Here is a 224526-nt window from a genome sequence, read left to right as displayed (position 1 = left end):
CAGACGGTCTTTGCCGCCACGCTGACGGGCAAGTCGCCAATGGTCCTGATCATCGACACCGACGGGCGCGAAGACCGATATGAGTTCCAGATAAGGACCGTGGCGCAAACCCTTGGAGTCGCTTACAAAGTCCTTGACCGGGATTACCTGATCAGGTGGCAGATGACCGAATATCTGCGCAACTATCACCCGGTGGAAATCCACCCCAAATCCTGATCAGCCGCTTGCCTGTGGCGGCCCCTGTCATCCCCGCGCAGGCGGGGATCTCATGCGGTACGCTTCTGGAGGCCCCCGCTTTCGCGGGGGTGACAGGGGGGCTTTATTGGCGAGGGTGTGGGCACGCAGTTGGCTTTGCCAACCGCTGTCGCCCACTGGCCCTGAAGATGGATAGCCTTCAGCTATCCATCTTCAGGGCCGAAATGAACGCTTCTTGCGGGATGTCGACCTTGCCGAACTGGCGCATCTTCTTCTTGCCCGCCTTCTGCTTGTCCAGCAGCTTGCGTTTGCGGGTGGCATCGCCGCCGTAGCATTTGGCGGTCACGTCCTTGCGCAGGGCGCTCAGGGTTTCGCGCGCGATCACCTTGCCGCCGATGGCGGCCTGGATCGGGATCTTGAACATGTGGCGCGGGATCAGGTCCTTGAGCTTTTCGCACATCGCCCGGCCGCGCATCTCGGCGCGGTCGCGGTGGACCATGGTCGAAAGCGCATCGACCGGCTCGTCGTTGACCAGGATCTGCATCTTGACCAGCGTGTCTTCGCGGTAGCCGGTCATCTGGTAGTCGAAGCTGGCATAGCCCTTGGTCACCGATTTCAGACGGTCGTAGAAGTCGAACACCACCTCGTTCAGCGGCAGGTCATAGACCACCATGGCGCGGGTGCCGGCATAGGTCAGCTCCTCCTGGATGCCGCGGCGGTCCTGGCAGAGTTTCAGCACGTCGCCGAGGTATTCGTCGGGCACCAGGATGGTGGCCTTGATCCGCGGCTCCTCGATATGCTCCACATGGGTCAGGTCGGGCATGTCGGCGGGGTTGTGCAGCTCGCGCATCGTCCCGTCGCGCATGTAGATGTGATAGACCACCGAGGGCGCGGTGGTGATCAGCTCGATATCGTATTCCCGTTCGATCCGGTCGCGGATCACCTCGAGGTGCAGCAGCCCGAGGAAGCCGCAGCGAAAGCCGAAGCCGAGCGCGGCGGAGGTTTCCATCTCGTAGCTGAAGGAGGCGTCGTTCAGCGCCAGTTTCTCGATCGCGTCGCGCAGGTCCTCGAACTCGGCTGAATCCACCGGGAACAACCCGCAGAACACCACCGGGACCGAGGGTTTGAAGCCCGGCAGCGGCGTCTCGCAGCCCTTTTTCTCGTGCGTGATGGTGTCGCCGACACGGGTGTCGCGCACCTGCTTGATCGAGGCGGTGAGAAAGCCGATCTCGCCCGGTCCCAGCTCGTCCACCGCCTGCATCTGCGGCCGGAACACGCCGATGCGGTCGACGTGGTGGATCGAGCCGTTCTGCATCATCTTGATGCGCTCGCCCTTTTTCAGCACCCCGTCCATGATCCGCACCAGAACGATCACGCCGAGATAGGCGTCGTACCATGAATCCACCAGCATCGCCTTGAGCGGCGCGTCGCGGGTGCCCTGGGGCGCCGGCAGGTGCTGCACGATGGATTCCAGCACCTCGTGGATGCCCTGCCCGGTCTTGGCGGAAACCGCGATGGCGCCCGAGGCGTCGATGCCGATCACGTCCTCGACCTGTTCGGCCACCCGGTCGACGTCCGAGGCGGGCAGGTCGATCTTGTTGAACACCGGCACGATCTCGTGGTCGGCGTCGATCGCCTGGTAGACATTGGCGAGCGTCTGCGCCTCGACCCCCTGGGTGCTGTCGACCACCAGCAGCGAGCCCTCGACCGCGCGCATGGAGCGGGAAACCTCGTAGGCGAAGTCGACGTGGCCGGGCGTGTCGATCAGGTTGAGCACGTAATGCTCGCCATCATCGGCGGTATATTCAAGGCGCACGGTGTTGGCCTTGATGGTGATGCCGCGTTCACGCTCGATATCCATGGCATCGAGCAGCTGTTCCTTCATGTCGCGGTCCTGCACTGTTCCGGTCTCCTGGATCAGGCGGTCGGCGAGCGTGGATTTCCCATGGTCGATATGCGCGACGATGGAGAAATTTCGGATATGTGCAAGATCGGTCATGCAGTGCGATATGTATGGGAAAACCAACCCCGTCAAGCGCGCAGGCGCGCGGGCGGGGACCGGGGCGGAACCGGGACTGGACGGGGGGCGGACAGGAAACGGACGGGGCGACGCACCTTCCTTATTTCTGCCACAATCATTGGGCAATGTTTCTGGTATCGAAACAACCGCGCAAAGACGTGGAACGAGGCAAGAGCAGTGAATGACCCCGGTGTTCCGGTGTCGCGACATACCTCCCGAGATGGGGCGGGGCCTGGTCCCTGCCCCTTTTCGGTGCGGATCTGCGCGCAACGGTCGGCACGGACGATTGCCCCCCGGCAGGGAGTGAGACATAGTGCGGCGCGAACCCGGGCGGGGCCGCGCCCGAACGTGTTTTTGGAACGGGGACAGGAATGAAACATCTGCTCACCATCGCGGCGACCGCCGCAACCCTGGCATGGATCGCACCGACGCCCGGCACGGCGAGCGTGATCGAACGCGCCTGCATGCAATCCAACCGCAAGGCGTCGCCGTCGCTGTGCCGCTGCATCCAGAAGGTGGCCAACCACAGCCTGAACGCGCTGGAACGGCGCAAGGTGGCCCGCTGGTTCGGCGACCCGCACCAGGCGCAGGAGGTCCGCCAATCGGACCGGCGCAAGGACGCGGAACTGTGGAAACGCTATACCGCGTTCGGCGAACAGGCCGCGAAGACCTGCAAGTAAGGCCCCGGTGATCGCAAGACCCCCGCTTGCGCGGGGGTGACAGGGGTGGCTTTCTTCGCAGACGTTATCATCCCCACGCAGGCGGGGATCTTTCCTTGGTGGCGCATCCTGCAAGACCCCCGCTTGCGCGGGGGTGACAGGGGCGCGCACAGAGGTGACGGAGGAGGCTTCCCCCACGGACGTTGTCATCCCCGCGCAGGCGGGGATCTCTGGTTGGTGACGCATCTGGCATGAGGCCCCCGCTTTCGCGGGGGTGACAGGGGGAGAACCGCCGCTCACAGGCCGATCGACGGCGCGAGGTCCGACCAGTCGGGGTTGCGCGCCTGGATCAGCGCGTCTTTCCATGCGCGGCGCCATTTCTTGATGCGTTTTTCCCGCAGGATCGCTTCGCCGATCTCGGTGTGATGTTCGAACCAGACAAGGCGCCGACACCGGTAGCGCCGGGTGAACCCGTCAGCGTGGCCCGAACGATGTTCCCACAGACGCCGCAAGAGATCGTTGGTCACACCGCAGTACAACGTGCCATGGGGGCGGTTGGTAACCAGATAAACGTAATAATCATGGCGTCGCATGCACGAGGATAGGCGCCCAAGGGTTGTTGTGGGGTTAACGGGATAGGGGAGGCCCCCGCTTTCGCGGGGGTGACAGGGATCGCTTTCCTCACAAGCGTTGTCATCCCCGCGCAGGCGGGGATCTTTGGTTGCGCGTGCCGCAAGAGGCCCCCGCTTTCGCGGGGGTGACAGGTGGGTGGGCGGCGGTGACAGGTGGCGGGCGGGGGTGACTGGCTGGCGCGTGGGGGATGGGCGAACGCGCGCCCTACCCTGCCCTACCCTGCCCTGGCCCTGCGTGCGACTTCAGCGACCAGGCAATCGAGGCTGTCGGTCCAGGGCAGGCCTGCGGGCAGGCCGGGGGTGAGCAGCGACAGTTCGGTGCAGGCGATCAGCGCCCGGTCGCAGCCCGCATCCAGCAGCGCAAGGGCGGCCTTGGCCAGCGCCGGGGCGCCATTGGTGTCGCCGGATTTCACCGCGCGGATCAGCGCGAGGATCGGTGCGTCGTCCTCCGGGTAACAGGCGGTGAGGCCCCGGGCGGCGAAGGCGGCATCGAACACGCCGGTGATCCGCACGGCGGGCGAGGCCAGCAGTCCGACGCGCTGCGCGCCCTCTCTGGCGAGGCGGGCGGCGGTCAGCTCCACCATGTCGAGCAAGGGCAGCCCGCAGGCGGCGCGGATCGCCGGGGCGTAGTGATGCGCGGTGTTGCAGGGCATCGCCAGCGCGCGGGCACCGGCAGCCTGAAGATCGCGCGCCATGCGTTGCAGGACCGGGGCCGGATCGGCCCCCTGCCCCTCGATCAGCGCCTTGATCCGGCTGGGCACCTGCGGGTTCTGGTGCACGATCAGCGGCACGTGATCGGCGTCGTCGCGGGCGGGCACCGCGGCGAGCACCTTTTGCATCAAGAGGATCGTCGCCTCGGGCCCCATGCCGCCAAGGATGCCGACGGGGATCATCCGGGCGCCGGCCTTACGCCCGCCCGGCCACGTCGAAGACATGGGTATAACCGGTCAGACCGATGGCGCCGCCGGTGTGCAGGAAGACGATCTTTTCGCCCTTATTGAAATGTCCCTTGCGGACCAGGTCGATCAGCCCGGCGCCGCCCTTGGCGGAATAGACCGGGTCGAGCAGGATCGCCTCGGTCCGTGCAAAGAGGTCGATCGCCTCGAGCGTGCTTTCGGCGGGGATGCCATAGCCATCGCCGACGTAATCGCAGTTGGCGACCACGTCCGCGCGCGCGACGACACCGGGGCAGCCCAGTTTCTCGGCGGTGCGGACAGCGAGGTTATAGACGTTCTCCTCCTGCTTGTCCTTGGGCGCGCGCACGCCGATGCCCAGCAGCGGGATGTTGGCGTTCATCGCGCAAAGCCCGGTGATCAGCCCGGCCTGGGTGCCGGCGCTGCCGGTGGCGTGGACGATGTGATCCACGTTCAGCCCGAGGTCGACGAACTGGCCCAGCATTTCCAGCGCGCAGTTGACATAGCCCAGCGCCCCGGTCGGGTTCGAGCCGCCGCCGGGAATGGTATAGGCGGTGCGCCCCTCGGCGCGGAACCTGTCGGCCACCGCCTCCATCTCGGCGTTCATGTCGAGGTCGGGGCCGCGGTGTTCGATGCTGGCGCCGTGCAGCACGTCGAGCAGCACGTTGCCGTTGTACTTGTAGTTCTCATGGTTGTAGCCGGTGCGGTCCTCGAGCAGGATATGGCAATCGAGGCCCAGTTTCGCCGCTGCGGCAGCGGTCTGGCGGGCGTGGTTGGACTGGGTGGCGCCTTGCGTCAGCACGATGTCGGCGCCCTGCGCCATCGCCTCGGCCATCAGGAATTCCAGCTTGCGGGTCTTGTTGCCGCCGGTGGAGAGGCCGGTGCAATCGTCGCGCTTGATCCAGATCTCCGGCCCGCCGAGCGCCTCGCTCAGGCGCGGCAGCGGTTCCAGCGGGGTCGGCAGATGGGCAAGCCGGGTGCGGGGAAACTTGGCGAGGTTCATGTCTTATCCTTCGTGGTTTGCGGCGAGTTTGACCGGCGGACGGGAATTGGCGAGCCGGATGTCGGCACTGCGGGCGTGGCCCTCCATCCCCTCGGCGCGGCTGATGATGGCGGTGGCGCGGGCCAGCTCCGGCAGGGCCGGATCGCCGACCCGTTGCCAGGTGACGGTTTTCAGGAACTTGTGCACGCTGAGGCCGCCGGTATAGCGCGCGGCGCGGCCGGTGGGCAGCACGTGGTTGGGTCCGGCGGCCTTGTCGCCGAAGGCCACGGTGGTCTCGGCGCCGAGGAACAGCGAGCCATAGGCGGTGAGCCGGCCCCGCCACCAGTCGAGGTCGCGGGCCTGCACGTGCAGGTGTTCGGGCGCGTAGCTGTCGGCCAGTGCCGCCAGCTCTTCTCGACTGTCGCAGAGGATCACCTCGCCCAGGTCGTCCCAGGCGGAGCGCCCGGCGCTGGCGTTGGGTTCGGGCAGTTCGGCCAGGCATTGCGGCACCAGGCGCAGCACCGCCTCGGCCTGGGCGCGGTCGTCTGTGGCGAACCAGACCGGCGAGGTGGCGCCATGCTCGGCCTGCGCGGCGAGGTCCCAGGCCAGCGTGTGCGGGTCGGCGGAGCCATCGGCCAGCAGCATCAGGTCGGTCGGGCCGGCGACCATGTCGATGCCGACCGGGCCGAACAACTGGCGCTTGGCCTCGGCGACAAAGGCATTGCCGGGACCAACGAGGATGTCGGCGGGCGGGGTGCCGAACAGGCCCTGCGCCATCGCCGCGACGCCCTGCACCCCGCCCAGCACCAGGATGCGGTCGGCGCCGGCCAGCGCCATCGCGTAGAGCAGCGCGGGGGGAATCCCCTGATCGCCGCGCGGTGGCGAGACGGCGGTGATATGGGGCACGCCGGCGGCGCGGGCGGTGGCGATCGACATCAGCGCCGAGGCGATATGGGCATAGCGCCCGCCGGGCACGTAGCAGCCGGCGGCGTTGACCGGGATCTGGCGCTGGCCGACGGTGAGGCCGGGGCGCAGCTCGGTCTGGAAATCGAGGGCCGAGGCGCGCTGGGCCTCGGCGAAGCGGCGGATGTTCTCATGCGCGTAGCCGATCGCCTGTTTCAGCGCCGCCGGCACCTGGGCGGCGGCAGCGCGGATGGTCGCCGCCGGCACCGCGACCGGCCCGTCCCAGCCATCGAGCCGGCGGGCATAGTCGCGCGCGGCCTCTTCTCCGCCACTGGCCAGCCGGGCCAGCATGATGCGCACGGTATCGGACAGATCATTGCCCTCCTGCGCCGGAACGGGGCGGGCGGATTTGAGAAATTCAACGGTCATTTCGGGCACCTCGCGGTTTGAAGGGGTTGACCCATGGGAAGGGTATATTCACAAAAGGCAAAACTGACGGGGAAACACTCCATGCTCATGAAAGGCCTGACCCTGCGCGGGTTGGAAGTATTCGAGGCGCTGGCATCGACCGGATCGGTGGCGCAGGCCGCCGAGATCACCGGGCTGAGCCTGCCTGCGGTGAGCCAGCAGTTGCGCAACCTCGAAAAGTCGCTTGGGGCCGAGCTGGTCGATCACGGGCGGCGACCGATGGTGCTGACGCCGGCGGGGCGCAACTTCCTGGCCCGGACCGAGGCGGTGCTGTCGGAGCTGCGGCTGGCGCAGAGCGAGTTGACGGTGATGGACCTGAGCGAGCTGACCACGCTGTCGTTCGGGTTGATCGACGATTTCGACAACGACCTGACGCCACGGTTGGTGACGATCCTGGCCGAGAGCCTGACCCGCTGCCGCTTCAAGATGATCACCGCGCCCAGCCTCGAGATCACCGAGGCGATGGAGGCGCGGCGGCTGCATATCGCGGTGGCGGCCAGTACCGGAGAGCTGCGCGAGGGAATTGTGGAATACCCGCTGGTGCGCGATCCTTTCGTGCTGGTGGCGCCGCGCGGCAGGGTGTCGAACCGGCACGACATCCTCGCCGAGCTGGGCGATCTGCCGCTGTTGCGCTATGCCCGCGAACAGTTGATCGGCCGCCAGATCGAGGCGCAGCTGGCGCGCCAGAAGCTCCAGTTCGAGGAACGGTTCGAGATCGGCAGCCACCTGGCGCTGATGGCGATGGTGGCCCGGGGCCTTGGCTGGACGCTGACCACGCCGCTGGGCTACGTGCGCGCCGGTCGCTACCACGACGACCTTGAGGTGTTCCCGCTGCCCTTCGCGGCCTTCTCGCGCACGATCTCGCTGTTCGCCGCCGCCGACTGGGCCGACCGGGTGCCGCGCGACGTGGCCCAGACCATGCGTCGGCTGGTGGACAGCCAGTTCATCGGCCCGGTGACCAGCCGCCTGCCCTGGTTGGCGGGGCAGCTTCGGGTGCTTGACAGCTAGGCGCGGGTTGTCGAGGCGAAAGAGGGGCATGGCAATCTGACGATGAGGGGTGTCCGTGCCCCCATCCATCGACAGCGCGCCCCATCCGCGCAAGCCCGGGCGCGCGAGATTTCACATCACGACCGGGCAGTTTCGATTTCGCTTAATTTCGACCCTCACCCGGCGGGATCGAGCGCCGCTTTCAACCCCTTGGCCGCCGCCTCGATCAGGTCGAGCGCGGCGTCGAAATCGCGGGTGTAATAGGGATCGGGCACGTGATCGGCCCCGGTTTCGGGGGCGTAATCGGTGAACAGCCGCACCGGGGTGTCGCTGCCCGTCGGGCGCAGCGCCTCGATCTCGTCGAGGTTGTCGGCATCCATCGCCAGGATCAGGTCGAAGCGGTGGAAATCGCCGGGTTGGAATTGGCGCGCGTGCAACCCGCCAAGGTCGATGCCCCGCGCCCGCGCCGCCGCCTGCATGGCGCCATAGGGCGGTTCCCCCACGTGCCAGTCGGAGGTGCCGGCGCTGTCGATTTCCAGCCCCGGCAGCAGCGCGCGGGCGATGCCCTCGGCGGCGGGGGAGCGGCAGATGTTGCCAAGGCAGACGAACAGGATTCGGGTGGTCATTCGGGCCTCCTTTGGCCAAGGTGTAGGCGATGACAGGCACGGGGAAAACCCGGGACGGAGAGCATGGAAAAGATCGTCATTCTGACCGGCGCCGGGATCTCGGCGGAAAGCGGGCTGGGCACCTTTCGCGATGCCGGCGGGCTGTGGGCGCAGCACCGGATCGAGGACGTGGCAACGCCGGAGGGTTTCGCACGCGATCCCGCGCTGGTGCAGGCGTTCTACAACGCGCGCCGCGCCAAGGCGGCCACGGCCCGGCCCAACGCGGCGCACGTGGCGCTGGCGCGGCTGCAGGCGGATTGGCCCGGCGAGGTGGTGATCGTCACGCAGAACGTGGACGAGTTGCACGAGAAGGCCGGCGCGCGCGGGGTGCTGCACATGCACGGCATCCTGTCCGGCGCGCTCTGCGCCGCCTGCGGCCACCGCTGGCCGGCCCCGGCGGAGATGCGGGTGGGCGAGCCCTGCCCGGCCTGTCACGCGCCCAGCGCGCGACCCGATATCGTCTGGTTCGGCGAGATGCCGTATTACATGGACGAGATTTTCGAGCACCTGATGGGCGCGGACCTGTTTGCGGCAATCGGCACCTCGGGGCAGGTCTATCCGGCGGCCGGCTTCGTGCAAGAGGCCACCGCCGCCGGGGCGCGGACGGTGGAGCTGAACCTGGAGCCCTCGGCCACGGTGTCGCGATTCGACGAGACCCGGTTCGGCCCGGCGACGCAGACGGTGCCCGAATGGGTGGCGGAGCTGCTGGCGGGATAAGGCGGGCGTTTGTCGGAACCACCCTCCCGGACCTGATCCGGGATCTGTCCGACAGTGCGAGAGACCCCGGGTCAAGCCCGGGGTGACAGGTGTGGCGCATTTTTTTTGTCATCCCGGACCTGATCCGGGATCCATTCGGGGACGTGGAGGCCCCGGGTCAAGCCCGGGGTGACATTGGATGCGTGGCACATGAAAAAGGCCGCGCTTTGGGGCGCGGCCTTCGGGTCGGAACGCTATGCGGCGGCTCAGTTCTTTTTCATGTTTCCGTGGTTCATCTTCATGCCGTGCATCGGCTTGCGTTCGAGGTCGACGGGCACCTCGATGGTCATGTCGCCGGCCTTTTCGAAACTCAGGGTGACGGTGACGATGTCGCCCTGCGCCAACTGGCGGTTCAGGCCCATGAACATCACGTGATCGCCGCCACGGGCGAGCGCGTGCATGCCGCCGGCGGGGATCGGAAAGCCCTCTTCGACCTTGAGCATCTGCATGACGCCGTTGGCGTCCTCCTTGTGGGTGTGCAGCTCGACCCGCTGGGCGACGTCGGAGCTGGCGCCGACCAGGCGGTCATCCTCGTCGCCGTGGTTCATCAGCACCATGAAGGCGGCGCCGGATTTCGACTTCATCGTCGAGGTGCGGGCATAGGCGTCTTCGACCATGATATCGCCGGCAAGGGCGGGCATGGCAAAGCTGAGGGCGGCGGCAGCGGCGAACAGGGTGGATTTGAAGGACATGATGTCTCTCCTCTCTTGCATTAACAGTCTGAAATTCGGGGAAAAAGGAAATCAGACGGCGGCAGGAGGATCGCGCGCCGAGGGCGCGAAGGCGCGGGATTCGGCATGGGCAAGGGTGGCAATGATGCGCTGTTTGCGCGGGGTGGCCAACAGCGGGACCGGCGCGATATCGGGCGCCGCGAAGGCATCGAGCAGATGCAATGCGCAATCGGGGCAGAGGTGTGGCGGGCCAACGGGCTGGCCGTCGTCGTCGATGTAGACGGCGACCGGGCCGGTGCCGGTGCACAGCACGATCTGGCCGGCCGGGCCGGTGGCCCCACGGGCGACGGCCATGCTCTGACTGGTGAGCACCATGACGGCGACCAGTACGAGGGCCGGAACGGGGGCCAGGTATCTGTGCAGGCTTTGCATCATCTTGAGGCGATATAGGCGGGGCCGTGCCCGAGACGCAAGCAAAACGAAAAACCCCGCGCCTGCGGCGCGGGGTCGCGGAAATCCGTCCGGATTGCCGGGATCAGGAGGCGGCAGCCGCCTTGGCGATCTCTTTCTTGACCTTCAGCGCGTTGGCCGAGAGTTCCTCGTCCTTGGCCTTGGCCAGGAAGGCGTCCAGCCCGCCACGGTGATCGACACTGCGCAGGGCCGAGGCCGAGATCCGCAGCTTGACGCCACGGCCCAGGGTCTCGGACTGGAGCGTCACATCGTTCAGGTTCGGCAGGAACCGGCGGCGGGTCCTGTTTTTCGCATGGCTGACATTGTTGCCAGTCATCGGGCCTTTTCCGGTCAGTTCGCAACGGCGCGACATGTGTTCATCCTCGTCTTTTCTCGGGCGCAGAAGCCGGGAACATGTGCCCCCGCGCGGCCCTGCAAATAACAGGGGCGCCGCTTTGGCAGCGCCCGGAATCTCGTTTGGTGGCTATTACGCGGGGCGGGGAGAGTCGTCAAGCCCCGCCTCGGCGGTTTCATCCCGGTTTCGCAACGGTTTCGGGACGGGCCCGGGATCAGCCGCCCAGATGCCGCTCCAGCATCTCGCGCGCGGCCCCGGCGGGCGAGATCGCGCCGCTGGCCACCCGGTCCGACAGCGCCGCCATCGCGTCGCGCGCTTGCGGGGTTTCCAGCCGGGCCAGCAGCGCCTGGCGCACCTCCTGATCGAACCAGTAGAGCGCCTGGTCGGCGCGGCGGCGGTCCCAGTGACCGTTCTCGCGCCGCCAGTCGACCAGCGCCCGCATTTCCGCCCAAGCCTCGGGCAGGCCAGTGCCGGTATAGGCCGAGACCATCATCGCCTTGGGGAACCCTTCGGGATCCTGCGGACGCTTGCGCAGCAGCCGCAGCGCGCCGGAATAATCGGAACAGGTGCGGGTCGCCGCCGGCTTCAGGTCACCGTCGGCCTTGTTGACCAGAATCAGGTCGGCCATTTCCATGATGCCGCGCTTGACCCCCTGCAACTCGTCACCGCCAGCCGGGGCCAGCAGCAGCACGAAGAGGTCGGACATCTCGGCCACCACGGTTTCGGACTGGCCGACGCCGACCGTCTCGATCAGCACCACGTCGAAGCCGGCCGCCTCGCAGAGCGCCACCGCCTCGCGCGAGCGGCGGGCGACGCCGCCCAGGTGCGACTGGCTGGGCGAGGGGCGGATGAAGGCATTTTTCTCGCGGCTCAGCCGCTCCATCCGGGTCTTGTCGCCCAGGATCGAGCCGCCCGAGCGGGTCGAGGAGGGATCGACCGCCAGCACCGCCACCCGCAGCCCCTGTTCGATCAGCATCATGCCGAAAGCCTCGATGAAGGTGGATTTGCCCACCCCCGGCGTGCCCGACAGGCCGATGCGCACCGCCTGCCGCCCGGCCCCGCGCAGGTGATCGAGCAATTGCGTCGCCTGCGCCCGGTGATCGGTACGCGCGCTTTCGACCAGCGTGATCGCGCGGGCCAGCGCGCGGCGGTCGCCGTTCAGTATCTTGTCGCCCAGGCTGTTCATGTCCATCGCCTCATCCTGCTGCCCGGCGCCCTTTCTGCCTTGGCCGGGCGCGGAATGTCCAGTGCCGAGCCGGACGGTGCGGCGCAGGACAGCGGCGGTAGACAGCGGCGACGGTTTGGCGGAAAAGACGGGCCATGTGTGCCGCCCCTGCCCCGTCCCCCGCCTTGCCGATCGAGGCCGCCCTGCCCGAGTTGCTGGCCGCGTTGCGCGATCATGGCCGCGCCGTGCTGCAGGCGCCGCCGGGCGCGGGCAAGACCACGCGGGTGCCGCTGGCGATGCTGGAGGCCGGGCTGGGCACCGGCGGGGATTCGACGGGGCGTATCGTGATGCTGGAGCCGCGCCGCCTGGCCGCGCGTGCCGCCGCCGAGCGGATGGCCGAGACCCTGGGCGAAGCGGCGGGGCAGACCGTGGGCTATCGCATCCGGGGCGAGGCCAAGGTGTCGAAGGCGACCCGGATCGAGGTGGTGACCGAGGGCATCCTCACCCGCATGTTGCAGCGGGAACCGGACCTGCCCGGTGTCGGCGCGGTGATCTTCGACGAGTTCCACGAACGCTCGCTCAATGCCGACCTTGGGCTGGCGCTCTGCCTGGAGGTGGCCGGGGCCCTGCGCGACGACCTGCTGCTGCTGGCGATGTCGGCGACGCTGGACGCCGAGCCGGTGGGCGCGCTGATGGAGGCGCCGGTGGTGACCTCGCAGGGGCGCAGTTTCCCGGTGGAGACCCGCTGGCTGGACCGGCCCCTTGGCCTGAAAGCGCGGCGCACCGATGCGCTGGTCGAGCTGGTGGTACAGGCCGAGCGGGAGACGCGGGCCACGGGCGGCGGCCTGTTGGTGTTCCTGCCGGGCGAGCGCGAGATAAGGCAGGCCGAGGCGGCATTGACCAAGCGGCTGCCGGGGGACTGTCACGTCAGGCCGCTGTACGGCGCCCTGCCCTTTGCCGCCCAGCGCGCCGCAATCCAGCCGGCGACCAAGGGGCGCAAGGTCGTTCTGGCGACCTCGATCGCGGAAACCTCGCTCACCATCCAGGACGTGCGGGTGGTGGTCGACATGGGACAGGCGCGCCGGGCGCGGTTCGATCCCGGTTCCGGCATGTCGCGGCTGGTGACGGAAAAGGTCACCCGCGCCGAGGCCACCCAGCGGGCGGGCCGCGCCGGTCGCGTGGCCGAGGGGGTGTGCTATCGCCTCTGGACCAAGGGCGAGGAAGGGGCGCTGGCGGCGTTTCCCCCGGCCGAGATCGAGGCGGCGGACCTGACCGGGCTGGCGCTTGAACTGGCGCTCTGGGGCGCGTCGGAGGGGGATCTCGCCTTTCTCACCCCGCCGCCGGTGGGGGCGCTGGCCGAGGCGCGGGCACTGCTCTCCCTGCTGGGGGCGCTGGACGACAAGGGACGGATCACCGATCACGGTCGCAAGCTCTCGGCGCTGCCCTTGCACCCGCGGGTGGCGCATATGCTGGTGCGGGCCGGGCCGGAGGCGGCGCCGCTGGCGGCGCTGATCGAGGCGCGCGATCCGTTGCGCGGCGCGCCCTGTGACCTGTCGCTGCGGCTGGAGGCGCTGCGCGACCTGAAGCGGTTCACCCGCGAGCGACCCTACGAGGTGCTGCGCCCGGCGCTGGAACAGATCAAGTCGGAGGCGCGACGGCTGCGCGCACAGGTGAAGCGGGCCGAGCTGCCCGGGCTGGGGGCGGCGGCAATGGCGGCCTTGGCCTATCCCGACCGGATCGGGCAGCGGCGCAAGGGCGAAGCGCCGCGCTACGTGCTCTCGGGCGGCAAGGGGGCGGCGATGGGCCCGGGTGACGGGCTGGCCGGGGCGCCCTTCGTGGTGGCGACCGATCTGGACGGCGACCCGCGCGAGGCCAGGATCCGCATGGCGGCGCAGATTTCCGAGCGCGAGATCCGCGAGTTGTTCGCCGACCAGATCGGCTGGGTCGAGATTTGCGACTGGTCGAAGCGGGAGCGGCGGGTGGTGGCGCGCAGGCAGGAACGGCTCGGCGCGATCACCCTCGACGACCGGGTCTGGACCGACGCACCGCAGGAGGACGTGGCGCGCGCCATGCTGGACGGGGTGCGCGAGCTGGGCCTGCGGCTGGAGGGGGCGGCGGCGCGGCTGGCGGCGCGGGTGGAGCTGGTGCGGGCGGAGGGCGCGGAACTGCCCGATTTCTCGGACGCCGGGCTGATGGCGCGGCTCGAGGACTGGCTGCTGCCGATGCTGGGGACGGTGCGCAGCGGCGAGGCGTGGAAGCGATTCGATCCGCTGCCCGCGCTCAAGGCCGCGCTGAGCTGGGACCAGCAGCAGGAGCTGGACCGCCGCGCGCCGCCGGCCTTTGTCACCCCGCTGGGGCGCAAGGTGCCGATCGACTATGGCCCCGAGGGGCCGGAGATCGCGCTGCGGCTGCAAGAGCTGTTCGGGGTCACGCGGCATCCGACCAGCGGCGGCGTGCCGCTGAAGATCACCCTGCTGTCGCCGGCGCAGCGCCCGGTGCAGGTGACGCGCGACCTGCCGGGGTTCTGGGCCGGCTCCTATGCGGATGTGCGCAAGGACATGCGCGCGCAATACCCCCGCCACCCCTGGCCCGAGGACCCGACGCAAGCGGACCCGACCCTGCGGGCGAAACGGCGGGGGTGAGCGGCGGCCTTTCCTGCCCTCCCCTACGCTGTCATCCCTCCCCTCGCGTTGTCATCCCCGCGCAAGCGGGGACCTCCCTGCCCCTCCTGTCGAACAGATCCCCGCCTGCGCGGGGATGACAGGGGCGTTGGAGGGGACGTTGAATAAAGGGGGGCCGCCATGCGTCGCACGCCCTGAACTGGGCGGTCTGGCGCCTTGACGACGCAGGCGCGTCGCTCAAATGTTGTCCGGATTTGGCAGGGATAAAGCGCACCGATCAAACGGAGCAGCGCCAGCCCCCGGTCCGGCGCTGGCGTGGGGTTGGGGGCGATTTTTTAGGCGTTTTCAGTCCGCCGCATATCCCCTGCTTCACTTTCCATTGTTGAAAAGAACTAGGTCCTTCTCCAAGGCAGGGTGCCAACGCTTGTTATATCTCGGATATGGGCAGAAATAGCGTCATCCGTATCTTTCACCAGATCATCTATAACATTCTTGTATTCGCGAAGATCCTTGACCTTCACATAACGAGCGTCTGCGCCACGATGAGCTATTTCACCTCGAATAGATACAAAAGCGTTTAAATCAGATTTATCATGCCTCCAAGATAAATTGACCCCTGACAAATCCAAACACTTTGAAAACAACTCATCGATGTTTCCAAATTTTGGCGTATTCAGGTTTTCTGACAATTGCTTGACGCGGTTTTTATAGACATTCCTCCAACCATCCCCGCAAAGCAGCAAAGGTGCAACTTCGTTCTTGTGGTTTCTTACCACGCGGGAAATCTTCTGCCGCAGCCGGAGAGGCAAATCATCAGGGGTTCTAGCTCGCGCTGCAATATGATCGGCAGCTTCTTTTGCAACTTCCTCAATATACAACTCCCAAGCAGCGCAAAGCATAACCACACCACTGCGAGTTATATGTCCAAGTGCTCTTCTTCCTCGACCTGTCGGATTCAGAACCCGATGGCTCTCCAACAGCGCTCCAACGTCAGGCAAAAGTTTACTCTTAAAAAGCTTTCTCGAGTTAGAAGGCATACAAACTCCTCACCCCAAAACCCCCATGAACTCCCGCCATTCCCCCTTGGACATGCCGGAGTTCTCCTGCGTCACCTCTTCACCTTTCACCATCCGGCGAATGCAATCAAGGGCTGTGGCGCTGAGTGTCGCTCCCCCCATGCGGTAATCCTCGAAGGCGCGATAGGCGAAGGGGACCCAGTCGGCGACCAGCTTGCAGATCTCTTCGGCATAGACGCGGATCTCGTACTGGGCGTGGGCATCGGCGCGCAGGCGCAGGAAGTGGAACAGGTTGTGCAGGTCCACCTTCCAGTACCACTGGGTATAGATGTTGGCGGGCAGGTTCATCCGCGCCAGTTCGCGGGCCAGCCCCTGCTGGCCGTCGTCACTGATCATCGCCTCGTAATTGTCATAGGCGCGGGCGCTGTCGGCCTTGAGGATCTCCAGCACGCGGGCGGCCTCGGCCCCCTCGAGCAATTCGCCCCGGCCCTGGTTGTTGACGGTGGATTGCGCCGCCACGTGCTCCGGCGCCGGGATGTAGAATTCGCGGTCGAGGATCGAGTAGCGCGCCGAGTACTCGTTCACGTTGGCGGTGCGGTGGCGGATCCACTGGCGGGCGACGAAGACCGGCAGTTTCACATGCAGCTTGATCTCGCACATCTCGAAGGGGGTCGAGTGCCAGTGCCGCATCAGGTAGCGGATCAGCCCCTCGTCATTGCTGACCGACTTGGTGCCCTTGCCATAGCTGACCCGCGCGGCCTGGCAGATCGCCGCGTCGTCGCCCATGTAGTCGATCACCCGCACGAACCCGTGGTCCAGCACCGGGTAGGCGGTATAGAGGTGGTCCTCCATCCCCGGCGCCACCGCGCGCAGGGTGGGCTGGGGCGTGGCGCGCTGATCTGCGATCTCGGCCTCTTGCTCGGGCGACAGCGGCATGGCGGGTTCCTTTCACTAGATGAGTCGCGAACCCCCATATCTTGCCGAACAACACAGGCCAACCGCAATATCGGGTATGGCAATTCCGCCATTTTTGCCGAACAAGATTTCGCACGCCATGATTGATCGTTGACTTTTCACCCTGTTTCCAGAACGTTGTGAAAAAAACTTGATCCAAAAACGATCTGAGGCAGGCAGTCATGAGCAGATTTATCGTCGCGGCAACGGCCGCGTTGGCGTTATCGGCGTGCAGCGGCGGGTCCAACCCCTTTGTCGATGCCGCGTCCGATACCGATACCACCACGGACACCACGACCGACACCGGGACCGACAGCGGGATCGACAGCGATCGCACGCTGCCCCCCGGCACCGCATCGCCCGATGCCGACAGCGGGATCTACCGCAGCGAGCCGACCCAGAGCGAGGGCGGCAATTCCGGCGACGGCTATGCCAATGACATCAGCTATGACGCGGACAGCGACACCTTCTTCGTGAACAACCTCGCCTTTGACGGCGACAACGAATACGCACGCGGCACCAAGGTGAGCAGCCTGCCCGGCGGCAAGAGCCAATATGCCGTCTACGAGGCCGACCCGCTGGCCACCGACCCCGACAGCAGCGCGCCGATTTCCCAGTTCAGCCACCGGGCGATCTACGGCGTCAGCCGCAACGGCCAGGACAAGTTCGCCATCGTGCGCACCGGCGCCTATGTCGGATATGGGTTCGGCGGCTTCGTCTACCAGCGCGAAGGCGGCGTCACCCTGCCTTCGACCGGGCAGGCGATCTACAACGGCCAGATGGCGGGTCTGCGCGACTTCAATGGCGCCAGCGGGCTGGAGTACACCACCGCCGACATCGAGATCGCCATCGATTTCGACGATTTCGACGAAACCACCGGATCGCGTGGCGACGCGGTCACCGGCACCATCACCAACCGTCGCATCTTTGACATCGAGGGCACCGACATCACCTCGGACGTGCTGAGCCGGATCGGAACCAGCGCCGGCACCACCCTGCGCAGCTATCCCACCGCGACCTTCGTGGTCGGGCCCGGCGTGATGGATGACAACGGCGAGCTTCTGGGCACGGTCAGCAGTTCTTATGTCGACAGTTCCGGCGAGAGCCAGTCGTTCGAGAGTGGCAATTACTATGCCATCGTCTCGGGCAACAACGCCAAGCGGATCGTCGGCGTCGTGGTGCTCGAGAACAGCGTCGATCCGATCGCCAGTTCGGTGCGCGAAACCAGCGGCTTCATCGTCTACCGCTGAGGGCGCAGCGATGCCCGCGATGCGTGAAACGGTGATCCGGGGGCTGGCTGGCCTGTCGATCCTGGCAGCGCTGGCCCTGCCCCTGCGGGCGGCGCCGGTGGAACTGGCGCCCGAGCAGTTGCGGCTGGCGGCGCTGATGGCGCTGCGCGCCGGCGACGCACCGCGTGCACTGCGGTTCTCCGATGCGCTGCTGGGGCGGAACCCGGAGGACCGCACAGCCCTGATGCTCCGCTCGCGCGCTGCACGCGATCTGGGCCGGTTCGCGCTGGCCAAGACCTCGGCCCGCGCCGCGTGGCGCCTGTCAGAGGACGCGGCGCAGAAGTATTCCTCTTCCCTGCTGATGGCGCAGGCGCTGGCCTCGGACGGTCACCGCACCCGCGCGCAATGGTGGCTGCGCCGCGCGGTGCAGCACGCCCCGACCGAGATCGCCGAGCGCAAGGCGATCAACGATTTCCGCTATGTGCGCGCACGCAACCCCTGGTCGACGCAGCTCTCCTTCTCGGTCTCGCCGGAATCGAACATCAACAACGGCTCGTCCGCGCGCTCGTCCTTTCTGAATTACAAGCTGTCGGAACTGCTGTTCGGCCAGCCGGTGGAATACGAGCTTGGCGGCACCGCCCGCGCGCTCTCGGGGGTGGAATACGCGCTGGGGGTCACCACCCGTTATCGCTTTGCCGAGACCGAGACGCGGGCGAACGACCTGATCCTGACCGCCGATCTACGGACCTACACGCTCTCGGGTGAGGCCAAGTCGATCGCCCCCACCGCCAAGGGCAGCGATTTCGCCTTTGTCACCTATTCGCTGGGCTATGGTCACCGGGGGCTCAATTTCGACCGGCGGGGAGAATACCGTATCGTCGTCGACGGCGGCCAAAGCTGGTATGGCGGCGCGGAATACGCGCGGTTCCTGCGCCTCTCTGCCGGGCAGTCCTATCGCCTGGCCTCGGGCGACAAGGTCAACCTGCGGCTGGCCGGGGAGCGCCAGTTCGGCATCGCCACCAGCGACAGCGACACGCTGCGCGCCGATCTGTCCTATACCACCCGCATCCTCAACGGCGCGACGTTCTGGACCGGTGCGACGCTGGCCGCCGCCCAATCGCCCAATGCCGCCGATGAATACCGCGAGATCGGGCTGCGCGCGCAACTGACCCTGGCCAAGCCCATTGTCGGTGCCACGATGCAGATGGGCCTCTGGGCGCGCAACCGCAGCTATGACGTGTCGCCCCACAGCCCGGACGGGCGGCAAGAGGACCGGCTGCAGGCCGATGTGACCCTGATCTTCGACAAGGTCGATTATTACGGCTTCAGCCCGACGATGCAGATTTCGGCATCGCGCACCGACAGCAACATCGCGCTCTACGACGCCACGCGCATGGGCATCAATTTCGGCATCCAGTCGGCGTTCTGACCCCCGGCCGCTCGACATGCCGCGTCCCGGCGTTAGATTGAGGGCGCAAACGAGACACGGGGGAGCCACGAGAATGGCGCTGACTTATCTGCATACGATGGTCCGGGTGAAAGACCTGGAAAAATCCATGGCGTTCTACCAGCTTCTGGGCCTTGTCGAGACCCGCCGCCATGACAGCGAGGAGGGGCGCTTTTCACTGATCTTCATGGCGCCGCCGGATCAGCCCGACTGCCCGATCGAGCTGACCTACAACTGGGACGGCGACGACGGGCTGCCCAGCGACAGCCGCCATTTCGGCCATCTCGCCTATGGCGTCGACAATATCTACGAGACCTGCCAGCACCTGATGGACAACGGCGTCACCATCAACCGCCCGCCGCGCGACGGGCGCATGGCCTTTGTCCGCTCGCCCGACAACATCTCGGTCGAGCTGTTGCAGAACGGCGATGCCCTGGCCCCCGCCGAACCCTGGGTCAGCATGGAGAGCATCGGCCATTGGTAAGGGCGGCGGCGCGCGCGCTGGCGTGGGCGGTGGGGCTTGGGGCCGCGCCGCTGGCGGCGGCCGAGTGTCGCCTCGCCCTGGCGCTGGCGCTGGACGTCTCCAGTTCGGTCGATGCGCAAGAGGACGCGCTGCAGCGCGGCGGGCTGGCCGCGGCGCTGATCTCGCCCCCGGTCGAACGCGCGATCTTTGCCGCCCCCCTGCCCGTCGCCCTCGCCGCCTATGAGTGGAGCGGGCGCTATAACCAGCAGGTGCTGGCCGACTGGCGACTGATCCGCAGCCGGCGCGACCTGCTGGAGATGGCCGAGACGCTGGGCCGTTCGAACCGCGGCCACACCGAGTTTCCCACCGCCATGGGCTATGCCCTGGGCTTTGGCGCCGGGCTGCTGGCGCGCGGACCCGACTGCCTGTTCCGCACCCTCGACATGGCTGGCGACGGCGAGAACAACGAGGGCTTTGGCCCCGCCGCCGCCTATGCCGAGTTTCCCTTTGCCGGGGTCACCGTCAACGGGCTGGTGGTCAGCGCCCCCGACGATGGCGCCGAGATCGACCTTGTCACCTGGTATCGCGACCACGTGTTGCACGGTCCCGGCGCCTTTCTGGAGGTGGCACAGGGGTTCGACGATTACGAACGCGCCATGCGCCGCAAGCTCTTGCGCGAGTTGCGCCCGCGCGCAGTCGGGGCGCTGCCCCACCCTGCGCCGGGACAGCCGGGATGATCCGTGCGGTTCGACTTGCCGCCGGTCTTGCCGGGATGCTCGCCCTGGCCCCGCCCGTTGCGGCGCAATGTCGGCAGGCGCTGGCGCTGGGCCTCGATGTCTCGGGCTCGGTTGATGCGGCCGAGTACCGGCTGCAACTCGACGGGCTGGCCGCCGCGCTCACCGATCCGCAGGTCGCGCGGGCGTTGCTGGCACTGCCGGCGGCCCCGGTGCGGCTGGCTGTGTTTGAATGGAGCGGACCGGGGTATCAGCGCCCGTTGCTGGGCTGGACCGAGGTCACCGATCACGCCACCCTCGCCCGGATCGCCGCGCGCTTGGCCGGAACCGCCCGCAGCGCCGCACCACCGGGCACCGGGCTGGGCGCCGCGATGCGCCACGGTGCCGACCTGCTGGCGGATCAACCGGCGTGCTGGCGGCGCACGCTGGATATCTCCGGCGACGGGCATCACAACCAGGGGCCGCACCCGCGCGAGGTCAAGACGGACCTGGTGCGGCGCGGGATCACGGTGAACGCGCTGGCCATCGGGGCCGACGCGCCGCGTGGCGGTGACCGGCGCCAGGCGGATATCGGCGCACTGTCGTCCTATTTCCGCGCGTGGGTCATCCTTGGGCCGGGCGCCTTTGTCGAGACCGCCCTCGGGTTTGACGATTATGGCGCGGCGATGGCCCGCAAGCTGTTGCGCGAGCTGGAACTGCCCAATCTCTCGGCCCTCGATCCTCAGTAGATATAGCGAATCTGGTCGGTCCAGTAGCGTTCGACCCGTTTCAGCGCGCTGGTGATATCCTCGACCGCCGCCGCCGTCATCACGCCCTTCTGCTCCAGCCCGACCGCATGGCGTTCGAACAGAGTTTCGACCACGTCGCGAATCTCGCGCCCGCGCCGGGTCAGCCGCACCCGCACCGCGCGGCGGTCGATCTCGCAGCGCTGGTGGTGCATGTAGCCCATGTCGACCAGTTTCTTCAGGTTATAGCTGACGTTGCTGCCCTGGTAATATCCCCGGCTCTTCAACTCGCCGGCGGTCACCTCGTGGTCGCCGATGTTGAACAGCAGCAACCCCTGCACCGCGTTGATATCGAGAATGCCGAAACGATCGAATTCGTCCTTGATCACGTCCAGCAACAACCGATGCAACCGTTCGACCAGCGCCAGCGCCTCCAGGTAGCTGTTCATGAAGCCCTGCCGCGAGGCCAGGCTCATCTGCATTTCCATACTCATAGATCCCTCCGACACGATCTGCTCTGATCGGAGGGTGACGGCAAATCGCCAAAAATCGGTTAAATCCCGAAATATCCGGCGCTGGCGCGATGTGTTTGTTTTTCGCCCGAAGTCCCTATGGCTGGAACGTGCGCGCGATCTCGTCGACCAGCGCGCCATAGGGCGGCGGGGTCTCGATCTGGCCGGTCACCCATTTGTACAGATCCTGGTCGTTCTCTTCCAGGAGCGCCTCGTAGAGGTCGAGGGTTTCGGGCGTCATGTCCTCGAGCGTCCGTTCGGCATAGGCCTGCAGGATCAGGTCCATCTCCTTGATTCCGCGCCGCATGGAGCGCATCTTCAGCCGCTTGATCCGGATGTCGCGTGGTTCCGTCATGCCCCGGCCCGCTCTACGTGTTCTGCCTGTTCCACCATCAGCCGCAGCCGCTTTTCCAATCGCGCCGCGCGCTCGGCATTGGCCCGCATTTCGGAGCGGATCGCGCGCAACTCGGCCAGGATCGCCGACAGGTCCTGTGCCTCGGTGTTGGTTTCGGCCGGGCTGGCCGTGCCCTCGCCCTCGCCGGTCAGCAGCCACATGATCGACACGTTTAGAAGCCCCGCCATCATCGACAGCTTGTTTGCACGCGGTTCCGAAAGATCCTCTTCCCAGCTGCGCACTGTGGTCTTCTTGACGCCCAGCCGACGGGCCAGCTGTGCCTGGGTCATCCCGGCCGCCTCGCGGGCGCCGGCGACGCGGTCGCCGAAGGTGGCCGCCTCCGGTCCGTACCAATCGGTTTCAGTGTCGTTCATGCTTCTCTCTCCGGTGATCCGGCGCGGGTTGATCGCCAATCGGCCGCACCCTATGACAGTCGTGAACAACATACAAACCGAGGCCTGCCATGAGTTTCCTGTCCACGACCCTCTCTCGCGTCAAACCGTCGCCCACGGTCGCTGTCAGCACCCTGGCGCAGGAACTCAAGGCCGCCGGACAGGACGTGATCGGCCTTGGCGCCGGCGAGCCGGACTTCGACACGCCGCAGAACATCAAGGATGCCGCCGTCGCCGCCATCGCCGCGGGCAAGACCAAGTACACCGCCCCCGACGGCATGCCCGAGCTGAAGCAGGCGATCTGTGACAAGTTCGCCCGCGAGAACGGGCTGAGCTACACTCCGAAACAGATCAGCGTCGGAACGGGGGGCAAGCAGATCCTCTACAACGCGCTGATGGCCACCCTGAACCCGGGCGACGAGGTGGTGATTCCCGCCCCCTACTGGGTCAGCTATCCCGACATGGTGCTGTTGGCCGGGGGCACGCCGGTGGCGGTGGAAACCACGCTGGAAAACCGCTTCAAGCTGACGCCCGAACAGCTTGACGCCGCGATCACGCCAAAGACCAAGTGGTTCATCTTCAACTCGCCGTCGAACCCCACCGGGGCCGGCTATACCCGCGACGAATTGAAGGCGCTGACCGATGTGCTGATGCGTCACCCCCACGTCTGGGTGATGACCGACGACATGTACGAACACCTGACCTATGACGGGTTCGAGTTCTGCACCCCGGCGCAGGTGGAACCGGCGCTCTACGACCGCACGCTGACCTGCAACGGGGTCTCCAAGGCCTATGCGATGACCGGCTGGCGCATCGGCTATGCCGGCGGGCCGGAGCACCTGATCGCGGCGATGCGCAAGATCCAGTCGCAATCCACCTCGAACCCCTGTTCGATCAGCCAGTGGGCGGCGGTGGAGGCGCTGAACGGGCCGCAGGATTTCCTTGCGCCCAACAACGCCATCTTCAAACGCCGCCGCGACATGGTGCTCTCTGCGCTGAACGCGATCGAGGGGGTCACCTGCCCGACGCCCGAGGGGGCGTTCTATGTCTACCCCTCCATCGCCGGGCTGATCGGCAAGACCACACCCGGGGGCACCCGGATCGACAATGACGAAACCTTTGCCAAGGCGCTTTTGGAGGAAAAGGGTGTCGCCGTGGTGTTCGGTGCGGCCTTTGGCTTGTCGCCCAATTTCCGGGTCAGCTATGCCACCGCTGACGACACGCTGCAGGAGGCCTGCAACCGCATCGCCGCCTTCTGCGCCGCGCTGACCTGAGGGGGCCGGGATGGAGCTGCCGAAATACTATTTCCGGGTGCGCGAGAACGGCGCCTTTGTCTTTCGCGTCGACACCGAGAACCGAGATCGGCGCATCGAGATGGACCAGATCGCGGTCATCAACATCCGCAACGGCGAGATCAAGCCGCATGGCGACCGCGAGTTGTCCGAGACCGACCTGGAGCATATCAAAGGCTGGATGGCCGAGCGGTCCGAGGTGCTGGCCCGGCGCGACATCGACGACATCCTGCGCACGGTCGATCACCTCAACCTCACCGCGCATTGGGCCCAGACGCGGGCCAGCGCGGCGCAGCTCGAGGCGGTGACCGACGCGCTTTTGCTGGCGATGCACGACCTGCGCACCGTATTGGTGCGGAAAAAGGCCGACCGGCTGATGAAGGACCGCGACGGCTGACCGCCGGCGGGCAGACCCGGATCAGAACGCGTTGAAGGTCATCGTGGTGAGCGACCGCTCGATCCCCTCGATGTCCAGCAGTTGATCGTTGATGTATTTTCCCACGTCCGCATCCGCCGGGATGTAAAGCTTCATCAGCAGGTCATAGTCGCCGCTGGTGGAATAAAGCTCGGAGTGAATCTCGCGCAGCGCGATCTGCTCGGCCACGTGATAGGTGGTGCCGGGCTTGCAACGGATCTGGATGAATACGCAGGTCGACATGGGGGAAACCTTCGGGATGTTTGGCCGCCAAACTGGCACGGGCGGCAGGCGGGTGCAATCCCCGCCCGGCCACGTCACCCCGCTGCCCGGTCCCGCATCCATTCGTTGAGCCGCCAGGCGCCATAGGCCAGCCCGATGGCGATCAACCCGGCGATCGCCACGGTGCCGGGCGCGGTGTCGAACCGTTCGAAATACTGGGTGTAAAGGTGGATCGCGCCGAAGGTGACGGCGGTGTTGAACACCGCCCGCCGCGCCCCCATCGCCGCCCAGATCCCGACGCCCAGGATCACCAGCGCCCAGACCAGCGCATAGGCATCGGCGGAAATCACGGTGGCGCGGGCCATGAAGGCCGCCTGGGCCGCCTCGTAGGCGCTGCGCGCACCCTCCTCGGCGCGCCAGGCGGGATCGGCGCTGAAGTCCGACCACTTCGGCCCCCAGAGGTGATAACCCACCTTGTCGCCCCAGAGCGAGCCGATCCAGAACGCCAGGTTCATCCAGATGAAGGCCAGCCGCCCCAGGATGGTGGCGTGCCGCGCCAACGGCTCCTTTCCGCGGGCGGACAGCCACAGGCAGGCCCCGGCCAGCAGCCCCATCTGAACCACCGTCAGGGTCGATTCGTAGATCGCAAGGCCATAGACCCCGGTCTGGTAGAACCCGCGCGACGACAGCGCGGCGGCCAGCGCCAGGATCGACAGCGCGCTCACCAATCGGATATCCAGCGCCAGCCCGCACAGGATCAGCACCGCGGCGGCATAATGGCAGAGGATCCAGGGCGGCAGCCCGCCCAGTGGTGCGGCCAGCACCCCGGTCAGATGCGCCGCAACGCCAAGGCAGGTCAGCCAGCCGGCCATGAAGGCCAGCCGCCCCGGCCCCCGGCGCCAGAGTGCATAGGCGCCCAGCGCGATCGGCGCCCCGAGCGCGGCGGCGATGGCAAATCCACCCGTCGCCTCGACGCCCCAGGCCACCGCGCCACCGACCAGCATCACCGCGCCGATCACCGCCGTCGCGTTCGACAACAGCCGGTAGGCCACGGGCGCGCGCAGCAGCGCCGCCCCCCCTGCCAGCGTCACCATCGCGCCCAGCGCCGTGACCTGCGCGGCATCGTCCAGGTAGGCAGCCATGCCGCCGATCACCGCCAATATGCCGGCGAACAGCACGATGTTGATGGCGAAATGCATCATGTCCTCGCGGGCGCGGCGGGCAATCTCGCCCGCCTGCGCGGTGCTCAGCACGCCCTCGCGGACCAGCGTATCGGTATCGACCAGGTATTTCATGGCGCCATCATGAGAGCAGAACCTCCCGGAAAGAAAGCGGTTTTTCCGGGTCGGGCAAGTCGCCTCCCTTCAAGCGAGCCACGGCGGATGACAGGATCGCAATGCGCGCCCCAGTCAATAAATAAATCACTGTTACTTATTTATTGACGGAACGCACGGGATCTGGGAGTGTTCGGCCCAATCCGCAACAGGACTCGCTTGGGGAACGCCATGTCGCTTGCACCGCGCACTGATGAGGAAAACACCCCTCATATCGTCCGCCCGGGCGCGCGCGGTTCGAATCAAAGCGGGATGCGCGCCCACAACGAGCGGTTGGTCCTGACCCTGATCCGTCAGGCCGGCCCGATGCCCAAGGCCGCGATTGCCCGCATGACCGGCCTTTCCGCACAGGCGGTCTCGGTCATCATGCGGGCGCTGGAAACCGACGGCCTTTTGCAAAAGGGCGATCCGGTGCGCGGCAAGGTCGGGCAACCCTCGGTGCCGATGGGGCTGAACCGCGACGGCGCCTTTTTCCTCGGCCTCAAGATCGGGCGCAGGAGCAGCGAACTTGTGCTGACCGATTTCCTCGGAAAGGTGAGGGACCGCAGGCGCCAGACCCACCGCCACCCGACCCCCGAAGGCGTCGTGGCGTTCGCCAATGACACCATCGGCGCCTTTCTCGACGATTTGCCCGAGGCGCATCGCGCCCGCGTGGCCGGATTGGGCATCGCCCTGCCCTTTCGCCTGTGGGACTGGGGCGAATCCCCCGACGCGGTGAGTCCTGACCTGGAGAATTGGCGCGAAGGTGACATCGCGACCGACATCGGCCGATCGTGGGATTTCCCGGTCTACATCTGCAACGATGCCTCGGCGGCCTGCGGCGCCGAACTGGTGTTCGGGGAGCAGAACAAACCGAGCGATTTCCTGTACGTCTATGTCGGGTATTTCGTCGGTGGCGGGCTGGTCCTGGACAACACGGTTTACACCGGCAAGAGCGGCAACGCGGCGGCGCTCGGATCAATGCCGATCGCCACGAAGGACGGCAGCCTGCGCCAACTGGTCGATGTCGCCTCCCTGGCCACGCTGGAAACCATGCTGCAGCGTCAGGGGCACGACGCCGACGGGGTCTGGGACAGGGCGGACAATTGCCCCCTGCCCCGGGATCCATTGAACGGCTGGCTGGACCAGGCGGCGCACGGCCTGGCCCGGGCCATCGTGTCGTCGGCCTGTCTGATCGATGTCCGAACCGTTCTGATCGACGGCTGGATGTCGCCAGACCTTCGTGCGGAACTGGTCCTGCGCACGACCCGGCAGCTGCAGGACCTTACCGTTCCGGGAATCGAGATCCCTGAGATTCGACCGGGCACCATCGGGCGCGACGCCCGGTCGCTGGGCGCGGCAAGCCTGCCGCTGTCCGATCGGTTCCTTGTCGATCGCAAGGCATTTCTGAAGGGGTGACGGATGATACTTTGCTGCGGAGAGGCCCTGATCGACATGATCCCGACCGCCACCAGCGCCGGGCCCGACGGGTTCGTGCCGCATTGTGGCGGTGCGGTCTACAACACCGCGATCGCGCTGGGGCGGCTGGGCGTGCAGACCGGCATGTTGACGGGGCTGTCGAACGACATGTTCGGCCAACAGGTGCTCGACGGGCTCAAGGCAAGCCATGTGGACGTCTCTCATGTGATCCTGTCGGACCGGCCGACGACATTGGCCTTCGTCCGGCTGGTGAATGGTCATGCCACCTATGACTTCTATGACGAGAACTCGGCCGGGCGCATGGTGACGCCGGACGATATGCCCGCCCTGTCCGGCGAGGTCACGGCGCTGTATTTCGGCGGCATCAGCCTGGCCTGCGAGCCGGGCGCGGACGCCTATGCGGGCCTGTTGGCGCAAAATGCGGACGGCCGCGCGGTGATGCTTGACCCGAACATTCGCCCCGGCTTCATCCGCGACATCGAAAGGTACCGGCAGCGCCTTGACCGGATGATCGCGCTTTCGGATATCGTCAAGGTCTCGGACGAGGACCTCAACTGGATCACCCCGGAGCCGCTGTCGCTGCGCGAAAAGATCGACCGGCTTCTGGCACTCGGACCGTCGGTGGTGATCCTGACACGCGGCGGTGAGGGCGCCACCGGGTTCCTTGCCGACGGCGGCGAGGTGCAGGTTGCCGCCCGCAAAACCGAGATCACCGATACGGTCGGCGCGGGCGATACCTTCAACGCCGGCGTCCTGGCCAAACTGTCCGAACTGGGGCGGTTGCACAAACCCGGCCTGGCCGCACTTTCGACCGACGAATTGAGCGATGCCCTTGCGCATGGGGCGCGCGTGGCCGCGATCACCGTTTCGCGCGCCGGCGCGAATCCCCCCTGGGCCGGCGAAATCTGATATGATGGGGAAAACCGATAGCCCTGATCCCGGCGATATGTTAGCGCTAACGCATCCTGCTGAGATGCAAAGGAGACGACAATGACAGTCAAGATTGCAATCAACGGTTTCGGACGCATTGGCCGGGGCGTGCTGCGCGCACTGGTCGAACGCGGCGACACCGATCTCGAAATCGTCGCCATCAACGATCTGGCGCCGCCCGGGAACATCGCCCACCTGATGAAATACGACAGCGTGCACGGTCGGATCGGCGAAACGGTGCTGGTCGAAGGCGACCGGCTGCGCGTCGGGAGCCGCAGCATCCGCCTGACCGCGATCCGCGATCCCGAGGCGCTGCCCTGGCAAGGCGTCGACATCGCCTTTGAATGCACCGGGCTGTTCACCGACCGCGACGCGGCGGCCCGGCACCTGCGCAACGGGTCGAAGCGGGTGCTGATCTCGGCCCCCGGCAAGAACGCCGACAGAACCGTGGTTTACGGCGTCAACCATGGTGACCTGACCGCCGACGACCTGATCGTGTCGAATGCCTCCTGCACCACCAACTGCCTTGCCCCGGTGGCCATGGTCCTGGACCGCGCCTTCGGGATCAGGACCGGCTACATGACCACGATTCATGCCTTTACCGGCGATCAGCCGAGCCACGACACCAACCACAAGGACCTGTACCGCGCGCGGGCGGCTTCGATGTCGATGGTGCCGACCTCGACCGGGGCGGCCAAGGCGATCGCGCTGGTCCTGCCAAATTTGAAAGGCCGGCTCGAAGGCTCGGCCGTCCGGGTTCCGACGCCGAACGTGTCGATGATTGACCTGTGTTTCATGCCCGAACGTCCCGCCACCCGCGACGCGGTCAACGCCGCGCTGGCCGAGGCCGCGGCAGGTGAGTTGGCCGGGGTCCTGTCCTACGAGGAAGAACCGCTGGTTTCGATCGATTTCAACCACGACCCGCATTCGTCCTGTTTCGCCGCCGCCCAGACGACCGTGACCCGGGACGGGATGGTGCGCGTGGTCAGCTGGTATGACAACGAATGGGGATTTTCGAACCGCATGCTCGACACCGGGCGCCGGATCGGGGCCCTGCTGGATGCCCCGCCGCTGAAAAAGGCAGGCTGATCCCATGGTCTCGCGTGTCATCCCGGTCGAGCCGTTCGACCTCGTCATCTTCGGAGCCACCGGCGATCTGGCCCGGCGCAAGATCCTGCCCGGCCTCTTCCACCGCTTCACGGTGGGCCAGATGCCCGACACCGCCCGCATTATCGGGGCCGCCCGCAGCGACATGGACCAGGCGACGTTCCGCGCCCAGGTGCGCGACAGCCTTGCACAATTCGCGCCACAGGCGATGGAACAGGCGGACATGGTGGCCCGGTTCCTGGACAGGATCGCCTATGTTCGGGTCGATGCCACCGGCCCGGAGGGCTGGACCGCCTTGCGCGAGACCCTGCGCGATGACGCCGTGCGCGCCTTTTACCTGTCGGTCGCGCCGGCGCTTTTCGGCGCGATTGCCGCCAACCTGCACGAGCACGGGATCGCCACGCCGGACAGTCGGATCGTGGTGGAAAAACCATTTGGTCACGATCTGGACAGCGCCCGCGCGCTGAACGCCGACCTGCGGCAGAGTTTCGACGAACGCCAGATCTATCGCATCGACCATTACCTCGGCAAGGAGACCGTGCAGAACCTGATGGCGCTGCGCTTTGCCAATTCCCTGTGGGAGCCGCTCTGGAACGCGACCCATATCGATCACGTGCAGATCACCGTGGCCGAAAGCCTGGGCGTCGAGGGACGCGGCGAGTATTACGACCGCTTTGGCGCGATGCGCGACATGGTGCAGAACCACCTGATGCAGCTTTTGTGCCTGACCGCGATGGAGCCACCGTCGAAGTTCACGCCCAACGCGGTGCGCGACGAGAAGGTCAAGGTGATCGAGGCGCTGGAACCGGTTGCACAGGCCGACATCGTGCGCGGGCAATACCGCGCGCGCGGCGGTGAAGGCAGCTATCGCGACGATGCGGGCGACCCGGAAAGCCAGACCGAGAGTTTCGTGGCAATGAAGGTCAACATCGGCAACTGGCGCTGGGCGGGAACGCCGTTCTACCTGCGCACCGGCAAGAAACTGCGCGGGCGCAGGTCGGAAATCGCCATGATCTTTCGCGATCCGCCGCATATGATCTTTCCCAAGACGGAAGGCCACCACGGCAACGCGCTCATCATCCGGCTGCAACCGGACGAGGGCATCACATTGAGCAACACGATCAAGGAGCCCGGCCCGGGCGGGTTCCGGCTGGCCGAGGTGACGCTGGACATGACCTTTGCCGATGCGCTGGATCAGCAAAGCGATCCCCAGGACGCCTATGAGCGACTGATCATGGACGTGATCCGGGGCGATCAGACCCTGTTCATGCGCGGCGACGAGGTCGAGGCCGCCTGGGCCTGGGCCGACCCGATCATCGCCGGCTGGGAAGAGGCCGCAACGCCCCCCAAGGGCTATGACGCGGGCAGTTCCGGGCCCGAAGATGCGCTGATGCTTCTGCACCGCGATGGAAGACGCTGGCGCGAAATTACCTGAAAGGCAGACCGATGACCGTTCATTCCACGATCAAGCGCGTGACCGACCGTATCATCCGGCGCAGCGAAGCCACCCGCCAACCTTACCTCGACCGGATGGAGACCGCCCGCCTCAAGGGGCCCGCCCGCGCCCACCTGTCCTGCAGCGGCCAGGCCCATGCCTATGCCGCCTCCGGGACCGACAAGGCGGCGCTGGCGACCGGCACGGCGGGCAACCTGGGGATTGTCACCGCCTACAACGACATGTTGTCGGCGCATCAGCCGTTCGAGCGTTTCCCGGAACTGATCCGGGGCGCGGCGCGCCAGGTCGGCGGAACCGCGCAGGTGGCCGGTGGCGTGCCGGCCATGTGCGACGGCGTCACCCAGGGCGAGGCGGGAATGGAGCTGTCGCTGTTCTCGCGCGATGTCATCGCGCTGGCCGCCTCGGTCGCGCTCAGCCACGATACCTTTGACGCCGCTGTGTTCCTGGGCGTCTGCGACAAGATCGTGCCCGGCCTCGTCATCGCCGCGCAGGCCTTTGGCCATCTGCCGGCGGTTTTCCTGCCGGCGGGCCCGATGGAAAGCGGGCTGGCCAATGACGACAAGGCCAGGGTGCGCCAGCAGGTTGCCGCCGGCGAGGTCGGCCGCGAGGCGCTGATGGCCGCCGAGATGGCCGCCTATCACGGCCCCGGCACCTGCACCTTTTACGGCACCGCCAACACCAACCAGATGCTGATGGAATTCATGGGGCTGCACCTGCCCGGCGCCAGCTTCGTGCCGCCGAACGGGGCATTGCGCGATGCCCTGACGCAGGAGGGTGCCAAACGCGCGCTGTCGCTCAGCGCCCTCGGCAACAACTATACCCCGGTCAGCGCCATCCTCGACGAACGCACCTTCGTGAACGGCATTGTCGGGCTGAACGCCACCGGCGGGTCGACCAACCTGGTGATCCATCTGGTCGCCATGGCGCGGGTCGGCGGGATCCTTTTGGACTGGCAGGATTTCTCGGACATCTCCGAGGTGACCCCGCTGATGGCGCGGGTCTATCCCAACGGGCTGGCGGACGTGAACCATTTCCATGCCGCCGGCGGGCTTGGCTTCATGATTGGTCAACTGCTTGAAAGCGGCCTGTTGCACCCCGACACCCGGACCGTCGCCGGCGAAGGGCTGCGTCATTACACGCAGGACCCGATCTTGCGCGACGGTCGCCTGTCATGGTGTCCGGGGCCCGAAACCAGCCTGAACGACAGGATCCTGCGCCCGGCAAGCGATCCGTTCCAACCGACCGGCGGGCTGAAACGACTGACCGGGTCGATGGGAACAGCGGTGATCAAGGTCTCGGCAGTCGCGCCGGAACACCAGGTGATCGAAGCGCCGGCCCGGGTTTTCTCGGATCAGGACGCGGTCAAATCCGCCTTCAAGTCCGGCGAGTTGACCGGCGATGTGGTGGTTGTCGTGCGGTTCCAGGGGCCGCGCGCCAACGGCATGCCCGAGTTGCACAGCCTGACGCCGCTGCTGTCGATCCTGCAGGGCAAGGGGCACAAGGTGGCGCTGGTGACCGACGGCCGCATGTCCGGTGCCTCGGGCAAGGTGCCCGCCGCGATCCATGTGTCGCCCGAGGCGGTCGACGGCGGCCCGATCGCCCGTGTGCGCGATGGCGACCTTGTCCGCGTCAATGCCATCGCCGGGACGCTGGACATTCTGGCCGATGATCTCGACACTCGCCCGAACGCCACCGCCGATCTGGCGGCCGGGCAGACCGGGACTGGACGGGAACTTTTCTCCACGTTCCGCAACACCGTCGGCGCGGCCACGTCCGGCGCAACGATATTCGGAGGCTGAACCATGACCCTTTCCGCCAAAGACGCCAGCCGACAAACCCGCGAAATCTGTGCCCTGGCCCCGATCGTGCCGGTTCTGGTCGTCGAGGAGGCCGGCGTGGCCCGCCCGCTGGCCGAGGCGCTTGTCGCCGGTGGCCTTCCGGCGCTGGAAGTGACCCTGCGCACCCCGGCCGCGCTGGATGTCATCCGGGAGATGGCGCAGGTGCGCGGGGGCCATGTCGGCGCCGGCACGCTAATCACCCCCGAGGATGTGCGCGCCGCCAAGGACGCCGGCGCCACCTTTGGTGTCTCGCCCGGGGCCACCGACGCACTGCTCGCCGCCTGCGAGGAGGCGGAGCTGCCGCTGCTGCCCGGCGCGGCCACCGCGAGCGAGGCGATGCGGCTTCTGGCGCGCGGCTATGACATGCTCAAGTTCTTTCCCGCCGAGGCCTCGGGCGGGGCACCGGCGCTGAAGGCCATCGGCGCCCCCCTGCCCCAGATCGGGTTTTGCCCCACCGGCGGCGTCAGTCCGGCCAACGCGCGCGCTTATCTCGAATTGCCCAACGTGGTCTGCGCCGGTGGCAGCTGGGTGGCGCCGAAGGACATGATCGAGGCGCGCGACTGGGCCGGGATCGAAGCCCTCGCCCGTGCGACCGCGCGACTTGGCACGGGGCGGTGACCCGGCAGCAGGTCAAGGGCCAGCGACAGGAAAGAGATCTTTCGCTCGAACGGTCCACGTGACGGGCGTTCTGACGGGGTCGCCGGTCATCGCGCGGTCCCCCGGATGGAAAGAGCCTTGATCTTTACCCCGAGCCCGCCCTATCTTTCGTAAAGTTTACCCGCGTAGCTTTTTGAAAGAACGGGGCACGATGGTCCAGAAAAAAATCCGCAACATGGAAGAATTCGCGGCGGTCAGTGGCCTGTCGCGCCCGACGCTGTCCAAGTATTTCAATGACCCCGACAGCGTGCGTCGTTCCACCCGCGAGCGGATCGAACTTGCCCTGAAGCAATACGACTATCGCCCGAACGTCTATGCGGTGAACCAGAACCGGCGCAAGACGAAGAACATCGGCGTGGTCGTCCCGAACCTTTCCGACCCGTTCTTTTCCGAGATCGGGCGCGAGGTCGAACAGGCCTGTATCGCGGCGGGCTACCGTCCGATCCTGCTCAGTTCCCACGGCACCCCCGCGCAGGAGCGCGACAATCTTGAATTGCTGCGATCGTTGAAACCCGCGGGCGTGCTTCTGGCGCCGTTCGGGCGGATGTCCGATCCCGCCGATGTCGCCCGCTTCAACACGCAGGTTCCGGTGGTTCTGTTCGATGCCAACATCGAGGGGGCCGGCGAGGCCTTTGTTGGAACAGACAACTTTCAAAGTATTGACCTTATTGTGGAATACCTGTGCCGCAGCGGCGAGCCGCCGTGTTTCTTCGAGATGAAGACACCGACCAACCCCAATGCGAACAAGCGCCGCCAGGCCTATCTGGAAAGCATGGAGCGTCATGGATTCACGCCGCATATCTTCCAGGCCGAGGGCGATGGCTGGAACTTCGAGGAGATCGGCAGCACCGAGGGCGGGCGGTTGATCTCGGAAAATGCGTTCAGGACAAATACCGTGCTGTGCAGCAACGACCGCCTGGCCATCGGCATGCTGTCGGCGGCCTATCGGCTGGGCAGGAAGGTCGGGCACGGCGAGGGCTGCGCCCTGCGCATCGCCGGGCATGATGACCACCCGTTCTCGCGCTTCACCTGCCCGTCCCTGACCACGATCGCGCAAGATTATTCCGCCATCGCGAATCGCGCCGCAAGTATCCTGTTCCGGATTCTGGACACCGATGAACGCCCCGCCAGGCGCGAGGAAACCCTGTTCGACGGCCATCTGGTCATGCGGGACTCCGCCTAACAGACTGATTCAAAATACCTAATTGAATTAATTTACGCGCGTAAATTTTAGATTGACGTCGCGTAGCCTTGCTGTGCTATCCTTTCGCATCATCCCGATACGAGGAGGAACTCTGGATGTCTCTCAGGACTTCGGCTCTCATGGCAACGGCCATGTCGCTCATCACCGCGGGCGGCGCCTTTGCCGACACCATCACCATCGCGACCGTGAACAACGGCGACATGATCCGCATGCAGGGCATGACCGACGATTTCACCGCCAAGACCGGCCATGACGTCGAATGGGTCACGTTGGAAGAAAACGTGCTGCGCCAGCGGGTCACCACCGACATCTCGACCAAGGGCGGCGCCTTCGACCTCATGACCATCGGGATGTACGAAACCCCGATCTGGGGGGCCAACGGCTGGCTGGTCCCGCTTGACGATCTCAGCGAAGACTACGATGCCGGCGACATCCTGCCCGCGATGGCCGGTGGGCTGAGCCACGACGGCACGCTTTATGCCGCGCCGTTCTATGGCGAAAGCTCTATGATCATGTACCGCACCGACCTGATGGAAAAAGCCGGGCTTGAGATGCCGAAGGCCCCGACCTGGACCTTCATCCGCGAGGCCGCCGCGGCGATGACCGACCGCGACAACGACATCAACGGCATCTGCCTGCGCGGCAAGGCCGGCTGGGGTGAGGGCGGCGCCTTCATTACCGCGATGTCGAACTCGTTCGGCGCGCGGTGGTTCGACATGGACTGGAATGCCCAGTTCGACACCGAGGCCTGGGCGAACACACTGAATTTCTTCAAGGGCATGATGGACGAGTCTGGCCCGGCCGGCTATGCCACCAACGGCTTCAACGAGAACCTGTCGCTGTTCCAGCAGGGCAAATGCGGCATGTGGATCGACGCCACGGTTGCCGCCTCCTTCGTGACCAGCCCCGAGGATTCGACCGTCGCCGACAAGGTCGGCTTTGCACTGGCGCCCGACAACGGCCTGGGCAAGCGGTCCAACTGGCTCTGGGCCTGGGCATTGGCGATCCCCGCCGGCACCCAGAACGAAGCGGCGGCAAAGCAGTTCATCGAATGGGCCACATCGAAAAGCTACATTGAGCTGGTCGCCGGGAAAGAGGGCTGGGCCAATGTTCCGCCGGGCGCGCGCATCTCACTCTATGAGAACCCCGAGTACCAGAAGGTGCCATTTGCGCAGATGACTCTCGACTCGATCCTGTCGGCGGATCCGAACAATTCCACCGTCGAACCCACGCCCTATGTCGGCGTTCAGTTCGCCGCGATCCCCGAGTTTGCCGGCATCGCCAGCGAGGTGAGCCAGGAGTTCTCGGCCGCCTATGCGGGTCAACAGACCGTCGAGGAGGCCCTTGCCAAGGCGCAGGCGCTGACCAACGACGCGATGGAAGCGGCAGGCTACCGCTGAGCCGCCTAAGTTACCGGGGGCGGCCGTCGCGCCGCCCTCACCCCGACCACCACCCGAACATGGTATCGTTCATCTGCAACGGCATCTGGCCGTAAACAGAGGAGGTCTGCCCGATGGCAACCCGACATTCCCGATCAGCGGCCCGCCTCATGATGGCACCGGCGGTGGTCCTGCTCCTGGGGTGGATGCTGATCCCCCTGACCATGACGCTCTACTTCTCGTTCCGAAAATACCTGCCGCTGCGCGGCGGCGACCTGGGATGGACCGGATTTGACAACTACACCCGCTTCCTGACCTCCAGCGCCTTCTGGCCTTCGGTCGTCACCACGCTGGTGATCGTCGGCGGCGTGCTGCTCATCACCGTGTTGCTCGGCATCCTGCTGGCGATCCTGCTGAACCAGCCGATGTGGGGCCAGGGGGTTGTTCGCATCTTGGTCATCGCCCCGTTCTTCGTCATGCCGACGGTTTCGGCGCTGGTATGGAAGAACATGTTCATGGATCCGAACTACGGGTTGCTGGCGTACTTGTGGGAGTTTTTCGGCGCCGCCCCAGTCGAATGGCTGAGCCAGGCCTCGCTGACATCGATCGTCATGATCGTGTCCTGGCAGTGGCTGCCCTTCGCGACGCTGATCCTGCTGACCGCGATCCAGTCGCTCGACAAGGAGCAGCTCGAGGCCGCCGAGATGGACGGCGCGCCCGCGACGAAACGCTTTGCCTTCATCACCCTGCCGCACCTGGGGCGGGCGATCACCGTCGTGATCCTGATCCAGACGATTTTCCTGCTGTCGATCTTTGCCGAGATCTTCGTCACCACCGGCGGCGCCTTCGGAACCAAGACGCTGACTTACCTGATCTTCCAGCGCGTTCTGGAAAGCCAGAATGTCGGGCTCGGATCGGCCGGCGGTGTTTACGCAATCATTCTCGCCAATATCGTTGCCATCTTCCTGATGCGCATCGTCGGCAAGAACCTGGACGCGTGAGGAGGACATCATGGCGCGCACAGTCACCCAACAACGCAAGATCATCAACACCGGGGCCGCCTGGGCCGTGGGTCTGCTGATCTTCTTCCCGATCCTCTGGACGATCCTCACCAGCTTCAAGACCGAGGCGCAGGCGATCGCCGATCCGCCCATCTTCCTCGGCTTCGACTGGACGCTCGAGAACTACGCCACGGTGTTGGAGCGGTCGAACTACGCCCGGTTCCTGTGGAACTCGGTCGTCATCGCCGGGGGCTCGACCATCCTGGGCATCATCATCGCGGTACCCGCGGCCTGGTCGATGGCCTTCGTCCCCTCGAAACGGACCAAGGACATCCTGTTGTGGATGCTCTCGACCAAGATGTTGCCGGCGGTCGGCGTGCTCTACCCGATCTACCTGCTGTTCATCCGGATCGGCATTCTGGATACCAAGTTCGGCCTCGTGATCGTGCTCATGCTGATCAACCTGCCGATCATCGTCTGGATGCTCTACACCTACTTCAAGGAAATCCCCGGCGAGATCCTGGAGGCCGCGCGGATGGATGGCGCATCGCTGAAGGAAGAGGTGCTTTACGTCCTGACGCCGATGGCCATTCCCGGCATCGCCTCGACGCTGCTTCTCAATGTCATCCTGGCGTGGAACGAGGCGTTCTGGACCCTCAACCTGACCGCGGCCAAGGCGGCCCCGCTCACCGCCTTCATCGCCAGCTATTCCAGCCCCGAGGGCCTGTTCTATGCCAAGCTCAGTGCAGCCTCGACCATGGCGATCGCGCCGATCCTCATTCTCGGCTGGTTCAGCCAGAAACAACTCGTCAGCGGCCTGACCTTCGGCGCCGTCAAATAAGGAAGGACCAGACCAATGGGACAAATCAAACTCAACCAGGTGTCGAAGAAATTCGGCGAGGTCGAAGTCATTCCACCGCTTGACCTAACCATCGAGGATGGCGAATTCACGGTCTTTGTCGGCCCCTCGGGCTGTGGCAAATCCACCCTGCTGCGGCTGATCGCGGGGCTTGAGGATATCACCTCGGGCCATATCGAGATCGACGGCGCCGATGCCACCAACGTGCCCCCCGCCAAGCGCGGCCTGGCCATGGTGTTCCAGTCCTATGCGCTCTACCCGCACATGTCGGTGCGCAAGAACATCGCCTTTCCGATGAAGATGGCCGGGGTGGCGCCCGACGAACAGGAGCGCCGCATCAAGGCGGCCGCCGACGCGCTGAACCTGACCGATTACCTCGATCGTCGCCCCGGCCAGTTGTCGGGCGGGCAGCGGCAGCGGGTCGCCATCGGTCGCGCCATTGTCCGCGAACCGGCAGCCTTCCTGTTCGACGAACCGCTGTCGAACCTCGATGCGGCGTTGCGGGTGGGGATGCGGCTGGAGATCAGCGAGTTGCACGAGCGGCTCCAGACCACGATGATCTACGTCACCCACGACCAGGTCGAGGCGATGACCATGGCCGACAAGATCGTGGTGCTGCGCGCCGGGATGATCGAGCAGGTCGGCTCGCCGCTCGACCTCTATCACAGCCCCTGCAACGAATTCGTGGCCGGTTTCATCGGCTCGCCCAAGATGAACCTGATCAAGGGGCCCGAAGCCGAGCAACACGGCGCAGCCACCATCGGCATCCGCCCCGAGCACACCGATGTCAGCAAGACGGAAGGCACCTGGAAGGGCATCGTCGGCGTGGCCGAGCACCTGGGGTCCGACACCTTCATCCACGTGCATGACACCGGGCTTGCCGACATGGTCACGGTGCGGATCACCGGCGATATCGCCGCGCGCCACGGCGACACGATCTACCTCACGCCGCAGTTGGACAAGCTGCACCGGTTCGACGCACAGGGTCTGAGGATCGCCTGATGCGCCTGGCTGGGAAATCGGCGCTGATCACCGGCGCCGCCGGGGGAAACGGGCGGGCCTTTGCCGCGGCCTATATCGCCGAGGGCGCGCGGGTGGCGATTGCCGACATCAACATCGACGATGCGCGCCGGACCGCCGCCGAACTGGGCGCGGCCGCTATCGCGGTGGAGCTTGACGTCTCTGACAAGGAAAGCATCGACAGCGCAGTGGCCGAGACCGTGGCGCAGTTCGGTCGGATCGACATCCTGATCAACAGCGCCGCGCTCTTCACCGCGGCCCCGATCGTCGAGATCACCCCGGCCGACTATGCCCGAGTGTTCGACGTCAACGTCGCGGGCACGCTCTTTACCCTGCAGGCGGTCGCCCGTCACATGATCGGCGCCGGCATCAAGGGCAAGATCATCAACATGGCAAGCCAGGCCGAACGGTACGGCGATCCGCAGGTCGCGGTCTGTTGTGCCTCGAAAGCGGCGGTCATCAGCCTGACCCAATCGGCGGGGCTGCACCTGGCCACGCAGGGCATCAACGTCAACGCCATCTCTCCCGACGTGGCCGGTGGCGACCCCCGGGACGGCATCGAGGCCCTGTTCGCCAAGTACGAAAGCAAACCGCCGGTCCAAGGAAAAAAGGACGCCGTGCACAAGCCCCCCTGTGGCCGCACGGACGTGCCGCAGGATCTGACCGGCATGGCGGTTTTCCTCGCCAGTACCGAAAGCGACTACATCGTCGCGCAAACCTACAACGTGGACGGCGACCAATGGGTGAGTTGATCAGACTTTCGAATGCGACGCTTGATCGGTTGATGATCGACCGCCCGCGCTATGACCGCGCCGCCCTGACCCCGGGTATCGTCCATATCGGCGTCGGAAATTTCCACCGCGCCCACCAGGCCTGGTACCTGCATCGCCTGATGCAGGCGGGCAAGGCGCAGGACTGGGCCATCCTCGGCGCGGGGGTTCGCCCCGCTGACGTGGCAATGCGCGAAAAGCTGTTGGCGCAGGATGGCCTGACCACGCTGATCGAACTCGACCCCGAGGACACGACGGCCGAAGTCATCGGGTCGATGGTGGGCTATATCCCGATCACGGAGGGCAACGGTCCGCTGGTCGCGGCCATGGCCGACCCGACCATTCGCATCGTCTCGCTGACCGTCACCGAAAGCGGCTATTTTCTCGATCCGGTTACCAAGGATTTTGACGCGTCCCACCCCGACATCCGTCACGACGCCCTCCATCCCGATACCCCGCGCACCGCCTTCGGCGCCATCGTCGCCGCCCTGCGCATGCGCCGCGACGCGGGTCATGGCCCCTTTACCGGGCTCAGCTGCGACAACCTGCAGGGCAACGGCAGCATCCTGCGCCAGACCGTGGTTTCGCTGGCGCGGCTGTCCGACCCAGACCTGGCCGACTGGATCGCGGCCAACGCCACCTTTCCCAACTCGATGGTCGATTGCATCGCGCCGGCCACCGGCCCCGCCGAGATCGCCCTGGCGCAGGGGTTCGGCATCGACGATGCCGTGCCGGTCACCCACGAAGCGTTCCGCCAATGGGTCATCGAAGACGATTTCTGTGCCGGTCGCCCGGGCTGGGACGAGGTCGGCGCCACCTTTTCCGACGATGTGCAGGCCTATGAGACGATGAAGATCCGCATTCTCAACGCCGGCCACCAGGTTCTCGCCAATGTCGGAGAGGTGCTCGGGATCGAGACCATCTCCGAATGCATGGCCCATCCGCTGATCGCGGCCATGTTCCGAAAGGTGCAGACCGAAGAGATCACCCCGACCGTCGCCCCGGTGCCCGGCATGACGCCGCTGGCGTACCTGGAGCAAGTCGAGAGGCGGTTCTCGAACCCCCGGATCGTCGACACCACCCGCCGCGTGGCCTTTGACGGCTCGGCCCGCCACACCGGGTTCGTGCTGCCGATCCTGCGCGATCAACTGGCCGCCGGCGGATCGGTTTCGGGTCTTGCCCTCGTCGAAGCGCTCTGGGCCCGGATGTGCGAAGGCACCCGCGAGGACGGCACGCGGATCATGCCCAACGACCCGGTCTGGGATGCCTTGAAAAGGATCGGCGCCCAGGCCTGGGCCCGCCCGAAGGCCTGGATCGAACAGCGCCGGTTCTACGGCGATCTGCCCGAGGCGCAGCAATTCGCCGAGGAATTCGAGGACTGGCTGGCGGTCATCTGGGCCGAAGGCTGCGAAGCGGCGCTCAAGGAATACACCAAGACCTCGGTCGCGGAGCGACATGCGGTGAACACCGGCTAAGGGCCCAAGGTCCGGCAGTCCCGTTTGGGGGGCGCAGCTGATCCGCGTCACATGGCGCCCGCCAGCGGCCAGCACCGGGCTGCGCCCTTTCTTTCGCATGAACGCCGGGCGGGTGCGGGACCAGTGGCCCCTCCCCCGGATCAAGGATGCGCCGCGCGTGGCACAGCGCGGAAACGCACAGGACACCCCCTGAGAACCGGACCGGCCCCAGCGGCAGAAAATCAATGGCAAGGTGGGTCTGCGATGCCGCACAAGGGGCATCCGTCATGCCAAGGCGATCGGCCTCGATCCGGCGAACCCCGTGCGTCCCGCGCCAGGACCCGATGGTGCGAACCTTATTCGGTCGACGCGGTCCGGTAGTTGTGGCGATAGAAGATGTGAACGCCGATCTGTGCGGTCTTTTTGTAGACATTCGCCCAGCGCGGTTTGACGGCCGTGGTGTGATAATGGGTCGCGCCGCCGGTCAGGTCCTCGGTGACCCCGTCCATCACCGCGCGGGCCACCTTGGAGACACGCTCGAACGCCTGCGGCTCCGAGATCACCTCGGCGTGGCCGTCGCAGGTATAGGTGAACTGGCACTGATAGCGTTTGCCGGTACCCTGGCGGATCACGCCGCAGACGCTGTCGGGGAAGCGGGCGCTTTTGACCCGGTTCATGATCACCTCGGCCACGGCGAACTGGCCCTTCACGGTTTCGCCGCGCGCCTCGAAATAGAGCGCCTCGGACAGGCAGCGCCAGTTGTCACCGCCCTGCGGTTCGGGCTGGGCATCGACCCAGGCGCGGGAGAAGGTGAAGGGGAGTTGCTTGGCCTTCTTCTTTTTCGTCGGGCGCTCGCCGGTCAGCATCGCCTGCAACCGGGTGCTCGACACCTTGTTCAGCGAGGACTGCTCACGCTGGAAGAGACCCTTGAGGCCGGTTTCGGCCGATGCGGCCAAAGGAGAGAGAACCGTGACAACCACGGCGGCAGCGGTCAGGAGTCGTTTCATAGGAACCTCACAACAAAGCGTCCGAGCGAGCCCCCCCTAGGCCAGCGCAGCCGTCCACTTAGCCCCTATGTCATGAAAAGTCCAGTTCCGCCCGCGAAACAGGCAGATTATAAACGCCGAAACGACCCGGACGATCAGGTAAAATGCCCCGCAACCGCCTGAGGATCAAGGGGTTTCATCCTCCTCTGGGGTAATTTTCTCGGCAATGGCGAATTGGGCGGCAGCCAGCCGCGCCACCGGTACGCGGAACGGCGAACAGGAGACATAATCGAACCCCGCCTCGCGACAGAAGGCGATTGATTCGGGGTTGCCGCCGTGTTCGCCGCAGATCGAGACCGTCAAGTCAGGATTGGCTGCCCGGCCCCGCTCGGCCCCGAGTTTGAGCAGTTCCCCCACCCCCTCGATGTCGAGCACGTGAAACGGATCTTCGGGAAAGACCCCCTTGCGCACGTAGTCGGACATGAACCGCCCGGCGTCGTCGCGCGAGAGGCCATAGGTCATCTGCGTCAGGTCGTTGGTACCGAAGCTGAGGAAGGAGACATGCGGCGCGATCTCGTCCGCACGCAGCGCCGCACGCGGAGTCTCGACCATGACTCCGAGGCGATAGGTGAACTCCTCGCCGCGTTCCGAGCGCACGGCGCCGGCGACGGCATCGACCCGCGCCTTGATCAGCTCCACCTCGCGCTTGGCCGAGACCAGCGGGATCATGATCTCGGGCACCACCGGTTCCCCGGTTCGGTTGGCCTCGAGCGTGGCCTCGAAGATGGCGCGGGCCTGCATCTCGTAGATCTCGGGCACGGTGACACCGAGGCGCACGCCGCGCAGGCCGAGCATGGGGTTGTATTCGTGCATCGCCTCGATCAGCCGGGTGACGTCCGAGACCGGAAGATCCAGCGCCTCGGCCAGTTCGCGCTGGCCCGAGCGGGTGGCGGGCAGGAATTCGTGCAGCGGCGGGTCGAACAGCCGGATGCAGACCGGGCGCCCCTCCATGATGCGGAACAGCTGAATGAAATCGTCGCGCTGCATCGGCAGCAACCGGGCCAGCACGGCGGCGCGACCGGAACTGGTCTCGGCAAAGATCATCTCGCGCATCACCGTCAGGCGGCCGGGTTCGAAGAACATGTGCTCGGTCCGGCACAGCCCGATGCCCTGGGCGTCGAAGTTGCGCGCGGTCTGGGCGTCGGCGGGGGTGTCGGCGTTGGCGCGGATGCCGATGTCGCGGGCCGCGTCGGCCCAGCCCATCAGCGTCTGGAAGGCATCGTCGAGCGCCGCCTCGAGCATGGCGGGTTCCCCGGCGAGCAGTTGTCCGGTGCCGCCGTCTATGGTGACGATGTCGCCCTCGCGCAGGATCCGGCCATCGGGCGCACGCAGCATCTTGTCGCGGGTGTTGAAGGTCAGCTCGGAGGCGCCGACGATGCAGGGCAGCCCGAGGCCGCGCCCGATCACCGCCGCGTGGCTGGTCATGCCGCCCTTTTCGGTCAGCACGCCGGCGGCGGCATGCATGCCGCGCACGTCCTCGGGGGCGGTTTCGCGACGCACCAGGATGCAGGCTTCGCGCCGGGCGGCGCTGGCCTGGGCGGCGGTGGCGGAAAACACGATGCGACCGGTCGCGGCGCCGGGGCTGGCGCCGATGCCGGTGGCCAGAACGTCGCGTTCGGCATCGGGGGCGACCTGGCGGTGCAGCAGTTCGGTCATCGAATGGGGATCGACGCGCATCACCGCCTCTTGCGGGGGGATGATGCCGTCTTCGGCCAGCCGGACGGCGATGCGCAGGGCGGCACGCGGGCTGCGCTGGATGCGCACACCGTCAAGGATATGCACCGCGCCGTCCTGGATCACGAATTCGACCTGCATCTCTTCGCGCAACTTGCGCCGCATCAATGCCGCATCCCGCTTGAGCGCCACAAAGGCCTCGGGCGCCAGTTCCTCCAGCGAAGGGCCGCGCGGGTCCTTTTCGAGGTAGAGCGCGGCGGCCCCCGCGCCGAGCGCATCGCGCCCCTGGCTCTGGCTCAGATAACGTCCGATGATCTGCGGCCGGCCGGTGACCGGATCGGCCAGTTGCAGCACGCCCGAGCCGCATTCGCCCTGCCCCAGCCCCGGGATCATCTCCTGCACCACGAGGCCGAGTCCGGCATCGGCCGGCGCGCCCTTGGCCTGGCGCAGCAGCCGGGCCGAGGTCCCCTCCCAGGCGCGGGCCATCGAGCGCAACACACCGCTGAGCTGTTCGCTGCGCGATTGCGGAAAGGGTTCGTCGGCCTCGTCCTCATAGGCGCGCAGCATCCGTTGCAGGCCCTTGGGCCCCTCCTCGGGATCGCTGTCGAAAAGATCGGGGTCGAGGCGGGCGACATGGGTGGCATAGCCCTGAACGAAGCGGGAATAGAGCGCGGCGGCGGCCCTGGGCCCGAGGCTCTCGGAGAGCTTTTCGTATTGCTTGCCATTCATGCCGATGTTCAGCACCGCGCCGGGCCCGCCCCAGTCGGGATCCTCGGACGACGGGCGCACGCAGAGCAGCGTGCAGGGGTCGAACTGGGCGTCGACGGCGGCGATGTCGGGCATCTCGCCCGCCGCGATGCGTTTGACCGCCCCGAAGGAGAGCGCGACGGTGCGCGGCACCGGCAGATCCAGCCGGACAAGACGCTGAAGGCATTTTGCACGCCCGCCGTGGGCCCCGACCTCGATCGGGGCATCGGGGGTCACCAGGGTGGTATGCGGGTTGTATTGCACTGCGGCACCTCTTGCTCTGACCGCAGCATAAGCAGGTGCCCGGCACGCGCAAGGAAAAGCGGGCGGGCCTATGCCCGCACCGTCGAAACGGGCCCTGCCCTCGCCGCGCAGGCGGGGGCTCGAGCCAATGGCATCACCCTATCCTACCGCGCCCCTGTCATCCCCGCGCAGGCGGGGATCTTCAGGCCTCGGCGTCAAGGAATAAAGCCCCCCGCTTACGCGGGGATGACAGGCGGAGTGCGGATGGCTGTCGGCTCGGAGCGCCCGCCCCTAGCCGGTGATGCGGGTGAGGTCGGCCACCTGACCGCAGATCGTGCAGATCTGGTGCAGCAGGTTCAGGCGGTTGCGGCGCAGGGTCTCGTTGTCGGTGTTGACCTGCACCTCTTCGAAAAATGCGTCGATCGGTCCGCGCAGGGCCGCCATGGCTGCCATCGCCTCGGGGAAATCCTCGGCCTCCAGCGCCGGTGTGATCCGGGCCTGGGCAGCGTCGAGCGCGGCAAAGAGCGCGCGTTCGCTGTCCGTTTCGGCGAACTTGGCGTCGGCGCCAAAGGAATATTCCACCCCGTCCTTTTCCTCGGCCTGGGTCAGGATGTTGTTGGCGCGCTTGAAGCCCTGGATCAGGTTCTCGCCGTCCTCGGTCTGCAACACGGCGCCCAGCGCGGTGGCGCGTTTGACCAGCAGGTTCAGATCGTCGTGGCCCGGCATGGCGATGCAGGCGTCGATCACGTCGTGGCGCAGGCCCTGGTCGCGCAGGTAGACCTTGAGCCGGTCATGCAGGAAAACCATCAGGTCGGTCGACAGATCCGGTACCTGACCGCCGATGGAATGCAGCAACGACTGGTTCGAGGTGTCGACCTCGGGGTCGTTGTCGAACCGGGCCAGAACCGCACGGAAGGCCGCCCCGAAGACCCCGTGATCGGCGATCTCGTCGTTGATGTCGCGCAGCGCGGCAAGCTGGCTTTCGTCGGCCTCGCGGTTGAGGTGGATCTTGTGACGCAGGATCTGGCCATCAATGTAACGGTCCAGCGGCAGCCGCAGGTCGTTGGCCAGCACCAGCCGGATCACGCCCAGCGCGGCGCGGCGCAGCGCAAAGGGGTCCTTGGAGCCGGTGGGTTTCTCGTCGATGGCCCAGAATCCGGTCAGCGTGTCCAGCTTGTCGGCCAGCGCCACGGTGACCGAGAGCGGCGCGGTGGGCACGTCGTCCGAGGGCCCCAACGGCGAGTAATGCTCTTCGGCGACGGCGGCGACCTCGGGGGCGTGACCGGCGGCGGCGATATAATAGCGGCCCATGACGCCCTGAAGTTCGGGGAATTCATAGACCATTTCAGACGACAGGTCGGCCTTGGCCAGGTCGGCGGCCAGTTGGGCCGCGCCCTTGTCTGCGCCGACGGCGGGGGCCAGGTCGCGGGCCAGCGCGGCGATGCGGCGGATGCGCTCGCCCTGGCTGCCCAGCCGGTTGTGGAAGGTCACGTTTTCAAGCGCCCCGGTCCAGGCCGACAGGTCGGAAGTCGCCACCCGCAGATCGTTGTCCCAGAAGAATTTCGCATCCGAGAGCCGGGCCGCCAGCACCTTTTGATTGCCGGCAAGGATGGTGGCGCCGTGATCGGCGGTCTCGCGGTTGGCGACGGTGACGAACTTGACGATACGGCCCGATTTCGGATCGCGCACCGAGAAGAATTTCTGGTGTTCGCGCATCGAGGTCTGCAGCACCTCGGGCGGCAGGTCGAGAAAGGCCTCGCCGATCTCGCCCATCAGCACCACCGGCCACTCGACCAGCCCGGCGACCTCGCTCAGAAGGCCCTTGTCCTCGACCACCTCGAGCCCGGCCGCAAAGGCGCGGTTGGTGGCGTCGGCCCAGATGTGATCGGCACGCTCGTCGGGCGAGAGCACCACGTGAGCGCGCTTGAGCCTGGCCTGGTAATCATCGCAGGAGGTGACCGAGAACCGCCCCGGCGCCATGAAGCGGTGGCCCTCGGTGCTGTCGCCGGCAGCGATCCCGTCCACCTCCATCGGCACCACATGCGCGCCAGACTCGTCACTCAGGATACACAGGATCGAGTGCAGCGGACGCACCCAGCGCAGGCTGCCCGCACCCCAGCGCATCGACTTGGGCCAGGGGAAGTTGCGGATGGTGGTTTCCAGAACCTCGGCCACGATCTCGGCGGCCGGGCGGCCCGGCTTCTCGATGGTGGCGAAATAGACCGTGCCCTTGGGGGTGTCGCGTTCCTCGAGAGCGTCGCGGGTGATGCCGGCGCCGCGCAGGAATCCCTCGATCGCCTTGTCGGGCGCGCCGACCTTGGGGCCCTTGCGCTCCTCGCGCAGGGTCGGCGATTCGGCGAGCAGCCCCTCGACCGCCAGCGCCAGCCGGCGCGGGGTGGAAAAGGCGGTCGCACCGGAATAGGTCAGCCCGGCCTCGACCAGACCGTCGGTCACCCGCTTTTTCAGGTCCTCGGCGGCGCGTGCCTGCATGCGGGCCGGGATTTCCTCGGAAAACAGTTCGATCAGAAGGTCGGGCATAGGGGTTCCTCGGCGGGGTGTTGAGGGCGTCGGGTCAGCGGATACAGGCGATGGGCCGGAAATGGCAAGGGCGGGGGCACGGCGGGATCACCCCCCTGCCCCGGATTCGGGCCGCGGCGGGCAGGCCTCGCCCACCGGGGTGCCGTCATAGGCCTTGTGGCCACAGTCGTTCAGTTCTTCCCAGGACCAGCCGCGGCCGTCCGGCGCGATGGCGGTGACACGGTCGACCCCGTAGGCGATGTTCTTCTGCGCGAGAAAGACGCGGATGTCGCCGGCCTCGATCCCCGTGCCGATCGCCTCGGCGTCGAAACAGTCGAACCAGCCGGGGGCGACTCGCGGCTCGCCTCCCTGCCGCTCGACATAGGTGGCGGCAAGCTCATCCATGGGCAGGTCGGTGGTGAAGCAGGACCGGTAGCGGATCGGCGAACTGTCGGCATCGATGGCCTGAAAATCCGCATAGGCGATGGGTTCGGGCGCCTGCGTGGCGACGGCGACCAGTTGCACGTCCTGCCCCGGCGTCGGGGTGACGCGGTAATAATAGCCATAGACCTGCAGGTAATAGATCGCCGCCCCCGCGACCAGCGCGCAGAGGACGATCAGGGAGGCGACGAACTTGCCGTTCATGGGTGGATCTCCGCGCCCTGCGGCCTCATGCCGCCGCGCCGCCGGCCTCGGTCTGGACGAAAGCATCGGCGCATTTCTTGGCCAGTGCCCGGACCCGGCCGATATAGGCCTGGCGTTCGGTGACCGAGATCACGCCGCGTGCATCGAGCAGGTTGAACAGGTGGCTGGCCTTGATGCACTGGTCATAGGCGGGATGCGCCATGATGATCTTTTTCCCGGTCTTGGGGTCGACCTGCGGACGCGACAGGATCGCGTCGCACTCGGCCTCGGCATCCTCGAAATGGCGCAACAGCATCTCGGTCTCGGCCACGTCGAAGTTGAAGCGCGAGTATTCCTGTTCGGTCTGGCGGAACACATCGCCGTATTTCAACGCGATCGGCGCCTGCGGATCGTTGTAGGGCATGTCCATCACGTGGTCGATGCCCAGCACGTACATCGCGAGGCGTTCCAGACCATAGGTCAACTCGCCCGAGACCGGCTTGCAATCATGGCCGCCGACCTGCTGGAAATAGGTGAACTGCGACACTTCCATGCCGTCGCACCAGACCTCCCATCCCAGCCCCCAGGCGCCCAGCGTCGGGCTTTCCCAGTCGTCCTCGACAAAACGGATGTCATGCAGGTCCATGTCGATGCCGATCGCCTCGAGCGAGCCGAGGTAAAGCGCCTGAAGATCCGGCGGGCTGGGTTTGATCAGCACCTGGAACTGGTAATAATGCTGCAACCGGTTCGGGTTCTCGCCATAGCGGCCGTCGGTGGGCCGGCGCGAAGGTTGGACATAGGCCGCCGCCCAGGATTTCGAGCCCAGCGCGCGCAGGGTGGTGGCGGGGTGAAAGGTGCCGGCGCCGACCTCCATGTCATAGGGCTGCAGCACGGCGCAGCCCTTGCCCGCCCAATAGGTCTGAAGGCGCAGGATGATCTCCTGGAACGATCGCGGGGGCGTGGGTTTGTCACTCATGGGGCGGCTCTTTCCTGTACCGTGCGAGGCGCGCCATTCCTATGCGTCCGCCGCGCGGGGGTCAACGCGCAACAGGGGGAATTCGACGCGTTCAAAAGCATGGTCAAGCAGGATGTTTCCTGCTTAGGTGCCGGAAACAATCAAGTTTGCCAGAGCAAGAGAGCATAATGCACAGAGTTTTTGCCGCGTTCCTTTTCCTCAGCCTCGCCCTGATGCGCCCGGCGCTGGCGCAGGAGGCCGCCTGGGTCCAGATCGAGGCCCATCCCAGCCTGACCACGGCGCAACAGCGGGCCAGCCAGTTTGCGGGGCGCCTCGCCGACGTGAACGGGTTCGCCCTGGGCGGCGGCTGGTACGGCATCGCGCTGGGGCCCTACAGCCGCCCGGATGCGGAACGGGTGCTGCGGGTCTATCGCCTGCAGGGCCAGATCCCGCAGGACAGCTATGTGGTGGATTCGGGGAATTTCGGCCAGAAGTTCTGGCCGGTCGGTGACAGCGCGCTGACCACCCAGGCGGTGCCGCAGACGCAGGCCTCGCCAGAGGCGCAGGTGACGCAGGCCGAACCGCAGCCCGAACCGCAACCCGCCGACGAAACCCCGGCCGAGGCGCGGCGCAGCGAGCGGTTGTTGAGCGCGGACGAACGGCGCGCGTTGCAGGTGGCGCTGAAGGCGGCCGGGGTCTATGCCTCGTCGATCGACGGCGCCTTTGGCCGTGGCACGCGGGCGGCGATGTCCGACTGGCAGATCGCGCGCGGATATGAGCCCACCGGCGTGTTGACCACCCGCCAGCGGCAGGCGTTGATGGATGAATACAACGCGCCGCTGATCAGCGTCGGCATGCGCGCCCACACCGACGACCGCGCCGGGATCGCGATGCAGATGCCGATGGATGCGGTCCGCTTCTCGAAGTACGAATCCCCCTTTGCCCATTACGACGCCGCCAGCGATCTGGGCGCGCGGGTGCTGCTGATCAGCCAGCCGGGCGACCGGGCCACCCTTTATGGCCTGTACGACATCATGCAGACGCTGGAGATCGTGCCGCTCGAGGGGCCGCGGTCGCGCAAGGGCGACAGCTTCACGCTGGAGGGTCGCGGCCGGGGCATCGTCTCCTATACCGAGGCGACGCTGAAGGCGGGGCAGATCAAGGGCTTTACCCTGATCTGGCCGGAGGGCGACGAGGATCGCCGCAGCCGGGTGCTGACCGAGATGCAGGCCAGCTTCCAGCGGCTCGACGGGGTGCTTGATCCCGGTGCCGGGGCCAATGCGCCGCAAAGCGTCGACCTGGTCTCGGGGCTGGCGGTGCGCAAGCCGAAACGGTCGCGCTCGGGCTTTTACATCGACGCGGCCGGAACCGTGCTGACCACCGCCGAGGCGGTGCAGGGCTGCACCCGGATCACGCTGGACCACGAGTATCCCGCGCAGGTGGCAGCGCTTGACGAGGCCGCCGGCCTCGCGGTGCTGCGCCCGGAGGTGCCGCTGGCGCCGATGGCGGTGGCCCGGCTGCGCCCCGGCGCGCCGCGACTGCAATCGGATGTCGCGGTTTCGGGCTATTCCTACGGCGGGGTGCTGGGCGCGCCGACGCTGACCTTTGGCACCGTCGCCGACCTCAAGGGTCTGCAGGGCGAAGAAGGGCTGACGCGGCTGGCGCTGGCGCCGCTGCCCGGCGATGCCGGCGGACCGGTTCTGGATACCGGCGGCGGGCTTCTCGGGGTGCTCCTGCCGGCTGCGAGCAACGGCCAGCGCCTGCCCGGCGACGTCAGCTTTGCCGCCGATGTCGGCGTGGTCCGCGCCATGCTGGCCGAGGCCGGGGTGACCATCGGCGAAGAGGCACAGACCGGCACGCCGCTGCCGCCGGACGACCTGAGCAAACTGGCCCTGGGCATGACCGTGCTGGTGGGCTGCTGGGACTGATTCCGGCGCAGAATTGACGAAAAGACGCCCGGGCGGTTCAAAACCGCCCGGGCGTTTTCCATTCCGCCGCCGGTTTCCCGAACGCGGCACCAAGCCCCCTTTTCCCCGCCCGGCAAGCTGCTAGATTGGCGCCAATCATCGAAGGGAACCCAATGCCCCGCTACGAATACAAGGTCGTTCCGGCCCCCGCCAAGGGCCGCAAGGCCAAGGGCGTCAAGACGCCCGAGGCGCGCTTTGCGCTATCGGTCGAAACCGTGCTGAACGAAATGGGCGCCGAGGGGTGGGAATACCTGCGCGCCGAATTGCTGCCCAGCGACGAGCGCAGCGGCTTGACCGGCTCGACCACGCACTGGCGCAACGTGCTGGTGTTCCGTCGCCCGGTGGAGGGCGTGGAGGACACGTTTCATCCGCGCCTGATCGAGGCCCCCGACCCCACCGTCGCGCCACTCGTCCCGGTGCCCGACCCCACGGCACCGGCCCCGCCCGAACCTGGCGCACCCGAGGCGCGGTCGCTCGAACCGGACGATCCGCCGCTGCATGCCGCGCGTGACGAGGACGGTGACGACGACGCAGAGCACGACGACGACACGGACGAGGACGCTGACGACAACGCGTCGGAGCCGGACAAGGGGCGCGGCTGAACCCGCCTCAGGCGTCGATGTCCAGCGCCAGCGCGTGAATGCGTCCGACCAGATCGGCGCCCAGCGCCGCGTGCACCGCGCGGTGCCGTTGCAGTCTGCTTTGCCCAGCAAAGCCCGGCGCGCGGATCCTCACGCGAAAATGACTCTCGCCGCCGTCGCGATAACCCGCATGGCCGCGATGGCTTTCGCTTTCGTCGATCACCTCGAGCGCGGTCGGCGCGAACGCGTCCCGCAGCCGGGTTTCAATTTCGTCAGTTACACCCATTTTCCGCTCATCCGGCAAAAAAATCGCCGCCCCCTCTTCTATCTCCCGCCACTTAGATTAAACTCTGGCGTCCGAGTCCAGAACGCCCCCGTCGCAAAGGAGCAGCGCGATGTCAAAACCGGATCCGTTTGGCTTCGATATGTCCGTATCTTCCGCCAAGAAGCGCAATCCGCGCGGGCGGCGGGGCATGTCGGGGGCCTCGGAAACCTCGACCCGTGTCTGTGCCCACGAAGGCTGCAACGAGGCTGGCAAGTTCCGCGCGCCCAAGGCGCCGGACGTGTTGGACGACTACCTGTGGTTCTGCCAGAAGCACGTGCGCGAATATAACCAGAAGTGGAACTTCTTCGAAGGCACCACCGAGGCCGAGCTGAACGCGCAACAGAGCAAGGACAAGGTGTGGGAGCGCACCACCCGCCCGCTGGGCGACCCGGAGGCACGGGCGTGGGCCCGGCTGGGGATCGAGGACCCGCACCAGGTGCTGGGCCAGAACGCCACCCAGAACCCCGGACGCGGACAGGCCGCCGGCCGCCGCCTGCCCCCGACCGAGCGCCGCGCGATCGAGATCCTCGAGGCCAAGGACAGCTGGACCAAGACCGAGGTGCGCCGCGCCTACAAGAAGCTGATCAAGGTGCTGCACCCGGACATGAACGGCGGCGACCGCAGCCAGGAAGAGCAGCTGCAAGAGGTGGTCTGGGCCTGGGACCAGATCAAGGAAAGCCGCAACTTCAAGGACTGAGGGCGACAGGCCGCGGTGTCAGGACCGCGGCCCTTCGGCTGCGTCGGTGAACCGGACGGGTCCGGGAATTAGACAGAAAACCAAGAGTACTCCCCTCAGGGGCAATGCCCGGTGCAGCACGGCTGACCGGGGCGTCAAACTTGCCCGAACGGTGAAAGATGGATACCCTTTTTGCGGTATTTTGTCTTTAACCAGTCTAACAGGGGGTGTGCCCGATGATCCTTTCCACCGGCTTTCACAGTGATTTCGCCTACTACGATCCGTCTTTTTCCGACTTTGATCGGTGGGAGGATGCCGGTGGGGTCGATGTGCTGATGCTGCCGGATTTCACCTCCATGCCGGATCAAATGATCACCTATGACGGGAGCGCGCTGTCGGTGGGATATGGCAGCCTTACACTGACCATTCCCGACAATGTTCCAGGGACGCCGAGCATGGAATTCCTCGAGTACCGTGCCCACGCATACACCGAAGAGGATGCGCCGGTATCGCTGGGCACGCTGCGGCTGATCACCGATCTGGCCGGGACCACGGCCGGCCATGTCGCGATGATCGGATCAGATGAGGACGAAGTGATCACGGCGCCCGTGGATCCGCAGCCTGTCACCGGGTTTTCGGTGATCTTCGGCAATGGCGGAAACGATCAGATCACGCTGTCTCCGACGCAGGAGGTCCGCGCCTTTGGCGGGGCCGGTCGCGACGTGATCCGGGGCAAGTCCGCTGACGATTTCATCTCAGGTGGCAACGGTCGTGACACGCTGGCGGGGCGCGCAGGGCAGGACGAGATCTTTGGCGGGCGGGGAAAGGACGTGCTGCGCGGCGGCGCCGGCGACGACTGGTTGTACGGAGACAGTTTTGTGTTCCTTCCGATGAAAGGATTCGACGACAGGATATTTGGCGGGCGCGGCGACGACAACATTGTGGGCGGCGGCGGGACCGATGTGATGACCGGCGGGGCTGGCGCCGACAGTTTCCATTTCATGGTTGGCCGAACCGATGGCGCGGTCGACCGGATCACCGATTTCGATGCGGACCGGGACCGTCTTCTGATCGACACCGACACGAGACCGGGCGTGATCCGGGTCAAGGCACAGGGTGACGATACGCTGGTCCGCTTTGTCACCGATTATTACGGCGAAACCATCCGCTATGACATCGTCTTGCTGGAGGGTGTCACACTCAGCAAGTCTGAGATTGATTTCGACTGGTAAGACCCGCATCGACCTTGGCCGGACCCGTGCCTGCCCTGCCCGGGCTCAAGCGGGCTTGAACACCAGGCTCACCCCGTTGATGCAGTGCCGCTTGCCGGTAGGCCGCGGTCCGTCGTCAAAGATGTGGCCCAGGTGGCTGCCGCAGCGGCGGCAATGGCATTCGGTGCGGCGCATGAACAGCAATTTGCGGTCGGTCTTGGTGCCGATGGCGTCGGGCAGGCCCTGGAAAAAACTGGGCCAGCCAGTGCCGCTGTCGAACTTGTAGGCCGAGGAATAGAGCGGCAAATCGCAGCCCCGGCAATGGTAGAGGCCGGCGCCGTATTGCTTGTCGAGCGGCGAGGTAAAGGCGCGCTCGGTCGCCTCCTCGCGCATCACCGCATATTCAAGATCGCTCAGCATGGCGCGCCATTCGGCCTCGGTCCGGGTGACCTCAAAGGACTCGCCAGCGGCGCGCGCGTACCGGGCGGTCAGCACGGAGATCGCCCCGGCGGCGGTGGCGGAAAGAAAGAATCGACGGTGCATGGGCGCCTCCTTTCGGATGTCGGGTCGCGACCTCTGCGTTAAATTTAGGTCATTGCCGCCCCATGCGGGCATCAAACCGACGTGAGCCGTTCAGGCGACGCTGTGACGCGGGGTTTCGCCGCCGCGCGCCTTCCCCTTGCCTCTCCCCGCGATATGTTGCACCAGAGTGCGGACACGCAGAGGGATCAAGGACTGGCAGATGGCTGACGGCGCGACGGAGTACAACGCAAAGCCCACCGAGACCGTTTCGGTGCGCGATGTGTTCGGCATTGATACGGACATGACGGTAAAGGGCTTTGCCGAGCCGACCGACCGCGTGCCCGAGGTCGATCCCACCTACAAGTTTGATCCCGACACCACGCTGGCGATCCTGGCCGGGTTCTCCCATAACCGTCGGGTGATGATCCAGGGCTATCACGGCACCGGCAAATCAACCCACATCGAACAGGTCGCCGCCCGGCTGAACTGGCCCGCCGTGCGCGTCAACCTCGACAGCCACATCAGCCGGATCGACCTGATCGGCAAGGACGCGATCAAGCTGCGCGACGGCAAGCAGGTGACCGAGTTCCACGAGGGCATCCTGCCCTGGGCGCTGCGCAACCCGGTGGCCATCGTGTTCGACGAATACGACGCCGGCCGCGCCGACGTGATGTTCGTGATCCAGCGGGTGTTGGAGCATGACGGCAAGCTGACGCTGCTCGACCAGAACGAGATCATCACGCCGCATCCCTATTTCCGCCTGTTCGCCACCGCCAACACGGTCGGCCTGGGCGATACCACGGGCCTCTACCACGGGGTTCAGCAGATCAACCAGGCGCAGATGGACCGCTGGTCGATGGTGGCGACACTGAACTACCTCAGCCATGACGCCGAGACCATGATCGTGCTGGGCAAGGCGCCGCATTTCAACACCGAGAAGGGCCGCAAGACCGTTGGCCAGATGGTCACCGTGGCCGATCTGACGCGGACTGCCTTCATGAACGGCGACCTGTCCACGGTGATGAGCCCGCGGACGGTGATCAACTGGGCCTGGAACGCCGAGATCTTCCGCGATGTCGGCTATGCCTTCCGGCTGACCTTCCTCAACAAGTGCGACGAGCTGGAGCGCCAGACGGTGGCCGAGTTCTATCAGCGTTGCTTCGACGAGGAACTGCCGGAAAGCGCGGCGAGTACCGCGCTGGTCTAACCCCTTCGACCGGGACAGGAAAAGAAAGGCGCGGGCCCAGGTAGCCGGCGCCTTTTGCATTGCGCAGGGGCGACCCCGGATCAAGTCCGGGATGACAGCGGGAGGCCAACGCACCGGGATCTTGCCCGCTCTGCAGGTCGGAATCCGCATCCCCCCCTATGGTCAAGGCAGGCGAATGGCTCTAGGTTGCGCGGATATGCAAGCGACCGGACCAGACCCCGCATGAGCAAACCCACCGACAACCCCGCCGATCCGTTCAAAAAGGCGCTGGCCGAGGCCACCAAGGTGATGGCCGACGACCCCGAACTCACCGTGAGCTACACGGTCGACCCCTCGGGGCTGTCGGGCGAGTCGATGCGGCTGCCGCAGGTCAGCCGCCGGATGACCCGCGACGAGGTGCTGCTGGCGCGCGGCACCGCGGATGCGCTGGCGCTGCACCGCAAGTACCATGACGACGGGGTGCACGCCCGCTATGCCCCTCCGGGGGATATGGCGCGCGAATTGTACGAAGCGATGGAGACCGCCCGCTGCGAGGCAATGGGCGCGCGCGACATGCCCGGCACCGCCGGCAACATCGACGCCAAGATCGGCAACGAGGCGCTGCGGCGCGGCTATGACAGCATGACCGAGGCCTCGGAGGCGCCGCTGCCGGCCGCCGCCGGCTACCTGATCCGGCACCTGGCCACCGGGCGCGACATGCCCGCCGGGGCGCAGAACGTGATGGAGCTGTGGCGCGGGTTCATCGAACAGCAGGCCGGCGGCACGCTGGACGATTTGCAGGACAAGCTCTCGGACCAGTCCGAGTTCGCCCGCTTTGCCCGCAGGATCATCAATGACCTCGGCTATGGCGACCAGCTGGGCGAGGATCCCGACCAGCAGGATCAGGACCAGGAGGACCAGGCCGAGGAAGAGGCCGAGGAACAGCCCGATCCCGACAGCACCGGCCAGGAAGAGGACGACGAACAGTCCGCCGACGCCGATCCCGAGCAGAGCCAGGACGACCAGGATGACCAGGCCCAGGCCCAGGTCAGCATGGACGACAGCGCCGAGGACGAGATGGGCGACGAGGCCGAAATGCCCGAGGGCGAGGCCCCGCTGGAGCCCCCCGCCCCGCCGGCGCCTTCCGAGGCCGACCCCGATTACCGGGTTTTCCTCGACCAGCACGACGAGGAGATCGCCGCCGAGGACCTGGCCGAACCGGTCGAGCTGGAACGGCTGCGTGCCTATCTCGATCAGCAGCTCGATCCGCTCAAGGGCGCGGTCGGGCGGCTGGCCAACAAGCTGCAGCGGCGGTTGCAGGCGCAGCAGAACCGAAGCTGGGAGTTCGACCTCGAAGAGGGCACGCTGGATGCCGGGCGGCTGGCCCGCGTGGTGGCCAACCCGACCACCCCGCTGAGCTTCAAGCGCGAGAAGGATACCGAGTTTCGCGACACCGTGGTGACGCTGCTGCTGGACAACTCCGGCTCGATGCGGGGCCGTCCGATCTCGATCGCGGCGATCTGTGCCGACGTGCTGGCCCGCACGCTGGAGCGTTGCCAGGTCAAGGTCGAGATCCTCGGCTTTACCACCCGCGCGTGGAAGGGCGGACAGGCGCGCGAGGCCTGGCTGAACGATGGCCGCCCGCAACAGCCGGGCCGGCTGAACGACCTGCGCCACATCATCTACAAGAGCGCCGACGCCCCTTGGCGACGGGTGCGCGACAACCTCGGGCTGATGATGAAAGAGGGCCTGCTGAAAGAGAACATCGACGGCGAGGCGCTGGAATGGGCGCATCGGCGGATGGTGGCGCGGCGCGAGCAGCGCAAGATCCTGATGGTGATCTCGGACGGCGCGCCGGTGGATGATTCCACCCTCAGCGTGAACCCGGCAAATTACCTTGAGAAACACCTGCGCGACGTGATCGCCATGGTCGAGAAACGCAAGATGGTCGAGTTGTTGGCGATCGGCATCGGCCATGACGTGACGCGTTATTACGATCGCGCGGTGACGATCACCGACGTCGATCAACTGGCCGGTGCCATGACCGAGCAGCTTGCCGCCCTGTTCGACAGCGACCCACGCGCCCGCGCGCGCATCATGGGAATCAAGAAGGCGAGTTGAGCTTGGTCTTTCCGCGCAAGATTTAAGGGGCGGCGCGGGAGATCGTGCCGCCCCGTTTCCATGCTGCAGACAAGACCCATGGGGTTGGTGCGCCCGCCCGCCCGGCAGACCGGATCGCGGGTGGCGACCCTGCGCCTCCGGCGGGAGTATTTGGAAAAGAGAAGAAGGTGGGGGAGACGGCCGATCCCTTGCCCCCTGCCCTTGCCTCTCCTCCGGGCAGGCCTCATGATCCGCGCCGGCAGGCAGAAGATCGACAGGAGGCCCCATGTTCCAGACATTCAACGTGACCGCGCGCCCCGAGCAGGGACCGCCGCGGCTGGCCCGGCTGCGGGCGGAACTGGAAAAAGAGGGGCTGGAAGGGTTCCTTGTGCCGCGGGCGGATGCGCACCAGGGCGAATATGTCGCCGAGCATGACGCGCGGCTGGCCTGGCTGACCGGCTTCACCGGCTCGGCCGGGTTTTGCGCCGCGCTGCGCGAGGTCGCCGGCGTCTTCATCGACGGGCGCTACCGGACCCAGGTCAAGCGGCAGGTCGCCGAGGATTTCACCCCGGTGCCCTGGCCCGAGGTGCAACTGGCCGACTGGTTGAGGGAGCAACTGCCGCAGGGCGGGCGCGTCGGGTTCGATCCCTGGCTGCACACGGTGGCCGAGATCGCCCGCACCACCGAGGCGTTGGAGGGGGCCGGGATCGTCCTGGCGCGCTGCGAGAACCTCGTGGACCGGATCTGGACCGACCAGCCGCCGGCTCCGATGCAGCCGGTGAAACCGCATCCGCTTGAGTTTGCGGGCGAAACCGCCGCCTCGAAATGCGCGCGCCTGGCCGAGGAGTTGCGCACGGCGGGACATCGGGCCGCGGCGATCACCCTGCCGGATTCGATCATGTGGCTGCTGAACATCCGGGGCGCCGACATCCCGCGCAACCCGGTGGCGCATGGCTTTGCGATCCTGCACGACGACGCGCGGCTGGAATTGTTCATGGCGGCGGAAAAGCTGAAGGATCTGGGCGATCACCTGGGCGGGGATGTCTCGGTGTCGGAACCGGTGACCTTTCTCGACCGGCTGGCCGAGCTGGAGGGGCCGGTGCGGCTCGACCAAGGCACCGCGCCGCAACGCCTGGCCGATGTGCTGGGGACGCGCGCGGTCTTTGGGGCCGAACCCTGTGCCCTGCCCAAGGCGCGCAAGAACGCCGCCGAGATCGCCGGCGCGGCCGCGGCGCATCTGCGCGACGGCGCGGCGATGGTGGAGCTGCTGTGCTGGCTGGACGCTCAGCCCCCGGGCAGCCTGAGCGAGATCGACGTGGTGACCCGGCTGGAGGACTGCCGCCGCCGCGACAACGCGCTGCAGGACATCAGTTTCGAGACCATCGCCGGCACCGGGCCGAACGGCGCGGTGATGCATTACCGGGTGACCGAGGAAAGCGACAGCCGCCTGGAAGAGGGGCATCTGTTGGTGCTGGACAGCGGCGGGCAATACCTGGACGGGACCACCGACATCACCCGCACAGTCGGAATCGGCACGGTCGGCGACGCGGAACGCGCCGCGTTCACCCGCGTGTTGCAGGGTATGATCGCGGTGTCGCGTCTGCGCTGGCCCAAGGGGTTGGCCGGACAGCATATCGAGGCCATCGGACGGATGCCGCTCTGGCTGGCGGGGCAGGATTTCAACCACGGACTCGGCCACGGCGTCGGCGCCTATTTGAGCGTACACGAGGGGCCGCAGCGCCTGAGCCGGATCTGCGACGTTCCGCTGGAGGCGGGGATGATCCTGTCGAACGAGCCGGGATACTATCGCGAAGGCGCCTTTGGCATCCGGATCGAGAACCTGATCGTGGTGGAGCCCGCCCCCGCCCTGCCCGGCGGCGATGCCGAGCGCGAGATGCTGTGCTGGCGCACGCTGACCTTTGCCCCGATCGACCGGCGGCTGATTGTCGCGGAGATGTTGACAGCAGAGGAACGTTCCTGGCTGAACGCCTATCATGCGAAGGTCGCCGAAAAGATCGGCCCGAGGGTGGGCACGGCCGCGCGGGCGTGGCTGGAGGCGGCCACCGCCCCCCTTTGAGACGCGAACCGACGTTGCGGCCCTTCGCGTGCAAGGCGTGACGGGGGTGACACCGGCATGTTACAAAGCGCGGCCAATCAAAAGACGAACGAGAACACACGGGAAGGACGAGAGATGGCTGAGCATATCAGGATTCGCAAGGCACCGGGGCTCTGGGCGGTACGCTCCGGCGGGGCGGTGCTGGGAGAGTCGAGCAACGCGCTGGAGTTGAGCGAGGGCGATCTGCCCCCGGTGATCTATTTCCCGCGCGGGGATATCGCGATGGCGTTCCTCGACCGCACCGACAAGGTGACCCATTGCCCGCACAAGGGGGATGCCCACTACTATTCCATCGTCAACAAGTCGTCGGTGACGGAGAACGCGGTCTGGACCTATGAGGCACCGCTCGACGCGGTGGCCGAGATCAAGGATCACCTGGCCTTTTTCACCAGCGACAGCGTGAAGGTGGAGCAGATCTGAACCGGCGGACAAGGCCGCCGGCCCGACAAGCAAGCGCCCCGGATCGTAGGATTCGGGGCGCGTTTTGTACGTTGGGACCGCAGCGGCTCAGGCGCTGGGCAGGAGCCAGTCACCGGCCGCGTCCAGTTCGGCCACGGTGATACCGGTAATCTGCGCCACTGCGGTGCCGTCATAGGAAACCACGGCGCCATCCGCCGAGTCGGCCAGGGTCACGTCATCGGCCAGGTCGGTCGCGCTGAACCCCTCGCCGCTGCTGTCGTACAGGCTGAGCGTTTCGTCAAGGGACAGGTCGAGATCGGCGATTTCCACCATCGCACCGCCGGTTTTCATGAAGACGAAAAAATCGTCGCTGCCGGCTCCGCCGAACAGCGTATCGCCGTCATCGCCTTTCAGCGCGTCGTTGCCGCGGTTGCCGCGCAGCACGTCCGAGGCGCCGGTGACCGTATCCACCGCGTTCAGATCGTCGCGCCCCTTGCCACCGAACAGCTTGTCCACGCCGTGCCGGTCGCTGAGGATATCGGCACCATTGTTGCCGCGCAGGGTGTCGTTGCCCGCCCCGCCGCGCAGGGTGTCGTCACCGAACCCGCCTTTCAGGATGTCGTTGCCGTCATCGCCTGACAAGTAATCGTCGCCGGTATTGCCGTTCAACCTGTCATCGCCGTCACGGCCATAAAGCGTATCCTTGTCGGCATTACCGAACAGGCGGTCATCGCCCGACCCGCCGTCCAGCGTGTCGTTGGCGTCGCCGCCCGACAGGAAGTCGTTGCCGTTGTTGCCGAACAACTGGTCCGAGAAGAACTCGCCATACAACATGTCATCGCCGTCGTGACCGACCAGCCGGTCGCGGCCGTAGCCGCCCCAGAGGATGTCATCGCCCGGTCCGGCCAGCAGGGTGTCGTCGCCCAGGTGCCCGCGCAACTCGTCATTGCCACCGGCGCTGCGCAGAAGGTCGTCGCCGTTGCCGCCGCGCAGACTGTCATCGCCGCCATAGCCGCGGATCTCGTCATCGCCATCGCCACCGTTCATCTGATCGTCGTCCCCGGTTCCGATCATGAGGTCGTCGCCCGGTGTCCCGGTGAACCCGGCTGCGGCTTCTTCGCTGAAGGTGGCAAATTGCGGAAGCAGAGAATTGGAGTCGGCCATGAAATCCCCCTTGGATTGCATTAACGGGCAACCATTCCCGTTAACCGTTTGTTAACTTTTTGGTAACGAATGATTAAGCAGTATTAATGGATTCGCCGGGTCCAGCTAGGAAATTCGCCACGCGCGCAGGAAACCGAGGGCCACAGGGCCGCCCCCCGGAATTTTCTGGAAACAATTTTCGGGGTTTAGGGAGATTGTTCCCGACACTCAGGAATGCTCTTCGGCCGCCGTCGCCGCCAGGGCGCGGTTATAGGCCTTGAGCGCATCGACGTGGTACAGCGCGCCGAGGATCTCCGGCGGGCTGTCTGCCTCGCCGCGCAGGATCACCGGCAGGAAGTCCACCTCGGCGCGATCAAAGATCGGCATCGCCGCCTCCAGCGAGGCGCTGGCCTCGATGCAGAGCCCCTGTTCGACCATGTCGCGGCAGGGCCCCTCCTCGGCGCAGCGGGGATCGGAGACCGGCCGCATCACCGCCCCCGCACGGAGCATCGCCAGCAGGTAGGCCTGCGGACCGGCGGCCAGGTGAACGCCGCGCCGCTCCAACTGGGACAGGAAGAACGAGCGGTCGATCAGTCGCGAGGCCAGCGCGGTCGAAAGGCTGACCGAGGCCATCACCGCGATACCGGTCTGCCAGTCGCCGGTCAGTTCGAACACGATCATGGTGGTCGAGATCGGCGCCCCCAGCACCGCCGCCGCCACCGCCCCCATGCCGGCAAGGGCATAGAGCGTGTGGGTGCCCGACACCTCGGGCAGCAACCCGGTGGCGACCAGCCCGAAGGCCAGCCCGGTGAGCGCGCCGACCATCAGCGAGGGCGAAAAAACCCCGCCGCCCATGCGGCCGCCGAAGGTGATCGCCACCGCCACCGCCTTGATCACCGCGAACACCACCGCGTCGCGCAGGGTGAACACCCCCGAGAGCGCCAGGCTGGTGGTCTCGTACCCGACACCGATGATATGCGGGAAATAGATCGCCAGCGCGCCCAGTAGCAGCCCCGCCACCGCCGGGCGCAGCCAGCGCGGCAGGCCGATGCGGGTCTGCAGGTGGTCGGCGATATCCTCGGCAAAGAAGATGCCGCGCATGAACACCGCCGCGACCACCCCGCAGAGCAGGCCGAGGATCAGGAAGGCCGGAAGTTCGACGTAGAACTGCAACGACTCGGGCGCGGCGAGCACGAACTCGGTGACATCGCCGTATTCCATCCGGCTGATCACCGTGCCGGCGACCGAGGCGATCACGATGGGGGCAAAGGCATGCACTGCGAAATGGCGCAGCACCACTTCGAGCGCGAAGAGCGCGCCGGCGATGGGGGCGTTGAAACTGGCCGAGACGGCGGCGGCCACGGCGCAGCCCAGCAGGTCGCGCCCGGTGATGCCGTCGGCGTCGATGCGGGTGCAGATCCAGGTCGAGACCACCCCGGCCAGGTGCACCACCGGCCCCTCGCGCCCGGAAGAGCCACCGGAGCCCAGCGTGATCAGCGAGGCGGCCATCGAGGCCAGCCCGGCCCGCGTCTCGACCCGCCCGTCGGTGAGCGCCGCCCCCTCGATCACATCGGCCACCGCCCGCACGCGACCGTCCGAGGTGAAGCGATGCAGGATGAGCCCGACGATCAGCCCGCCGACCACCGGGATCAGCAGGATCCAGTACCAGGCCAAATGCTCGGCATATGTATGCAGGCGCTGCACGTCCTCGGTGCCATAGAGCCAGGCCTGCAGCGCGTCGATCCCCTTGCGAAATCCCAGTGCGGCAAGACCGGCGGCGATGCCGATGGCCAGCGCGATGAACCAGAACTGGACCTGGCCCGGGCCACGGGTGCGCAGCACGTGCCAGCCTTCGCGGCAGGCAATCACGGCCTGGTCGAATTGCTGGGCGAGGATCGGGCGGCTGGGTCGGGCCATCGGTTGCCTCCTCTGGCGTCTGCCCCTGTTTAGGACAATGCGCGGGCGGCGAAAAGGGATCTGCCGCGCGCGGGGTGGGCCGCGCTGTGGAAAAATCCGGTTTTCCGTTCAAAACCCTCGGGTTGCGCTGCGGAAATGACCTGAAGTCTCAAGCGGCGGACTGCCAAGCAGCCGATCAAGCCTCGAGCAGCGCACGCGCGGCGGCGCGGGCCTCGTCGGTGATTGTATCGCCGGCCACCATGCGCGCGATCTCGTCGATGCGTGCCTCGCGTGGTAGCGCGGTCACGGTCGACAGCGTCACCCCGTCGTTCACCCGTTTCTCGACCCGCCAGTGGTGCGCCCCGCGGGCGGCGACCTGCGGCGAATGGGTGACCACCAAGACCTGCCCCTCGGCGGCGAGCGCGGCCAGCCTGCGGCCCACCGCGTCGGCGGTGGCGCCGCCGACACCACGATCAATCTCGTCGAAGATCATGGTCACGCCGCTGTCGGTGCCGCGCAGACAGACCTTGAGCGCCAGCAGGAAGCGGCTGAGTTCGCCGCCCGAGGCGATCTTGTTCAGCGGGCCCGCCGGTGCGCCGGGGTTGGTGGCGACGGTAAAGGCGACCGCATCCGTGCCCTCCGGCCCCGGATCGGTGGGGGCGAGGCGGGTTTCGAACACCGCGCGCTCCATCTTGAGCGGCGCCAGTTCCCCCATCACCGCCGCGTCGAGCCGTGCCGCGGCTTCGCTGCGCGCCGCGCCAAGCGCCCCGGCGGCGGCGTCATAGGCGGCCCGGGCCGATTTGAGCGCCGCGCGCTTTTCCTCCAGGTCGCTCTCGCCGGCGTCCAGCGCCGCCAGCCGGGCGCACAGCGTGTCGGCGAACCCGGCCAGGTCGTCGGGTTGTACCCCGTGTTTGCGCGCCTGCGCGCGGATCGCAAAGAGCCGTTCCTCGGCCTGTTCCAGCTCCGCCGGGCTGAACTCCAGCCCTGACAGGCAGCGTTCCACCCCGTCCTGCGCCTCGCCCAACTCGATCATCGCCCGCCCGAGGGCGGCGACCGGTGCCTCCAGCGCCTCGCCCGCCTCCTGCGTCACCCCTTCGAGCCAGCGCAGCGCCTCGCCCATCGCGCCCTCGGCCCCAGAGCCACCAAGCAGCGCAAGGGCCCGGGCGACGTCGTCGCGGATGCGCTCGGCGCCCTGCATGCGACGACGGGCGGCGTCCAGTTCCGCATCCTCGCCCGGCTCGGGCGCGAGGGAATCGAGTTCCTCGACCGAGTGGCGCAGGAAATCCTCTTCCGCGCGCACCGCCTCAAGCGCCGCGCGGGTCTCCTCCACCGCCTTGTTCGCCGCCTGAAGGGTCCGCCAGGCCGCACGCACGCCGGCCACGTCGAGCCCGCCGAAGGCGTCGAGCATGGCGCGGTGGCCGCGTGGGTTCAAAAGCCCCTTGTCGTCCTGCTGTCCGTGCAGTTCCACCAGCGTGTCCGAGAGCGCGCGCAGCACCTCGCCCGAGCAGCGCCGATCGTTGACCCAGGCGGTCTTGCGCCCATCCACCGTGTTAACCCGGCGCAGGATCAGTTCATCACCGGCAGGCAGGCCGGCCTCGTCCAGCACGGCGCGGGCGGCGTGATCGGGCGAAAGTTCAAAAACCGCCGTTACCTCGCCCTGCTCGGCGCCCTGGCGCACCAGCGCGGCGCGGCCACGCCAGCCCAGGACGAACCCCAGCGAGTCGAGCAGGATCGACTTGCCCGCCCCGGTCTCGCCGGTCAGCACGTTCAAGCCCGGCTGGAACGCAAGCTCCAGCCGGTCGATGATCAGCATGTCACGAATATCAAGCGATCGCAGCATCGCCCCTGCCCCACTTCCGGATGGACCGCATCGGGATCAGAGCCATTTACCCTTGACCGACTGGCGGTAGATCTGGCTGAGCCAGTTGTTGCCGATGCTGCGCATCTTGAGCCCGCGCGCGGTCAGCAGCTTGTAGCTGTCCTCGTACCACTCCGACCCCTGGTAGTTGTAGCCCAGGATCGCGCCGGCGGTCTGCGCCTCGTCGGTCAGGCCAAGCGAGAGATAGGCCTCGACCAGCCGGTGCAGCGCCTCGGCGGTGTGGGTGGTGGTCTGGAAATCCTCGACCACCACGCGGAACCGGTTGATCGCCGCCGCGAACTGCTTCTTGCGCAGGTAATAGCGACCAACCTCCATCTCCTTCGCCGCAAGGTGGTCAAAGGCGAGGTCGAATTTCAGCATCGCGGGGGTCGCGTATTCGCTGTCGGGATAGACCTCGATCACCGTTCGCAGCGCCTGCAGCGCCTGGAAGGTCAGGCCCTGATCGCGCCCGACTTCGTCGATCTGGTCGTAATAGGACAGCGCCAGCAGATACTGGGCATAGGCGGCGTCCTCGTCGGTGGGGTAGAAATCGATGTAGCGCTGCGCTGCTGCCCGGCTTTCGGGGTATTCCTGTCCCTTGTGATAGGAAAACGCCTGCATGATCAGCGCCCGCTTGGCCCAGGAAGAATAGGGATAAAGCCGCTCGATCTCGGAGAAATACCAAGCGGCGTTGTCGGTCTGGCCCCGCGACAACTCGAACTCGCCGCGATCATAGATCTGTTCCGGGGTGAACCCCTCGAGGTTCTGCGACTTGTCCACGGGGCTGCCCCCGCAGGCCGCCAGAACGGCCATCAGAATGAATGCCCCGATGACCCTGATTCCCGACCTGCCGCCGATCATGCTTGCCAATCCTCATAGTACTTTCCGGGCGTTCCGCCCGTTTGGGCATCGGTCTAGCACAATAATTTCCGGTGCAAAACGCCTTAAAACGCCGCCGGCAAAAGGCCCTTGCGGCAGGGTCCGTGCTCAGGCGACCTGGGGGATCTCGCGCAGCGCCAACCCCTTGCCCGGCAGCCGGGCAGAGATGCCTTGGTCGCACAAAACCGGGCGCACGGCATCGGGTGTGGCAAAGAGTTCGCGCAGCAGGGCGTTGGTCACGGTATGACCGGCACGCTCGCCCACGTAGTGTCCCAGCAACGGCCCACCGGCCAGCGCGAGGTCGCCCAACGCATCCAGCATCTTGTGGCGCACCGCCTCGTCGGGGTGGCGCAGCCCGCCCGGCGTCAGGATGGTGTCGCCATCGACGACGACGGCATTGTTCAGCGTGCCGCCAAGGCCGAGGCCGGCCTCGCGCATGCGCTCGACGTCCTCGTGCCGACAAAAGGTGCGGCTGTCGCAAAGTTCGCGCGCAAAGGCGCCGTTGCCCATGTCGAGCCGCTTGCTCTGGCGGCCGATGGCGGCATCGGCAAAGTCGATGTGGAATTCTATGGTCAGCCGGTCGGCCGGGGTCAGCGTGGCGCGGGCCTCACCGCGTTCGACCGTCACCGGGCGCAGGACCTCGTAGGCGAGGATCGGGGCGATCTGAGCGCGCACACCACGCGCCATGATGCCGCGCACGAAGGGGGCAGAAGAGCCGTCAAGGATCGGAACCTCAGGGTTGTCGATCTCGATCAGGGCGTTGTGCACGCCGCAACCGGCCAGCGCCGCCATGACATGTTCGACCGTCGAGACGGAAACACCGGCCCCGTTGACCAGCCGGGTGCAGAGCGGGGTCTGTTCGGCGGCGTGGTAGAGTGCAGGGATCATCGTATCGCCGAGGGCGATATCCACCCGCTTGAACCAGATGCCGTGACCGGCAGCAGCCGGGCGGATGGTCATTTTGACCGGCTTGCCCGAATGCAGGCCGACTCCGGTAAAGGTGACTGGCGTTCTCAGCGTATGTTGCAAAAGCGGCCTCTCAGCGTGGCTCCGGCAATCCGCGATACCGGTGCCCATCAAGTAAAGTTCCACCCGCCTTGGCTCAACTCAATCTTTGTAACTGAATGAAACATCACTGAAACAATCCGGCAGAACCCCGCCGACCCCGTTTCAAATCATTGATTCAAAACAAAAAAGACCGCCGTAAAGGCGGTCTTTCGTCGCATAACTGTGTCCGCGGTCAGTTCGCCTGACGCCGCAGAAAGGCGGGAATCTCGATCCGTTCCTGATCCGGGTCCGCCTCGGCCGCAGGCTGGGCGGCGGTGTCAGGGCGCTGCATCGGTGGCTGTTGGCGGGCCGCCGGTTGGGCGCCGCCCGAAGGCGTGTCGCCGGCATGGCCGGTCATCCGGTCGATCAGGCGGTTGAAGCCGAAGCGCCCTTTTTCCGGGGCCGGTTGCTGTTGCGGCGCGGTCCCCTGCTGCGGGGTGCGGGGCGCGTTGCGGGCGGCGGCATGCAACCGCGCCAGCGCTTCCGGCGAAGGCGTTCCGGGTGCGGGCGCCTTGGGCGCGACGAAATTCTCGTTCTCGTCTTCGTGGATCGCGGCGCGCGGCTCGAACACCGGCTCTTGCGGGCGATAGGCCGGCGGCGGCAGGCCATCGTCCTGCTGTGCGACAGTCTGTTCCGCGTGCATGTCGCCGCTGTCGTGATGCGCGACCTCTTGCGGTGCGGTCTCTTCGATCCCCTCGAACAGGCTGGGTTCCTGCGCCGGCTCGGCGGCAGCGGGCTCCATCGCCTGCACGGGTTCTTCCACCTGGGTTTCGGCGGCGATCGGCGTTTCCAGTTCCAGAGGTGCCTGCGGACGTTCTTCCTCGGCCGAGACCTTCTGTTTCAGCGGTTGCGACAGCGGGCGGCGCGCGACCGGAATGTCGCTGTGCACCTCGGTGGCGTCGATGCCGGTGGCCACGACGCTGACGCGCATCTTGCCTTCCATGTCGGTATCGAGGGTCGAGCCGACGATGATGTTGGCCTCCGGGTCCACCTCTTCGCGGATCCGGTTGGCGGCCTCGTCCAGCTCGAACAGGGTCAGGTCGTGGCTGCCGGTGATGTTGATCAGCACGCCCTTGGCGCCCTTGAGGCTGATTTCATCCAGCAGCGGGTTGGCGATGGCCTTTTCGGCGGCCTGGATGGCGCGCTCTTCGCCCTCGCCCTCGCCGGTGCCCATCATCGCCTTGCCCATCTCGTCCATCACCGAACGGACGTCGGCGAAATCGAGGTTGATCAGGCCGGGACGCACCATCAGATCGGAAATCCCCTTGACGCCCTGGTACAGCACGTTGTCGGCCAGCGAGAACGCCTCGGTGAAGGTGGTCTTTTCGTTGGCGAGCCGGAACAGGTTCTGGTTCGGAATGATGATCAGCGTGTCGACGACCTTTTGCAGGGCCTCTACCCCGTCCTCGGCCTGGCGCATCCGCTTGACGCCCTCAAACTGGAACGGCTTGGTCACCACGCCCACGGTCAGAACACCCAGTTCACGTGCGGCCTGGGCGATGATCGGTGCGGCGCCGGTGCCGGTACCGCCCCCCATGCCTCCGGTGATGAAGCACATGTGCGACCCGGCCAAGTGATCGACGATCTGTTCGATGCTCTCTTCGGCGGCGGCGGCCCCGACGGTGGCGCGTGCCCCCGCGCCAAGCCCCTCGGTCACCTTGATACCAAGCTGGATCCGGTTTTGCGCCTGGCTTTGCTGAAGCGCCTGCGCATCGGTGTTGGCGACGACGAATTCAACGCCGGTGAGCGCCTTTTCGATCATGTTGTTGACGGCATTGCCGCCCGCGCCGCCGACGCCGAAAACGGTGATCCGCGGTTTCAGTTCGTCCTGTCCGGGCATCGAAAGGTTCAATGTCATGCTCTGTCCGCCTGTTCACAATCGTTTACGTCACGCCACCGCCTCTGTCGGGCGGGTCTGCCTGTATGGAACAATAGCGGGAGAACCGTACGAGGTCACCAAGAAAACAAGTGATTCACACAAAATATGGCAAAAAAATTGCGAACGCCGGCGGTATCTTGCCAAAGCCCCCAGATGTTGCGTGCAGAGATACGCGCAACAATAGGGCCCCGGCGCTGATCCGGCGCACGTGTCAGGATCGCGCGCGGTGCGCGGTCCGTCCGTTCAAATTCGCGGGGTCCCTGCTCGACCCTCCCGACCGCCTCTCATCCGTGCGGCTTGTCACAACCCTAGCATGCGATGAGCGCGCGGGCCAGCCCAAAGCGCCCGGCTCCTGCGCCCTGCCCTCTTACCAGTTGTCGCGGAACCACTTGACCGCGCGCTGCAGCGAGCGCGCCGGATAGCGGTCCACCGGCACTTCGAAATCCCACCATTCGTCCTGCGGATGCGCAGCGAAAAGCGCCAACCCCACCGCGCCGGCAAAGCCGGGACCGGTGGCCGACTGCGGCAGCCCATGCACCCGCAAGGGACGGCCCAGGCGCACCTGGTGACCGAGGATGCGGCTGGCCAGCCCGTCCAGCCCCATGATCTGGCTCGACCCGCCGGTCAGCACGATCTGCTGGCTTGGCAGGTGATCGAACCCGGCCGCATCGAGCCGCGCACGCACCTCTTCGAGGATCTCCTCGACGCGGGGGCGCATGATGCCGATCAGCTCGGCGCGCGAGACGGTGCGGCGGTCATGCTCCCAGTCACCGGTATCGCCGCCGATGTCGATCATGTCGCGATCGTCGGCGCCGGTGGCATGCACCCCGCCGCAAAAAGTCTTGATCCGTTCCGCGTTCGCCATCGGCACGCCGAGGCCCATGGAAATGTCGCCGGTGATATGATCGCCGCCCATGCGCACGCAATCGGCATAGATCATGTGTTTCTTCAGAAAGATCGAGATACTGGTGCTGCCGCCGCCCATGTCGATGCAGGCGGCGCCCAGTTCCTGTTCGTCCTCGACCAAGGCCGAGATGCCCGAGGCATAGGCCGAACTGGCGATCCCCGCCAGTTCCAGGTCGCAGCGCTTGATGCAATGGACCAGGTTCTGGATCGCCGGCGCATCCACCGTCAGCATATGCATGTCGACGGCCAGGTTGTGCCCCAGCTGCCCGCGCGGGTCGATCAGGCCCGAGCGGTTGTCGAGCGCGAAGTTCACCGGCTGGGCATGCAGAACCTCGCGGCCGGCGCCATATTCGGGCACCTCGCAGGCAGACAGCACCCGGGCGATCTCGGACTCGGTCACCACCTGCCCCTCGAGCTCCACCGTCGCGTCCAGCCCGTAAGAGCGCGGATTGGCCCCCGAGAAACAGGCGATCACGTGATCGACGCGGATCTCGGCCATTTTCTGCGCCGCCTGCAGGGCGGTGCGAATGGCGCGCTCGGTCTCCTGCATCGCGGTAATCTCGCCGAACTGCACCCCGCGCGATCGGGTCGTCGCCGCGCCCACCACGCGAAACCCGCTCTGCCCCGCCAGCGAGCCGATGGAGTTGTCCTCGCTCAGCTTGGCGGTGCCATCAAACCGCAGGATCAGGCAGGCGGTCTTGGAACTGCCGACATCGAGGATCGCGATCACGCCACGCTGCATTGCCTGGCGGCGCATCTGCCGCATCGCGCGTTGGGATTGATATAGGTCCGTCATGTGCTACTGCCCGTATCCGTTTATTCTTCTTATTTTCCACCAGTCCTCGACCGCGTCGCCGGTCATCCGCACCGTCGGTCGCGCCCGAAGTCGCATGTCGACCACCGTCACGTCGCGATCCAGCAACTCGCGCACCTCGTCCAGCGCGAGCACCCGCTCCAGCGCGCGCACCGGTCGGTCCGGCGGCAGCAGGATGCGCTGGCCACGATCCAGGACCACGTCCCAGCGACGTTCGCCCACCCGCACCAGCCCGCGCAGCCGGTCGGCCAGCGGCCGTGCCGCGGCGATCAGCGCCAGCGCCTCGCCGACCGCGCGGTCGGCGCCCTGGCCGGCGATCAGCGGCAGATCGGGCCGGGTAGTGCGCCCTGCCAGCTGGTCCACATGAATGCCGCTTTCGTCCAGCATCGACAGCCCGGCGCGGCTGCGCCAGATCACCGCCGGCTGGCGTTCGACCACGTCGACCTGAAGGATGCCACCGGGTCGGATGCGAACGCTGGCCGCCTTGACCGGGTCGAGCCCGATGATCCGGTCACGGATCTGTTCGAGGTCGAGGTCGAAGGAGCTGACCGGGAAATCCAGCGCCACCGCCTCGCGGATATCCTCCGAGAGATTGGGCCCGGCCCCGTCGATCGCCATCAGCCCGACCATGAACTCGGGCCGCTCCTGGATCGAGGCGCGCAGGTCCGACAGGAACACCGCCAGGGCATCGCGCCGGGCCTGGTCGGCCATGAAGGCCGAGCCGAGCGCGAAACACAGGCAGAACGGCACGCCGATCCGCAACCCGAGCCGGATGCCCGGCGTCAGCAACCAGCGCTGCACCCGGTAGTTCAGGCGCGAGGGCGCAGGATCGGGACGGGTCTGCGCGCGGGAGCGGATCACCTGTTGCACGAGGCATCCTCCACCATCCAGGCGCAGAGCTGGCCGAATGTCATACCCATCACGCCGGCATGTTCGGGCACCAGCGAGGTCGGCGTCATGCCGGGCTGGGTGTTGACCTCCAGCAGGACAAGCCCCTCGGCGCCCTTTGACTCGTCCCAGCGGTAATCGGTGCGGCTGACCCCGCGACAGCCGAGCGCCCGGTGGGCGCGCAGGGCGTAATCGAGGCAGAGGTCGAAGATCTCCTGCGGGATCTTGGCCGGGATCTCGTGGCGCGAGCCGCCGGGCTTGTACTTGGCGTCGTAGTCATACCAGCCGTTGGTGATGATGTCGGTCACCGTCGCCGCGCGATCGCCGACCACCGAGGTGGTCAGTTCGCGACCGGGCACATATTGTTCAACCATCACCTGGGCCGGCATGCTCTCGGCCATCCGCGGCGGGGTATTGGCCCCCTCCTGCACGATGTAGATTCCGACCGAGGAGCCTTCGTTGTTGGGTTTGACCACATAAGGCGGCGCCATCACGTGACCGGCCTCGACCTGCGACTTGTCGACGATCAGGCTCTCGACCACGGGCAGGCCGGCGGTGCGGAACACCTCCTTGCTGCGGGCCTTGTCCATCGCCAGCGCCGAGGCGAGAACCCCCGAATGGGTATAGGGGATGCGCAGCCATTCCAGCATGCCCTGCACGCAGCCATCCTCGCCCCAGCGGCCATGCAGCGCGTTGAAGACGACATCGGGTGAGATTTCGCGCAATCGTTCGCAGAGGTCCGGGCCGGCATCCAGCTCGACCACCTCATATCCTTCGCCCCGCAGCGCGGCGGCGCATTCGCGCCCGCTGGACAGTGACACCTCGCGTTCCGCCGAGGGGCCACCCATCAATACCGCAACACAGGGGGTCTTTCCGCTCGCGTGACCCACGTTGTGCCTCAATGTCCCCGGACCTTTGCGGCCCGTGTTTGTTCCCGGTTTCCGCGCCCCCTTGTTGTGCCTGTGGGGTGTCGCGGTCGGGGTGTTATTCCGCAGGTGGTTCGCCTTCTGCTTCGCCGACCCGCATGATTTCCCATTCTAGCGTTATGCCGCTGCTCTGGTAAACCTTTTTTCGCACCGCTTCGCCCAGCCCCTCCAAATCGGCCGCCGTCGCCCCCCCGGCGTTGATCAGGAAATTGGCGTGTTTCTCGCTCATCTGGGCGCCGCCGAGGCGGGCGCCGCGCATCCCGGCATCCTCGATCACCTTCCAGGCCTTGAGGTCGTGCACGTCATCGGCGCGCCCGGTGCTGGAGAACCCCGCCGGGTTGCGGAAGGTCGAGCCCGCGCTGCGGTCCTTCGTCGGCTGGCTTTCGTCGCGCTTGCGGATCTGGTCTTCCATCCGGGCCAGCAGCACCTCGGGATCGCCCGCCGGACCTTTGAGCGTGGCCTCGACAATCACCATCCCCTCGGGCAGATCGCTTTGGCGATAGCGGAAGTTCAGATCGTGCGGCGTGAGCGTAACGACCTCGCCACGCCGCGTCACCGCGCGGGCCGAGACAAGGACATCGGCCAGGTAGGAACCGTAGCAGCCCGCGTTCATCCGCACCGCGCCGCCGATGGAGCCGGGGATTGTGCGCAGGAAGCTCAGGTCGACGCCGGCCTCGGCCGCCCGTTTCGCCACATGGGCATCGAGCGCCGCCGCCCCCGCCGTCACCCGGGTGCCGTCGGGGGAAATCCCGTTAAAGCCGCGCCCCAGCCGGATCACCACCGCCCGGAGCCCGCCGTCGCGCACGATCAGGTTTGACCCCACGCCCATCGGGAAGACCGGCACATCCGGTTCCAGCGCGGCCAGGAACGCCGCTAGGTCCTCGATGTCGGCGGGCTGGAACAGCACATCGGCCGGGCCGCCGACGCGCAACCAGGTCAGCTCGGACAGCGGTTTGTGCCGGGTCAGTCGCCCGCGCACCGGGGGAAGGTCATAGTCCATGCGCCTCTGCTAGCGCCGTGGACGCGCCGGAACAAGCCACCGCGCCGGTGATCGGTGAAAATCCTGCGCCGCGCCGCCGTTTTCGGCCCCTTGCGCGGCGGGAGGGGTCGGAGCCTCCGGCGGGGATATTTTTGGTGAAAGGAAAGCGGTGCCGGGGTCTGCCGTTCATGCCCCGCCGCCCAAGCGCCGCCGCAGCCAGCGGACCAGGTAGATCACCGGCCAGCGCAGCACCGACATCGCCGCGCCCAGCACCAGCAACCCGATCCACGGCCCGTTCTGGTAGATCACGTAGCCCAGCAACGGCAGGCCCAGCGCGATCAGCCCATAGGCCCGCCGCCAGTAGTTGTCGCGGCTGGGCAGCATGGCGGCGAGATTGGCCACCACCAGCCAGACGCAGGCCAGGATCAGCGACGGCGTCATTTTTGCCCCCGCGCCCGGCGCAACACCTCGCGCAAGGGTCGGCGGAACATCGACAGCACCGCCAGCGTCGCGGCCAGCGCCACCCAGACCCCGTGCACCGCCCCGATCCAGACCAGCAGCACCGGCGCCACCAGCAACAGCGCCGCGCCGGGAATGTATTGGAAACGCATCGGCAACAGGGCGACACCGGTGGCGACCAGCACCCAGAGCGCGGCGGCGATGACCGGCGGGCTCAAAACTGCCCCGCGATGGCGATGGCAAGCGCAACGGCGGACAGCACCATCCCCAGCACCGGCACCGCCATCGGCACCCGGAACGCCGCCGCCGGCGCGCGGCGCTTTTGCAGGATCAGCGCCAGGTTCACCAACACGAAGACGGCCAGCAGGATCGCCGAGGTCAGCTCGGCCAGGACGGTGAAGGGCACGTAGATCGCGGAGAGGATCACCGCCGTCCCGATCAGCAGCGTCGCGACCACCGGCGTGCCCAGACGCGGGTTGGCATGGTGGAACAGCGCCAGCGCCCGGGTCCGCCGGCCCAGCCCGAACAGCACCCGGCTGGCCATCACGATCTGCGCCAGCACCCCGTTCAGCGCCGCGAAGACCGCGATGCCGGACAGGAAATCGCCATCGCCACCGCGCGTGGCCTGCCACACCAGGACCAGCGGGCTGGTGCTTTGCGACAGGTCCGCCACCGGCACCGCCCGCACGGCGGCAAAGGTGACCAGCGCATAGATCACCGAGGTGATCGCCAGCGACAGCAGGATCGCGCGCGGCATCGTGTGTTCGGGCCGCCGGACCTCTTCGGCCATGTTGACGATATCCTCGAAACCGATGAAGGCGAAGAAGGCCAGCACCGCCGCTACCCCCACCCCGGAGACCACGATCGGCTGCGGCGCGGTGAAACCGGCCGTCGGGGTGGCGGTGGTCCCGGCCCAGATCACCAGGATCAGCCCGACCACCTCGACCACGGTAAAGATCGCGGCCAGCGACAGGCTTTCCAGTACGCCCACCATCGCCACCAGGGTCAGCGCCGCCCCCAGCAACAGGATGGCCAACACCGGGTCGATCTCCACCGCCTGGGTCAGGTAGCCGACACCGCCGCGCAGCACCGCCCCGGCCGAGATCGTACCGGCGGCGACGATTGCCAGCCCGACCAGCACCGCCAGCGCCTGGCTGCGCAGCCCCTGGCCGACAAAGGCAGCCTCTCCCGCGGCCTCGGGCAGCCGGGTCGAGAACTCGGCATAGCTCAACGCGGTGGGCGCGGCGATGAGGCCCGCCAACAGGAAGGACAGCGGCGCCCAGACCCCGGCATCGGCCGCCACCGCGCCGACCAGGACATAGATGCCGGCGCCGATCATCACGCCGACGCCATAGGCGGTCAGCAGCCCCAGCCCGATCCGTCGTTTGAGGTGATCGTCGCTCATCCAGGCCCCCCGCTTGCACCAGCCATTACCATTCGACCTCGTCCCACGACGTGCCGCGCGGACGTCGCGCACACCACCCCGCCCCGGCCCCGACCGCGAGCCCGATCGCGCCCGGCAGGCCGAAAAGGACCCAGAGGACAAAGCGGTCGAGGTCGGCTTGCGGATCATCAGGGCCGCGCGTGATCCAATAGGGATTGAGCGCAAGCAGCCCCAGGCAACTGCCAATCAACAGGGGAGCGAACAGGGCGACACGGGTGCGGCGGGTCAGGGCGCGGGCAACGATGAACGCGGCGCCCAGAACAAGGGCGAAACCAAGCATCAAGACCAGCAGAACCACCAGACCCATTAGCGTTTCCCGAACAAATCCCTACCCCTTCAGTCGCTCCGGCAGGTTATTGGCCCAGGCACTGATGGTACCGGCGCCAAGGCAAACCACCATGTCGCCGGGCCCGGCCTCTGCCCGCACCAGCGCGGTCAGATCCTGTTCCGAGCCTATCGCGCTGGCGTGGCGGTGACCATGGCGGATCAGCCCCGCGACAAGGTCGTCGCGGCTGGCGCCGGGGATCGGATCCTCGCCGGCGGCATAGACCTCGGCGATACCGACCACGTCGGCCTCGTTGAAACAGGCGCAGAAATCCTCGAACAGCGCATGCAGCCGGGTATAACGGTGCGGCTGGTGCACAGCGATGACGCGGCCCTTGGTGGCCTGCCTCGCCGCCTTGAGCACGGCGGCGATTTCCACCGGGTGATGGCCGTAATCGTCGATGATGGTGACGCCGTTCACCTCGCCCACCTTGGTAAAGCGCCGGTTGACGCCGCCGAAGGCAGCCAGCGCGGCGCGGATCTCGGCCCGTTTCATGCCCAGGTGGCGCGCCACGGTGACCGCGGCCAGCGCGTTCGAGACGTTGTGATCGCCCGGCATCGGCAGGGTGCAGCCCTCGATCGTCTTACCCTCGGCCTGCAACTCGATGTCGAAATGCGCCACACCGGCCTCGTACCGCAGTTTCACCGCTCGGATATCGGCCTGGGCGTTGAACCCGTATGTGGCGACCCGCCGGTCGGTCACCCGCCCGACCAGCGCCTGCACCTCGGCGTGATCGGTGCAGCAGACTGCCAGCCCGTAGAACGGGATGTTCGAGACAAATTGATAGAACCCGTCGCGCAGCTTGTCGAAATCGCCCCAATGCTCCAGGTGCTCGGGGTCGATATTGGTGACGATGGCGATGGTGGCGGGCAGCCGGTTGAAGCTGCCGTCGCTCTCGTCGGCCTCGACCACCATCCATTCGCCCTGCCCCATCCGCGCGTTGGAGCCATAGGCATGGATGATGCCGCCGTTGACCACGGTGGGATCGAAGCCGCCGGCGACCATCATCTCGGCCATCAGCGTGGTGGTGGTGGTCTTGCCGTGGGTGCCGGCCACCGCGACGTTGGATTTCAGCCGCATCAGCTCGCCCAGCATCTCGGCCCGCCGCACCACAGGCAGGCCGCGAAGGCGCGCCTCGTCCAGTTCCGGATTGCCCGGCTTGATCGCGGAAGAGATCACCACCACCTCGGCGCCCTCGAGGTTCTCGGCCCGCTGCCCCTCGAACACCTGCGCGCCCAGCCCGGCCAGGCGTTCGGTGATCTTGGAGCTTTTCAGGTCCGAGCCCTGCACCCGGTAGCCCAGGTTCAACAGCACCTCGGCGATGCCCGACATGCCGATGCCGCCGATTCCGACGAAATGGATCGACCCGACATCGGTCGGCAGTTTGGTGGCGGGGGTCATGGGTGCTCCTTCTCGGCCAGTTCTTCGACCAGCGCCACCAGGTGTTCGGTGGCGTCCGGCATGCCCGCCCCCAGCGCGGCCGCGCTCATCTGCTGGGCGGCGGCGGGGTTGGACAGAACCGCGGTGATCTGCTCACTCAGGCTGGAAACGTCAAGCCGCTTTTCCGGGATCAGGATCGCCGCGCCCGCCTCGACCAGCCCGCGCGCATTGGCGGTCTGGTGGTCACCGGCGGCGGCGGCATAGGGGATCAGGATCGAGGGCCGCCCGATCACCGTGAGATCGGCAATGGTCGAGGCCCCGGCGCGGCAGATCACCAGCTGCGCCTCGGACATCCGCGCCGGCACGTCGTTGAAGAACGGCCGCACATCGGCGTCGATCCCCTGTTCGGCATAGAAACCCGCGACGCGCGCGCCGTCCTCGGCGCGGGCCTGGTGGCTGACGCGGATGTTGCGCAGCATCGCGGGCGGCAGCGCCGCGATGGCGCCCGGCACCACGTCGGACAGGATGCGCGCGCCCTGGCTGCCGCCGATCACCAGGATCGACATCGGGTAGTCGCCCGGCGCGATGTATCCCGCCCCGGCCCGTGCCAGCACCGCCGCGCGCACCGGGTTGCCCACGGGCACGCCCTGCGCCCCCTCGGGCAGTTCGGTCGGCCAGACACCGCAGGCCACCTGCGCCACCCGCGTGGCGAACAGCCGGTTGACGCGCCCCAGCACGCCGTTCTGTTCGTGGATCATCCGGGGCAGGCCCAGCAGCGTCGCCGCCCCCAGCGCCGGGATCGACGGATATCCGCCGAAACCCACCACCGCATCGGGCCGGTCGCGCTGCATCGACCAGGCGGCGGCCAGCACGCCGGCGGCGATCTTCGGGCCGACCAACGCCTTGGCCAGCACCCCGCCGCGTGCGAAGGTGGCGCTTTGCACCTGGGTGATCTCGGTCGAATGGGGAAAGCCGCCGGTATAGCGCGCGCCGCGCGCGTCCGTGCTCAGCTTGACCCGCCAGCCGCGTTTGAGCATCGCCTCCGCGAGGGCCTGGGCGGGGAACATGTGCCCCCCGGTGCCGCCGGCGGCGATCATCAGCAGCTTTTGTGCCATGGGCGTTATCCTGCGTGTCTCTTCTGTTTCGGGGCGCGGACCCCGGCCATCGCGCAAATCCGCGCGCACCGCCAGCCCATCAGTGGCGGCCGCGCAAAATCTCGCCGATCTCACCCTGCGGCCGGGTCCGGGTGAAGGCCAGCAACATGCCCAGCGCGACGCCCCCCGCGATCAGTGACGAACCGCCGTAGCTGACGAACGGCAGGGTCATCCCCTTGGCCGGCAACAACCGCACCGCCACCCCCATGTTGATCATCGCCTGCACCCCGAAGATGCAGGCCAGCCCGGTGCCCGCCAGGCGGATGAAGGGATCGCGTTCACGCATCAGCCGCAACAGCGACCGGACCACGATCGAACAGTAAAGCGCGATGATGATCAGCACCAGGATCAACCCGTATTCCTCGGCGGCGACCGCGATGATGAAATCGGTATGCGCATCGGGCAGCGACCATTTCACCTGCCCCTCGCCGACGCCGACCCCGAACAGCCCGCCCTCGCGGATCGCGTTGGTGGCATAGCCGAGCTGGGTGGTGGGATCGACCTCGGGGCTGAGAAACCCGTCGATGCGGCGCGCGAAATGCTCGGAACTGGAATAGGCGACGGTGCCGCCCAGCACCACCGCCAGCACGATCCCCACCAGAAGCATCATCGGCGCGCCGGCGACGAAATACATCACGCCCCAACCGAACAGCACCAGGCAGGCCTGGCCGAAATCGGGCTGCATCACCAGCATGCCGACGATGGTCAGGCAGAGGATCGCCGACCACATCTTGCCCGGTGGCCCATTGATCTGCTGGCTGGCCGCCAGCATCCAGGCCGCGACCACGATGAACACAGGTTTCATGAATTCCGAGGGCTGCACGCTGGCAAAGCCCAGGCTGTACCAGCGTACCGCGCCCTTGCCGAAATCGGTGCCCAGCACCGGCAACAGCGCCAGCGCCAAAAAGGAGCCGAGAAAGCCCAGCACCGCCAGCCGCCGCACCAGCGTCGGCGTCATCATCGAGGTCAGCAGCATCGCGGTCAGCGCCAGCGCGCCGAACACCGCCTGCCGCTCGACGTAATGAAACGGGTCAAACCCGTTGCGCGAAGCCAGCGGCGGCGAGGCCGCCAATCCCAGCAAAAGCCCGATACCGGCCAGGACCAGCACACAGGTCATCGACCACTTGTCCAGTGTCCGCCACCATTTGGGAAGAATGGGCTCGCCCCGTTGCGCGGGTACCGCGCCATAGACCATCTCGGTCATGGTTATCCTGCCGTTTGCTGCCTCTGTCCGCCCGGTTCTCCGGGTCTGCTTGCCACGATACCGCGAAACCGGTCTTCGTTCCAGTCCGTTCCTCTTGCCATCTGCCGCAATCCGGGCCAATCGGCGCAGATGGAGTTCGAAACGGTCATTCTGGGCGCCGGTGCCGCCGGCATGATGTGCGCCGCCCACGCGGGTCCGCGCACGCTGGTGATCGACCATGCGCGCAACCCGGGCGAAAAGATCCGCATTTCGGGCGGCGGACGCTGCAATTTCACCAACCTTTACGCCGGGCCCGAGAATTACCTGTCGGCGAACCCGCATTTCTGCAAATCAGCGCTGGCGCGCTATACCCAGTGGGATTTCATCGACCTGGTCGACCGCCACGGCATTGCCTGGCACGAAAAGACGCTGGGCCAGCTATTCTGCGACGGCAAGGCCACCCAGATCATCGCCATGCTGCGCGACGAGATGGCAAAGGCGGGGGCCGCGCTGTGGCTGTCCACTGCGCTTGTGGATTTGTCGCAGACCGGCAGCGGCTTTGCCCTCAGCCTTGAGCGCGAGGGCAAGCGGGTCGACCTGACCTGCCGCAATCTCGTCTTGGCCACCGGGGGCAAGTCGATCCCCAAGATGGGGGCGACCGGGCTGGCCTATGACATCGCCCGGCAATTCGGGCTGACGGTGACCGAGACCCGCCCCGCGCTGGTTCCCTTCACCTTTCCCGAGGGGCGCTTTGCCCCGCTGGCCGGGGTTTCGCTGCCGGTGCGGCTGTCGAACGCCCGCGCCGGGTTCGACGAGGCGCTGCTCTTTACCCATCGCGGCCTCTCTGGCCCGGCGGTGCTGCAACTGTCGTCCTATTGGCGCGAGGGCGAGGAGATCGCGGTGAATCTGATCCCCGACATGGACCTGTTCGAAACCCTGCGCGCGCAGCGACACCAGGCCGGGCGCCGGGGGCTGGGCACCGAGTTGGCGCGCCACCTTCCGGCCCGGCTGGTGGACTTCCTCGCCCCGGAACTGGACCTGAACGGCAATCTCGCCGACCAGTCCGACGCGGCGCTGCAATCGCTCTGCGACCGTCTTGGCGATTGGCGCCTCATCCCCTCGGGCAGCGAGGGCTATCGCACCGCAGAGGTGACGCTGGGCGGCATCGACACCGACGCGCTGTCCTCGAAAACCATGGCGGCGAAAGCGGTGCCCGGACTGTACGCCATCGGCGAGGCGGTGGATGTCACCGGCTGGCTTGGCGGCTACAACTTCCAATGGGCCTGGGCCTCAGGCCATGCCGCCGGAACGGCCATCGCGGCGAAGGGGTGAAAAACCGCCCTCCCCCGCCCGGATAGCGCGCAAAGCGCGCCCTCTGTCGCGCATTACGGCAACGGCCCTAGTCGAGCCGCTTCGCCACCTCGGCGGTGAAATCTTCACCGCGCTGCTCGAAATTGTCGTACTGGTCGAAACTCGCCGCCGCCGGGGCCAGCAGCACGGTATCGCCCGGCTCGGCCTCGGCCATCGCGCGCTCGACCGCCGCCGCCATCGTGGTGCAGACCTCGGCCTCCACGTCCAGCTGCATGGCAAACCCCGCCGCCTCGCGCCCGATGACATAGGCCTTGGCCACCGCCCCGGTCATGCCCTTCAGCGCGCCCAGCCCACCCTCTTTCTCCAACCCGCCGCAGATCCAGCGGATGCGCTTGAACGCGCCCAGTGCCTTGGCGGCGCTGTCGACGTTGGTGGCCTTGCTGTCGTTGACGTAGGTAATCCCACCCACCTCGGCGATCACCTGGCTGCGGTGCGGCAGGCCCGGATAGCTGTGCAGCGCCGCCTCGATCACGCGCGGCGCCACCCCGAGCGCGCGGCAGGCGGCATAGGCCGCGCAGGCGTTCTGGTGGTTATGCGCGCCCGGCAGCCCGGCGATCCCGCGCAGGTCGATCGAGGCCATCTGCTTGCCCTTGCGCGTCTCGGACAGGAACCCCTTGCGCGCGAACACCTGCCAGCCCGGCCCGGTCAGCTTCTGCCCCGAGGACACCCGGATCACCCGGTCGTCGCCCGGCCCCTCGGACAGTTGCCCGGCAAGGAACCGCCCCTCGACCTCGTCGACGCCGATCACCGCGCGGTCCGGCCCGCCCTCGGCAAACAGCCGCCGCTTGGCCGCGAAATAGCCACCCAGCCCGCCGTGCCGGTCCAGGTGATCGGGTGACAGGTTGGTAAAGACTGCCACATCCGGGGTCAGCGACCGGGCCAGGTCGGTCTGGTAGCTGCTGAGTTCCAGCACCACCACCGCGCCCTCGCCCGGGGGATCGAGATCCAGCACGCCGCGCCCGATGTTGCCGGCCAGTTGCACCGGCCGCCCGGCCTCTTGCAGGATATGGTCGATCAAGGCCGCCGTGGTCGATTTGCCGTTCGACCCGGTCACCGCCACGACACGCGGCAGCGTTTCGATCCTGTCCCAATCCGCCGTCGCCAGCGAGCGAAAGAACAGCCCGATGTCATTGTCCACCGGCACCCCCGCCGCCAGCGCGGCGGCGACCACCGGGTTGGGCGCGGGGTAAAGATGCGGAATGCCGGGCGAGACGATCAGCGCCGCGATGCCGTCGAAACCGCCCGACCGGGACGGATCGGCACAGGTGAACCCCTCGCCCTCGGCCCGTGCCCGTGCCTCGGGGTTGTCGTCCCAGCAGACCGGCTCGGCCCCGCCCGCGCGCAGCGCCCGCGCCGCCGAGAGGCCGGACCGCCCCAGCCCCAGAACCGCGACCTTCGCGCCCTCGTATCCCCGTACCGGTATCACCCGCCCAGCTCCTTGCTATCTTGGAAAAGCCCGCGCACCCTGCCCCCAGGGGCAGGACGATTGCCTAGCGGGCTCAGCGAACCTTGAGCGTCGCCAGCCCGATCATCGCCAGGATCAGCGAGATGATCCAGAACCGGATCACGATGGTCGGCTCGGCCCAGCCTTTTTTCTCGTAATGGTGATGGATCGGCGCCATCAGGAACACCCGCCGCCCGGTGCGCTTGAAATACAGCACCTGGATGATGACCGACAGCGCCTCGACCACGAAGAGGCCGCCGACCACCGCCAGCACCAGCTCGTGCTTGGTCGCCACCGCGATCGCGCCCAGCGCGCCGCCCAGCGCGAGCGAGCCGGTGTCGCCCATGAACACTGCCGCCGGCGGCGCGTTGTACCACAGGAACCCCAGCCCGCCGCCGAAGAGCGCGGCGGTAAAGATCAGGATCTCGCCGGTGCCCGGCACGTAATGGACATCAAGATACTCGGTGAAATCGGTGCGCCCCACCGCATAGGCGATGATGCCCAGCGTGGTCGCCGCGATCATCACCGGCATGATCGCCAGCCCGTCCAGCCCGTCGGTCAGGTTCACCGCGTTGGCCGATCCCACGATGACAATGACCGAGAACGGCACGTAAAAAACCCCGAGGTTGATCAGCGTGTCCTTGAACACCGGCAGCGCCAACTGGTTCTGCAACTCGGCCGGGTGGTTCCATGCCGCCCAGAGCGCGGCCACCACCGCGATCAGGATGCCCAGTGCGAGACGCAGCTTGCCCGGCACTCCCTTGGTATTCTGCTTGGAAACCTTGGCGTAATCGTCGGCAAAGCCGATGGCGGCAAAGGCCAGCGTGACGAAAAGCACCAGCCAGACGAAGGGGTTGTCCAGCCGCGCCCAGAGCGCGGTTGCGGTCACCAGCGCGCCCACGATCAGCAGCCCGCCCATGGTCGGCGTACCGGCCTTGGAAAGGTGCCCCTCGGGTCCGTCGTCACGGATCGGCTGTCCCTTGCCCTGCCGCTTGCGCAACACGTTGATCAACGGGCGTCCGAACAGGAACCCGAACAACAGCGCGGTCAGGAACGCCCCGCCAGCGCGAAACGTGATGTAGCGGAACAGGTTGAAAAAGTCCCCGCCATCCGACAGCGCGGTCAACCAATAGAGCATGTCAGCCGGTCCTATTCTTCATCTTGTGGCTATCCCCCCGTCGTGGTGTCCGGGGCGCGCCTGCCTTGGCCGATTTCGCGCAGGGCGTCAACGACCTTTGCCAACCCCATGCTGAGCGAGCCCTTGACCAGCACAATATCGCCGGGCCGCACCAGGTCGGCGGCGCGCACGGCCAGTTCGGCGCTGCTTTCGCAAAGCGCGCCGCGTTGATCCGCCGGCAGCGCGGCATGCAGCGCGCCGATCAGCGGGCCGATGCAATGCACCGTGTCGATATCCGCCATCGCCGGAAGATCGGCAAGCGCGGCATGAAGGTTCTCGGCCTGCGGCCCCAACTCTTTCATGTCGCCCAGAATGGCGATGCGGCGTCCCGCGCCATCGGGCCGTGTCCCGGCCAGAACCTCCAGCGCCGCGGCCATCGAGGCAGGGTTGGCGTTATAGGAATCGTCCAGCAGCTCGATCGTGCCGCCCGGCAGCGGGATGCTTTCCCGCGCGCCGCGCCCCTCGTAGGGGGTCCAGCCCGCCAGGCTCTCGGCGGATTTCGACAGCTCGGCACCCAGCGCGAGACAGGCCGCCAGCGCCCCCAGCCCGTTCATCGCGAAATGCTGTCCCGAACTGGCGATGCGGAACGGCAATGGCCCGACAGGCGTCTGCGCCCGTACGAGGAGTGAACCGTCTTGCGACAGAAGATCCAGCAGGCGGAAATCGCTGGCCGTACGACCAAACCCCGCCGCCCGCGCCCCCAACGCCTCGGCGCTGGCGAAAAGGATCGGTGATTGCGGCAGGTCGGCGTTCAGCACCGCCACCCCGTTCGGCTCCAGCCCCTCGAGGATCGCCGCCTTTTCGCGCGCGATGCCCTCGATGTCGTCGAAGGCCTCGAGGTGCGCCGGGGCCACGGTGGTCACCATCGCCACATGCGGGCGGGCCAGCCGCGCCAGCGGCGCGATCTCGCCGGGGTGGTTCATGCCGATCTCGATCACCGCAAAGGCAGTGTTGCGAGGCATCCGCGCCAGGGTCAGCGGCACGCCCCAGTGGTTGTTGTAGCTGGCGACGCTGGCATGGGTCGGCCCCTGCCCCGACAGCATCACCGCCAGCATCTCCTTGGTCGAGGTCTTGCCGACGCTGCCGGTCACCGCCACCACGCGGCCCCCGCAACGCGCCCGCGCCGCCCGGCCCAGCGCCTCGAGCCCGGTTTGCACATCGTCCACCAGCAAGAGCGGCGCGTCCTCCGCCACCCCCTCGGGGATATGGCTGACCAGCGCGGCAGCGGCGCCCGCCTCCAGTGCCTGCGCCACGAAGTCATGGCCATCGCGCGCCGCCTTCAACGCGACGAAAAGATCGCCGGGCCGGAGCGTGCGGGTGTCGATGGACACGCCCCTTGCCATCCAATCGCCCTGCGCGCGTCCGCCGGTGGCCTCTTGCGCCTCAGAGGCGGTCCACAGGCTCATACCGGCCGCCCGTCCAGCGCGGCGACCGCCACGCTGGCCTGTTCGGCATCGTCAAAGGGCAGCACGTCATCGCCGACGATCTGGCCGGTCTCGTGGCCCTTGCCCGCGATCAGCAACGCATCGCCCGGCCCCAGCGCATCGACCCCGCGCAGGATCGCCTCGGCCCGGTCTCCGACCTCGATCCCCTCCGGCGCGCCCGCCATCACGGCGGCGCGAATGCTGGCCGGATCCTCGCTGCGCGGGTTGTCGTCGGTAACAAAGACGGTATCGGCATGTTCGGCTGCCGCCTGCCCCATCAGCGGGCGCTTGGTATTGTCGCGGTCGCCGCCAGCGCCGACGATGGCCACCAGCCGCCCCATCACATGCGGGCGCAGCGCCCGGAGCGCGGTCGCCACCGCGTCCGGGGTATGGGCATAATCGACGAAGACGGCGGCGCCGTTGCCGCGCGTCGCGGCCAGTTGCATCCTCCCGCGCACCGTCGTCAGCTCCGGCAGGGTGCGGAACACCGCCTCGGGCTCGGCACCGCAGGCGATGGCGAGGCCGGCGGCGATCAGTACGTTTTCGGCCTGAAACCCCCCGATCAGGTCAAGCCGCGCCTGGTGACTCTGCCCGGCCCAGGTGAATCGCAGGTCCTGCCCGGTGGCATCGAACCGCTGCGCCATCAGGCACAGGTCGCAATCGCCCCGGCCCACGGTCAACACCGCCTGCCCGCGCGCGGCAGCGATCGCCCGCATCTCGGGTCCGCGCGGATCCTCGATGTTGATCACCGCCGTGCCCTCCGGCGGCAGCACCCGGCGAAACAGCCCCGCCTTGGCGGCGAAATAGGCCTCGAAACTTTCATGATAATCTAGGTGATCCTGGGTGAAATTGGTGAAACCCGCCGCCTTGAGCTGCACCCCGTCCAACCGCCGCTGCTCCAGCCCATGCGACGAGGCCTCCATCGCCGCGTGGGTAATGCCGTTGCGGGCCGCCTCCGCCAGAACCCGGTGCAGGGTGATCGGCTCGGGCGTGGTGTGCTGAAGCGGTGCGCTCCATGCCCCCTCGACCCCGGTGGTCCCGACATTGATCGCCGCCTGCCCCAGCCCGGTCCAGATCTGGCGCAGGAAGGTGGCCACCGAGGTCTTGCCGTTGGTACCGGTCACCGCCGCCATCACCCCGGGCTGGGCGCCGAACCACAGCGCGGCGGTGCAGGCCAGCGCCTGGCGCGGATCCTCGACCACCACCAGCGCGGCCTCGGAGGCGGCCAGTTCGGATTCGGCCAGCGCCGCGCCCTCGGCGTCGGTCAGCACCGCCGCCGCGCCCATGCGCAGCGCATACTGGATGAATTCGCCGCCATGCACCCGCGTGCCCGGCAGCGCGGCGAACAGGAAACCGTCCTTGACCTGGCGGCTGTCCACCGCGAGCCCGGTGATCTGCGGGTCATGCCCGCCCCGCGCGGTCAGGGCCAGCTGGCTGAGAGGTTTTGCCAAGATGCCCATGATGCCCGCCCGTGCGCCCGTGTGATCAAAATCTGTTCAGTTCGACGTGAGCGTTATAGCAGCGCGCGGGCCGGGTTCAACGTCAGGCCGCAATCCCAGCAACGGCGCCAGCCGCCCGATCATCTCGGCGGCCACCGGTACGGCGGTCCAGCCGGCGGTGCGCCGCTCTTCCTTGTAGGCCTGCACCGAGGGCTCGTCCAAGGTGACCACAAGGACATATTTCGGATCATGCGCCGGGAACATCGAGGCGAAGGTGGCGATCACCTTGTCATCGTAGTAGCCGCCGCGCGGCTTGGGCTTGTCCGCTGTCCCGGTCTTGCCGCCCACCGCGTATCCCGGCACCTCGCCGAAACTGGCGGTGCCCTCGGTGACCACCTTGCGCAGCATCCGTCGCGCATCGGCTGCCGCCTGTTCGGACAGCACCCGCGGCCCGTGCTGCGGCCCGTCCTGGCGCAGCACCGTGGGGCTGACGTAGTGACCGCCGTTGGCAATCGCGGCATAGCCGGCGGCCAGGTGCATAGGGCTGGTCGACAGCCCGTGACCATAGGAAATCGTCACCGTAGAAAGCTCGGTCCAGCGTTCCGGCACCAGTGGCTGGCCACCGTGCGCCTCGACGATCTCGAATGGAGTCGGGTCGAACATTCCCAGCGCGCCCAGGAACGCCTTTTGCCGCTCCGGCCCGATCTCCAGCGCCAGCCGGCCGGTGCCCCGGTTGGAACTGTTGACGATCACGTCGGTGACGCTGAGCTTGCCATAGTTCTTGTTGTGGAACTCCCCGATCGGATAGCCCGATATCCTCATCGGCCCGGAGGTGTCGATGATCGTCTCGGCCGAGACGAGCCCGAGGTCGATGGCCTGCGCCGCGGCAAAGATCTTGAAGGTCGAGCCCAGCTCGTACACCCCCTGCACCGCGCGGTTGAACAGCGGGCTGTCGCTGGGATCGCCCGAGACCGGCGGGCGCGGCCGGTCGTTGGGATCGAAATCGGGCAGGCTCACCACCGAGATCACCTCGCCGGTGTGCACATCCATGAGAATCGAGGCGGCGCCCTTGGCATTCATCAGCTTAATGCCGCCCGCCAGCACCTGCTCGGCCGCCGCCTGCACCGTCAGATCCAGCGCCAGCTCCAGCGGGTGCGCGCCGTTGGCCGGGTCACGCAGGTAATCGTCGAACTGCTTCTCGACGCCCGCCACGCCGATCACCTCGGCGGCGTTCACCCCCTCGCGTCCGAAACCGGCACCGCCCAGCACATGCGCCGCCAACTTGCCGTTGGGATAAAGGCGCATCTCGCGCGGGCCGAACAGCAACCCGGGATCGCCCAGGTCATGCACAGCCTGCTTTTGTTCCGGGCTGATCCGCTTCTTGATCCAGACGAATTTCCGCTTGCCGGTGAAATCCTTGATCAGCCGCGCCTCGTCCAGATCGGGAAAGATCTGCACCAGCCCCTTGGCCGCTGCGACCGGGTCGACCAGCTGCGGCGGCTGGGCATAGAGCGAATGGGTCTCGAAGTTGGTCGCCAGGATGCGCCCCCGACGGTCGACGATGTCGGCGCGCTGCGCGGCGATCGAGACGCCATGCGCGCTCGCCACCGGCTCCTGCGGCTCCGAAGTCGCCATCAGCGCCATGCGTCCGCCCACCACGAGGAAGGCGCAGAAAAAGAACAGCCCCAGCACCAACAGCCGGCCCTCGGCGCGCATCCGCGCCCGGTCCTGCATCTCGGCATGGCGCTGGCGGATGTTCTCGCGTTCGATGGCGTCGGGGTTCTCGCCCTTGGCGCGGGCCGGCAGGATGCGCGCCAGCGGGCGCAGGGGGGTGCGCGTCATGGCTCTTCTCCGTCCGCCATGGTCGAGACGTCTATGGGATTGGTGATCGGCAACAGCGGCTTGGGCGGGTAGCTGACCTCGTCGATCAGGCCGAACTGGTCCGGGCGCAGCGGCAACAGCCCCAGCCGGTCAAAGTTCAATTCGGCCAGCTCGGTCAGCCGGTCGGGCCGGTTGAGATAGGCCCATTCGGCCCGCAGCACCCCCATCCGCACCTGCGCCGCGCCGATCTGCCGTTGCAGGGCGCGGGTTTCCTTGAGCACCTGCTGGGTGGCGTAATTCTCGCGGTAGGCCCAGAAGGCCAGCCCGAACACCGCCAGCGCGGCCAGAACATAAGCGATGCCCTTCATCGTTGCTTTCCCCTAGTTTTCGGTTTGGGTTGCGGCATCCCGATCTCGCGCGGGTCCACCGTGCCGGCCGGCGCCTCGGTGCGGATGGCCACCCGCAACCGGGCCGAACGCGCCCTCGGGTTTTCGGCCAGCTCCTCGGCATCCGGCGCGATCGCCTTGCGCGGACGCAGGATGAATTGCGGGTCGGGGATCGTCATCTCGGGGGCGTGGCGGCTGCCGCGCCCGGTCTGGCCGGCCCGCATCTGAAGGAACCGTTTGACCATCCGGTCCTCGATGGAATGAAAGGTGACCACCGCCAGCTTACCGCCCGGCTTCAAGGCGCGCTCGGCAGCCATCAGCCCACGGAACAGCTCTCCGAACTCGTCGTTCACCGCGATCCGCAAGGCCTGGAAGCTGCGGGTGGCCGGATGCGATTGCCCCGGCTTGGACCGGGGCAGGCAGGACTCGACGATCTTGGCCAGGTGCAGCGTGGTCTCGATCGGCGCCTCGTCGCGCGCCCGCACGATGGCATGCGCGATCCGGCGACTGGCTCGCTCTTCGCCATAAAGATACAGGACATCCGCCAGATCGGCTTCGTCGGCGGAATTGACCAGGTCGGCGGCGCTGGGCCCCTCCTGCGACATGCGCATGTCCAGCGGCCCCTCCTTCATGAAGGAAAACCCGCGCTCGGCCATGTCGAGTTGCATCGAGGAGACGCCGAGGTCCAGCACAACGCCGTCAAGATCGCTGGCATAGTCATCCATGCGCGAAAACACGCCCGGCTGCATCACCAGCCGGTCGCCATAGCCTTCTGCCCAGTCCCGCGCCATGTCGAAGGCCAGCGGATCGCGATCCACCGCGATCACCCGGGCCGCCCCCGCCTCGAGCAATCCACGGGTATAGCCGCCGGCACCAAAGGTGCCGTCCAGCCATGTGCCGGTGACCGGTGCCACCGCCTTAAGCAGCGCGCGCAACAGAACCGGGATATGGGGTTTGTCCGAGGGCGGGACCGGCGGGACGGCTGCGGCCATGGCTCAGCCCCCCTCGCCGTCTTGGGCCTGACGGGCCAAGGCCATGTCCAGCGCGTCGAGCGGGTTGGTTCCCTCGGGGATATCGAAGCCCAGATCCTCTTCCTCCTCCTCGGCCAGGAGGGCATCGTAGGTTTCGGGGTTCCAGATCTGGAAGGTGCCGGAGGTGCCGACGAAGAAAGCCTCTTTCTCCAGCCCGATCTTGTCGCGGTGGCGCAGCGGCAATACCAGCCGCCCATCGGGATCAACCTCGGTATGGTGCGATCGCGAGGTGATGTCGCGGACCAGCTTGCGCTTGAGCGGAGAATTGGGAAGCCGATCAATCTTGGCCTCGAGCTTTTCGATCTCGTTGATCGTGTAGGCCTCGAGATAGGGCTGGTCGGGCGGGCCGTAGACGATGACGAGTTGCGGACGCAGCCCCTCGGTATAATCGGGATCGCCGGATTCGAGCACACGGCGAAACAGGGCCGGGATCGACACCCTGCCCTTTGCATCCACCTTGAAGGTGTATTCGCCTCTGAACCGTCGGCTCACGCCCTGTCGTCCCTCTGCCTGCGCCCCCGCGAAAGTCATGCCCCCGGATGGAAAAACGGCGGGCTGATCTGCTGCCACTGATCAACCCGCCGCCCTTGTCCCGCTGTGCGGGGTGTCCGACTGCGCGCGCCACCTGGGGGGATGTCTGCTCGCTCGCGCGCCGGATCTCTTGGTAGATGAAAGCGAAGTGCCTGTATGAAACCTGCTCTTTTGTTTTGGTTCGGGGTCTTCCGCCCCTGTGTCCTCGTTCTCATCCGATGAACAATGAATGCCACGGGAATTCATGGAAATCAACTGCAATTTGCGGGATCAACCAAGGAAACATGGCCTTTTGCACCCCGGACCCCTCAGAAATCAAGGGGAAACAAGCTGAAGATCCCCTCACCTAGCTGAGGTCCACAACACGCCCACTACATGTGGTATGGAGAAACACGACGCAAATTTTCCCAGAAAATCCCGTAAAAATTCATATTCTGAGCAAACCCCCGCAAATGTTTCTCTTATGTTCTTATTTTAGGAACAGGAAACCTCGGATGGTTTACCGCTCAACCCCGTTTTGAACACCATTCCCCCTCCAGTCCCGCAATTTCCCGTAACGCCGACATCACCTCGGCGCCAGGAGCGGCCGGCATCGTTGCCGGGATCCGGACCCAAATCGTTGTGCCGGAGATTGACTACTATAAGTGGGCCCTGCAGGACGTCGCCGCACACCGGGCCAGCAGCCTCCTCTATAAGGAGTCACCCCACCTGCAACCGGGCAGGCACGACACGCCGATTCCGACCGAATTGACGAAAGATGCCCCGACCGGGGCGCACGCCCCCATTGAAAAGGCCCGAGTCGCCGGCCGCACGGCGGCGAGTCGGCACGCGATCAGCGAAAGAGAACACATCGACACCCACCCTGGGTGCACAACAAGGATCGGGGTCAGCGCCACACGAAACCGTGATCATCCGACCTGGGCAGGACGGCGCCCCGATTCCCTCGGGGTCGCAACCCCCGCCCTGCGTCAAGCGCATGACACGAAGCGCGAAACGCATGGCAGATGGCCATTATTATACCGCCGCCGCTCAATATCCACGCGCCGCGCCCAAAGCCTCGGCAATTTGTTGAAATGACCTTACGTCAGCAATACTGCCAGATTTTTTCACAATCAATCTATGCACTTGCTGCATAGCGGCATTGATTTCGAAAACTATTGTGCATCTGCAGCATTTGATTAATTTCAGTCTCAAGCAACGCCACGACGACGACGGCGACACGATGATCGAAGGTAACGAGCAATGACTGCACTGACCCATACCCACGCAAACGGCGCCTCTCTCATGAGCCGCGTGCACGGTGCCACAGAGGCCCTCAAGGGCCGCTTTGCCAAGTACCGCGTGTACCGTCGTACCTACGCCGAGCTGAGCGCTCTGACCAACCGTGAGCTGGCCGACCTTGGCCTGCACCGGTCCGAAGTGCGCCGCGTGGCACTCGAAGCAGCTGGAGAACTCTGAGCCCAGCACCAGTTTACCAGTTCAGGTTCCTTCTCCTCCTCCCTAGGAACCTGTTCTCCGCGGCGGCATCGTCCTCCTCCCTGATGCCGCCGCACCTTATACCGGCCCCAATCATGCCGGACCTCATACACCGGGCGCTCTCCTCCTCCCTGCGCTTGGTGTTGTGACACACCGGGCGCTCTCCTCCTCCCTGCGCTTGGTGTTCAATGAGCCGGCGGCACCTCTCCTCCTCCCTGGTGCCGCCGGTCATTTCCCGCCCCGGCGGGAAGACGATGAAATTCGGGATACATCCCGGCGCTCTCCTCCTCCCTGCGCCGTGATGTTGCACCAAGGCGCTCTCCTCCTCCCTGCGCCGCGGTGTTGAAAGAGAACGGCGGCACCTCTCCTCCTCCCTGGTGTCGCCGTTTTCACGTTTTCGGGGGGGTCCCTCAGGCCTGTCTTTCACGTTCCGCCCGGCGCGCCCGCGAGCCGCCCCGGCGCAGGGGCCTTGTCGCGTCGCGGTCGGCGCGCCGCGCCGCACGCAAGTAATCGCAGAACCGCGCCACCGCCGGGTAACTGCGCGACATCGGTGCCGCGCGCCGTTCCGCCGCCCGGGCCGCCGCGCCCGCACCGCAGTCCGCTGGCAAACTCATCAACCACTCCAGGAATCCGATCCGCGCCGCCGCCTCGGCACAGCGCCCCTCGGGCAAATCGCGCAAATTCCGCAGTATTCCGGCCAGAATCATGACCGGTCCGCCTGTATTGAATTGAAGTTCATCCGCATCCTTTCCTGCCACGCCCCGTGGCGATCATCCTGTTCATGCGGACAGGGACAGGAAACGGGGGGCAAAATGACCGGTCGCGGCCCAGCCCCCACGCCCCGACCGCCGCCCGCGATCCGACTCGTTGCTGCAAGGCTGGTTTCCGGGCTTGGACAGTGGGGGGATCTCTCCCTGATCCGGCCCTTCCCGAGGCCTGCGCCTCAGTGGTTTTGCCGGACTTACCCAATCCTTACCGTTGCGGGGGCAGCGCCGGCCTCTCACCGGCTTCCCAATTCTCCCCCTCGCGGGGGCACCCTACGCGGTCAGATTACAGGATTCGCATGGCGCTGCATCGGGAATCCGCCCCGTCGCGAAAAAAATCCACCCGCCCGCCGGCAGATGGCATCAGAACGGGATGTCGTCGCTGGCCGTGACGTAATGGGCCACCACCTTTTTCGGCCCGGCCTTCTCGAAATCGACCTCGAGCTTGTCGCCCTCGATGCCGATGATGGCGCCATAGCCGAATTTCTGGTGGAACACCCGCTCGCCCATGGTGAAGCTGGACACCGCATCGAGGTCGATCACGGTGTTGCGGCTCTCTTTCGGCTGGGTGGTGCCACGCTGACCGGCGCGCGCCTGCATCCGTTTCCAGCCCGGCGAGTTGTAGACATTCGCATCGGCCACCCGCGATTCGATATTGCTGCGCACCGCGCCGCCCTGTGTTGCCGCCGCGCCATAGCCGCCCCCGTAGAGCCCCGGCGGCGTCAGCACCTCCACATGCTCCTCGGGCAGTTCATCGACGAAGCGCGACGGCAATGCCGATTGCCATTGCCCGAACACCCGGCGGTTGCCGGCAAAGGAAATCGTGCACAACTCCTCGGCGCGGGTGATGCCCACATAGGCCAGCCGCCGCTCTTCCTCGAGGCCCTTGAGGCCGCTCTCGTCCATGCTGCGTTGCGACGGGAACAACCCGTCCTCCCAGCCCGGGAGGAACACGGCGGGAAACTCCAGCCCCTTGGCCGCGTGCAGGGTCATGATGCTGACCTTCTGCTCGGCGTCCTGCTTGTCGTTGTCCATCACCAGGCTGACGTGTTCCAGGAACCCTTGCAGGTTCTCGAAGTTTTCCAGCGCCTTGACCAGTTCCTTGAGGTTTTCCAGCCGCCCCGGCGCCTCGGGAGTCTTGTCGTTCTGCCAATGGCCGGTATAGCCGCTTTCATCCAGCACGATCTCGGCCAGTTCCATGTGGGTCATGTCCGCGTCACCGGTCATCCGGCCCCAACGGCGCAGATCCTCGACCAGGGAACGCAGCGCGGCGCCGCCCTTGCCCTTGATCAGCCCGTCCTCGACCGCGATCCGCGCGCCCTCCAGCAGGCTCACGCCATTGGCGCGCGCTGCGGTCTGGATGGTCTGCTGTGCCTTGTCGCCAAGGCCACGCTTGGGCGTGTTGACGATGCGCTCAAAGGCCAGGTCGTCATCCGGGCTGACCACCAGCCGGAAATAGGCCATGGCATCGCGAATCTCCATCCGCTCATAGAACCGTGGCCCGCCGATCACCCGGTAGGGCAGCCCGATGGTCAGGAACCGGTCCTCGAAAGCGCGCATCTGGTGGCTGGCGCGCACCAGGATCGCCACCTCGTTCAAGCCAAAGGCGCGCATCCCCCGCGTGCCGCGCTGCATCGCCTCGATCTCTTCGCCGATCCAGCGTGCCTCTTCCTCGCCGTCCCAATGGCCGATCAGGCGGACCTTCTCGCCCTCTTCCGCCTCGGTCCAGAGTTCCTTGCCCAGCCGCCCGGCGTTGCCCCGGATCACGTTCGAGGCAGCCGCCAGGATATGCGGGGTCGAGCGATAGTTCTGCTCCAGCCGCACCACATGGGCGCCCTCAAAATCCTTTTCGAACCGCAGGATGTTACCCACCTCGGCGCCGCGCCAGCCATAGATCGACTGGTCGTCATCACCGACGCAGCAGATGTTGCGATGCCCTCCCGCCAAGAGCCGCAGCCAGAGGTACTGCGCCACGTTGGTATCCTGGTATTCGTCCACCAGGATATAGCGGAACCAGCGTTGATACTGCTCCAGCACGTCAGGGTGTTTCTGAAAGATCATCACCACGTGCAGCAGCAGGTCGCCGAAATCGACCGCGTTCAGCTCGCGCAGGCGGGTCTGGTATTGCGCGTAAAGCGCGACGCCGCGCCGGTTGTAGGCGCCGGCATCGGCGCTCGGTACCTTGTCCGGGGTCAGCGCCCGGTTCTTCCAGCTGTCGATCACCCCGGCCAGTTGCCGCGCCGGCCAACGCTTGTCGTCGATGCCGGCAGCCTGCACCAGCTGTTTCAGCAGCCGCAGCTGGTCGTCGGTGTCGAGAATGGTGAAGTTGGATTTCAGCCCGACCAGTTCCGCGTGCCGCCGCAACAGCTTGACGCAGATCGAGTGGAAGGTGCCCAGCCAGGGCATGCCCTCGATGCTCGCCCCCAGCAGGCGGCCGACCCGCTCTTTCATCTCGCGCGCGGCCTTGTTGGTAAAGGTCACCGCGAGGATCTCGTTCGGTCGGGCGCGGCCGGTGTTCAACAGGTGCACGATTCGCGCCGTCAGCGCCTTGGTTTTGCCCGTGCCTGCCCCGGCCAGCATCAGGACCGGCCCGTCCAGCCGCTCCACCGCCTCGCGCTGTGCCGGGTTCAGGTCGTCCAGATAGGGTGCCCCCATGGCCTGACCACGGGCTGCCACCGCGCGCGCCGACAGCGCCGCGCCCTCGAATGCGTCGATTTCGTCGAAACTGCTCATGGCGGGATGTTAACCCGGATCGCATCGCAGTTAAAGGTTCGTTCGCATTCTGTTCTTCACGTTTGAAAGGGCGAACCACGGGGACATCCCCTGCGGCACCGAGGCACAAAACGACCGGGACATCAGACAGAAAAGGGCCCGCCTCCTTCCCGGGGCGGGCCCTCTTGTCAGACAGTCACGTCCGTCACTCGCTGGCGGCACCGAAGACCGGAATCGCACCGCCCGAGGCAGCCTTCAGCACGGCGGCGCGACCCTGGCCCTGGCCAAGAACCGGCAGGCCGTTGGCCACAGCGGTCATTGCCACCTGCATCCAGGAGGCCGCCTGTTGCGGTGCAGCCTGCAGCGTGCCGAACCCCTCGCGCAGATGATGGCTGACCAGTTCGCCATAACCACCCTGCCCCGCCGAGGTCAGCAGCACCGCGCTGGCCAGTGCGACGCGCGCATTGTCGGCGCGGTAACCGGCGCCGAGGCAGACCTTGCCGCCGGAAACCAGTTGCGCCATCGGTTGCCCCGAGCTTTCGAGGAAGGCCTTGGTCTTGGCCATGATCTGGCCCGACTGCAGGCTCTCGATGCCCTGAAGCTGCGGCTCGATGGCCTGGGCCAGGCCGTCACACTGCGCCTCGACCTGTTCGCGCGTCATGTTGGGGATCGAGGCCTCGATCCGGGCGCTGTCCGACATTGCCTGAGTCCGGGCGAGGCAGAATTGCTCGCTCAGTGCGAAACCTGCATCGGTGATGGTGGCCGCGGTGCGCAGCCCACCGTTGGCCGCCGTGCGCACGTTGATCTGGTCGCAGTGGTCGCGGATCGAGCGTGCCTCGGGGGTGAAATTGAACTGCGGCATGTTACCGCCGCTGGTGTCGGCGCGCGCGGTGACCGGTTCCGGCTGGGTCGGCACCGGCGCCGGAGCGGGAACCGGCATCGGCGTCGGCGCAGCGGCCATCTGGGTCTGCGGCTGCATCTGGGTGCCCGGCGTGGCAATGCCCAACTGTTCGTTGCGATAGGTGCGCAGCAACCCGGCCTGACCCGAGGTCGCGACGATCTGGGCATAGGGCGGCACATGCGCGCTGGCCAGTGCCCGCTGATGGCTGCCCAGCAGGAAACTGGTTTCATGCGGGTCGAGATAGCCGTCGACGGTATAACCCATGTCGGCCTGGTAACGACGGATGCCGCTGCGGCTGTTGCGGCCCAGAACGCCATCGGCATAGCCGACGTTGTAACCGAAGTAGTTCAGCGCCACCTGCACCTGGCGGTTCTGTTCGCGCTGCGACGAGGAAACGCCGCTGCGCCGCACGGTGGTGGTGGTGGTGCGACGCGCCTTGTTCTTGTTCACTTCGTTGACGATGATCCCGCCCAGCAGGGCACCGCCCAGAAACGAGGCGGCATCATCCGCCTTGGCGCGCTCGACACCCACGAAGACCATGCTGGCCGCCGCCAGCGATGCGCAGAGATTCCGTTTCCACATTTCCAGTATCCTCACCTTGATGGCGGGCCGTGCGGTTGCGGAGAACCCGCAGCGGCGGCACGGCACGCCGGAATATGATAAACCTATTTGAACACCAGACCAAGCTCGACCCCGGCTGTCAAGTTTCGCACCTCCAAACCACCCCGGGCGGCACGGTCCTGCCGCTCACCCCGGGGGGCATCCCCCCTGTGTTTCATCGACCTCTGCCCCGGGTGGGCAGGCGGTTCGCGTTCCGCTCCGGGGGGCGGCAAAACACAGGGTCGACCGCCCCGCGTGCTTGGCATCATAGAGCGCCAGGTCAGCCAGCCGCAGCAGCCCCGCCGGGGTCGACAGCGGCTGCTCGACCGAGGGGGCGATACCGATGCTGGCCGAGATCGCGCAGGGCCGCCCGCGGAACTGCATCGGTTGTTGCAGCCGGTCGATCAGCCGTTGGCCGATACGGCGCAGGCGCGGCCGGTCGGTCAGGTCGTCAAAGACGATCACGAACTCGTCGCCGCCGACACGGGCCACGGTATCCTCGTGCCGGGTCTCCTCGACCAGGATGCGGGCGACCTGCTGCAGGACGTGATCGCCGGCCGCGTGGCCCAGCGTGTCGTTGACCTGCTTGAAGAAATCCAGGTCGATATGCATCACCGAATAGGGGATGCCCCCGCCCGCCTTGCGAGCCAGGACATGGTCCATGGCGCGGCGGTTCTTCAGCCCGGTCAGCGTGTCGGTAAAGGCCTGCTCCTCGGCCGAGACCCGGGCCGCCTGGAGCCGCCGGCTGAGCTGGCCGTATTCCCCCATCACCGCCGATTTTGCCTCGACCAAGTACAGCAATTCGGTGGCCAGGCTGGTGGGGGCGAAATCGGCACTGCTCAGGGCATAGTCGCGCACCGCGTCGATCAGCGAGATGCCAAAGGACAGGTCGATCACCGCGCAGCCGGGCAATGGCACGATATGGCCCTTGAGCGCGGTGTGCGGCGCGGTGCGAAAGGTGACGTTGAGCTTGCTCTCGCCCGAGGCGAGCAGATCGTCAAAACGGCAGGTGCGACGCGGGCGGGTCAGCTCGAACAGATCCAGAAACCGCTGCCCGGGCATCGGGTGATCGGGGCGCAGTTTCTGCAACGTCGGCCCGGCGCGACGGATCACGCCGGTATCGTCGACCACAATATGCATCGGGCAGAGCCGGGCCAGCAGCCTGGCCAGCGTGTCGTTACAGGTCATCCGGCCCGCGCCCCCAGGTCAAAGGCGCGGCCGGCGGCAAAGGCGGATTCAACCAGCGTCACGACGATGACCTCGCCGGCATCCCCCGCGCCCCCGTCAGGCCCCTCACCGGTTTCGGCACCGTCATGGTCCAGCATCACCAACGCGCCGTAATCGTCGGCCATGGCCCGTAGAATGCCGATCATTACCCGCCCGAACCCGGACATTCCCGGACCACAGGAGAGCAGATAGCGCCCATTGCCATCCTCGCGCAGTTCCAGCGCCGGCAGATGCAGGTCCGGCACCGCCAGCCGCGCCCGGTCGTTCAGGTCGTCGAGCGAATGCAGGAAATCGATGTAGGTGTCACCGCCAAAACGCAACAAGCGGCGCAACGACTCGACCGCCGGATTCGACACCAGGTAGGTTCCCAGATCCTCCAACACCTCGCCGCGGCTGCGGCCCAGATCGGTGCAAAACGCAGTCAGCAGCGCCTCGGTCACCGCGTCGTCATAGGTCAGCATGGCCTCGAACTCGAATTCGCCAAGCCCGGCGGCCTCGGTCACCCGATGCCAGCATTCGCCGCCATAGGTATTGGTGACAAAGGACTGGATCGCCCTGTTGACCAGACCGTGCATGCCGACTCCCCGTTTTCCGCAGCCTGCACCCAGCTTGGACAGGGAAGGCTTAACAAATGCCAAACGGCGGCCCTTCAGAACGGGGTCGGAACGGGGGTCAGAAATCGGTCGGCGCACCGCCCTCGGCCTTGCGGCGGGCAACGAAATCGCCCAGTTCATCACGGATGGCCGCATCCATCGGCGGCGCCTCGAAACTCTCGATGATCCGCTTGAACAGCAAATGCGCGCGTTCCGGCGTCCAGACGCTGCCGGCGGCCTCCCACCCCTCGTAGTTGCGCCAATCGCTCAGGAACGGCTGGTAAAACGCAGTGGTATAGCGATCCTGGGTGTGCTGGATGCCAAAGAAATGCCCGGCGTTACCGACCGATCCGATCGCCTCAACCGCGACCTCATCGGGTCCGGTCGCCCAGATCTCGGGCTGCATGTAGCGCTGGATCTGCTGCAGCACCTCGCAATCCATGATGAATTTCTCCGGGCTGGCGATCAGCCCGCCCTCCAGCCATCCGGCGGCATGATAGACCATATGCGTGCCCGATTGCACCGCCGCCCAGAGGCTGTTCGAGGTTTCCCACATCGCCTGCCCGTCCGGAACGTTGGCGGCGCAAACCCCGGAGGAGCGCATCGGCAGGCCATAGAACCGCGCCATTTGGCCGGTCATCTGGGTCGCGCGCATGTATTCCGGAGTGCCAAAGGCCGGGGCGCCGGATTTCATGTCGACGTTGGAGGTAAAGGTGCCGATGGCGCAGGGGCAGCCCGGGCGCACGTATTGGAACAGCGCAATGGCGCAAAGCGCCTCGGCCAGCGATTGCGCCACCGCGCCAGCCATGGTCACCGGCGCCATCGCGCCGGCCAGGGTGAACGGGGTGACCACCACCGCCTGGCCGCGCCGCACCATGCGCAGGCAGCCGTCGATCATCGGGAAATCATGCTTGAGCGGCGAGGTGGAGTTGATGTTGGTGTACATCCGCGGCGTGGCCTGGAACTCCTCCTCGGTGAGTCCGCCGGCGATGCGCACCATCTCCATCACGTCCTCGACCCGCTCCTTGCCCAGCGAGTAGGCGTGCATCACCTTGTCGGTGAGCGTCAGCTTGTCATAGAGCACGTCCAGGTGCCGGACGCTGGCGTGGAGATCCACCGGTTCCACCGGGTAGCCACCGGCGAAGTGGATGCAGTTGAAATACTGCGTCAGCTTCAACAGGTCGGCGCATTTCTCGCGCGTGCCGGGCACCTTGCGGCCGATCTCCATGTCCCAGTAGTTCGGCGGCGAGGAGACGTTGCCGAACAGCATGGTGTTGCCGCCGACCGTCAGCCTGCGCTCCGGGTTGCGCGGGGTCAGGGTGAACTGCGACGGAGCCTTGCCCACCATCTCCATCACGAAATCGCGGCCCATGCGGACGGTGTCGCCCTCGACGGTGCAGCCGGCCTCGCGCAGGATCTGGATGGCCTCGGGGTTGTAGAAGGCGATGCCGATCTCTTCGAGGATCCGCATGGCGCCGTCGTGAATGGCGGCGACGCCCTCCTCGCTCAGCGGTTCGATCGGTCGGTCGCGATTGATCGGCGGCGCAAAGGGCATCTGTTCGATCACCGCCGCGCCGCGCCGCGCCGCCGCACCGGATCGGCCGCCGCCGCGCCGTCTGCGTGTCGCCTGTTCCGCCATGAGTGCCCCTCCGGATGCCAGCTGTGACCTCCAGCAGGCCCCAGGCGGGACGCGCGCGCCGCCTTGTCCGCGACGAATCCTGTCGTTTTCTGACCGTGTTCAGCCGCGCGTGGCCAGCCAGGCGGGGATATGCCCGATATCAGGCAGGACCGCATCGGCCTGGGGGGCAAGTTCGTCCGCGCCAGCCATGCCGGTGAGCACCCCCAGCGTGGACATGCCGGCGGCGCGCCCGGCGTGCAGATCATGGGTGCTGTCGCCCACCATCAGGGCGCAGGCCGGGTCCACATCGACCGCGGCGCAAAACGCCAGCAGCGGCCCCGGCTCGGGCTTGGCCCCGTAACCGCTGTCGAACCCGGCGACGAAGTCGAACCGGTCGAGCACCTTTGCCGCGCCCAGGTGCGCCCGGGCCGGGGCCTCGGCATCATTGGTGGCCACGCCCAGCCGCAGACCGCGCGCGCGCAGACCGTCCAGAAACGGCGCCAGAGGCACCGCCTCGACCTGCGGCGCGCGCTCGGCCTCTTCGTTCAGCATGTCGATCAGGGCCGGTCGGCTCAGTTCCGGAAAATGCCCGCCCAGCGCCTCGGCCACCTCGGCCGGGGTGCCCGCGATCACCACGCTGTCGGGGGCGAAACACCGCGTCGCGAGATCGAAACCGATCTGTGCCCCGATGACCTGCGCACGGGCGCGATCCTGCCCGGTGGCGCGCAGAAGAAAGGCCTCGGCCCAGGCCTCCCAGGTGGCGGCGAAATCGAACAGCGTGCCGTCCTTGTCGAATACGATGGCCTCGATGTTCATGGCGCGGGCTCCTTCCGGCAGGTCAGGTCCAATGCATCTGCGCTCCGCCGGGCAGCGCGGCGCGGGCCTGCATCGGGTGGTCATAGGGAATGCCGGCGGCGTCGCAGAACCCGGTCACCCAGGCGTCGTCCATCATCAGGAAATCGAGCACCGCGCCAAGAAACTCCGGCTCGGCCGCCCGTTCGCGCAACTCGTCCTGCCCGGCGCCGGTCGCGCCAAGGAAGACCGGCATCAGGTCGTCGTTGCCCACCAGCCAGGCCAGGGCCTGGAGCGCAAGGGTTTCGGCAGCATCGGCGGACAGACTCATGGGACGGAATCGCAGACCAGGGATCGGAGAGGACGACAGAATGGGCCGGGGCCCTTCCCCCCTCTCCTGCGCGATTCCCCGGGGCGCGTCAATCTTCGCGATACGCCCCAAGGCCGCCCTGTGCCGCTCGATCCGGCCCTATTCGAATTCCACCAGCAGATCCTTGGCGTCGATCTGGGCGCCGGGGGCGGTGTGGATGGTCTTGACGGTGCCGGCCTGTTCGGCGTGGATCGCGGTTTCCATCTTCATCGCCTCGATGGTCAGCAGCAGGTCGCCGGGGTTGACCTTCTGGCCGACCGTGACCGCGACCGAGGCGACCACGCCGGGCATCGGCGCGCCGACATGGGCGGCATTTCCCGGCTCGGCCTTGGGGCGGGCGCGGGTCTGGGCGGTCACCAGCCGGTTCGGCACCCGCACGGTGCGCGGCTGGCCGTTCAGCTCGAAGAACACCTTGACCTCGCCGGCCTCGTCGGTCTCGCCCACCGCCTGGCAGCGGATCTCCAGCGTTTTCCCCGGGTCGATCTCGGCCGAGATCTCCTCGCCCGGTTCCATGCCGTAGAAGAAGGCGCGCGTCGGCAGCGTGCGCACCGGGCCGTACATCCGGTGCCGGCCCATGTAATCGAGGTAGACCTTGGGGTACATCAGGTAGCCCATCAGGTCCTCGTCGTCGATCTCCTTGCCTTCCAGCTCGGCGCTGAGCTCGGCGCGGGTTGCCTCCAGGTCGACCGGCTCGAGGTGCTTGCCGGGGCGCTCGGTATTGGGGGTCTCGTCCTTTAGCACCCTTTTCACGATGCCCTCCGGGAAACCGCCCGGCGGCTGGCCGAGGTTGCCGCGCATCATGTCGATCACGCTGTCGGGAAAGGCGACCTCCTTGTCGGGGTCCTCGACATCGGCGCGGCTGAGGCCTTGGCTGACCATCATCAGCGCCATGTCGCCCACCACCTTGGAACTCGGCGTCACCTTGACGATATCGCCGAACATCCGGTTCACGTCCGCATAGGTCTGCGCCACCTCGTGCCAGCGCTCTTCCAGCCCGAGGCTGCGCGCCTGCGCCTTGAGGTTGGTGAACTGCCCGCCCGGCATCTCGTGCAGGTAGACCTCCGACGCGGGGGCCTGAAGGCCGCTTTCAAAGGCGGCGTATTGCCCGCGCACCGCCTCGAAGTAATCGCTGATCTCGCGGATCGCGCCGATATCCAGCCCGGTCTCGCGGTCGGTGTGGCGCAGCGCCTCGACCACCGAGCCCAGCGTCGCCTGCGAGGTGTTGCCGGAGAAGCTGTCCATCGCGCAGTCGACCGCATCGACCCCGGCCTCGGCGGCGGCGAGGATGCTGGCGATGGCACCCCCGGCGGTGTCATGGGTGTGAAAGTGGATCGGCAGCCCGACCTCCTGCTTGAGCGCCCGGACAAGCGCACCGGCGGCGGCGGGTTTCAGCAGGCCGGCCATGTCCTTGAGCCCCAGAACATGGGCGCCGGCGGCCTCCAGCTCGCGCGCCATGCCGACGTAATATTTCAGGTCGTACTTGGCCCGGTCCGGATCGAGGATGTCGCCGGTGTAGCAGATCGTGCCCTCGCAGAGTTTGTCGGCCTCGATCACCGCGTCCATCGCCACCCGCATGTTCTCGACCCAGTTGAGGCTGTCGAAGACGCGGAAGACGTCAATGTTCTTCGCGGCCTCCTTGACGAAGGCCTGCACCACGTTGTCGGGATAGTTGGTATAGCCGACCCCGTTCGAGCCGCGCAGCAACATCTGGGTCATCAGGTTCGGCATCGCCGCGCGCAGGTCGCGCAGCCGCTGCCAGGGGCATTCCTGCAAGAAGCGATAGGCCACGTCGAAGGTGGCCCCGCCCCAGCATTCGACCGAGAAAAGCTGCGGCAGGTTGGCGGCATAGGCCGGCGCCACCCGGATCATGTCGATCGAGCGCATCCGCGTCGCCAGCAGGCTTTGATGCCCGTCGCGCATGGTGGTGTCGGTGATCAGCAGCTGTTTCTGCGCCTTCATCCAGTCGGCCACCGCCTTGGGCCCCTGCTGTTCCAGCAGGTTGCGGGTGCCCATCCGCGGCTCGCCCTGTTTCGCGGGCGGCTTCGGCAGCCGGATGTCGGCGCGCGGCTCGGGGCGGTCCTTGGTCTCGGGGTGACCGTTCACGGTGATGTCGGCGATATAGGTCAGCACCTTGGTGCCACGGTCCTGCCGCCGGGGGAACCGGAACAGCTCGGGCGTCTCGTCGATGAACCGGGTGGTATAGGTGTTGTCGAGGAAGGTGGGATGCTTGAGCAGGTTCTCGACGAAGGCGATGTTGGTGGACACCCCCCGGATGCGGAATTCGCGCAGGGCCCGGTCCATCCGGGCGATCGCCATCTTGGGCGTCGGCGCCCAGGCGGTGACCTTGGTCAGCAGGCTGTCGTAATACCGGGTGATCACGCCGCCGGCGTAGGCGGTGCCGCCGTCAAGCCGGATGCCCATGCCGGTGGCCGAGCGATAGGCGGTGATGCGGCCGTAATCGGGGATGAAGTTGTTCTGCGGGTCCTCGGTGGTGATCCGCGTCTGCAGCGCGTGGCCGTTCAGCCGGATCTCTTCCTGGCTGGCCTTGCCGGTGGCCTCGGCGATCGTCTTGCCCTCGGCGATCAGGATCTGGGCGCGCACGATGTCGATGCCGGTCACCTCCTCGGTGACGGTGTGTTCCACCTGCACCCGCGGATTGACCTCGATGAAGTAGAACTGCTCCGTCTCCATGTCCATCAGGAACTCGACGGTGCCGGCCGCTTCGTAATCGACGTGCTTGCAGATCTTGTAGCCCAGCTCGCAGATCTCTTGCCGCTGCGCGTCGGTGAGATAGGGGGCGGGTGCCCGTTCGACCACCTTTTGGTTGCGGCGCTGCACCGAGCAGTCGCGCTCGTACAGGTGATAGATCTGCCCCTGCTTGTCACCGAGGATCTGCACCTCGACGTGACGGGCGCGGGTGATCATCTTTTCGAGATAACCCTCGCCGTTGCCAAAGGCGGCCTCGGCCTCGCGCCGGCCCTCGAGCACCTTTTCCTGCAACTCCTCCGGCCCGGTGATCGGACGCATGCCGCGCCCGCCGCCGCCCCACGAGGCCTTGAGCATCAAGGGATAACCGATCTCTTCGGCCTCGCGCGCGATGGCTTCGAAATCCTCGCCCAGCACCCCGGTGGCCGGGATCACCGGCACCCCGGCGGCGATCGCCACCTGCCGCGCGCTGGCCTTGTCGCCCAGCGCCCGCATGGTCTCGGCCCGTGGCCCGATAAAGGCGATGCCGGCGGCGGTGCAGGCATCGACGAAATCGGGGTTCTCCGACAGCAGCCCGTAGCCCGGATGGATCGCATCCGCCCCGCTTTCACGGGCCACCCGGATGATCTCCTCGATGCTGAGATAGGCCGCCACCGGCCCCACCCCTTCGCCGATCTTGTAGGCTTCGTCGGCCTTGAACCGGTGCAGGCAGAGTTTGTCTTCCTCGGCATAGACCGCGACCGTCCGCTTGCCCATCTCGTTGGCCGCACGCAGCACGCGGATCGCTATCTCGCCTCGGTTCGCTATCAGGATCTTGCGGAAGTCGGACATGGGCACCTCAGGTTCGGCTTTGCATTGCACCGCGGGTCGCGGCGGTTTCGGCATGGCTATACGGGATCGGCGGACCTTGCCAGAATGATTGCGCTATCGGGCAAGATCAATCCGGCTGCGCCGGTTCGACCGGCATCGGTTGCGGCAGGTCGGCAAGACGCTGCACGCCGATCTGGCCCATGTTGGCAGCCATGTCGCGGGCGAGAAGGTCGATCAGATGGGCCGGTCCCTTTGGCCCCAGCGCGGCGAGCGCGAAGTGAAAGGCACGCCCGAGCATGACGAAATCGGCGCCAAGCGCGAGGGCGCGCAGGATATCGAGCCCGCCCTCGATGCCACTGTCGAAGATCAGCGGCAGGCGGGAGGCCGCGCGCAGGGCGGGCAGCACCTCGATCGCGGCGGGGGCGCCGTCGAACTGGCGGCCGGCATGGTTCGAGATCCAGATACCGTCGACGCCCGCCCGTTCCAGCGGCTCGGCATCCTCGGCGCGCAGCACGCCCTTGACCAGGAACGGGCCGTCCCAGTTGTCGCGCAGCCATTTGACATACTCCATGTCGGGGGAGGTGCGCAGCAGGTAGCCGATATGGGCGGTGGGCGGCAGGTTGAGGTCGCTTTGGCTGTACTTGTCCAGCGTGCGCATATGCGGCAGGCCGCGCCGCGCGGCCATGCCCAGCGCCCAGGCTGGGCGCATGGCGACCTGGGCCAGGATCCGCGGCGTGAGCCGGGGCGGCTGAACCAGGCCCGAGCGGGTCTGGCGTTCGCGGCGCGAGGCGACCGGCACGTCGGCGGTGAGCACCAGCGTGGTGAAACCGGCGGCGCGGGCGCGTTCGAGCATATCGGTGCGGATCTCGGGCGCCTTGGGCGGATAAAGCTGGAACCAGGCGTGTTCACCCAGGTGCGGCGCGACGTCCTCGGGGCTCTGGCTGGCGACGGTGGAGAGGGAATAGGGCAGACCGGCCTGCGCCGCGCTGCGTGCGAGGTGCCCTTCGGCATCGGGCCAGACCAGCCCGGACATGCCGATGGGGGCGACGCCGAACGGCAGTGGAAAGCGCTGGCCCAGCAGCGTGGTGGTGAGGTCAGGATCCTGCGGCCCCTGCAGGATGGCCGGCATGAACCCCAGCGAATCCAGCGCTCTGCGGTTGCGGGCCTTGGTCGCCTCGGTGCCGGTGCCGCTGTCGAGGTATTCCCAGACGAATTTCGGCAAACGCCGCCGGGCGCGCCACTTGAGGTCCATGACCCCGGGATAGGTGCTGTGCAGATCCATGCCGGCATTTGCCCGGTCGCCGGCGGGTTTGTCCAGATGGATCGCGGATGCCGAGGCCGGAAACGGGGAATTCCGGCGCCGTTTTGTACGATCCGCAGGCAGGGCGCGCAGGCGCCCTGCCCCGGGTCGGGAACGGCTCGGGCGTCAGACGCCGAGGCAGTAGCGCATGACCGCCTTTTGCGCGTGCAGCCGGTTCTCGGCCTCGTCGAAGATCACCGATTGCGGGCCATCCATCACGTCGGAGGTGACCTCCTCCTCGCGGTGGGCGGGCAGGCAGTGCATGAACAGCGCGTCGGGCTTGGCCTTGGCCATCAGCTCGGCGTTGACCTGGTAGGGGCGCAGCATGTTGTGGCGGCGTTCCTTGGAGCTTTGGCTGTCGTGCATCGAGACCCAGGTATCGGCAACCACCAAGTCGGCGCCCTCGACCGCCTTGGCCGCGTCGCGTTCGATCACCACGGTGCTGCCGGCCTTGCGCGCCAACCCGACGAACTCCTCCTCCGGGTCGAGCTGGGCCGGGCCGGTGAACGTCAGGTCGAAGCCGAACTGCGCCGCCGCGTGCAGGAACGAGGCACAGACATTGTTGCCGTCGCCGGCCCAGACCACCTTTTTTCCCGCGATCGGGCCGCGATGCTCCTCGTAAGTGAGGATGTCGGCCATGATCTGGCAGGGGTGGGTGCGGTCGGTCAGCCCGTTGATCACCGGCACGTCGGCGTATTCGGCCATCTCGGTCAGCACGCTTTCGTCAAAGGTACGGATCATGATCATGTCGACGTAACGCGACAGCACGCGGGCGGTGTCGGCGATGGTCTCGCCGTGGCCCAGCTGCATGTCACTGCCCGAGAGCACCATGCTCTGCCCGCCCATCTGGCGCACGCCGACGTCAAAGGAGACGCGGGTCCTGGTCGAGGGCTTCTCGAAGATCAGCGCGACCATGCGGCCGGCCAGCGGCGCGTCGTCGTCGGGCACCGCCTTGGGGCGGCCGGCGCGGGCCTGTTTCATCGCGCCGGCCTGGTCGATCATGGCGCGCAGCGCGGCGGGGTCTGTCTTGTGGATATCGAGGAAATGATTCATCGGCTTCGTTCTTTGTTGGGCGGAGAGCGGTGGGAGCCAGCCCCCATCCCCCCCGGACTACTTGGGGCCAGAAAAAGATCAGGCGGTTTCGAGCTGCTGCGCGGCACTGTCTAGGCGGGCCAGCGCCGCGTCGATCTCCTCCTCGGTCAGGGTCAGCGGCGGCAGCAGGCGGATCACGTTGTCAGCCGCCGGGACCGTGATGACGAGGGCGTCATACCCGGCGGCGACCACATCGGTGTTGGGCGCCTTGCATTTCAGGCCGAGCATCAGGCCCGATCCGCGCACCTCTTCAAAGATCTCGGGATGGGCCGCGACCAGCCCCTCGAGCTTTTGGCGCAGCAGCCCGGCCTTGCGGTTCACCGCGTCGAGAAAGTCGGGATCGGCGATCTGATCCATCACGGCGCAGCCCACCGCGCAGCCCAGCGGGTTGCCGCCATAGGTGGAGCCGTGGGTGCCGGCGGTCATGCCGCTGGCGGCCTCTTCCGTTGCCAGCACGGCACCAAGGGGGAAACCGCCGCCGATGCCCTTGGCCACCATCATGATGTCGGGGGTGATGCCGGCCCATTCATGGGCAAAGAGGCGGCCGGTGCGGCCCATGCCGCATTGCACCTCGTCGAGGATCAGCAGGCAGCCGGCCGCGTCGCAGAGCGCGCGGATCGCCTTGAGCTCGTCGTCGGGCAGCGGGCGGATGCCGCCCTCGCCCTGGATCGGCTCCAGCAGCACGGCGGCGGTGCTGTCATCGAGGGCCTCTTTCAGCCCGTCGAGATCGCGCCAATCGAGATGCCTGAACCCCGGCAGCAACGGGCCGAAGCCCTTGGTCATCTTCTCCGATCCGGCGGCGGCGATGCCGGCAGAGGAGCGGCCGTGGAAGGACCCGGTGAAGGTGATGATATCGGTCTTGTCCGGCGCGCCCTTGTCGTACCAGTACTTGCGCGCCATCTTGACCGCCAGTTCGCAGCTTTCGGTGCCGGAATTGGTGAAGAAGACGGTATCGGCAAAGGTGGCCTCGACCAGCTTGTCAGCCAGCGCCTGCTGCTGCGGGATCTGGTAGAGGTTGGAGACGTGCCAGAGGGTTTGCGCCTGATCGGTCAGCGCCTTGACCAGTGCCGGATGGGCGTGGCCCAGCGCGTTGACCGCGATTCCGGCCCCAAGATCGAGAAAGCGTCGGCCATCCGCCTCGATCAGCCAGGAGCCTTCGCCCTTCACGAAGCTCAGCGGCGCGCGGTTGTAGGTCGGCAGGACGGACGGGATCATCGGATCCTCCTTTTAAGGGAAGTACAGGCCCAAGGGAGTGCCCCAGCTTGGGCGGTTTCGTCAACGATGTGAGAGAGAAAGGCGCCGAAGTTGTGGCGCAAAGATCGAACGGGGCCGTTACGCGGGGATGCGTCGGCGTCGCGAGGCGGCGATATGGCGGCGTTTGATCATGCAGGGCGCATAGCGCGGCCCGCGACAAAAGGGAAGCGGAAATCGCCGCGCAGCACCCGGCACCCGCATCCGCGCGGGGCCATCGGCGATCCGGACCGGGCGCGGCAGCCCTCCGTGACGGAAGTGATTCGCGAATCGCCTTTGGCTTGTATATCGGGTGTCAGTGACTAGTATATCCGTAGGTACGGAACTCCCAAGGCGGCCGCGGCAGCGCGGGCCGCTTTTCAGCTTTGAAAGGCAGACCATGTCCTGGACAGACGAGCGCGTTGAACTGCTCAAGAAAATGTGGGGCGAGGGCCAGTCGGCCAGCCAGATCGCCAAGGAACTGGGTGGGGTGACGCGCAACGCGGTGATCGGCAAGGTGCACCGCCTGGGCCTGTCCAACCGCAGCACCGGCGCCGCGCCGGCCAAGGCCGAGGCCAAGGCGAAACCGGCAGAACCGGCCAAGCCGCAGCCCGCCGCGACCGCCCCCGCCAAGCCCAAGCCGGACCCGAAACCCGAGCCTGCCGCCCCTGCGGCCAAGCCCGCCGCGGAGACCCGCCCGGCGATGCCCGCACGCAAGCAGATCATTCCCGCCGGCCAGCCGCTGCCGCCGCAGCCCTCGGCCAACGAGATCAGCCCCGAGGCGCTGGCCAAGGTCAGCGAGGTCGAGAAGAAGGCCAAGAAGCTGACGCTGATGGAACTGACCGAACGCACCTGCAAATGGCCGGTGGGCGATCCGGCAACCGATGATTTCTGGTTCTGCGGATTGCCGGTGCAGCCCGGAAAACCCTATTGCGAGGCGCATGTGGGCGTGGCGTTCCAGCCGATGAGCGCGCGACGCGACCGCCGCCGCTGAGCATTTGTCGCGCCTGTGCGGTCGGGCACACCCCGGCCTGCACCGGCGCGGCTTGGCATCTGCCGCCCGCGCGATTAGGTCTTGCTGGCCCCGTTTGACGACGGATCGACACACCACAGCAAGGAACGCGCGCATGACCACCCCCTATACCCCGCCCGAAGTCTGGACCTGGGACAGCGAGAGCGGCGGTCGCTTCGCCAGCATCAACCGCCCCATCGCCGGCCCGACCCACGACAAGGAGCTGCCGGTCGGTCAGCATCCGTTCCAGCTCTATTCGCTGGCGACGCCGAACGGGGTCAAGGTGACGGTGATGTTCGAGGAGCTGCTGGCCGCCGGCCACGCGGATGCCGAATACGACGCCTGGCTGGTCAACATCGGCGACGGCGATCAGTTCGGCTCGGGCTTTGTCGGGGTCAACCCGAACTCAAAGATCCCGGCACTGATGGACCGCAGCGGCGAGACCCCGGTGCGGGTGTTCGAATCCGGCGCGATCCTGCTGCACCTGGCGGAAAAGTTCGGGGCCTTCCTCGGCGCGCCCGGGGATCGGCCCGAGATGCTGTCCTGGCTGTTCTGGCAGATGGGCAGCGCGCCCTACCTGGGCGGCGGCTTCGGCCATTTCTACGCCTATGCGCCGGAGAAATGGCAATACCCGATCGACCGTTTCGCAATGGAGGTCAAGCGCCAGCTTGACGTGCTGAACCGCAACCTGGCGGAACGGCGTTTCATGACCGGCGACGACTACACCATCGCCGACATGGCGATCTGGGCCTGGTACGGGCAGTTGGCGCTGGGGCGGCTCTACAGCGCGGCCACCTTCCTGGACGTGGAGTCCTATGAACACGTCCAACGCTGGGCGAAAGAAATCGACGCCCGCCCGGCGGTGCAGCGCGGCCGCATGGTCAACCGCACCTTCGGCGCGCCGGAAACGCAATTGCACGAGCGTCACGACGCCGGCGATTTCGACACCAGGACACAGGACAAGCTGGAGGCGGAGGGGGCCTGAGCACCCAACCGCTTCTTCTCTTGTAAAATACTCCGGGGTGAATGCGCCGAAGGCGCAGAGGGGCAGCGCCCCTCGCCCCACTCAGCGCAGGATCGGCGGCTTTTCGGGGTCGCGACCGGGTGCGGCCGGGGCCAGCCGCTCGGGCATCTGCGGCTGTGGCAGGTCGAATCGCAGCCCCACCGCGGCAAGCTTGGCGGTGACCGGCGCGTCGCCGTCGAAAAACCCAACATCCATCGCACCGGCCTCGATGCCGGAAAAGGTCAGCGCCTCGCTTGCCGCCTTGGCGAGCGCACCCTGGGCCTGGTCCAGCGCGCCGACGAAACCCAGCAGGTGACCGCGCCGTCCGGCGTCATCGACGGTGCCGACAAGGTAGGCCGCCTGCGCCAGCCCGGCGGCGCTGGCCAGCTTGGCATCCAGCGCCTGCACCAGTTCCTCGGGCAATCCGCTGGGGGTGGTGAATTCCGACAGCCGCGCCTCGGTCTCCTCGGGCGCGTGGCCCAGGGTGTCGTTCAGCCAGTCGACCGCCTCGGAGGGGATCAGGATCGCCGAGGGGGCGACCTCGAGGTTGAGGCCCAGCCCGATGCCCTGCCCGGCGAGCATCTGCGCCAGCACCCGGCCCGAGAGCGCGACATAGGGCGCAGGGCGGGCGGCGAATTGCGCCAGACGATCCTCGCGGTCGAAGGCGAGAACAAAGCGGCCGGCGTCGATCTCGAACAGCTCCGGCGAGATATTGTCGCCCTGCGCCTCTTCGGTCAGCAGCAGGTAGAGTTCGCAATCGGCCACCCGTTCATAGAACCGCAGGCGCGCCGCACCGTCGTCCGGGGTGGCCTCCATCGCGGCATGGGCGACGTCGATCGGGGTTTGTTCAGCGGTCATCCTTCAGCACCTCCTGCACCCGGGCGCGCAGCACCGGCAACAGCTCGGTCGCGAACCAGGGGTTCTTCTTCAGCCATGCGGTATTGCGCCAGGACGGATGAGGCAAGGGAAAGACGCGCGGCGCATGGGCGCGCCAGCCCTTCACCGTCTCGGTCACCGGGGTCTTTACGCCAAGATGCCAGCGCTGCGCATGGCCGCCGACCAGGATGGTCAGCTCGACCGAGTCGAGCGCGCCCATCACCCGCGCGTGCCAGGTCCGGGCACAGAGCGGCGGCGGTGGCAGATCCGCCTTGCGCGCGTCGTAGCCGGGAAAACAGAAGGCCATCGGCACCACCGCCACCCGCGACAGGTCGTAAAACGTGGCCTCGTCAATGCCGAGCCAGTCGCGCAACCGGTCGCCCGAGGGGTCGGTGAACGGCCGCCCCGAGGCATGCACCCGCGCGCCGGGGGCCTGGCCCGCGATCAGCAGGCGCGCGCCGGGGCGGAACCAGACCACCGGACGCGGGTCATGCGCGGTATGGGTGGCGGCGAACCGGTCGGCGCAGAGCCGGCAGGCCGCGATCTCTCTGCCGAGGGCGTCGGCCCCGGTCATCGTCCCTCCCCCATCAACGATGACCGGAGATGTCGCGAAGGTTGTTTCGGAATTGGAAACAGTACAAAAACGCGCCGCCCGGCCCGGTCCGCGCCCGGCCAAGCCGCCCGAGACGGCAGGAACGACGCAGACCGCCCCATTCCGGCCTCAATCTTGTTGGCTTTTTGTTTCACGTTTCGACATAATGTGGCCCAAATCCATATGTAAGCCATTCATACTCCTCTGATAAGGAGTGTAGGCTCGAGCAAAAACAAGACCGACAAAAACACAGGGGGTCCCGCGCCGAGACTGGCGGCACAGGACGACAGCATGCTTGAATTCGAGAACGTCAGCAAATCCTTCTGGACCGGCACCCGCCGCAAGGTGATCCTCGACCGGGTCTCCTTTCGCGTGGAGCTGGGCCGCAGCATGGGCATCCTGGCGCCCAACGGCACCGGCAAGACGACGTTGATCAACATGATGGCCGGGCTGGAGAAACCCGACGAGGGCGAGATCCGGCGCGGCTGCAAGATCTCGTTCCCGCTGGGCTTCATGGGCGGGGTGGTCAGCCGCGTCTCGGCGATGGAGAACTGCCGCTACATCGCCAAGCTCTATGGCATGGATCCCGATTACGTCGAGGCCTATTGCCGGTGGCTCTGCGGGCTGGGGGAATATTTCGACCAGCCGATCGGCACCTATTCCTCGGGGATGCGGGCGCGGTTTTCCTTTGCGCTACTGCTGGCGCTGGATTTCGACATTTACCTGATTGACGAAGGCATGCCGAGCACCACCGACGTGGAATTCAACCGCAAGGCAGGCGCCATCCTGCGCGAACGGCTGCGCACGACCACCATCGTGATCGTGTCGCACCAGGCCGCCACGCTGGAAAAATTCGCCCGTTCGGCGGCGGTACTGATGAACGGCAAACTTCACATGTTCGACACCTTGGAAGAGGCAAAACAACTCTATGACTACGAAACCCAAGGCTAGAAAATTCCGCATCCGTCGCAGCACCCCCTCGGGGAGCAGCGCCGAGCAACCGCCGCGTGAAGGCACCGCCGCCGCCGAGACGCCGGCGACTGAACGGTTGCGCCCGCGCGTCGTCGCCAGCGGCGGCGAGACCAAAGCCGAGGCGACAGCCTCGGCCGAGCCGCCGCAGGGTGCGCCCGCCACTGATTCCACGCCCGCTGCGGGGTCGACCCCGATCAGCGGCGAGGTCTCCTCGGCCCGCGAAACCAGCGCCGAGGCCGAGATCGACGCGATCCGGCGTGAGGCGCTGACCGGGCGTCAGTTGCGCATGGCGCGCCGCGTGGCGCAAAAACACAACCTGGCCGCGACCTCGGATTTCGACGCGGTGCGACTGCTGCGGCAGCGCGGAATCGACCCGTTCAAGCGCTCGAACATGCTGGAACTGGTGGTGCCCCACGCCGAGTCAGGGGACCACTCCGACGCCGCCAAGGACCGGGTGCAACTGCCGCAAACCGTGCCCGGCGGCAAAAGGACCCTGCCCTCGACAGAGACCTCGCCGCAGACCGCGCCCGGGATGAGCCCGGCGGAAGAGCGCGAGAACGAGATCATGGCGATCCAGCGCGACATCGCCCGGCGCCGGCGCAAGAAACTGGCGCTGTTGATGACGCGGCTGATGTTCTTTGTGCTGCTGCCGACCGCGATCGTGGGGTATTACTTTTACGTGGTGGCGACCCCGATGTACGCCACCAAGTCCGAGTTCCTGATCCTCAAGGCCGACAACGCCGGCGGTGGCATGGGGCTGGGAAGCCTGCTGAGCGGGACGCAGTTCGCCACCAGCCAGGATTCGATCGCGGTCCAGTCCTATCTGCAATCCAAGGACGCGATGCTGCGGCTGGACGAGGACGAAGGGTTCAAATCGCATTTCTCGCAGTCCTGGATCGACCCGATCCAGCGACTGGACCCGAACCCCACCAACGAACAGGCCTACAAGCTGTATTCCAAGTTCGTGCAGATCGGATTCGATCCGACCGAAGGGGTGATCCGGATGGAGGTGGTGGCCGCCGACCCCGAGGTCAGCGCCGATTTCGCGCGCAGCCTGATTTCCTATGCCGAAGACCGGGTGAACCGGTTGAGCGAACAGAAGCGCGCCGACCAGATGCGCGATGCGCTGATCGGGTTCGAGAACGCCCAGGTCGAGCGACGCAACGCACAGGAGGCTTTGGTGTCGCTGCAGCAGAAGGGCGCGATCCTTGACCCAGAGGGGGTGATCGCGGCGCTGCGCGGGCAGATCAACAACATCGAGATGCAGTTGCAGGAAAAAGAGCTGACGCTGGCCGCGTTGCTGGACAACCCGCGCCCCAACCAGGCCAAGGTCGATGGCGCCCGCGGCGACGTGCGCCGGCTCAAGGCGCTTCTGGCGCGGCTGAACGAGAAGATGGTCGATGCCTCCAAGGGCGAAAACTCGCTGGCGCAACTCTCGGTGCGCATCCAGATGGCCCAGGCCGACCTGGCCACCCGCGACATGATGCTGCAGTCGGCGCTGCAACAGGTCGAGCAGACACGGATGGAGGCCAACCGACAAGTGCGCTACCTGACCACCTCGGTGCAGCCGGTGGCCAGCCAGGAGGCCAGCTATCCGCGCAAGTTCGAGAATACGATTTTGGCTTTCCTGATCTTTTCCGGTATCTACCTGATGATCTCGCTTACCGCGTCGATTCTCCGGGAACAGGTAACCTCTTGAGCGCATGAAACATGTAGAAGTCGCCGGTCTGACGATCGGGAATGACCGGCCGCTGACCGTGATCGCGGGCCCCTGCCAACTGGAAAGCGGCGATCACGCCCAGATGATCGCCGGCCGGATGAAAGAGGCCTGCGCGGCCGCCGGGGCGCAATACGTGTTCAAGGCCTCCTACGACAAGGCCAACCGCACCTCTCTCTCGGGCAAGCGCGGGCTTGGCATCGACGCCGGGCTGAAGGTCCTGGACGAGCTGCGCCGCGCGATCGGGGTTCCGGTGCTGACCGACGTGCACAGCGAGGCGCAATGCGCGCCCGTGGCGCAGGCGGTGGACATCCTGCAGATCCCTGCCTTCCTTTGCCGGCAGACCGACCTCTTGCTTGCCGCCGGAGAAACCGGGGCAGTGGTGAACGTGAAAAAGGGCCAGTTCCTTGCGCCCTGGGACATGGCCAACGTGGTGGCCAAGATCGAGAGCACCGGCAACACCCGCATCCTTTTGACCGAGCGCGGCACGTCGTTCGGCTACAACACGCTGGTGGCCGACATGCGCGCGCTGCCGCAGATGGCGCAGACCGGCTATCCGGTCGTGATGGACGCCACCCATTCGGTGCAGCAACCGGGTGGGCGCGGCGGCTCGTCCGGGGGGCAACGCGAATTTGCCCCGGTGATGGCCCGTGCGGCGGTGGCACTGGGGGTCGCGGCGGTCTTCATCGAAACCCACGAGGATCCAGATTCCGCCCCCTCGGACGGGCCGAACATGATCCCGCTGGACCAGATGCCCGCGCTGATCGACACGCTGATGCGCTTTGACGCCTTGGCCAAGGCCGACCCGATTGAAATCTGACATTTGTAACTGAGGACAAGTTTGCATGACGCGCCCACTGTACGAGGTGACGCCCAATACCTGGGATTTCCTGAAACTGCCGATGATCAAGCCCACCGGGTTCCGCGAATACGACGCGCGGTGGAAATACCCCGATGAAATCAACCTGCCCGGCGTGACCGCGCTGGGCCTTGGCCTCGGCACCCAGATGCGCCGACGCGGCATCAAGCCCGAGATCGCGGTCGGCAACGACTACCGCGACTATTCGCTGGCGATCAAGAACGCGCTGATGCTGGGGCTGATGCAGGCAGGGATCCATGTCAAGGACATCGGCCCGGCGCTGTCGCCGATGGCCTATTTTGCCCAGTTCCACCTCGACGTGCCCGCCGTGGCCATGGTCACCGCCAGCCACAACCCGAATGGCTGGACCGGGGTCAAGATGGGGTTCGACCGGCCCCTGACCCATGGCCCGGACGAGATGGGCGAGTTGAAAGAGATCGTGCTGTCGGGCCATGGCGCGCAGGCGCCCGGCGGCGGCTACGAGTTCGTCGAAGGGGTGAAAGAGGCCTACCTCGACGACCTCGTCGGCGATTTCAAGATGACCCGCAAGCTCAAGGTCGTCTGCGCCACCGGCAACGGCACCGCGAGCGAGATCGCCCCCGCCCTGTTCGAGCGGATCGGCGTCGAGGTGGTGCCCAGCCACAATGACCTCGACTATACCTTTCCGAACTACAACCCGAACCCCGAAGACATGCACATGCTGCATGACATGGCCGAGACCCTGCTGGCGTCGGGCGCCGACCTCGCGCTGGGGTTCGACGGCGATGGCGACCGCTGCGGCGTGGTCGATGACGAGGGCGAGGAGATCTTTGCCGACAAGGTGGGCGTGATCATGGCGCGCGACCTGGCCAAGATTTACCCCAATTCCACCTTTGTCGCGGATGTGAAATCCACCGGCCTTTATGCCTCGGACCCCGAGTTGCTCAAGCACGGCGTCAAGGCCGACTACTGGAAGACCGGGCATTCCCACATGAAGCGCCGCGTCAAGGAAATCGGCGCACTGGCGGGCTTCGAGAAATCCGGCCACTACTTCCTCGCCGAGCCGATCGGGCGCGGTTATGACTGCGGTATGCGGGTGGCAGTGGAGATCTGCAAGCTGATGGAGCGCAACCCCGACAAGTCGATGTCGGACCTGCGCAAGGCGCTGCCGAAAACCTGGTCGACCCCGACGATGTCGCCCTATTGCGCCGACACCGAGAAATACGAGGTGCTGGAGCGGCTGGTGCAGAAACTGGTCGCCAAGGCCGAGGCGGGCGAGACCGTCGCCGGCCGCGCCATCAAGGAGGTGGTGACGGTGAACGGCGCGCGGGTGATCCTAGACAACGGCTCCTGGGGGCTGGTGCGGGCAAGCTCCAACACCCCGAACCTCGTCGTGGTCTGCGAAAGCGCCCAGAGCGAGGACGAGATGCGCGCCATCTTCACCGATATCGACACGGTGATCCGCTCTGAGCCCTCGGTCGGCGATTACGACCAGCGGATCTGATCCTGCCGGCCGGGCGCCCGAATGTTGATCGGCGCGCCCGGCCCCCGCGCGGCAATTTGAGTATTTGAAAAGAGAAGAAGGGGCGGGTCCGCCGCCTTTTTCCCGTGCTTTTCCCCGTGAAAGACCACCGGCGCCGCAGGCGAACGCCGGATGCCTTCTCAGTTGTTGCCGAAGAGCTTTTTCAACTGCTTGGCGGCCTCGTCCTCGATCCGGTCCTTGATCGCCTCTTCGGTGCTCTGGCCGTCCTCGATCGTCAGGTTCAGCTTGTCCTGCAGCGCCTCCTTGGCCTTCTCTTCCAGCTTGTCCTTTTCCTCTTCCAGCCGGGCCTTGGTGGCGGCGTCCAGGTCGGGGCGGATGCGCGGGCTGGACCAGGACCCGGTGACGCGGACCGGCACCTGCAACCCGGTGCTGTCGTCGCTTTCAAAAGCCACCGGGGTGACGAGGTAGTCCAGATCGCGCGCGCCAAGGCCGATGCGTCCGGCCCCGTCCACCCGGAAACTGGACAGCTGCAATTTCAGATCGTCGTTCTGCAGGTTGCCGCCGCTGATGGTGTAACTGCCGGTGAGGCTGTCGAACACGGTCGTGCCGCCGGTGACGGCGCCGGAGCGGAACAGCTTGTCGAGGTCGATCCCCGAGATCACCCCCCGCCCCACATCGATCCGGCCCTCTCCGCTCAGCGAGCGCATGATCGCGTCCACCGAGGCGCCAGAGCCGAGAAACGCAAGCTCGGCCTCGGCGGCGCCGGAGAACCGGTCGATCCCCGCCAGGTCGGTGAGCAGCGTCTTCATCTCGATGCCCTTGGCCTTGAGGTCGCCGCGCACGGAAAATCCCTTGCGCCCATTGGCGACAAGCTGGCCGCTGAGGCTGCCGCCAAAGGCGGTGGCCGGGGACAGGGTGAGCACGGCGCGCGCCTGCTCCAGCGCCAGCTTGATCCGGGTCGCGCCCAGTTGCGTGACGCCAGTGTCAATGCTGTCGGCCTGCAGCGTGACCGAGGCATCGGCAAGGCCCAGCGCGCTGGCATCGATCGGGCTGGTCGACCAGCCCTCACCACCGTCAGCGGCTCCGGAGTCGGCGCTATCGCCCCCTGCCCCGCCCAGCGCCGAGAGGTCGAGCGCCCCGGCCGCGAGTTCGGCCACCACCTTTGGTTTGCCCGCAAGATCAATGTCCGCCGCCCCGGTGATGCGGTTCTGGTCCAGCACCGCCACGAGGTCGCGCAGCGCCAGCCGCCCGTCGGCGGTATAGGTGGCCTGGGCCGACAGCTGGGCCGCGCGGCCCAGCCCTTGCGGCAGGTCCACCTTGCCAAGGCCCAGCGCCGTCATCAGCGCGCCGGTGTCGGGGCTGTCGGCCTCGATCTGCCCGGCGGCCGCGCCGGCGATGCTGGCCCGCCCTTCAAAGGTCAGCGCCGCCGCGCCCAGCCGGGCCGAGGCGGTCAGCGGCACCACCTTGCCGGCCAGCATCTCCTCCATCGCGGCGATCCGCGCGGTCAGGTCGATGGCCATGCCGCCATGGGCCAGCCGCGCCTGGATATCGGCGGCGGCCTGCCCCTGCGGCCAGTCCAGCACCAGGTCGAGCGGGCCCAGCGCCACCGGCGCCGCGCCGGCGTCGGAATAGCGCAGGCGCGCGCCGGAGAGTTCCAGCCGCTCCAGCGTGGCCGGGGGCGCGGTGCCTTCCCCGGCGGTATCGGCAGCCGCATCAGGCGTGGCCTCGCCAAAGACCCAGTTGCCCAGCCCGTCGGCGCGGGTCTCCAGCATCAGCTCCGGCGATTGCGCGACGATGCGGGTGACCCGGACGGTGCCGGTCAGGAGCGCGCGGGTATCGACCCCGATCGACAGGCTTTCGGCGCGCAGCATCGGGTCCTTGCCGGCCCAATCGGCATTGGCAAGGGTGACCGGGCCGGTCTCGGCCCCCAGCACCGGCCAGACCGAAACGCTGACGCCGCCCTCGAAGGTGACCGCGCGACCGGTGCGTGCCTCGATCTGGTCAGCGGCAATGCTGGCGATGCGCTGTGACGGCAGGAACAGGATCCCCGCCACCGCCACCGCCGCTGCCACGAAAATTACCCCGATGATGCGAAAGACCCATCTCATCGCCCTACCCCTTTACCCATTTACTCGATCGGTTTTGCCCCAGCTTAGCCCCTGCGCCGCCGGGTGCAATCGGGTCTGGGGCGGCTTTGCCCCTTTGCAGCGGGCGCAGAGGCCTTTATATGCGCGCAATGACCTCAAACCCGCCCGATCTGCGCCCCGACCTCGCCCCCAGGCCCCGCATGGCCGACCGCCCCCGTGCCGGCCAGCCCACCATCGGCATGGTATCGCTGGGCTGTCCCAAGGCGCTGGTGGACAGCGAACGCATCCTGACCCGGCTGCGCGCCGAGGGCTATGGCGTGTCGCCGGACTATGCCGGGGCCGACGCGGTGATCGTGAACACCTGCGGCTTTCTCGACAGTGCCAAGGCGGAATCGCTCGAGGCGATCGGCGAGGCGCTGCGCGAGAACGGCAAGGTGATAGTGACCGGCTGCCTCGGGGCCGAGCCGGAGTATATCCGCGAACATCACCCGCGCATCCTGGCGGTGACCGGGCCGCATCAATACGAACAGGTGCTGGACGCGGTGCATGGCGCGGTGCCGCCCGATCCCGACCCCTTTGTCGACCTGTTGCCAGCGGCTGGGGTGAGCCTGACGCCGCGCCATTTCAGCTATCTGAAGATCTCGGAGGGCTGCAACCACAGGTGCAAGTTCTGCATCATTCCCGACATGCGCGGGCGGCTGGCCTCGCGCCCGGTGCACGCGGTGCTGCGCGAGGCCGAGAAACTGGTCGAGGCCGGGGTGAAGGAACTGCTGGTTATTTCACAAGATACAAGTGCTTACGGGCTGGACCGAAAGTATGACTCTCACCTGTGGAAAAATCATGAGGTGCGCAGCCATATCACCGATCTCAGCCGCGAACTGGGCCAGCTGGGCGCCTGGGTGCGGCTGCATTACGTCTATCCCTATCCCCATGTGCGCGAGTTGATCCCGCTGATGGCCGATCCGGACAACGGCGTGCTGCCCTATCTCGACATCCCGTTCCAGCACGCCCACCCGGACACGCTGAAGCGCATGGCCCGCCCGGCGGCGGCGGCAAGAACGCTGGACGAGATCGCCGCCTGGCGTGCGATCTGCCCCGATATCACCCTGCGCTCGACCTTCATCGTCGGCTATCCCGGCGAGACCGAAGCCGAGTTCCAGACCCTTCTGGACTGGATGGACGAGGCGAAACTCGACCGAGTGGGTTGTTTTCAATACGAAAACGTCGCCGGCGCGCGGTCGAACGACCTGCCCGACCATGTTCCGGAGGAGGTCAAGCAGGAGCGCTGGGAGCGCTTCATGCAAAAGGCGCAACAGATCTCGGCAGCAAAGCTCGCGGCGCGGGTCGGCACCACCTGCGAGGTGATCGTCGACGAGGTCGACGATGAGGCGGCCACCTGCCGGACCAAATCCGACGCGCCCGAGATCGACGGAAACCTGTTCATCGACGAGGATTTCGCCGGGCTGACCCCGGGCGACCTGGTCACTGTCGAAGTCGAAGAGGCCAGCGACTATGACCTATGGGGCAGGATTTTGCGAAAGTAATCCGGCCATTTACCCACATCAACACGCCAGTAATTTACATTTCCGAACAATCCGGGTTTTTTCGCTGCTCCACCCTTGCCACCTCTCCGGTCTGCGCTCCGCGCCGCCATCGGGCGGAGGGGCGGACGCGCATTGACCCCGGAGGGCGAAGCGGGCAGCGTTGTCGCAACCACCGAAAGCAGGAGTCCGTGATGACCGAAACGCCGAAGATCGCCCAGAAAGCCCCCTACCCGGTCGAGGTCGAGGCCGGAAAGAATTACTTCTGGTGCGCCTGCGGGCGCAGCGCGACGCAGCCGTTCTGCGATGGCAGCCACAAGGGCACTTCGTTCACGCCGGTGAAATACACCGCAGAGACCGATGGTAAGGTGTTCTTTTGCGGCTGCAAGGCGACATCAAATCCGCCGCTTTGCGACGGGACGCACTCCAAGCTGTAACCCGGGACATCCGGAAATTCCCTTGCGCCTTTCGGCTCAATGCGGCGTCTGATCGCGCCGCAACGTCTTCAGGATTTCTCCATGGGCGCAAAAGCTTGGCGGCGCGGCGGGCCAGTCGGCCTGTTGCGCCAACCAGGACTCGCACAGGCTGCGAAAGGCGCAGCCCTGGCAACGCTCGACCATGTCGACGTAATCGTCCAGGTGAAGCACACCCGCGCTCATTGCATTGGACAGGTTGACACCGGTAACCCGCGCCACCGACCGGGTCAGCCAGAAATGGCGGTCCAGCGTGTCGGTCCCACTGGTTCTCAGTCCGTCGCGCATCTGATATCCCTCCCTCCGAATTTTTTTTCGTCCGGGGCACAACGCTGCCGCAGGGCGGCGAACCGTGCTCGGTTCAGGCAGGTCTCCGGGGCGCAGGGCGCGGTGTCATGCGCGTCCAGCCAGCCCTCGCACGCCCCTGCCCATTCGCATCTGCGGCAGGTCTGGACCATCTCGGCCCATTCATCCTGGCTCAACACTCCGGCCTCGTGGGCGGCGACCAGATCGGTCTCCGTGGCCTTGGCCATCCGGGAGATCAGCCGCACGTGTTTCATGACCTGTCCCAGAACTACGCTCATGCCGATCTCCCTTCTTTTCTCGGGGTCTGCGTCACCACCAGCCGCGCGAACATCTCGCGGTTCTCGCAATACGCCGGGGCCACCACGGCCCCGACCGACGCGCCCGGACCCTCGGCACAGCGCCCGTCACCGGAACAGCCGGTGCAGCGCAGGACGGCATCGGCGATCTCGTCGATCCTCAGCCGCCCGGCGAGCGCCGCCTCCTCCAGGTCGATGCCCAGAACCGTGGCCATCCGGTCCACCAAGGCGGCGTGACGTTTAAGCGTGTCGCGGTTTTGCATCTTTCAAACCCTCGGGGCAGTGACCTGTCCCCGAAGCTTAGCAAAACGGGCCGCTTGCCCCCTTGATGCAGGTCAACCGTCCGAAAGGCCGGTTTGATCGAGATAGGCCCGGACCGCATCCTGCACCCGGCGAAACCGGTCGCCGCCCAGTTTCTTGCCACCGTACCAGCGGGTGACGATCACAAGGTGATCCTCCAACCCGGCCCGCTCGAGCATCCGCAGGATCACCATGCCGGCGCCGGATTCGCCATCATCGGCCTTGAGCGCGCCGGTGGCCGACAGCCGCGCCGCCCAAGTGTTGTGGGTTGCCTTGGCATAGCTGCGATCGGACTTCAGCGCCGCGAGTTGTGCGTCGATCTCGGCCCGGCTGCGCACCGGCGCGCCGCTGACCGCATAGCGCGATCCGCGGTCGCTGAGTATCACACCTAGGCGGGTCAGGTCCGCCTCTCTCATCCCTGCCCCCCCGACGGCTGGGCCCCCGACGCCTGCAACATCCGCACCGTCTCGCGCACCACACGGATCCGCTCGGCGTTGGGCGGATGGGTGCCGAGGAACCGGTCGCCCGGATCGGGAAGACGGATGAAGTATTCCGCCCCGCGCGACGGATCGAAGCCGGCGCCATAGGCGATCACGGTGCCCATCTGGTCGGCCTCGAGCTCGAAATTCTTGGAATAGCTGCGCGCGCCCACCGCCGCGCCGATCCTGCGCGCACGTACCACTGCGGCGGGGCTGGCGCCGTCCTTCGTGGCGAGTTCGCCGAAGATCTCGGCGCCGACGGCGGCATTGCGCGCCTGCCGGTCGAGGTGGCCCAGGATGTGATGCGCGGTCTCGTGGCTGAGCACGAAGGCAAGCTCATCGGCGCTCCGGGTGCTGTCGATCAGTGCCACGGTAAACAGGATCACCGGCCGGCCGTTCCGGTCGACCGACTGAAAGGCGTTGGGCTCGTCGCGTGGATTGGGGTCGACCTGGATCAGGAAATCGCAGTTCACCCCGCTGGTCTGGCTCTGGCAGACCTCCTCGGCCACGGGCTCGACCGCCGCCACCACGGCGCCAAAGGTACGCCGGGCCTCCAGCACCGCGTCGGAGGGCGGCGGGGCCACATCGCAGCCGGCCGCGACAAGCAGGATCATCAACAGGGAGAAGCGGCGCATCGCGCGGGCCTTTTTCCGGATCGTTCGGCGCAGACATTACCACAGCGGCGCCCGCCCGCCAGCCCCGCCCAAGATCCGTGCGAACCGGCTTGCAAAGATCGCCGCGCGGCGGCACAGTTCCCCCATGTTTACCATCGAGCACGAATTCGACGCCACCGTGATCACCCTCGTGGACGAGGGCGAGGTCCCGTTGCAGGAGGACGTGACGATCAACGCCTTCGCCGAATGCGTGACGGTCGAGCAACTCGATCCGCGCACCGACCGGCTGCAAAAGATCACCCTGTCGCCGGAGCAATTGCGCGATCTTGCCGCCGCGCTGGACCTGCCCGAAGGGGTGTACCAGTTGCGGATGGTAAACGCGGATGACCCGGACTCGGCAGACGGCCCGGACGGCGACGCCTAGCCCGACAGACTCATCCGAGGAAAACGAACACCTTGTCGCGCGCGGTCTGGCCCCGGCGCAGTTCGAGGCGCGAGGGCGCGACCTTCATTGCCGCAGCCAGCAGCGCCTGCACCGCGCCGTTGGCCTTGCCGTTCTCGGGTACCACGGTGACGGTGGCGCGCAGGGTGTCGCCATCGCGCGTCAGGCTGTTGCGCGCCGCCTTGGGGGTGACACGCAGGGATATCTCGGTGCCTGGCCGGGCCAGGTCCGATAGGTCGGGCAGGTCGCGGATCTTTGGTTTTGCCATGACTTTCTATAGCGCCGCCACCGGGGCGAAGGCCAGAGGCGGCATGCCGCGGCCAGAACTCATGGCCGCGCGGTCTGGCCCGCCGCCCCCTTTGCGCGGTTTTCCCCTTGAAACTCGCCTCCCCCGCCCTGAGATTGGGAGGGACGAATGTAAACAGGTTTCACATATGCCCGATCCCAATCCCGCCGCGCTGGACTTCCTGCTGAGCCGCCGGTCACGCCCAGCCAAGACCCTGCGCGCCCCGGCCCCCACCCGCGAGGCGCTGCAACCGCTGTTGCAGGCCGCCGCGCGCAGCCCCGATCATGGCAAGCTGGAGCCCTGGCGCTTTGTCGTGATCGAGGCCGGCGCGATGCCGCGCCTGGCCGATCTGGCCGAGGCCCGGGCCCGCGCGCTGGAGCTGGACGAGAGCGACATCGCCAAGGCCCGCGCCCAGTTCGACCAGGGGGTGCTGGCGGTGGCGGTCATCGAGGTGCAGAAGCCCTCGGACAAGATCCCCGCCATCGAGCAAAGCTATTCCGCCGGCGCGGTCTGCCTGGCGCTGCTCAATGCCGCGCTGGCCTCGGGCTGGGGCGCCAATTGGCTGAGTGGCCGCGTCTCGCACGACCGGACGTTCTGCGAGACCGGGCTGGGGCTGGCCCCGCATGAGCGGGTGGCAGGGCTGATCCATATCGGCACCGAAACCACCGCCCCGCCGGAACGACCCCGCCCGGACCTGGACGCCATCACCGAATGGGTGAGCCGGTGATCCTGAAATCCTTTCTGCTCGCCCTGTCTCAGATCGGCGACCCGCGGTTCCGGCGCGTGTTGTTCCTGGGCATCGGGCTGACCTTTGCGCTGCTGGTCGCGGCCTATGCCGGGTTCCTGGTGCTGATCGAGGTCTTCGTCGGACCCGAGGCCACCCTGCCGATCCTGGGCGAGGTGCGCTGGCTGAACGATCTGCTCAGCCTGTCGTCCTTCATCTTCATGATCGTGCTGTCGTTCTTCCTGATGATCCCGGTCGCCTCGGCGATCACCTCGATGTTCCTCGACGAGGTCGCCAAGGCAGTGGAGGATCGCCATTACCCGCAGCTTCCGCCGGTACCCTCGGTGCCGTTCTGGGACGCGCTGCGCGACACCGTGAATTTCCTCGGTGTCCTCGTCGCCGCCAACCTGCTGGCCTTCATCCTCTACGCGCTTTTGCCGATGGCCTCGGTGTTCATCTTCTGGGCGCTCAACGGGTTCCTGCTGGGGCGGGAATATTTCACCCTCGCGGCGATGCGGCGGCTGGGACGCAAGGGCGCCAAGGAGCTGCGGGCGAAGCATCTGGGGACGATCTGGCTGGCCGGGACGCTGATGGCGATCCCGCTGTCGGTGCCGCTGCTGAACCTGGTGATCCCGATCCTCGGGGCGGCCACCTTCACCCATATCTATCACCGGCTGGAGGCGCGGCGCTGAGCCGGCGCGCCTCGGTCCGCCCGCTCAGTTCACCGGCGGCAGGCTCTTGGTCCAGTCCAAGGAGTCGACCGAGATCCAGCCGGACAGAATGATACCGCAGATCACCGCCCAGAGCACAGTGGCCACGCCGGTGGTGATCCAAGCCTTTTTCTTAAGGTAATGATGCTCCGGGGCGCCGGCATGGGTGCCCTCGACCACATCGCCCATGTCGCCTTGCGTCTTCAGCCGGATCGGGATCGCGATGAAAAAGGTCATGAACCAGACCACGGCGTAGAGCACCATTGCGGATACGATCGACATGGGAAACCTCCGGATGTGGGCGCCCCCGGCGCGGGGGCCTGCCCGTTGACCTAGCTCAGACCTGTTCCAGCTCTACCAGGCAGCCGTTGAAATCCTTGGGGTGCAGGAACAGCACCGGCTTGCCATGGGCGCCGATCTTGGGTTCTCCACTGCCCAGCACGCGGGCGCCGGTGGCCTTGAGGTGGTCGCGCGCGGCGAGGATATCCTCGACCTCGTAGCAGACATGGTGGATGCCGCCCGAGGGGTTCTTGTCGAGGAAGCCCTGGATCGGGCTGTTCTCGCCCAGCGGATAGAGCAGCTCGATCTTGGTGTTGGGCAGTTCGATGAACACGACGGTGACGCCGTGGTCGGGCTCGTCCTGCGGATCGCCGACCTTGGCGCCCAGCGCGTTGCGGTACTGGTCCGCCGCCGCCTCGAGATCGGGAACGGCGATGGCAACATGGTTCAGGCGGCCGATCATGGTGGCTCTCCTCGCGGCTGGAATGGTGTTGCCCGGGTTATGGGCGTTTGACCGCGCAAGGGCAAGTGGGCGCGGCGCCGGGCCGCGTTAACCGCGCGTTAGTCAAGTCCGGCCTACCCTGCCTGCACCGCAAAGGGAGAGCCCCAGCCATGCCGGAAATGGAAGACCGCGATGCCTTCGCCCTGAAGCATCTGCCCGGCCCCCGGGCCCGACCGCTTCTGGGGCTGACCGTCCTGATGGTCGAGGACAGCGCCTATGCGGCCGAGGCGCTGCGGCTGATGTGCCTGCGCAGCGGCGCGCGGATCCGCCGTGCCGATTGCCTGAAATCGGCCCGCCATCACCTGCAGGCCTATCGCCCCTCGGTGCTCATCGTCGACCTGGGCCTGCCCGACGGCACCGGCCTCGACCTGATCGAGGAGGCCGCCGGTCGGTTCCCTCGGATCGGTGCGATCCTGGCCCTCTCTGGCGACCCCATTGGTGAGGATATCGCGATCGCCGCCGGCGCCGACGGGTTCCTGGGCAAGCCGGTCGCCTCTCTGGCGCGGTTCCAGTCGGAGATCCTCGCCCTTCTGCCCGCCGAGCTGCGGCCGGAGAACACGGAGTGCGCGGAGGAAGAGATCATCCACCCCGATCCGCTGGCCTATCGCGACGACATGGCCCATATCGCCGACATGCTGAGCGACGGCCACGAGGGCAAGGTGCTGGACTATGTCGCCCAGTTCCTGCGCGGGGTGGCCCGCAGCGCCCAGGACACCGCCCTGGCCGAGGCCGCTGCCGGACTGGCGCAGGCACGGGCGCAAGGGGCGCCGCTGACCTCGCCCACGGCGCGGCTCGCCGGGCTGGTCCAACAGCGGCTGTGCGAGGCGCCGCCGATCTGAGCCCACGGCTCAGAGCGTCGGATCGGAGCTGACCCGCACCAGCCGGGTGAGATCGCCCAGACGCTCCCGCTGGCGCCCGTCGGCATCGAAATTCGCCGGGTCCAGCCAGGCGGAGAACGCCTCGCGCAGGGCCGGCCAGTCCCGGTCGGTCACGGCAAACCAGGCGGTGTCGCGGTTGCGCCCCTTGATCACCATGTGCTGCCGGAACACCCCCTCGTAGCTGAACCCGAGCCGCTGTGCCGCCGCGCGCGAGGGACGGTTGAGCGCATCGCATTTCCATTCGTAGCGGCGATAACCCGCATCAAAGGCCCAGCCCATCATCAGCACCATCGCCTCGGTCGCCGCACGGGTACGCTGCAACGCCGGTGCGAGGGCGATGTTGCCCACCTCGATCACCCCCATCTGCGGCTTGATCCGCAGAAAGCTGGCCACCCCGCCACAGGTGTCGCTGGCCAGGTCGCGGATCGCATAGAACAGGGTGTCCGGGTCCTCCACCGTGTCGCGCACCCAGCGGTGATACTGCGCCGCCGCGCGGAACGGACCAAAGGCCATGTAATCCCACAGGGCCTCATGCCCGGCATAGGCCCGGAACAACAGAGCTGCATGCGCCTCGGCCGAGAGCGGTTCAAGCCGGGCGTAGCGCCCCTCCAGGACCACGCCCGAGGGCATCGGCGGCGGGGTCCAGCCCGCGACAGGCGGACCGAGCGGGCGGGTGGGGTTCGGATCGGTCATGATGTCACCGGCCGGGTCATCGCAACAGGCGCGGGTCGTCGCCCATGTCGAGGCCCGGGAACACCCGGCCCTCGAGCCCGGCGCGATCCAGCCCGGCCACCCCGCGCAGCACCCAAGCGGCGGCGGCGCGCACATCGCCGGTCGGCATCAGGTCGCGCCGGTCATAGAGCGCGGCCTCGTCCAGACCCGGCCAGCGCCCGTGCACCTGGCCGCCGCGCAGGGCGCCGCCGGCCAGCATCATCACCCCGCCGGTGCCGTGGTCGGTGCCGCCGGTGCCGTTGACGCGCACGGTGCGGCCGAACTCGGTCATCGCAAGGATCGCGGTCTTGCCCCAGACCTCGGGGCCCAGCCCGTCGTGCAGGGTGGTCACGGTCTCGGCCAGCTGGCCCAGCGCCGGGCGCAGTGTGCGCGATTGGTTGCGATGGGTGTCCCAGCCGTTGACCGAGAAGGAGACCAGCCGCGCATCGCCGCGCAACTGCTCGGCGGCGAACTCGGCCACCGGCACCATGCCACCGCCGCCGGCGCGCGGCGGCGCCATCGCCCCGTTGCCGCCCTCCATCGCCGCCCCGCCCGACAGCATCAGCGCCTCGGCCAGCGCCGGGTGGAACAGCGGGTCGTCCTGCATCACCAGTTCCGCCAGCCGGACCGCCTGCGGGCTCATCGTGAGTTCGGCCTCGGGCGACCAGTCGGCCACCGGGGCGGCGCCGGCCAGCACCTTCATCTCGCCATGACCCAGCGCAAAGGCGGTCTGCGCCTCGACGCCCGGGACCAGTTGCAGCATCCGGTTGAGCCAGCCGTCGCGCGCCCCGGCAAGATCGCCGGTGCCGGCCTCGAGCAGGTCCTGCCCGTCGAAATGGCTGCGCTTGTCACGATAGGGGGTCGAGACCGCGTGCACGAACCCCAACTCGCCCCGCGCCCAGAGCGGCATCAGCGGCGACAGCGCCGGGTGCAGCCCGAAGAACCCGTCAAGGTCGACCCCGCCCTGCCCCGCCAGCGCCCCGCGCAGGGCGGCGTATTCCGGCGCGCCACGGGGCTGCACCACGTCGAGCCCGTCCATGCCGCCGCGCAGGATGATCACCACCAGCCGCGTATCCCAGGGAGCGGCGGCAAAGCTGACCGGCGTCCAGAGCGGGCTGGCCGCCGCCGAGCACCCCAGCACGGCGCTGCGGGCAAGAAAGGCACGGCGGGAAAGGTCCTTGGTCATCATGGCCCCCTATCGGCGCTGAAAGGCCGGCGCGGCGAGCACCAGCCCCACCGCCTCGGCCCGGGTTTCGGCGGCCCGCGCGGCAAAGCGCACCGGCTCGGGCGCCGCCGCGCCCAGCGCTGTATCGACAAAGGCGCGCGGGTCCGGCAGATCGGCCAGCAGCCGGCGCGGCACCGCCATCGCCCAGCGCAGCCGCGCCGAGAGCCCCTGCGGCGTGATCCAGGCGGCATCCGCCTCGGGCCAGCCATCCGGGCCGGTCGGACGCTGCCAGAACTGCCCCATCGCCCGGATCGGTTGCAGGATCAGCCGGTTCACCTGACTTTCCTTCGCGGTCTCGATCCGCTCAGGTGCCACCGCCAGCGCCCGACAGGCCGAGGCAATGAAATCGAACGGCGGCTTGACGTTGCCAGGTCCGTCATCCCAGGCCGCCGGATGTTCCAGCATCGCGGCATAGACCGCCCGCAGATCGCCCCCGGTGGCCAGGAACCGCGCCGCCATATGCGCCACCAGCCCCGGATCAGGCGCGTCCGAGACAAAATGCACCGCCAGCTTGCGCGCGATGTGATCGGCCGTCGCCGGATGGACCGCCAGGTCGTGCAGCGCCTGCTGCACCGCCTCCAGCCGCGCCGGGTTGCCGCCATAGCGTCGCCCGAGGACCACCTCTTCGCCCGGCTCGGCCCAGCCAGGGCGAAATTCCCTTGTTCCGGTCCGACCGATGGTGAGGCCAGTGAACAGCTCGGCCAGTTGGCGCACGTCCGCTTGGCCATAGGGGCCGTCGACTCCCAGCGTGTGCAGCTCCAGCACCTCGCGCGCGAGGTTCTCGTTCAGCCCGCGGGACTTGCCCTTGCGGCGGGCAAAGGCGCTTTGCGGCCCGACCGAGACCCGCTGATCGAGATAGGTCAGCATCATCGGGTGAGTCACCGCCGCGACCAGCAGATCCCCGAACCGTCCCGACAGGTTGGGCCGGATCGCCGCGTCGACATAGATCGACACCGCGCTGCGCTGCGGGCCGCTCTTTCCGACGGTGGTAAAGTGATCGGCCCAGAACAGCGCCAGACGCTCGCGGAAACCGCTTTGGGTTTCGCTCCAGCGCAGCACGGTCTGGCCCAGACCGCGCAGCAGGTCGGCGCGAAAGCCCCGGCTCATGTTCATTGCCTGATCGGCCAGTTCATCGGCCCGGGCGCCGCTGGCCTTGCGCCGCTGTTTCCTCAGCTCCAGCCATTGCGCGCGCCGCTGCCAATAATCCCGATGAGAGACCATCGGAAAACGGGCGGCCATCCGGTCGGGTCCGTCCAGACCGGCCAGCATTGCCTCGAGCGAGGGGGCGGGCGCGACCTGCGGCGACAGCCCGCAGCCAAATCGGATTTCGGCATGGTCGGAAGAAAAGCTCACGGCTGGAACCCACGCGGATCAGTTTGCCTCACGCGGGCAGCTTAAACCGCAACGCGGCCCGGTTCCTAGTCGAAGGGGCCGCGTCAGGTCGGTTTTTTCATCGCTCGGCGGAGGTCCGCCCGAAGCCTCAGTCCTCGCGCGGGATCACACGCAGGCCCAGGTCCATCAACTGGTCGCTGGTCGGCTCACTGGGGGCGTTCATCATAAGGTCTTCGGCGCGCTGGTTCATCGGGAACATGATGACCTCGCGGATGTTGGCCTCTTCGGCCAGCAACATCACGATGCGGTCGATGCCTGCGGCGCAGCCCCCGTGCGGCGGTGCGCCGTACTGGAACGCGTTGACCATGCCGCCGAACCGCTTGCGCACCTCGTCCTCGCCGTAACCAGCCAGTTCGAAGGCCTTGAACATGATCTCGGGCTGGTGGTTCCGGATCGCGCCCGAGACCAGCTCATAACCGTTGCAGGCCAGGTCGTATTGATACCCCAGCACCTCCAGCGGATCGCCCTGCAGCGCCTCCATCCCGCCCTGCGGCATCGAGAAGGGGTTGTGGCTGAAATCGATCTTGCCGGTTTCCTCGTCCTTTTCGTACATCGGGAAATCGACCACCCAGCAAAAGGCGAACCGCTCCTTGTCGGTCAGGTTCAGCTCCTCGCCGATGACGTTGCGGGCGCGGCCTGCGACAGCCTCGAAGCTTGCCGGCTTGCCGCCGAGGAAAAAGGCGGCGTCGCCCTTGCCCAGGCCCAGCTGGGCACGGATCGCCTCGGTCCGCTCCGGCCCGATGTTCTTGGCCAGCGGACCGGCCGCCTCCATGCCGTTCTCGCCGTCGCGCCAGAAGATGTACCCCATCCCCGGCAGACCCTCTTTCTGGGCATAGGAATTCATCCGGTCGCAGAACTTGCGGCTGCCGCCGCCCTTGGCCGGGATCGCGCGGATTTCGGTGCCGTCCTGCTCCAGCAGCTTGGCAAAGATGGCAAAGCCCGAGCCGCGGAAATGTTCGGAGACGTCCTGCATCTTGATCGGGTTGCGCAGGTCGGGCTTGTCGGTTCCGTACCAGAGCGCGGCCTCTTTGTACGAAATCTGCGGCCAGTGCTTGTCGACCGTCTTGCCGCCGCCGAACTCCTCGAACACGCCCTCCAGCACCGGCTGGATGGTGTCGAACACATCCTGCTGGGTGACAAAGCTCATCTCGAGGTCGAGCTGGTAGAAATCGGTGGGCGAGCGGTCGGCGCGCGGGTCCTCGTCGCGGAAACAGGGCGCGACCTGGAAATACTTGTCGAAACCGCTGACCATGATCAGCTGCTTGAACTGCTGGGGCGCCTGCGGCAGCGCATAGAACTTGCCCGGATGCAGCCGCGACGGCACCAGGAAGTCGCGCGCGCCCTCGGGCGACGAGGCGGTGATGATCGGGGTCTGGTATTCCCGGAACTTCTGATCCCACATGCGGCGACGGATGCTGGCCACCACGTCGCTGCGCAGGGTCATGTTGCGCTGCATCACCTCGCGGCGCAGGTCGAGGTAGCGATAGCGCAGGCGGGTTTCCTCGGGGTATTCCTGGTCGCCGAACACGATCAGCGGCAGCTCGCCGGCCTGGCCCAGCACTTCCATGTCGCGGACAAAGACCTCGATCTCGCCGGTGGGGATCTTGGCGTTGACCAGCTCGGGCGCGCGCGCCTTCACCTCTCCGTCGATGCGCACGCACCATTCGCTGCGCAGTTTCTCGATCTCGGAGAACGCCGGGCTGTCGGGATCGCAGAGCACCTGCGTGATGCCGTAATGGTCGCGCAGGTCGACGAACAGGATGCCGCCGTGGTCGCGGATCCGGTGAACCCAGCCGGACAGGCGGACGGCCTGGCCGACGTCGGCGGCGGTTAGGTCTGCGCAGGTATGGCTGCGATAGGCGTGCATCAGGGCGATCCTTCGGGCGGTCTGGGCGATCATGAATGTCGCGCCGATACACCGCGCCCGGCCCCGGATGTCAAGGGAGCAACAGGGAACGCGGCCGGATTTGCAACGGTATTGGGAAATGAAAAAAGCTGGTGTAACGTTCTCGCGAAGCAAGGAAACAGCGAACCGGAGAGCCGGAGGTATGTCCATGTGGACCAACATTTTCGATCGGATGCTGACCCGACTGATCCAGACCGGCCAATTGCAGGTCACCTACCCTGATGGCCGGACCGAACGCTATGGCACCCAGGCCGAGCCGAGCGCGGCGGTGCGCCTGACCGAGGACGCGACGCTCAGGGCGTTTTGCCTGAACCCCGAGCTGGCCCTGGGCGAATCCTACATGGAGGGCACGCTGCAGATCGAGGGCGACGACGTCGAGGGGTTGCTGCGGGTTCTGCTGCGCAACGCGCGGCGCGACGACCTGCCGCTCTGGGCGCGGGTTTACAACGGGTTGCGCTTCGGCGCGCAAAGTTGGCTGCGGCGCAACACGCCGGGGTTGGCGCGCAAGAACGTGGCACATCACTATGACCTGTCCGACGACCTGTACCGGCTGTTTCTGGACGAGGACATGCAATACAGCTGCGCCTATTTCACCGATCCGGCGATGAGCCTGGAGGCGGCGCAGCACGCGAAAAAGGCGCATATCGCGGCCAAGCTGCGGATCGAGCCGGGCATGCGGGTGCTGGACATCGGCTGCGGCTGGGGTGGCATGGCGCTGACGCTGGCGCGCGATTTCGGCGCCCGGGTCACCGGCGTGACCCTGTCCGAGAACCAGTTGGCGACCGCCCGCCACCGCGCCGCCGAGGCCGGGCTGGAGCGCAACGCCGAGTTTCGCCTGCAGGACTATCGTGACATCAGCGAGACCTTCGACAGGATCGTCTCGGTCGGCATGCTGGAACATGTCGGCGTGCCGTTTTACGGCGCCTATTTCGACCAAGTGGCAAACCTGCTCGACCGCGACGGCCTCGCGCTGATCCACACCATCGGCAACCTTGCCCCGCCGGGTGCACAGGCGGAATGGATCACCAAGTACATCTTTCCCGGCGGCTACATCCCCACCCTGTCGCAACTCACCCCGGCGGTGGAACGGTCCGGCCTGTGGTCGCTGGATATCGAGGTGATGCGGCTTCACTACGCGATGACACTGCGGCATTGGCTGAAGCGGTTCGACGCCAACCTCGACACCGTGCACCAAAGCTACGACGAACGGTTCGTCCGGATGTGGCGCTACTACCTGATCGCTTGCTACATGACCTTCGAGGAAGAGCAGCAGGTGGTGTTCCAGTTCCAACTCGGGCATCGCTGCGATGCTGCTCCGCTGACGCGGGACTACCTCTATACCGGTCGGACGTCTGCCGGCCTTCACGAGGCGGCGGAATAGCACCGCGCGCCTGAATGAGGCTCGCCGCCACCCCGGCGGGCCACCTAAACATGTGCGGGATTCACATATTATATTCCACTTACGGAATGAGTTGACAACCCGCCAAAAGTTCGATCACAGTTGAAGCGCTGTAATGCGTTGTAATATCTTGTTCCGCCATCACTCCGGGAGGGGGTGTGGCCTTTATCAGTCTTTTTTGAATGGGAGAATATCTATGAAAGTTTATTTGGGTGAAGACGGTGTCAATGACGTCCTGGGCGGATCGCTTTTCAACGATCAACTCATCGGCCTCAGCGGCGATGACATCCTGCTTGGCCAGACCGGCGATGACATCCTCGAGGGTGGCGACGGGCGCGACGTTCTTGTCGGCGGCATCGGCGACGACCTGCTTTTGGGCGGGGCCGGGAACGACGTGTTCGACCTGACCGCAGGCGATGACACCGTCTTTGGCGGTGACGGCAGCGACCATTTCGTCGTCAACGGGTTTGCCGGCGACCACGTGGTCATCACCGACACCGCCGGGAAAAACGATACGCTCAATTTCAACGGCGGCATCACCGGCGCCACCATCGACATGAATGCCGGCGGCATTTCGCATGTCGATGACCGCACCATCGAACTGACCGGTGTGACCGACGACGGTGAGCGGGGGCTGCAAGTGGTGCTGAACGAGGATATGTCCGGCTCGTTCAGCGACGACATCACGACCGTGCGCGGCTTGGCCGATGACCTGGTCACCGCGATTTCCGGGCTGGCGACCGATGTTGAACTGGGTCTGGTCACCTTCATCGACAAGCCGACCTCGCCCTTCGGCAGCACCTCGGACTACGAATACAAGACCGAGTTGGCGCTGACCTCGGATTTTGACGCCTTCAAGACCGCGCTGGACGAGGTGACTCTGGGCAGCGGGAACGACGGCCCCGAATCGCAGCTGACCAGCCTGTTGCAGGTGGCGCTGCGGACAGCAGAAGTCGGCTGGTCTTCCGATGCGACCAAGGTCGTCGTGCTCGCCACCGATGCCGTGCCCCACTATGCCGGCGACAACCCGGGGACCCCGAACGACGGCGACGACGTTCTCGACGGCCCTGGCAATGACGGCACCGGCGAGGACTATCCGACCATTGCGCAAGTCAAGGACGCGCTGCTCACTGCCGGGATCGTCCCGATCTTTGCCGTGTCCGATTTTGGCACCTCGATCACCGAGGCCTATCAGGACATTGTCGATACTTTCGGTTTCGGCGCCGTGGTTGACCTCAGCTCCGACAGTTCGGACATCATCGAATCGATCACGACCGGCATCAGCGAGGCCACCGAAACCCTGATCGAGAACGCCATCGGAACCGATTTCCGCGATATCATCGAAGGCAACGCCGCCGACAACATGATCGCTGGCCGAGCTGGTAACGACAAGATCTCTGCCGGTCGGGGCGCGGACGAACTGCTTGGCGGCAGAGGCAAAGACAAGATGTATGGCGAAAACGGCAAGGACATCTTGGATGGAGGTCTTGGCAAGGACACCTTGTTCGGCGGCAACGGCGACGACGTGTTCCAGTTCAAGGTCAGCACCATGGGCGTGAACGATATCGTCAAGGACTATGTTGACGGGTCCGACACCTTCCAAATCCTCGGCGACGGTTCAGAGAGCTTTGCCGACATCGGTGTCACCAAGAAGGGCAGCGACGTGATTCTGGACCTCGATGGCGTCAATTTCGCCAAGGTTCTGAACACGAAAGTCGTCGACATCGACGCCTCCGACTTCTCCTTCGGCCTGGCGTAAGCCGAAGCGACACGATCTGATCCCCCTGCCCCGGCGGGGGGATTTTCTTTTGCGCATGAGGCAGGCCGCCACACGGCTCGGCCCGCCGCCGGCCCCCCTTGCACCTTTCCTTTCCATCCCTATAAAGCGGGTCAATTTGAGCGCGCCCCGCCGCCGGTCGCGACTCATCGGACCACGACCAGATCGAAGGAACAGGCCATGCCCAAAAGAACCGATATCCAGTCGATCATGATCATCGGGGCCGGCCCCATCGTGATCGGCCAGGCCTGCGAGTTCGATTACTCCGGCGCCCAGGCCTGCAAGGCCCTGCGCGAAGAGGGCTACCGGGTGATTCTGGTCAACTCGAACCCGGCGACGATCATGACCGATCCGGGCCTGGCCGACGCCACCTATATCGAACCGATCACCCCCGAGGTGGTCGCCAAGATCATCGAAAAGGAACGCCCGGACGCGTTGCTGCCCACCATGGGCGGGCAAACCGGGCTGAACACCTCGCTGGCACTGGAAGAGATGGGCGTGCTGGACAAGTTCGGGGTCGAGATGATCGGCGCCAAGCGCGACGCAATCGAGATGGCCGAGGACCGCAAGCTGTTCCGCGAGGCGATGGACCGGATCGGGCTGGAAAACCCGCGCGCCACCATCGTCACCGCACCGAAAAAGGACAACGGCCAAGCCGACCTCGAGGCCGGGGTCCAGATCGCGCTGGACGCGCTCGAGGATATCGGCCTGCCCGCCATCATCCGCCCGGCCTTTACCATGGGCGGCACCGGCGGCGGCGTCGCCTACAACCGCGAGGATTACATCCACTTCTGCCGCACCGGCATGGATGCCTCGCCGGTGAACCAGATCCTGGTCGACGAAAGCCTGCTGGGCTGGAAGGAATACGAGATGGAGGTGGTCCGCGACAAGGCGGACAACGCGATCATCGTCTGTTCGATCGAGAACATCGACCCGATGGGCGTGCACACCGGCGATTCCATCACCGTGGCGCCGGCGCTGACGCTGACCGACAAGGAATACCAGATCATGCGCAACGACAGCATCGCCGTGCTGCGCGAGATAGGGGTCGAGACCGGCGGATCCAACGTGCAATGGGCGGTCAGCCCCGAAACCGGCCGCATGGTGGTGATCGAGATGAACCCGCGGGTGTCGCGCTCCTCGGCGCTGGCGTCCAAGGCCACCGGCTTTCCGATCGCCAAGATCGCCGCGAAACTCGCCGTCGGCTATACGCTGGACGAGCTGGACAACGACATCACCAAGGTGACGCCCGCCAGCTTCGAGCCGACCATCGACTATGTCGTCACCAAGATCCCCAAGTTCGCCTTCGAGAAATTCCCCGGCTCCGAGCCCTACCTGACCACCGCGATGAAATCGGTAGGCGAGGCGATGGCGATCGGCCGCACCATCCACGAGTCGCTGCAAAAGGCGCTGGCGTCGATGGAATCGGGGCTCACCGGATTTGACGAGGTGCAGATCCCGGGGGTGTCGGTCGGCCCGTGGGAGCCCGCAGGCGACGACAAGGCCGCCGTCATCAAGGCGATCAGCCAGCAGACCCCGGACCGGATGCGCACCATCGCCCAGGCCATGCGCCACGGGCTGACGGACGACGAGATCCACGCCGTCACCATGTTCGACCCTTGGTTCCTGGCTCGCATCCGCGAGATCGTCGAGACCGAGGCCGAGTTGCGCAAGTCCGGCCTGCCGGTGACCGAGGACGCACTGCGCAGGCTCAAGATGATGGGCTTCACCGACGCGCGGCTTGGCGCACTTACCGGCCGCGACGAGGCCAACGTGCGCCGCGCCCGCCACAACCTGGGCATCAACGCGGTGTTCAAGCGGATCGACACCTGCGCCGCCGAGTTCGAGGCGCAGACCCCCTACATGTATTCCACCTACGAGGCCCCCATGATGGGCGAGGTGGAATGCGAGGCACGCCCCTCCGACCGCAAGAAGGTGGTGATCCTGGGCGGCGGCCCGAACCGGATCGGCCAGGGGATCGAGTTCGATTATTGCTGCTGTCACGCCTGTTTCGCACTGACCGACGCGGGTTACGAGACCATCATGGTCAACTGCAACCCCGAGACCGTCAGCACCGACTATGACACCTCGGACCGGCTGTATTTCGAGCCGCTCACCTTCGAGCACGTGATGGAGATCCTGCGGGTCGAACAGCAGAACGGAACCCTGCACGGGGTGATCGTACAATTCGGCGGCCAGACTCCCCTGAAACTGGCCAACGCCCTGCAGCAAGAGGGCATCCCGATCCTCGGCACCACCCCCGACGCCATCGACCTGGCCGAAGACCGCGAACGGTTCCAGGACCTGGTCAACAAGCTGGGCCTGAAACAGCCGCACAACGGCATCGCCTCGACCGACGCGCAGGCGCTCGAGATCGCCGAAGAGATCGGCTTTCCGCTGGTGATCCGCCCCTCCTACGTGCTGGGCGGGCGCGCGATGGAGATCGTGCGCGACATGGACCAGCTGAAACGCTACATCAACGAGGCGGTGGTGGTCTCGGGCGACAGCCCGGTGCTTCTGGACAGCTACCTCTCCGGCGCGGTGGAACTGGACGTGGACGCGCTCTGCGACGGCACCGACGTGCATGTGGCGGGCATCATGCAGCACATCGAGGAGGCCGGCGTTCATTCCGGCGACAGCGCCTGTTCGCTGCCGCCCTACTCGCTCTCGGCCGAGCTGATCGACGAGGTCAAGACCCAGACCCACGCGCTGGCAAAGGCGTTGAACGTGGTCGGGCTGATGAACATCCAGTTCGCGATCAAGGATGGCGATATCTACCTGATCGAGGTGAACCCGCGCGCCAGCCGCACGGTGCCCTTCGTCGCCAAGGCCACGGATTCAGCGATCGCCTCGATCGCCGCGCGGATCATGGCCGGCGAGAAGCTGGCCGATTTCCCGCAGCGCGCGCCCTATCAGCGGGACGCCGATTACGACACCGCACTGCCGCTGGCCGACCCGATGACGCTGGCCGACCCGATGATGCCATGGTTCTCGGTCAAGGAGGCGGTGCTGCCCTTTGCCCGCTTCCCCGGGGTCGACACCATCCTCGGCCCCGAGATGCGGTCCACCGGCGAGGTGATGGGCTGGGACCGCGATTTCCCGCGCGCCTTCCTCAAGGCGCAGATGGGCGCAGGGATGGCGCTGCCGCGCGCGGGCCGTGCCTTTGTCTCGATCAAGGACGCTGACAAGACCCCGCTGATGCTTGAGGCCGCGCGGACACTGGTCGATCTCGGCTTTACCATCGTCGCCACCCGCGGCACGCAAGGCTGGCTGGCCGGGCACGACGTGGCCTGCGACGTGGTCAACAAGGTCTATGAGGGGCGCCCGGACATCGTCGACATGATGAAGGATGGCGAGATCCAGCTGGTGATGAACACCACCGAGGGGGCGCAGGCGGTCGAGGATTCCAAGGGCATCCGCTCGGTCGCGCTCTATGACAAGATCCCCTATTTCACCACCGCCGCCGGCAGCCACGCCGCAGCGCTGGCGATCAAGGCGCAGGCCGAGGGCGACGTCGGGGTGAAAAGCCTGCAGGCGTAATCGCCGGCGGCGACAAGAGACGGCAACAAGAAAGAATGCCCGGCCAGATGGCCGGGCATTTCGCGTTGGGAATGGTGTTCAGGGTATGGGTTTGCGCGACCGATTCCGGGTCGATCACGCCCTGCCCCTCACCGCATCAGCACATAGGTGCCCGGCGCGTCGCAGATTGCCTTGCCCATCTTCGGCGGCGCAACGGGCTCTCCGCGTTGCTGGCCCTTCAGCCAGTCGACCCAGGCCAGCCACCACGACCCGTCGTGGGTTTCGGCCTGCTCGGCCCATTCCTCGGCCGGGATGAAGTGGTTGTTGCGCAGAATCCGGCCCAGCCGGAAATGGCGGTGGTGATGCCCCGGCTCGGAGACGACACCGGCGTTATGGCCGCCGTTGGTCAGGGCAAAGGTCACTTCGGACCGGGTCAGCGCGCCGGTTTTGTAGGCCGATTTCCACGGCGCCACGTGGTCGGTTTCGGTGCCGACGGCAAAGATCGGCATCTGGATGTCGCGCGGCGTGACCGGGTGCCCCTCGACCTCGAACTTGCCGGTGGCAAAGGCGTTCTCAAGGAACAGCTGGCGCAGGTATTCCGAATGCATCCGGTAGGGCATGCGCGTCGAATCCGCGTTCCAGGCCATCAGGTCGCTGGAGCGCGGCGTCTCTCCCATCAGGTATTCATGCTGCAACCGCGACCAGATCAGGTCGTTGGAGCGCAGCAGCTGGAACGCCCCGGCCATCTGCGCCGCGTCGAGATAGCCTTTCCGCCACATCATGTCCTCGAGGAAGGAGACCTCGCTTTCGTTGATGAACAGGGTCAGCTCGCCGGCCTCGGTGAAATCCATCTGTGCCGCCAGCAGGGTCATGCTGGCCAGCCGGGTGTCACCATCGCGCGCCATGGCCGCGGCGGCAATGCTCAGCAAGGTACCGCCAAGGCAATACCCCACCGCGTGAACGCGGCTCGCGCCGGTGCGCTGCGTCACCTCGTCCAGCGCCGCCATCGGCCCCAACCTGCGATAGTCCGCCATGCCATAGCCGGCATCCTCGGCATCGGGATTGCGCCAGGAAATCATGAAGACGGTGAACCCCTGTTCGGTCAGGTATTTCACCATCGAGTTTTCCGGGCTGAGATCGAGGATATAGTATTTCATGATCCAGGCCGGCACGATCAGCACCGGCTCGGGCTGGACCTTGTCGGTCACCGGCTCGTACTGGATCAGCTCGATCAGGTGGTTGCGATAGACCACCTTGCCCGGCGTCACCGCCACGCTCTCGCCGACGCGATAGTCTTCGGACAGCGGTTCCTTTTCCTGCAGCAGGGCGCGCTGGAAATCCTCCTGGAACTTGCGGGCGCCCTCGACCAGGTTGGCGCCGCCGCTCTCGATGGTCTTTTTCAGGATCTCGGGGTTGGTCGCGACGAAATTGCTGGGCGCCATCGCGTCGAGGATCTGGCGGGCGGCGAAATTCACCACCCGTTCATTGGCGCGCGACATCCCGTGCACGCCCGTCGTGGCCTCGTCCCACCATTTCTGGGTCAGCAGAAAGGCCTGCTGATAGGCCGCGAAGGGCTGCCGCGCCCACCCCTCGTGGCGAAAGCGGCGGTCGCGGGCGTCCGGTTCGACGCAGGGCTCGTCCTTGCGGCTCAGCACGCACCGGGACAGGAAACGTGAAAAGTCGGTCCAGTTCTCGACCGCCATGTGGCCAAGCTCCGCCTGTTTGCCCGGCGAGCTTGCCATGTGCAGCGCCCAATCCACGTAGTGCTGCATCAGTGCCGCTGGCGACAACCCGGCAGTCAACTGGCTGAGCGCCGCGCGAAAGGCGGTGTCGATCATGTTGGCCAACTCGCGTTCGGCGTCATGCGGGGTTTGCGGATCGGATTTGGAATCGAAATCGGTCAAAATGAGTCCTGCCTGTTTCGGGGGCGGCCAGGGGTGGCACGTCGCGGCGCCAGATCTGGTCTATCTATTCAGTATTTCGGATTTGTGAATCCCCACCCGGTGGTTTTGTCAAGCCTTCCGGCGGTTTGCTCCCACCGCTGCGCAAAAGCCAGCTTGACCGCACGCCTCTGCGCGGCCAACACTGGTCAAAACCGAGCAGAAACGGAAAACCCATGCGTATTGTCCTTGCCCTCGCCAGCCTTCTTGCCCTGGCCGCCTGCGGCGGCATCCCCCTGGTCCCCCTGATCTGAGAGCGGTCTGAGGCCCAGGCCGCCCCGGCCCGGTCCCGCGCTTGACCTTCCCCCCCCTTTTGGGCCAGATCGGCAGGCCGCGCAGGAGGACCGAACATGCATACACCCGCGATCACGGGCAGCGGGGTCTTTACCCCGGACGAAATCATCACCAATGCCGAACTGGTCGAGGCGTTCAACGCCTATGCCGACCGCAAGAACGCCGCGAACGCCGAGGCCATCGCCGCCGGCGAGATGGCCCCGATGGCGCATTCCTCGGAACAGTTCATCTTCAAGGCATCGGGGATCGAGCGGCGCCACGTGATGAACAAGAGCGGCATTCTGGACCCCTCGGTGATGCACCCGCTGTTGCGACAGCGCGACGACGACGAACCCTCGCTGATGGCCGAGATGGCGCTGGACGCGGCGAAGAAGGCGCTGGCCCAGGCCGGAAAGGGCCCCGAGGACATCGACCTGGTGATCTGCGCCGCATCGAACATGGAGCGGGCCTATCCGGCGATGGCGATCGAGATCCAGGACCTGCTGGGGATCAAGGGCTTTGCCTTTGACATGAACGTCGCCTGCTCCTCGGCCACCTTCGGCATCCAGACCGCCGCCGACATGGTGCGCTCCGGCTCGATCCGCGCGGCCCTCGTGGTCAACCCCGAGATCTGCTCGGGTCACCTGGAATGGCGCGACCGCGATTGCCATTTCATCTTTGGCGACGTGGCCACCGCCACGGTGATCGAACGGATGGAGGACGCCAAGGGCCCGTTCTTCGAGATCCTGTCGACGCGTTGCGCCACGCAGTTTTCCAACAACATCCGCAACAACAACGGCTTCCTGCGCCGCTCGCGCCCCGACGGGGTGGCTGATCGCCGCGACATGCAGTTCATGCAGAACGGGCGCAAGGTCTTCAAGGAAGTGGTGCCGATGGTCAGTACGCATATCGCCGAGCACATGGGCGACGCCGGGCTGCAGGGGGCGGACCTGACGCGTATGTGGCTGCATCAGGCCAACAAGTCGATGAACGACCTGATCGGCAAGAAGGTGATGGGCCGCACGCCCGAGCCGCAGGAACAACCGAACATCCTGCAGGAATATGCCAACACCTCCTCGGCAGGCTCGATCATCGCCTTTGCGCAGAACTCCGACGACATGGCAGAGGGCGATCTCGGCCTGATCTGTTCCTTCGGGGCGGGCTATTCGGTGGGGTCTGTCCTGCTGCGCCGGCACGGCTGAGCAAGCGCTGGCCCCCAGATCGGATCAATGGGGGCCACTGCGGGGCAGGAACGCGCGTCAGGCGCTTTCCTGTTCCAGGTGCAGTTTCATGTCGATCAGCACCCGCTGCAAGAGAACCGTCTCGCGCAGCAATCGCTTGGCCTCGTTCACGGTGATGATCCCGTCCTCGATGGCCTGCTGATATTCGCCCATCAGCATGGCGAACCGCTGGCTGAGCGCGATCACGTCGCTGTTGACCCCCCCGCTTTCGGTGGCATTCGGGCGCCGGTCATCGAAGGACAACGAGATCTTTTGCAATTCCGCCAGCGCGCTGGTCACATGCGGATAGCCCGCCGCGGCCTCCAGCTTGGCCACAACGTCCACGGGCATGAACCGGTCCGCGTGTTCCGGATGGTCCGAGTAATAGCGCCCCAATGTCGCCTTTGACTTGCCGGTGATTTCACAGGCGGCCTCGATCCCGACATCCTTGACCAGCGTCTCAGTGTGCCGCTTCAGATAGCTATCCATTGCCTTAACCCTGCCTGCCATGTTCGTACCCCCTCGAACCAAGGGGAAGTATCCGCATGTTTTCCCATTCTTTTGTCTTATTGGAAATGCAAATTATTTTCCATCCCTCAGGTGTTCGAGGGTGTTCAAGAGTGGCAGGTGGTATTGTGCACCTGCTTGTTATCTGGCGACGGGTCTGCATTTTTCCTTCCCCCCGTTGCTGAGGTCATTTTTGGCCAAGGCGTCGTCGTTGTCATTTTGCCCCGTCCATCCCCAGGGTTGTTCCGTCCCGGATCGAGGCAATGACAGCGGCGGCGCCAATTTCCGTCCTGCGGCTTGCCGCCCGTCTGTTCTGCACTTAGACGAACGGCATGGCAAAGCTGTTCTTCAATTACTCAACCATGAATGCCGGAAAATCGACGGTCCTGTTGCAGGCGTCGCACAACTACCGCGAAAACGGCATGAATACCCTGCTTCTGACCGCCGCCCTCGATGACCGGGCCGGCGGGGGGCAGATCGCGTCCCGGATCGGCATCGCCGAGGCGGCCGAGACCTTTTCGGCGGGCGACGACCTGTTCGCCCTGATCGCCGGCCGACACGCAGCGGACACGCTGGCCTGCGTCTTTGTCGACGAAGCACAGTTCCTGGAACCGACACAGGTCTGGCAACTGGCGCGGGTGGTCGACGACCTGAACCTGCCGGTGCTGTGCTATGGTCTGCGGGTGGATTTCCGCGGCGAATTGTTCCCCGGCTCGTCCGCGCTGCTGGCGCTGGCCGACGAGATGCGCGAAGTGCGCACGATCTGCCGCTGCGGGCGCAAGGCGACCATGGTTGTCCGCCAAGGGGCCGACGGCCGGGCGCTGCGCGACGGCGACCAGATCCAAATCGGCGGCAACGAGACCTATGTTTCCCTGTGCCGCCGACACTGGCGCGAGGCGATGGGCGAACCCGCCCCAAGGGGCTGAGCCCGGTGCGCTGCCCTCAGTTGACCTGGTTGGGCACCGCTTCGCCGGCGAAATAGGCCCGCAGGTTCTCCACCGCCATGGCCCCCATGTTCTCGCGCACATCCAGTGCGGCGGTCCCCAGGTGCGGCAACAGAACCGCGTTCTGCTGCGCGAGCAGGGCCTCGGGCACCTCCGGTTCATGCTCATAGACATCGAGGCCCGCCGCGCCGATTCGCCCCGATTGCAGCGCCGCGATCAGCGCCGTCTCGTCGACGATATCGCCCCGCGCGATGTTGACCAGCACGCCGTGTGGCTGCATCGCGTCCAGGACCTCGGCGCCGACCAGGTGATGGGTCTCAGGGGTGGCAGGGGTGGCGACGACAAGGATGTCGGCCCAGCCGGCCAGGTCGGTCAGCCGGTCCATTCGGGTCGCGGGATGCTCCAGCGTCTTTTCCGAGCGGTTGAAGTACCCCACCTCCATGCCGAAACCGAAGTGACAGCGTCGCGCCACCGCCTGGCCGATCCGCCCCATGCCGATCACGCCCAGCTTGCGGCCGGTCACATGCAGCCCCAGCATCTGGGTCGGGTGCCAGCCCTGCCAACGCCCGGAACGCACCAGACGCTCGCCCTCGCCCGCGCGGCGGCAGGCCATCAGGATCAGCGTCATCGCGATATCGGCGGTCGCGTCGGTGACCGCGCCCGGGGTGTTCGACACGGTGACCCCGCGCGCCCGGCAGGCCGCCGCGTCGATATGGTTGTAGCCGACCCCGAAGTTGGCCAGCATCCGGCAGCGCGGGCGGCCGAACTCCTGCAATATCTCTGCGGTCACCCGGTCGCCGAGGGTGAGCATCATCCCGTCATAGACGGCGAGGCCGGCACGAATCTCGGCGGCGGTCATCGGCTGCGTATTGTCACGCACCTCGACGTCGAACAGCGCCTCGGCGGCGGCAATGGTGGCGGGCGGCATCGGCCGCGACAGAAGAACCCGTTTCATCAGTGCATCCGCGCGCCATCGGGCACCGGCTGATCGGGACCGATCAACACGATGTCACCGTTGTCGTCGGACAGTCCCAGGACCAGCACCTCGGACATGAACTGGCCGATCTGGCGCGGCGGGAAATTGACCACCGCCATCACCTGTTTTCCCACCAATGCCTCGGGGGTGTAATGGGCGGTGATCTGGGCCGAGGATTTCCTTTCCCCGATCTCGGGGCCGAAATCGACCCAGAGCTTGATCGCGGGTTTGCGGGCCTCGGGATAGGGCTCGGCGCGGATCACGCGGCCGGCGCGGATGTCGACCTGCAGGAAGTCATCGAAGGTGATCTCAGCCACGGGACAACTCCCGCGAGCGGTCGGCGGCAGCGGCCACGGCGCGTTTCAACAGCGGCGGAAACCCCGCCTTGTCATCCATCAGCACTTCAAGCGCGGCCTGGGTTGTGCCGTTGGGGCTGGTGACGTTGATGCGCAATTGCGCAGGGCTGTCCTCGGCCGCCTCGGCCAGCGCGCCGGCCCCGGCGACCGTGGCCTTGGCCAGTTGCATCGCGAGTTCGGCGGACAAGCCCTGTTCCTGCCCGGCCGCCGCCAGCGTTTCGACCAGGTGAAAGACATAGGCCGGGCCGGAGCCGCTGACGCCGGTGACCGCGTCCATCTGCGCCTCGCTGTCCAGTCGCACGGTCTGGCCCACGGCGGCAAGCAGCCGTTCGGCGGTATCAAGGTCGTCGGCACTGGCACGCGCGTTGCCGATCAGTGCGGTGATGCCGCGCCCCACCGCCGCCGGCGTGTTGGGCATGGCGCGCACGATCGGCGTGGCCGCGCCCAGCATCTCCTCATAGGCGGAAATCGGCGTACCGGCCGCAACCGAGACGAACAGCGTGTCCCCGCCGCCCAGGCTGCTCAGACCGGGCAGCGCATCGCGCATCATCTGCGGCTTGACCGCGACCAGCACGATCGCCGGGCGCTCGGGCAGCGGGGCGTTGATGTGCACCCCCTGCGCGCGCAGCCAGTCCGAGGGATTCGGATCGACCACCCAGACCTGTGCCGGGGGCAGTCCGCGCTCCAGCCAGCCAGCCAGCATGGCCGATCCCATTTTGCCGCAGCCCAGAAGCACAAGCCCCTGGTCCGCGATGCGCGAGAAATCCATCATGTCGCCCCTCTCCCGTATGGTTGCGGTTCGGGGCCAAGGTTTACGCGCGGCCGTAGGCCTCTGCAATGGCCGCCTGCATCGCCTGGTGCGGGGTGCGCCCGCCCCAGACCAGAAGCTGGATCGCGGGATAGTAACGCTCGGCGCTGAGCACGGCGGCGTTGATCATTGTGTCGATCTGGTCGGGGCTGGCCACCTGGCCGCCGGCAAGGACCAGGCCATAGCGGTAGACCATCAGTTTCTGCTCGGCCCAATAGGTGAACGCGCCCGCCCAGCACTGGTCGTTCATCGCGTTCAGCAACTCGTACAGACCGCCCATCTGATCCTCGGGCGGGTCCATTTCAAAGGTACAGACCAGCCGCAGCGTCTCGTCATAACCCGACCAGGCGAGGGTGATGGAATAGGTGCGCCACTGGCCCTCGACCGCCATCGCGATCTGATCATCGCCGATCCGGTCGAAATCCCAATCGTGGTGTTCGGCAATATGCTCGACGATGTCGATCGGGTGAATGTCTTCTTCCAGGTAATGCTCGGAAAGGGCCATGGTGCCACCTCTTTTTAGTTAGCGGAGGGGGCCAGTCGCGCCCCTAGCGCTAGGTGCCTGCTCAATAAGCCGGGGCGATCCCCCTTGCCTATACTAGATATGGTGCGACCTCAAAGATCATCTGGCAACCATTATTTTGGGGATAACAGCAATAACTTGTGGAGCGATCAGCGAGGACGTCAAAATATCGTCATCCGACCGAGAGGGCGTTTTGCCCCGTCGCATTCCGTCAGGCGGATACAGCGCGACGCAGCAGCGCGGTCACGTCCCGCGCCCAGGCCCCCCAGGTCAACCGCGCGTGGGCATGGTCGAAACTGGTCCGGCACAGCGCCGCGTGGCGCGCCGGATCGCCGGTCAGGTCGCGCACGGCGGCGGCCCAGTCGCGCGGCCCGGCCTCCATCGCCATCATCCGGCCGTTGGTGCCCGCCGCGATCAGCGACCCGATGCCGCCGGTCTCGGTGATCAGCACCGGTGTGGCATGGGCATTGGCCTCGGCCACCACCATCGGCGTGCAATCGGCACGGGTCGGCAACACGAACAGATGCGCCTCGGCAAACAACCGCGTCAGGCGCGCGGCGTCGCGCGGGCGGGCCTTGTCGAGGTACCCGATCCGCTCTGCCCCTTGCGGCAGGGCCAGGTCACGCGGCACATCGCCCACCAGCGACAGCCGCGCATCCACCCCATCTGCGCGCAGGGCGGCAACCGTTTCCAGCGCGATCTGCCCGCCCTTGCGCCCCCAGTCGTTGCCGACCCAGAGCAACCGCAGGGGATCGAGCGGCGGCTTGTCCGGCGCCGCCTCAGGCAGCACTTCGATGTTGATGCCAAAGGGCACCGAGGCGACCCGGGCCGGATCGGCCCCCAACTCCTCCACCGCGCGTTTCGCCATGTAGTCCGAGGAGTAAACCGTCAGCGCCGCGCCGCGCACCACCTCGACCTCGCGACGCTCGTCCGCTTCGGAGACGGGGTTGCCGTAGAACGACCGGATGAAACCCGGGGTCGCATCGGTGACATGAACAATGGGGATCTCCGTCCGCGGCAAAAGCGCCTGCATCTGAACCGTGGCCGCCAGGCCAATGATGCCATCAAGCCCCGACAGGTCGAGCCGCGCGGGATCCACCGCAGGCGCCCCCTGCCCCGCGAGGCGCGCAAACCGCCGCAACCGCGAGGGCGGACGGTGGGGGCCAAGGACACGCGCCTGCACGTCCCCGCGCTGCGACAGCGCGCGGTACATGAAATAGGCGGTGCCGCTGAAGGCCTGCCGGTCAAACGGATTGTGCGGCGAGAGGAATCCCACCCGGAGATGCGACAGCACGCTGAACCATCCCTTTCTCCGGGGGCACCGCCCCGGCGTGGAGACCCCGCGCAGAGGGCGGCAAGCCCGCAGAACGACTGCGGGCCGGGGCCGGTTACTTGCCCAGTTTCTCTTCCAGCGCGGCGATCCGGGCACTCAGCGCGGCGTTTTCCTCGCGCGCCTTCTGCGCCATGGTCCGCACCGCGTCGAATTCCTCGCGGGTGACGAAATCACGGTCGGCCAGCCAGCGGTCCATCAGGGATTTCATCGCCGTCTCCGCCTCGTCCTTGGCACCCTGTGCCACGCCCATCGCGTTGGTCATCAGCTGCGAAATATCGTCGAGGATCTTGTTGCGGGTCTGCATCTGTGGTCTCCGTGTCGGGGTTGCCCCCTATATGGCCCCTGCGCGGCGCTGCGGCAAGGTTGACTTCGCCCCGCGCCCCCGGGCAAGGAGACGCGCATGCAGGCTGCCCTTCGATTTCCCGATCTCTCGCCCGAACTCCTCTCCTTCACGCTGTTCGGCATGGAGTTCGCCCTGCGTTGGTATGCGCTGGCCTATATCGCCGGCATATTGATCGCCTGGCAACTGGCGCTGCGCGCGGTGCGGCGTGCGACGCTCTGGCCCGGCGACGCGGCCCCGATGACCCCGCAGCAGATCGAGGAGTTGCTGACCTGGATCATCCTCGGGGTGATCCTCGGCGGGCGGCTGGGATTCGTGTTGTTCTATCAACCCGCATACTACCTGCGGCACCCGGCCGAGATCGTCATGGTCTGGCAGGGGGGGATGGCGTTCCACGGAGGTCTGTTGGGGGTGATCGTGGCCTCGTGGCTGTTCACCGCGCGGCACGGCATTTCCCGGCTCGGCGCGGCGGACCTGATCGCCCATACGGTGCCGCCCGGGCTTCTGCTGGGGCGGCTGGCCAATTTCGTCAACGCCGAGCTTTGGGGCCGGCCCACCGACCTGCCCTGGGGCGTGGTGTTTCCCGGACCGGCGGCGCAGAACTGCCCCGGCGTGGAGGACGCCTGCGCGCGTCACCCCTCGCAGCTTTACGAAGCCGGTATGGAGGGGCTGCTGCTGGGGGCGCTGCTGCTCTGGCTGGTCTATCGGCGCGGCGCGCTCAAGCGTCCCGGCCTGACCTTGGGTATCTTCCTTGCCGGCTACGGGCTGGCCCGGTTCATCGTCGAGTTTGCCCGCCAGCCCGACGCGCAGTTCGTCTCGCCCGGCAATCCGCTGGGGCTGGCGCTGCAGGTGCAGGGCTGGGGGCTGACCATGGGGCAGATCCTGTCACTGCCGATGATCGCGCTGGGGCTGTTCTTTGCGCTGCGCGCCCGGCGGGGGTCCGCATGAGCCTCAAGGACGACCTGATCGCCCGGATCCGCGAGACCGGGCCGCTGAGCATCGCCGACTACATGGCCGAGTGCCTGTTGCACCCGGTCCACGGCTATTACACCACCCGCGATCCGCTGGGCGCGGCGGGCGATTTCACCACCGCCCCGGAAATCAGCCAGATGTTCGGCGAACTCATCGGGCTGGCGCTGGCGCAGGGCTGGATCAACCAGGGCCGGCCGGAGCGGTTCGTGCTGGCCGAACTGGGGCCCGGGCGTGGAACGCTGATGGCCGACGTGTTGCGCGCGACCCGCGCGGTACCGGGATTCGCCGAGGCCGCCGAGATCTGCTTTGTCGAGGCCTCCCCCACCCTGCGCGCGACACAGGCCGAAACGCTGAAGGGATACGCCCCGCGCTGGCTCCACCGGGCCGAGGATCTGCCGGCAGACCTGCCGCTGTTTGCCGTGGCCAACGAATTTTTCGACGCCCTGCCGGTGCGCCAGTTCCTGCGCCACGGCGCGGGCTGGTGCGAACGACGGGTGGGATTGCGCGACGGCGCGCTTGGCTTCGGCCTCGGCGGCGAGGCACCGCAAACGGCACTTGCGCACCGGTTGGAAGATACAAGCGACGGCGATCTGGTCGAGATCTGCGAGGCGGCGGCGCCGATCGCTTCGGCCCTTGCCGCGCGAATCGCGGCACGCGGCGGCATCGCCCTGATCGTGGATTACGGCGACTGGCGCAGCCTGGGCGACACGCTGCAGGCCTTGCGCGCCCATGAACCCGCCGATGTGCTGGCCGACCCCGGCCAGGCGGACCTGACCGCGCATGTGGATTTCGAAGTGCTGGCACAGGCCGCCCGCGCCGCCGGCTGCGCCCATGGCCGGCTGACCCCGCAGGGGGTTTTCCTGGAACGGCTGGGCATCACCGCGCGGGCGCAGGCGCTGGCGCGCGGGCTGTCGGGCGACGCGCTCGAGGATCTGGTCGCGGCACATCGCAGGTTGACGCACCCCGAGGAAATGGGAAACCTGTTCAAGGTCCTGGGGCTCTATCCGCCGCAGGCCGCCCCACCGCCCGGATTGGACCCATGACGCTGGAAATCCTCACCTCTGATTCACTTGCCCCGTTGCGGCACGGTTTCTTCACCCGCCGCGGCGGCGCCTCCTCGGGGGTGTTCACCGGGCTGAACTGCGGCAGCGGATCCTCCGACCAGAGCGAGGCGGTGGCGATCAACCGCAACCGTGCTGCAACCGCCTTGGGCGTCGATCCCGCCTCGCTGATCGCGATGCACCAGGTGCATTCGGCCGACGTGATTCCGGTAACGGGCCCGCTCGCGGACAAGCCCCGCGCCGACGCGCTGGTCACCGCCACGCCGGGGCTGGCGCTCTCGGTGCTGACGGCGGATTGCCAGCCGGTCCTGTTCGCCGACAAGACCGCCGGCGTGATCGGCGCCGCCCATGCGGGCTGGCGCGGTGCGCTTGACGGTGTGCTCGAGGCGACGCTGGAGGCGATGGAGGCCCTCGGCGCCCACCGCGCCGATACCGTCGCGGTCATCGGACCGACGATTTCACAGCGCGCCTACGAGGTCGGCCCGGAATTCATCGACGCGTTCCTGGACCAGGACCCCGGAAACGGCCGGTTCTTCATCAATGGCGAGGGCGACCGATACCTCTTTGACCTGCCCGGCTACGGGTTGCAGCGGCTTCGCGGCGCCGGCATCGGCGCGGCAGAGTGGACGCGCCACTGTACCTATTCCGATCCGGACCGCTTCTATTCCTATCGCCGCACCACCCACGCCGGAGAAGCCGACTATGGCCGGCTGCTCTCGGCGATCCGTCTCTGACCCCGCCGCTCCCCATCGGCTCCGACGATTGCGACAACTCCGCCGTATTTGCGGCGGCGCGGTCGCAATTCGGCCCGGAATCTCCCTGACCCGGCCCAACAGCCGCCCGAATGCCCGCCGATAGTCTGTTCACAGACACCGCCGCGCAGACGGCACCAGGCAGGAGCAGAACACATGACTCGAAAATCGCGCTTCATCGCATCGGTCATCGCCACCGCGAAATCCACCGAGGCCCCGCTGCCCTGGACACGCGGCAGCCGCACGCCGCGCGCCGGCAAGGCCCGCCGCCAGAGCCAGAGCGCGTAGCCGCCCGGCCCGCGCCCGGGGTGGGTATCCCGGGCGCCCGGCGAGAATCGGTTAATGGCCAGAATGTGGCAATTCCCCGGCGTGTTCAGAAACAATAACGAGTGGGTCCAGGCGATTGATCCCGCCCAAAGGGTATAAAAGGGCATTTCTTTGACAATTCGACGCGAATTTTGGACAAACTTTGTCAGTACAGATGCTGATCACGTGTTTACCCGTGTCCGTCTGTCGTTGTCGGTGGGGGCCGACGCAGATGCGACCCGACAAGAAAGGGCCGACGAATGACGATCCCCACATCGCTTGCGCGGGCTGCGCGCAACGCCATCGAGACCAGCCCTATTCTCAAAGACCCCGCCGCGCTGCGGGCCCGGTCACGGCCGCAACTGCGCCGGTACGAGGTGAGCGCGCTGGCGGCCAACGGGGATATCGTCGACAGTCGCCACATCGCCCCGGCGCTGCCACTGTTCGAGAACGCCTTTTCCGCCTTTACCCGCGGCTCGATGATCCTGACCGAGACCGGACCGATCGCGGTCGAGGATCTGTTGCCCGGCGATCAGATCATCACCCGCGACGGCACCTCCGAAACCCTGATGTGGAAGGGCAGCACCCAGATCGTGCCGGGCCGCCCGGACGCAAAGGGCCGCTATCACCCGCTGGTGCGCATCATGGCCGACGGTTTCGGCGTGCAACTGCCGATGTCCGATGTGCTGGTCGGTCCCGCCGCCCGCCTGCTGAAAACGCCCGGACATCTGCGCAAGCTGGTCGGTCAGTCGCCGCTGCTGACCCCGGTCGCGGAATTCATCGACGGCGTCAGCGCCATCGAAACCGCGCCGCCCACGGCGGTGCAGCTGTTCCATATCTGCCTGCGACGGCATTCGGTGATCCGGATCGGCGGGCTGGAGTTCGAGACCTATCATCCCGGCATCAACGCTCTGCGCCCGGTCGGCCCGGCGCTGCGCGATGCCTATCTCAAGCTGTTCCCGCATATCTCGTCGGCCGGCGATTTCGGACCGCAGGTCCATGCCCGCGCCGGCGACGGAGAGATCAATGCACTGAGCGCGTGACCCGCGCTCAGGCCGAACGGCTCAGCCGGTCCTCGAGCACATCAAAGGGAACCCCCGGCTCGTCCTTGGCCCCCCGGATCACCAGCGATGTCTTGACGCTGGCGACGTTCGGCGTGGTCAGCAACTCTCCGGTCAGAAAGCTCTGGAAACTGCTGAGGTCCGGGGCCACGCATTTCAGGATGAAATCGACCTCGCCGTTCAGCATGTGACACTCCCGCACCAGCGGCCATTCGCGGCAACGCGCCTCAAAGGCGCTCAGCTCCGCCTCGGCCTGGCTGTCTAGGCCGACCATGGCAAAGACCTGCACCTCGAAGCCCAGTTCACGCGCGTTCACCTCCGCGTGGTAGCCCCGGATCAGGCCGGATTCCTCGAGCGTGCGCACGCGCCGAAGGCAGGGGGGCGCCGATATCCCGACTCGCTTGGCCAATTCGACATTGGTCATTCGTCCATCGGCCTGGAGTTCCGAAAGGATCTTGCGATCAATCGGATCAAGTCGTGTAGTCGCCATTGAGACATCCCCTTAGTGTTGCGTTTCTTATAGCAGCGCGCCGCGCGTGCGCAATAATGTTTCGCTGTGACGCAATTCCCGCGAACGTCGCGCTGAAACAATGGGCAGACCGCCTGCGCCGAATAGCCCCGGCAGGGGACTTTAAGCTCGCGCCGCCGTGGCATATATCCTCAACCGACAGCGGCGGCCCGGGGCCGCCGCGTTTCTGATCTGTGGGGACGACATGACTGACACGCGCCAAACCAGGGTTCTGATCATCGGCTCCGGCCCGGCCGGCTATACCGCCGGCGTCTATGCCAGCCGCGCCATGCTCGAACCGATCCTCGTGCAGGGGATCGAGCCCGGCGGGCAGCTCACCACCACCACCGAGGTCGAGAACTGGCCCGGCGACGCCGAGGTGCAGGGCCCTGACCTGATGGTGCGGATGGAAGTCCACGCCAAGGCGATGGGCTGCGAGATCATCGGCGACATCATCACCGACCTGGACCTGTCCAAACGCCCGTTCATTGCCAAGGGCGACAGCGGCACCACCTATTCCGCCGACGCGGTGATCCTGGCCACCGGCGCGCGCGCCAAATGGCTGGGCCTGCCCTCCGAAGAGGCGTTCAAGGGGTTTGGCGTGTCAGCCTGCGCCACCTGTGACGGGTTCTTCTACCGCGGGCAGGAGATCGTGGTGATCGGCGGCGGCAACACCGCCGTGGAAGAGGCGCTGTTCCTGACCAATTTCGCCTCCAAGGTCACGCTGATCCACCGCCGCGACGAGCTGCGCGCCGAAAAGATCCTGATCGACCGGCTGATGAAGAACGACAAGATCGAACCGCTCTGGCACCACGTGCTGGAAGAGGTCGTCGGCGAGGACAACCCCAAGGGTGTTACCGGCGTGAAGGTCAAGCACGTCGAGACCGGCGAGATCACCGAGATCCCCTGCAAGGGCGTCTTCGTCGCCATCGGCCACGCCCCGGCCAGCGAGCTGGTCAAGGATCAGCTCGAGCTGCACAACGGCGGCTACGTCAAGGTCAAGCCGGGCAGCACCGCGACCTCGGTTCCCGGTGTCTTCGCCGCCGGCGACCTGACCGACCACACCTACCGCCAGGCGGTGACCAGCGCCGGCATGGGCTGCATGGCCGCGCTCGACGCCGAGCATTGGCTGGCCGCACAAGAGGACTGAGGCGGGAGCGGGTCCGCCGCCGCGGTTGCGGCTGACAATTTCCCGAGCGACAGGGGCGGAATTCGCGCCGCACGGCGGTTGTGCGGACCCGCCCCTTGACCGCCCGCCCTCCCCGACCCAGTCTTGCACAAGGACAAGCGCGAGGGGAACGAGCCCGTGGCAAGCACGCTCTGGCGGGGCAACTGGATCACCCGCGCCCGGATCGCCTCCGGTCTGGTCCTGTTCGTCTTCGCCTTTTTCCACTTCATCAATATCGGCCTCGGCCTGGTCTCGCCGGTCTGGATGGACGAGGTCCAGGACGCGCGCCAGCTGTTCACCCGCAATCCGCTGGGCGGGGCGATCCTGCATGGCGCGCTGCTGACCCACGCGGCGCTGGCGCTGGTCGGCCTGGCCGGGCGCCGCACCCTGCGGATGCCGGCCTGGCAGGCGCTGCAATACGGATTTGGCCTGCTGATCCCGGTGTTCCTGATCGCGCATGTGGTGCACACGCGCATCGCCCATGAGCTCTTCGCGCTGAACGACGAGATGAGCTATATCTCGGTGCTGCTCTGGAACACCCCGGACGGCTGGATGCAATCACTGCTGCTGCTGCTGGTCTGGGGGCATGGCTGCATCGGGATGCACGTCTGGCTGCGGCTGAAGCCCTGGTGGCGCCAGGCACTGCCCTATCTGATCGCGGTCGCGACGCTGATCCCGGCCTTCGCGCTCTCGGGCTTCGTGACCGAGGGGCGGCGGATGCGGGCGCTGTTCGCCGACCCGGCGCAGCGCGCCGAGGCGATGGCGGCCTTCAACTGGCCGGATGCGGCCACCTTCGAGGTTCTGATCGACCTGTCGCGCCTGGGATTCTGGATCTATCTGGGACTGCTGGCTCTGGCCGCGATGGTACATTTCGGACGCCGAATCCTACGGCGCCGCCGCACGGTCCGGATCCGTTATGCGGACGGCCCCGAGATCGCCTCGCCACGCGGACTGACCCTGCTGGAGATGTCGCGGCTGCACGGGGTGCCGCATACTTCGCTTTGCGGCGGGCGCGGGCGCTGCACCACCTGTCGCGTGGTGATCGAGGCGGGCGCCGACCTGCTGCACCCACCGGCCCCGGCCGAGCTGAACAGCCTGCGCGCGGTCAAGGCCGGTCCCAACACCCGGCTGGCCTGCCAGATCCGGCCGACGCACCCGGCCACGGTGTTCCGCGTATTCCTGCCCGATGGTCGTCGCGGCCGGGCCCATGCCAGCCAGGGCCAGGAACGGCGGCTGGCGATCCTGTTCCTCGACATGCGCGGCTTTACCGCCCGAACCACCGGGCAACTGCCCTATGACGTCGTGTTCCTGCTCAACCGCTTCTTCGACGCCATCGTGCCGCCGATCATCGCCGCCGGCGGCAGCGTCGACAAGTATCTCGGCGACGGGCTGCTCGCGGTGTTCGAAACCGCCGACGAGGCCAGCTCGGCCCGCGCCGCGCTGCGCGCCGCGGTCGATCTCAGTGCCGCGCTGGCCACGTTCAACCAACGCCTCGAGAAAGAGGGAATCGCCCCGGTCCGGATCGGCGCCGGGCTGCACCTGGGCGAGCTGGTGCTGGGCGAGATCGGCGCGGCGGGCCATGCGCCGCGCACCCTCATCGGCGACACCGTCAACACCGCCAGCCGGCTGGAGGGCAAGACCAAGGAGCTTGGCGTCGAGGTGCTGGTCTCGCATTCCGTGTTGACCAGCGCAGGGATCGAAACCGATGACCTGGATCTGGTCACGCTGGAGCTGCGCGGCGTCGCCACATCGCTTGCGGCGCTGGCGGCGATCAGTGGGCAGGACCTTGCCCCGCTCCTGTCCGACCGGGTGGGCGCGGTCTGATCGCCTCCCCCGGCCCGGCCTGATCGGCGGAATGCCGCAGGACCGGTGAAGTTCCAGCACATCGCTGAAAAAACCGGAGGCAACGGGTGGACTTTTCCGGCCCGGCAGGTCTATGCCGCGCGCGACCGATGCTGTCATCTTCCGCCGAAACACCGACAACCGAGAGATTTGAAATGACAATGCTTAGTAATCTGACTCCGATCCCGGAGTTGTACGTTTCCTATGAATCCGCCCAGAAGCTGAAGGTCGAGGCCGGCGAGCTGAAAAGCTGGGACCTGACCCCGCGCCAGATCTGCGATCTGGAGCTCTTGATGAACGGCGGGTTCAACCCGCTGAAAGGATTCCTGACCGAAGCGGATTACAACGGTGTTGTCGACAATATGCGCCTGGCCGACGGCCAGCTGTGGCCGATGCCGATCAACCTGGATGTCTCCGTGGCCTTTGCCGAGGGCCTGGAGGTTGGCGAGGACATCGCGCTGCGCGACCAGGAAGGCGTGATCCTGGCCACCATGACCGTGACCGACCGTTGGGAGCCGAACAAGTCGCTGGAGGCCGAGAAGGTGTTCGGCGCCGACGACAGCGCGCACCCAGCCGTCAACTACCTGCACAACACCGCCGGAAAGATCTATCTCGGCGGGCCGGTCACCGGCATCCAGCAGCCGATCCACTATGACTTCCGCGCCCGTCGCGACACCCCGAACGAACTGCGGTCGTACTTCCGCAAGCTGGGCTGGCGCCGCATCGTCGCCTTCCAGACTCGCAACCCGCTGCACCGCGCGCACCAGGAACTGACCTTCCGCGCCGCGAAAGAGGCCCAGGCCAACCTGCTGATCCACCCTGTTGTCGGAATGACCAAGCCGGGCGACGTCGATCACTTCACCCGCGTGCGCTGCTACGAGGCGGTTCTCGACAAGTACCCGGCAGCGACCACCACCATGTCGCTGCTGCCGCTGGCCATGCGCATGGCCGGCCCGCGCGAGGCGGTCTGGCACGGCCTGATCCGCAAGAACCACGGCGTGACCCACTTCATCGTCGGCCGTGACCATGCCGGCCCGGGCAAGAACAGCCAGGGCGAGGACTTCTACGGCCCCTACGACGCACAGGACCTCTTCCGCGAACACCAGGACGAGATGGGCATCGAGATGGTCGACTTCAAACACATGGTCTATGTGCAGGAGCGCGCCCAGTACGAGCCCAACGACGAGATCGAGGATCGTGACAACGTCACCATCCTGAACATCTCGGGCACCGAGCTGCGCCGGCGCCTGGCCGAGGGGCTGGAAATCCCCGAGTGGTTCTCCTTCCCCGAGGTGGTCAAGGAGCTGCGCCGCACCAAGCCGCCGCGCAGCCAGCAGGGTTTCACCGTGTTCTTCACCGGTTTCTCCGGCTCCGGCAAATCGACCATCGCCAACGCGCTCATGGTCAAGCTGATGGAGATGGGCGGACGTCCGGTGACGCTTCTGGATGGCGACATCGTGCGCAAGAACCTCAGCTCCGAGCTGGGCTTCTCGAAAGAGCACCGCGATCTGAACATCCGCCGCATCGGTTATGTCGCCAGCGAGATCACCAAGAACGGCGGTATCGCCATCTGTGCCCCGATCGCGCCCTATGCCACCACCCGCCGCGCCGTGCGCGAGGACGTCGAGGCCTATGGCGCCTTTGTCGAGGTGCATGTGGCGACCACGATCGAGGAATGCGAACGCCGCGACCGCAAAGGCCTGTACAAGCTGGCGCGCGAGGGCAAGATCAAGGAGTTCACCGGGATCTCCGACCCGTATGACGTGCCCGAGAACCCCGAGCTGCGCGTCGAGACCGAGAATGTCGATGTCGACAACTGCGCCCACCAGGTCCTGCTGAAACTCGAGCAGATGGGCCTGATCGGCCTGAGCTGATCCGGTTTTTCTTCTTCGCGGGCGCGGTCATCGGGAACGGTGGCCGCGCCAGTTTTTTCCCTCTGCGATGGTGATGCCGCCCCGGCCCTGCTAGGGTGCCCCGATCCCGCAGCAACACCGCAGCCCGATGCAAATGGCCCCTTCGCCCGTTCAGGTTCATGTCTTTACGGATGCCCCCGAAGCCGTTTTCATAAAGCAGTTTCCGGGTGCCACCCCGGAACTCGAGGGGTTTCGGTTCACCTTCGGGCCGACGGTCCCCGATGCGATCGACGTGCTGATCGTCTTCAACCGCGCCTCCTATACGCTCGCCACCCGGTTGCCGGTGGCGCGGACTGCCTTCATCGCCGCCGAACCCGAGGTGATCCACCCCTACAGCGAGCGCTACCTGGATCAGTTCGGCATCGTCGTCTCGGCGACCGGCAAGCCGCTGTCGACGCAGCAATGGAAGACCGCCCCCAATTGGTACTGGTTCGCGGGCATCGATTTCTCCAAGCCCTGGGAACTGGAGTACATGAAGGGCTACGACGCCTTCGCAGCGCTGAAGGTTCCTCCGAAACGCGACAAGATCTCGGTCGTCACCTCGAACAAGGTGTTCACCGATTACCACAGGAAACGCGTCACCTTCCTTGACGCCATCATCGACAAGATCCCAGATCACCTGGAAATCTTCGGGCGCGGATACCGGTCGGTCGACGACAAGGCCGAGGCGCTGTTGCCCTGCAAGTATCATATAGCGCTGGAAAACTGCGACGGTGACGACACCTGGACCGAGAAACTGGCCGACCCGCTGCTGTGCTGGGCGTTTCCTTTTTACGCCGGATGCACCAACGTCGAGGCCTATTTCCCGAACGACAGCTTTTCCTATCTCGACCTGAATAATCCCGACCAGATGGCGCAGGATATGGTCGCGGCCGTGCAGAACGATCTCTGGGGCCGGTCCCTCAAGGCGATCGCAACGGCGCGCGACCGGCTGTTGAGCGAGCACAGCCTCGCCTTCCAGCTTCTTCGGCTGGCGATGTCCGCGCACCAGTCCCCGGCGCCCGACCCGGCGGCACCGATGCGCCATATCTGGTCCGAGAAATCGCTTTGGCCCGAGAGCGGCGCGCGCGGCAACCTTGCCGACTGGACGCTGCGAAATACCCTGATGACCTTCGACAAGGGCATCGAATTGAAAACCCTCGGGCTGCGCCGCAAGCTCGAGGCCGCCAGAAGCCGGCGCCGCAAGCGCAAGCTCGCCAGGCTTGAAAAAGGCGCGCCCTAGCACCACTTAACAGGCGCCCCGATCCGGGGCGCGCAACCGACAAGGTTTCCATGGCTCACGATACCCCCGCGGTCGGCATCCTGCCTCATACCGAGTACCTCGGATATTTTCCCTCCAGCTATCCGCTGGACCGGCTGCACTGGCCGCTGGGCCAGCCCGAGAGACTGATCGGCAAAACGTTGCGGCACCTGGGCCGCAAGGATCACCTGATCCTCTATCCGCGCAGCACCTCTTACTACCGGCCATGGTTCGGAACCCGCGCCCGGATCTCGGTGATGATCCTGGAACCGGAGGTCGTGCACCGGCGGCACATGGACAAGATGCGCCGGTTTCACCGGCGGTTCCACCGGGTACTCACCGCCAACGAGGCACTTCTGGCGGATATTCCCAACGGCCGGTTCTTTCCCTTCGGCAGCACCTGGGTCCCGGAATGGCGCGACGTGGATGTGACCAAGACACGCATGGTGTCGCTGATCGCCTCCGCCAAACGCTCGCAGCCGGGACACCTGCCGCGCCATGAAATCGTCGACTGGGCGCGCACCGCCCCGGTCGAATTTGACGCCATCGGACGCGGCTACAAGCCGTTCGACAGGAAATCCGAGGGGTTGGCCCCCTATCGGTTTTCCGTGGTCATCGAGAACTCGAGAGAGCCGAACTATTTCACCGAGAAGCTGATAGACTCGATCCTTTGCGAGGCGGTTCCGATCTACCTGGGATGCCCCAATATTGACCGCTTTCTGCCGACGGACGGCATGATCATCTGCGACAATACCGACGATATTCGCAACGCGGTCCTAGGCACCTCCGAGGCGCTGTTCGACGAAAAGCTTCCCGCCCTGCGCGCCATCAAGGAGCGAGCGGCGGAGTTGGGCGAGACCGAGAAACGGGCCGCCCTGACCGTGCTGGACAAGGGCTGACCCGCAGGATCAATGCACCGTGACAGGGGCGAGGTCGTTCTGCCGCGCCAGCACGAAGGCCAGGCGGCGGTCGGCCACCAGCGCGATCTGCTGGCCTTCGGAATCATGCACCGCATACAGGTGCTCGCGCCCGCCGGCGCCGGCGCGCACTTCGTCCGGCAGATCGGCGACGTTGACCTCTTTCACGTAAACGATCCGGCGGCCGTCCTGGTTGAAATCAAAAGGCGTGTTCATGTCGGTTACCCCTTTCTGATGTTGATGGTCTGCACAACGCTTTCCGGTTTGGCGCGGGTCAGGTCCACGTGCAGCAGACCGTTCTCCATGATCGCCTCGCCCACTTCGACACCATCGGCAAGGACGAACATGCGCTGGAATTGCCGCCCGGCAATGCCCCGGTGCAGGAACACCCGCCCGGCGCCATCATCGGCCTGACGCCCCCGGATCACCAGCTGGCGATCCTCGACGGTGATCGACAGATCCTCTTCCGCGAACCCGGCCACCGCCAGGGTGATGCGATAGGAGTAATCCGACGTCTGTTCGATGTTGTACGGGGGATAGCCCTCGTTGCCCGACTTGGCCGAGCGTTCCAGCAGGCGTTCCAGCTGCTCGAATCCCAACATGTGCGGGTAGGACCCCAGGGTAAGTTTCGACACGTCATTCGTCCTTTAATATCAAAGCGACGGTTCGCACGGCCCCGTCAAGGCGACCGCACAGGACAAATATGGGCAGAATGCCGTGAATTAACAAGGGCTAGGCGAAACACCGGCTTCGTCGTATCCTGTCCCCTACCCGCAGACAGGAGCCACGAGTCGCCACCATGAACGCCCAGACCGACATCTCGATGAAAACCGACGAGGTTCTGCGCGTCGAGCTGGAGGTTTTTCGCCGCCAGCACCGCGACCTGGACGAGGCGATCACCGCCCTGGTCGAACGCGCGACCGGGGATGCCTTGACCATCAAGCGGTTGAAAAAACAGAAACTTCGCCTCAAGGACATGATCGCCCAGATCGAGGACCGGCTGACTCCGGACATCATCGCCTGACCGGCGGCGGATCGGGGCCGGATCGGCACCCGACCGCATTGCCAGGCACCGCGATTTGGCTATAGTGCGCGCTCTTTCCCGGCACAGGGCGCAGCAAGGGGCATCACATGGCCAAACCTTCCGTGGGCATCATCATGGGCAGCCAGTCGGACTGGCCCACCATGAAAGAGGCCGCCGACATCCTCGACACTCTCGACATCGCCTACGAGGCACGGATCGTCTCGGCGCATCGCACGCCGGACCGGCTGTGGGATTACGGCAAGACCGCCGTCGGGCGCGGGCTGCAGGTGATCATCGCTGGCGCCGGCGGCGCGGCGCACCTGCCGGGCATGATGGCCTCCAAGACCCGCGTGCCGGTGATCGGCGTTCCGGTACAGACCCGTGCGCTCTCGGGCGTCGATTCGCTCTATTCCATCGTTCAGATGCCAAAGGGGTTTCCGGTCGCGACCATGGCCATCGGCGCCGCCGGTGCAGCCAACGCCGGGCTGATGGCCGCCGGCATCCTGGCGCTGCAGGACGCGGAACTGGCCGCGCGGCTGGACGACTGGCGCGCGACGCTTTCGGCCTCGATCCCGGAGGTGCCGATCGATGACTGAGCCGCTCGCCCCTGGCGCCGTGATCGGCATCCTCGGTGGTGGCCAGCTCGGCCGCATGCTCTCGGTCGCGGCCAGCCGGCTGGGCTTCACCACCCATATCTATGAGCCCGGTGCCACCCCGCCCGCCGGGCAGGTCGCCGCAACGGTCACGACCGCCGGTTATGACGACACCGCCGCGCTCGCCGCTTTCGCCGAAACCGTCGACGTGATCACCTACGAGTTCGAGAACATCCCGACCGAGGCGCTCGACCTGCTGGAGCCGCTGCGCCCGATCCGCCCCGGTCGCAAGGCCCTGAAGATCAGCCAGGACCGGCTGGTGGAAAAGGCGTTCCTCTCCGACCTGGGGCTGAGGACCGCCCCCTTTGCCGCCGTTGACGATGCCGAGGACCTGGCCGAGGCACTGGCCGAGATCGGCGCGCCCGCGATCCTCAAGACCCGCCGCTTCGGCTATGACGGCAAGGGTCAGGCCCGCATCATGACCCCCGAGGCAGCCGAACAGGCGCTGGCCGACATGGCCGGCGCACCCGCGATCCTCGAGGGGTTCGTCGAGTTCAGCCACGAGGTCTCGGTCATCGCAGCGCGCGGGGCCGACGGGTCGGTCGCCTGTTTCGATCCCGGCGAGAACGTGCACGAGGACGGCATCCTGCGCACCACCACACTGCCCGCCCGGCTGAGCCCGGCACAACGGACCGACGCGGTGCTGCTGGCGGCCAATATCCTCAACGCGCTGGATTACGTCGGCGTGATGGGGGTCGAGCTTTTCGTCACCCCCGCCGGCCTTGTCGTCAACGAGATCGCGCCGAGGGTGCATAATTCCGGCCACTGGACCCAGAACGGCTGTGCGGTGGACCAGTTCGAACAGCACATCCGCGCCGTGGCCGGCTGGCCGCTGGGCGACGGGCAGCGCCATTCGGACGTGGTGATGGAGAACCTGATCGGCGGCGACATGGACCGGGTGCCCGAGCTGGCCGGTCAGCCCGACACCGCGATCCACCTTTACGGCAAGGCCGAGGTCAAGCCGGGCCGCAAGATGGGCCATGTCAACCGGGTGATCCGCCCGCCGCGCTGACGCAGGCGAGCGACCACCCCTCAAGGACCGGGCACGCCGCCCCGGGGCTCCGCCCGGTCACGCCTGAAACGCTCCACCGGAGCCTTTCCGAGACGGCGCTCATTCTTCTCTTCCCAAATACTCAAATCCGCCGCGCGCCTCCCGCGCGGCGGTGGATCAAGCCAGAAACCGCGCCGCCACTTCGCCCGCCATATAGGCCACGCGCCCACCGGCAAAGACCGCGCCGAGACGCTGGCTGTCCTCCTCCAGCACCACGAAATCGGCGCGCTTCCCGGGCTCCAGCGTGCCGCGATCGTCCAGCCCCAGCACCCGCGCCGGCCCGGCCGACACCAAGTCCCAGGCCGCCTCGAAACCCAACACCCCGGTTCCGGCCAGCCGCAGCGCGGCGCGGCGCGGGCTCGGATAGTGATAGTCCGAGGCCAGCGCATCGCAGAGCCCCATCGCCACCACGTCCAGCGCGCTGACGTTGCCCTTGTGCGAGCCGCCGCGCATCAGGTTGGGTGCCCCCATGACGATGGCGTCACCGCCGGCACGGGCGCTCTCGGCGGCCTCCAGCGTCTCGGGGAACTCGGCGATCCCGACCCCGCGCGCGCGCCATGCGGCGCGCTCCCCGGCGCTGTGATCGTCGTGGCTGCCCATGCGCACCCCCTGCGCCGCCAGCCGGGCGCAGAGCGCATCGAGGGCCGCCGGCACCTCGCCCCCGCGCGCGTGCAGCTCCAGCAGCAGTTCGAAATGACGATCCGGGTTGCGTCCGGCCTTCAGCGCCTGCCCGGTCAGCTGTTTCGGCCTGCGCCCCTCGGCCAGCCGGTCATGCGGCAGGTGGTCGTTGAACACAACGTAGGGCACCTGCCACGCGGCCAGCCGCTCTGGCAGATCGCCATAGGCGTCGAGCAGGTGGGTCTCGAACCGCAGTTGCGGGATCAGGTCGGGCACCACCCGCGCCCGCGCGGCGGCGATGGCGGGCATCACCCGGGCGGCGAAGTCCGGCCCGCGCAGACCGCCCTCCCAGCTGTGGAACTGGGCCAGGACGGCGGTGGTGATCCCGTGGCTGGCCAGTTCCGCCGCCGCCGCCGCGATCCCCTCTTCCAGGTCGGTCATCGCACCGCGCCGGGGGGCGACGTGGCGCTCGAACCCGTCGCCGTGCAGATCGACGATTCCGGGCAGCACCAGGCAGCCGCCCAAGTCGACCGCGCGGCCTACGCGGTCCGCCACGATCTCGCCCGCGGCAAAGGACAGCGTATCACGCACCAGCCCCGCGCCGGGTCGCAGCACCCGGGCTCCGGTCAGCTCCAGCGCCGGCGCGCTCATCGGCTGGGCTCCGAGCGGGGGGCGGTCGGGCAGTCGCCGGTCAGGCAGATCTCGTCGATCTCCTCCAGCAGCGCGTCGAGCCAGGTGATCCCGGGATCGAACCGCCCGGTCTCGATGAAATGCACCGCCTGCGCGATCACGCGCGGGTTGTTCATCATAAAGGTATGGGTCACCGGCAGGACAAGATGCGCCGCCATGCCCGCCACCCGGGTTTCGCGGACCGCGACCTTGCCGTCATCCGGCCCGTCGATCATCCCGCTGAAGATCGGGTTGAGGGTCTCGGTGCCCGCGATCACGCCAAGAGGGAAATCCACCGGCGGCAGGGCGCGCGGGACGCTGCCCGGTCCGGTGCCAAGCTGCTTTCCCGCCGGGCCGTTGAGCATCCCGAACACCTCCCAATCGTCCAGCGCGTCCACCAGTTGCGCGCCCTGGTTCGGCGGCCCCAGCATCACCACGCGGCCCAGGTGCCCGGGCCGGTGATCTCTGAGCCAGTAGCGCAGCAGGATGCCCCCCATCGAGTGGGTCACGAAATGCACCGTTTCCTCGCCGCATTCTGCAATCGCCGCCGGAAGGGTCTGCTCCGCCAGCGCCGGGATCGGCAGGTCGGTCGAGGGGTATCCGGGCCGCACCACCTTGTAGCCGCGCCCGGTAAGCACTTCGTCCATCACCACGAAGGAGGACTCGGTCCGCGCCAGCCCGTGCAGCAGAACGACACAATCGGCCATCGCCGCGGCGGGCCAGAACAGGAGAAGGAAAGCCAAGTATCGCATGCAGGGCAAATAGGAGGTTTGACGGTGGGTGAAAAGCGGCAAGCGGATCAGCCGCGCGCCGGGCGCGGCAGCGCCAGCGCGATGCCGCCCAGCACCACCCCCGCGCCGAGGATCAGCCGCAGCCCCGGCGCCTCGGCCAGAAGCGCCGCGCCGGCGGCCAGCGCGATCACCGGCACGCTGAGTTGCAGGGTCGCCGCCGTCGCCGCGCCGAGCCGGGGCACCAAGCTGTACCACAGCGCATAGCCGAGGCCCGAGGTTCCCGCCCCGGCCAGCGCTGCCAACGCCAGCCCCGTCCCGGTGGCCTGCCCCTCGCCCACCGCCCAGATCAGCGGCAGCGCGGTCAGCGGCAGCGCGAGGCAGAAATTCGCCGCCGTGGCAGGCAGCGCCGCCGGCTCGCCCCGGCCGCTCAGGGTATAGACACCCCAGCCGATCCCGGCCGCCGCCATCCACATCCCACCCGAGAGCGAGACCTGTGCATCACCCGTCGGCCAGAGGATCCAGGCCAGCCCGGCAAAGGCCACACCCGCGCCCACCACCTGACGCCGCCCCACCTGCGCACCGCCCATCGCCCCGAGCCCGAGCATGGTGATCTGTACCACGCCGAACATGATCAGCGCCCCAAGCCCGGCGTCGAGCGTCAGATAGGCCAGCGAGAACCCGACCATGTAGACGGTGAGCGACAGCGACCCGGCCCAGCGCCGCCGGTGCCACAGCGGCAGTGCCTCGCGACGGGCCAGTACCAGCACCACCAGCAACGCCGCCCCCGCCGCCACCCGCACCAGCGCAAAGCCCGAGGGGCCGATCGCGCCGCTGTCGACGGCGGCCCGGTTCAGCAGCGAGTTGGCCGCAAAGGCCGCCATGGTCAGCACGACCAGCAGGGAAAGGCGCAGCATGTAAGGGTCCAATCAGTAGCGCGGCGCGCCGAGCATGTGGTCTGGCAGCAGCCGGATGGCAAGCGCCCCCAGCCCGGTCAGCAGCACCAGCAGGACGAAGAGCCAGCCGAGGAAGGGCACCAGCCCGATCACGCCCGCGACCAGCGCGCCGACACCGGCCGCCAGCGCCCGGTCACCGATGCTGTCCGGCAGGGCGCGTCCCGCCGCAGAGAGCAGCGCCACGCCAAATGCATAGGCCCCGACCACGTAGCCGAGGAACCCGGCCAGCACCGCCAGCAGGAAGAATGCCGGGGTCAGCAGGATCCCGATCCCGGTCAGCGCCACCACCAGCCCCGCGCCGCTGAGCGCCGAGAGGGCCAGGAAACCGGCGCCAAAGGTGCGCCCGGGCCGGTCGAGAATGCGGCGGCGCATCGCCGCCAGCGCCTCGGGCAGCAGCGCCGCGATCAGCGCGGCCACGCCGGCCACCAGCAGCACGCCGAACAGGAATCCGCCCAGCACGCCGCGCCAGGAGTGTCCCCCGTGATGACCTCGGTCGCGGCTCCAATCCGCGGCCGGGTGCCGCTCGATCCGGGCCTCTGGCGCGACCGAGGCCGGAACCGTCAGTTGGCCGGGGGTATTCTCATAGAGCATCAGGGTGCCGTCGACACGGGCGCCGGGGCCGAAATCCACGTCGCGCGCGGTCAGCGCCATGTCCCCCGAAACCACGCTGTTCAGCGTGACGCGCTCGCCCGCCAAAAGGGCATAGCCGCCGATCGCTTCCTCGATCCGTAGCTCGGAGCCGGAGGCGCGCAGGTTGCCCGCGACCGGGCCGCGCACGGTGACCTTCTGGCCGAACAGGGTCGCGTTGCCCGCCACCCTACCGTCCAGGGTCACGTCCTGGCCGGCCATGTAGGCATTGCCGCCAACCGCCCCGGACAAGGTGACCCAACGCCCCGCCATATGGGCGGTTCCGGCGATATCGGTGGTCGCGGTCACCTGTTCGCCGGCAAGGAACAGATCGGTTCGCCCTTCCTGCGCAAAGCTCACGCTGCGGCCGGCGCGAAAGGCATCGCCGCCGATGGCAAGGCGATCACCGTTCTCCTCGGCCAGGGCGGTGGTGGCCAGAAAAACGGACATGAAAATCAACAAAACAAAACGCATCTCAATCCCCCGGGACAATTCAGGCAGCGACAGGCTACCCGGCGGATATGACACTTGCCAGCGCGGGATCAAGGCGCGTGCGGAACCGGCGGAAAAAAGAAAGGGGGCCCAAAGGCCCCCTTCCCCGTCTGTCCGGATGACCGGGCAGCTTACATCATGCCGCCCATGCCGCCCATGTCGGGCATGCCGCCGGCGGGCGCTGCGCCCTCTTTGGCGGGCTTGTCGGCCACCATCGCCTCGGTGGTGATCAGCAGACCGGCGATCGACGCTGCATCTTCCAGCGCGGTGCGGACCACCTTGGCGGGGTCAATCACGCCGAAGGCGAACATGTCACCATATTCTTCGGTCTGCGCGTTGAAGCCGAACTTCAGGTCGTCCGATTCGCGGATCTTGCCGGCCACGACGGCGCCGTCGACGCCCGCGTTCTCGGCGATCTGGCGCAGCGGAGCTTCCAGCGCCTTGCGGACGATTGTGATACCCGCGTTCTGGTCGCTGTTGACGCCGGTCAGATCGGCCAGCGACTTGGCACCCTGAACCAGGGCAACACCGCCCCCAACAACGATGCCTTCCTGAACGGCGGCACGGGTTGCGTTCAGCGCGTCGTCGACGCGGTCCTTGCGCTCTTTCACTTCGACCTCGGTCATGCCGCCAACGCGGATGACGGCCACACCGCCGGCCAGCTTGGCCACGCGTTCCTGCAGCTTTTCACGGTCGTAGTCGCTGGTGGTCTCTTCGATCTGGGTGCGGATCTGGGACACGCGCGCCTCGATCTCGGCCTTTTCGCCGGCACCGTCGACGATGGTGGTCTCGTCCTTGGTGATCTGAACCTTCTTGGCGGTGCCAAGCATGTCCATGGTGACGCTTTCCAGCTTCATGCCCAGATCTTCGGAGATGACCTGACCGCCGGTCAGGATCGCGATGTCCTGCAGCATGGCCTTGCGGCGATCGCCGAAGCCCGGTGCCTTGACGGCCGCGATTTTCAGGCCGCCGCGCAGCTTGTTCACCACGAGGGTCGCCAGCGCTTCGCCTTCCACGTCCTCGGCGATGATCAGCAGCGGTTTCTGCGACTGGATCACCGACTCGAGCAGCGGCACCATCGGCTGCAGCGACGAGAGTTTCTTCTCGTGCAGCAGGATCATGCAGTCTTCCAACTCGGTGGTCATCTTGTCGGGGTTGGTCACGAAGTACGGCGACAGGTAGCCGCGGTCGAACTGCATGCCCTCGACCACGTCGGTCTCGGTTTCCAGGCCCTTGTTCTCTTCGACGGTGATGACACCCTCGTTGCCGACCTTCTGCATCGCGTCCGCGATCTGCTGGCCGATCTCGGTTTCACCGTTGGCCGAGATGGTGCCGACCTGGGCAACCTCTGCCGAATCGTTGACCGGGCGCGAGGCGGACTTGATGGCCTCGACGACCTTGCTGGTGGCCACGTCGATACCGCGCTTGAGGTCCATCGGGTTCATGCCGGCGGCAACTGCCTTCATGCCCTCTTTCACGATGGCTTGGGCCAGGACCGTGGCGGTGGTGGTGCCGTCGCCGGCCTCGTCGTTGGTGCGGGAAGCAACTTCCTTCACCATCTGGGCGCCCATGTTCTCGAACTTGTCTTCCAGTTCGATTTCCTTGGCAACCGACACACCGTCCTTGGTGATGCGGGGCGCGCCGAAGCTCTTGTCCAGAACCACGTTGCGGCCTTTCGGGCCCAGGGTCACTTTTACCGCGTCAGCCAGGATGTTCACACCCTTGAGCATCTTGTTGCGGGCTTCGGTATCAAATTTGACGTCTTTAGCAGCCATTGCTGTTTTCCTCGTCTAAATTGGTTTCAGGGAAGGGGGCGACCTCAGGCGATGATGCCGAGGATGTCGCTTTCCTTCATGATCAGCATCTCTTCACCTTCGACGGTGACTTCGGTGCCCGACCATTTGCCGAACAGGATCTTGTCGCCTTCCGACACGGCCATCGCGATCAGCTCACCGCTGTCCTTGCGGGCGCCTTCGCCACATGCAACGACGATACCTTCGGCCGGCTTTTCCTTTGCGCTTTCGGGAATGATCAGCCCGCCCGCGGTCTTTTCGTCGCCTTCGACGCGACGGACCAACACCCGGTCGTGAAGTGGTTTGAATGCCATCTTTGCAGCTCCTTGAGGCTCAAAGTTCGTTTTGTTGAAGTTCCCCGCTCTCCCCGGGAAACCGTTATCACTCACCCGAGGAGAGTGATAACGACGCATAGCTAGGCAGCGCGCCCGGCCATGTCAACAGGACTCTTCACGCGGAAGCGCTCAATCCGCATCCCAGCTGTAGGCCCAGTGAACCAGCCCCTGCGCGCCGGCCTCGGTCAGCCGGTAGATTCCCTTTTCCACCCGCTCGAACCAGCCATAGTGGTTGTCCGCCATCAGCCGGGTGGCATTGGTCACCCCGGTCGCCCCCGCCACCACGGCGCCTTTTTGCGCCCCGTGCTCGGCCAGATGGGCGGCACAGCGCAGCGCATCCTGCCGATAAGCGGTAACGATGCCGTGGCGGGTTGCACCGCCGGCATTGGGATCGCCCTGCAGCCGGTCGAACTCGCGCAGCAAACGCGCGCTGCGTTTCTTCGATTTTCGCGGCGCATAGGGCCCTGGATCGCAATGCACCTCGGCCCGGCCATTGGCGCGCACCGTGATCAGGCCCAGCCCCAGCCGACGGCACAGCGCCAGATTGTCCCGCAGCGCCCCACGCGCGGTCCGGCCGGTGGGACGCGGCACCGCGATATAGACCAGGTCGGTCACCGTCTGCCGCGTGATCGCCTGGTGAAACAGGCTCAGCGAGAACCGCAGCTTCAACTCGACGATCACCGGCGGCTCATCGCCGCGCCGCGCCATCACGTCGGCCGGGCCGACCTCGCCCTTGACGGTATACCCCTGGCGTTCCAGCAGCGCCTTGACCGGCGGATAGAGATCTTGTTCCAGGCTCATCGCGGCCAACCTAGGCGATCCCCCGCCCCCCGTTCAACCGGCACGCTGCTGCGGGGAAAATCCCGTGAAAACCCCACGTGACAAGCCCCCGCGCCCTGCCTATAAGGCGCGCAAATCCCAATCTTCGTTGAACAGGACATTGTCATGACCATCCAAGTTTTCGGCCACAAATCCCCCGACACCGATTCGACCGGCTCGCCGATCATCTGGGCATGGTACCTGAACGAGGTGAAGGGCATCGCCGCCGAACCCAAGCTGCTGGGCGAGCCGAACACCGAGGCTGCCTTCATGCTGACCCGCTGGGGCTTTGAGAAGCCCGCGATCATCGCGGATGTGGCCGATGGCGCCGAGGTGGTGATCGTCGACACCAACAACCCCGCCGAGCTGCCCGCCAACATCAACGGCGCCGACGTGCGCGCGATCATCGACCACCACAAGCTGGTCGGCGGGCTGGAAACCAAGGGGCCGATCGACATCACCGTGCGCCCGCTGGCCTGCACCGCAACCATCATGATCGACCTGATGGGCGAGGACGCCGCCAAGATGCCCGAGGCGATCAAGGGCGCGGCACTGACCTGCATCCTCTCCGACACGCTGGAATTCCGCAGCCCCACCACCACCGACCATGACAAGGCTGTGGCCGAAAAGCTGGCCGCCGACCTGGGCATCGCGATCCCCGATTACGCCGCCGAGATGTTCGCCGCGAAATCCGATGTCTCGGCCTTCTCCGACGCCGAGTTGCTGCGCATGGACAGCAAGGAATACGAGGTCGAAGGCACGAAGTTCCGCGTCTCGGTGCTGGAAACCACCGCTCCGGCGACCGTACTGGACCGCAAGGACAGCCTGGTCGAGAGCATGAAAACCGTGGCCGACGAGGACGGCGTCGACCAGGTGCTGCTCTTCGTCATCGACATCCTGAACGAAGAGGCCACGCTGTTGGTGCCCAACGACCTTGTGAAAGGCGTGGCCGAGAAGAGCTTTGGCGCCACCGTCGCGGGTGACACCGTGGTCCTGCCCGGCATCATGAGCCGGAAAAAGCAGATCATCCCGAACCTCAAGGTCTGAGCGCCGCGACACGATCATCCGCAAGAGGGGCGCATCGGGCGCCCCTTTTTTCTGTCCCGCCAAGGAATTGCCCCATGACCCAGATCATCAACGCCCTGTCCGACATCTCCGACCGCTACGACGTGCTCTTTGTCGATCTCTGGGGCTGCGTTCATGACGGGGTGCGGGCCTTTCCGGCCGCGGTGGCGGCCCTGCAGGCCTATCGCAAGGGTGGCGGCACCGTGGTGCTGGTGACCAATTCGCCGAAACCCCGGCTGGGCGTCGCCACCCAGATGCGGTCTTTCGGCGTGCCGGACGACGCCTATGACACCATCGCCACCAGCGGCGACAGCGCCCGCGCGGCGATGTTCGAGGGGGTGGTCGGCGAAAAAGTCTGGTTCATGGGCGAATGGGAGCGCGACCACGAGTTCTTCGAGCCGATCCACGTGATCCACGATCCCGTCGCCATCACCCGCGTCCCGCTGAACGAGGCCGAGGGCATCGTCTGCTGCGGCCCGTTCGACCCGATGGCCGATCCGGCGGTGAACCGGCCCGAGTTCCTGCTGGCGAAACAAAAGGGGCTGAAACTGCTCTGCGCCAACCCCGATATCGTGGTCGACCGGGGCGAGACCCGCGAATGGTGCGCCGGCGCGCTGGCGCGGCTCTATACCGAGATGGGGGGGGAAAGCCTCTATTTCGGCAAGCCGCACCCGCCGATCTACGATCTTGCCCGCCGCCGGCTGGCCGAGCTAGGCAAGGATGTGGGCAATGCCGCGATCCTCGCCATCGGCGACGGCATCCACACCGATGTCGCCGGCGCGATGGGCGAGGATATCGATTCGCTGTTCATCACCGGCGGGTTGTCGGCACGGGACACCGCGACCACCGATCAACCGGACCCCGAGGCCCTGGCCCGGTTCATCAAGGCCGAACAGTCCAATCCCAGCTTTGCCATCGGGCAATTGCGCTGACCGAAAAAACCGCTTGCTTTTCTGCACCTGCAAAGTAATAAAGTTGCCAAATCTCCGGTAATCTCAGATCTTTTATTACTCCGCAGATGACACAAGAGGACGACATGTTGGACAACCTGCCCCGCGGAACCATCTGTATCGAAGACATCGAGATGGGCATGACGCGCCACCTGCGCAAAGTGGTGACGGACGCCGACATCGAGATGTTCGCGCAGGTCTCGACCGATCACAACCCGGTGCACCTGGATGACGAATACGCCCAGGACACGATCTTCGAGGGGCGGATTGCCCACGGCATGCTGACCGCCGGGCTGATCTCGGCGGTGATCGGCGAACAGCTGCCCGGGCATGGCACCATCTACATGGGCCAGACGCTGAAGTTCCTCGCCCCGGTGCGCCCGGGCGACATGGTCTATGCCGAGGTCAAGGTGGTCGACATCGACATCGCCAAGCGCCGCGTCAAGCTGGATTGCCACTGCGCGGTCGATGGCAAGAAGGTTCTGGCCGGCGAGGCCACGGTGCTCGCGCCCAGCCGCAAGTTCGACTGACCCCGCCCCGCCGAACCGCGCTTGCGCCCGGTCGCGCAGGGCGCTAGGCATCGGCCATGCGGATCATACGGGATTACCAGTTCGTCGAAGCCCAGGACCGCGGCGCCAGCGCCGCGATCGGCAATTTCGACGGCGTGCACATCGGCCATCAGTCGGTCATCAAGCTGGCGCGGCAGGCGGCGCCGGATGCCCCCCTCGGGATCATCACCTTCGAGCCGCACCCGCGCGAATATTTTGCCCCCGACAGCCCCCCCTTTCGCCTGATGCGCCGTGGCGCGCGTGGGCACCGGCTGGAAAAGCTGGGGGTCGACAAGCTGTACGAGCTGAACTTCAACGCCGCGCTGGCCGGGCTGACGCCCGAGGAGTTTGCGCGAACCGTTCTGGCCGAGGGGCTGGGCGTGGCGCATGTGGTGGTGGGTGCCGATTTCTGTTTCGGCAAGGGCCGCGCCGGCAATGCCGACGATCTGGTGCGGTTCGGCCGCGACATGGGCTTTGGCGTCACCATCGCACCGCTGCTGGAACAGTCGGAACACACCGTTTCCTCGACCGCGATCCGCACCGCGCTGAGCGAAGGCCGCCCGCGCGACGCCGCCGCCATGCTGGGTCACTGGCACCGGATCGAGGGCGCGGTCATCGGCGGCGAGCAGCGCGGCCGCGACCTGGGCTTTCCCACCGCCAACATGTCGATCGAGGGGCTGCACCCGCCCGCCTTCGGGGTCTACGCGGTGCTGGTCGACGTGCTCGACGGGCCGCACAAGGGCAGCTATCGCGGCGCCGCCTCTCTGGGGGTGCGGCCGATGTTCGGCGGAGAGGTACCCAATATCGAAACCTACCTGTTCGATTTCTCGGGCGATCTTTACGGCGCGACGCTCTCGGTCGGGCTGGTCGAATACCTGCGCCCCGAGATGAAATTCGAAAGCCTCGACGCACTGATTGCCCAGATGGACGGCGATTGCGCCCGCGCCCGTGACATCCTGGGGGCACTATGAGCGATCCGATCGACCGTTCCGGCCTGTCGCCCCGGTTCTGGGAACGCAAACCCCTGCGCCAGTTGAGCCCGCGCGAGTGGGAGGCGCTCTGCGACGGCTGCGGCAAGTGCTGCCTGAACAAGCTCGAGGACGAGGACACCGGCGAGGTCGACCTCACCTGCGTCGCCTGCCGGCTGCTCGACAATGAAACCTGCCGCTGTGCCCAGTACGAGATCCGCCACCAGTTCGTGTCCGAATGCATCGTGCTGCGCCCCGATAACATCGACGAACACGCCTACTGGATGCCGCAGACCTGCGCCTATCGCCTGTTGTGGGAGGGCAAGCCGCTGTTCGACTGGCACCCGCTGATCTCGGGCAATGCCGAAAGCGTACATTCGGCGGGGGTTTCCGTACGAAATCGCACCGTGCCGGAGTTCGAGGTCCCTGAAGAGGACTGGGAAGACTACATCATCGAGGAGCCCGTCTGATGTTCTTTGCCTCCGACAACGCCGGCCCGGTCCACCCAAACGTTCTCGCGGCGCTGACCAAGGCCAACGAGGGCTATGCCATGGGCTACGGCGCCGATGCGCTGATGGACCGGGTCCGCGACCGCATCCGCGAGGTGTTCGAGGCGCCCGAGGCCGCGGTCTACCTGGTGGCAACCGGTACGGCGGCCAACTCGCTGGCGCTGGCGACCCTGGCCAACCCCTGGGACACCATCTTTTGCACTCCCGTCGCCCATATCCACGAGGACGAGTGCAACGCGCCGGAGTTCTATTCCGGCGGCGCCAAGCTGACGCTGGTGGGCACCGGCGACCGGATGACGCCCAAGGCGCTGCGCGCGGCGATCGAGGGCGAGGAGACACGCGGCGTACACGGGCCGCAGCGCGGGCCGGTGTCGATCACCCAGGTGACCGAGCGCGGGTCGGTCTATACGCTGGACGAACTTGCCGCCCTGACCGCCGTTGCCAAGGAGTACGGACTCAAGGCCCATCTGGACGGCGCACGCTTTGCCAACGCGCTGGTGGCACTGGGATGCAGCCCGGCCGAGATGACCTGGAAGGCAGGGATCGACGCGGTCTCTTTCGGGGGAACCAAGAACGGGCTGATGGGGGCCGAGGCGGTGGTGTTCTTCGACCCCGAACAGGCCTGGGAATTCGAGCTGCGACGCAAGCGCGGGGCGCATCTGTTTTCCAAGCACCGCTATCTTTCGGCGCAGATGGATGCCTATCTGGCTGATGGGCTGTGGCTGGAGATGGCCGAACAGGCCAATGACAATTGCACGCGCCTTGCCACAGGGCTGCGCGACGCGGGGGCCGAGTTCCTGAACCTGCCGCAGGCCAACATGATCTTTGCCGCCCTGCCCCGCCGGGTACACCAGCGCCTCAAGGCCGAGGGCGCGATGTACTACCTCCAGGACGGGCCGCTGGAGAGCGGCGACGGCGGCGAGATGCTGGGCTGCCGGCTGGTCTGCGACTGGTCGATCAGTTCCGAACAGATCGACCGTTTCGTGGAACTGGCGCGGGGCTGAGCCAGCTCTCCGCTGTCATCCCCGCGAAAACGGGGGCCTCTCATCAGTGACGCGGCACACGATCCCCGGCTACGCGGGAATGACACCCCAAGACACGCCTGCGCGGAGATGACGGCTTGGGATGGAAGGTCCGGGGGGCCCGCCGTTCATTCCCCCGCCCGATCGAACAGCGCGCGCAGCGGTGCGGCCACCTCGGCCGGGTGCGTGATGGGCAGCATGTGCCCCGCCCCCTCGATCACGACATCGCGCGCATCCGGCAGGCGGCGGGCGATGGCATCGTTGATCGCCTTCGTCACCGGGTGGCTTTCGGTGCCCCGCAGCAGCAGCGCCGGCATCGTCGCCCGGTCAAGCCGGCCCGGCTGCATGATACCCGCCGGATCGTCATAAAGCGGCGTGCTGCAGGCATGGACGAAGCGGATGCTGCGGATCATGCCGGCGCGGGCGGGTTCGGGCATATCCGCCCAGGACACCCCGGCCCCGCCCCACATCTCGTTGAAGAGCCGCGTTCCGGCCTCGTAATCTCCGCGGTCCAACTGCTCGGAAAAGACCAGAGCGTCCTTGTCATGCGTCGCCAGCGCCTCTGGGTCGTCCTGCGCCGCGAAACAGAAATAGACCGGCTCGACCAATGTCAGGGACCGCACCCGGTCCGGGTGGGCCACCGCCAGCCGCAGCGCCACCGTGGCGCCAAAGGAATGGCCGATCACGTCCATCCGGTCGGTGAGGAAGGTTTCCGCGATCTCGGTGATCCGGTCCTGCGGATCGCCGCGCCCGTCCCAGTCGGGGCTGCGCCCGTGGCCGAGCATGTCGAACCCGGTGAATGTGGCCGCGTCCTCGAACTGCGCCGCCAGCCCGCGCCAGGCGCCGGAATGGCCCAGCGTGCAATGCAGCGCCAGCACCTGCCTGTCACCCTGGCCGAACTGGCGCGAGAAAACCGGCTGCGGAATCCCCTGCCCGTCCATCACAACCGCCCGGCGAGCGTTGCGTCCAGATCCTCCAGCCGGTCCTGACCCCAGAACCTCTGGTCCTCGCCGAGGATGTAGAAGGGTGAGCCGAAGACGCCGCGCGCGGCCCCTTCCTCGAGGTTGGCGGCATAGGTCTCGGCCCCGGCCAGCAGACCGCTTTCGGTCAGGCCCGGGTCGAAACCGGCCTCGGTCAGGCAGGCCTTCAACACCGTGTCCTCGGCGATGTCCTCTTCCTCCGCCCAGACCGCGCGGGTGATGGCATGGACCAGCGCGCCCATGTCGCCGCCGCCGGCCATCTGTGCCGCGATGATCGCATAGGAGGAGGGCGCCGCGTTGGTCGGCCAATGCGCCGGTTTCAGGTGAAACGTCAGACCCAGTTTCTTCGACTGCCGCATCAACTCCTGCGCCCGGTATTCCATCCGCGCCGGGTGCCGATCGGCTGGCGAGGCGCCGCCGGTGCGCGGAAACAGCGCGACGATGTCCAGCGGCTTGTAGGTGATGGTGGCCCCGTGCCGCGCGGCGATCTGTTCCAGCCGCGTGCCCGCGAGGTAGACATAGGGCGACAGCGTGGAAAAGAAGTAGTCGATATGGTGTGTCATCTTGGCATTTCTCCTGCCCCAATCTAGGCGCGACCGTAAGGCCATGTTAAGCGGTGTCAACATCACGAATCTTTCTCACCAGACCTTGCTGCCCGGGGATAGCTGCACATGGCGACACTGAACGAACCCAAGCTCATCGCTGGGAACGCCAACCTTCCACTTGCCGAGGCCATCGCACGCCGCATGAGCATGCACCGCGGCGTCAACCTCGGGCTGGTAGATGCCCGCGTCGAACGGTTCAACGACGGCGAGATCTTTGTCGAGGTCTACGAGAACGTGCGCGGCGAGGACATGTTCCTGATCCAGCCGACATCGAACCCGGCCAATGACAACCTGATGGAACTGCTGATCATGTCCGACGCGCTGCGCCGGTCCTCGGCACAGCGGATCACCGCCGTGATCCCCTATTTCGGTTATGCCCGCCAGGACCGCCGCACCAAGGCCCGCACGCCGATCAGCGCCAAGCTTGTGGCCAACCTGCTGACCCAGTCGGGGATCGAACGGGTACTGACCATGGACCTGCACGCGGCACAGATCCAGGGGTTCTTCGACATCCCCGTGGACAACCTTTATGCCTCGCCGATCTTTGCACTGGATATCCGCACCCATTTCAAGGCGCAGATGGACGACATCATGGTGGTTTCGCCCGATGTCGGCGGCGTGGCCCGCGCCCGCGAGCTGGCCAAGCGCATCAACTCGCCCCTCGCGATCGTTGACAAGCGCCGTGAAAAACCCGGCGAGGTTGCTGAAATGACGGTAATCGGCAACGTCACCGACAAGATCTGCATCATCGTCGACGACATGTGCGACACCGCCGGCACCCTGTGCAAGGCGGCCGAGGTGCTGCTCGAGAACGGCGCGAAAGAGGTCCACGCCTATATCACCCACGGCGTGATGAGCGGCCCGGCTGTGGAGCGCGTGTCCAATTCGGTGATGAAGTCGCTGGTGCTGACCGACACCATCCAGCCCAGCCCGTCGGTGCTGGGGGCGCACAACATCCGTATCGTGCCCACCGCGCCGATCTTTGCCCAGGCAATCCTGAACATCTGGTACGGCACCAGCGTGTCGTCGCTGTTCGAGGACAAGACGCTGTCGCCGATTTACGAGTCGCTCTACACCATGGACTGAGGCGCGGCTCCCGCGCTCAGTCGATCACCCAGTTGTCGTCATGCTCCAGCGCGCCGATCGCGAGCCAGGTCGCGCGCATCCGCGCGATGCGCGTGTCCAGCCAGGTGCGGAACACGATCTCGAACCCCTCCGCGGTGACATTGTCCGCCGTCAGCTCGGCACGGATCGCCGCGTCGGTGTCGGCGTCAAACAGCGAAATCGAGATATGAACCGACGGCGCGGCGCGAAACGGCTCTCCGAAGCGGACAGCCTTGCGCCGTTCGCGCGGCCCCTCGCCCGTCCACATCGCGCCGCCGTCCTCGAAATCCGAGAACAGAACGACATCGCCCTGGTCGATGCCGATAAGGTGGTTGTCCAGCTTCTTCATGTCCCGCCCGGTTGTTCCCCAAGTGCTTGACAACAAAGCATTTCGAAAAACCCTTTGTCAAAACAAAACCGGCCCCCGAGGGGGCCGGCTTTTTTTGGGTCGGGCCAGAGGGGCCGCCGAGGATCACAGGCTCATGTGATCGCCGAGGGCCTCCATGTCCGCCAGCAGTTTGGCTGCATCGTCAACGATGCTGGGCTGCACGTCGCTCGCGGCCTTGGCGGCCTCGTGCTTGGCGCGGGTCTCGGCGATCAGGTCGTCGAGATGACCACGGGTCATCTCGCCCGCCGGCATCGCCTTTTCCGCCAGCACCGAAATCGACCCGCTGCCGATCTCGGCGAACCCGCCGGTCACGATGTACTCGGAATTGCCTTCCGGGCTCTCGATCCGCAGCAGGCCCGGACGCAGCGTGGTGATGAGCGGAGCATGATCGGGCATCGCCGTCATGTCGCCATCGGCGCCGGGAATCTGCACCGCGCTGGCCTGGACCGACGCAAGGCGTCGCTCCGGGCTGACGAGGTCGAATTGAATCGTATCTGCCATGAGGGCGCTCCTTAGGCGGCTTCAGCCGCCATCTTTTCGGCCTTGGCGATAACGTCTTCGATGCCGCCGACCATGTAGAACGCGCCTTCCGGCAGATGGTCGTATTCACCGGCGACAACCGCCTTGAACGATTTGATGGTGTCTTCCAACGGCACCTGCACACCGTCCGAGCCGGTGAACACCTTGGCCACGTCGAAGGGCTGCGACAGGAAGCGCTGGATCTTCCGGGCACGGGCCACGGTCAGCTTGTCCTCTTCGCTCAGTTCATCCATGCCGAGAATGGCAATGATGTCCTGAAGCGACTTGTAACGCTGCAGGATCCCCTGCACGTCACGCGCAACCTGGTAGTGCTCTTCACCAAGGATCGACGGGTCCATCAGGCGCGAGGTCGAGTCGAGCGGGTCCACGGCGGGATAGATGCCGAGCTCGGAGATCGCGCGCGACAGAACGGTGGTCGCGTCGAGGTGGGCAAAGGTGGTGGCCGGGGCCGGGTCGGTCAGGTCGTCCGCGGGAACGTAGACGGCCTGGATCGAGGTGATCGAGCCGGCCTTGGTCGAGGTGATGCGTTCCTGCATCGCGCCCATGTCGGTGGCCAGCGTCGGCTGGTAGCCCACTGCCGAGGGGATACGACCCAGCAGCGCCGACACCTCGGAGCCCGCCTGGGTAAAGCGGAAGATGTTGTCGACGAAGAACAGAACGTCGGTCCCGGACTGGTCGCGGAACTGCTCGGCCAGGGTCAGGCCGGTCAGGGCAACACGGGCACGGGCTCCCGGCGGCTCGTTCATCTGGCCGTAGACCAGTGCCACCTGTGATTCCTCGAGGTTGTCGGGCTTGATCACGTTGGATTCGATCATTTCCCAGTAAAGGTCGTTGCCCTCACGGGTCCGCTCGCCAACACCGGCGAACACCGAGTAGCCCGAGTGCACCTTGGCGATGTTGTTGATCAGTTCCATGATCAGAACCGTCTTGCCCACGCCGGCACCGCCGAACAGGCCGATCTTGCCGCCCTTGGCGTAGGGGGCCAGCAGGTCGACGACCTTGATGCCGGTCACCAGGACCTCGGATTCGGTCGACTGTTCAGAGAAGGCCGGGGCCGGCTGGTGGATCGCACGGGTTTCCGTGGCCTCGACCGGACCCTTTTCGTCGACCGGCTCACCGACCACGTTCAGGATGCGGCCCAGAGTCGCGTTGCCAACCGGCACCGAGATCGGCGCGCCGGCGTCGGTCACTTCCTGGCCGCGAACCAGACCTTCGGTCGCGTCCATGGCGATGGTACGAACGGTGTTCTCGCCCAGGTGCTGGGCCACTTCCAGAACCAGCCGCTTGCCGTTGTTGTCGGTTTCCAGTGCGTTCAGAATCTCGGGCAGGTGGCCGTCGAACTGAACGTCCACAACGGCGCCAATCACCTGAGTGATCTTGCCTTTTTTGTTTGCCATTGTTTCGTCTCCGGTTCTTTTACAGGGCTTCCGCGCCCGAAATGATTTCAATCAGCTCGTTGGTGATCACGGCCTGACGCGAACGGTTGTATTCGATGGTCAGCCTGTCGATCATATCGCCCGCGTTGCGGGTCGCATTGTCCATCGCGCTCATCCGTGCCCCCTGCTCCGAGGCGCCGTTCTCCAGCAACGCGCTGAAGATGGCCGTCGCCACGCCCTTGGGCAGGAGATCGGCCAGGATGGCCTCTTCGTCGGGTTCGTAATCATAAAGCGTGGCCTCATCCGAGGCCGCGTCCTGATCGAACTCGGCCGGGATGATCTGATGCGCCTGTGGCACCTGGGTGACCACGTTCACGAACTCGGCGAAAAAGATCGTCGCGACGTCGAACTCACCGGCGTCAAACCGGTCGAGGATGTCCTTGGCAATGCCCTGCGCATCGGCATAGCCGACCCGCTTGACCTCGGTCATGTCGACATGGCCGACATAGAACTTGCCCAGATCACGCTTGAGCGCGTCGCGACCCTTCTTGCCGACGGTCAGGATCTTGACCGTCTTGCCCTCGGCCAGCAGCCGCTCGGCATGGGTCCGGGCGGTCTTGGCGATGGAGCTGTTGAAGCCCCCGCACAAGCCACGCTCGGCCGTCATCACGACCAGGAGATGAACCTGGTCGCTGCCGGTGCCACGCAGAAGCTTGGGGGCGCTGTCGCTGCCCCCGACCGATGCGGCCAGCCCGGCCATCACGGCATTGAACCGTTCGGCATAGGGGCGGGCCTCTTCGGCGGCCTCCTGGGCGCGGCGAAGTTTCGCCGCGGCCACCATCTGCATGGCCTTGGTGATCTTGCGGGTCGATTTGACCGACTCGATCCTGTTTTTCAGGTCCTTCAGACTTGGCATTGTCCGAACCCCTTATGCGAAATCGGCGGCGAATTCGTCGATAGCTGCGCGCACCTTGTCTTCGGCTTCACCCTTGATCTTGGGATCGTCGTTGGTGATCCAGTCCAGCAGATCCTGATGCTTGCCACGCATGTGCGCCAGCAGGCCGGCCTCGAAGCGGCCGACATCGCCGACGGCGATCTTGTCGAGGAAGCCCAGAGTACCGGCGCAGATCACGATGACGATCTCGGCGTTGGTCAGCGGCGAGTACTGCGGCTGTTTCATCAGCTCGGTCAGGCGCGCACCACGGTTCAGCAGCTGCTGGGTCGCGGCGTCGAGGTCGGAACCGAACTGGGCAAAGGCCGCCATCTCGCGGTACTGGGCCAGCGACAGCTTGATCGGGCCGGCGACCGACTTCATCGCGTTGGTCTGGGCCGAGGAGCCCACGCGCGACACCGACAGACCGGTGTTCACGGCCGGGCGGATACCCTGGTAGAACAGCTCGGTTTCCAGGAAGATCTGGCCGTCGGTGATCGAGATCACGTTGGTCGGGATAAAGGCCGACACGTCGCCGCCCTGGGTTTCGATGATCGGCAGCGCGGTCAGCGAACCGGCGCCGAAATCCTCGTTCAGCTTGGCGGAGCGTTCCAGCAGGCGGGAGTGGAGGTAGAACACGTCGCCCGGATAGGCTTCACGCCCCGGCGGACGACGCAGCAGCAGCGACATCTGGCGATAGGACACGGCCTGTTTGGACAGGTCATCATAGATGATCAGCGCGTGCTTGCCGTTGTCGCGGAAATACTCGGCCATGGCAGTGGCGGTATAGGGCGCCAGGTACTGCATCGGCGCGGGTTCCGAGGCGGTCGCGGCGACGACGATCGAATATTCGATGGCGCCGGTCTCTTCCAGCTTCTTCACCAGCTGGGCCACGGTGGAGCGCTTCTGGCCGATGGCGACGTAGACACAGTAGAGCTTCTTGCTCTCGTCGTCGGCGGCGTCGTTATAGACCTTCTGGTTCAGGATCGCGTCAAGCGCCACGGCGGTCTTGCCGGTCTGACGGTCACCAATGATCAGCTCGCGCTGGCCACGGCCGATCGGGATCATCGCGTCGACCGATTTCAGGCCGGTCGCCATCGGCTCGTGCACCGATTTGCGCGGGATGATGCCGGGCGCCTTGACGTCGGCGACCTGACGCTGCGTGGCGTTGATCGGGCCCTTGCCGTCCAGCGGGTTGCCAAGACCGTCGACCACGCGACCCAGCAGCTCGGGGCCGGCGGGAACGTCCACGATCGAGTTGGTGCGCTTGACGGTGTCGCCTTCCTTGATGTCACGGTCGGAGCCGAAGATCACGATACCGACGTTGTCGGCCTCGAGGTTCAGCGCCATGCCCATGATACCGCCGGGAAACTCGACCATCTCGCCGGCCTGAACGTTGTCGAGGCCGTACACGCGGGCGATCCCGTCACCCACGCTGAGGACGCGGCCGATTTCCGCAACCTCGGCTTCTTGACCAAAATTCTTGATCTGGTCCTTCAGGATTGCAGAAATCTCTGCAGCTTGGATACCCATTTATCCGACCTCTTTCATTGCATTCTGGAGGGAGTCGAGCCGCGAACGGATCGAGGTGTCGATCATCTTCGAGCCCACTTTAACGACGAGACCGCCAATGAGGCTTTCATCAACGGTCGCATTCACATTCACGGTCTTGCCCACGCGGGCCGCCAGGGTCTTGGCCAGCTTCTCGGTCTGGGCCTTGGTCAACGCCTTGGCCGAAACCACCTCGGCGGTGACCTCGCCACGCGCCTCGGCGATCAGCCCGCGCAGCGCGGCGATCAGCTGGGGCACCACGAAAAGGCGGCGTTTCTGCGCCATCAGCGCGAGGGACTTGCGCAGCACCTCGGCGATACCCATCTTCTCGGCCACGGCGGTGATCGCGGCTTCCTGCTCGGCGCGGGAATAGATCGGCGACGCCATCAGATCGCGCAGTTCGGCGCTTTCATCCAGCGCGGCGGCCAGATCGTTGAGACCGGATTCGAGTCCGGCAAGGTCGTTGTTCTCTTTCGCGATCTCGAAGATCGCTGTGGCATAGCGCTCGGCGATACCCGCGGAAATCGAAGCTGGTTCGGACACGTCCACCCTTCCGACATTTGGCCCCGGTTGGCCGTAGAATCGGCGGTCCGGGGGCGTGAAAAACAACCCGCCATTCGGCAGGTCATCAAAATCAGCGTGGAGATAGCAGAGCACACCCGACCCCGCAACAACCTATAGCGATAACAGCCATCCCCATTATGCGCTTGTTTTCATACGCTTAGAGAAACTGCGGCGGTTTGCACGAAAACCGGGCGGAAAAAAACGTCACTTTTGGGCGATTTCAAGCGATTCCTGACCGGCCGTAACGGGCAATTCGGGCCCCGCGCGGGCGGATCACGCCGGTTTGGCCAGGCCGTCCAGCGCCTTGATCGGTCTGCGCGCCAGGTCCTTGACGATGGTGCCGCGCGGCGGCTGTACCCGCTTGGAGACCTCCACCATCAGCACCCCGCCGACCAGCACCGTCGGCAGCTTGACGCCCATCCGTTCCAGCAAGGACCCCGAGCGCAACCAGAACCGCCGTGCCGACGGCGGCTGGTACAGCGCGGCCCGATGGTCCTCGGGCAGGAAATGGTGTTCTTTCAGCTGGGTCTCGAGCTGACCCAGCGTATAGGGCCGCCCGTAGCCAAAGGGCGTGCGGTCGCTGCGCGACCACAGGCCGGCCCGGTTGGGCACGATGAACAGGGCCTTGCCCCCCGGCCCCAGCACCCGCCAGCATTCCTCCAGCAGCCGCGACGGGCGCTCGGAGGTTTCCAGTCCGTGCATCACCACCAGCTTGTCGACATGCCCGGTCTCGATCGGCCACAGGGTTTCCTCGCACAGGGCCGAGACATTGGGCATCCCCGCCGGCCAGGGCATCACCCCCTGCGGTCCGGGCATCAGCGCGACCACCCGGCGCGCCTCGGCCAGGTAGGGGCGCAGCAGCGGCACCGCGAATCCGAAGCCGGCGACCGATTGCCCCTTGGCCTCGGGCCACAGTTTCAGCATGGCACCGCGAATCGACGCCTGGGCCGCCCGGCCAAGCGTGCTGCGATAGTAGAAATTGCGCAGATCCTGCACGTCGAGATGCATTGCGGGCGCCCGTGTGATCGGCCAAGCTGGGGGCAGTTTAGCGATGACACCCCGCAATGAAAGGGCGAAAGACCATGCCGCTGGAGATCCTCACAATCCCCTGTCTGTCGGACAACTATGCCTTTCTGGCCCATGACCCGGCAAGCGGCGAGACCGCGCTGGTCGACGCGCCCGAAGCGGCGCCGATCCTGACAGCGTTGTCGGACAAGGGATGGCGGCTGACGCAGGTCCTGCTCACCCATCACCACTGGGACCACGTCGAAGGGCTGGCCGATATCCTGGCGGCCCACCCGGCCAAGGTGACCGGCGCCGCCGCCGATGCCCACCGCCTGCCGCCACTGGATGCCGCCCTGCGCGAGGGCGATCTTGTACAAATCGGGGCAGAAACCGGACAAGTAATCGACGTCTCCGGCCACACCGTGGGCCATGTCGCCTATCACTTTCCCGACAGCCGCGCGCTGTTCACCGCCGACAGCCTGATGGCACTGGGATGCGGCCGGGTGTTCGAGGGCACCATGGCGCAGATGTGGGCCTCGCTGTCGAAACTCGCCGCCCTGCCACCGGAAACGGTGATCTATTCCGGACATGAATACACCCAGGCCAACGGCCGCTTTGCCGAGACCATCGACCCGGACAACCCGGCCCTGCAACAGCGCATCCGCGATATCGCGGCGGCACGGGCCGAGGACAAACCGACCGTTCCCTCGACGCTGGCGTTGGAACTGGCGACCAACCCCTTCCTGCGCGCCGGCGACCCGGCGATTCAGGCACACCTGGGCCTGGTCGGGGCCGATCCGGCCGCGGTCTTTGCCGAGATCCGCACCCGCAAGGACAATTTCTGAACGCGCCGTTGCCGGATGCGCTGGGTCAAAGGGCCGCCTCCGCACCGGCCTGTCCCCCCCCCGAAGGCGGTCGAAAGCCGGGTTTCCCGCCCTTTTGCGGTGTTACCCCACCCTGCGCGCATGGACCTGAGACTTCCTTCAGATGCCGAACATGGGGTCTTCTCGGCGGGTCTGGAGCGAAATGTGACCGCTATTTTGCAGAAAAACCTTGAAGCCCGGCCCCGATCAACCAAACTCTAATAATAGAAAGACATGGTTGGCGCGGGGTAAGGGCATCTGCTCTTGGTCCCTTTCCGACCCAGATCAGAGGAGCACCAACGTGCCTTCATTCTCGAGCACCCTTGAACAGGCCATTCACGCAGCGCTGGCGCTGGCCAACGACCGGCGACATGAATTCGCGACGCTGGAGCATCTGCTGCTGGCGTTGCTGGACGAACCCGACGCCACCCGCGTCATGAAGGCCTGCAGCGTCGATCTGGGCGAATTGCGCAACACGCTCGTCGATTTCATCGACGAGGACCTTTCCAATCTCGTCACCGACATCGACGGCTCCGAGGCGGTTCCGACCGCCGCGTTCCAGCGTGTGATCCAGCGCGCCGCGATCCACGTGCAAAGCTCGGGCCGCACCGAGGTGACCGGCGCCAACGTCCTGGTCGCCATCTTTGCCGAGCGGGAATCCAACGCCGCCTATTTCCTGCAGGAGCAGGACATGACCCGGTACGACGCAGTGAACTTCATCGCGCACGGCGTGGCCAAGGACCCCGCCTTTGGCGAACCGCGCCCGGTTCAGGGCTCGACCGAGGCCGAGGAGGAGATCCACAGCGTCCCCCCCGAGGCCGACCAGAAGGAAAGTGCGCTTGGCAAATACTGCGTCGACCTGAACGCGAAGTCGCGCGAGGGGGCGATCGACCCGCTGATCGGCCGCGACCAGGAGGTGGAGCGCTGTATCCAGGTGCTGTGCCGCCGGCGCAAGAACAACCCGCTGCTGGTGGGTGATCCCGGTGTCGGCAAGACCGCCATCGCCGAGGGGCTGGCCCGCAAGATCGTCAAGGGCGAGGTGCCCGAGGTGCTGTCCAAGACCACGATCTATTCTCTCGACATGGGCGCGCTTTTGGCCGGCACCCGCTATCGCGGCGATTTCGAGGAACGGCTCAAGGCCGTGGTGACCGAGCTCGAGGATCATCCCGACGCGGTCCTGTTCATCGACGAGATTCACACCGTGATCGGCGCCGGGGCCACCTCGGGCGGGGCGATGGATGCCTCGAACCTGCTGAAACCTGCGTTGCAGGGCGGCAAGTTGCGCACCATGGGATCGACCACCTACAAGGAGTTCCGCCAGCACTTCGAAAAGGACCGCGCGCTCAGCCGCCGGTTCCAGAAGATCGACGTGACCGAACCCAGCGTCGAGGACACTGTGAAGATCCTCAAGGGGCTGAAGCCCTATTTCGAGGAGCATCACGGGGTGAAATACACCGGCGATGCGATCAAGACGGCGGTGGAGCTTTCGGCGCGCTACATCAACGACCGCAAGCTGCCCGACAAGGCGATCGACGTGATCGACGAGGCCGGCGCGGCACAACATCTGCTGGCCGAGAGCAAACGGCGCAAGACCATCGGCACCAAGGAGATCGAGGCAGTGGTCGCCAAGATCGCGCGAATCCCGCCCAAGAACGTCTCCAAGGACGATGCCGAGGTGCTCAAGGACCTGGAAAAATCGCTCAAGCGGGTGGTGTTCGGCCAGGACCAGGCGATCGTCGCGCTGTCGAGCGCGATCAAGCTGGCACGCGCCGGGTTGCGCGAGCCGGAGAAACCGATCGGCAACTATCTCTTTGCCGGGCCGACCGGCGTCGGCAAGACCGAGGTCGCCAAGCAACTGGCCGATACGCTGGGGGTCGAGCTTCTGCGCTTCGACATGTCGGAATACATGGAGAAACACGCGGTGAGCCGCCTGATCGGCGCGCCTCCGGGCTATGTCGGTTTCGACCAGGGCGGCATGTTGACCGACGGGGTCGACCAGCACCCGCATTGCGTGCTGCTGCTGGACGAGATGGAAAAGGCGCACCCGGATGTCTACAACATCCTGTTGCAGGTGATGGACCACGGCAAACTGACCGACCACAACGGCCGGACGGTGGATTTCCGCAACGTGATCCTGATCATGACCTCGAACGCGGGCGCCATGGAGCAAGCCAAGAGTGCCATCGGCTTTGGGCGTGATCGCCGCGAGGGCGAGGATACGGCCGCCATCGAGAAGACCTTCACGCCGGAGTTCCGCAACCGTCTCGACGCGGTGATCTCCTTTGCGCCGCTGCCGAAGGAGGTGATCCTGCAGGTGGTCGAGAAGTTCGTTCTGCAGCTCGAGGCACAGCTGCTGGATCGTGGCGTCACCATCGAATTGACCCGCCCGGCAGCCGAATGGCTGGCCGACAAGGGCTATGACGACAAGATGGGCGCGCGCCCGCTGGGCCGTGTGATCCAGGAGTACATCAAGAAACCGCTCGCCGAAGAACTTCTGTTCGGCAAGTTGGCCAAGGGCGGTGTCGTCAAGGTCGGCATCAAGGACGGCGCGCTGGATCTGCGCATCGAAGGACCGGGCAAGCCGCGGCTTTCGGGCGACAAGCCACCGCTGCTGACCGCGGACTGATGCGGGCGGCGCTGCCTGCCCTCTGCCTGGCACTCGCCGCGCCTGTCGCGGCGAGTGCATTCGATCTGACCCCGCCCATCGTCTGCGAGCTCGGCAGGGACTGCCATATCCAGCAATACGCCGATGTCGATCCCGGCCCCGGATCGCAGGATTACCGCTGTGGTCCACTCAGCTATGACGGCCACAAGGGCACCGATTTCGCCCTGCCCTCCCTCGCGGCGATGGAAGCCGGCGTCACGGTGGTGGCCTCTGCGCCCGGCGTGGTGAAGGCGCTGCGCGACGGCATGGCGGACGGCGCCCTTGTCGCCGGCGATACCGCGTCGGTCGAGAATCGTGAATGCGGCAACGGCGTCGTGATCGACCACGGCGACGGCTGGGAAACCCAGTATTGCCACCTACGGCGTGGCTCGGTGCGGGTCTCCAACGGCGACCGCGTGGCACGCGGTGACCCGCTGGGCGCCGTGGGGATGAGCGGCAAGGCCGAATTTCCCCATGTCCACCTGTCCGTGCGCCAAAACGGGGCGGTCATCGATCCCTTTGCCCCCTGGGCGGCACGCTGCGGCGAACCGCCAGAAACCGACCTGTGGCAGGACACCCCGGGGTATGAGCCCGGCGGGCTGATCGCGGCGGGCTTTGCCGGCGGGATGCCCGGGTTTGACGCGATCAAGGCCGGGCGGGCGGCGGTGAACGACCTTGATCGCGACGCGCCGGCGCTGGTCCTGTTCGGCTATGTCTTTGGCGGACAGATGGGCGATGTGATCGAAATCATGATCGACGGCCCCGATGGCCGTGTCGTCGCCCACAGCGTCGAGCTGGAGAAAACCCAGGCCCAGTTGTTCCGCGCCGCCGGCAAGCGCCGGCCCGGTGCCGGATGGCCGGCGGGGCAGTATGAGGGCGAGGTTCGGATTCTGCGCAATCGCCAGGAAATCGACCGCGCGCGGGTCACCGTCACGGTCGAATAACCCGCGCCGAACCGCCCTATTTCTCGGTCAGTTTCAACTCGATCCGCCGGTTCTGCGCCCGCGCCTCGGCGGTGTCGGCGGTATTGACCGGCTGGTATTCCCCGAACCCGTTGGCCGACAGCCGGTTCGGCGGGATGCCCTGTTCGGCAACCATGTAACGCACCACCGAGAGCGCGCGCGCCTGGCTGAGCTCCCAGTTATCGGCGAATTCGGCACCGGGGCGGATCGGCACGTTGTCGGTATGGCCGTCGACACGGATCACCCAATCGATCCCGTCCGGGATCTCCGCGGAAATCCCGCGCAGGATGCGGGCGATCTTGTCGATCTCGGTCTTGCCGGCGGCGGCCAGGTCGGCCTCGCCCGGGGCGAACAGAACCTCCGAGGAGAACACGAAGCGGTCGCCCTGGATGCGGACCCCCTCCTGGTCGCCCAGAACCTCGCGCAAGCGACCAAAGAACTCGGACCGGTAGCGTTCCAGGTCCTTGGCCTGTTCCTTGAGCTTCTCGGCCTCCTCGGCGCGGGCCTTGGCCACTTCCTCCAGCCGCTTGCGTTCGGCCTCTTCCAGCAGCCGCCGCTTGCGCTCTTCCGAGGCGGCGCGCGCCAGTGCGGTGTTCAGGTCCTTGCCGAGGTTCTCCAACTGCACCTGCTGCGCCGCGTCCCGGTCCTTGTAGTCGTCAAGCAACGCCTGCAGGCTGCCCAGCTGGCGGCGCAACTCGGAGACCTGCTGGTTGAGCAAGGCGGTCTGGCGCTGTGCCTCGGTCGAGCTGTCTTGCTGCGCGGCCAGCGTTTCGCGGGCCTTGGCCAGCAACACCGCGCGCTGTTCGGCCAGGCTCATCTGCTCCTCGGCGCGTTTCTCGGCGGCCTCGCGGGCGGCCAGTGCCGCAATCAGGCGTTGGCGCAGCTCGTCCTTGTCGGTGGCGGCGGCCTGGGCTTTTTCGAGCGAGTCCAGCGCCTGCAACAGCCGTGCCTCGACCGAGGCGCGATCCTCGGCGGTGCTCTCGGCGGCGGAGCGGGCGGCGACCAGATCCGCGCGTGCGCGTGACAGCTCGGCCTCCAGTGCAGCGATCCTCCAGGCGGCATCGGTGCGCGCGGCGGACAGCTCCGCGTTCAGCGCGGCCAGCGCCGCATCGTGCTCGACATTGGCATGGGCCAGACGCGCCTCAAGCGCGGCTTGGGCCTCGTCGGCGGCGGTGCGCGCGGCCTGCAGGGCAGCGGTCAGTTCTGCCTGTGCCGCCTCGGCCTCGGTATTCAGCGTCGCGATCCGGGCCTCGTACTCCTGCCGCAGGGCGGCGTTCTCCTGTTGCAGGCGGGTCAGCTCGGTCTCGAAGTCCGATTGTGTCTCGACGTTCTGCGCCCGTTGCCGCGCGAGTTCGGCCTCAAGCGCCGCCTGCGTGGTGGCGGCCCCGGCCCGCGCCTCGTCCAGTTTCGCCTGCAAGGCGGCGCGCGCGGCGGCGGCCTCTTCGCGCAGGCGGGTCAGTTGCGCCTCCAGCGCGGCGCGGGTTTCGACCTCCTTGGCCTGCGCCGCGTCCAGCTCGGCGCTCAGGGTCTCGCGGGTGCGCGCCGCCTCGCCCCGGACCCGCGAAAGCTCGACCTCCAGCGCGCCGACCATCTCGGCGTTCTCGGCCTTGGCCACCTCCATCTGCGCCAGCACGCGGGTCAGGCGTTCGGCCAGTTCGTCGCGCTTGGCTGCCTCGGCGCTGGCCGTGTCGAGATCGGCCAGCGCGGCGATCAGTTTCTCGTCCAGGGTGTCGCGCTCGGCCTCGGCGGCGGCCAGCAGGACCAGGGTCTCCTCGGCCTCGCGGCGCTTTTGTTCCAGCGCGAGGGTCATCGCGGTCAGTTCGGCATCCGCCTTTTCCAGCTTGTCGCGCAGCGCCTGCGCGGCGGCGGCCTCGACCAGCCGCGCCGCCTCCTCGTCGCTGAGCCGGGTTTCCAGCGCGGCGACCTGGTCGGACAGGCGCGCGGCCTCGGCGGTCTTTTCGCTGTCGCGGCGGCGCAGGTCGGCGATCAGCGCATCGAGCGCCTCGCGCCGGGACGCGGCCAGCCGCGCCGCCTCGGCCTGGGCGTCGATTTCCTCGCGGCTTTGCGCCAACGCCAGGTTCAATGCCTCCTGCTCCGAGAGCAGTTCGGCCTTTTCCTGTTCCAGCGCCGCAATATTGCCCAGCGCTGCCTCGCGGTCGGCCAGCAGGCCGGCGACCTGCTCTTCGAAGGTGGCGATGCGACCGCGCGCCTGCTCCAGCGCCGCCGCCTGCCGGTCGCGGTCGGCGGTGAGGGTGGCGATTACCGTGGCCCGCTGGTCCAGCTCGGCCTGCGCCTGGTCCAAGTCGTCGCGGGTGTCGCTCAGGGTGGCGGTCAGCGCCCCCATCCGCGCCGAAAGCTGAGCGTTGCGTCGCTCTTCCAGGCCCAGGGCAGCGGCCAGCGCGCTGACCTCGTTCGAGAGCGCGTCAAGCTGGGTCTCCTGTCCTGTGATGGTCTCGCGCAGCACGAACATGACCACCATGAAAATGGTCAGGACGAACATCAGCACCAGCAAAAGGCCCGTCATCGCGTCCACGAAACCGGGCCAGATCGACCCCTGGAAGCGTTGCCCGGTGCGGCGCGACAGGGCCATGCCCTATTCCTCCGTCTTGTCGGCCTTGGGCGGACGCCCCGGGCGGCCGGGCCGTGGCGGTGCCAGCGCCTTGATCAACAGGTCGATGTCCTTGCGCACCTCGGCCATGCTCTCCTGCCGGCCGGCCGAGATTTCCTCGAGGATGCGCAGCATCTGGACGTCGATCGAGCGCAGACGCATCCGGCTCTCGGCGTCAATCCCCTCGCCCGGGCCCTGCGCCCGCATCATCTCGATCAGTGTCTCCTGCCCCACGGCGACCCGCTCCAGCGCGGCGGCGGTGGTTTCGGTCTGATCAAGTCGGTCGTTCATCTGCCCGATGCTGTCGACAAGATCGCCCAGTTTTTCATCGACCGCGGCGCGGCTTTCGTCCGAGCGGCTGAACATCTGTTGCAGCGCTTCCATCTGCTCGGCCATGTGGTCGAGCACCCCCTCCATCACGTTCGGGGCGCTCTCACCCTCTTCGCCCGAGGAGAACCCGAGCCGCGTGATCGAAGAGAGCCATTCCTCCAACTCTCGATAAAAACGGTTCTGACCGTGTCCGGCGAACAGCTCCAGCAGTCCGACCAGCAGCGAGCCGGCCAGCCCGAGCAGCGAGGACGAGAATGCCACCCCCATCCCGCCCAGCTGCGCCTCGAGCCCGGTCATCAGCCGGTTGAACACCGCGATCCCCTCCTCGCCCTCTTGCGGGGCAAGGCTGCGGATGGTGTCGACCACCGCCGGAACGGTGGTGGCAAGCCCATAGAACGTGCCCAGAAGGCCAAGGAAAATCAGCAGGTTGACGATATAGCGGGTGATCTCGCGCTCTTCGTCGATGCGTTCGGCGACGGAGTCGAGGATCGAGCGGGTCGAGCTGGAGTTCAACTGCATCCGCGCCCCGCGCGCGCGCAGCAGCGAGGCCAGCGGCGCCAGCAATTGCGGCGGATTTGCCTCCGCCCCGGCCTCTCCGGTTACGAAACTTTCGATCCAGCGGACCGATCCCGCCAGCTGAATGACCTGCCAGAAACAGGCCAGCACCCCGATCAGGAAGACCACGCCGATGAACCCGTTGAGGTAGAGATTGGCCAGGAAAACCGGCAAGACCCGTGGCAATGCGACGAAGGCGCCAAAGCCCGCCAGCCCGATGGCGATGAGCATCAACATGATCTGGCGGACCGGCTGTGAGAATTGCGGCCTGGGTTCTCGGTCTCGCTGCACCATCTGGCGTGCGTCCTGGTTTTCTCTGCTCTGCGGCGAGCCTACATAATAATTACCGGCAACGCCAAGGCTTTATACCGTGAGCGCGCGGACACGTCCCGCCAGCCAGTCGAGATCCGGATCGTTGAGCCCGATCTCGGCAAGGTGGTCGGCGGTATTGAAAAGATACTCGGTGTTCGGCCCGCGCCCGCCGACGGCCCGGGCGATGATGCGGGCCTGCTCCTCGAGCGCCAGCCCGCCGCAATACTGCACGTGGTCGGGGTCGATCACATAGGTCACCGCCTCGGCAGAGCCGCCGTCGCGGAACCGCACCTCAAGCGTCTTTTCCAGGTAGGCCGAGGAAATCAGTTCGCGCTCGCGCAGGTAATCCAGCGTACGCGCCTCTTGCCCCTCGGCCACGGCCAGCGCCAGCCCGGCACAGCGCGCCCCCGGCGCGGCGTCGAGCGCCAGGACCAGGCCCGGATCCTCCTCGGTGCCGCGATGGTGGATCGAGCGCATGCAGAACGAGCGATGGTAATCGGGCAGCACCGCGACCTCGCGCCGGGCCACGTCGAACCCGGGGTTCCACAACAACGATCCGTATCCGAATACCCACATGGTCATCGGGCTCTCCCTTGCCTGTTGCGGGCGCTGTAGCGGAAAACGGGCGCCGACAAAAGGGCGCCTCAGCGGCAGTAGGGGCCGCCGCGATAGCGTGCGGTATCGACGTGGAAATGATCGCGGTGATAACGGTCCGACTCCGGGCCCAGCACGGTGCCGAAGGGGCCACAGGCTGCCTTCCAGACCTGGCGCAGGGGCCGCAGGGTGGTGCCCTGCCCCCAGCCCTTGAGCACGGTGATCACCTCGCCGTCCTTCATGACAAAAGCCGAGATGTCGATCGCCCGCCCCTTGCCATGTTCGGAGATCTTCGCGCCGGTCTTGTGGTTGCGGGTGCGACAGACGTAATGGGCGGCAACGCGCATTTCCACCACCGGTCCACGGCTGCGAAACGCCGGTTTCACCCCGCGCTCGACCCAGGTTTTCAGCGCCCGGGCGGTGTCGCAGGTCATCACCGCCTGTTGGCTCAACCGGACGCCGGCCACCTCGCGCACCCGTACCGCGTCCTCGGCACCACAGCCGCGCAGCTTGCCCTTGACCCGGCCGACCTGTTCGCCCTGGATGTCGATGTCACCGCAGACCGAGCCCTTGCGTCGCTTGAGCTTTTTGAAAAAGACCTTTTCTTCCAGATCCTTCGGGCGCGACAAGGGCGACATGGACCGCTCGGGGCTGAGGAACGGAAGCGACGCCGGGCGCGCCGCCGCGCTTATGACCTGGGCCGAGGGCGGGCGCAGTTTCGGCCGGCTGGCCTGCGCGGTGTCGGAGGCAGTAACCGGAGCGACAACGGCGACAGCAGGAAGGGCGCGCGGGCGCGGATGGGTCTGGAACCGAACCTGATGCAGGACCGCGTCGACGGCGCTCCGGGCCACCGGTCGCGGCGAATGCTCGGGCGCCTGGGCCGCGGCTGGCAGCGCCAGGACAGCCAGCCCAAACAGCACCGCCAGGCGCCCGCCGGTCATGTCTGCACCTGCTTGGCGCGGCCGAAATCGGGGGCGTCGGTATCCTGCCCGGCCTCGATGATGCCACGGCGGATGGCGCGGGTGCGGGTGAAATAATCGAACAGGTGCTGGCCGTCGCCGGTGCGAATGGCGCGTTGGAGCGCGAACAGCTCCTCGGTGAACCGACCGAGGATCTCAAGCGTCGCCTCCTTGTTGGTGAGGAAAACGTCGCGCCACATGGTCGGGTCCGAGGCCGCGATGCGGGTGAAATCACGGAACCCGGCGGCGGAATACTTGATCACCTCGCTGTCGGTGACCCGGCGCAGGTCGTCGGCGACGCCCACCATCGTGTAGGCGATCAGGTGCGGCGCGTGGCTGGTCACCGCCAGCACGAGGTCATGGTGATCCGCGTCCATCTCGTCGACATGGGCACCCATCCCCTCCCACAGGGCGCGCAACTGCGCCACCTGCTCGGAGGAGCGGTTGTCCACCGGCACCAGCAGGCACCAGCGGTTGTCGAACAGTTCGGCAAAGCCGCTCTCCGGGCCGGAATGCTCGGTCCCCGCCAGCGGGTGACCGGGGATGAAATGTACGTTTTCGGGCAGGTTCGGTACCACCGTGTCGATCACGTGACGCTTGACCGAGCCCACGTCGGTCACGGTGCAACCCGGTTTCAGCGCGGCGGCGATATCCTGCGCGACCGCGCCCATCGCCCCCACCGGCACCGCCAGAACCACCAGGTCGGCGCCCTCGACCGCCTCGGCCGCGCTGTCACAGACCCGGTCGCACAGCCCGATGCGGCGGGCGGTGTCGCGAGTGGCCTCGCTGCGGGCATAGCCGGTCACCTCGCCGGCGAGCCCGGCGCGTTTCATCGCCCAGAATATCGACGAGGCGATCAGCCCCAGCCCGATCAGGGCGACCCGGTCATAGATCGGTGCGTCGCTCATGCCTGCTCCCGCCATTTGATCAGGGCCTCGATCACGCGCCCGGTCTGGTCCTCGTCGCCCACGGTGATCCTCAGCCCCTCGGGAAAGCCATAGCCGGTGACCCGGCGCGCGATGATCCCCTCGGCCTGCAGCGCTTGGTCGACCGAGGCCACCTCCTCTGCATCGGCAAAACGGGCCAGCACGAAATTGGTCTGGCTGTCGTCGCAGGCCACACCCAACTGCCGGATCGCGCCGACAAGCCGCGCCCGCTGGCGCGCGTTGAGCGCGGTGCAGGTTTCGACCCAGTCGCGATCGCGCACCGCCGCCTCGGCCGCCGCCAGTTGCACGCCCGACAGGTTGAAGGGCTGGCGGATGCGGGTCATCACGTCGATCAATTCCTTGGGGCCATAGCCCCAGCCGATCCGCAGCCCGCCCAGCCCGTAGATCTTGGAAAAGGTGCGCGTCATGATCACGTTGGGGCGCGCCCCGGCCAGCCCCGCGCCGCCGTCGTAGCCCTCGGCATACTCGGTGTAGGCGCCGTCGATCACCAGCAGCACATGCGCGGGCAGCCCGTCGGCCAGCCGCTCAAGCTCGCCCTCGGGCAGGATCGTCGCGGTCGGATTGCCCGGGTTCGTCAGCAGCACGATCCGGGTCTTGTCGGTGACCGCCGCCAGGATCGCGTCGACATCCACCACCCGCTCGGCCTCGGGGACGCAGACCGGGGTCGCCCCGGCCATGTGGATCAGCACCGGGTACATCGAGAACCCGTGCTCGGTGTGGATGATCTCGTCGCCCGGACCGGAGAACGCCTGGCAGACGAATTGCAGCACCTCGTCCGATCCGACCCCGCAGATGATCCGCGCCGGGTCGAGCCCGTGCACCGCGCCGATCGCCTGGCGCAGGTCGGCATGGTCGGTCGGGGGATAGCGATGCAGCGTCTTGGCGGCCTCGGCCAGCGCGGCCTGTGCCGAGGGCGGCGCGCCCAGCGGATTCTCGTTCGAGGACAGCTTGAGCACGTCATGCCGCCCGGCGATGGTGGCCTTGCCGCCCTCGTACAGGGCAATTTCCATGATACCGGGCTGCGGTGTGATCTTGCTCATTCCGGGGCTCCTTGCTGGAGCCCGTTCTATCGCTCCCACCGGTCGGAGAAAAGCAACAAAGCTCATGCGGCGGGGCGACATAGGTCAGGAGCCCCTCCCTGAACATCCTTGTCAACGGCGCGGCCGCTGCGCCAGAATGCCCCATGGTCCGGGCATTTTCAGGGGCCATGCCCGGAGGAGGACCGCCGGGCACTTTTATTGTTCATCAGTTTCGGAGGCCGACATGGCCAAACTCAAAAAACCCAAGAAAATTGTACTCAAACCCAAACAGGCGCATGACGTCATCACTTGGCTCTACGGCAAGACCAGCGTGGCGCCCAAGGAATTCACCACCGAAGACTGCGGCTTTGCGCAGGCCATGCTGGTGGAGATGCTGAACGCCAGCTTTGCCATGGGCTTCGTCGAAGCGCTGTTCCGTGCCGCGGCCAAGCTGCCCTCGGGGCCGAAGAAGGTGATCACCACGTTCCTCAAGGGCGCCGGCAAGACCCTTGTGAAATACAAGGACAAGGATGACCTGGCCGAGATGATCAAGAAACCGGTGATCTACAAGGCGGCGCAGGCCCAGATGGCCCGTGCGTCCAGGTCGGTCTGGAGAATCCGCGAGCAGACCGGCGAATTGATCTATTGAAACGAAAAAAGGAGCCGCCGAAGGCAGCTCCTTTTTCCTTGTGCCCTTGGGCAAAAGGCGTGTTTCGGCGCTTAGTTCTGCGCGTAGAATTCGATGACCAGGTGCGGTTCCATCATCACCGGGTACGGCACGTCGCCCAGGTTGGGGGTGCGCACGAAGGTCGCGGTCATCTTGGAGTGATCGGCCTCGATATAGTCGGGCACATCACGCTCGGGCAGTTGGGTCGCCTCGAGCAGCGCCGCCATCTGGCGGGACTTCTCGCGGACCTCGACGACATCACCCTCTTTCACGCGGTAGGAGGGGATGTTGACGCGCTTGCCGTTGACCAGAACATGGCCGTGGTTCACGAACTGGCGGGCGGCAAAGACGGTCGGCACGAACTTGGCGCGGTAGACGACCGCGTCGAGGCGGCGTTCCAGCAGGCCGATCAGGTTTTCACCGGTGTCGCCCTTGACCCGCTCGGCCTCGGCGAAGATGCGGCGGAACTGCTTTTCGGTCAGGTCGCCGTAATACCCCTTGAGCTTTTGCTTGGCGCGCAGCTGGATCCCGAAGTCGCTGAGCTTGCCCTTGCGGCGCTGGCCGTGCTGGCCGGGGCCGTATTCGCGGCGGTTGACCGGGGATTTCGGACGTCCCCAGATGTTTTCACCCATCCGGCGGTCAATTTTGTACTTGGCAGAGGTGCGTTTGGTCACCGTCTGATCTCCTTCTTGAGACGAGGCCCGGAGGCCACTATGAAGGGCGTTGTCCTCTTGGGGTCTCCCCCATGACAGGCGTCCCCTTGCGGGGGCCACCAACACCAATGAAGCCGCGCTTATATAAGCGGCGCGGGGAGAGTCAACAGCCCCCTTCGCGATCGACCGGGTCCTCTGCCCGCTGGTCCACACGTTCGACAAGCGAGAACACGGCGAAACGGAAGCGCGGATGCCCGGAACGCCAACATCCGCACGCTTGTCGGCGCGGTCAGTATCTTCACCGGTAAGGCTCAGCACAGCGGATCCGGAACGAAGGGCCGCCCGATGCGCCGGAGTCTGTCCGAAGCCATGGCCACCGGTTTCTCCGGTAATACCGTAGCGACCGGTCGTGACAGGATGGTGAGCCATTGTATCACCATCCTGTCACGTCCCATGGAGAACGAATGGCTGAACGAGGAACCGGTCAAAGCCCGGTTCGGTACCCCAGTCACTTCACGCCTGCCGTCAGGAACGCCTGCACGAATTGGCGCTGGAAAACCAGGAAGCCGATCAGCAGCGGCGCGATCACCATGATCGTGGCCGCTGATATGACCGAGATATCGACCCCGTTCTCGGGCGCGGCAAACAGCGACAGGCCGACGGTCAGGGGCCGAGTGCTTTCGGAATTGGTCACGATCAAGGGCCAGAGAAAATTGTTCCAGTGGGTCGAGATCGAGACCAGCGCATAGGCGAGATAGGTGGGGCGCGCCGCAGGCACGTAGACACGCCAGAGCACCCCGAGGGTCGAACACCCTTCGACCCGCGCGGCTTCGTCCAGGTCACGTGGCACGGATTTGAACGCCTGACGCATCAGGAACATCCCGAAGGCCGAGGCCATGTAAGGGGCGCCTATCCCCAACAGGCTGTCCAGAATCCCCAGCGATGCCGCCACGCGGTAATTCTCCACGATCAGGACCTCGGGCAGGATGAACAGCTGGAGCAGGACAAGGATAAACACCGTATCGCGTCCGGCGAACCGGGTTTGGGCAAAGGCAAACCCCGCCAGCGTGCAGAGAAGGAACTGCCCGGCGAGGATCAACGTGACCAGCAGGAAGGTGTTGAGGAAGTAGCGCAGCCAAGGCGCCCCGTCCCATGCGGTGCGGAAGTTATCCAGCGTAAGCGGGGCGGAGAGGCGAAAGTTGATCGCATCCGACACGTTGTGAAACGCGGCCCAGACCGCCACCACCAGGGGCGACACCCACAGGATGGCCAGCGCGATGGCGAGGATGGGTTCGATGAAGCGGCTCATTGGTAGTGGGTCCGGCGATCGAGGACAAGGAACTGAAACGCGGCCAGAAGGCCCAGGACGATCAGCACGAAGATCGTCATCGCCGCCGCGGCCGGGCGGTCGAAATAGGCAAAGGCGTTTTCCCAGATGTAATAGAGGATCAGCTTGGAGCTGTCAGACGGCCCGCCCTTGGTCAGGATGAAAAGATGATCGATCAGCTTGACCGAATTGATCATCGCATTGACGAAAATGAACAGCGTCGTCGGCATCAGCAGCGGCAGGACGATGCGGCGCAGGTAAGTCCAGCGGCTGGCGCCTTCGATCTCGGCGGCTTCTTTCAGGTCGGGCGGGATGGTTTGCAGCGCGGCGAGGTAAAAGACCATGAAGAACCCTGCCTCTTTCCAGATCGTCACGATGCAGATCGCCCAAAGCGCGGTGTCGGGCTGGCCCAGCCAGTTGACGGACTGCGCGCCAAACAGCGCGCCGATCTTGTTCAGGATGCCGAAGCTGGGCGTATAGAAAAACAGCCAGAGATTGCCCGCCGCGATCATCGGCAGGACAGTGGGCGTGAAATAGGCGGTGCGGATGAAGCTGCGGGCGGGTATCCTGGAATTCGCCCAGAGCGCCATGATCAGTGCAATCGCGATGGAGGCCGGAATGGTCACCCCCGCATAGAGCAGGTTGTTCCAGACCACCTTCCAGAAGGTCGGATCCTCCAACAGGGTGCGGTAATTTTCCAGCCCGATGAATTCGGAGGGATTGCGCCGCGTGCCGCGCGACCACAGCGAGGTCCAGAAGGTCGCCACCGAGGGATAGAGGGCAAACACCGCCAGCATCGCCAGCGCGGGCGATAGCAGAAGCCAACCGTGGATTGCACGTCTGCGGCGTTCGAGCTTGAGCGGATCGGTCATGGCAGGCCCCTGGGTGGCACGAGGGCCTGCCATGCGGCAGGCCCTCGCGGGTTGGATTACTTGTATGGGCGAAGCTGGCGCTCTGCCGCTGCCTGCGCCTCGCTCAGGGCGTCTTCGGCGCTCTTGTCGCCGGTCAGGGTCGATTGGATCGCGGCGTTCAGCCCGTCCCGCACCCGCGCGGTTTCGAAGGTCGAGAATTCGGCCACGGCGTGTTCCAACTGGTCCCGCGCCACCAGGGCGGGCGGAAATTCGGCGGTGTAGGCCTTCAGCGCATCGGTTTCATAGGCCGCGGGAGAGACCCCCATGTAGCCGGTGGCGATGGACCATTCGGCGGCCTGCTCGGGCGCGGTCATGAACTGGATCAGCTTCAGAGCCGCGGCGCGCTCTTGCGCCGACGCGTCCTTGAAGACGTAGAAGTTGCCGCCGCCGGTGGGAGAGCCCAGACGTTCCTGGCCGGGCAGCATGGCAACGCCAAAGTCGAACTCGGCCGTGTTCTTCACCGCCGTCAGGTTGCCGGTGGAGTGCCACATCATCGCGGTTTCCCCTTCGAGGAAGGCCTGACGCAGGGTGCCCCATTCGACGGTGCCCTCGGGCATGATGCCATGCTCGGTCGAGAGGCTCTTCCAGAAGTTCAGCGTGTCCACGACAGCGGGATCGTCGAAATAGGTGGTGGTGCCATCATCCGACATCAGCTCCTTGCCGTTCTGGATCGCAAGCGCCTGGAACATCCAGTAGGGGTAGCCGGTGGAGGGGATCATCAGGCCATAATGGTCGTCGGTGGTCAGCGCCTTGCCCATATCAACCATCTCGTCCCAAGTGGTGGGCGCCTGTTCGGGATCAAGGCCCGCTTTGCGGAACATGTCCTTGTTGTAATAAGCGACGATGGTCGAGCGCTGGAACGGGATGCCCCAGGTCTGGCCTTCGATTTTTCCGTTGGCCATCAGCGCCGGGTAGAAGCTGTCGAGCCAGGCGCTGTCGTCTGTCAGCGCCTCGAAGGGAACGATCAGGTCCTGTTCGATCAGGTCGTAGGCGTCGATCGAGAACATCACCGCCAGTTGCGCAGGCTCACCGGCGGCCAGTGCGGCCAGGGCCTTGATGCGGGTGTCGTCGTAGTTTCCCGCATAGATCGCGTTGACCTTGATGTCGGGGTTTTCGTCCATGAATTCGGCCACGATGCCGTCGACCACCTTGGTCAGCGAGCCCCCCACGGCGATGGGGTAGTACATGGTCAGTTCGGTCTCGGCCGCCGCCGGATTGGCGAGGGCTGTGGATGCGGCGAGGATGGCCGCCATGGCAGAATAACGGGTCATGATGTCGTCCTGTTCAGATCGAATGAAGGGTCGGTTGCTTCGGGGGCCGTCTGGCCATCACGCGGTGCGGTGTCTTGGTGACTGCACGCCACGGGATTCTGCTGCGGACCCTTTTCGAGGCGCCCGCTGTGGGTGTCGAAAAGGAGCCGGTCCTGTTCGCGAAGGATCACGCCGACATGATCCCCGGGGGGCTGGGGCGCATGGCCCGGAACCACCACGGCCAGCCCCTGCGTCGCGGGATGATCCAGCGACACCAGCGTCTCGGCGCCGAGGAATTCACAATCCAGCACACGGGCCGTCAGATGCGCCTGTTCCGGCGGGCACAGTCGGACACGTTCAGGCCGCAGGCCAACGGTCAGCCCGTCGCGCAGGCCCAGCGCCGGCCCTTCGACCAGGGCCATGGGCGGCTCGCCGATGAATTGCGCGGCAAAGATCGTGGCGGGCCGGTTGTAGAGGGCCGAGGGCGGCCCGACCTGTTCCACCCGTCCCTTGTTCATCAGGACCACCGTGTCCGACAGGCTCATGGCTTCGCCCTGATCATGGGTGACATACACCACGGTCAGGCCAAGATTGCGGGCCAGCGCGCGGATGTCGCGCCGTACCGAGTGGCGCAGCTTGGCATCAAGGTTCGACAGCGGCTCGTCCATCAGGCAAAGCGGCTTTTCCGCCACCGCCGCGCGGGCAAGTGCGACGCGCTGGCGCTGGCCACCCGACAGTTCCGCAGGCTTGCGGCGTTCCAGCCCGTCAAGCCCGGTCATCTTCAGGGCGTCGGACAGGCGCCGGTCCCGCTCACGCGCGGCGACGCGCCGGACCTTGAGACCGAACAGTACGTTTTCGGCCACGTTCAGATGCGGGAACAGCGCATAGGATTGAAAGACCATGGACAGGTTGCGCTGCGCGGGGGGCAAGGCGGTGACATCGCGCCCGTCGATCACCACGGCGCCGCGTTGGGGCTGTTCCAGCCCGGCAATCAGGCGCAGCAACGTGGATTTGCCGCAGCCGGAGGGACCGAGGATCGACAGGAAATCCCCCCGCTGCAGCGACAAGTCAATGTCACGTACGCCGCCTTGGCCGTCCCAGTCCCGGGTGATCCCGCGCAATTCGAGAAAGCTCATGTCAAATCCTCGGCAATGGTCGGCGTGTTTTCCAAGCCATCCAGCAGCGGATGGAAACGCGGCCCGGGGCGTGCATCAATGATCACATGATCGGCGTCCCGGAGATGGCCCCCCACCGCCGCGGCGTGGCGACCGAATTTCGATACATCCGCCACCAGGATCGACTGGCGCGCATTGGACCGCATGGTTTCACGCATGCGCACCTCGGTTTCGTTGAAATCCAGCAAGCTGCCATCGGCATCAATGCCGCCGACGCCGTAGACCGCGAAATCCGCCCGATACCTCTGGAACACCTCCAGGACGTGAGGCCCGAGGATATCCCGGTCCGGCAACCGCAGCTCGCCACCCGGCAAGATGATCCGCGCCTCCGGTGCATCCGACAGCGCCATGGCCGCGTTCAGGTTCCCGGTGATGACGGTCAGCCCCGATCGTTCGGCCAGCGCGGCGGCGACGATTGCCGGGGTCGTGCCGATTGAGAAGAACAGGGTCGCGCCCTCCGGGATCAGCCGGGCCACCTGCGCCGCGATCTTTTTCTTGGCCGGAACGTTCAGGAGACTGCGCGCGGAATATGGCAGGTTCGCGCTTTGCTCGATGAACTCGGCACCCCCGTGCAGCCGGCGCAGCTTGCCCTGTTCACACAGCGCGTTGATGTCGCGCCGTATGGTATGGGGCGAGACCCCCAGCACCTGCGCGAGGTCTTCGACACCGACCCGCCCGCAGTGTTGCGCCCTTTCAAGAATGAGAAACTGTCTGTTCATGCTCTGACCTTGCCGCCTTGCCTGCTCATATGAGCAAGTCAGGTAACGGCGAGGTGACGCCTGGATGACATTGCGATAACAAGATCGCTCAAGTGCGCGTCTCGCCGCTCGCCGGTGCCCACACGGGCAACCGAGCCGCGGCGCTGCAGGCCTTGTTCCGCGCCGCCGGATCATCCGCCGAGGTGACGCCGTGGCTGCCGTGGTCGTGGTTTCCTGCAGGTTGTTCACCCGGAGCGGGGTTTGGCTGCAACCGCCGGGCCCTTCCGCCAACCGATACCGGTGAACAACCTGCTTGGGCATCGTGGTTAGCGCGCCACCCCCAACTGCTGCAGATAGGCCGCCGACGGCAGGATGCCGCCCTTGTCGCGCAACTCCAGGATAAGGCGCGGCCGGCTGCCCATCGGAGCCAAGGCGGCAAAGACCGCATGCCAGTTCACCGTGCCCTTGCCGATCGCCCAGTGCCGGTCGGCAAAGCCGTCCGCGTCCTGAAGGTGCACATGATGCAACTGCTCGCCGGCGCGGGTGATATAGTAGTCCACCGGCGCCGCCCCGGTCGAGCCGTGGGCGTAATGCGCATGGCCGGTATCGACCGAGACCTTGACTGACGGGCTGTCAAAGCTGTCGGCCAGCAGACAGCGGGCATCGGTATCCTTGTCCTCGATGTTCTCAAGCACCATCGTCACGTTCGCCGCCTCGGCCCGCGCGATCACCGGGTCGAGCGTGGCATGGGTCAGCTCGACGACCTGCCGGCGCGCCTCGGGCAGGTTGTCGCGGTTGTTGTAGTGCCAGGTGGAATAGGGGCTGTGGATCACCATCTGGGTCGCGCCCAGGGCCTCGCACACGGCCAGGCCCTGCTCCATGCGCCGGGTGACGACGGCGCGGATGTCCGGATCCTGGCTGGCCAGGCCAAAGCCCCAGAACGGGCCATGAATGCCAAGCCGGCCGGTGTAGCCGTCCAGCAATGCCTTGGCCCGGTCCACGCGCGCCTCCCAGTCGCCGTTCAATACGTCGGCCATCACGAAATCCTGGATCTCCAGGTCGCGCTGATCGTCGATGATCCAGGTCTTGTACTGTTCGAGGGAGGCAAGCGGCATGGCTGCGCCGAGAAGTGGCAGATCGGTCATTTGAGGATCATCCTGTCGTGTTGATTGCGCCGAGGGCGCGTCGTTGAAGATGGCTGCGGATTAGGTGGCGGACATGACAGCGGAATGACGCTTTGCCGGCCGATGCTGCCTGGCAGCAAATGTCATCCTCTCTTCAGAAAAGGGTCACCGGAGCGTCATCGGAACGCGGTTTCAGGCGGTTGCGAACCTCATCCGGCCGCCGTGCCCCGTGCACCGCCGCGGCCAGCCTCATTGCTGTCAACAACGGGATTCTCGAGATGCTCAACCTCAATCGACGCCAGGCAATCAACCTTTTCGGCGCAGCCGCCGGGGGGCTGATGTTGCCCGGGTACCTGCGCGCACAGGGCGCGCGCCCCTCCGTCACCGTCGCGGTTCAGAAGATCACGATCAACAACACGCTCGACCCCTGGCGCGAACAGTCCAACGTCGGTGAGCGGGTGCTCTACCCCAATCTCTGGGAAGGCCTGATCCTGCGCGACTGGATGGGCGATCAGGGTCCGGTTCCCGGCCTTGCCACCGAATGGCACCGCATCGACGACAAGACGCTGGAACTCAAGCTGCGCGAGGGCGTCAGGTTTCATAACGGCGACGAGATGACCGCCGAGGACGTGGCCTTTTCCTTCTCGCCCGAACGCGTGTTCGGCGACACCCAGCCGGCCGGCGGGCAGACCATCTTTTCCGAGAATTACACCCCCGAGACCGCCAAGGACATTCCGGCCTCGCTGCCCGGCGTCGGACGTCGCAAGTGGCCGGCCCTGGCGGGGGTCGAGGTGGTCGACAGGTATACCGTGCGTTTCCACAACGCCACGCCCGACGTGACCATGGAAGGGCGCCTCTATGCCGGCGGCAGCCAGATCCTGAACCGCCGCGCCTGGGACGAGGCCGCCACCTATAACGACTGGGCCACCAAGCCGGTCACCACCGGCCCCTATTTCGTCGAGGATCACCGCCCCGACGTGTCGCTGACCTACCGCGCCTTCGACGATTACTGGGGCGGTCGCCCGCCGCTCGAACGGATCACCTTTGTCGAGGTGCCGGAAGTGTCCAGCCGGGTGAACGGGCTGCTGTCGGGCGAATACGACTTTGCCTGCGACCTGCCGCCGGACCAGATCAACGGCGTCATGAACACACCCGGCTTCGAGGTGCAGAGCTCGACCATATGGAACCACCGGGTGTCCTGCTTCAACACCGAGCACCCGGTGCTGGCAGATCCGCTGGTGCGCCGCGCCATGACCCATTCGATCGACCGCGACGCCATCGTCGCCGCGCTTTGGGGCGGTATGACCAAGGTGCCGGCCGGGCTGCAATTCGAGAGCTTCCGCAGTTCGGACATGTTCATCGAGGGCTGGAGCGTGCCGGAATACGACCCGGACCTGGCCCGCGAGTTGCTGAAACAGGCGAATTACAAGGGCGATCCGATCCCCTACCGGTTGCTCAATAACTACTACATCAACCAGGTTTCCAACGGCCAGATCATGGTCGAGATGTGGAAGCAGGTCGGCCTGAACGTCGAGATCGAGATGAAGGAGAACTGGGGCCAGATCCTTGACGCGTCGACCACCCGCGGCATTCGCGACTGGTCGGCGTCGAACACGATCAACGACCCGATCACCCCGATGGTGGTGCAGTTCGGCCCCAACGGGTCGATCCAGCAATACAAGGAATGGACCAACACCGAGCTGAACAGCCTGTCGCAGGTCATGGAGACATCGACCGACCACGCAAAGCGCAAGAAGGCCATCGCCCGGATGCTGGAAATCGCCGAACGCGAGGACCCCGCCTATCAGGTGCTGCACCAGAACGCGGTGTTCACCGGGATGCGGTCCGAGCTGAACTGGAAGGCGGCCCCGGCCTTTGCCATGGACTTTCGCGCCCCGAACTGGGCGACCAATGACGGCTGATCAATCGGCCTGATCCGGCTCCCGGCGGTCGCTGTGGCCGCCGGGGCTTTCCGTTTCCGCCGGGCGCGGCGGTTGCGATCTGGAACGAAGGGACTGCACATGACCAATCTGGTAAAGATCCGCGGGCTTCGCGTCGCCTTTGATGGCGTGCCGGTGCTGCACGGCATCGACCTGGATGTCGCACCGGGCGAGGCCCTTGGCCTCGTCGGGGAAAGCGGCTGCGGGAAATCCGTCACCTGGTTGGCGGCGCTGGGGCTGCTGCCCCCCAGGGCGCGCGTCACGGGATCGGTGACGCTTGGGGACATGGAGCTGTCCGGCGCCCCCCGCGCGCGGCTGGAAGGTGTGCGCGGCAAGCGGATCGCGATGATCTTCCAGGATCCGTCCAGTTCGCTCAACCCGGTTCAGCGGGTGGGCAAACAGCTCTGCGAGGCGCTGCGCGTCAATCGCGGCCTGACCGGCGCCCCCGCGCGCGCCGAAGCGCTGCGCCTGATGGACATGGTCGGCATTCCCGATGCGCAGGGACGCTTCGGGCATTTCCCGCACGAGTTCTCCGGCGGTCAATGCCAGCGGCTGATGATCGCGATGGCGCTGGCGGGCGACCCGGACCTGCTGATCGCGGACGAACCGACCACCGCCCTCGACGCCACCATCCAGGCGCAGATCCTCGACCTTCTCGCACGGTTGCGGCGCGAAACCGGCATGGCCGTGGTCTTCATCAGCCACGATCTGGGAGCGGTCGCGCAGATCTGCGAACGGGTTTGCGTGATGTATGCCGGCCGCATCGTCGAACAGGGCGCGGTGGCGCAGCTGTTCGCGCGGCCGCGCCACCCCTATACCCTTGGCCTGTTCGAAGCGATCCCCCGGCTGAACGGTCCACGCGAACCGCTAGCGCCGATCCCCGGCACGGTCCCCGATCCACGCCACCTTCCCAAGGGCTGCGCCTTTTCACCCCGCTGTGCGCAGGCGCGCCCGTTCTGCCGGGACGAACGGCCCGACCTTCTGGGCCAGCAGGACGGTCGGCAGTTGGCGTGCGCTTATCCCCTGCCCGCCGCCGACCCGGTCAAAGCCGTTCGCAAACAAAAGGTGCTGCAATGACTGATCTTCTGGTGGCGGAGGGCCTTGTACGCATCTATTCCGCCCGCCGCGGATTGCTGGGCAAGGCGGCGCCGGTGCGCGCGGTGGACGGCATCAGCCTGTGCGTCAGGCGCGGCGAGACGCTGGGTATCGTCGGCGAGAGCGGCTCGGGCAAGTCGACGCTGGGGCGGATGCTGCTCGGGGTCGATCCATTGCAGGGCGGCGAGGTGCGTTATGCCGGCACACCCATGCCCCCTGCCGGGACCGCCGAATGGCGCCGGCTGCGGGCGCGGATGCAGATGGTCTACCAGGACCCGCTCTCGGCGCTCGATCGCCGGCTGACCATCGCCGCCCAGATCCGTGAACCGCTTGATATTCACAAGATTGGCGATGCCGCCTTTCGCGCCGCGCGCGTGGACGAATTGATGCGGGCCGTGGGCCTGCGCCCTGACCAGGCAGGCCGCTATCCGCACGAACTGTCCGGCGGCCAGCGCCAGCGGGTGGTGATCGCTCGTGCGCTCGCAACCGGACCCGACCTGCTGGTGTGCGACGAACCGGTCTCGGCGCTCGACGTGTCGATCCAGGCGCAGGTGGTGAACCTGCTGCGCAATCTTCAGGCCAGCGCCGGTCTGGCCATGGTCTTCATCAGCCATGACCTCAAGGTGGTGCGTAACCTCTGCGACCGGGTCGCGGTGATGTATCTGGGCCGGGTGGTCGAAGAGGGACCGGCCGAGGATCTGTTCGCCGATCCCCGGCACCCCTATACCCGCGCCTTGATTTCCTCGGTGCCGGAACCGGGCCGCCCGCTTGATGGGCGGGTGATCCTCCAGGGAGAGCCGCCCAACCCGGCCAAGCGCCCCCCCGGCTGTGCCTTTCACCCGCGTTGCGCGCTGGCGACCGACATCTGCCGCGGTTCCGTTCCGCAGCTTCGCAAGGCTGGCCCCGGACGCGCGGCCGCCTGCCATCACTTCGACGGGGCGGACGCCGCCCGAGCCGCCTGAGGACCGCCCGATGATCCGCTTCGTTTCAATCCGCCTGCTGCGCGCCGCCATCACGGTGCTTGCGGTCATGACCTTTGCCTTCGTCGTGCTGCGCCTCTCCGGCGATCCGGCGGCGGTGCTTCTGGGGCCTGACGTTCCCAAGGATGTCGTCGACGCGTTCCGCGCCGAGTGGCACCTCGGAGAGCCGATCTGGCGGCAATACATGGCCTATATTGGCGCGATCCTTACCGGCGATTTCGGCCTGTCGATGCGCGACAAGTCCCCGGCGCTGGAGCTGGTGCTCGAGCGGGTGCCGGCGACGCTGATGCTGACCATCCCGGCGCTCCTGCTCAAGATCGGGCTGGGCATTCCGGCCGGCATCTACGCGGCGCTCCACCGCGACAGCGTCGTCGATCGCGGCGTGATCCTGATGGCGATCCTCGGTTTCACCATCCCCTCCTTCGTGATGGGGCTGGTGCTGGTTCTGATTTTCGCGGTGACCTGGAACCTGCTGCCCTCGGGCGGGTTCGGCGGCTGGCAACATGCCATCCTGCCCGCGCTGACCATGTCCATCGGCGGGATCGGTGTTCTCGCGCGCTTCTCGCGCTCTGCCATGATCGAGGTGATGGGCCAGCCCTATATCCGCACCGCCTCGGCCAAGGGGGTGAAATGGCACGACGTGGTGCGGGGCCATGCGCTGCCCAATGCCGCCGTTCCCATCGTCACCATCGTCGGCTTCATGGTCGGGGCGCTGATCGCCGGAGCCGTGGTGGTCGAGACGATCTTTTCCTGGCCCGGCATCGGGCGGCTGCTGATCGTGTCGGTCTCGAACCGCGACCTGGCCGTGGTGCAATGCATCCTGCTGCTGATCGCGGCGGTGATGGTGGTGTCCAACCTGACCGTCGACCTGCTGTATGGCTGGCTCGATCCGCGCCTGCGCAACAGCGCCGCACATTGATGCAAGGAGACGTTTCATGACACTCGCCAATCCTTCGGATACCGCCACCTCGGCCCCCCTTCGCCGGCCCCTGTTCGCACGCGTTCCCCCGGCGGTCGCCTTCGGCCTGTTCTGGCTTGCGCTGGTGATCACCTGCGCGGCCTTCGCCGACCTGATCCGCCCCTACGACATCACCCGGATGGACCTGGGTGCGCGCCTGAGCCCACCCGGCACGCCCGGGCACTGGCTGGGCACGGACGAGCTGGGCCGCGATGTTCTCTCGCGCCTGATCCAGTCGGTGCGGGTGTCGCTGGTGATCGCCTTTGGCGCAACGATCCTCTCGGCGGTGTTCGGCACGACGCTGGGGTTTCTCGCCGCCCAGTTTCGGGGCGTGGTGGAGCATCTCGTCGTCATGCTGGCCGATTTCCAGGCCGCCCTGCCCTTCCTGATCATGTCGCTTGCGGTTCTCGCCTTCTTCGGCTCGTCCATGCTGCTGCTGGTCTGCCTGATGGGGTTCTACGGCTGGGAACGTTACGCCCGCATCGCCCGGGGCCTTGCGATCTCGGCGGGCGCACAGGGCTATGCCGCGGCGGTGGTCCAACTCGGCGCGACCCCGCGACGGGTCTACCTGCATCACATCCTGCCGAACGTGGCCTCGACCCTGATCGTGTCGATGACCCTGACTTTCCCGGAGATCATCCTGATGGAATCGGGCCTGTCCTTTCTCGGCCTCGGCGTGCAGCCACCCGAAACCAGCCTTGGCAACATGGTCGGCTTCGGCCGCGAATACCTGACCACCGCGCCTTGGGTCATGCTGGCTCCGGCTGTGGTGATCATGCTGACCACGCTTTCGATTTCGCTGGTCGGAGACTGGCTGCGCGACAAGCTCGACCCGACGATCCGGTGATCGGCCGGGAAACATCGCGCTGAATGGGAACGGAGACCCGGTCATCGGGCCGGATGATTATTCTGTGCCAGATGATTTGCAGTTCACCTAGGTTCTCAGTCCAGGTCATGTGTGCAATCGCGTTTGATCACGCTACCGAAACAGAAGCATCCTTGCGCCATCGAGAATTGAAAGAACGGGACATCCGACTCGCTTGCGGATCGCATCGGCATAGGGCGGAAGATTGCCGCATTCCAGGACCAGAGAACCGATCTCGGGGTGGCGCATTTTCAGGGCACCCGCCGCATGGCAAACCTCGGCCTCCATTTCGTCCTTATCAAAGGTCGCGTTCTGCACTTCCTTTGACGACAGGAAGGTCTGCACGAACAACTCACTGTCCTGCAGGCCGCCGATCCTCACATCTGCGGGTTCGACGCCTGCGGCCCGGATTGCCGCCGGCCCCAGGTCGTCAGCCGAGGCGGTGAGCACGCCCACCGGTCTTTGCCCCGAGATCTGGCGCACAAACGGCAGCAGCGTCAGCCCAGAGAGCAGGACCGGCACCGGGACATCGGCGGCGATCTCGCGCTGGACAGAAATCAGGAAGCCGCAGGTCGAGGTGATCAGGCAGGCCCCCTGCCCGGCCAGGTCCAGGGCCGCCTGTCGAAAGGCGGCCACAAGCTCCGGGGCGGGCCGTCCGTCGATCACGATCCGGGTGCTGTCCGCGCCTTCGACGACATGCACACGGGCCGGCAGGTGATAACTGTCGGGATTGCCCGCGTCGCCAAGGATCCGCGGAAATCGCGTGTCGAGACTGAGGATGCCGATGAAGGGGGTCATATGGAATGGGGCCTGTCGGATAACAGGGGCCGGATGTGGCCGGCCCCTTGCGATCAACGCGCCTCCTGCACCAATTCCGGAAGCCAGGTTGCAAGGCTCGGAAAGGCGACGAGGATGCCGACCATCAGCACGAGGATCAGGAACATCGGGATCGCAGTGCGGGCGATATAGCTCATGTCATGCCGGGTCATTCCCTGCAACACGAAGAGGTTGAAGCCCACCGGCGGCGTGATCTGCGCCATCTCGACCACTACGACGATGAAGATGCCGAACCAGATCAGGTCGATGCCGGCCGCCCGGATCATAGGCTCGATGATTGCCATGGTCAGCACCACCGCCGAGATCCCGTCAAGGAACATGCCGATGATGATGTAGAACACCGTCAAGGCGGCAATCAGGGCGACCGGAGACAGCTCCATCGCGGCGATCAGCCCAGCCAATGCCCGCGGCACCCCGGTGAAGCCCATCGCGAGGGTCAGGAAGCTCGCCCCCATCAGAATCAGCGCGATCATTGCCGAGGTACGGGTGGCTCCACGCAGGCTTGCGACGAAGGTGGCCCAGCTCAGCGAACCCTGGAACCCGGCGAGAACCAGCGCACCGATCACGCCAAAGGCCGCAGCCTCGGTGGCCGTCGCGACCCCCAGATACATCGAGCCGATGACGAGCAGGATCAGCGCGATCACCGGGATCAGCAGCGTCGAGGCCCGCAGCTTTTCGGCAAAGCTCATCGCCGGCTCGGGTGTCGGAGCCTGATCCCGGCGCAGCAGCGACCAGATGGCGATATAGGCCATGAACAAGGTCGCCAGAACCAGTCCCGGCAGAACCCCCGCCATGAACAGGCCGGTAACGCTTTCCTTCACGGTGACGCCATAGACGATCAGCGTCAGAGATGGCGGAATCATCAGGCCCAGCGTGGCGGCACCCGCCAGGGTGCCGACGATCATGAACTCGGAATAGCCGCGTTTGCGCAGTTCCGGGATCGACATCTTGCCGACGGTGGTCAGCGTCGCGGCCGAAGACCCCGAGACGGCGGCAAAGACCGTGCAGCCCACCACGTTGGTGTGCAACAACCCGCCCGGAAGCCGGGACAACCAGGGCGCAAGGCCTTTGAACATGTCCTCGGACAGCCGCGTGCGATACAGTACCTCCCCCATCCAGATGAACAGCGGCAGCGAGGTCAGTGTCCAACTCGAGGCCGAGCTCCAAACGGTGATGCTCATCGAACTGCCCGGATTGCGCGGGGTAAAGCCGATCATCCCCATATAGGCCACGCCCATCAAAGCCAGCCCGACCCAGAGCCCCGACCCCAGCAGGAAGAACAACACGAAAAGGAAAATGCCGATCTTGAGCCCGGTCGCATCCCTATCGAAGCCAGTCATCATGGTGATCGCCGCGTACAGTACAAGCGCGCTGGCCGCGCCGACGATCATTCGTACCTTCACCGAGGCCAGCGCATCACGCACCAGCATCTGCTTGGGTTCGTCGATGCCCAGGCCATCAGTGAAAAGGATCGAAAGCAGAGCATCAACCATGGCCACAGCCAGAAGCACGGCGCCCACTGCCATGGCAATCTGCGGTATCCAGAGCGGCGTGCCGTCCTGGCCCTGGCTCACGTCGTTCAACATGTGGCTGATCAGGGGGGTCTTGACCGCATACCAAGCAAAGAAAACCGCCACTGCAGCTCCAATGGTATAACACCAGATCTCGAAGCCGCGGCGCAATGTGCCGCTGCGCTCGATCATCATGCCGACGCGGATATGTTCGTTCTGGCGAAAGGTGTCCGCCAGGGCCAGGAAGGACGCCGTCGCCATGGCGTAACCGGCGTAGTTGGCGGCCCCTGGAAACATCAAGCCCAGCCATCGGCTGACCATCTGGGCAACAACGAGGCAAAGGATGGCGACCAGGGCCAGCGAGGCCCCGATGCCGGAGAGGCTGTAGAGGCGATCAAGGCCCTGACGGATTGCCTTGCCCCCGAGGTCGGCACTGGGTGATTCGATCATGGCATCGGTCATGCGCGTTCTGGCACGGACCTGGCAAGGCACACCTTGCCCCTCCCCGAGCCAAATGGCTCAGGGGTCCCCCGGCGAGGCCCCCCTCCAGCCGTGCGCTGTCTCCTTATTGAGCCTGGTAGGCAGACATGATGGCGGCACCGTCGTCGCCTGCGCTCTCGAGCCATTCAGCGGACATCGTCTCGCCGATTTCCTTCAGCTTGGCGTTGATCGCATCGCTCGGCGGGTTCACGTCCATGCCGTTCTCCGCCAGCGTGCTGACAAAGCCGCCAGCCAATTCGGCGGCCATCTCCGTGCCGCGGCTCTGTGCGGCCTCGGCCTCTTGTGTCAGGCAGGTTTGTATCTCTGCGGACAGCCCCTCGAAGGCATCCTTGTTGACGAAAACCGTGTTGCGCGGCAGCCAGGCCTTCACGTCGTAGAAGTTGGTCATGTCTTCCCAGACGCTTTCGTCCACGCCGGTCGAACCAGAAGAAATCATCGCTGAGACAACCCCGGTTGCCAGCGCCTGCTTGAGGTCCGCCGCTTCGATCTGCGTCGGGATCATGCCGGCAAGCTCGGCCACGCGGGCGGTGATCGAGTTGTAGGCCCGGAAGCGCACACCCTCCATGTCTTCGGGGGTTTCCACCGGCTTGGCGAAATACAGCCCCTGCGCTGGCCAGGGAACAGAATAGAGCGGCACCAGGTTTTGCTCTTCGAGCACCTTGCTCAGCGTCGGAAGCGCAGCGGCCCGCAGCGCCTCGGAGGCTTCGAAGGAGGTGGCGATGAAGGGCACGGAGTCGTAGGAGAACACGGCGTTCTCGTTGGCGTGCGCCGAGAGCAGCCGCTCGCCGATCTGGGCCTCGCCGAGTTGCACAGCGCGCTTGATCTCTCCACCACCGAACAGCGAGCCCCCAGCATGGATCACGATCTCCAGCGCGCCATCGGAGCAGTCTGCCACCGCATCGGCAAAGGTCTGGGCGTTCTTGGTGTGGTAGTTGGACGCCGGGTAGGCCATCGGCATGTCCCATGTCTCGGCACTTGCGGCCCCGGCAAGGGTCACCGTCAAGGCAAGGATCGATGCTGTTGTTGTGAGCTTCATGGTAAGTCTCTCTGTTGCTTGGTTGGGTAGAACGCCTTGGCAGCGCCTTTGTGAAGTTTGTTTGACCTCTGGGATCGAGGATGGCAGATGGACGCCGGTCAGGGAATGTTAGATTTTTCGGTCAATCATGAGTTTTGATCATGCACGCCCGACCACACTGCCTTCCATCCGGTCAATCTGGCAAGGCGATCGGCCCCATTTCCGGAAAAACATCCCCCGGACCGGGGTTTTGCGCCGGGCTTTCGCCCCCAAAATGAGTCATGATGCCCCAGACCGCGTTCAATGCGGTCTCTGCCGCCCCCCGACCCAAGCCGGGGTCCATCTGACGCCATCCCCGGCGAGAAACTGCCTCTTTTCCTGCGCAGGCAGGCTGTCTTGCATGAAATGGTCGTGAATGGCGGTTTAGCGGTAATGCCCGGGCACGCGTCCGATATCTCGCGCTAGAGCGGCGGCAGATCGTCCAGAAAACGAGCAAAATGCGTGGTTCCATCGAGGTCGATCACCGTCGATTCGGCAGCGGGGGTCAGCGGGTTTGGGAAGGGCCGGGTCTCGCAGCCGGTCAGGTCCAGGTGGTGACAGAAGCCGCGCGACGACACCGGGAACCGCATCCCGCCCAGTTCGGCGCTAAGGCCGTGAGTGTCGCGGGGGGGATATTGCGGTCTCCTTGGTTATGCCGATCAGCCACCCGCCGCGTAGACCGCGCTGATCAGCACCACGGCACAGGCCATCGCAACGGCGGTGAACTGGGCGTTCCAGCGATGTGCAACCCGGCTGGCCGGGACATCGCCCAGGCGGGCGGTGATCAGGCTCATCGCGCTGATCGGGTTCACGCAGATTGCCAGCGCCCAGCCGATGCACAGCGTCAGCCCCAACGCAAGCGGGTGGACCTGACCCAGCAGCGTCGGCCCGAAGATCTGTGCCGTCAAGACCACCATGACGCTATTGGGAAGGTAGAGCGCAGCGGCAAGCGGGATCAACAGCAGGCAAGCCAGCAGGGTCGGCAGGCTGGCAAATCCCGGCGCTGCCAGAAGTGGCCAGAGCGGGCTGGCCTGAATGGCCACCGACAGCCCCGCCCCGATGACATTTGCCGCCAGAAAGAGCGCCGCCTCCGAGCGCAGGTCGGCCATGGCAAACAGCGCATCCCGCAGCCGTCCTGCCAGTGGTGCAGCCGCAGCGCCTTCGCACGCCAGCCATATGAAGGCAAAGGCCGGGATCGTCACCACCGCGCAAAGGGTGAAGCCGAGCCCCATGACAACGTGCAGCGCCATGGTCAGCGTCAGCAGCAAGGCACTGGCTCCCAGGACCAGCAGCAGCGCACGTGCACTGCCAGCCGCAGCCGGGGTCGACGCGTCCCGCGGGATCCGGGCCTCGTTCGGTAACATCGGCAAGAGGCTCGACAGCGCCAGCAGGAACAGCGTGAAGGCAAAGGCAAGCGCGATCAGCGGCAGCGGGGCAACAGTTGGAACGCCCGCTGTCACGATGGCAAAACCCAGCGACATCGGTGACCAGATGGTCACCAGCGCCGCACCGCGCATCGCCGCCATGACCATGGCCCGCCGAGCCGGATCGTGCCGCGCATCGCGGCCGTCTTCGGGCTCGGTCAGGTCACCCACCATCGGAATGATCCCGACGTTGAACATCAGGGCCATGAACTGCGTGCCGGTCAGCAGACTGCCGTAGCGCCAGCGCGGGGAAATCGACAGCAGGTATTCAGCCGCCGCTCGTGTCACGGCGGCGCGTTTCACCGGCTGGCGCAACAACCCGAGCACCATCATCAGCGCAGCAAACCCAGTTCCTTGCACCGCTGCCGTCACCAGCCGAGGCAAGGCGTCTGGCAGCAGTGCCGCCGCCGCCAGGCTGGCGATCGCCAGCCCGACAAAAAGCCGCGCCATCGGAATCAGCCGAACCCATTGCGTCGCCACCCAGAGCACCGCCAGAACCGCGGCGAACTCGACCAGCCCCGAAACCCCGGTCAGGGCCCCGACGATCAGCGCGACAAGCAGCAAGCATTGCAGAAGCACGCCGAACTCGGCGCCCCCCTGCGGCAGAGAAAGATCTGCGGCCTGTCTCATACCGGCAGCACCAGCGTATCACAGGCCCTGGCCAGCCGCCCCATCGCCTCTTCGATCTCGTCCGTCGATGTCGCGTAAGAGATGCGGAAATACGGCGAAAGACCAAAGGCCGCGCCGGGCACCATGGCAACATGAGTCGTTTCGAGGATCCAGGAACAGAACTCCCGGTCGCTCTCAAGGATACGCCCCTCGGGTGTCTGGGCCCCAAGCACGCCCTCGCAGCTCGCAAAGGCGTAGAACGCCCCCTCCGGCACCCGGCAGGACAGACCCGGCATGGCATTGATGGCCGAGACCACAAGATCGCGCCGTGCCCGGAAACTGTCGCGCCGCTCGGCCAGGACCTCCTGTGGGCCGGTAAGGGCCGCCAGCGCCGCCGCCTGCGAGATGGAACAGGCGTTCGAGGTTGACTGGCTCTGCACCACGGTCATGGCCTTGATCAGCGCCTCGGGACCGGCGCCGTAGCCCAGCCGCCAGCCGGTCATGGCATAGGCCTTGGAGACCCCGTTGACGATCAACGTGCGCTGGCGGATCGCGGGCGACAGCGCCGCCGGGCTGACACAGGCGAAGTCATCGTAAACGATATGCTCATAGATCTCGTCCGACAGCAGCCAGACCGCGGGATGGCGCTCCAGCACCGCAAGGATCGCGCGGGTCTCCTCGATGCCATAGGCTGCGCCGGTGGGGTTGGATGGTGAATTCAGCATCAGCCAGCGCGTCTTTGGCGTGATCGCTGCCTCAAGCTGCGCAGGGGTGATCTTGAAGCCGGTATCGGCGGACGTGGTGACCTTGACCGGTACACCGCCGCAGATGTCAACCATGGCCGAGTAGGTCGTCCAGTAAGGCGCCGGAATGACCACCTCATCCCCGGGATCAAGCGTCGCCATGAAGGCGTTGAAAATCACCTGCTTGGCACCGGCGGTGATGATGACTTCGGACGGGGTATAGACAATGCCGTTCTCGCGCTTGAACTTTTCAGCTACGGCGGCGCGCAGCTCAGGCGTGCCCGCAAGCGGCGTATAGGTGGTTCGCCCGTTGAGCGCGGCGCGATGCGCCGCCTCGATCACGTTATCCGGCGTCGGAAAATCCGGTTCGCCCGCACCCAGCACGATAACCGGGTGACCCTCGGAGCGCAGCTCGGCCGCGCGCGCACCGATGGCAAGGATTTCAGAGACCTTCTGGCTTTGAAGCCGTGCGGACCGGCGAAAAGTTGGGGCCTGACTGTCCAGCATTTTGTCGCCTCACCCCACCTGATTGACGAGATCGTCACGGCCGGCCCAGAGCCGTTCGAGGTTCTGCGTCAGCAAATTGAGAACGTTGAGCTCGTACTTGCGGGTCTCGCCAGCGGCATGGGGCGTCAGCATCACGTTGGGCATTGTCCACAGCGGGCTGTCCTCGGCCAGCGGCTCGACGGCGGTGACGTCGAGACCGGCCCCGGCGATAGCGTTGCTCTTCAGCGCGGCGATCAGCGCCGCTTCATCGACGCAGCCGCCTCGGGCAACGTTGACGAAGAAGGCGGTGGGCTTGAGCAGCGACAACGCCTCGGCATCAATGATCCCGACTGTCTCGTCGGTCAGCGGGCAGCTCAGCACCAGCACATCGGCCTTCGGCAACACGGATTTCAGATCACGGAAGCTGTGGACCTCGTCCGCGGCGCCCCTGCCCTTGGACGGATCGCGGCGCACCCCGATCACCGCCATGTCGAAGGCCTTGGCCAGCTTGGCGATCCGGTCGCCGATGCCACCGGTTCCGACGATGACCATGGTCTTGCCGGGCAGTTCGTCCTCGCGCAGCATGGGGTCGGTCTGCTCGGTGCGCCAGATCTTGGCGTGCTGGTTGTCGCGCGCCAGGGCAAGACGGCGGGTCAGCGACAGGGTCAGGCCCAGGGCGTGCTCGGAAACGGCGTTCTTGTTCACACCGGCACCAGAGGCCAGGAGAATGCCCCGTTCGGCAAAGGCCGCCTTGTCGTAGTGGTTGGTGCCGGAGCTGACCGACTGGAGGTATTTCAGCTTCGTCGCCAGCGGCAGCAGCTCATTCGACCACATCATAGAGGTCACCAGCACATCAGCCTCAGGCAGCGCCTCGGCTAGATCCTCGCGGTTCGACACCTGCGTGGTCTTGATGCCGCCGGCCCGCGCATCGAAGATCGGCTTCAGGTCGTAAGCGCTGTGCGCAAAGAGGATATGCAGGTCCGAGCGCGCGGACAAAAGGGGCTTGATGGGGCTTTGATCGGTCATGTCAGTCTCCGTTTCGTCAGGGTGCAGGGGATCGGGCCGCGTCCAGCGCAGCCATTGAGGCATTTGATTGCCGATGTCCGGATCGTTAGTGAAAGCGGTCCGGGGCGAAGGGGGTCGTGTCCAAGGATGTCGGGCGCCCGGCGACGAGATCGGCGATCAGCCGGGCCGTCATCGGCGCCGAGTTCAGCCCGACGTGCCCGTGGCCGAAGGCATACCAGACCCCGGTCCCGCAGCGCGCCGGTCCGATCACCGGCAGGCCATCAGGCGTAGAGGGACGATTGCCCTGCCAGCGTTTGACCGGACCGTTGCGGGCCGGCTCTTCCAGCTGCGGAAAGCAGGACGCGACCTGGTCGCGCAGAAGATCGGCGCGACGCCAATCCGGCGACGCGGTGGCCGAGGCGAATTCGACCTGGCCCGCGATACGCAACCCGGTCAGCGTTCGGACGATCGCGACCTTCAGATCCTGCGGCATGACAGGCACCGGCAAGTCCAGATCACAGTTCAGGAGTTCCACGTGATAGCCGCGCTCGGCCTCCAGCGGTATGCGGTCACCGCAGCGTTTTGCCAGGGTTGCTGCCCCAATGCCGGCGGCCAGCACGGCGCCGTCGCAGGCGATCTCGCCGTCTTTGGTGACGACGGCGGCCAGCTTGCCGTCCTCCAGCCGCAGATCCAGGGCGCAGTTGCGCTCATGGGTCGCCCCGTTGGCGAGGCACCAGGTCGCAATGGCCTCGACGTATTGTCCCGGGCTGGCACAATGACAGCCACCTGTCAGCATCACCCCAAGGGTATAGCGCGGGGCCAGACCCGGAACGAGATTTGCCAGCGCGTCCCCTTCGTATTCCTGCATCTTCACACCATGCGCGCGGCGCAACTTCAGGGCCAGCCCCTCGGCCTCGAAGGCGGCTCGGTTCTGGTAAAGGTAGAGCAACCCATCCTCGCGGATCATGTCCGGCACACCAATACGTGCCGCGATGTCGGCGTGAAGCTGCGGCGCGCCACTCACAAGATCGGCAAGCGCTTGCGTGGTCCGGGTGACACGGCCCTCGGTCCAGCCTGCGGCGAGGAACCGCAACAGCCATGTGGCAAGCCGGGGCAGATATGGCCAGCGAATGGTCAACGGGCCGCGCCGGTCCAGGAGGTAGCCCGGCACCTTGGCCCAGAGGCCGGGCATCGACATGGGGATGATCGAGGCCGGGCTGACAAAAGTACCATTGCCATAGCTTGCCTGTTGCTCCCCGCCAAACGCGCCCGGCTCCAGCATCGTCACGCGCAGGCCATCGCGCACCAGCGCTTCGGCCACGCAAACCCCGACGATCCCGCCGCCGATTACAACGATATGTCGTTTCGCATCTTCAGACATGAGTCCCAGCTCCTGCGCATCATGAGCGAAAGTCATTCGACGCACCGATGATTTTAACGGCGAGCCCTCGACAGAATGCGATCTTCTTGGGCAGACGCCAGTATGTGTGGTTTTTCGAACTATGCCCCAGATGACATTCCGTGCGAACCGGCCAAATGATCAGAGGCAAATGAGTTTTCGTCATCCCGGAGCCCCCGACATGCGCCGCTTCGTTCCTTCGCAATCCGCCCTGCTGGCCTTTGAATCCGCGGCCCGGCACATGAACTTCACCAAGGCCGCCGAAGATCTTGCGATCACCCAAAGCGGTGTCAGCCGACAGATCAGCAACCTCGAGAACTTGTTGGGGGTAAAGCTATTCGAACGGGTTGGTTCGCGCCTCGTGATGACCACGGCCGCAGAAGTCTATCTTGCAGAAGTCACCTGCGGGCTCGACCAGATCGAAAAAGCCTCGGTCAACTGCGTACGTGGCCAGGATCTTGCGGATTCACTGGTTGTCTGCGCCCACCCGACCCTCGCGTCGCGCTGGTTGACACCGCGGCTCCGGCACTATCTCGGGCAGCATCCCGACGTGGTCGTCGATCTGACGACAACCACGGTCGACATCGATTTCACCAATACCCGGGTCGACGCCGCCATACTGCGCGGTCGCGGCTCGTGGGTCGGGGCCCGCAGCCAGGAGTTATTCCGAGAGGAACTTGTGGTCGTCTGTGCGCCGGACCTTGTCCCGTCTCGCAAACCACGCGAGGTTCTCGACTTCGACAGCCTACCCACGCTGCAGAATGCCAGCCGGTCCGATCTCTGGCTCACTTGGTTGCAGGGGGCGGGATTACGGCACAAGGGGGCGATCCGGGGCCCCCGCTTTCCACACAGTGAACTGCTGGTGTCCGCGGCGCGTTCCGGCCTTGGCCTGGCGGTGGTACCACTCCCCTACGTCGAAGAAGAGTTGCGAACCGGTGCGCTTGAGTTGCCGTTCGGAGGGCCGGTCAAGACCGCCGAAAGCTACTGGCTGGTTCGCTCGGAACACCGGCACCAAAGCCCGGCTTGCGGCGATTTCGCAAACTGGCTGCACGGCCAAGCCCTGCAATTCCGAAAATCATCCAACGCAAAGGCAGTCTGAAATACCAAGCCACGGGAGCGGCGCCCATCCGCTGTCAGGACAGATCCTGCAACTGGGTCGACAGGACACCTGGGGGGTAAACCCCGAGTGTCGGCAATTCCCCGATCAGAAGCGCCGGAGTTCGTCCGGCAGACAGGATGCACTCTCCATCTGGGCCCACGACAAGTGACTGCCCTCCGAAGGTCAGTCCATTCTCAGTTCCGCAATAGTTCGCGTAGACCACGAACGCACCGTTTTCATGGGCTCGCGCCGGCAACAGGTATCGCTGCACATGCTCGTAGCCTTCCGGATTGGCCGTCGGGACAAGAAAAACTTCCGCGCCCTGCCTGGCGAGGTCTCGCGCGAGCTCCGGAAACTCGATCTCGTAGCAGATGAGCAAGCCGAAGCGCCGTCCTCCATATTCAAACAAGCATGAGGCGCCGCTCCCCTTGTGAAAGGTCGCTCGCTCCATGTCGCCAAACAGCAAGCGCTTGCGATGATGGGCCAGAACCTCTCCGTTTGGTCCGATCGCCAGCGCGGTATTGTAGATCGCCTCGCCTTCACGCTCTGCACAGCCCGTCACCAGCGCACAGCCCGCCTCTGCCGCCATGGCCGAGAGGTCTCGGCGCAGGGCATCGAACTCCCGAGCATGATCGAAATGCGCCTGCGCACAATTGTAGCCGGGCATCATGAGCTCGGGCGCAACAAGAAGATCGCAACCTGCGGCACTGGCGACTGACAAAGCGTCGCCCAACCGGCTTTCCGCAGTTGCCCAACAGCCACCGGCAGCAGCGCATTGCAGAACAGCAATCTTCACAGGCGTTCCCCAAGGGCCGCTGCGATGTTCCACCTCCGGCCTGCCATTCCTGCCGCCCCGTCCTTGCCAATCAGAATGCGAGTGGCGCATGCACGCCACTGCTGAACCCCAGCTTAAGGAGGCTTGCATCAGATCTCCAGACCCTTTGTACGGGGACACTGTTCGTCAGGGTAAACCTCCCGGGTGACTCTGATGATGTGACCGCCCCCGCTTACCGGATTTCTTCGCATGCCAGATCGTGTCGGGATCGAACCAGATCGACAGCGAGCCCAGTTTGCGCAGCGCGGCGTTGTCGGCTGACCAGTTCGTCGTGCGATAGCGGAGTGGCGCAGGTTTCGACATGTGCTTCACCTACATCGCTAAATTCGCAAAGGGAATCCTCGCAGATTCTTTAGACATCGCCCATCACGCCCCATCGAAACATTCGCGCCGATCACCCAAATAACGGGACGAAGTTTCGCATGGTAGTAAATTTCCTGCGCAAAAGTGGAAATACATTTACCGCACCATGGATGAAATTAGTTTCCACGGCACAAACTCAATACCGCCAAATATTCCGACTCCATTATATCGAAAAACGCAGATACATGAAGAAAATCAACCTATTGACACCCTCTAACCTGGAGCAATAAGGAGCAGCCGGTGGGGGGAGGTTTTGAGTGCGAGTGCCATGACCAAAGACCCCAAGAAAATCGAAGTTTTTTCGACGCCCCCTTACACCTCCATTCCGGCGATCAGCTCCTACCGGTTGCACCCGACCAGTGAGAAAGCATTGGGGGAAGGCTTTCTGAGTTATGCGCTGGATCAGCATGCGAGTGTCAGCATCGCGGACGCCACGGGACGCATCACTTATGTCAATGACAAGTTTCTCGAAAGCTGCGGATACGAGAGGCACGAGCTGATAGGGCAGAACCATAGTATTTTGAATTCCGGATACCATTCCAGGGAATTCTACAGCGCATTGTGGTCGACAATCGCGAACGGAAAGACCTGGTCTGGTGAGATGAAGAATCGAAAGAAGAACGGAGAGCCATACTGGATAAAATCCACGATCGTCCCCCGGCTTAATGAGCTTGGAAAACCGGCCGAATTCCTCTCGATCAGAACGGACATTACGCTGGAGAAAGCCGCCGAAGCCTTGAAGGTGCAGCAGGAAACTTTCAACTTTTCTCAAAGCGAAGTTTACATGTACTGGGCCGACAATCTGAAACTGTTCTATTTGAACGAGGTGGCTCAAGGTCGATGGGGAATGGAAAAAAGCGAGCTCTACGGAAGAACACCAATGGACTTCGACACGAGGCTCTCAAATGGTGAGATTATCGGAATTTTCAACCGTCTCAAAACTGGAGCGGAAAAGCTCATCTCTGTCATTACGGAATCCTCAAGACCGGATGGCACGACACACCCCGTTGAGGTCAGCGCCCAGTTTGTTCATCCAGAAGGCGGAAGGCCCAGATTCGTCGTCCTTGTTCAGGACATCACAGATCGGATGAAGGCAGAGAAAGCCAAGTCGGAATTTATCGCGACGGTCAACCACGAACTCCGCACGCCCCTGACCGCATTGAAAGGCGCCCTCGATTTAATCAAATCTGGCGTTGTCGGAAAACTGCCGGACAAGGCCGGGGGCCTGATTGACATTGCCGACAGAAGCAGCGCCCGGCTTGGATATTTGATCCAAAACCTCTTGGATGCGGAGAAGATCGAAAAAGGAAATATTATCTCCAGCATGGAGCGGGTGGATATGTCTCATGTCATCGAGGATGCGATAAGGGAGGTGTCCAGCCACTCGATTTCCAAAAGAAACCGAATTTATTCTTTTGGAACGGCGAGTCCGGCAAGCGTAATGGGGGATCGGGATCGGCTTTTCCAGGTAATCGAGAACCTCCTCTCCAATGCCCTGAAGTTCTCGAATTCCGACGATATTGTCGAAGTGAACCTTGCACGTGAGGAAACGATGGTTCGGGTTTCGGTCAAGGACATTGGTATCGGGATGCCGGAGGATATCAGGGCGAGGATATTTGATCGGTTCACCCAGGCAGATTCAACGGATCACCGCAAGGCGGGCGGAGTGGGTCTGGGCCTGTCGTTTGTCAAGGCGATCATTGACGAACATGGCGGCACGATTGATTGTGTCAGCGAGGTCGGAAAAGGCACAACCTTTTCTTTCTGTTTGAAACGGTGCCTTGATTTGCGCGACGAGTAGCGATTTCTCAATTTAGATTTCGCATGGCCTTGATGCTTTAACCGCCCTCCGATGACATCGCTGTGGCAAGGTAGGATCGTAGAAATCCATTTTGGGAGGCGGCCAGGCGTTGATGCTGTGACCCAAACCTTTATGATCGGAAATATCTCCCTTGGATCAGAAGAAAACGGCTGCGGCTGAACGATGGCGAGTTTCATGGCGTTCTCCTGTTTGCGCTGATTTACTTGCCCCTCTTGGCCCGGATCAAGCTTGCTTAAAACGCGGCGCGCAGGATCTGCTCGACCCCATCCGTCGTCAAGGGAACAGGATTTCCGCCCGCGCACGGGTCGCGCAAGGCGTCCGCCACCAGCGCTGCGATATCGGCCTCGGCCACGTCAATGCCCATGCCCCGGAGCGTCGAGGGCATGTCGAGACGTGCTCGCAACGTCTCCAGCCAGTCCAGTACAGCGGCGCCTGGATCATCGCCGTCCAACCGCAATTCATGTGCCAGTGTCGCCATCTGCGAGCCCACCTCCGCGAGGTTGAAGCTCAGCACATGCCACATCAACACGGCATTGAGCATCCCGTGATGGGCGTCGTAGCGCGCGCCCAACGGATGCGCCAGCGCGTGAACGGCCCCCAGCCCTTTCTGCAACGCGGTGCAAGCCATGGCAGAGGCAGCTAGCATGTTGGCACGCGCGCCAAGGTTGTCGGGCTGCAGATAGGCTGTAACCAAGGACGCATCGATCATCTTCAGCACCGTCAACGCCAGACCATCTGCCATCGGATGCCATCCCGGCGCGCAGAGCGCTTCAAGAGCGTGCGAGAGAGCATCCATTCCGGTCGCGGCCGTCAGACGGGCCGGCAGACCGACCGTTACCTGTGGGTCAAGGATTACCAGTTCCGGAAGCATCTCGGGGTGGAAAATGATCACCTTTCGATGGTTGTCTGTGTCGGTGATCACCGAAGATCGCCCGAATTCGGAACCGGTCCCGGCGGTGGTCGGAATGGCGATCACTGGCACCATCCCTTCGGGCTGAACGCGGCGGAAGTTGTCGCCTGCATCCTCGAAATCCATCAATGGCCGGTTCTGTCCGGCCATCATCGCAACCGCTTTGGCCGCATCCATTGCCGAGCCGCCGCCCAGCGCTATCACACAATCATGACCTCCTGCGCGCAAGGCCATGAGACCTGCCATGACGTTTTCAACGCTCGGGTTGGGTTGCACATCGCTAAACAGGCCAGGCGTAATACCGATACTTTCAAACGCAGCCTTCGCCTGTACCACGATGTCCGAGACCGCAAGCCCGCGATCGGTGATGATCAGCGGCGCGCGGCCTCCAATCTCGTCCAACCCAGCGGGCAGATCCGCCAGCCGCCCTGCCCCGAACCAGACCAGCGTCGGAAAACTCCAGTTGGCTTGCAGGGTCGTAAAGTCATATGCAGTCATCGGACAAACTCCGTTGGATGGATCAGCCCTCAGCGACCTTGCTCAGGCTGCGGCGGGCGGCATTTTTTCGCAGACCGCCGACGGCAAAGATCAGCACCAGGGCCGGCAGAAAGGTCAGCGTGGCCAGAGCCGGGTAAATCGGCGAAGACCCCACCGCGATTCCAGAGAACACGAATGTGGGCAGCGTACGCGTCGATCCCGACAGGCTGTATGTGATATAGAAATTCCCCCAGGAAAGCAGGAAGGCAAAGATCGCGGCCGAGAAGATTCCGGGCCAGATCAGCGGCAATGTAATCTCGCGCAGGATCTGCCAACGTGTAGCCCCCGCATCCTCAGCGGCGTAATCAAGCGTGTCGTCGTAACCTTGCATTTGAACCGAAATTATGACGATGCAGAACGGAGTGATGTAGATGACATGGCCGATCACCGCAGACCAAAGCCCCGGCGACAGGTTCAACCATCCCGCCAGCAATGAAAACCACAGCAGCATCACGACCCCCAACAGTAATTGCGGGAACAGGAGCGGCGCGAAGGTCAGAATGCGGAAGCTCCACTGGAACCGGAACTTGTAGCGGCTCCAAGCGAAGGCTCCGCCAATCCCGAGAAGTGTGGCGAAGAGGGTCGCAAGCACAGCCAACAAAGCGGAATTGCCTAGAGACGACCAAAAATCCCGATCCGCCAACAGCTCACCATACCAGCGTGTCGAGAATTCGGAGATCGGCCAGGACAGGAAACGGCTTTGGGTAAAGGAGAACAGGATCAGTGTCGCGATCGGGATATAGAAGAAGATCAGAACCGCGATAACCGAGCCATAGAGGACGATATCCGCAAGGCGTTTTTCCATCTGATCAGTCATTGGAGCCCCTCCTTGCCTGCCAAAAAGCCAGTACCCCGGCCACTGCCAGAACCGCGGCCCCGATCACGATCAGAACGAGCGTCAGTGCCGCGCCGAGAGGCCAGTTCACGCGTGTCTCGAAGCTTTGACGGATCAATTCAGCTGCGAGCGGCGACGTCCCCCCTCCCATCACCTTGGGTTCCAAAAATACTCCTAGACTGAGTACGAAGACCAGCACCGCTCCTGCCCAGATGCCTGGCTTGGCCAGCGGCAAGGTCACCTCTTGAAAGGCGCGCAGGCGCGTGGCACCGGCATCGCGCGCCGCCAGAACCAAATCGCAGTCAATTCGCGCCATCGATAGCGCCGTGGTGAAGATCGTATATGGCAACAGATTGTAAACCATGCCGATCATCGTCGCATTTGGCGAAAACAGCACATTCACCGCAGCCGGAGAAAAAC

The 224526-nt window shown here is 66.0% G+C and carries 212 protein-coding genes, 2 pseudogenes and 1 riboswitch (1 of these 215 only partly in view); of the genes and pseudogenes, 83 read left to right on the top strand and 131 right to left on the bottom strand.

Annotation, left to right across the window (positions count from 1 at the left end; translation table 11 throughout):
* Positions 1–216 carry the 3' portion of a hypothetical protein gene (locus ABWV23_RS03780; RefSeq protein WP_353345078.1) on the top strand. 177 nt of this gene lie to the left of the window's left edge, so only the last 216 of its 393 coding nucleotides appear in the window; the start codon falls outside the window, past its left edge; its stop codon occupies positions 214–216.
* 178 nt (positions 217–394) lie between these two features.
* Here ABWV23_RS03780 and lepA read toward each other — a convergent pair whose 3' ends face one another.
* Positions 395–2194: a translation elongation factor 4 gene (gene lepA / locus ABWV23_RS03775; RefSeq protein ID WP_353345076.1), complete on the bottom strand. Its 1800-nt coding sequence runs from the start codon at positions 2192–2194 to the stop codon at positions 395–397.
* A 392-nt stretch (positions 2195–2586) separates the two neighbouring features.
* Between lepA and ABWV23_RS03770 the strand changes: the two genes are divergently transcribed.
* Positions 2587–2895, top strand: a complete 309-nt coding sequence (locus ABWV23_RS03770; protein ID WP_353345074.1) for a hypothetical protein — start codon at positions 2587–2589, stop codon at positions 2893–2895.
* A gap of 275 nt (positions 2896–3170) precedes the next feature.
* On the opposite strand, the gene ABWV23_RS03765 is transcribed toward ABWV23_RS03770, so the two are convergent.
* The 4 genes from ABWV23_RS03765 to hisD all read right to left on the bottom strand — a co-directional run bounded on the left by ABWV23_RS03765 (position 3171) and on the right by hisD (position 6734).
* Complete coding sequence (locus ABWV23_RS03765) at positions 3171–3467, bottom strand: GIY-YIG nuclease family protein (protein WP_353345072.1); 297 nt, start codon at positions 3465–3467, stop codon at positions 3171–3173.
* Positions 3468–3721: 254 nt separating this feature from the next.
* Positions 3722–4399, bottom strand: a complete 678-nt coding sequence (cuyB, locus tag ABWV23_RS03760; RefSeq protein WP_353345070.1) for a cysteate racemase — start codon at positions 4397–4399, stop codon at positions 3722–3724.
* A 13-nt stretch (positions 4400–4412) separates the two neighbouring features.
* The gene (cuyA, locus tag ABWV23_RS03755; RefSeq protein ID WP_353345068.1) at positions 4413–5423 is read right to left on the bottom strand and encodes a D-cysteate sulfo-lyase; all 1011 of its coding nucleotides are present in this window, start codon (positions 5421–5423) and stop codon (positions 4413–4415) included.
* A 3-nt stretch (positions 5424–5426) separates the two neighbouring features.
* Positions 5427–6734 carry a histidinol dehydrogenase gene (gene hisD / locus ABWV23_RS03750; RefSeq protein ID WP_353345066.1) on the bottom strand — a complete coding sequence of 436 codons (1308 nt, stop codon included), beginning with the start codon at positions 6732–6734 and terminating at the stop codon, positions 5427–5429.
* 81 nt (positions 6735–6815) lie between these two features.
* Here hisD and ABWV23_RS03745 point away from each other — a divergent pair, with 81 nt between their 5' ends.
* Entirely contained in the window at positions 6816–7781 is a 966-nt protein-coding gene (locus ABWV23_RS03745; RefSeq protein WP_353345064.1) for a LysR family transcriptional regulator, read from the top strand.
* Positions 7782–7936: 155 nt separating this feature from the next.
* On the opposite strand, the gene ABWV23_RS03740 is transcribed toward ABWV23_RS03745, so the two are convergent.
* The gene (locus ABWV23_RS03740; protein ID WP_353345062.1) at positions 7937–8386 is read right to left on the bottom strand and encodes a low molecular weight protein-tyrosine-phosphatase; all 450 of its coding nucleotides are present in this window, start codon (positions 8384–8386) and stop codon (positions 7937–7939) included.
* A gap of 63 nt (positions 8387–8449) precedes the next feature.
* Here ABWV23_RS03740 and ABWV23_RS03735 point away from each other — a divergent pair, with 63 nt between their 5' ends.
* Positions 8450–9142 carry an NAD-dependent deacylase gene (locus tag ABWV23_RS03735; RefSeq protein WP_353345060.1) on the top strand — a complete coding sequence of 231 codons (693 nt, stop codon included), beginning with the start codon at positions 8450–8452 and terminating at the stop codon, positions 9140–9142.
* A 245-nt stretch (positions 9143–9387) separates the two neighbouring features.
* Here ABWV23_RS03735 and ABWV23_RS03730 read toward each other — a convergent pair whose 3' ends face one another.
* The 4 genes from ABWV23_RS03730 to meaB form a co-directional block, all read right to left on the bottom strand.
* Positions 9388–9873, bottom strand: a complete 486-nt coding sequence (locus tag ABWV23_RS03730) for a copper chaperone PCu(A)C (protein WP_353345058.1) — start codon at positions 9871–9873, stop codon at positions 9388–9390.
* Positions 9874–9924: 51 nt separating this feature from the next.
* Positions 9925–10287: a hypothetical protein gene (locus tag ABWV23_RS03725; RefSeq protein WP_502901587.1), complete on the bottom strand. Its 363-nt coding sequence runs from the start codon at positions 10285–10287 to the stop codon at positions 9925–9927.
* 100 nt (positions 10288–10387) lie between these two features.
* Positions 10388–10675 (bottom strand): 50S ribosomal protein L28, encoded by a 288-nt coding sequence (rpmB, locus tag ABWV23_RS03720; RefSeq protein WP_353345056.1) that lies wholly within the window; start codon positions 10673–10675, stop codon positions 10388–10390.
* 196 nt (positions 10676–10871) lie between these two features.
* Entirely contained in the window at positions 10872–11849 is a 978-nt protein-coding gene (gene meaB / locus ABWV23_RS03715) for a methylmalonyl Co-A mutase-associated GTPase MeaB (protein ID WP_353345054.1), read from the bottom strand.
* A gap of 128 nt (positions 11850–11977) precedes the next feature.
* Here meaB and hrpB point away from each other — a divergent pair, with 128 nt between their 5' ends.
* On the top strand, positions 11978–14464 hold the full coding sequence (gene hrpB / locus ABWV23_RS03710) for an ATP-dependent helicase HrpB (RefSeq protein WP_353345052.1): 2487 nt from the start codon (positions 11978–11980) through the stop codon (positions 14462–14464).
* A gap of 371 nt (positions 14465–14835) precedes the next feature.
* On the opposite strand, the gene ABWV23_RS03705 is transcribed toward hrpB, so the two are convergent.
* Both ABWV23_RS03705 and thyX read right to left on the bottom strand, forming a co-directional pair.
* Complete coding sequence (locus tag ABWV23_RS03705) at positions 14836–15480, bottom strand: MAE_28990/MAE_18760 family HEPN-like nuclease (RefSeq protein ID WP_353345050.1); 645 nt, start codon at positions 15478–15480, stop codon at positions 14836–14838.
* A gap of 9 nt (positions 15481–15489) precedes the next feature.
* Positions 15490–16395 carry an FAD-dependent thymidylate synthase gene (gene thyX / locus ABWV23_RS03700; protein ID WP_353345048.1) on the bottom strand — a complete coding sequence of 302 codons (906 nt, stop codon included), beginning with the start codon at positions 16393–16395 and terminating at the stop codon, positions 15490–15492.
* Positions 16396–16595: 200 nt separating this feature from the next.
* On the opposite strand from thyX, the gene ABWV23_RS03695 reads away from it, so the two are divergent.
* The 5 genes from ABWV23_RS03695 (at position 16596) to ABWV23_RS03675 (ending at position 21014) form a co-directional block, all read left to right on the top strand.
* The gene (locus ABWV23_RS03695; RefSeq protein ID WP_353345046.1) at positions 16596–17663 is read left to right on the top strand and encodes a hypothetical protein; all 1068 of its coding nucleotides are present in this window, start codon (positions 16596–16598) and stop codon (positions 17661–17663) included.
* Positions 17664–17673: 10 nt separating this feature from the next.
* Entirely contained in the window at positions 17674–19071 is a 1398-nt protein-coding gene (locus tag ABWV23_RS03690; RefSeq protein ID WP_353345044.1) for a surface lipoprotein assembly modifier, read from the top strand.
* A 73-nt stretch (positions 19072–19144) separates the two neighbouring features.
* Positions 19145–19573 carry a VOC family protein gene (locus tag ABWV23_RS03685; RefSeq protein ID WP_353345042.1) on the top strand — a complete coding sequence of 143 codons (429 nt, stop codon included), beginning with the start codon at positions 19145–19147 and terminating at the stop codon, positions 19571–19573.
* The gene (locus tag ABWV23_RS03680) at positions 19567–20289 is read left to right on the top strand and encodes a DUF1194 domain-containing protein (protein ID WP_353345040.1); all 723 of its coding nucleotides are present in this window, start codon (positions 19567–19569) and stop codon (positions 20287–20289) included. The genes ABWV23_RS03685 and ABWV23_RS03680 overlap by 7 nt, the downstream gene beginning before the upstream one ends.
* On the top strand, positions 20286–21014 hold the full coding sequence (locus ABWV23_RS03675) for a DUF1194 domain-containing protein (protein ID WP_353345038.1): 729 nt from the start codon (positions 20286–20288) through the stop codon (positions 21012–21014). Before ABWV23_RS03680 ends, ABWV23_RS03675 begins: the two co-directional genes overlap by 4 nt.
* Here the strand turns inward: ABWV23_RS03675 and ABWV23_RS03670 are convergent.
* The 3 genes from ABWV23_RS03670 to ABWV23_RS03660 all read right to left on the bottom strand — a co-directional run bounded on the left by ABWV23_RS03670 (position 21008) and on the right by ABWV23_RS03660 (position 22291).
* Positions 21008–21505: a MarR family winged helix-turn-helix transcriptional regulator gene (locus ABWV23_RS03670; RefSeq protein WP_353345036.1), complete on the bottom strand. Its 498-nt coding sequence runs from the start codon at positions 21503–21505 to the stop codon at positions 21008–21010. The genes ABWV23_RS03675 and ABWV23_RS03670 overlap by 7 nt on opposite strands.
* A 115-nt stretch (positions 21506–21620) precedes the next feature.
* On the bottom strand, positions 21621–21878 hold the full coding sequence (locus ABWV23_RS03665; protein ID WP_353345034.1) for a succinate dehydrogenase assembly factor 2: 258 nt from the start codon (positions 21876–21878) through the stop codon (positions 21621–21623).
* Complete coding sequence (locus tag ABWV23_RS03660; RefSeq protein WP_353345032.1) at positions 21875–22291, bottom strand: helix-turn-helix domain-containing protein; 417 nt, start codon at positions 22289–22291, stop codon at positions 21875–21877. The genes ABWV23_RS03665 and ABWV23_RS03660 overlap by 4 nt, the downstream gene beginning before the upstream one ends.
* Before the next feature lie 89 nt (positions 22292–22380).
* Between ABWV23_RS03660 and ABWV23_RS03655 the strand changes: the two genes are divergently transcribed.
* Both ABWV23_RS03655 and ABWV23_RS03650 read left to right on the top strand, forming a co-directional pair.
* Positions 22381–23583, top strand: a complete 1203-nt coding sequence (locus ABWV23_RS03655; protein ID WP_353345030.1) for a pyridoxal phosphate-dependent aminotransferase — start codon at positions 22381–22383, stop codon at positions 23581–23583.
* 10 nt (positions 23584–23593) lie between these two features.
* Positions 23594–23998, top strand: coding sequence for a hypothetical protein (locus tag ABWV23_RS03650; RefSeq protein WP_353345028.1), 405 nt, complete (start codon positions 23594–23596; stop codon positions 23996–23998).
* A 21-nt stretch (positions 23999–24019) separates the two neighbouring features.
* Here the strand turns inward: ABWV23_RS03650 and ABWV23_RS03645 are convergent, their stop codons facing one another.
* Together ABWV23_RS03645 and ABWV23_RS03640 are read right to left on the bottom strand one after the other, a co-directional pair.
* Positions 24020–24259 carry an Lrp/AsnC ligand binding domain-containing protein gene (locus ABWV23_RS03645; RefSeq protein WP_353345026.1) on the bottom strand — a complete coding sequence of 80 codons (240 nt, stop codon included), beginning with the start codon at positions 24257–24259 and terminating at the stop codon, positions 24020–24022.
* 74 nt (positions 24260–24333) lie between these two features.
* A complete protein-coding gene (locus tag ABWV23_RS03640) occupies positions 24334–25533 on the bottom strand; it encodes a hypothetical protein (protein WP_353345024.1) in 1200 nt (399 codons plus the stop codon).
* A gap of 291 nt (positions 25534–25824) precedes the next feature.
* Between ABWV23_RS03640 and ABWV23_RS03635 the strand changes: the two genes are divergently transcribed.
* From ABWV23_RS03635 to ABWV23_RS03575, 13 genes are all read left to right on the top strand, one after another.
* Positions 25825–26970, top strand: coding sequence for an ROK family transcriptional regulator (locus ABWV23_RS03635; RefSeq protein WP_353345022.1), 1146 nt, complete (start codon positions 25825–25827; stop codon positions 26968–26970).
* A 3-nt stretch (positions 26971–26973) separates the two neighbouring features.
* Positions 26974–27900 (top strand): carbohydrate kinase family protein, encoded by a 927-nt coding sequence (locus ABWV23_RS03630; protein ID WP_353345020.1) that lies wholly within the window; start codon positions 26974–26976, stop codon positions 27898–27900.
* 81 nt (positions 27901–27981) lie between these two features.
* Entirely contained in the window at positions 27982–29010 is a 1029-nt protein-coding gene (gap, locus tag ABWV23_RS03625; protein WP_353345018.1) for a type I glyceraldehyde-3-phosphate dehydrogenase, read from the top strand.
* Positions 29011–29014: 4 nt separating this feature from the next.
* Positions 29015–30463, top strand: coding sequence for a glucose-6-phosphate dehydrogenase (zwf, locus tag ABWV23_RS03620; protein ID WP_353345016.1), 1449 nt, complete (start codon positions 29015–29017; stop codon positions 30461–30463).
* Between the two features lie 11 nt (positions 30464–30474).
* Complete coding sequence (edd, locus tag ABWV23_RS03615; RefSeq protein WP_353345014.1) at positions 30475–32283, top strand: phosphogluconate dehydratase; 1809 nt, start codon at positions 30475–30477, stop codon at positions 32281–32283.
* 3 nt (positions 32284–32286) lie between these two features.
* On the top strand, positions 32287–32940 hold the full coding sequence (gene eda / locus ABWV23_RS03610) for a bifunctional 4-hydroxy-2-oxoglutarate aldolase/2-dehydro-3-deoxy-phosphogluconate aldolase (RefSeq protein ID WP_353345012.1): 654 nt from the start codon (positions 32287–32289) through the stop codon (positions 32938–32940).
* Between the two features lie 190 nt (positions 32941–33130).
* Positions 33131–34162 (top strand): LacI family DNA-binding transcriptional regulator, encoded by a 1032-nt coding sequence (locus tag ABWV23_RS03605; RefSeq protein ID WP_353345010.1) that lies wholly within the window; start codon positions 33131–33133, stop codon positions 34160–34162.
* Positions 34163–34314: 152 nt separating this feature from the next.
* On the top strand, positions 34315–35583 hold the full coding sequence (locus ABWV23_RS03600; RefSeq protein WP_502901586.1) for an ABC transporter substrate-binding protein: 1269 nt from the start codon (positions 34315–34317) through the stop codon (positions 35581–35583).
* A 113-nt stretch (positions 35584–35696) separates the two neighbouring features.
* The gene (locus tag ABWV23_RS03595) at positions 35697–36563 is read left to right on the top strand and encodes a carbohydrate ABC transporter permease (protein WP_353345006.1); all 867 of its coding nucleotides are present in this window, start codon (positions 35697–35699) and stop codon (positions 36561–36563) included.
* Between the two features lie 10 nt (positions 36564–36573).
* Positions 36574–37404: a carbohydrate ABC transporter permease gene (locus ABWV23_RS03590; RefSeq protein WP_353345004.1), complete on the top strand. Its 831-nt coding sequence runs from the start codon at positions 36574–36576 to the stop codon at positions 37402–37404.
* Between the two features lie 15 nt (positions 37405–37419).
* Complete coding sequence (locus tag ABWV23_RS03585) at positions 37420–38424, top strand: ABC transporter ATP-binding protein (protein WP_353345002.1); 1005 nt, start codon at positions 37420–37422, stop codon at positions 38422–38424.
* On the top strand, positions 38421–39194 hold the full coding sequence (locus ABWV23_RS03580) for an L-iditol 2-dehydrogenase (protein WP_353345256.1): 774 nt from the start codon (positions 38421–38423) through the stop codon (positions 39192–39194). Before ABWV23_RS03585 ends, ABWV23_RS03580 begins: the two co-directional genes overlap by 4 nt.
* Positions 39182–40687, top strand: coding sequence for a mannitol dehydrogenase family protein (locus tag ABWV23_RS03575; protein WP_353345000.1), 1506 nt, complete (start codon positions 39182–39184; stop codon positions 40685–40687). The genes ABWV23_RS03580 and ABWV23_RS03575 overlap by 13 nt, the downstream gene beginning before the upstream one ends.
* Positions 40688–41022: 335 nt before the next feature.
* On the opposite strand, the gene ABWV23_RS03570 is transcribed toward ABWV23_RS03575, so the two are convergent.
* The 5 genes from ABWV23_RS03570 to ABWV23_RS03550 form a co-directional block, all read right to left on the bottom strand.
* Positions 41023–41673: a cell wall hydrolase gene (locus ABWV23_RS03570; protein ID WP_353344998.1), complete on the bottom strand. Its 651-nt coding sequence runs from the start codon at positions 41671–41673 to the stop codon at positions 41023–41025.
* A 165-nt stretch (positions 41674–41838) separates the two neighbouring features.
* Positions 41839–44397, bottom strand: coding sequence for a putative PEP-binding protein (locus ABWV23_RS03565; RefSeq protein WP_353344996.1), 2559 nt, complete (start codon positions 44395–44397; stop codon positions 41839–41841).
* Positions 44398–44667: 270 nt separating this feature from the next.
* Positions 44668–46914, bottom strand: a complete 2247-nt coding sequence (glyS, locus tag ABWV23_RS03560; RefSeq protein WP_353344994.1) for a glycine--tRNA ligase subunit beta — start codon at positions 46912–46914, stop codon at positions 44668–44670.
* Positions 46915–47001: 87 nt separating this feature from the next.
* A complete protein-coding gene (locus ABWV23_RS03555; protein ID WP_353344992.1) occupies positions 47002–47538 on the bottom strand; it encodes a DUF6446 family protein in 537 nt (178 codons plus the stop codon).
* Between the two features lie 25 nt (positions 47539–47563).
* Positions 47564–48493, bottom strand: coding sequence for a glycine--tRNA ligase subunit alpha (locus ABWV23_RS03550; RefSeq protein ID WP_353344990.1), 930 nt, complete (start codon positions 48491–48493; stop codon positions 47564–47566).
* Between the two features lie 167 nt (positions 48494–48660).
* Here ABWV23_RS03550 and ABWV23_RS03545 point away from each other — a divergent pair, with 167 nt between their 5' ends.
* Together ABWV23_RS03545 and ABWV23_RS03540 are read left to right on the top strand one after the other, a co-directional pair.
* Positions 48661–50400, top strand: coding sequence for a serine protease (locus tag ABWV23_RS03545; RefSeq protein WP_353344988.1), 1740 nt, complete (start codon positions 48661–48663; stop codon positions 50398–50400).
* 152 nt (positions 50401–50552) lie between these two features.
* Positions 50553–51041: a DUF4177 domain-containing protein gene (locus ABWV23_RS03540; protein WP_353344986.1), complete on the top strand. Its 489-nt coding sequence runs from the start codon at positions 50553–50555 to the stop codon at positions 51039–51041.
* A gap of 7 nt (positions 51042–51048) precedes the next feature.
* On the opposite strand, the gene ABWV23_RS03535 is transcribed toward ABWV23_RS03540, so the two are convergent.
* Entirely contained in the window at positions 51049–51306 is a 258-nt protein-coding gene (locus ABWV23_RS03535) for a BolA family protein (RefSeq protein WP_353344984.1), read from the bottom strand.
* A 109-nt stretch (positions 51307–51415) separates the two neighbouring features.
* On the opposite strand from ABWV23_RS03535, the gene ABWV23_RS03530 reads away from it, so the two are divergent.
* Positions 51416–52042, top strand: a complete 627-nt coding sequence (locus tag ABWV23_RS03530; protein ID WP_353344982.1) for a DnaJ domain-containing protein — start codon at positions 51416–51418, stop codon at positions 52040–52042.
* Positions 52043–52257: 215 nt separating this feature from the next.
* Entirely contained in the window at positions 52258–53253 is a 996-nt protein-coding gene (locus ABWV23_RS03525) for a calcium-binding protein (protein ID WP_353344980.1), read from the top strand.
* Between the two features lie 45 nt (positions 53254–53298).
* On the opposite strand, the gene msrB is transcribed toward ABWV23_RS03525, so the two are convergent.
* Positions 53299–53775 carry a peptide-methionine (R)-S-oxide reductase MsrB gene (msrB, locus tag ABWV23_RS03520; protein ID WP_353344978.1) on the bottom strand — a complete coding sequence of 159 codons (477 nt, stop codon included), beginning with the start codon at positions 53773–53775 and terminating at the stop codon, positions 53299–53301.
* A 199-nt stretch (positions 53776–53974) separates the two neighbouring features.
* Here msrB and cobS point away from each other — a divergent pair, with 199 nt between their 5' ends.
* The 4 genes from cobS to ABWV23_RS03500 all read left to right on the top strand — a co-directional run bounded on the left by cobS (position 53975) and on the right by ABWV23_RS03500 (position 59576).
* Positions 53975–54961 carry a cobaltochelatase subunit CobS gene (gene cobS / locus ABWV23_RS03515; RefSeq protein ID WP_353344976.1) on the top strand — a complete coding sequence of 329 codons (987 nt, stop codon included), beginning with the start codon at positions 53975–53977 and terminating at the stop codon, positions 54959–54961.
* Between the two features lie 222 nt (positions 54962–55183).
* Positions 55184–57061 carry a cobaltochelatase subunit CobT gene (gene cobT / locus ABWV23_RS03510; RefSeq protein ID WP_353344974.1) on the top strand — a complete coding sequence of 626 codons (1878 nt, stop codon included), beginning with the start codon at positions 55184–55186 and terminating at the stop codon, positions 57059–57061.
* 265 nt (positions 57062–57326) lie between these two features.
* Positions 57327–59117 (top strand): aminopeptidase P family protein, encoded by a 1791-nt coding sequence (locus ABWV23_RS03505; RefSeq protein ID WP_353344972.1) that lies wholly within the window; start codon positions 57327–57329, stop codon positions 59115–59117.
* A gap of 114 nt (positions 59118–59231) precedes the next feature.
* Positions 59232–59576 (top strand): DUF427 domain-containing protein, encoded by a 345-nt coding sequence (locus ABWV23_RS03500; protein WP_353344970.1) that lies wholly within the window; start codon positions 59232–59234, stop codon positions 59574–59576.
* A gap of 87 nt (positions 59577–59663) precedes the next feature.
* Here ABWV23_RS03500 and ABWV23_RS03495 read toward each other — a convergent pair whose 3' ends face one another.
* The 17 genes from ABWV23_RS03495 to ftsW form a co-directional block, all read right to left on the bottom strand.
* A complete protein-coding gene (locus tag ABWV23_RS03495; protein ID WP_353344968.1) occupies positions 59664–60719 on the bottom strand; it encodes a calcium-binding protein in 1056 nt (351 codons plus the stop codon).
* Positions 60720–60926: 207 nt separating this feature from the next.
* Positions 60927–62615 carry a chloride channel protein gene (locus ABWV23_RS03490; RefSeq protein WP_353344966.1) on the bottom strand — a complete coding sequence of 563 codons (1689 nt, stop codon included), beginning with the start codon at positions 62613–62615 and terminating at the stop codon, positions 60927–60929.
* A 175-nt stretch (positions 62616–62790) separates the two neighbouring features.
* Positions 62791–64434 (bottom strand): DNA repair protein RecN, encoded by a 1644-nt coding sequence (gene recN, locus ABWV23_RS03485; protein ID WP_353344964.1) that lies wholly within the window; start codon positions 64432–64434, stop codon positions 62791–62793.
* Positions 64435–64470: 36 nt separating this feature from the next.
* Positions 64471–65313 (bottom strand): outer membrane protein assembly factor BamD, encoded by an 843-nt coding sequence (locus ABWV23_RS03480; protein ID WP_353344962.1) that lies wholly within the window; start codon positions 65311–65313, stop codon positions 64471–64473.
* 126 nt (positions 65314–65439) lie between these two features.
* Positions 65440–66360 carry a UDP-3-O-acyl-N-acetylglucosamine deacetylase gene (lpxC, locus tag ABWV23_RS03475; RefSeq protein ID WP_353344960.1) on the bottom strand — a complete coding sequence of 307 codons (921 nt, stop codon included), beginning with the start codon at positions 66358–66360 and terminating at the stop codon, positions 65440–65442.
* 211 nt (positions 66361–66571) lie between these two features.
* Positions 66572–68236: a cell division protein FtsZ gene (ftsZ, locus tag ABWV23_RS03470; RefSeq protein WP_353344958.1), complete on the bottom strand. Its 1665-nt coding sequence runs from the start codon at positions 68234–68236 to the stop codon at positions 66572–66574.
* A 388-nt stretch (positions 68237–68624) separates the two neighbouring features.
* On the bottom strand, positions 68625–69959 hold the full coding sequence (ftsA, locus tag ABWV23_RS03465) for a cell division protein FtsA (RefSeq protein WP_353344956.1): 1335 nt from the start codon (positions 69957–69959) through the stop codon (positions 68625–68627).
* A 3-nt stretch (positions 69960–69962) separates the two neighbouring features.
* A complete protein-coding gene (locus tag ABWV23_RS03460; protein ID WP_502901590.1) occupies positions 69963–70874 on the bottom strand; it encodes a cell division protein FtsQ/DivIB in 912 nt (303 codons plus the stop codon).
* Positions 70835–71713 carry a D-alanine--D-alanine ligase gene (locus ABWV23_RS03455; protein WP_353344952.1) on the bottom strand — a complete coding sequence of 293 codons (879 nt, stop codon included), beginning with the start codon at positions 71711–71713 and terminating at the stop codon, positions 70835–70837. The genes ABWV23_RS03460 and ABWV23_RS03455 overlap by 40 nt, the downstream gene beginning before the upstream one ends.
* A 136-nt stretch (positions 71714–71849) precedes the next feature.
* Positions 71850–72791, bottom strand: coding sequence for a UDP-N-acetylmuramate dehydrogenase (gene murB, locus ABWV23_RS03450; protein WP_353344950.1), 942 nt, complete (start codon positions 72789–72791; stop codon positions 71850–71852).
* Between the two features lie 165 nt (positions 72792–72956).
* Complete coding sequence (locus ABWV23_RS03445; protein ID WP_353344948.1) at positions 72957–73211, bottom strand: DUF2484 family protein; 255 nt, start codon at positions 73209–73211, stop codon at positions 72957–72959.
* The gene (locus ABWV23_RS03440) at positions 73208–73447 is read right to left on the bottom strand and encodes a DUF2484 family protein (protein WP_353344946.1); all 240 of its coding nucleotides are present in this window, start codon (positions 73445–73447) and stop codon (positions 73208–73210) included. Before ABWV23_RS03440 ends, ABWV23_RS03445 begins: the two co-directional genes overlap by 4 nt.
* Positions 73444–74634: an APC family permease gene (locus tag ABWV23_RS03435; RefSeq protein WP_353344944.1), complete on the bottom strand. Its 1191-nt coding sequence runs from the start codon at positions 74632–74634 to the stop codon at positions 73444–73446. Before ABWV23_RS03435 ends, ABWV23_RS03440 begins: the two co-directional genes overlap by 4 nt.
* 25 nt (positions 74635–74659) lie before the next feature.
* Complete coding sequence (locus ABWV23_RS03430) at positions 74660–74980, bottom strand: hypothetical protein (RefSeq protein ID WP_353344942.1); 321 nt, start codon at positions 74978–74980, stop codon at positions 74660–74662.
* A 21-nt stretch (positions 74981–75001) separates the two neighbouring features.
* The gene (murC, locus tag ABWV23_RS03425; RefSeq protein ID WP_353344940.1) at positions 75002–76399 is read right to left on the bottom strand and encodes a UDP-N-acetylmuramate--L-alanine ligase; all 1398 of its coding nucleotides are present in this window, start codon (positions 76397–76399) and stop codon (positions 75002–75004) included.
* Positions 76396–77493, bottom strand: coding sequence for a UDP-N-acetylglucosamine--N-acetylmuramyl-(pentapeptide) pyrophosphoryl-undecaprenol N-acetylglucosamine transferase (locus tag ABWV23_RS03420; RefSeq protein ID WP_353344938.1), 1098 nt, complete (start codon positions 77491–77493; stop codon positions 76396–76398). The genes murC and ABWV23_RS03420 overlap by 4 nt, the downstream gene beginning before the upstream one ends.
* Before the next feature lie 79 nt (positions 77494–77572).
* Positions 77573–78736, bottom strand: coding sequence for a putative lipid II flippase FtsW (gene ftsW / locus ABWV23_RS03415; RefSeq protein ID WP_353344936.1), 1164 nt, complete (start codon positions 78734–78736; stop codon positions 77573–77575).
* A gap of 129 nt (positions 78737–78865) precedes the next feature.
* On the opposite strand from ftsW, the gene ABWV23_RS03410 reads away from it, so the two are divergent.
* On the top strand, positions 78866–80047 hold the full coding sequence (locus ABWV23_RS03410) for a BaiN/RdsA family NAD(P)/FAD-dependent oxidoreductase (protein ID WP_353344934.1): 1182 nt from the start codon (positions 78866–78868) through the stop codon (positions 80045–80047).
* Between the two features lie 67 nt (positions 80048–80114).
* Here the strand turns inward: ABWV23_RS03410 and murD are convergent, their stop codons facing one another.
* From murD to mraZ, 8 genes are all read right to left on the bottom strand, one after another.
* The gene (murD, locus tag ABWV23_RS03405; RefSeq protein WP_353344932.1) at positions 80115–81512 is read right to left on the bottom strand and encodes a UDP-N-acetylmuramoyl-L-alanine--D-glutamate ligase; all 1398 of its coding nucleotides are present in this window, start codon (positions 81510–81512) and stop codon (positions 80115–80117) included.
* Between the two features lie 73 nt (positions 81513–81585).
* Positions 81586–82668, bottom strand: coding sequence for a phospho-N-acetylmuramoyl-pentapeptide-transferase (mraY, locus tag ABWV23_RS03400; protein WP_353344930.1), 1083 nt, complete (start codon positions 82666–82668; stop codon positions 81586–81588).
* Between the two features lie 29 nt (positions 82669–82697).
* On the bottom strand, positions 82698–84113 hold the full coding sequence (locus tag ABWV23_RS03395; protein ID WP_353344928.1) for a UDP-N-acetylmuramoyl-tripeptide--D-alanyl-D-alanine ligase: 1416 nt from the start codon (positions 84111–84113) through the stop codon (positions 82698–82700).
* Positions 84110–85591, bottom strand: coding sequence for a UDP-N-acetylmuramoyl-L-alanyl-D-glutamate--2,6-diaminopimelate ligase (locus ABWV23_RS03390; RefSeq protein ID WP_353344926.1), 1482 nt, complete (start codon positions 85589–85591; stop codon positions 84110–84112). The genes ABWV23_RS03395 and ABWV23_RS03390 overlap by 4 nt, the downstream gene beginning before the upstream one ends.
* Positions 85592–85627: 36 nt before the next feature.
* Positions 85628–87412 (bottom strand): peptidoglycan D,D-transpeptidase FtsI family protein, encoded by a 1785-nt coding sequence (locus tag ABWV23_RS03385; RefSeq protein ID WP_353344924.1) that lies wholly within the window; start codon positions 87410–87412, stop codon positions 85628–85630.
* Positions 87409–87759 (bottom strand): cell division protein FtsL, encoded by a 351-nt coding sequence (gene ftsL, locus ABWV23_RS03380; protein ID WP_353344922.1) that lies wholly within the window; start codon positions 87757–87759, stop codon positions 87409–87411. The genes ABWV23_RS03385 and ftsL overlap by 4 nt, the downstream gene beginning before the upstream one ends.
* Positions 87756–88769: a 16S rRNA (cytosine(1402)-N(4))-methyltransferase RsmH gene (rsmH, locus tag ABWV23_RS03375; RefSeq protein ID WP_353344920.1), complete on the bottom strand. Its 1014-nt coding sequence runs from the start codon at positions 88767–88769 to the stop codon at positions 87756–87758. Before rsmH ends, ftsL begins: the two co-directional genes overlap by 4 nt.
* Before the next feature lie 3 nt (positions 88770–88772).
* The gene (mraZ, locus tag ABWV23_RS03370) at positions 88773–89339 is read right to left on the bottom strand and encodes a division/cell wall cluster transcriptional repressor MraZ (RefSeq protein ID WP_353344918.1); all 567 of its coding nucleotides are present in this window, start codon (positions 89337–89339) and stop codon (positions 88773–88775) included.
* Positions 89340–90581: 1242 nt separating this feature from the next.
* Here mraZ and ABWV23_RS03365 point away from each other — a divergent pair.
* Positions 90582–90797 carry a DUF1127 domain-containing protein gene (locus tag ABWV23_RS03365; RefSeq protein WP_502901585.1) on the top strand — a complete coding sequence of 72 codons (216 nt, stop codon included), beginning with the start codon at positions 90582–90584 and terminating at the stop codon, positions 90795–90797.
* A gap of 13 nt (positions 90798–90810) precedes the next feature.
* Here the strand turns inward: ABWV23_RS03365 and ABWV23_RS03360 are convergent, their stop codons facing one another.
* The 13 genes from ABWV23_RS03360 to ABWV23_RS03300 form a co-directional block, all read right to left on the bottom strand.
* Complete coding sequence (locus ABWV23_RS03360) at positions 90811–91047, bottom strand: hypothetical protein (protein ID WP_353344916.1); 237 nt, start codon at positions 91045–91047, stop codon at positions 90811–90813.
* 178 nt (positions 91048–91225) lie between these two features.
* On the bottom strand, positions 91226–91522 hold the full coding sequence (locus ABWV23_RS03355; RefSeq protein ID WP_353344914.1) for a hypothetical protein: 297 nt from the start codon (positions 91520–91522) through the stop codon (positions 91226–91228).
* Between the two features lie 152 nt (positions 91523–91674).
* A riboswitch (cobalamin riboswitch) is annotated at positions 91675–91870 on the bottom strand.
* Positions 91871–91942: 72 nt separating this feature from the next.
* Positions 91943–94312, bottom strand: coding sequence for an ATP-dependent helicase (locus tag ABWV23_RS03350; RefSeq protein WP_353344912.1), 2370 nt, complete (start codon positions 94310–94312; stop codon positions 91943–91945).
* A gap of 184 nt (positions 94313–94496) precedes the next feature.
* Complete coding sequence (locus tag ABWV23_RS03345) at positions 94497–95774, bottom strand: peptidoglycan-binding domain-containing protein (RefSeq protein WP_353344910.1); 1278 nt, start codon at positions 95772–95774, stop codon at positions 94497–94499.
* A gap of 165 nt (positions 95775–95939) precedes the next feature.
* The gene (locus ABWV23_RS03340) at positions 95940–96980 is read right to left on the bottom strand and encodes a diguanylate cyclase domain-containing protein (protein WP_353344908.1); all 1041 of its coding nucleotides are present in this window, start codon (positions 96978–96980) and stop codon (positions 95940–95942) included.
* Positions 96977–97594: a heme NO-binding domain-containing protein gene (locus ABWV23_RS03335; protein WP_353344906.1), complete on the bottom strand. Its 618-nt coding sequence runs from the start codon at positions 97592–97594 to the stop codon at positions 96977–96979. Before ABWV23_RS03335 ends, ABWV23_RS03340 begins: the two co-directional genes overlap by 4 nt.
* Positions 97595–97691: 97 nt before the next feature.
* Positions 97692–99251 carry a trimethylamine methyltransferase family protein gene (locus ABWV23_RS03330; RefSeq protein ID WP_353344904.1) on the bottom strand — a complete coding sequence of 520 codons (1560 nt, stop codon included), beginning with the start codon at positions 99249–99251 and terminating at the stop codon, positions 97692–97694.
* 99 nt (positions 99252–99350) lie between these two features.
* Positions 99351–100046, bottom strand: a complete 696-nt coding sequence (locus ABWV23_RS03325) for an HAD family hydrolase (protein WP_353344902.1) — start codon at positions 100044–100046, stop codon at positions 99351–99353.
* Positions 100047–100068: 22 nt separating this feature from the next.
* Positions 100069–100353: a DUF3572 domain-containing protein gene (locus ABWV23_RS03320; protein ID WP_353344900.1), complete on the bottom strand. Its 285-nt coding sequence runs from the start codon at positions 100351–100353 to the stop codon at positions 100069–100071.
* Positions 100354–100491: 138 nt separating this feature from the next.
* Positions 100492–103929 (bottom strand): pyruvate carboxylase, encoded by a 3438-nt coding sequence (locus ABWV23_RS03315; protein WP_353344898.1) that lies wholly within the window; start codon positions 103927–103929, stop codon positions 100492–100494.
* Positions 103930–104035: 106 nt separating this feature from the next.
* On the bottom strand, positions 104036–105190 hold the full coding sequence (locus tag ABWV23_RS03310) for an alpha-hydroxy acid oxidase (RefSeq protein WP_353344896.1): 1155 nt from the start codon (positions 105188–105190) through the stop codon (positions 104036–104038).
* A gap of 144 nt (positions 105191–105334) precedes the next feature.
* Positions 105335–106261, bottom strand: coding sequence for an ornithine carbamoyltransferase (gene argF, locus ABWV23_RS03305; RefSeq protein WP_353344894.1), 927 nt, complete (start codon positions 106259–106261; stop codon positions 105335–105337).
* A 78-nt stretch (positions 106262–106339) separates the two neighbouring features.
* On the bottom strand, positions 106340–107515 hold the full coding sequence (locus ABWV23_RS03300; RefSeq protein ID WP_353344892.1) for an aspartate aminotransferase family protein: 1176 nt from the start codon (positions 107513–107515) through the stop codon (positions 106340–106342).
* A gap of 415 nt (positions 107516–107930) precedes the next feature.
* On the opposite strand from ABWV23_RS03300, the gene ABWV23_RS03295 reads away from it, so the two are divergent.
* Positions 107931–108524 carry a GcrA family cell cycle regulator gene (locus ABWV23_RS03295; RefSeq protein ID WP_353344890.1) on the top strand — a complete coding sequence of 198 codons (594 nt, stop codon included), beginning with the start codon at positions 107931–107933 and terminating at the stop codon, positions 108522–108524.
* Positions 108525–108657: 133 nt separating this feature from the next.
* Entirely contained in the window at positions 108658–109527 is an 870-nt protein-coding gene (yghU, locus tag ABWV23_RS03290; RefSeq protein ID WP_353344888.1) for a glutathione-dependent disulfide-bond oxidoreductase, read from the top strand.
* Positions 109528–109608: 81 nt separating this feature from the next.
* Here yghU and ABWV23_RS03285 read toward each other — a convergent pair whose 3' ends face one another.
* Both ABWV23_RS03285 and ABWV23_RS03280 read right to left on the bottom strand, forming a co-directional pair.
* On the bottom strand, positions 109609–110403 hold the full coding sequence (locus ABWV23_RS03285) for an SseB family protein (protein ID WP_353344886.1): 795 nt from the start codon (positions 110401–110403) through the stop codon (positions 109609–109611).
* Complete coding sequence (locus ABWV23_RS03280) at positions 110393–110995, bottom strand: uracil-DNA glycosylase family protein (RefSeq protein ID WP_353344884.1); 603 nt, start codon at positions 110993–110995, stop codon at positions 110393–110395. The genes ABWV23_RS03285 and ABWV23_RS03280 overlap by 11 nt, the downstream gene beginning before the upstream one ends.
* A 309-nt stretch (positions 110996–111304) precedes the next feature.
* On the opposite strand from ABWV23_RS03280, the gene ABWV23_RS03275 reads away from it, so the two are divergent.
* From ABWV23_RS03275 to ABWV23_RS03260, 4 genes are read left to right on the top strand one after another with little or no spacing between them, the layout of a single operon-like run.
* A complete protein-coding gene (locus ABWV23_RS03275) occupies positions 111305–111964 on the top strand; it encodes an ABC transporter ATP-binding protein (protein ID WP_353344882.1) in 660 nt (219 codons plus the stop codon).
* The gene (locus ABWV23_RS03270) at positions 111942–113684 is read left to right on the top strand and encodes a KpsE/RkpR family capsule polysaccharide export protein (protein ID WP_353344880.1); all 1743 of its coding nucleotides are present in this window, start codon (positions 111942–111944) and stop codon (positions 113682–113684) included. Before ABWV23_RS03275 ends, ABWV23_RS03270 begins: the two co-directional genes overlap by 23 nt.
* A 4-nt stretch (positions 113685–113688) precedes the next feature.
* A complete protein-coding gene (gene kdsA / locus ABWV23_RS03265; protein WP_353344878.1) occupies positions 113689–114522 on the top strand; it encodes a 3-deoxy-8-phosphooctulonate synthase in 834 nt (277 codons plus the stop codon).
* A gap of 25 nt (positions 114523–114547) precedes the next feature.
* Positions 114548–116044 (top strand): phosphomannomutase/phosphoglucomutase, encoded by a 1497-nt coding sequence (locus tag ABWV23_RS03260; RefSeq protein ID WP_353344876.1) that lies wholly within the window; start codon positions 114548–114550, stop codon positions 116042–116044.
* Between the two features lie 158 nt (positions 116045–116202).
* Here ABWV23_RS03260 and ABWV23_RS03255 read toward each other — a convergent pair whose 3' ends face one another.
* Positions 116203–118131 carry an AsmA family protein gene (locus ABWV23_RS03255; protein WP_353344874.1) on the bottom strand — a complete coding sequence of 643 codons (1929 nt, stop codon included), beginning with the start codon at positions 118129–118131 and terminating at the stop codon, positions 116203–116205.
* Positions 118132–118259: 128 nt separating this feature from the next.
* Here ABWV23_RS03255 and rimO point away from each other — a divergent pair, with 128 nt between their 5' ends.
* A complete protein-coding gene (rimO, locus tag ABWV23_RS03250) occupies positions 118260–119654 on the top strand; it encodes a 30S ribosomal protein S12 methylthiotransferase RimO (RefSeq protein ID WP_353344872.1) in 1395 nt (464 codons plus the stop codon).
* A gap of 191 nt (positions 119655–119845) precedes the next feature.
* Positions 119846–120088, top strand: coding sequence for a CDGSH iron-sulfur domain-containing protein (locus tag ABWV23_RS03245; protein WP_353344870.1), 243 nt, complete (start codon positions 119846–119848; stop codon positions 120086–120088).
* Positions 120089–120124: 36 nt separating this feature from the next.
* On the opposite strand, the gene ABWV23_RS03240 is transcribed toward ABWV23_RS03245, so the two are convergent.
* The 5 genes from ABWV23_RS03240 to ABWV23_RS03220 form a co-directional block, all read right to left on the bottom strand.
* The gene (locus ABWV23_RS03240) at positions 120125–120412 is read right to left on the bottom strand and encodes a DUF6455 family protein (RefSeq protein WP_353344868.1); all 288 of its coding nucleotides are present in this window, start codon (positions 120410–120412) and stop codon (positions 120125–120127) included.
* A complete protein-coding gene (locus tag ABWV23_RS03235; RefSeq protein ID WP_353344866.1) occupies positions 120397–120708 on the bottom strand; it encodes a DUF6455 family protein in 312 nt (103 codons plus the stop codon). Before ABWV23_RS03235 ends, ABWV23_RS03240 begins: the two co-directional genes overlap by 16 nt.
* Entirely contained in the window at positions 120705–120989 is a 285-nt protein-coding gene (locus tag ABWV23_RS03230) for a DUF6455 family protein (RefSeq protein WP_353344864.1), read from the bottom strand. The genes ABWV23_RS03235 and ABWV23_RS03230 overlap by 4 nt, the downstream gene beginning before the upstream one ends.
* 72 nt (positions 120990–121061) lie before the next feature.
* On the bottom strand, positions 121062–121442 hold the full coding sequence (locus ABWV23_RS03225; RefSeq protein ID WP_353344862.1) for a YigZ family protein: 381 nt from the start codon (positions 121440–121442) through the stop codon (positions 121062–121064).
* Complete coding sequence (locus tag ABWV23_RS03220) at positions 121439–122140, bottom strand: M48 family metallopeptidase (RefSeq protein WP_353344860.1); 702 nt, start codon at positions 122138–122140, stop codon at positions 121439–121441. The genes ABWV23_RS03225 and ABWV23_RS03220 overlap by 4 nt, the downstream gene beginning before the upstream one ends.
* 124 nt (positions 122141–122264) lie before the next feature.
* Here ABWV23_RS03220 and ABWV23_RS03215 point away from each other — a divergent pair, with 124 nt between their 5' ends.
* A complete protein-coding gene (locus ABWV23_RS03215) occupies positions 122265–122543 on the top strand; it encodes a DUF8831 family protein (protein ID WP_353344858.1) in 279 nt (92 codons plus the stop codon).
* A 10-nt stretch (positions 122544–122553) separates the two neighbouring features.
* Here ABWV23_RS03215 and ABWV23_RS03210 read toward each other — a convergent pair whose 3' ends face one another.
* Positions 122554–122829, bottom strand: a complete 276-nt coding sequence (locus ABWV23_RS03210) for a DUF167 domain-containing protein (protein WP_353344856.1) — start codon at positions 122827–122829, stop codon at positions 122554–122556.
* A gap of 166 nt (positions 122830–122995) precedes the next feature.
* On the opposite strand from ABWV23_RS03210, the gene ABWV23_RS03205 reads away from it, so the two are divergent.
* Together ABWV23_RS03205 and ABWV23_RS03200 are read left to right on the top strand one after the other, a co-directional pair.
* A complete protein-coding gene (locus ABWV23_RS03205; RefSeq protein ID WP_353344854.1) occupies positions 122996–123574 on the top strand; it encodes a nitroreductase family protein in 579 nt (192 codons plus the stop codon).
* Complete coding sequence (locus tag ABWV23_RS03200; protein ID WP_353344852.1) at positions 123559–124263, top strand: EI24 domain-containing protein; 705 nt, start codon at positions 123559–123561, stop codon at positions 124261–124263. The genes ABWV23_RS03205 and ABWV23_RS03200 overlap by 16 nt, the downstream gene beginning before the upstream one ends.
* A 24-nt stretch (positions 124264–124287) precedes the next feature.
* Here the strand turns inward: ABWV23_RS03200 and ABWV23_RS03195 are convergent, their stop codons facing one another.
* Together ABWV23_RS03195 and mce are read right to left on the bottom strand one after the other, a co-directional pair.
* Positions 124288–124563 (bottom strand): DUF1467 family protein, encoded by a 276-nt coding sequence (locus tag ABWV23_RS03195; RefSeq protein ID WP_353344850.1) that lies wholly within the window; start codon positions 124561–124563, stop codon positions 124288–124290.
* A 55-nt stretch (positions 124564–124618) separates the two neighbouring features.
* Positions 124619–125023: a methylmalonyl-CoA epimerase gene (mce, locus tag ABWV23_RS03190; RefSeq protein WP_353344848.1), complete on the bottom strand. Its 405-nt coding sequence runs from the start codon at positions 125021–125023 to the stop codon at positions 124619–124621.
* Between the two features lie 158 nt (positions 125024–125181).
* Between mce and ABWV23_RS03185 the strand changes: the two genes are divergently transcribed.
* Complete coding sequence (locus tag ABWV23_RS03185; protein ID WP_353345252.1) at positions 125182–125901, top strand: response regulator; 720 nt, start codon at positions 125182–125184, stop codon at positions 125899–125901.
* A 9-nt stretch (positions 125902–125910) separates the two neighbouring features.
* Here the strand turns inward: ABWV23_RS03185 and ABWV23_RS03180 are convergent, their stop codons facing one another.
* From ABWV23_RS03180 to aspS, 4 genes are all read right to left on the bottom strand, one after another.
* Positions 125911–126633 carry a GNAT family N-acetyltransferase gene (locus ABWV23_RS03180; protein ID WP_353344846.1) on the bottom strand — a complete coding sequence of 241 codons (723 nt, stop codon included), beginning with the start codon at positions 126631–126633 and terminating at the stop codon, positions 125911–125913.
* A gap of 16 nt (positions 126634–126649) precedes the next feature.
* On the bottom strand, positions 126650–127840 hold the full coding sequence (locus ABWV23_RS03175; RefSeq protein ID WP_502901584.1) for a DUF1501 domain-containing protein: 1191 nt from the start codon (positions 127838–127840) through the stop codon (positions 126650–126652).
* A 6-nt stretch (positions 127841–127846) separates the two neighbouring features.
* Positions 127847–129229 carry a DUF1800 domain-containing protein gene (locus tag ABWV23_RS03170; RefSeq protein ID WP_353344842.1) on the bottom strand — a complete coding sequence of 461 codons (1383 nt, stop codon included), beginning with the start codon at positions 129227–129229 and terminating at the stop codon, positions 127847–127849.
* Positions 129230–129356: 127 nt separating this feature from the next.
* Positions 129357–131135 carry an aspartate--tRNA ligase gene (gene aspS / locus ABWV23_RS03165; protein WP_353345250.1) on the bottom strand — a complete coding sequence of 593 codons (1779 nt, stop codon included), beginning with the start codon at positions 131133–131135 and terminating at the stop codon, positions 129357–129359.
* 187 nt (positions 131136–131322) lie between these two features.
* Between aspS and ABWV23_RS03160 the strand changes: the two genes are divergently transcribed.
* From ABWV23_RS03160 to carB, 3 genes are all read left to right on the top strand, one after another.
* Positions 131323–132555 (top strand): class I SAM-dependent methyltransferase, encoded by a 1233-nt coding sequence (locus ABWV23_RS03160; RefSeq protein WP_353344840.1) that lies wholly within the window; start codon positions 131323–131325, stop codon positions 132553–132555.
* A 214-nt stretch (positions 132556–132769) separates the two neighbouring features.
* Positions 132770–134332, top strand: coding sequence for a hypothetical protein (locus ABWV23_RS03155; protein ID WP_353344838.1), 1563 nt, complete (start codon positions 132770–132772; stop codon positions 134330–134332).
* A gap of 198 nt (positions 134333–134530) precedes the next feature.
* The gene (gene carB, locus ABWV23_RS03150) at positions 134531–137890 is read left to right on the top strand and encodes a carbamoyl-phosphate synthase large subunit (RefSeq protein ID WP_353344836.1); all 3360 of its coding nucleotides are present in this window, start codon (positions 134531–134533) and stop codon (positions 137888–137890) included.
* A 128-nt stretch (positions 137891–138018) separates the two neighbouring features.
* On the opposite strand, the gene ABWV23_RS03145 is transcribed toward carB, so the two are convergent.
* On the bottom strand, positions 138019–139707 hold the full coding sequence (locus tag ABWV23_RS03145; protein ID WP_502901589.1) for a PHA/PHB synthase family protein: 1689 nt from the start codon (positions 139705–139707) through the stop codon (positions 138019–138021).
* 452 nt (positions 139708–140159) lie between these two features.
* Here ABWV23_RS03145 and ABWV23_RS03140 point away from each other — a divergent pair, with 452 nt between their 5' ends.
* On the top strand, positions 140160–141284 hold the full coding sequence (locus ABWV23_RS03140; protein WP_353344832.1) for a beta-ketoacyl-ACP synthase III: 1125 nt from the start codon (positions 140160–140162) through the stop codon (positions 141282–141284).
* A 57-nt stretch (positions 141285–141341) separates the two neighbouring features.
* On the opposite strand, the gene ABWV23_RS03135 is transcribed toward ABWV23_RS03140, so the two are convergent.
* Positions 141342–141791, bottom strand: a complete 450-nt coding sequence (locus ABWV23_RS03135; RefSeq protein WP_353344830.1) for a hypothetical protein — start codon at positions 141789–141791, stop codon at positions 141342–141344.
* 350 nt (positions 141792–142141) lie between these two features.
* Between ABWV23_RS03135 and ABWV23_RS03130 the strand changes: the two genes are divergently transcribed.
* A complete protein-coding gene (locus ABWV23_RS03130) occupies positions 142142–142735 on the top strand; it encodes a thymidine kinase (RefSeq protein WP_353344828.1) in 594 nt (197 codons plus the stop codon).
* 16 nt (positions 142736–142751) lie between these two features.
* Here ABWV23_RS03130 and ABWV23_RS03125 read toward each other — a convergent pair whose 3' ends face one another.
* From ABWV23_RS03125 to ABWV23_RS03100, 6 genes are all read right to left on the bottom strand, one after another.
* Entirely contained in the window at positions 142752–143708 is a 957-nt protein-coding gene (locus ABWV23_RS03125; protein WP_353344827.1) for a 2-hydroxyacid dehydrogenase, read from the bottom strand.
* A complete protein-coding gene (locus ABWV23_RS03120; protein ID WP_353344825.1) occupies positions 143708–144046 on the bottom strand; it encodes a tRNA-binding protein in 339 nt (112 codons plus the stop codon). Before ABWV23_RS03120 ends, ABWV23_RS03125 begins: the two co-directional genes overlap by 1 nt.
* Positions 144039–144854, bottom strand: a complete 816-nt coding sequence (gene proC / locus ABWV23_RS03115) for a pyrroline-5-carboxylate reductase (RefSeq protein WP_353345248.1) — start codon at positions 144852–144854, stop codon at positions 144039–144041. Before proC ends, ABWV23_RS03120 begins: the two co-directional genes overlap by 8 nt.
* Before the next feature lie 43 nt (positions 144855–144897).
* Positions 144898–145398 (bottom strand): type III secretion system chaperone family protein, encoded by a 501-nt coding sequence (locus ABWV23_RS03110; RefSeq protein ID WP_353344823.1) that lies wholly within the window; start codon positions 145396–145398, stop codon positions 144898–144900.
* 229 nt (positions 145399–145627) lie between these two features.
* Positions 145628–146710 carry a glycosyltransferase family 4 protein gene (locus ABWV23_RS03105; protein WP_353344821.1) on the bottom strand — a complete coding sequence of 361 codons (1083 nt, stop codon included), beginning with the start codon at positions 146708–146710 and terminating at the stop codon, positions 145628–145630.
* Between the two features lie 94 nt (positions 146711–146804).
* Positions 146805–147053 carry an accessory factor UbiK family protein gene (locus tag ABWV23_RS03100; protein WP_353344819.1) on the bottom strand — a complete coding sequence of 83 codons (249 nt, stop codon included), beginning with the start codon at positions 147051–147053 and terminating at the stop codon, positions 146805–146807.
* 96 nt (positions 147054–147149) lie between these two features.
* Between ABWV23_RS03100 and lgt the strand changes: the two genes are divergently transcribed.
* The 5 genes from lgt (at position 147150) to ABWV23_RS03075 (ending at position 151223) form a co-directional block, all read left to right on the top strand.
* Positions 147150–148037 carry a prolipoprotein diacylglyceryl transferase gene (gene lgt / locus ABWV23_RS03095; protein WP_353344817.1) on the top strand — a complete coding sequence of 296 codons (888 nt, stop codon included), beginning with the start codon at positions 147150–147152 and terminating at the stop codon, positions 148035–148037.
* Complete coding sequence (locus tag ABWV23_RS03090) at positions 148034–149104, top strand: class I SAM-dependent methyltransferase (RefSeq protein WP_353344815.1); 1071 nt, start codon at positions 148034–148036, stop codon at positions 149102–149104. Before lgt ends, ABWV23_RS03090 begins: the two co-directional genes overlap by 4 nt.
* Complete coding sequence (pgeF, locus tag ABWV23_RS03085) at positions 149101–149856, top strand: peptidoglycan editing factor PgeF (protein ID WP_353344813.1); 756 nt, start codon at positions 149101–149103, stop codon at positions 149854–149856. Before ABWV23_RS03090 ends, pgeF begins: the two co-directional genes overlap by 4 nt.
* Before the next feature lie 174 nt (positions 149857–150030).
* Positions 150031–150162 carry a hypothetical protein gene (locus ABWV23_RS03080; protein ID WP_353344811.1) on the top strand — a complete coding sequence of 44 codons (132 nt, stop codon included), beginning with the start codon at positions 150031–150033 and terminating at the stop codon, positions 150160–150162.
* A 278-nt stretch (positions 150163–150440) separates the two neighbouring features.
* Positions 150441–151223, top strand: coding sequence for a Hint domain-containing protein (locus ABWV23_RS03075; RefSeq protein ID WP_353344809.1), 783 nt, complete (start codon positions 150441–150443; stop codon positions 151221–151223).
* 7 nt (positions 151224–151230) lie between these two features.
* Here the strand turns inward: ABWV23_RS03075 and ABWV23_RS03070 are convergent, their stop codons facing one another.
* Positions 151231–151731: an Lrp/AsnC family transcriptional regulator gene (locus tag ABWV23_RS03070; protein WP_353344807.1), complete on the bottom strand. Its 501-nt coding sequence runs from the start codon at positions 151729–151731 to the stop codon at positions 151231–151233.
* A gap of 223 nt (positions 151732–151954) precedes the next feature.
* Between ABWV23_RS03070 and trxB the strand changes: the two genes are divergently transcribed.
* The 5 genes from trxB to ABWV23_RS03045 all read left to right on the top strand — a co-directional run bounded on the left by trxB (position 151955) and on the right by ABWV23_RS03045 (position 158811).
* Complete coding sequence (gene trxB / locus ABWV23_RS03065) at positions 151955–152899, top strand: thioredoxin-disulfide reductase (RefSeq protein ID WP_353344805.1); 945 nt, start codon at positions 151955–151957, stop codon at positions 152897–152899.
* A 156-nt stretch (positions 152900–153055) separates the two neighbouring features.
* Entirely contained in the window at positions 153056–154741 is a 1686-nt protein-coding gene (locus ABWV23_RS03060) for an adenylate/guanylate cyclase domain-containing protein (protein ID WP_353344803.1), read from the top strand.
* Positions 154742–154914: 173 nt separating this feature from the next.
* Entirely contained in the window at positions 154915–156633 is a 1719-nt protein-coding gene (locus ABWV23_RS03055) for a bifunctional sulfate adenylyltransferase/adenylylsulfate kinase (protein ID WP_353344801.1), read from the top strand.
* Positions 156634–156760: 127 nt separating this feature from the next.
* Positions 156761–157894, top strand: a complete 1134-nt coding sequence (locus ABWV23_RS03050; protein ID WP_353344799.1) for a glycosyltransferase family 10 domain-containing protein — start codon at positions 156761–156763, stop codon at positions 157892–157894.
* 50 nt (positions 157895–157944) lie between these two features.
* Complete coding sequence (locus ABWV23_RS03045; RefSeq protein ID WP_353344797.1) at positions 157945–158811, top strand: glycosyltransferase family 10 domain-containing protein; 867 nt, start codon at positions 157945–157947, stop codon at positions 158809–158811.
* A 9-nt stretch (positions 158812–158820) separates the two neighbouring features.
* Here the strand turns inward: ABWV23_RS03045 and ABWV23_RS03040 are convergent, their stop codons facing one another.
* Positions 158821–159045 carry a DUF1150 family protein gene (locus ABWV23_RS03040; RefSeq protein ID WP_353344795.1) on the bottom strand — a complete coding sequence of 75 codons (225 nt, stop codon included), beginning with the start codon at positions 159043–159045 and terminating at the stop codon, positions 158821–158823.
* A 5-nt stretch (positions 159046–159050) separates the two neighbouring features.
* Entirely contained in the window at positions 159051–159464 is a 414-nt protein-coding gene (locus ABWV23_RS03035) for an Hsp20 family protein (protein WP_353344793.1), read from the bottom strand.
* Between the two features lie 164 nt (positions 159465–159628).
* On the opposite strand from ABWV23_RS03035, the gene ABWV23_RS03030 reads away from it, so the two are divergent.
* From ABWV23_RS03030 to ABWV23_RS03020, 3 genes are all read left to right on the top strand, one after another.
* Positions 159629–159853: a YdcH family protein gene (locus ABWV23_RS03030; protein ID WP_353344791.1), complete on the top strand. Its 225-nt coding sequence runs from the start codon at positions 159629–159631 to the stop codon at positions 159851–159853.
* A 107-nt stretch (positions 159854–159960) separates the two neighbouring features.
* Positions 159961–160449, top strand: coding sequence for a 5-(carboxyamino)imidazole ribonucleotide mutase (gene purE, locus ABWV23_RS03025; RefSeq protein WP_353344789.1), 489 nt, complete (start codon positions 159961–159963; stop codon positions 160447–160449).
* Positions 160442–161518 carry a 5-(carboxyamino)imidazole ribonucleotide synthase gene (locus ABWV23_RS03020; protein WP_353344787.1) on the top strand — a complete coding sequence of 359 codons (1077 nt, stop codon included), beginning with the start codon at positions 160442–160444 and terminating at the stop codon, positions 161516–161518. The genes purE and ABWV23_RS03020 overlap by 8 nt, the downstream gene beginning before the upstream one ends.
* Before the next feature lie 156 nt (positions 161519–161674).
* Here ABWV23_RS03020 and ABWV23_RS03015 read toward each other — a convergent pair whose 3' ends face one another.
* From ABWV23_RS03015 to ABWV23_RS02985, 7 genes are all read right to left on the bottom strand, one after another.
* Entirely contained in the window at positions 161675–162826 is a 1152-nt protein-coding gene (locus tag ABWV23_RS03015; RefSeq protein WP_353344785.1) for an alpha-D-ribose 1-methylphosphonate 5-triphosphate diphosphatase, read from the bottom strand.
* Entirely contained in the window at positions 162823–163596 is a 774-nt protein-coding gene (locus tag ABWV23_RS03010) for an alpha/beta fold hydrolase (protein WP_353344783.1), read from the bottom strand. The genes ABWV23_RS03015 and ABWV23_RS03010 overlap by 4 nt, the downstream gene beginning before the upstream one ends.
* A gap of 47 nt (positions 163597–163643) precedes the next feature.
* On the bottom strand, positions 163644–164489 hold the full coding sequence (locus tag ABWV23_RS03005) for a DMT family transporter (RefSeq protein ID WP_353344781.1): 846 nt from the start codon (positions 164487–164489) through the stop codon (positions 163644–163646).
* A 12-nt stretch (positions 164490–164501) separates the two neighbouring features.
* A complete protein-coding gene (locus ABWV23_RS03000) occupies positions 164502–165605 on the bottom strand; it encodes a DUF8173 domain-containing protein (RefSeq protein ID WP_353344779.1) in 1104 nt (367 codons plus the stop codon).
* 173 nt (positions 165606–165778) lie between these two features.
* A complete protein-coding gene (groL, locus tag ABWV23_RS02995) occupies positions 165779–167422 on the bottom strand; it encodes a chaperonin GroEL (protein ID WP_353344777.1) in 1644 nt (547 codons plus the stop codon).
* A gap of 44 nt (positions 167423–167466) precedes the next feature.
* Positions 167467–167754: a co-chaperone GroES gene (locus ABWV23_RS02990; protein ID WP_353344775.1), complete on the bottom strand. Its 288-nt coding sequence runs from the start codon at positions 167752–167754 to the stop codon at positions 167467–167469.
* A 150-nt stretch (positions 167755–167904) separates the two neighbouring features.
* Positions 167905–168576, bottom strand: coding sequence for a DUF2161 domain-containing phosphodiesterase (locus ABWV23_RS02985; RefSeq protein WP_353344773.1), 672 nt, complete (start codon positions 168574–168576; stop codon positions 167905–167907).
* Between the two features lie 144 nt (positions 168577–168720).
* Here ABWV23_RS02985 and ABWV23_RS02980 point away from each other — a divergent pair, with 144 nt between their 5' ends.
* From ABWV23_RS02980 to ABWV23_RS02955, 6 genes are all read left to right on the top strand, one after another.
* Positions 168721–169641 (top strand): manganese-dependent inorganic pyrophosphatase, encoded by a 921-nt coding sequence (locus tag ABWV23_RS02980; protein ID WP_353344771.1) that lies wholly within the window; start codon positions 168721–168723, stop codon positions 169639–169641.
* 74 nt (positions 169642–169715) lie between these two features.
* Complete coding sequence (locus ABWV23_RS02975) at positions 169716–170591, top strand: TIGR01459 family HAD-type hydrolase (RefSeq protein ID WP_353344769.1); 876 nt, start codon at positions 169716–169718, stop codon at positions 170589–170591.
* 104 nt (positions 170592–170695) lie between these two features.
* A complete protein-coding gene (locus tag ABWV23_RS02970; protein WP_353345246.1) occupies positions 170696–171139 on the top strand; it encodes a MaoC family dehydratase in 444 nt (147 codons plus the stop codon).
* A 56-nt stretch (positions 171140–171195) separates the two neighbouring features.
* Positions 171196–172128: a bifunctional riboflavin kinase/FAD synthetase gene (locus ABWV23_RS02965; RefSeq protein WP_353344767.1), complete on the top strand. Its 933-nt coding sequence runs from the start codon at positions 171196–171198 to the stop codon at positions 172126–172128.
* Positions 172125–172595: a YcgN family cysteine cluster protein gene (locus ABWV23_RS02960; protein WP_353344765.1), complete on the top strand. Its 471-nt coding sequence runs from the start codon at positions 172125–172127 to the stop codon at positions 172593–172595. The genes ABWV23_RS02965 and ABWV23_RS02960 overlap by 4 nt, the downstream gene beginning before the upstream one ends.
* Entirely contained in the window at positions 172595–173638 is a 1044-nt protein-coding gene (locus ABWV23_RS02955) for a threonine aldolase family protein (protein ID WP_353344763.1), read from the top strand. The genes ABWV23_RS02960 and ABWV23_RS02955 overlap by 1 nt, the downstream gene beginning before the upstream one ends.
* A gap of 146 nt (positions 173639–173784) precedes the next feature.
* Here the strand turns inward: ABWV23_RS02955 and ABWV23_RS02950 are convergent, their stop codons facing one another.
* Both ABWV23_RS02950 and ABWV23_RS02945 read right to left on the bottom strand, forming a co-directional pair.
* On the bottom strand, positions 173785–174597 hold the full coding sequence (locus ABWV23_RS02950; protein ID WP_353344761.1) for an alpha/beta hydrolase: 813 nt from the start codon (positions 174595–174597) through the stop codon (positions 173785–173787).
* Entirely contained in the window at positions 174597–175199 is a 603-nt protein-coding gene (locus tag ABWV23_RS02945) for a 2-hydroxychromene-2-carboxylate isomerase (protein WP_353344759.1), read from the bottom strand. Before ABWV23_RS02945 ends, ABWV23_RS02950 begins: the two co-directional genes overlap by 1 nt.
* A 108-nt stretch (positions 175200–175307) precedes the next feature.
* On the opposite strand from ABWV23_RS02945, the gene ABWV23_RS02940 reads away from it, so the two are divergent.
* The gene (locus ABWV23_RS02940; RefSeq protein ID WP_353344757.1) at positions 175308–176327 is read left to right on the top strand and encodes a ribose-phosphate pyrophosphokinase; all 1020 of its coding nucleotides are present in this window, start codon (positions 175308–175310) and stop codon (positions 176325–176327) included.
* A 16-nt stretch (positions 176328–176343) separates the two neighbouring features.
* Here ABWV23_RS02940 and ABWV23_RS02935 read toward each other — a convergent pair whose 3' ends face one another.
* The 7 genes from ABWV23_RS02935 to ABWV23_RS02905 form a co-directional block, all read right to left on the bottom strand.
* Positions 176344–176694, bottom strand: a complete 351-nt coding sequence (locus tag ABWV23_RS02935; RefSeq protein ID WP_353344755.1) for an H-type lectin domain-containing protein — start codon at positions 176692–176694, stop codon at positions 176344–176346.
* Positions 176695–176817: 123 nt separating this feature from the next.
* Entirely contained in the window at positions 176818–177234 is a 417-nt protein-coding gene (locus tag ABWV23_RS02930; RefSeq protein ID WP_353344753.1) for a F0F1 ATP synthase subunit epsilon, read from the bottom strand.
* 11 nt (positions 177235–177245) lie between these two features.
* Positions 177246–178670, bottom strand: coding sequence for a F0F1 ATP synthase subunit beta (gene atpD / locus ABWV23_RS02925; protein ID WP_353344751.1), 1425 nt, complete (start codon positions 178668–178670; stop codon positions 177246–177248).
* A gap of 19 nt (positions 178671–178689) precedes the next feature.
* Positions 178690–179565, bottom strand: coding sequence for a F0F1 ATP synthase subunit gamma (locus tag ABWV23_RS02920; RefSeq protein ID WP_353344749.1), 876 nt, complete (start codon positions 179563–179565; stop codon positions 178690–178692).
* Between the two features lie 12 nt (positions 179566–179577).
* The gene (gene atpA, locus ABWV23_RS02915) at positions 179578–181113 is read right to left on the bottom strand and encodes a F0F1 ATP synthase subunit alpha (protein ID WP_353344747.1); all 1536 of its coding nucleotides are present in this window, start codon (positions 181111–181113) and stop codon (positions 179578–179580) included.
* A complete protein-coding gene (locus tag ABWV23_RS02910) occupies positions 181114–181674 on the bottom strand; it encodes a F0F1 ATP synthase subunit delta (protein ID WP_353345244.1) in 561 nt (186 codons plus the stop codon).
* A 294-nt stretch (positions 181675–181968) separates the two neighbouring features.
* Positions 181969–182703: a methyltransferase domain-containing protein gene (locus ABWV23_RS02905; protein WP_353344745.1), complete on the bottom strand. Its 735-nt coding sequence runs from the start codon at positions 182701–182703 to the stop codon at positions 181969–181971.
* Positions 182704–182777: 74 nt separating this feature from the next.
* Between ABWV23_RS02905 and gloB the strand changes: the two genes are divergently transcribed.
* The 3 genes from gloB to ABWV23_RS02890 all read left to right on the top strand — a co-directional run bounded on the left by gloB (position 182778) and on the right by ABWV23_RS02890 (position 187151).
* Complete coding sequence (gene gloB, locus ABWV23_RS02900; protein ID WP_353344743.1) at positions 182778–183545, top strand: hydroxyacylglutathione hydrolase; 768 nt, start codon at positions 182778–182780, stop codon at positions 183543–183545.
* 319 nt (positions 183546–183864) lie between these two features.
* The gene (gene clpA, locus ABWV23_RS02895) at positions 183865–186189 is read left to right on the top strand and encodes an ATP-dependent Clp protease ATP-binding subunit ClpA (RefSeq protein WP_353344741.1); all 2325 of its coding nucleotides are present in this window, start codon (positions 183865–183867) and stop codon (positions 186187–186189) included.
* Positions 186189–187151 carry a M23 family metallopeptidase gene (locus ABWV23_RS02890; protein WP_353344739.1) on the top strand — a complete coding sequence of 321 codons (963 nt, stop codon included), beginning with the start codon at positions 186189–186191 and terminating at the stop codon, positions 187149–187151. Before clpA ends, ABWV23_RS02890 begins: the two co-directional genes overlap by 1 nt.
* Positions 187152–187167: 16 nt before the next feature.
* Here ABWV23_RS02890 and ABWV23_RS02885 read toward each other — a convergent pair whose 3' ends face one another.
* The 6 genes from ABWV23_RS02885 to hisC form a co-directional block, all read right to left on the bottom strand.
* On the bottom strand, positions 187168–189759 hold the full coding sequence (locus ABWV23_RS02885; RefSeq protein ID WP_353344737.1) for a peptidoglycan -binding protein: 2592 nt from the start codon (positions 189757–189759) through the stop codon (positions 187168–187170).
* A gap of 3 nt (positions 189760–189762) precedes the next feature.
* Positions 189763–190956 (bottom strand): biopolymer transporter ExbB, encoded by a 1194-nt coding sequence (locus ABWV23_RS02880; RefSeq protein WP_353344735.1) that lies wholly within the window; start codon positions 190954–190956, stop codon positions 189763–189765.
* Positions 190957–191025: 69 nt separating this feature from the next.
* Entirely contained in the window at positions 191026–191556 is a 531-nt protein-coding gene (locus ABWV23_RS02875; RefSeq protein WP_353344733.1) for a gamma-glutamylcyclotransferase, read from the bottom strand.
* 62 nt (positions 191557–191618) lie between these two features.
* Positions 191619–192509 (bottom strand): extensin-like domain-containing protein, encoded by an 891-nt coding sequence (locus tag ABWV23_RS02870; protein WP_353344731.1) that lies wholly within the window; start codon positions 192507–192509, stop codon positions 191619–191621.
* Complete coding sequence (locus ABWV23_RS02865) at positions 192506–193435, bottom strand: prephenate/arogenate dehydrogenase family protein (RefSeq protein ID WP_353344729.1); 930 nt, start codon at positions 193433–193435, stop codon at positions 192506–192508. The genes ABWV23_RS02870 and ABWV23_RS02865 overlap by 4 nt, the downstream gene beginning before the upstream one ends.
* Positions 193432–194514: a histidinol-phosphate transaminase gene (hisC, locus tag ABWV23_RS02860; protein WP_353344727.1), complete on the bottom strand. Its 1083-nt coding sequence runs from the start codon at positions 194512–194514 to the stop codon at positions 193432–193434. Before hisC ends, ABWV23_RS02865 begins: the two co-directional genes overlap by 4 nt.
* 223 nt (positions 194515–194737) lie before the next feature.
* Between hisC and ABWV23_RS02855 the strand changes: the two genes are divergently transcribed.
* Positions 194738–195142: a hypothetical protein gene (locus ABWV23_RS02855; protein WP_353344725.1), complete on the top strand. Its 405-nt coding sequence runs from the start codon at positions 194738–194740 to the stop codon at positions 195140–195142.
* A gap of 71 nt (positions 195143–195213) precedes the next feature.
* On the opposite strand, the gene rpsD is transcribed toward ABWV23_RS02855, so the two are convergent.
* The 7 genes from rpsD to ABWV23_RS02820 form a co-directional block, all read right to left on the bottom strand.
* The gene (gene rpsD, locus ABWV23_RS02850) at positions 195214–195834 is read right to left on the bottom strand and encodes a 30S ribosomal protein S4 (protein WP_353344723.1); all 621 of its coding nucleotides are present in this window, start codon (positions 195832–195834) and stop codon (positions 195214–195216) included.
* Positions 195835–196321: 487 nt separating this feature from the next.
* Positions 196322–197122, bottom strand: coding sequence for a carbohydrate ABC transporter permease (locus ABWV23_RS02845; RefSeq protein ID WP_353344721.1), 801 nt, complete (start codon positions 197120–197122; stop codon positions 196322–196324).
* Entirely contained in the window at positions 197119–198012 is an 894-nt protein-coding gene (locus ABWV23_RS02840; RefSeq protein ID WP_353344719.1) for a carbohydrate ABC transporter permease, read from the bottom strand. Before ABWV23_RS02840 ends, ABWV23_RS02845 begins: the two co-directional genes overlap by 4 nt.
* A 56-nt stretch (positions 198013–198068) precedes the next feature.
* Positions 198069–199322, bottom strand: a complete 1254-nt coding sequence (locus tag ABWV23_RS02835; protein ID WP_353344717.1) for an ABC transporter substrate-binding protein — start codon at positions 199320–199322, stop codon at positions 198069–198071.
* Positions 199319–200437: an ABC transporter ATP-binding protein gene (locus ABWV23_RS02830; protein ID WP_353344715.1), complete on the bottom strand. Its 1119-nt coding sequence runs from the start codon at positions 200435–200437 to the stop codon at positions 199319–199321. The genes ABWV23_RS02835 and ABWV23_RS02830 overlap by 4 nt, the downstream gene beginning before the upstream one ends.
* Positions 200434–201195: a DeoR/GlpR family DNA-binding transcription regulator gene (locus tag ABWV23_RS02825; protein ID WP_353344713.1), complete on the bottom strand. Its 762-nt coding sequence runs from the start codon at positions 201193–201195 to the stop codon at positions 200434–200436. The genes ABWV23_RS02830 and ABWV23_RS02825 overlap by 4 nt, the downstream gene beginning before the upstream one ends.
* Before the next feature lie 305 nt (positions 201196–201500).
* Entirely contained in the window at positions 201501–202319 is an 819-nt protein-coding gene (locus tag ABWV23_RS02820; protein ID WP_353344711.1) for a sugar phosphate isomerase/epimerase family protein, read from the bottom strand.
* Between the two features lie 257 nt (positions 202320–202576).
* Here ABWV23_RS02820 and ABWV23_RS02815 point away from each other — a divergent pair, with 257 nt between their 5' ends.
* The 5 genes from ABWV23_RS02815 (at position 202577) to ABWV23_RS02795 (ending at position 208118) form a co-directional block, all read left to right on the top strand.
* Positions 202577–204220 carry an ABC transporter substrate-binding protein gene (locus ABWV23_RS02815; RefSeq protein WP_353344709.1) on the top strand — a complete coding sequence of 548 codons (1644 nt, stop codon included), beginning with the start codon at positions 202577–202579 and terminating at the stop codon, positions 204218–204220.
* Between the two features lie 99 nt (positions 204221–204319).
* Entirely contained in the window at positions 204320–205315 is a 996-nt protein-coding gene (locus ABWV23_RS02810) for an ABC transporter ATP-binding protein (RefSeq protein ID WP_353344707.1), read from the top strand.
* Positions 205312–206295: an ABC transporter ATP-binding protein gene (locus tag ABWV23_RS02805; protein WP_353344705.1), complete on the top strand. Its 984-nt coding sequence runs from the start codon at positions 205312–205314 to the stop codon at positions 206293–206295. The genes ABWV23_RS02810 and ABWV23_RS02805 overlap by 4 nt, the downstream gene beginning before the upstream one ends.
* Before the next feature lie 10 nt (positions 206296–206305).
* Entirely contained in the window at positions 206306–207232 is a 927-nt protein-coding gene (locus ABWV23_RS02800) for an ABC transporter permease (protein WP_353344703.1), read from the top strand.
* Positions 207233–207248: 16 nt separating this feature from the next.
* Positions 207249–208118, top strand: coding sequence for an ABC transporter permease (locus ABWV23_RS02795; RefSeq protein WP_353344701.1), 870 nt, complete (start codon positions 207249–207251; stop codon positions 208116–208118).
* 132 nt (positions 208119–208250) lie between these two features.
* Here ABWV23_RS02795 and ABWV23_RS02790 read toward each other — a convergent pair whose 3' ends face one another.
* The 9 genes and pseudogenes from ABWV23_RS02790 to ABWV23_RS02750 all read right to left on the bottom strand — a co-directional run bounded on the left by ABWV23_RS02790 (position 208251) and on the right by ABWV23_RS02750 (position 217687).
* Complete coding sequence (locus tag ABWV23_RS02790) at positions 208251–208934, bottom strand: aspartate/glutamate racemase family protein (RefSeq protein ID WP_353344699.1); 684 nt, start codon at positions 208932–208934, stop codon at positions 208251–208253.
* Between the two features lie 53 nt (positions 208935–208987).
* The gene (locus tag ABWV23_RS02785) at positions 208988–210313 is read right to left on the bottom strand and encodes a TRAP transporter large permease (RefSeq protein ID WP_353345242.1); all 1326 of its coding nucleotides are present in this window, start codon (positions 210311–210313) and stop codon (positions 208988–208990) included.
* A 141-nt stretch (positions 210314–210454) separates the two neighbouring features.
* Positions 210455–210934 (bottom strand): annotated as a pseudogene (locus tag ABWV23_RS02780) (TRAP transporter small permease); the annotation flags it as partial.
* Positions 210935–211049: 115 nt separating this feature from the next.
* Positions 211050–212021 (bottom strand): TRAP transporter substrate-binding protein, encoded by a 972-nt coding sequence (locus tag ABWV23_RS02775; RefSeq protein ID WP_353344697.1) that lies wholly within the window; start codon positions 212019–212021, stop codon positions 211050–211052.
* Positions 212022–212461: 440 nt separating this feature from the next.
* Entirely contained in the window at positions 212462–212629 is a 168-nt protein-coding gene (locus ABWV23_RS02770; protein WP_353344695.1) for a hypothetical protein, read from the bottom strand.
* A gap of 69 nt (positions 212630–212698) precedes the next feature.
* Positions 212699–214093 carry a hypothetical protein gene (locus ABWV23_RS02765; protein WP_353344693.1) on the bottom strand — a complete coding sequence of 465 codons (1395 nt, stop codon included), beginning with the start codon at positions 214091–214093 and terminating at the stop codon, positions 212699–212701.
* Positions 214090–215322 (bottom strand): pyridoxal phosphate-dependent aminotransferase, encoded by a 1233-nt coding sequence (locus ABWV23_RS02760; protein WP_353344691.1) that lies wholly within the window; start codon positions 215320–215322, stop codon positions 214090–214092. Before ABWV23_RS02760 ends, ABWV23_RS02765 begins: the two co-directional genes overlap by 4 nt.
* Before the next feature lie 9 nt (positions 215323–215331).
* A complete protein-coding gene (locus ABWV23_RS02755) occupies positions 215332–216327 on the bottom strand; it encodes a D-2-hydroxyacid dehydrogenase (protein WP_353344689.1) in 996 nt (331 codons plus the stop codon).
* A gap of 85 nt (positions 216328–216412) precedes the next feature.
* The gene (locus ABWV23_RS02750) at positions 216413–217687 is read right to left on the bottom strand and encodes an NAD(P)/FAD-dependent oxidoreductase (protein ID WP_353344687.1); all 1275 of its coding nucleotides are present in this window, start codon (positions 217685–217687) and stop codon (positions 216413–216415) included.
* A gap of 199 nt (positions 217688–217886) precedes the next feature.
* On the opposite strand from ABWV23_RS02750, the gene ABWV23_RS02745 reads away from it, so the two are divergent.
* Positions 217887–218804 carry a LysR substrate-binding domain-containing protein gene (locus tag ABWV23_RS02745; protein WP_353344685.1) on the top strand — a complete coding sequence of 306 codons (918 nt, stop codon included), beginning with the start codon at positions 217887–217889 and terminating at the stop codon, positions 218802–218804.
* A 34-nt stretch (positions 218805–218838) separates the two neighbouring features.
* On the opposite strand, the gene ABWV23_RS02740 is transcribed toward ABWV23_RS02745, so the two are convergent.
* Together ABWV23_RS02740 and ABWV23_RS02735 are read right to left on the bottom strand one after the other, a co-directional pair.
* Positions 218839–219633, bottom strand: a complete 795-nt coding sequence (locus ABWV23_RS02740; RefSeq protein ID WP_353344683.1) for a carbon-nitrogen hydrolase family protein — start codon at positions 219631–219633, stop codon at positions 218839–218841.
* A 168-nt stretch (positions 219634–219801) separates the two neighbouring features.
* A pseudogene (locus ABWV23_RS02735) lies at positions 219802–219942 on the bottom strand (IS5/IS1182 family transposase); the annotation flags it as partial.
* Positions 219943–220270: 328 nt separating this feature from the next.
* Between ABWV23_RS02735 and ABWV23_RS02730 the strand changes: the two are divergent.
* Entirely contained in the window at positions 220271–221803 is a 1533-nt protein-coding gene (locus tag ABWV23_RS02730; protein WP_353344681.1) for an ATP-binding protein, read from the top strand.
* A gap of 253 nt (positions 221804–222056) precedes the next feature.
* Here the strand turns inward: ABWV23_RS02730 and ABWV23_RS02725 are convergent, their stop codons facing one another.
* From ABWV23_RS02725 to ABWV23_RS02715, 3 genes are all read right to left on the bottom strand, one after another.
* The gene (locus tag ABWV23_RS02725; protein WP_353344679.1) at positions 222057–223232 is read right to left on the bottom strand and encodes an iron-containing alcohol dehydrogenase; all 1176 of its coding nucleotides are present in this window, start codon (positions 223230–223232) and stop codon (positions 222057–222059) included.
* A 22-nt stretch (positions 223233–223254) separates the two neighbouring features.
* Complete coding sequence (locus ABWV23_RS02720) at positions 223255–224088, bottom strand: ABC transporter permease (protein WP_353344677.1); 834 nt, start codon at positions 224086–224088, stop codon at positions 223255–223257.
* On the bottom strand, positions 224081–224526 hold a 446-nt coding region (locus ABWV23_RS02715), incomplete at its 5' end, for an ABC transporter permease (RefSeq protein ID WP_353344675.1). The genes ABWV23_RS02715 and ABWV23_RS02720, both read right to left, overlap by 8 nt.

Source organism: Aquicoccus sp. SU-CL01552 (genome assembly GCF_040365005.1).
Lineage (GTDB): Bacteria > Pseudomonadota > Alphaproteobacteria > Rhodobacterales > Rhodobacteraceae > Antarcticimicrobium.
The sequence above is the reverse complement of the archived record's forward strand: the minus strand, read 5'-3'. Positions and strand labels throughout refer to the sequence as shown.

Excerpts from the sequence above, each read along its gene's own strand:
- lepA (WP_353345076.1), bottom strand. The coding sequence starts at position 2,194 with ATGACCGATCTTGCACATATCCGAAATTTCTCCATCGTCGCGCATATC.
- ABWV23_RS03770 (WP_353345074.1), top strand. The coding sequence starts at position 2,587 with ATGAAACATCTGCTCACCATCGCGGCGACCGCCGCAACCCTGGCATGG.
- ABWV23_RS03765 (WP_353345072.1), bottom strand. The coding sequence starts at position 3,467 with ATGCGACGCCATGATTATTACGTTTATCTGGTTACCAACCGCCCCCAT.
- cuyB (WP_353345070.1), bottom strand. The coding sequence starts at position 4,399 with ATGATCCCCGTCGGCATCCTTGGCGGCATGGGGCCCGAGGCGACGATC.
- cuyA (WP_353345068.1), bottom strand. The coding sequence starts at position 5,423 with ATGAACCTCGCCAAGTTTCCCCGCACCCGGCTTGCCCATCTGCCGACC.
- hisD (WP_353345066.1), bottom strand. The coding sequence starts at position 6,734 with ATGACCGTTGAATTTCTCAAATCCGCCCGCCCCGTTCCGGCGCAGGAG.
- ABWV23_RS03745 (WP_353345064.1), top strand. The coding sequence starts at position 6,816 with ATGCTCATGAAAGGCCTGACCCTGCGCGGGTTGGAAGTATTCGAGGCG.
- ABWV23_RS03740 (WP_353345062.1), bottom strand. The coding sequence starts at position 8,386 with ATGACCACCCGAATCCTGTTCGTCTGCCTTGGCAACATCTGCCGCTCC.
- ABWV23_RS03735 (WP_353345060.1), top strand. The coding sequence starts at position 8,450 with ATGGAAAAGATCGTCATTCTGACCGGCGCCGGGATCTCGGCGGAAAGC.
- ABWV23_RS03730 (WP_353345058.1), bottom strand. The coding sequence starts at position 9,873 with ATGTCCTTCAAATCCACCCTGTTCGCCGCTGCCGCCGCCCTCAGCTTT.
- ABWV23_RS03725 (WP_502901587.1), bottom strand. The coding sequence starts at position 10,287 with ATGATGCAAAGCCTGCACAGATACCTGGCCCCCGTTCCGGCCCTCGTA.
- rpmB (WP_353345056.1), bottom strand. The coding sequence starts at position 10,675 with ATGTCGCGCCGTTGCGAACTGACCGGAAAAGGCCCGATGACTGGCAAC.
- meaB (WP_353345054.1), bottom strand. The coding sequence starts at position 11,849 with ATGGACATGAACAGCCTGGGCGACAAGATACTGAACGGCGACCGCCGC.
- hrpB (WP_353345052.1), top strand. The coding sequence starts at position 11,978 with ATGTGTGCCGCCCCTGCCCCGTCCCCCGCCTTGCCGATCGAGGCCGCC.
- ABWV23_RS03705 (WP_353345050.1), bottom strand. The coding sequence starts at position 15,480 with ATGCCTTCTAACTCGAGAAAGCTTTTTAAGAGTAAACTTTTGCCTGAC.
- thyX (WP_353345048.1), bottom strand. The coding sequence starts at position 16,395 with ATGCCGCTGTCGCCCGAGCAAGAGGCCGAGATCGCAGATCAGCGCGCC.
- ABWV23_RS03695 (WP_353345046.1), top strand. The coding sequence starts at position 16,596 with ATGAGCAGATTTATCGTCGCGGCAACGGCCGCGTTGGCGTTATCGGCG.
- ABWV23_RS03690 (WP_353345044.1), top strand. The coding sequence starts at position 17,674 with ATGCCCGCGATGCGTGAAACGGTGATCCGGGGGCTGGCTGGCCTGTCG.
- ABWV23_RS03685 (WP_353345042.1), top strand. The coding sequence starts at position 19,145 with ATGGCGCTGACTTATCTGCATACGATGGTCCGGGTGAAAGACCTGGAA.
- ABWV23_RS03675 (WP_353345038.1), top strand. The coding sequence starts at position 20,286 with ATGATCCGTGCGGTTCGACTTGCCGCCGGTCTTGCCGGGATGCTCGCC.
- ABWV23_RS03670 (WP_353345036.1), bottom strand. The coding sequence starts at position 21,505 with ATGAGTATGGAAATGCAGATGAGCCTGGCCTCGCGGCAGGGCTTCATG.
- ABWV23_RS03665 (WP_353345034.1), bottom strand. The coding sequence starts at position 21,878 with ATGACGGAACCACGCGACATCCGGATCAAGCGGCTGAAGATGCGCTCC.
- ABWV23_RS03660 (WP_353345032.1), bottom strand. The coding sequence starts at position 22,291 with ATGAACGACACTGAAACCGATTGGTACGGACCGGAGGCGGCCACCTTC.
- ABWV23_RS03655 (WP_353345030.1), top strand. The coding sequence starts at position 22,381 with ATGAGTTTCCTGTCCACGACCCTCTCTCGCGTCAAACCGTCGCCCACG.
- ABWV23_RS03650 (WP_353345028.1), top strand. The coding sequence starts at position 23,594 with ATGGAGCTGCCGAAATACTATTTCCGGGTGCGCGAGAACGGCGCCTTT.
- ABWV23_RS03645 (WP_353345026.1), bottom strand. The coding sequence starts at position 24,259 with ATGTCGACCTGCGTATTCATCCAGATCCGTTGCAAGCCCGGCACCACC.
- ABWV23_RS03640 (WP_353345024.1), bottom strand. The coding sequence starts at position 25,533 with ATGAAATACCTGGTCGATACCGATACGCTGGTCCGCGAGGGCGTGCTG.
- ABWV23_RS03635 (WP_353345022.1), top strand. The coding sequence starts at position 25,825 with ATGCGCGCCCACAACGAGCGGTTGGTCCTGACCCTGATCCGTCAGGCC.
- ABWV23_RS03630 (WP_353345020.1), top strand. The coding sequence starts at position 26,974 with ATGATACTTTGCTGCGGAGAGGCCCTGATCGACATGATCCCGACCGCC.
- gap (WP_353345018.1), top strand. The coding sequence starts at position 27,982 with ATGACAGTCAAGATTGCAATCAACGGTTTCGGACGCATTGGCCGGGGC.
- zwf (WP_353345016.1), top strand. The coding sequence starts at position 29,015 with ATGGTCTCGCGTGTCATCCCGGTCGAGCCGTTCGACCTCGTCATCTTC.
- edd (WP_353345014.1), top strand. The coding sequence starts at position 30,475 with ATGACCGTTCATTCCACGATCAAGCGCGTGACCGACCGTATCATCCGG.
- eda (WP_353345012.1), top strand. The coding sequence starts at position 32,287 with ATGACCCTTTCCGCCAAAGACGCCAGCCGACAAACCCGCGAAATCTGT.
- ABWV23_RS03605 (WP_353345010.1), top strand. The coding sequence starts at position 33,131 with ATGGTCCAGAAAAAAATCCGCAACATGGAAGAATTCGCGGCGGTCAGT.
- ABWV23_RS03600 (WP_502901586.1), top strand. The coding sequence starts at position 34,315 with ATGTCGCTCATCACCGCGGGCGGCGCCTTTGCCGACACCATCACCATC.
- ABWV23_RS03595 (WP_353345006.1), top strand. The coding sequence starts at position 35,697 with ATGGCAACCCGACATTCCCGATCAGCGGCCCGCCTCATGATGGCACCG.
- ABWV23_RS03590 (WP_353345004.1), top strand. The coding sequence starts at position 36,574 with ATGGCGCGCACAGTCACCCAACAACGCAAGATCATCAACACCGGGGCC.
- ABWV23_RS03585 (WP_353345002.1), top strand. The coding sequence starts at position 37,420 with ATGGGACAAATCAAACTCAACCAGGTGTCGAAGAAATTCGGCGAGGTC.
- ABWV23_RS03575 (WP_353345000.1), top strand. The coding sequence starts at position 39,182 with ATGGGTGAGTTGATCAGACTTTCGAATGCGACGCTTGATCGGTTGATG.
- ABWV23_RS03570 (WP_353344998.1), bottom strand. The coding sequence starts at position 41,673 with ATGAAACGACTCCTGACCGCTGCCGCCGTGGTTGTCACGGTTCTCTCT.
- glyS (WP_353344994.1), bottom strand. The coding sequence starts at position 46,914 with ATGCCCGACCTTCTGATCGAACTGTTTTCCGAGGAAATCCCGGCCCGC.
- ABWV23_RS03555 (WP_353344992.1), bottom strand. The coding sequence starts at position 47,538 with ATGAACGGCAAGTTCGTCGCCTCCCTGATCGTCCTCTGCGCGCTGGTC.
- ABWV23_RS03550 (WP_353344990.1), bottom strand. The coding sequence starts at position 48,493 with ATGAGTGACAAACCCACGCCCCCGCGATCGTTCCAGGAGATCATCCTG.
- ABWV23_RS03545 (WP_353344988.1), top strand. The coding sequence starts at position 48,661 with ATGCACAGAGTTTTTGCCGCGTTCCTTTTCCTCAGCCTCGCCCTGATG.
- ABWV23_RS03540 (WP_353344986.1), top strand. The coding sequence starts at position 50,553 with ATGCCCCGCTACGAATACAAGGTCGTTCCGGCCCCCGCCAAGGGCCGC.
- ABWV23_RS03535 (WP_353344984.1), bottom strand. The coding sequence starts at position 51,306 with ATGGGTGTAACTGACGAAATTGAAACCCGGCTGCGGGACGCGTTCGCG.
- ABWV23_RS03530 (WP_353344982.1), top strand. The coding sequence starts at position 51,416 with ATGTCAAAACCGGATCCGTTTGGCTTCGATATGTCCGTATCTTCCGCC.
- ABWV23_RS03525 (WP_353344980.1), top strand. The coding sequence starts at position 52,258 with ATGATCCTTTCCACCGGCTTTCACAGTGATTTCGCCTACTACGATCCG.
- msrB (WP_353344978.1), bottom strand. The coding sequence starts at position 53,775 with ATGCACCGTCGATTCTTTCTTTCCGCCACCGCCGCCGGGGCGATCTCC.
- cobS (WP_353344976.1), top strand. The coding sequence starts at position 53,975 with ATGGCTGACGGCGCGACGGAGTACAACGCAAAGCCCACCGAGACCGTT.
- cobT (WP_353344974.1), top strand. The coding sequence starts at position 55,184 with ATGAGCAAACCCACCGACAACCCCGCCGATCCGTTCAAAAAGGCGCTG.
- ABWV23_RS03505 (WP_353344972.1), top strand. The coding sequence starts at position 57,327 with ATGTTCCAGACATTCAACGTGACCGCGCGCCCCGAGCAGGGACCGCCG.
- ABWV23_RS03500 (WP_353344970.1), top strand. The coding sequence starts at position 59,232 with ATGGCTGAGCATATCAGGATTCGCAAGGCACCGGGGCTCTGGGCGGTA.
- ABWV23_RS03495 (WP_353344968.1), bottom strand. The coding sequence starts at position 60,719 with ATGGCCGACTCCAATTCTCTGCTTCCGCAATTTGCCACCTTCAGCGAA.
- ABWV23_RS03490 (WP_353344966.1), bottom strand. The coding sequence starts at position 62,615 with ATGGCCCGACCCAGCCGCCCGATCCTCGCCCAGCAATTCGACCAGGCC.
- recN (WP_353344964.1), bottom strand. The coding sequence starts at position 64,434 with ATGCTGCGATCGCTTGATATTCGTGACATGCTGATCATCGACCGGCTG.
- ABWV23_RS03480 (WP_353344962.1), bottom strand. The coding sequence starts at position 65,313 with ATGATCGGCGGCAGGTCGGGAATCAGGGTCATCGGGGCATTCATTCTG.
- ftsZ (WP_353344958.1), bottom strand. The coding sequence starts at position 68,236 with ATGACATTGAACCTTTCGATGCCCGGACAGGACGAACTGAAACCGCGG.
- ftsA (WP_353344956.1), bottom strand. The coding sequence starts at position 69,959 with ATGACGGACCTATATCAATCCCAACGCGCGATGCGGCAGATGCGCCGC.
- ABWV23_RS03455 (WP_353344952.1), bottom strand. The coding sequence starts at position 71,713 with ATGGGTGGCCCCTCGGCGGAACGCGAGGTGTCACTGTCCAGCGGGCGC.
- murB (WP_353344950.1), bottom strand. The coding sequence starts at position 72,791 with ATGGACTATGACCTTCCCCCGGTGCGCGGGCGACTGACCCGGCACAAA.
- ABWV23_RS03445 (WP_353344948.1), bottom strand. The coding sequence starts at position 73,211 with ATGACGCCGTCGCTGATCCTGGCCTGCGTCTGGCTGGTGGTGGCCAAT.
- ABWV23_RS03435 (WP_353344944.1), bottom strand. The coding sequence starts at position 74,634 with ATGAGCGACGATCACCTCAAACGACGGATCGGGCTGGGGCTGCTGACC.
- ABWV23_RS03430 (WP_353344942.1), bottom strand. The coding sequence starts at position 74,980 with ATGGGTCTGGTGGTTCTGCTGGTCTTGATGCTTGGTTTCGCCCTTGTT.
- murC (WP_353344940.1), bottom strand. The coding sequence starts at position 76,399 with ATGACCCCCGCCACCAAACTGCCGACCGATGTCGGGTCGATCCATTTC.
- ABWV23_RS03420 (WP_353344938.1), bottom strand. The coding sequence starts at position 77,493 with ATGGCACAAAAGCTGCTGATGATCGCCGCCGGCGGCACCGGGGGGCAC.
- ftsW (WP_353344936.1), bottom strand. The coding sequence starts at position 78,736 with ATGACCGAGATGGTCTATGGCGCGGTACCCGCGCAACGGGGCGAGCCC.
- ABWV23_RS03410 (WP_353344934.1), top strand. The coding sequence starts at position 78,866 with ATGGAGTTCGAAACGGTCATTCTGGGCGCCGGTGCCGCCGGCATGATG.
- mraY (WP_353344930.1), bottom strand. The coding sequence starts at position 82,668 with ATGCTCTATTGGTTGACCGCGCTGTCGGATGGCGGGGACTTTTTCAAC.
- ABWV23_RS03395 (WP_353344928.1), bottom strand. The coding sequence starts at position 84,113 with ATGAGCCTGTGGACCGCCTCTGAGGCGCAAGAGGCCACCGGCGGACGC.
- ABWV23_RS03390 (WP_353344926.1), bottom strand. The coding sequence starts at position 85,591 with ATGGGCATCTTGGCAAAACCTCTCAGCCAGCTGGCCCTGACCGCGCGG.
- ABWV23_RS03385 (WP_353344924.1), bottom strand. The coding sequence starts at position 87,412 with ATGACGCGCACCCCCCTGCGCCCGCTGGCGCGCATCCTGCCGGCCCGC.
- ftsL (WP_353344922.1), bottom strand. The coding sequence starts at position 87,759 with ATGAAGGGCATCGCTTATGTTCTGGCCGCGCTGGCGGTGTTCGGGCTG.
- rsmH (WP_353344920.1), bottom strand. The coding sequence starts at position 88,769 with ATGGCCGCAGCCGTCCCGCCGGTCCCGCCCTCGGACAAACCCCATATC.
- mraZ (WP_353344918.1), bottom strand. The coding sequence starts at position 89,339 with ATGACTTTCGCGGGGGCGCAGGCAGAGGGACGACAGGGCGTGAGCCGA.
- ABWV23_RS03365 (WP_502901585.1), top strand. The coding sequence starts at position 90,582 with ATGACTGCACTGACCCATACCCACGCAAACGGCGCCTCTCTCATGAGC.
- ABWV23_RS03360 (WP_353344916.1), bottom strand. The coding sequence starts at position 91,047 with ATGACCGGCGGCACCAGGGAGGAGGAGAGGTGCCGCCGGCTCATTGAA.
- ABWV23_RS03355 (WP_353344914.1), bottom strand. The coding sequence starts at position 91,522 with ATGATTCTGGCCGGAATACTGCGGAATTTGCGCGATTTGCCCGAGGGG.
- ABWV23_RS03350 (WP_353344912.1), bottom strand. The coding sequence starts at position 94,312 with ATGAGCAGTTTCGACGAAATCGACGCATTCGAGGGCGCGGCGCTGTCG.
- ABWV23_RS03345 (WP_353344910.1), bottom strand. The coding sequence starts at position 95,774 with ATGTGGAAACGGAATCTCTGCGCATCGCTGGCGGCGGCCAGCATGGTC.
- ABWV23_RS03340 (WP_353344908.1), bottom strand. The coding sequence starts at position 96,980 with ATGACCTGTAACGACACGCTGGCCAGGCTGCTGGCCCGGCTCTGCCCG.
- ABWV23_RS03335 (WP_353344906.1), bottom strand. The coding sequence starts at position 97,594 with ATGCACGGTCTGGTCAACAGGGCGATCCAGTCCTTTGTCACCAATACC.
- ABWV23_RS03330 (WP_353344904.1), bottom strand. The coding sequence starts at position 99,251 with ATGGCGGAACAGGCGACACGCAGACGGCGCGGCGGCGGCCGATCCGGT.
- ABWV23_RS03325 (WP_353344902.1), bottom strand. The coding sequence starts at position 100,046 with ATGAACATCGAGGCCATCGTATTCGACAAGGACGGCACGCTGTTCGAT.
- ABWV23_RS03320 (WP_353344900.1), bottom strand. The coding sequence starts at position 100,353 with ATGAGTCTGTCCGCCGATGCTGCCGAAACCCTTGCGCTCCAGGCCCTG.
- ABWV23_RS03315 (WP_353344898.1), bottom strand. The coding sequence starts at position 103,929 with ATGTCCGACTTCCGCAAGATCCTGATAGCGAACCGAGGCGAGATAGCG.
- ABWV23_RS03310 (WP_353344896.1), bottom strand. The coding sequence starts at position 105,190 with ATGGATCTGCACAGCACCTATCCCGGGGTCATGGACCTCAAGTGGCGC.
- argF (WP_353344894.1), bottom strand. The coding sequence starts at position 106,261 with ATGAATCATTTCCTCGATATCCACAAGACAGACCCCGCCGCGCTGCGC.
- ABWV23_RS03300 (WP_353344892.1), bottom strand. The coding sequence starts at position 107,515 with ATGATCCCGTCCGTCCTGCCGACCTACAACCGCGCGCCGCTGAGCTTC.
- ABWV23_RS03295 (WP_353344890.1), top strand. The coding sequence starts at position 107,931 with ATGTCCTGGACAGACGAGCGCGTTGAACTGCTCAAGAAAATGTGGGGC.
- yghU (WP_353344888.1), top strand. The coding sequence starts at position 108,658 with ATGACCACCCCCTATACCCCGCCCGAAGTCTGGACCTGGGACAGCGAG.
- ABWV23_RS03285 (WP_353344886.1), bottom strand. The coding sequence starts at position 110,403 with ATGACCGCTGAACAAACCCCGATCGACGTCGCCCATGCCGCGATGGAG.
- ABWV23_RS03280 (WP_353344884.1), bottom strand. The coding sequence starts at position 110,995 with ATGACCGGGGCCGACGCCCTCGGCAGAGAGATCGCGGCCTGCCGGCTC.
- ABWV23_RS03275 (WP_353344882.1), top strand. The coding sequence starts at position 111,305 with ATGCTTGAATTCGAGAACGTCAGCAAATCCTTCTGGACCGGCACCCGC.
- ABWV23_RS03270 (WP_353344880.1), top strand. The coding sequence starts at position 111,942 with ATGACTACGAAACCCAAGGCTAGAAAATTCCGCATCCGTCGCAGCACC.
- kdsA (WP_353344878.1), top strand. The coding sequence starts at position 113,689 with ATGAAACATGTAGAAGTCGCCGGTCTGACGATCGGGAATGACCGGCCG.
- ABWV23_RS03260 (WP_353344876.1), top strand. The coding sequence starts at position 114,548 with ATGACGCGCCCACTGTACGAGGTGACGCCCAATACCTGGGATTTCCTG.
- ABWV23_RS03255 (WP_353344874.1), bottom strand. The coding sequence starts at position 118,131 with ATGAGATGGGTCTTTCGCATCATCGGGGTAATTTTCGTGGCAGCGGCG.
- rimO (WP_353344872.1), top strand. The coding sequence starts at position 118,260 with ATGACCTCAAACCCGCCCGATCTGCGCCCCGACCTCGCCCCCAGGCCC.
- ABWV23_RS03245 (WP_353344870.1), top strand. The coding sequence starts at position 119,846 with ATGACCGAAACGCCGAAGATCGCCCAGAAAGCCCCCTACCCGGTCGAG.
- ABWV23_RS03240 (WP_353344868.1), bottom strand. The coding sequence starts at position 120,412 with ATGCGCGACGGACTGAGAACCAGTGGGACCGACACGCTGGACCGCCAT.
- ABWV23_RS03235 (WP_353344866.1), bottom strand. The coding sequence starts at position 120,708 with ATGAGCGTAGTTCTGGGACAGGTCATGAAACACGTGCGGCTGATCTCC.
- ABWV23_RS03230 (WP_353344864.1), bottom strand. The coding sequence starts at position 120,989 with ATGCAAAACCGCGACACGCTTAAACGTCACGCCGCCTTGGTGGACCGG.
- ABWV23_RS03225 (WP_353344862.1), bottom strand. The coding sequence starts at position 121,442 with ATGAGAGAGGCGGACCTGACCCGCCTAGGTGTGATACTCAGCGACCGC.
- ABWV23_RS03220 (WP_353344860.1), bottom strand. The coding sequence starts at position 122,140 with ATGCGCCGCTTCTCCCTGTTGATGATCCTGCTTGTCGCGGCCGGCTGC.
- ABWV23_RS03215 (WP_353344858.1), top strand. The coding sequence starts at position 122,265 with ATGTTTACCATCGAGCACGAATTCGACGCCACCGTGATCACCCTCGTG.
- ABWV23_RS03210 (WP_353344856.1), bottom strand. The coding sequence starts at position 122,829 with ATGGCAAAACCAAAGATCCGCGACCTGCCCGACCTATCGGACCTGGCC.
- ABWV23_RS03205 (WP_353344854.1), top strand. The coding sequence starts at position 122,996 with ATGCCCGATCCCAATCCCGCCGCGCTGGACTTCCTGCTGAGCCGCCGG.
- ABWV23_RS03200 (WP_353344852.1), top strand. The coding sequence starts at position 123,559 with ATGGGTGAGCCGGTGATCCTGAAATCCTTTCTGCTCGCCCTGTCTCAG.
- ABWV23_RS03195 (WP_353344850.1), bottom strand. The coding sequence starts at position 124,563 with ATGTCGATCGTATCCGCAATGGTGCTCTACGCCGTGGTCTGGTTCATG.
- mce (WP_353344848.1), bottom strand. The coding sequence starts at position 125,023 with ATGATCGGCCGCCTGAACCATGTTGCCATCGCCGTTCCCGATCTCGAG.
- ABWV23_RS03185 (WP_353345252.1), top strand. The coding sequence starts at position 125,182 with ATGGAAGACCGCGATGCCTTCGCCCTGAAGCATCTGCCCGGCCCCCGG.
- ABWV23_RS03180 (WP_353344846.1), bottom strand. The coding sequence starts at position 126,633 with ATGACCGATCCGAACCCCACCCGCCCGCTCGGTCCGCCTGTCGCGGGC.
- ABWV23_RS03175 (WP_502901584.1), bottom strand. The coding sequence starts at position 127,840 with ATGATGACCAAGGACCTTTCCCGCCGTGCCTTTCTTGCCCGCAGCGCC.
- aspS (WP_353345250.1), bottom strand. The coding sequence starts at position 131,135 with ATGCACGCCTATCGCAGCCATACCTGCGCAGACCTAACCGCCGCCGAC.
- ABWV23_RS03160 (WP_353344840.1), top strand. The coding sequence starts at position 131,323 with ATGTGGACCAACATTTTCGATCGGATGCTGACCCGACTGATCCAGACC.
- ABWV23_RS03155 (WP_353344838.1), top strand. The coding sequence starts at position 132,770 with ATGAAAGTTTATTTGGGTGAAGACGGTGTCAATGACGTCCTGGGCGGA.
- carB (WP_353344836.1), top strand. The coding sequence starts at position 134,531 with ATGCCCAAAAGAACCGATATCCAGTCGATCATGATCATCGGGGCCGGC.
- ABWV23_RS03145 (WP_502901589.1), bottom strand. The coding sequence starts at position 139,707 with ATGATCGACACCGCCTTTCGCGCGGCGCTCAGCCAGTTGACTGCCGGG.
- ABWV23_RS03140 (WP_353344832.1), top strand. The coding sequence starts at position 140,160 with ATGCATACACCCGCGATCACGGGCAGCGGGGTCTTTACCCCGGACGAA.
- ABWV23_RS03135 (WP_353344830.1), bottom strand. The coding sequence starts at position 141,791 with ATGGATAGCTATCTGAAGCGGCACACTGAGACGCTGGTCAAGGATGTC.
- ABWV23_RS03130 (WP_353344828.1), top strand. The coding sequence starts at position 142,142 with ATGGCAAAGCTGTTCTTCAATTACTCAACCATGAATGCCGGAAAATCG.
- ABWV23_RS03125 (WP_353344827.1), bottom strand. The coding sequence starts at position 143,708 with ATGAAACGGGTTCTTCTGTCGCGGCCGATGCCGCCCGCCACCATTGCC.
- proC (WP_353345248.1), bottom strand. The coding sequence starts at position 144,854 with ATGGATTTCTCGCGCATCGCGGACCAGGGGCTTGTGCTTCTGGGCTGC.
- ABWV23_RS03110 (WP_353344823.1), bottom strand. The coding sequence starts at position 145,398 with ATGGCCCTTTCCGAGCATTACCTGGAAGAAGACATTCACCCGATCGAC.
- ABWV23_RS03100 (WP_353344819.1), bottom strand. The coding sequence starts at position 147,053 with ATGCAGACCCGCAACAAGATCCTCGACGATATTTCGCAGCTGATGACC.
- lgt (WP_353344817.1), top strand. The coding sequence starts at position 147,150 with ATGCAGGCTGCCCTTCGATTTCCCGATCTCTCGCCCGAACTCCTCTCC.
- ABWV23_RS03090 (WP_353344815.1), top strand. The coding sequence starts at position 148,034 with ATGAGCCTCAAGGACGACCTGATCGCCCGGATCCGCGAGACCGGGCCG.
- pgeF (WP_353344813.1), top strand. The coding sequence starts at position 149,101 with ATGACGCTGGAAATCCTCACCTCTGATTCACTTGCCCCGTTGCGGCAC.
- ABWV23_RS03080 (WP_353344811.1), top strand. The coding sequence starts at position 150,031 with ATGACTCGAAAATCGCGCTTCATCGCATCGGTCATCGCCACCGCGAAA.
- ABWV23_RS03075 (WP_353344809.1), top strand. The coding sequence starts at position 150,441 with ATGACGATCCCCACATCGCTTGCGCGGGCTGCGCGCAACGCCATCGAG.
- ABWV23_RS03070 (WP_353344807.1), bottom strand. The coding sequence starts at position 151,731 with ATGGCGACTACACGACTTGATCCGATTGATCGCAAGATCCTTTCGGAA.
- trxB (WP_353344805.1), top strand. The coding sequence starts at position 151,955 with ATGACTGACACGCGCCAAACCAGGGTTCTGATCATCGGCTCCGGCCCG.
- ABWV23_RS03055 (WP_353344801.1), top strand. The coding sequence starts at position 154,915 with ATGACAATGCTTAGTAATCTGACTCCGATCCCGGAGTTGTACGTTTCC.
- ABWV23_RS03050 (WP_353344799.1), top strand. The coding sequence starts at position 156,761 with ATGCAAATGGCCCCTTCGCCCGTTCAGGTTCATGTCTTTACGGATGCC.
- ABWV23_RS03045 (WP_353344797.1), top strand. The coding sequence starts at position 157,945 with ATGGCTCACGATACCCCCGCGGTCGGCATCCTGCCTCATACCGAGTAC.
- ABWV23_RS03040 (WP_353344795.1), bottom strand. The coding sequence starts at position 159,045 with ATGAACACGCCTTTTGATTTCAACCAGGACGGCCGCCGGATCGTTTAC.
- ABWV23_RS03030 (WP_353344791.1), top strand. The coding sequence starts at position 159,629 with ATGAACGCCCAGACCGACATCTCGATGAAAACCGACGAGGTTCTGCGC.
- purE (WP_353344789.1), top strand. The coding sequence starts at position 159,961 with ATGGCCAAACCTTCCGTGGGCATCATCATGGGCAGCCAGTCGGACTGG.
- ABWV23_RS03020 (WP_353344787.1), top strand. The coding sequence starts at position 160,442 with ATGACTGAGCCGCTCGCCCCTGGCGCCGTGATCGGCATCCTCGGTGGT.
- ABWV23_RS03015 (WP_353344785.1), bottom strand. The coding sequence starts at position 162,826 with ATGAGCGCGCCGGCGCTGGAGCTGACCGGAGCCCGGGTGCTGCGACCC.
- ABWV23_RS03010 (WP_353344783.1), bottom strand. The coding sequence starts at position 163,596 with ATGCGATACTTGGCTTTCCTTCTCCTGTTCTGGCCCGCCGCGGCGATG.
- ABWV23_RS03005 (WP_353344781.1), bottom strand. The coding sequence starts at position 164,489 with ATGCTGCGCCTTTCCCTGCTGGTCGTGCTGACCATGGCGGCCTTTGCG.
- ABWV23_RS03000 (WP_353344779.1), bottom strand. The coding sequence starts at position 165,605 with ATGTCCGTTTTTCTGGCCACCACCGCCCTGGCCGAGGAGAACGGTGAT.
- groL (WP_353344777.1), bottom strand. The coding sequence starts at position 167,422 with ATGGCTGCTAAAGACGTCAAATTTGATACCGAAGCCCGCAACAAGATG.
- ABWV23_RS02990 (WP_353344775.1), bottom strand. The coding sequence starts at position 167,754 with ATGGCATTCAAACCACTTCACGACCGGGTGTTGGTCCGTCGCGTCGAA.
- ABWV23_RS02985 (WP_353344773.1), bottom strand. The coding sequence starts at position 168,576 with ATGAGCCTGGAACAAGATCTCTATCCGCCGGTCAAGGCGCTGCTGGAA.
- ABWV23_RS02980 (WP_353344771.1), top strand. The coding sequence starts at position 168,721 with ATGACCATCCAAGTTTTCGGCCACAAATCCCCCGACACCGATTCGACC.
- ABWV23_RS02975 (WP_353344769.1), top strand. The coding sequence starts at position 169,716 with ATGACCCAGATCATCAACGCCCTGTCCGACATCTCCGACCGCTACGAC.
- ABWV23_RS02970 (WP_353345246.1), top strand. The coding sequence starts at position 170,696 with ATGTTGGACAACCTGCCCCGCGGAACCATCTGTATCGAAGACATCGAG.
- ABWV23_RS02965 (WP_353344767.1), top strand. The coding sequence starts at position 171,196 with ATGCGGATCATACGGGATTACCAGTTCGTCGAAGCCCAGGACCGCGGC.
- ABWV23_RS02960 (WP_353344765.1), top strand. The coding sequence starts at position 172,125 with ATGAGCGATCCGATCGACCGTTCCGGCCTGTCGCCCCGGTTCTGGGAA.
- ABWV23_RS02955 (WP_353344763.1), top strand. The coding sequence starts at position 172,595 with ATGTTCTTTGCCTCCGACAACGCCGGCCCGGTCCACCCAAACGTTCTC.
- ABWV23_RS02950 (WP_353344761.1), bottom strand. The coding sequence starts at position 174,597 with ATGGACGGGCAGGGGATTCCGCAGCCGGTTTTCTCGCGCCAGTTCGGC.
- ABWV23_RS02945 (WP_353344759.1), bottom strand. The coding sequence starts at position 175,199 with ATGACACACCATATCGACTACTTCTTTTCCACGCTGTCGCCCTATGTC.
- ABWV23_RS02940 (WP_353344757.1), top strand. The coding sequence starts at position 175,308 with ATGGCGACACTGAACGAACCCAAGCTCATCGCTGGGAACGCCAACCTT.
- ABWV23_RS02935 (WP_353344755.1), bottom strand. The coding sequence starts at position 176,694 with ATGAAGAAGCTGGACAACCACCTTATCGGCATCGACCAGGGCGATGTC.
- ABWV23_RS02930 (WP_353344753.1), bottom strand. The coding sequence starts at position 177,234 with ATGGCAGATACGATTCAATTCGACCTCGTCAGCCCGGAGCGACGCCTT.
- atpD (WP_353344751.1), bottom strand. The coding sequence starts at position 178,670 with ATGGCAAACAAAAAAGGCAAGATCACTCAGGTGATTGGCGCCGTTGTG.
- ABWV23_RS02920 (WP_353344749.1), bottom strand. The coding sequence starts at position 179,565 with ATGCCAAGTCTGAAGGACCTGAAAAACAGGATCGAGTCGGTCAAATCG.
- atpA (WP_353344747.1), bottom strand. The coding sequence starts at position 181,113 with ATGGGTATCCAAGCTGCAGAGATTTCTGCAATCCTGAAGGACCAGATC.
- ABWV23_RS02905 (WP_353344745.1), bottom strand. The coding sequence starts at position 182,703 with ATGCATCTCGACGTGCAGGATCTGCGCAATTTCTACTATCGCAGCACG.
- gloB (WP_353344743.1), top strand. The coding sequence starts at position 182,778 with ATGCCGCTGGAGATCCTCACAATCCCCTGTCTGTCGGACAACTATGCC.
- ABWV23_RS02890 (WP_353344739.1), top strand. The coding sequence starts at position 186,189 with ATGCGGGCGGCGCTGCCTGCCCTCTGCCTGGCACTCGCCGCGCCTGTC.
- ABWV23_RS02885 (WP_353344737.1), bottom strand. The coding sequence starts at position 189,759 with ATGGCCCTGTCGCGCCGCACCGGGCAACGCTTCCAGGGGTCGATCTGG.
- ABWV23_RS02880 (WP_353344735.1), bottom strand. The coding sequence starts at position 190,956 with ATGGTGCAGCGAGACCGAGAACCCAGGCCGCAATTCTCACAGCCGGTC.
- ABWV23_RS02875 (WP_353344733.1), bottom strand. The coding sequence starts at position 191,556 with ATGACCATGTGGGTATTCGGATACGGATCGTTGTTGTGGAACCCCGGG.
- ABWV23_RS02870 (WP_353344731.1), bottom strand. The coding sequence starts at position 192,509 with ATGACCGGCGGGCGCCTGGCGGTGCTGTTTGGGCTGGCTGTCCTGGCG.
- ABWV23_RS02865 (WP_353344729.1), bottom strand. The coding sequence starts at position 193,435 with ATGAGCGACGCACCGATCTATGACCGGGTCGCCCTGATCGGGCTGGGG.
- hisC (WP_353344727.1), bottom strand. The coding sequence starts at position 194,514 with ATGAGCAAGATCACACCGCAGCCCGGTATCATGGAAATTGCCCTGTAC.
- ABWV23_RS02855 (WP_353344725.1), top strand. The coding sequence starts at position 194,738 with ATGGCCAAACTCAAAAAACCCAAGAAAATTGTACTCAAACCCAAACAG.
- ABWV23_RS02845 (WP_353344721.1), bottom strand. The coding sequence starts at position 197,122 with ATGAGCCGCTTCATCGAACCCATCCTCGCCATCGCGCTGGCCATCCTG.
- ABWV23_RS02840 (WP_353344719.1), bottom strand. The coding sequence starts at position 198,012 with ATGACCGATCCGCTCAAGCTCGAACGCCGCAGACGTGCAATCCACGGT.
- ABWV23_RS02835 (WP_353344717.1), bottom strand. The coding sequence starts at position 199,322 with ATGACCCGTTATTCTGCCATGGCGGCCATCCTCGCCGCATCCACAGCC.
- ABWV23_RS02830 (WP_353344715.1), bottom strand. The coding sequence starts at position 200,437 with ATGAGCTTTCTCGAATTGCGCGGGATCACCCGGGACTGGGACGGCCAA.
- ABWV23_RS02825 (WP_353344713.1), bottom strand. The coding sequence starts at position 201,195 with ATGAACAGACAGTTTCTCATTCTTGAAAGGGCGCAACACTGCGGGCGG.
- ABWV23_RS02820 (WP_353344711.1), bottom strand. The coding sequence starts at position 202,319 with ATGACCGATCTGCCACTTCTCGGCGCAGCCATGCCGCTTGCCTCCCTC.
- ABWV23_RS02815 (WP_353344709.1), top strand. The coding sequence starts at position 202,577 with ATGCTCAACCTCAATCGACGCCAGGCAATCAACCTTTTCGGCGCAGCC.
- ABWV23_RS02810 (WP_353344707.1), top strand. The coding sequence starts at position 204,320 with ATGACCAATCTGGTAAAGATCCGCGGGCTTCGCGTCGCCTTTGATGGC.
- ABWV23_RS02805 (WP_353344705.1), top strand. The coding sequence starts at position 205,312 with ATGACTGATCTTCTGGTGGCGGAGGGCCTTGTACGCATCTATTCCGCC.
- ABWV23_RS02800 (WP_353344703.1), top strand. The coding sequence starts at position 206,306 with ATGATCCGCTTCGTTTCAATCCGCCTGCTGCGCGCCGCCATCACGGTG.
- ABWV23_RS02795 (WP_353344701.1), top strand. The coding sequence starts at position 207,249 with ATGACACTCGCCAATCCTTCGGATACCGCCACCTCGGCCCCCCTTCGC.
- ABWV23_RS02790 (WP_353344699.1), bottom strand. The coding sequence starts at position 208,934 with ATGACCCCCTTCATCGGCATCCTCAGTCTCGACACGCGATTTCCGCGG.
- ABWV23_RS02785 (WP_353345242.1), bottom strand. The coding sequence starts at position 210,313 with ATGACTGGCTTCGATAGGGATGCGACCGGGCTCAAGATCGGCATTTTC.
- ABWV23_RS02775 (WP_353344697.1), bottom strand. The coding sequence starts at position 212,021 with ATGAAGCTCACAACAACAGCATCGATCCTTGCCTTGACGGTGACCCTT.
- ABWV23_RS02770 (WP_353344695.1), bottom strand. The coding sequence starts at position 212,629 with ATGCGGTTCCCGGTGTCGTCGCGCGGCTTCTGTCACCACCTGGACCTG.
- ABWV23_RS02765 (WP_353344693.1), bottom strand. The coding sequence starts at position 214,093 with ATGAGACAGGCCGCAGATCTTTCTCTGCCGCAGGGGGGCGCCGAGTTC.
- ABWV23_RS02760 (WP_353344691.1), bottom strand. The coding sequence starts at position 215,322 with ATGCTGGACAGTCAGGCCCCAACTTTTCGCCGGTCCGCACGGCTTCAA.
- ABWV23_RS02755 (WP_353344689.1), bottom strand. The coding sequence starts at position 216,327 with ATGACCGATCAAAGCCCCATCAAGCCCCTTTTGTCCGCGCGCTCGGAC.
- ABWV23_RS02750 (WP_353344687.1), bottom strand. The coding sequence starts at position 217,687 with ATGTCTGAAGATGCGAAACGACATATCGTTGTAATCGGCGGCGGGATC.
- ABWV23_RS02745 (WP_353344685.1), top strand. The coding sequence starts at position 217,887 with ATGCGCCGCTTCGTTCCTTCGCAATCCGCCCTGCTGGCCTTTGAATCC.
- ABWV23_RS02730 (WP_353344681.1), top strand. The coding sequence starts at position 220,271 with ATGACCAAAGACCCCAAGAAAATCGAAGTTTTTTCGACGCCCCCTTAC.
- ABWV23_RS02725 (WP_353344679.1), bottom strand. The coding sequence starts at position 223,232 with ATGACTGCATATGACTTTACGACCCTGCAAGCCAACTGGAGTTTTCCG.
- ABWV23_RS02720 (WP_353344677.1), bottom strand. The coding sequence starts at position 224,088 with ATGACTGATCAGATGGAAAAACGCCTTGCGGATATCGTCCTCTATGGC.